Annotated in this window: 235 protein-coding genes, 1 tRNA gene, 1 pseudogene and 1 riboswitch (1 of these 238 cut by a window edge); of the genes and pseudogenes, 104 read left to right on the forward strand and 133 right to left on the reverse strand. The window is 45.2% G+C overall.

All coding sequences use genetic code 11. The annotated features are described in order from the left end of the window. Window positions 1-81: the beginning of a glycine betaine/L-proline ABC transporter ATP-binding protein gene (locus tag F9L33_RS07080; RefSeq protein ID WP_226804021.1), read on the reverse strand. 999 nt of this gene lie to the left of the window's left edge; only the first 81 of its 1,080 coding nucleotides appear in the window; its start codon is at window positions 79-81; its stop codon lies off the left edge, out of view. A gap of 98 nt (window positions 82-179) precedes the next feature. After that, the gene (locus tag F9L33_RS07085; protein WP_152142072.1) at window positions 180-1,145 is read right to left on the reverse strand and encodes a glycine betaine ABC transporter substrate-binding protein; all 966 of its coding nucleotides are present in this window, start codon (window positions 1,143-1,145) and stop codon (window positions 180-182) included. A 145-nt stretch (window positions 1,146-1,290) separates the two neighbouring features. On the opposite strand from F9L33_RS07085, the gene F9L33_RS07090 reads away from it, so the two are divergent. Further along, window positions 1,291-1,953, forward strand: a complete 663-nt coding sequence (locus F9L33_RS07090; RefSeq protein WP_152142073.1) for a GntR family transcriptional regulator — start codon at window positions 1,291-1,293, stop codon at window positions 1,951-1,953. Between the two features lie 94 nt (window positions 1,954-2,047). Here the strand turns inward: F9L33_RS07090 and F9L33_RS07095 are convergent, their stop codons facing one another. From F9L33_RS07095 to F9L33_RS07105, 3 genes are read right to left on the reverse strand one after another with little or no spacing between them, the layout of a single operon-like run. Continuing rightward, window positions 2,048-2,431, reverse strand: coding sequence for a GtrA family protein (locus F9L33_RS07095; RefSeq protein WP_152142074.1), 384 nt, complete (start codon window positions 2,429-2,431; stop codon window positions 2,048-2,050). Between the two features lie 3 nt (window positions 2,432-2,434). Next, the gene (locus tag F9L33_RS07100; RefSeq protein WP_152142075.1) at window positions 2,435-4,657 is read right to left on the reverse strand and encodes a hypothetical protein; all 2,223 of its coding nucleotides are present in this window, start codon (window positions 4,655-4,657) and stop codon (window positions 2,435-2,437) included. 14 nt (window positions 4,658-4,671) lie between these two features. Then, complete coding sequence (locus tag F9L33_RS07105) at window positions 4,672-5,697, reverse strand: glycosyltransferase family 2 protein (protein WP_152142076.1); 1,026 nt, start codon at window positions 5,695-5,697, stop codon at window positions 4,672-4,674. Window positions 5,698-5,857: 160 nt separating this feature from the next. Here F9L33_RS07105 and F9L33_RS07110 point away from each other — a divergent pair, with 160 nt between their 5' ends. Beyond that, window positions 5,858-6,706, forward strand: coding sequence for a ChbG/HpnK family deacetylase (locus F9L33_RS07110; protein WP_152142077.1), 849 nt, complete (start codon window positions 5,858-5,860; stop codon window positions 6,704-6,706). 44 nt (window positions 6,707-6,750) lie between these two features. Here F9L33_RS07110 and F9L33_RS07115 read toward each other — a convergent pair whose 3' ends face one another. The 10 genes from F9L33_RS07115 to mutM all read right to left on the reverse strand — a co-directional run bounded on the left by F9L33_RS07115 (window position 6,751) and on the right by mutM (window position 17,747). Beyond that, entirely contained in the window at window positions 6,751-8,061 is a 1,311-nt protein-coding gene (locus F9L33_RS07115; protein ID WP_152142078.1) for a hypothetical protein, read from the reverse strand. Between the two features lie 155 nt (window positions 8,062-8,216). Next, the gene (gyrB, locus tag F9L33_RS07120; protein ID WP_152142079.1) at window positions 8,217-10,634 is read right to left on the reverse strand and encodes a DNA topoisomerase (ATP-hydrolyzing) subunit B; all 2,418 of its coding nucleotides are present in this window, start codon (window positions 10,632-10,634) and stop codon (window positions 8,217-8,219) included. Between the two features lie 89 nt (window positions 10,635-10,723). Further along, complete coding sequence (locus tag F9L33_RS07125) at window positions 10,724-11,152, reverse strand: VOC family protein (RefSeq protein ID WP_152142080.1); 429 nt, start codon at window positions 11,150-11,152, stop codon at window positions 10,724-10,726. 9 nt (window positions 11,153-11,161) lie between these two features. Beyond that, window positions 11,162-12,268, reverse strand: a complete 1,107-nt coding sequence (recF, locus tag F9L33_RS07130) for a DNA replication/repair protein RecF (protein ID WP_152142081.1) — start codon at window positions 12,266-12,268, stop codon at window positions 11,162-11,164. A 4-nt stretch (window positions 12,269-12,272) separates the two neighbouring features. After that, window positions 12,273-13,391 carry a DNA polymerase III subunit beta gene (gene dnaN, locus F9L33_RS07135; RefSeq protein WP_152142082.1) on the reverse strand — a complete coding sequence of 373 codons (1,119 nt, stop codon included), beginning with the start codon at window positions 13,389-13,391 and terminating at the stop codon, window positions 12,273-12,275. Between the two features lie 140 nt (window positions 13,392-13,531). Beyond that, on the reverse strand, window positions 13,532-14,911 hold the full coding sequence (dnaA, locus tag F9L33_RS07140; RefSeq protein ID WP_152142083.1) for a chromosomal replication initiator protein DnaA: 1,380 nt from the start codon (window positions 14,909-14,911) through the stop codon (window positions 13,532-13,534). Between the two features lie 22 nt (window positions 14,912-14,933). After that, on the reverse strand, window positions 14,934-15,383 hold the full coding sequence (locus F9L33_RS07145) for a rhodanese-like domain-containing protein (protein ID WP_152142084.1): 450 nt from the start codon (window positions 15,381-15,383) through the stop codon (window positions 14,934-14,936). A 355-nt stretch (window positions 15,384-15,738) separates the two neighbouring features. Further along, window positions 15,739-16,005, reverse strand: a complete 267-nt coding sequence (gene rpsT / locus F9L33_RS07150; RefSeq protein ID WP_152142085.1) for a 30S ribosomal protein S20 — start codon at window positions 16,003-16,005, stop codon at window positions 15,739-15,741. A 77-nt stretch (window positions 16,006-16,082) separates the two neighbouring features. Then, a complete protein-coding gene (locus F9L33_RS07155; protein ID WP_152142086.1) occupies window positions 16,083-16,859 on the reverse strand; it encodes an enoyl-CoA hydratase in 777 nt (258 codons plus the stop codon). 12 nt (window positions 16,860-16,871) lie between these two features. Beyond that, a complete protein-coding gene (mutM, locus tag F9L33_RS07160) occupies window positions 16,872-17,747 on the reverse strand; it encodes a bifunctional DNA-formamidopyrimidine glycosylase/DNA-(apurinic or apyrimidinic site) lyase (RefSeq protein WP_152142087.1) in 876 nt (291 codons plus the stop codon). Window positions 17,748-17,835: 88 nt separating this feature from the next. Here mutM and ubiE point away from each other — a divergent pair, with 88 nt between their 5' ends. Together ubiE and ubiB are read left to right on the forward strand one after the other, a co-directional pair. Continuing rightward, complete coding sequence (gene ubiE / locus F9L33_RS07165) at window positions 17,836-18,585, forward strand: bifunctional demethylmenaquinone methyltransferase/2-methoxy-6-polyprenyl-1,4-benzoquinol methylase UbiE (RefSeq protein ID WP_152142088.1); 750 nt, start codon at window positions 17,836-17,838, stop codon at window positions 18,583-18,585. A 3-nt stretch (window positions 18,586-18,588) separates the two neighbouring features. Further along, entirely contained in the window at window positions 18,589-20,118 is a 1,530-nt protein-coding gene (gene ubiB / locus F9L33_RS07170; protein ID WP_152142089.1) for a 2-polyprenylphenol 6-hydroxylase, read from the forward strand. On the opposite strand, the gene F9L33_RS07175 is transcribed toward ubiB, so the two are convergent. Next, window positions 20,101-20,958, reverse strand: coding sequence for a phosphotransferase (locus tag F9L33_RS07175; protein ID WP_193221987.1), 858 nt, complete (start codon window positions 20,956-20,958; stop codon window positions 20,101-20,103). The genes ubiB and F9L33_RS07175 overlap by 18 nt on opposite strands. 106 nt (window positions 20,959-21,064) lie before the next feature. On the opposite strand from F9L33_RS07175, the gene F9L33_RS07180 reads away from it, so the two are divergent. From F9L33_RS07180 to F9L33_RS07230, 11 genes are all read left to right on the forward strand, one after another. Further along, window positions 21,065-21,141 (forward strand) — tRNA-Arg (locus F9L33_RS07180). Between the two features lie 263 nt (window positions 21,142-21,404). Beyond that, complete coding sequence (locus F9L33_RS07185; protein ID WP_193221988.1) at window positions 21,405-22,121, forward strand: DarT ssDNA thymidine ADP-ribosyltransferase family protein; 717 nt, start codon at window positions 21,405-21,407, stop codon at window positions 22,119-22,121. Beyond that, window positions 22,118-23,155, forward strand: coding sequence for a macro domain-containing protein (locus tag F9L33_RS07190; protein WP_152142092.1), 1,038 nt, complete (start codon window positions 22,118-22,120; stop codon window positions 23,153-23,155). The genes F9L33_RS07185 and F9L33_RS07190 overlap by 4 nt, the downstream gene beginning before the upstream one ends. Before the next feature lie 419 nt (window positions 23,156-23,574). Then, window positions 23,575-25,023, forward strand: coding sequence for a YfcC family protein (locus F9L33_RS07195; RefSeq protein WP_152142093.1), 1,449 nt, complete (start codon window positions 23,575-23,577; stop codon window positions 25,021-25,023). Continuing rightward, window positions 25,020-26,240, forward strand: a complete 1,221-nt coding sequence (locus F9L33_RS07200; RefSeq protein WP_152142094.1) for an arginine deiminase — start codon at window positions 25,020-25,022, stop codon at window positions 26,238-26,240. Before F9L33_RS07195 ends, F9L33_RS07200 begins: the two co-directional genes overlap by 4 nt. 14 nt (window positions 26,241-26,254) lie before the next feature. After that, on the forward strand, window positions 26,255-27,256 hold the full coding sequence (gene argF / locus F9L33_RS07205; RefSeq protein ID WP_152142095.1) for an ornithine carbamoyltransferase: 1,002 nt from the start codon (window positions 26,255-26,257) through the stop codon (window positions 27,254-27,256). Between the two features lie 6 nt (window positions 27,257-27,262). Beyond that, window positions 27,263-28,171 (forward strand): carbamate kinase, encoded by a 909-nt coding sequence (arcC, locus tag F9L33_RS07210; RefSeq protein ID WP_152142096.1) that lies wholly within the window; start codon window positions 27,263-27,265, stop codon window positions 28,169-28,171. A 9-nt stretch (window positions 28,172-28,180) separates the two neighbouring features. After that, the gene (locus F9L33_RS07215) at window positions 28,181-28,588 is read left to right on the forward strand and encodes a hypothetical protein (protein WP_152142097.1); all 408 of its coding nucleotides are present in this window, start codon (window positions 28,181-28,183) and stop codon (window positions 28,586-28,588) included. Between the two features lie 130 nt (window positions 28,589-28,718). After that, window positions 28,719-29,354, forward strand: coding sequence for an ABC transporter ATP-binding protein (locus F9L33_RS07220; RefSeq protein ID WP_370452089.1), 636 nt, complete (start codon window positions 28,719-28,721; stop codon window positions 29,352-29,354). Window positions 29,355-29,356: 2 nt separating this feature from the next. After that, window positions 29,357-31,720, forward strand: coding sequence for an ABC transporter permease (locus F9L33_RS07225; RefSeq protein ID WP_193221989.1), 2,364 nt, complete (start codon window positions 29,357-29,359; stop codon window positions 31,718-31,720). A 1-nt stretch (window position 31,721) separates the two neighbouring features. Beyond that, window positions 31,722-32,918 carry an efflux RND transporter periplasmic adaptor subunit gene (locus tag F9L33_RS07230; RefSeq protein WP_152142099.1) on the forward strand — a complete coding sequence of 399 codons (1,197 nt, stop codon included), beginning with the start codon at window positions 31,722-31,724 and terminating at the stop codon, window positions 32,916-32,918. 221 nt (window positions 32,919-33,139) lie between these two features. On the opposite strand, the gene F9L33_RS07235 is transcribed toward F9L33_RS07230, so the two are convergent. Then, window positions 33,140-33,829 (reverse strand): endonuclease/exonuclease/phosphatase family protein, encoded by a 690-nt coding sequence (locus tag F9L33_RS07235; RefSeq protein WP_152142100.1) that lies wholly within the window; start codon window positions 33,827-33,829, stop codon window positions 33,140-33,142. A gap of 134 nt (window positions 33,830-33,963) precedes the next feature. Between F9L33_RS07235 and F9L33_RS07240 the strand changes: the two genes are divergently transcribed. Then, window positions 33,964-34,635 (forward strand): hypothetical protein, encoded by a 672-nt coding sequence (locus F9L33_RS07240; RefSeq protein WP_193221990.1) that lies wholly within the window; start codon window positions 33,964-33,966, stop codon window positions 34,633-34,635. 8 nt (window positions 34,636-34,643) lie between these two features. Here F9L33_RS07240 and F9L33_RS07245 read toward each other — a convergent pair whose 3' ends face one another. From F9L33_RS07245 to F9L33_RS07255, 3 genes are all read right to left on the reverse strand, one after another. Next, window positions 34,644-35,315: a universal stress protein gene (locus tag F9L33_RS07245; protein ID WP_193221991.1), complete on the reverse strand. Its 672-nt coding sequence runs from the start codon at window positions 35,313-35,315 to the stop codon at window positions 34,644-34,646. Window positions 35,316-35,485: 170 nt separating this feature from the next. Beyond that, complete coding sequence (locus F9L33_RS07250) at window positions 35,486-35,692, reverse strand: hypothetical protein (RefSeq protein WP_152142102.1); 207 nt, start codon at window positions 35,690-35,692, stop codon at window positions 35,486-35,488. A gap of 4 nt (window positions 35,693-35,696) precedes the next feature. Next, complete coding sequence (locus tag F9L33_RS07255) at window positions 35,697-36,020, reverse strand: TraR/DksA family transcriptional regulator (RefSeq protein WP_152142103.1); 324 nt, start codon at window positions 36,018-36,020, stop codon at window positions 35,697-35,699. A 119-nt stretch (window positions 36,021-36,139) separates the two neighbouring features. On the opposite strand from F9L33_RS07255, the gene F9L33_RS07260 reads away from it, so the two are divergent. From F9L33_RS07260 to F9L33_RS07275, 4 genes are all read left to right on the forward strand, one after another. Continuing rightward, window positions 36,140-36,571 (forward strand): host attachment protein, encoded by a 432-nt coding sequence (locus F9L33_RS07260; protein WP_152142104.1) that lies wholly within the window; start codon window positions 36,140-36,142, stop codon window positions 36,569-36,571. A gap of 59 nt (window positions 36,572-36,630) precedes the next feature. Then, entirely contained in the window at window positions 36,631-37,119 is a 489-nt protein-coding gene (locus F9L33_RS07265) for an Hsp20/alpha crystallin family protein (protein ID WP_152142105.1), read from the forward strand. A gap of 113 nt (window positions 37,120-37,232) precedes the next feature. Beyond that, window positions 37,233-38,063: a universal stress protein gene (locus tag F9L33_RS07270; protein ID WP_152142106.1), complete on the forward strand. Its 831-nt coding sequence runs from the start codon at window positions 37,233-37,235 to the stop codon at window positions 38,061-38,063. Between the two features lie 97 nt (window positions 38,064-38,160). After that, the gene (locus F9L33_RS07275) at window positions 38,161-38,892 is read left to right on the forward strand and encodes a response regulator (RefSeq protein ID WP_152142107.1); all 732 of its coding nucleotides are present in this window, start codon (window positions 38,161-38,163) and stop codon (window positions 38,890-38,892) included. Between the two features lie 9 nt (window positions 38,893-38,901). Here the strand turns inward: F9L33_RS07275 and F9L33_RS07280 are convergent, their stop codons facing one another. The 3 genes from F9L33_RS07280 to F9L33_RS07290 are packed head-to-tail and all read right to left on the reverse strand — an operon-like array spanning window position 38,902 to window position 42,728. Further along, window positions 38,902-40,431 carry a PAS domain-containing sensor histidine kinase gene (locus F9L33_RS07280; RefSeq protein ID WP_152142108.1) on the reverse strand — a complete coding sequence of 510 codons (1,530 nt, stop codon included), beginning with the start codon at window positions 40,429-40,431 and terminating at the stop codon, window positions 38,902-38,904. A 54-nt stretch (window positions 40,432-40,485) separates the two neighbouring features. Continuing rightward, window positions 40,486-41,538 carry a sodium:calcium antiporter gene (locus F9L33_RS07285; protein WP_152142109.1) on the reverse strand — a complete coding sequence of 351 codons (1,053 nt, stop codon included), beginning with the start codon at window positions 41,536-41,538 and terminating at the stop codon, window positions 40,486-40,488. A gap of 59 nt (window positions 41,539-41,597) precedes the next feature. Continuing rightward, window positions 41,598-42,728, reverse strand: coding sequence for a site-2 protease family protein (locus F9L33_RS07290; protein ID WP_152142110.1), 1,131 nt, complete (start codon window positions 42,726-42,728; stop codon window positions 41,598-41,600). Between the two features lie 278 nt (window positions 42,729-43,006). Between F9L33_RS07290 and F9L33_RS07295 the strand changes: the two genes are divergently transcribed. Together F9L33_RS07295 and F9L33_RS07300 are read left to right on the forward strand one after the other, a co-directional pair. Continuing rightward, the gene (locus F9L33_RS07295) at window positions 43,007-43,360 is read left to right on the forward strand and encodes a beta-lactamase hydrolase domain-containing protein (RefSeq protein ID WP_193221992.1); all 354 of its coding nucleotides are present in this window, start codon (window positions 43,007-43,009) and stop codon (window positions 43,358-43,360) included. 53 nt (window positions 43,361-43,413) lie between these two features. Next, complete coding sequence (locus F9L33_RS07300; RefSeq protein WP_152142112.1) at window positions 43,414-43,845, forward strand: DUF2267 domain-containing protein; 432 nt, start codon at window positions 43,414-43,416, stop codon at window positions 43,843-43,845. 42 nt (window positions 43,846-43,887) lie between these two features. Here the strand turns inward: F9L33_RS07300 and F9L33_RS07305 are convergent, their stop codons facing one another. After that, window positions 43,888-44,268, reverse strand: a complete 381-nt coding sequence (locus F9L33_RS07305) for a nuclear transport factor 2 family protein (RefSeq protein WP_152142113.1) — start codon at window positions 44,266-44,268, stop codon at window positions 43,888-43,890. Window positions 44,269-44,498: 230 nt separating this feature from the next. Here F9L33_RS07305 and F9L33_RS07310 point away from each other — a divergent pair, with 230 nt between their 5' ends. After that, window positions 44,499-45,515, forward strand: coding sequence for a polymer-forming cytoskeletal protein (locus tag F9L33_RS07310; protein ID WP_152142114.1), 1,017 nt, complete (start codon window positions 44,499-44,501; stop codon window positions 45,513-45,515). Window positions 45,516-45,584: 69 nt separating this feature from the next. Here the strand turns inward: F9L33_RS07310 and F9L33_RS07315 are convergent, their stop codons facing one another. From F9L33_RS07315 to F9L33_RS07335, 5 genes are all read right to left on the reverse strand, one after another. Further along, the gene (locus F9L33_RS07315) at window positions 45,585-46,256 is read right to left on the reverse strand and encodes a hypothetical protein (RefSeq protein WP_152142115.1); all 672 of its coding nucleotides are present in this window, start codon (window positions 46,254-46,256) and stop codon (window positions 45,585-45,587) included. Beyond that, entirely contained in the window at window positions 46,249-48,705 is a 2,457-nt protein-coding gene (locus tag F9L33_RS07320; protein ID WP_152142116.1) for a Lon protease family protein, read from the reverse strand. Before F9L33_RS07320 ends, F9L33_RS07315 begins: the two co-directional genes overlap by 8 nt. A gap of 167 nt (window positions 48,706-48,872) precedes the next feature. Continuing rightward, on the reverse strand, window positions 48,873-50,102 hold the full coding sequence (locus F9L33_RS07325; RefSeq protein WP_226804024.1) for an APC family permease: 1,230 nt from the start codon (window positions 50,100-50,102) through the stop codon (window positions 48,873-48,875). A 26-nt stretch (window positions 50,103-50,128) separates the two neighbouring features. Further along, window positions 50,129-50,788, reverse strand: coding sequence for a helix-turn-helix domain-containing protein (locus F9L33_RS07330; RefSeq protein ID WP_152142118.1), 660 nt, complete (start codon window positions 50,786-50,788; stop codon window positions 50,129-50,131). A gap of 126 nt (window positions 50,789-50,914) precedes the next feature. Then, window positions 50,915-51,334 (reverse strand): cytochrome c, encoded by a 420-nt coding sequence (locus F9L33_RS07335; protein ID WP_226804026.1) that lies wholly within the window; start codon window positions 51,332-51,334, stop codon window positions 50,915-50,917. Window positions 51,335-51,967: 633 nt separating this feature from the next. After that, a riboswitch (cobalamin riboswitch) is annotated at window positions 51,968-52,182 on the forward strand. 98 nt (window positions 52,183-52,280) lie between these two features. Between F9L33_RS07335 and F9L33_RS15745 the strand changes: the two genes are divergently transcribed. From F9L33_RS15745 to F9L33_RS07350, 4 genes are read left to right on the forward strand one after another with little or no spacing between them, the layout of a single operon-like run. Next, window positions 52,281-52,457: a hypothetical protein gene (locus F9L33_RS15745; protein WP_193221993.1), complete on the forward strand. Its 177-nt coding sequence runs from the start codon at window positions 52,281-52,283 to the stop codon at window positions 52,455-52,457. Then, window positions 52,457-53,221, forward strand: a complete 765-nt coding sequence (locus F9L33_RS07340) for a metal ABC transporter ATP-binding protein (protein ID WP_152142119.1) — start codon at window positions 52,457-52,459, stop codon at window positions 53,219-53,221. Before F9L33_RS15745 ends, F9L33_RS07340 begins: the two co-directional genes overlap by 1 nt. Then, window positions 53,214-54,089 carry a metal ABC transporter permease gene (locus tag F9L33_RS07345; RefSeq protein WP_226804027.1) on the forward strand — a complete coding sequence of 292 codons (876 nt, stop codon included), beginning with the start codon at window positions 53,214-53,216 and terminating at the stop codon, window positions 54,087-54,089. The genes F9L33_RS07340 and F9L33_RS07345 overlap by 8 nt, the downstream gene beginning before the upstream one ends. Window positions 54,090-54,113: 24 nt before the next feature. Next, a complete protein-coding gene (locus tag F9L33_RS07350) occupies window positions 54,114-55,007 on the forward strand; it encodes a metal ABC transporter solute-binding protein, Zn/Mn family (protein ID WP_152142120.1) in 894 nt (297 codons plus the stop codon). 380 nt (window positions 55,008-55,387) lie between these two features. Here the strand turns inward: F9L33_RS07350 and F9L33_RS15990 are convergent, their stop codons facing one another. The 3 genes from F9L33_RS15990 to F9L33_RS07360 form a co-directional block, all read right to left on the reverse strand. Next, complete coding sequence (locus F9L33_RS15990; protein WP_255478297.1) at window positions 55,388-55,516, reverse strand: hypothetical protein; 129 nt, start codon at window positions 55,514-55,516, stop codon at window positions 55,388-55,390. A 162-nt stretch (window positions 55,517-55,678) separates the two neighbouring features. Then, window positions 55,679-56,386 (reverse strand): response regulator transcription factor, encoded by a 708-nt coding sequence (locus F9L33_RS07355; RefSeq protein ID WP_193221994.1) that lies wholly within the window; start codon window positions 56,384-56,386, stop codon window positions 55,679-55,681. Further along, entirely contained in the window at window positions 56,358-56,663 is a 306-nt protein-coding gene (locus tag F9L33_RS07360; RefSeq protein ID WP_152142121.1) for a hypothetical protein, read from the reverse strand. Before F9L33_RS07360 ends, F9L33_RS07355 begins: the two co-directional genes overlap by 29 nt. Window positions 56,664-56,855: 192 nt before the next feature. Here F9L33_RS07360 and F9L33_RS07365 point away from each other — a divergent pair, with 192 nt between their 5' ends. Beyond that, complete coding sequence (locus F9L33_RS07365) at window positions 56,856-57,299, forward strand: hypothetical protein (protein ID WP_152142122.1); 444 nt, start codon at window positions 56,856-56,858, stop codon at window positions 57,297-57,299. 52 nt (window positions 57,300-57,351) lie between these two features. Here the strand turns inward: F9L33_RS07365 and hemP are convergent, their stop codons facing one another. Beyond that, window positions 57,352-57,522 carry a hemin uptake protein HemP gene (hemP, locus tag F9L33_RS07370; RefSeq protein ID WP_152142123.1) on the reverse strand — a complete coding sequence of 57 codons (171 nt, stop codon included), beginning with the start codon at window positions 57,520-57,522 and terminating at the stop codon, window positions 57,352-57,354. 127 nt (window positions 57,523-57,649) lie between these two features. On the opposite strand from hemP, the gene F9L33_RS07375 reads away from it, so the two are divergent. Continuing rightward, window positions 57,650-58,282, forward strand: a complete 633-nt coding sequence (locus F9L33_RS07375) for a ribonuclease HII (RefSeq protein WP_152142124.1) — start codon at window positions 57,650-57,652, stop codon at window positions 58,280-58,282. 84 nt (window positions 58,283-58,366) lie between these two features. Next, complete coding sequence (locus F9L33_RS07380; RefSeq protein ID WP_152142125.1) at window positions 58,367-59,470, forward strand: site-specific DNA-methyltransferase; 1,104 nt, start codon at window positions 58,367-58,369, stop codon at window positions 59,468-59,470. Window positions 59,471-59,566: 96 nt separating this feature from the next. On the opposite strand, the gene F9L33_RS07385 is transcribed toward F9L33_RS07380, so the two are convergent. Beyond that, on the reverse strand, window positions 59,567-60,688 hold the full coding sequence (locus tag F9L33_RS07385) for an alkane 1-monooxygenase (RefSeq protein WP_152142126.1): 1,122 nt from the start codon (window positions 60,686-60,688) through the stop codon (window positions 59,567-59,569). 71 nt (window positions 60,689-60,759) lie between these two features. Beyond that, complete coding sequence (locus F9L33_RS07390; RefSeq protein ID WP_370452104.1) at window positions 60,760-61,752, reverse strand: A/G-specific adenine glycosylase; 993 nt, start codon at window positions 61,750-61,752, stop codon at window positions 60,760-60,762. Window positions 61,753-61,901: 149 nt separating this feature from the next. Here F9L33_RS07390 and F9L33_RS07395 point away from each other — a divergent pair, with 149 nt between their 5' ends. Together F9L33_RS07395 and F9L33_RS07400 are read left to right on the forward strand one after the other, a co-directional pair. Next, window positions 61,902-62,435 (forward strand): DUF721 domain-containing protein, encoded by a 534-nt coding sequence (locus F9L33_RS07395; protein ID WP_226804028.1) that lies wholly within the window; start codon window positions 61,902-61,904, stop codon window positions 62,433-62,435. 10 nt (window positions 62,436-62,445) lie between these two features. Next, on the forward strand, window positions 62,446-63,054 hold the full coding sequence (locus F9L33_RS07400; protein ID WP_152142128.1) for a DsbA family protein: 609 nt from the start codon (window positions 62,446-62,448) through the stop codon (window positions 63,052-63,054). A gap of 21 nt (window positions 63,055-63,075) precedes the next feature. Here F9L33_RS07400 and lpxK read toward each other — a convergent pair whose 3' ends face one another. The 6 genes from lpxK to F9L33_RS07430 are packed head-to-tail and all read right to left on the reverse strand — an operon-like array spanning window position 63,076 to window position 69,237. Continuing rightward, the gene (lpxK, locus tag F9L33_RS07405) at window positions 63,076-64,068 is read right to left on the reverse strand and encodes a tetraacyldisaccharide 4'-kinase (protein WP_152142129.1); all 993 of its coding nucleotides are present in this window, start codon (window positions 64,066-64,068) and stop codon (window positions 63,076-63,078) included. Further along, complete coding sequence (locus F9L33_RS07410) at window positions 64,055-65,344, reverse strand: 3-deoxy-D-manno-octulosonic acid transferase (RefSeq protein ID WP_152142130.1); 1,290 nt, start codon at window positions 65,342-65,344, stop codon at window positions 64,055-64,057. The genes lpxK and F9L33_RS07410 overlap by 14 nt, the downstream gene beginning before the upstream one ends. An 11-nt stretch (window positions 65,345-65,355) precedes the next feature. Next, a complete protein-coding gene (locus F9L33_RS07415; RefSeq protein ID WP_152142131.1) occupies window positions 65,356-65,598 on the reverse strand; it encodes a DUF4170 domain-containing protein in 243 nt (80 codons plus the stop codon). A gap of 58 nt (window positions 65,599-65,656) precedes the next feature. Continuing rightward, on the reverse strand, window positions 65,657-66,430 hold the full coding sequence (locus F9L33_RS07420) for a 3'(2'),5'-bisphosphate nucleotidase CysQ (protein ID WP_152142132.1): 774 nt from the start codon (window positions 66,428-66,430) through the stop codon (window positions 65,657-65,659). Next, window positions 66,417-67,760 (reverse strand): TldD/PmbA family protein, encoded by a 1,344-nt coding sequence (locus F9L33_RS07425; protein ID WP_152142133.1) that lies wholly within the window; start codon window positions 67,758-67,760, stop codon window positions 66,417-66,419. The genes F9L33_RS07420 and F9L33_RS07425 overlap by 14 nt, the downstream gene beginning before the upstream one ends. A gap of 19 nt (window positions 67,761-67,779) precedes the next feature. Next, entirely contained in the window at window positions 67,780-69,237 is a 1,458-nt protein-coding gene (locus F9L33_RS07430; RefSeq protein WP_152142134.1) for a DUF2125 domain-containing protein, read from the reverse strand. A 202-nt stretch (window positions 69,238-69,439) separates the two neighbouring features. Between F9L33_RS07430 and F9L33_RS07435 the strand changes: the two genes are divergently transcribed. From F9L33_RS07435 to F9L33_RS07445, 3 genes are all read left to right on the forward strand, one after another. Further along, complete coding sequence (locus F9L33_RS07435; RefSeq protein WP_152142135.1) at window positions 69,440-70,198, forward strand: SDR family oxidoreductase; 759 nt, start codon at window positions 69,440-69,442, stop codon at window positions 70,196-70,198. Between the two features lie 98 nt (window positions 70,199-70,296). Then, window positions 70,297-71,601, forward strand: coding sequence for a mechanosensitive ion channel family protein (locus tag F9L33_RS07440; RefSeq protein ID WP_152142136.1), 1,305 nt, complete (start codon window positions 70,297-70,299; stop codon window positions 71,599-71,601). Then, window positions 71,598-72,770, forward strand: a complete 1,173-nt coding sequence (locus F9L33_RS07445) for a TIGR03862 family flavoprotein (protein WP_152142137.1) — start codon at window positions 71,598-71,600, stop codon at window positions 72,768-72,770. The genes F9L33_RS07440 and F9L33_RS07445 overlap by 4 nt, the downstream gene beginning before the upstream one ends. Here F9L33_RS07445 and F9L33_RS07450 read toward each other — a convergent pair. From F9L33_RS07450 to F9L33_RS07470, 5 genes are all read right to left on the reverse strand, one after another. Beyond that, window positions 72,759-73,352: a glutathione S-transferase family protein gene (locus F9L33_RS07450; protein WP_152142138.1), complete on the reverse strand. Its 594-nt coding sequence runs from the start codon at window positions 73,350-73,352 to the stop codon at window positions 72,759-72,761. The two genes, F9L33_RS07445 and F9L33_RS07450, sit on opposite strands and share 12 nt — an antisense overlap. Before the next feature lie 10 nt (window positions 73,353-73,362). Next, complete coding sequence (gene holA / locus F9L33_RS07455; RefSeq protein WP_152142139.1) at window positions 73,363-74,385, reverse strand: DNA polymerase III subunit delta; 1,023 nt, start codon at window positions 74,383-74,385, stop codon at window positions 73,363-73,365. Beyond that, window positions 74,382-74,879, reverse strand: a complete 498-nt coding sequence (gene lptE, locus F9L33_RS07460) for an LPS assembly lipoprotein LptE (protein WP_152142140.1) — start codon at window positions 74,877-74,879, stop codon at window positions 74,382-74,384. Before lptE ends, holA begins: the two co-directional genes overlap by 4 nt. Continuing rightward, entirely contained in the window at window positions 74,866-77,412 is a 2,547-nt protein-coding gene (leuS, locus tag F9L33_RS07465; RefSeq protein ID WP_152142141.1) for a leucine--tRNA ligase, read from the reverse strand. Before leuS ends, lptE begins: the two co-directional genes overlap by 14 nt. Before the next feature lie 79 nt (window positions 77,413-77,491). Next, entirely contained in the window at window positions 77,492-78,067 is a 576-nt protein-coding gene (locus tag F9L33_RS07470) for a DUF3576 domain-containing protein (RefSeq protein WP_226804029.1), read from the reverse strand. A gap of 164 nt (window positions 78,068-78,231) precedes the next feature. Between F9L33_RS07470 and F9L33_RS07475 the strand changes: the two genes are divergently transcribed. After that, a complete protein-coding gene (locus F9L33_RS07475; RefSeq protein WP_152142142.1) occupies window positions 78,232-78,885 on the forward strand; it encodes a YggS family pyridoxal phosphate-dependent enzyme in 654 nt (217 codons plus the stop codon). A gap of 25 nt (window positions 78,886-78,910) precedes the next feature. Here the strand turns inward: F9L33_RS07475 and nhaA are convergent, their stop codons facing one another. Further along, window positions 78,911-80,101: a Na+/H+ antiporter NhaA gene (gene nhaA, locus F9L33_RS07480; RefSeq protein WP_152142143.1), complete on the reverse strand. Its 1,191-nt coding sequence runs from the start codon at window positions 80,099-80,101 to the stop codon at window positions 78,911-78,913. Between the two features lie 137 nt (window positions 80,102-80,238). On the opposite strand from nhaA, the gene F9L33_RS07485 reads away from it, so the two are divergent. After that, a complete protein-coding gene (locus F9L33_RS07485) occupies window positions 80,239-81,141 on the forward strand; it encodes a hydrogen peroxide-inducible genes activator (protein ID WP_152142144.1) in 903 nt (300 codons plus the stop codon). Here F9L33_RS07485 and F9L33_RS07490 read toward each other — a convergent pair. Genes F9L33_RS07490 through ribA form a run of 3 tightly spaced genes read right to left on the reverse strand, consistent with a single transcriptional unit; the run spans window position 81,131 to window position 83,466 of the window. Continuing rightward, window positions 81,131-81,862, reverse strand: a complete 732-nt coding sequence (locus F9L33_RS07490; RefSeq protein ID WP_152142145.1) for a gamma-glutamyl-gamma-aminobutyrate hydrolase family protein — start codon at window positions 81,860-81,862, stop codon at window positions 81,131-81,133. The two genes, F9L33_RS07485 and F9L33_RS07490, sit on opposite strands and share 11 nt — an antisense overlap. A 3-nt stretch (window positions 81,863-81,865) precedes the next feature. Then, window positions 81,866-82,381 (reverse strand): L,D-transpeptidase, encoded by a 516-nt coding sequence (locus tag F9L33_RS07495; RefSeq protein WP_152142146.1) that lies wholly within the window; start codon window positions 82,379-82,381, stop codon window positions 81,866-81,868. Further along, a complete protein-coding gene (gene ribA / locus F9L33_RS07500) occupies window positions 82,378-83,466 on the reverse strand; it encodes a GTP cyclohydrolase II (RefSeq protein WP_152142515.1) in 1,089 nt (362 codons plus the stop codon). The genes F9L33_RS07495 and ribA overlap by 4 nt, the downstream gene beginning before the upstream one ends. A 166-nt stretch (window positions 83,467-83,632) precedes the next feature. On the opposite strand from ribA, the gene F9L33_RS07505 reads away from it, so the two are divergent. From F9L33_RS07505 to F9L33_RS07535, 7 genes and pseudogenes are all read left to right on the forward strand, one after another. Further along, window positions 83,633-84,319 carry a response regulator transcription factor gene (locus tag F9L33_RS07505; RefSeq protein WP_152142147.1) on the forward strand — a complete coding sequence of 229 codons (687 nt, stop codon included), beginning with the start codon at window positions 83,633-83,635 and terminating at the stop codon, window positions 84,317-84,319. A 368-nt stretch (window positions 84,320-84,687) separates the two neighbouring features. Then, entirely contained in the window at window positions 84,688-85,476 is a 789-nt protein-coding gene (locus F9L33_RS07510; protein WP_152142148.1) for an exodeoxyribonuclease III, read from the forward strand. A gap of 63 nt (window positions 85,477-85,539) precedes the next feature. Continuing rightward, complete coding sequence (locus F9L33_RS07515) at window positions 85,540-86,445, forward strand: tetratricopeptide repeat protein (RefSeq protein WP_370452090.1); 906 nt, start codon at window positions 85,540-85,542, stop codon at window positions 86,443-86,445. Between the two features lie 26 nt (window positions 86,446-86,471). Further along, complete coding sequence (locus F9L33_RS07520; RefSeq protein WP_152142516.1) at window positions 86,472-87,122, forward strand: LON peptidase substrate-binding domain-containing protein; 651 nt, start codon at window positions 86,472-86,474, stop codon at window positions 87,120-87,122. Continuing rightward, window positions 87,119-87,301: a Trm112 family protein gene (locus F9L33_RS07525; protein WP_152142150.1), complete on the forward strand. Its 183-nt coding sequence runs from the start codon at window positions 87,119-87,121 to the stop codon at window positions 87,299-87,301. The genes F9L33_RS07520 and F9L33_RS07525 overlap by 4 nt, the downstream gene beginning before the upstream one ends. A gap of 58 nt (window positions 87,302-87,359) precedes the next feature. Further along, window positions 87,360-87,603 (forward strand): annotated as a pseudogene (locus tag F9L33_RS07530) (ectoine hydrolase DoeA); the annotation flags it as partial. A gap of 68 nt (window positions 87,604-87,671) precedes the next feature. Then, complete coding sequence (locus F9L33_RS07535) at window positions 87,672-88,187, forward strand: hypothetical protein (protein WP_152142151.1); 516 nt, start codon at window positions 87,672-87,674, stop codon at window positions 88,185-88,187. A 79-nt stretch (window positions 88,188-88,266) separates the two neighbouring features. Here the strand turns inward: F9L33_RS07535 and F9L33_RS07540 are convergent, their stop codons facing one another. Continuing rightward, a complete protein-coding gene (locus F9L33_RS07540) occupies window positions 88,267-89,493 on the reverse strand; it encodes a UbiH/UbiF/VisC/COQ6 family ubiquinone biosynthesis hydroxylase (RefSeq protein ID WP_152142152.1) in 1,227 nt (408 codons plus the stop codon). Between the two features lie 78 nt (window positions 89,494-89,571). On the opposite strand from F9L33_RS07540, the gene F9L33_RS07545 reads away from it, so the two are divergent. The 4 genes from F9L33_RS07545 (at window position 89,572) to F9L33_RS07560 (ending at window position 95,490) form a co-directional block, all read left to right on the forward strand. Further along, a complete protein-coding gene (locus tag F9L33_RS07545; protein ID WP_152142153.1) occupies window positions 89,572-90,903 on the forward strand; it encodes an amidase in 1,332 nt (443 codons plus the stop codon). 124 nt (window positions 90,904-91,027) lie between these two features. After that, window positions 91,028-92,218: an aminotransferase class I/II-fold pyridoxal phosphate-dependent enzyme gene (locus F9L33_RS07550; protein ID WP_152142154.1), complete on the forward strand. Its 1,191-nt coding sequence runs from the start codon at window positions 91,028-91,030 to the stop codon at window positions 92,216-92,218. Beyond that, window positions 92,218-94,971 carry a DNA translocase FtsK gene (locus F9L33_RS07555; RefSeq protein ID WP_152142155.1) on the forward strand — a complete coding sequence of 918 codons (2,754 nt, stop codon included), beginning with the start codon at window positions 92,218-92,220 and terminating at the stop codon, window positions 94,969-94,971. The genes F9L33_RS07550 and F9L33_RS07555 overlap by 1 nt, the downstream gene beginning before the upstream one ends. A gap of 108 nt (window positions 94,972-95,079) precedes the next feature. Then, on the forward strand, window positions 95,080-95,490 hold the full coding sequence (locus F9L33_RS07560; RefSeq protein WP_152142156.1) for a GFA family protein: 411 nt from the start codon (window positions 95,080-95,082) through the stop codon (window positions 95,488-95,490). Between the two features lie 18 nt (window positions 95,491-95,508). On the opposite strand, the gene F9L33_RS07565 is transcribed toward F9L33_RS07560, so the two are convergent. Further along, window positions 95,509-95,949, reverse strand: a complete 441-nt coding sequence (locus F9L33_RS07565; RefSeq protein WP_152142157.1) for a RidA family protein — start codon at window positions 95,947-95,949, stop codon at window positions 95,509-95,511. Window positions 95,950-96,056: 107 nt separating this feature from the next. Between F9L33_RS07565 and F9L33_RS07570 the strand changes: the two genes are divergently transcribed. The 3 genes from F9L33_RS07570 to F9L33_RS07580 are packed head-to-tail and all read left to right on the forward strand — an operon-like array spanning window position 96,057 to window position 98,393. Further along, window positions 96,057-97,310 (forward strand): aconitase X catalytic domain-containing protein, encoded by a 1,254-nt coding sequence (locus F9L33_RS07570; protein WP_152142158.1) that lies wholly within the window; start codon window positions 96,057-96,059, stop codon window positions 97,308-97,310. Next, a complete protein-coding gene (locus tag F9L33_RS07575; RefSeq protein ID WP_152142159.1) occupies window positions 97,307-97,726 on the forward strand; it encodes an aconitase X swivel domain-containing protein in 420 nt (139 codons plus the stop codon). Before F9L33_RS07570 ends, F9L33_RS07575 begins: the two co-directional genes overlap by 4 nt. 46 nt (window positions 97,727-97,772) lie before the next feature. Beyond that, the gene (locus F9L33_RS07580) at window positions 97,773-98,393 is read left to right on the forward strand and encodes an outer membrane lipoprotein carrier protein LolA (protein WP_152142160.1); all 621 of its coding nucleotides are present in this window, start codon (window positions 97,773-97,775) and stop codon (window positions 98,391-98,393) included. Here the strand turns inward: F9L33_RS07580 and F9L33_RS07585 are convergent. Together F9L33_RS07585 and F9L33_RS07590 are read right to left on the reverse strand one after the other, a co-directional pair. After that, window positions 98,390-98,965, reverse strand: coding sequence for a transglycosylase SLT domain-containing protein (locus F9L33_RS07585; RefSeq protein ID WP_152142161.1), 576 nt, complete (start codon window positions 98,963-98,965; stop codon window positions 98,390-98,392). The genes F9L33_RS07580 and F9L33_RS07585 overlap by 4 nt on opposite strands. Before the next feature lie 65 nt (window positions 98,966-99,030). Then, window positions 99,031-99,912: an AEC family transporter gene (locus F9L33_RS07590; RefSeq protein ID WP_152142162.1), complete on the reverse strand. Its 882-nt coding sequence runs from the start codon at window positions 99,910-99,912 to the stop codon at window positions 99,031-99,033. Window positions 99,913-100,014: 102 nt separating this feature from the next. Between F9L33_RS07590 and hspQ the strand changes: the two genes are divergently transcribed. Next, entirely contained in the window at window positions 100,015-100,341 is a 327-nt protein-coding gene (gene hspQ, locus F9L33_RS07595) for a heat shock protein HspQ (RefSeq protein WP_152142163.1), read from the forward strand. An 11-nt stretch (window positions 100,342-100,352) separates the two neighbouring features. Here the strand turns inward: hspQ and F9L33_RS07600 are convergent, their stop codons facing one another. Further along, window positions 100,353-101,933, reverse strand: coding sequence for a gamma-glutamyltransferase family protein (locus F9L33_RS07600; protein WP_152142164.1), 1,581 nt, complete (start codon window positions 101,931-101,933; stop codon window positions 100,353-100,355). A gap of 508 nt (window positions 101,934-102,441) precedes the next feature. Here F9L33_RS07600 and F9L33_RS07605 point away from each other — a divergent pair. Beyond that, window positions 102,442-102,783 (forward strand): DUF2794 domain-containing protein, encoded by a 342-nt coding sequence (locus F9L33_RS07605; RefSeq protein WP_152142165.1) that lies wholly within the window; start codon window positions 102,442-102,444, stop codon window positions 102,781-102,783. Here F9L33_RS07605 and F9L33_RS07610 read toward each other — a convergent pair. From F9L33_RS07610 to F9L33_RS07620, 3 genes are read right to left on the reverse strand one after another with little or no spacing between them, the layout of a single operon-like run. Next, window positions 102,780-103,526: a C40 family peptidase gene (locus F9L33_RS07610; protein ID WP_152142166.1), complete on the reverse strand. Its 747-nt coding sequence runs from the start codon at window positions 103,524-103,526 to the stop codon at window positions 102,780-102,782. The genes F9L33_RS07605 and F9L33_RS07610 overlap by 4 nt on opposite strands. Next, complete coding sequence (locus tag F9L33_RS07615) at window positions 103,519-104,904, reverse strand: M17 family metallopeptidase (RefSeq protein ID WP_152142167.1); 1,386 nt, start codon at window positions 104,902-104,904, stop codon at window positions 103,519-103,521. The genes F9L33_RS07610 and F9L33_RS07615 overlap by 8 nt, the downstream gene beginning before the upstream one ends. A gap of 54 nt (window positions 104,905-104,958) precedes the next feature. Then, complete coding sequence (locus F9L33_RS07620; RefSeq protein ID WP_152142168.1) at window positions 104,959-105,345, reverse strand: hypothetical protein; 387 nt, start codon at window positions 105,343-105,345, stop codon at window positions 104,959-104,961. A 140-nt stretch (window positions 105,346-105,485) separates the two neighbouring features. Between F9L33_RS07620 and F9L33_RS07625 the strand changes: the two genes are divergently transcribed. Further along, window positions 105,486-106,139: a carbonic anhydrase gene (locus tag F9L33_RS07625; RefSeq protein ID WP_152142169.1), complete on the forward strand. Its 654-nt coding sequence runs from the start codon at window positions 105,486-105,488 to the stop codon at window positions 106,137-106,139. A 276-nt stretch (window positions 106,140-106,415) separates the two neighbouring features. Here F9L33_RS07625 and F9L33_RS07630 read toward each other — a convergent pair whose 3' ends face one another. The 3 genes from F9L33_RS07630 to F9L33_RS07640 form a co-directional block, all read right to left on the reverse strand. Beyond that, a complete protein-coding gene (locus F9L33_RS07630) occupies window positions 106,416-108,074 on the reverse strand; it encodes a mucoidy inhibitor MuiA family protein (RefSeq protein WP_152142170.1) in 1,659 nt (552 codons plus the stop codon). Between the two features lie 168 nt (window positions 108,075-108,242). Then, a complete protein-coding gene (locus tag F9L33_RS07635) occupies window positions 108,243-108,608 on the reverse strand; it encodes a hypothetical protein (protein WP_152142171.1) in 366 nt (121 codons plus the stop codon). A gap of 177 nt (window positions 108,609-108,785) precedes the next feature. Then, window positions 108,786-109,808, reverse strand: a complete 1,023-nt coding sequence (locus tag F9L33_RS07640; RefSeq protein WP_152142172.1) for an aspartate-semialdehyde dehydrogenase — start codon at window positions 109,806-109,808, stop codon at window positions 108,786-108,788. 131 nt (window positions 109,809-109,939) lie between these two features. Here F9L33_RS07640 and F9L33_RS07645 point away from each other — a divergent pair, with 131 nt between their 5' ends. Continuing rightward, window positions 109,940-110,293 carry a hypothetical protein gene (locus tag F9L33_RS07645; protein WP_152142173.1) on the forward strand — a complete coding sequence of 118 codons (354 nt, stop codon included), beginning with the start codon at window positions 109,940-109,942 and terminating at the stop codon, window positions 110,291-110,293. A 35-nt stretch (window positions 110,294-110,328) separates the two neighbouring features. On the opposite strand, the gene F9L33_RS07650 is transcribed toward F9L33_RS07645, so the two are convergent. From F9L33_RS07650 to F9L33_RS07665, 4 genes are all read right to left on the reverse strand, one after another. Further along, a complete protein-coding gene (locus F9L33_RS07650; protein WP_152142174.1) occupies window positions 110,329-110,700 on the reverse strand; it encodes a DUF6768 family protein in 372 nt (123 codons plus the stop codon). After that, complete coding sequence (locus F9L33_RS07655) at window positions 110,693-111,247, reverse strand: RNA polymerase sigma factor (RefSeq protein ID WP_152142175.1); 555 nt, start codon at window positions 111,245-111,247, stop codon at window positions 110,693-110,695. Before F9L33_RS07655 ends, F9L33_RS07650 begins: the two co-directional genes overlap by 8 nt. Window positions 111,248-111,330: 83 nt before the next feature. Continuing rightward, window positions 111,331-112,713: a DUF3179 domain-containing protein gene (locus F9L33_RS07660; protein ID WP_152142176.1), complete on the reverse strand. Its 1,383-nt coding sequence runs from the start codon at window positions 112,711-112,713 to the stop codon at window positions 111,331-111,333. A gap of 73 nt (window positions 112,714-112,786) precedes the next feature. Continuing rightward, window positions 112,787-113,632, reverse strand: coding sequence for a DMT family transporter (locus F9L33_RS07665; protein ID WP_152142177.1), 846 nt, complete (start codon window positions 113,630-113,632; stop codon window positions 112,787-112,789). 131 nt (window positions 113,633-113,763) lie between these two features. Between F9L33_RS07665 and F9L33_RS07670 the strand changes: the two genes are divergently transcribed. Beyond that, window positions 113,764-117,138 carry an indolepyruvate ferredoxin oxidoreductase family protein gene (locus F9L33_RS07670; protein ID WP_152142178.1) on the forward strand — a complete coding sequence of 1,125 codons (3,375 nt, stop codon included), beginning with the start codon at window positions 113,764-113,766 and terminating at the stop codon, window positions 117,136-117,138. Window positions 117,139-117,271: 133 nt separating this feature from the next. Next, on the forward strand, window positions 117,272-118,033 hold the full coding sequence (locus F9L33_RS07675; protein ID WP_152142179.1) for a hypothetical protein: 762 nt from the start codon (window positions 117,272-117,274) through the stop codon (window positions 118,031-118,033). Between the two features lie 87 nt (window positions 118,034-118,120). Here F9L33_RS07675 and leuB read toward each other — a convergent pair whose 3' ends face one another. From leuB to F9L33_RS07715, 8 genes are all read right to left on the reverse strand, one after another. Continuing rightward, the gene (gene leuB / locus F9L33_RS07680; RefSeq protein WP_152142180.1) at window positions 118,121-119,227 is read right to left on the reverse strand and encodes a 3-isopropylmalate dehydrogenase; all 1,107 of its coding nucleotides are present in this window, start codon (window positions 119,225-119,227) and stop codon (window positions 118,121-118,123) included. Between the two features lie 93 nt (window positions 119,228-119,320). Continuing rightward, a complete protein-coding gene (locus F9L33_RS07685) occupies window positions 119,321-120,070 on the reverse strand; it encodes a hypothetical protein (protein WP_152142181.1) in 750 nt (249 codons plus the stop codon). Between the two features lie 265 nt (window positions 120,071-120,335). Next, window positions 120,336-120,941, reverse strand: a complete 606-nt coding sequence (leuD, locus tag F9L33_RS07690) for a 3-isopropylmalate dehydratase small subunit (protein ID WP_152142182.1) — start codon at window positions 120,939-120,941, stop codon at window positions 120,336-120,338. Between the two features lie 33 nt (window positions 120,942-120,974). Then, window positions 120,975-122,660: an FkbM family methyltransferase gene (locus F9L33_RS07695; protein WP_152142183.1), complete on the reverse strand. Its 1,686-nt coding sequence runs from the start codon at window positions 122,658-122,660 to the stop codon at window positions 120,975-120,977. A 13-nt stretch (window positions 122,661-122,673) separates the two neighbouring features. Further along, window positions 122,674-124,080: a 3-isopropylmalate dehydratase large subunit gene (leuC, locus tag F9L33_RS07700; protein ID WP_152142184.1), complete on the reverse strand. Its 1,407-nt coding sequence runs from the start codon at window positions 124,078-124,080 to the stop codon at window positions 122,674-122,676. A gap of 190 nt (window positions 124,081-124,270) precedes the next feature. Continuing rightward, window positions 124,271-124,480: a helix-turn-helix transcriptional regulator gene (locus F9L33_RS07705; protein ID WP_152142185.1), complete on the reverse strand. Its 210-nt coding sequence runs from the start codon at window positions 124,478-124,480 to the stop codon at window positions 124,271-124,273. Continuing rightward, window positions 124,480-125,025 carry a hypothetical protein gene (locus F9L33_RS07710; protein ID WP_152142186.1) on the reverse strand — a complete coding sequence of 182 codons (546 nt, stop codon included), beginning with the start codon at window positions 125,023-125,025 and terminating at the stop codon, window positions 124,480-124,482. The genes F9L33_RS07705 and F9L33_RS07710 overlap by 1 nt, the downstream gene beginning before the upstream one ends. After that, window positions 125,025-125,558 (reverse strand): hypothetical protein, encoded by a 534-nt coding sequence (locus F9L33_RS07715; protein WP_152142187.1) that lies wholly within the window; start codon window positions 125,556-125,558, stop codon window positions 125,025-125,027. The genes F9L33_RS07710 and F9L33_RS07715 overlap by 1 nt, the downstream gene beginning before the upstream one ends. A 143-nt stretch (window positions 125,559-125,701) precedes the next feature. Here F9L33_RS07715 and F9L33_RS07720 point away from each other — a divergent pair, with 143 nt between their 5' ends. Beyond that, a complete protein-coding gene (locus tag F9L33_RS07720) occupies window positions 125,702-127,048 on the forward strand; it encodes a mechanosensitive ion channel family protein (protein WP_152142188.1) in 1,347 nt (448 codons plus the stop codon). A gap of 34 nt (window positions 127,049-127,082) precedes the next feature. Here F9L33_RS07720 and F9L33_RS07725 read toward each other — a convergent pair whose 3' ends face one another. Beyond that, on the reverse strand, window positions 127,083-127,628 hold the full coding sequence (locus tag F9L33_RS07725; protein ID WP_152142189.1) for a heme-binding protein: 546 nt from the start codon (window positions 127,626-127,628) through the stop codon (window positions 127,083-127,085). A gap of 110 nt (window positions 127,629-127,738) precedes the next feature. Between F9L33_RS07725 and F9L33_RS07730 the strand changes: the two genes are divergently transcribed. Then, window positions 127,739-128,641: a LysR family transcriptional regulator gene (locus F9L33_RS07730; RefSeq protein WP_152142190.1), complete on the forward strand. Its 903-nt coding sequence runs from the start codon at window positions 127,739-127,741 to the stop codon at window positions 128,639-128,641. Here F9L33_RS07730 and F9L33_RS07735 read toward each other — a convergent pair. Further along, complete coding sequence (locus F9L33_RS07735) at window positions 128,638-129,654, reverse strand: asparaginase (protein ID WP_152142191.1); 1,017 nt, start codon at window positions 129,652-129,654, stop codon at window positions 128,638-128,640. The two genes, F9L33_RS07730 and F9L33_RS07735, sit on opposite strands and share 4 nt — an antisense overlap. A 169-nt stretch (window positions 129,655-129,823) precedes the next feature. Here F9L33_RS07735 and F9L33_RS07740 point away from each other — a divergent pair, with 169 nt between their 5' ends. The 3 genes from F9L33_RS07740 to F9L33_RS07750 all read left to right on the forward strand — a co-directional run bounded on the left by F9L33_RS07740 (window position 129,824) and on the right by F9L33_RS07750 (window position 132,121). Continuing rightward, window positions 129,824-130,351: an invasion associated locus B family protein gene (locus F9L33_RS07740; RefSeq protein ID WP_226804030.1), complete on the forward strand. Its 528-nt coding sequence runs from the start codon at window positions 129,824-129,826 to the stop codon at window positions 130,349-130,351. An 89-nt stretch (window positions 130,352-130,440) separates the two neighbouring features. Next, window positions 130,441-131,610: a 23S rRNA (adenine(2503)-C(2))-methyltransferase RlmN gene (gene rlmN / locus F9L33_RS07745; RefSeq protein WP_152142517.1), complete on the forward strand. Its 1,170-nt coding sequence runs from the start codon at window positions 130,441-130,443 to the stop codon at window positions 131,608-131,610. A 1-nt stretch (window position 131,611) separates the two neighbouring features. Beyond that, on the forward strand, window positions 131,612-132,121 hold the full coding sequence (locus tag F9L33_RS07750; RefSeq protein WP_152142192.1) for a murein L,D-transpeptidase family protein: 510 nt from the start codon (window positions 131,612-131,614) through the stop codon (window positions 132,119-132,121). A gap of 13 nt (window positions 132,122-132,134) precedes the next feature. On the opposite strand, the gene F9L33_RS07755 is transcribed toward F9L33_RS07750, so the two are convergent. Beyond that, complete coding sequence (locus F9L33_RS07755) at window positions 132,135-132,650, reverse strand: CAP domain-containing protein (protein WP_152142193.1); 516 nt, start codon at window positions 132,648-132,650, stop codon at window positions 132,135-132,137. Window positions 132,651-132,813: 163 nt separating this feature from the next. Here F9L33_RS07755 and F9L33_RS07760 point away from each other — a divergent pair, with 163 nt between their 5' ends. Together F9L33_RS07760 and F9L33_RS07765 are read left to right on the forward strand one after the other, a co-directional pair. Beyond that, window positions 132,814-133,443 carry a L,D-transpeptidase gene (locus F9L33_RS07760; protein ID WP_152142194.1) on the forward strand — a complete coding sequence of 210 codons (630 nt, stop codon included), beginning with the start codon at window positions 132,814-132,816 and terminating at the stop codon, window positions 133,441-133,443. Window positions 133,444-133,607: 164 nt separating this feature from the next. After that, window positions 133,608-133,814, forward strand: coding sequence for a hypothetical protein (locus F9L33_RS07765; RefSeq protein WP_152142195.1), 207 nt, complete (start codon window positions 133,608-133,610; stop codon window positions 133,812-133,814). Between the two features lie 76 nt (window positions 133,815-133,890). Here F9L33_RS07765 and F9L33_RS07770 read toward each other — a convergent pair whose 3' ends face one another. From F9L33_RS07770 to F9L33_RS07805, 8 genes are all read right to left on the reverse strand, one after another. Next, entirely contained in the window at window positions 133,891-134,745 is an 855-nt protein-coding gene (locus F9L33_RS07770; protein WP_152142196.1) for an SDR family oxidoreductase, read from the reverse strand. Further along, window positions 134,742-135,791 carry a tRNA epoxyqueuosine(34) reductase QueG gene (gene queG / locus F9L33_RS07775; RefSeq protein ID WP_152142197.1) on the reverse strand — a complete coding sequence of 350 codons (1,050 nt, stop codon included), beginning with the start codon at window positions 135,789-135,791 and terminating at the stop codon, window positions 134,742-134,744. Before queG ends, F9L33_RS07770 begins: the two co-directional genes overlap by 4 nt. Next, a complete protein-coding gene (locus F9L33_RS07780; RefSeq protein ID WP_152142198.1) occupies window positions 135,791-136,456 on the reverse strand; it encodes a glutathione S-transferase family protein in 666 nt (221 codons plus the stop codon). The genes queG and F9L33_RS07780 overlap by 1 nt, the downstream gene beginning before the upstream one ends. A gap of 64 nt (window positions 136,457-136,520) precedes the next feature. Continuing rightward, window positions 136,521-137,261 carry a monofunctional biosynthetic peptidoglycan transglycosylase gene (gene mtgA / locus F9L33_RS07785; RefSeq protein ID WP_370452091.1) on the reverse strand — a complete coding sequence of 247 codons (741 nt, stop codon included), beginning with the start codon at window positions 137,259-137,261 and terminating at the stop codon, window positions 136,521-136,523. 77 nt (window positions 137,262-137,338) lie between these two features. Then, window positions 137,339-137,722, reverse strand: coding sequence for a hypothetical protein (locus F9L33_RS07790; protein ID WP_152142199.1), 384 nt, complete (start codon window positions 137,720-137,722; stop codon window positions 137,339-137,341). 127 nt (window positions 137,723-137,849) lie between these two features. Beyond that, complete coding sequence (gene gltB, locus F9L33_RS07795; RefSeq protein WP_152142200.1) at window positions 137,850-142,376, reverse strand: glutamate synthase large subunit; 4,527 nt, start codon at window positions 142,374-142,376, stop codon at window positions 137,850-137,852. Further along, a complete protein-coding gene (locus tag F9L33_RS07800; RefSeq protein ID WP_152142201.1) occupies window positions 142,373-143,041 on the reverse strand; it encodes a DUF4328 domain-containing protein in 669 nt (222 codons plus the stop codon). The genes gltB and F9L33_RS07800 overlap by 4 nt, the downstream gene beginning before the upstream one ends. 148 nt (window positions 143,042-143,189) lie before the next feature. After that, the gene (locus tag F9L33_RS07805) at window positions 143,190-144,626 is read right to left on the reverse strand and encodes an NAD(P)-dependent oxidoreductase (RefSeq protein WP_152142202.1); all 1,437 of its coding nucleotides are present in this window, start codon (window positions 144,624-144,626) and stop codon (window positions 143,190-143,192) included. A gap of 232 nt (window positions 144,627-144,858) precedes the next feature. Between F9L33_RS07805 and F9L33_RS07810 the strand changes: the two genes are divergently transcribed. Further along, window positions 144,859-145,662, forward strand: coding sequence for an undecaprenyl-diphosphate phosphatase (locus F9L33_RS07810; RefSeq protein ID WP_152142203.1), 804 nt, complete (start codon window positions 144,859-144,861; stop codon window positions 145,660-145,662). On the opposite strand, the gene F9L33_RS07815 is transcribed toward F9L33_RS07810, so the two are convergent. From F9L33_RS07815 to F9L33_RS15750, 3 genes are all read right to left on the reverse strand, one after another. Continuing rightward, entirely contained in the window at window positions 145,659-146,651 is a 993-nt protein-coding gene (locus F9L33_RS07815) for a complex I NDUFA9 subunit family protein (RefSeq protein WP_152142204.1), read from the reverse strand. The genes F9L33_RS07810 and F9L33_RS07815 overlap by 4 nt on opposite strands. Window positions 146,652-146,764: 113 nt before the next feature. Next, entirely contained in the window at window positions 146,765-147,511 is a 747-nt protein-coding gene (locus F9L33_RS07820; RefSeq protein WP_226804031.1) for an SDR family oxidoreductase, read from the reverse strand. Next, complete coding sequence (locus F9L33_RS15750) at window positions 147,504-147,743, reverse strand: hypothetical protein (protein WP_193221995.1); 240 nt, start codon at window positions 147,741-147,743, stop codon at window positions 147,504-147,506. The genes F9L33_RS07820 and F9L33_RS15750 overlap by 8 nt, the downstream gene beginning before the upstream one ends. 144 nt (window positions 147,744-147,887) lie before the next feature. On the opposite strand from F9L33_RS15750, the gene F9L33_RS07825 reads away from it, so the two are divergent. The 6 genes from F9L33_RS07825 (at window position 147,888) to ptsN (ending at window position 151,682) form a co-directional block, all read left to right on the forward strand. Continuing rightward, the gene (locus F9L33_RS07825) at window positions 147,888-148,499 is read left to right on the forward strand and encodes a ribonuclease D (protein WP_152142206.1); all 612 of its coding nucleotides are present in this window, start codon (window positions 147,888-147,890) and stop codon (window positions 148,497-148,499) included. 81 nt (window positions 148,500-148,580) lie between these two features. Continuing rightward, on the forward strand, window positions 148,581-149,207 hold the full coding sequence (lptC, locus tag F9L33_RS07830; protein WP_152142207.1) for an LPS export ABC transporter periplasmic protein LptC: 627 nt from the start codon (window positions 148,581-148,583) through the stop codon (window positions 149,205-149,207). 12 nt (window positions 149,208-149,219) lie between these two features. Beyond that, window positions 149,220-149,678 carry an LptA/OstA family protein gene (locus F9L33_RS07835; RefSeq protein ID WP_152142208.1) on the forward strand — a complete coding sequence of 153 codons (459 nt, stop codon included), beginning with the start codon at window positions 149,220-149,222 and terminating at the stop codon, window positions 149,676-149,678. 4 nt (window positions 149,679-149,682) lie between these two features. After that, window positions 149,683-150,441: an LPS export ABC transporter ATP-binding protein gene (gene lptB / locus F9L33_RS07840; RefSeq protein WP_152142209.1), complete on the forward strand. Its 759-nt coding sequence runs from the start codon at window positions 149,683-149,685 to the stop codon at window positions 150,439-150,441. A 171-nt stretch (window positions 150,442-150,612) separates the two neighbouring features. After that, window positions 150,613-151,188 (forward strand): ribosome hibernation-promoting factor, HPF/YfiA family, encoded by a 576-nt coding sequence (hpf, locus tag F9L33_RS07845; RefSeq protein ID WP_152142210.1) that lies wholly within the window; start codon window positions 150,613-150,615, stop codon window positions 151,186-151,188. A gap of 29 nt (window positions 151,189-151,217) precedes the next feature. Next, window positions 151,218-151,682 (forward strand): PTS IIA-like nitrogen regulatory protein PtsN, encoded by a 465-nt coding sequence (ptsN, locus tag F9L33_RS07850; RefSeq protein ID WP_152142211.1) that lies wholly within the window; start codon window positions 151,218-151,220, stop codon window positions 151,680-151,682. Here ptsN and F9L33_RS07855 read toward each other — a convergent pair. The 7 genes from F9L33_RS07855 to cysQ are packed head-to-tail and all read right to left on the reverse strand — an operon-like array spanning window position 151,679 to window position 160,144. Further along, a complete protein-coding gene (locus tag F9L33_RS07855) occupies window positions 151,679-153,136 on the reverse strand; it encodes a nodulation protein NodH (protein ID WP_152142212.1) in 1,458 nt (485 codons plus the stop codon). The two genes, ptsN and F9L33_RS07855, sit on opposite strands and share 4 nt — an antisense overlap. After that, complete coding sequence (locus tag F9L33_RS07860; RefSeq protein ID WP_152142213.1) at window positions 153,136-154,839, reverse strand: beta-1,6-N-acetylglucosaminyltransferase; 1,704 nt, start codon at window positions 154,837-154,839, stop codon at window positions 153,136-153,138. Before F9L33_RS07860 ends, F9L33_RS07855 begins: the two co-directional genes overlap by 1 nt. After that, entirely contained in the window at window positions 154,836-155,849 is a 1,014-nt protein-coding gene (locus F9L33_RS07865; protein WP_226804032.1) for a glycosyltransferase family 2 protein, read from the reverse strand. The genes F9L33_RS07860 and F9L33_RS07865 overlap by 4 nt, the downstream gene beginning before the upstream one ends. Before the next feature lie 5 nt (window positions 155,850-155,854). Continuing rightward, window positions 155,855-157,084 carry a glycosyltransferase family 1 protein gene (locus tag F9L33_RS07870; RefSeq protein WP_152142214.1) on the reverse strand — a complete coding sequence of 410 codons (1,230 nt, stop codon included), beginning with the start codon at window positions 157,082-157,084 and terminating at the stop codon, window positions 155,855-155,857. A gap of 39 nt (window positions 157,085-157,123) precedes the next feature. Next, window positions 157,124-158,017, reverse strand: coding sequence for a UTP--glucose-1-phosphate uridylyltransferase GalU (gene galU, locus F9L33_RS07875; RefSeq protein ID WP_152142215.1), 894 nt, complete (start codon window positions 158,015-158,017; stop codon window positions 157,124-157,126). Between the two features lie 25 nt (window positions 158,018-158,042). Beyond that, entirely contained in the window at window positions 158,043-159,338 is a 1,296-nt protein-coding gene (locus F9L33_RS07880; protein ID WP_152142216.1) for a glycosyltransferase family 2 protein, read from the reverse strand. Then, window positions 159,338-160,144 (reverse strand): 3'(2'),5'-bisphosphate nucleotidase CysQ, encoded by an 807-nt coding sequence (gene cysQ, locus F9L33_RS07885; RefSeq protein WP_226804034.1) that lies wholly within the window; start codon window positions 160,142-160,144, stop codon window positions 159,338-159,340. The genes F9L33_RS07880 and cysQ overlap by 1 nt, the downstream gene beginning before the upstream one ends. 127 nt (window positions 160,145-160,271) lie before the next feature. Between cysQ and F9L33_RS07890 the strand changes: the two genes are divergently transcribed. Then, window positions 160,272-161,075, forward strand: coding sequence for an ABC transporter permease (locus tag F9L33_RS07890; protein WP_152142217.1), 804 nt, complete (start codon window positions 160,272-160,274; stop codon window positions 161,073-161,075). Here F9L33_RS07890 and F9L33_RS07895 read toward each other — a convergent pair whose 3' ends face one another. After that, on the reverse strand, window positions 161,076-161,687 hold the full coding sequence (locus F9L33_RS07895) for an alpha-ketoglutarate-dependent dioxygenase AlkB (protein ID WP_152142218.1): 612 nt from the start codon (window positions 161,685-161,687) through the stop codon (window positions 161,076-161,078). It abuts the gene before it with no gap. A gap of 243 nt (window positions 161,688-161,930) precedes the next feature. Between F9L33_RS07895 and dnaK the strand changes: the two genes are divergently transcribed. Further along, on the forward strand, window positions 161,931-163,856 hold the full coding sequence (gene dnaK, locus F9L33_RS07900) for a molecular chaperone DnaK (protein ID WP_152142219.1): 1,926 nt from the start codon (window positions 161,931-161,933) through the stop codon (window positions 163,854-163,856). Between the two features lie 69 nt (window positions 163,857-163,925). Continuing rightward, the gene (dnaJ, locus tag F9L33_RS07905) at window positions 163,926-165,077 is read left to right on the forward strand and encodes a molecular chaperone DnaJ (RefSeq protein WP_152142220.1); all 1,152 of its coding nucleotides are present in this window, start codon (window positions 163,926-163,928) and stop codon (window positions 165,075-165,077) included. 52 nt (window positions 165,078-165,129) lie between these two features. Here the strand turns inward: dnaJ and F9L33_RS07910 are convergent, their stop codons facing one another. Then, the gene (locus F9L33_RS07910; protein ID WP_152142221.1) at window positions 165,130-167,400 is read right to left on the reverse strand and encodes an NADP-dependent malic enzyme; all 2,271 of its coding nucleotides are present in this window, start codon (window positions 167,398-167,400) and stop codon (window positions 165,130-165,132) included. Window positions 167,401-167,575: 175 nt separating this feature from the next. On the opposite strand from F9L33_RS07910, the gene mutS reads away from it, so the two are divergent. Next, window positions 167,576-170,188: a DNA mismatch repair protein MutS gene (mutS, locus tag F9L33_RS07915; protein WP_152142521.1), complete on the forward strand. Its 2,613-nt coding sequence runs from the start codon at window positions 167,576-167,578 to the stop codon at window positions 170,186-170,188. Here the strand turns inward: mutS and F9L33_RS07920 are convergent. Genes F9L33_RS07920 through hrcA form a run of 3 tightly spaced genes read right to left on the reverse strand, consistent with a single transcriptional unit; the run spans window position 170,185 to window position 172,295 of the window. Continuing rightward, window positions 170,185-170,577 (reverse strand): glyoxalase superfamily protein, encoded by a 393-nt coding sequence (locus F9L33_RS07920; protein ID WP_152142222.1) that lies wholly within the window; start codon window positions 170,575-170,577, stop codon window positions 170,185-170,187. The genes mutS and F9L33_RS07920 overlap by 4 nt on opposite strands. Window positions 170,578-170,592: 15 nt before the next feature. Further along, window positions 170,593-171,165, reverse strand: a complete 573-nt coding sequence (gene grpE / locus F9L33_RS07925) for a nucleotide exchange factor GrpE (protein WP_152142223.1) — start codon at window positions 171,163-171,165, stop codon at window positions 170,593-170,595. Window positions 171,166-171,182: 17 nt separating this feature from the next. Beyond that, entirely contained in the window at window positions 171,183-172,295 is a 1,113-nt protein-coding gene (gene hrcA / locus F9L33_RS07930) for a heat-inducible transcriptional repressor HrcA (protein ID WP_152142224.1), read from the reverse strand. Between the two features lie 64 nt (window positions 172,296-172,359). On the opposite strand from hrcA, the gene rph reads away from it, so the two are divergent. From rph to F9L33_RS07950, 4 genes are read left to right on the forward strand one after another with little or no spacing between them, the layout of a single operon-like run. Next, on the forward strand, window positions 172,360-173,073 hold the full coding sequence (rph, locus tag F9L33_RS07935) for a ribonuclease PH (RefSeq protein ID WP_152142225.1): 714 nt from the start codon (window positions 172,360-172,362) through the stop codon (window positions 173,071-173,073). A gap of 1 nt (window position 173,074) precedes the next feature. Continuing rightward, complete coding sequence (rdgB, locus tag F9L33_RS07940) at window positions 173,075-173,683, forward strand: RdgB/HAM1 family non-canonical purine NTP pyrophosphatase (RefSeq protein ID WP_152142226.1); 609 nt, start codon at window positions 173,075-173,077, stop codon at window positions 173,681-173,683. Continuing rightward, complete coding sequence (gene hemW, locus F9L33_RS07945) at window positions 173,676-174,833, forward strand: radical SAM family heme chaperone HemW (RefSeq protein ID WP_152142227.1); 1,158 nt, start codon at window positions 173,676-173,678, stop codon at window positions 174,831-174,833. Before rdgB ends, hemW begins: the two co-directional genes overlap by 8 nt. Before the next feature lie 10 nt (window positions 174,834-174,843). Continuing rightward, window positions 174,844-175,197 (forward strand): YbaN family protein, encoded by a 354-nt coding sequence (locus tag F9L33_RS07950; protein WP_152142228.1) that lies wholly within the window; start codon window positions 174,844-174,846, stop codon window positions 175,195-175,197. Here F9L33_RS07950 and F9L33_RS07955 read toward each other — a convergent pair. From F9L33_RS07955 to hemJ, 7 genes are all read right to left on the reverse strand, one after another. Beyond that, window positions 175,172-176,095, reverse strand: coding sequence for a ParB/RepB/Spo0J family partition protein (locus F9L33_RS07955; RefSeq protein WP_152142229.1), 924 nt, complete (start codon window positions 176,093-176,095; stop codon window positions 175,172-175,174). The two genes, F9L33_RS07950 and F9L33_RS07955, sit on opposite strands and share 26 nt — an antisense overlap. Beyond that, window positions 176,092-176,931 carry a ParA family protein gene (locus F9L33_RS07960; protein WP_152142230.1) on the reverse strand — a complete coding sequence of 280 codons (840 nt, stop codon included), beginning with the start codon at window positions 176,929-176,931 and terminating at the stop codon, window positions 176,092-176,094. Before F9L33_RS07960 ends, F9L33_RS07955 begins: the two co-directional genes overlap by 4 nt. Further along, entirely contained in the window at window positions 176,924-177,559 is a 636-nt protein-coding gene (gene rsmG / locus F9L33_RS07965) for a 16S rRNA (guanine(527)-N(7))-methyltransferase RsmG (RefSeq protein ID WP_152142231.1), read from the reverse strand. Before rsmG ends, F9L33_RS07960 begins: the two co-directional genes overlap by 8 nt. Further along, window positions 177,556-179,427: a tRNA uridine-5-carboxymethylaminomethyl(34) synthesis enzyme MnmG gene (mnmG, locus tag F9L33_RS07970; RefSeq protein WP_193221996.1), complete on the reverse strand. Its 1,872-nt coding sequence runs from the start codon at window positions 179,425-179,427 to the stop codon at window positions 177,556-177,558. The genes rsmG and mnmG overlap by 4 nt, the downstream gene beginning before the upstream one ends. Before the next feature lie 15 nt (window positions 179,428-179,442). Beyond that, on the reverse strand, window positions 179,443-180,741 hold the full coding sequence (mnmE, locus tag F9L33_RS07975) for a tRNA uridine-5-carboxymethylaminomethyl(34) synthesis GTPase MnmE (RefSeq protein ID WP_152142233.1): 1,299 nt from the start codon (window positions 180,739-180,741) through the stop codon (window positions 179,443-179,445). A 23-nt stretch (window positions 180,742-180,764) separates the two neighbouring features. Continuing rightward, complete coding sequence (rho, locus tag F9L33_RS07980) at window positions 180,765-182,036, reverse strand: transcription termination factor Rho (RefSeq protein ID WP_152142234.1); 1,272 nt, start codon at window positions 182,034-182,036, stop codon at window positions 180,765-180,767. Between the two features lie 110 nt (window positions 182,037-182,146). Further along, window positions 182,147-182,599 (reverse strand): protoporphyrinogen oxidase HemJ, encoded by a 453-nt coding sequence (hemJ, locus tag F9L33_RS07985; protein WP_152142235.1) that lies wholly within the window; start codon window positions 182,597-182,599, stop codon window positions 182,147-182,149. A 405-nt stretch (window positions 182,600-183,004) separates the two neighbouring features. Here hemJ and F9L33_RS07990 point away from each other — a divergent pair, with 405 nt between their 5' ends. Genes F9L33_RS07990 through dnaQ form a run of 4 tightly spaced genes read left to right on the forward strand, consistent with a single transcriptional unit; the run spans window position 183,005 to window position 185,727 of the window. Beyond that, window positions 183,005-183,601: a Maf family nucleotide pyrophosphatase gene (locus tag F9L33_RS07990; RefSeq protein ID WP_152142236.1), complete on the forward strand. Its 597-nt coding sequence runs from the start codon at window positions 183,005-183,007 to the stop codon at window positions 183,599-183,601. Further along, window positions 183,601-184,431 (forward strand): shikimate dehydrogenase, encoded by an 831-nt coding sequence (locus F9L33_RS07995; protein ID WP_152142237.1) that lies wholly within the window; start codon window positions 183,601-183,603, stop codon window positions 184,429-184,431. Before F9L33_RS07990 ends, F9L33_RS07995 begins: the two co-directional genes overlap by 1 nt. Beyond that, the gene (coaE, locus tag F9L33_RS08000) at window positions 184,428-185,036 is read left to right on the forward strand and encodes a dephospho-CoA kinase (RefSeq protein ID WP_152142238.1); all 609 of its coding nucleotides are present in this window, start codon (window positions 184,428-184,430) and stop codon (window positions 185,034-185,036) included. Before F9L33_RS07995 ends, coaE begins: the two co-directional genes overlap by 4 nt. Then, on the forward strand, window positions 185,029-185,727 hold the full coding sequence (gene dnaQ / locus F9L33_RS08005) for a DNA polymerase III subunit epsilon (protein WP_152142239.1): 699 nt from the start codon (window positions 185,029-185,031) through the stop codon (window positions 185,725-185,727). Before coaE ends, dnaQ begins: the two co-directional genes overlap by 8 nt. Here the strand turns inward: dnaQ and secB are convergent. Both secB and F9L33_RS08015 read right to left on the reverse strand, forming a co-directional pair. Continuing rightward, window positions 185,720-186,205, reverse strand: a complete 486-nt coding sequence (secB, locus tag F9L33_RS08010; protein WP_152142240.1) for a protein-export chaperone SecB — start codon at window positions 186,203-186,205, stop codon at window positions 185,720-185,722. The two genes, dnaQ and secB, sit on opposite strands and share 8 nt — an antisense overlap. 78 nt (window positions 186,206-186,283) lie before the next feature. Next, the gene (locus F9L33_RS08015) at window positions 186,284-186,769 is read right to left on the reverse strand and encodes an FxsA family protein (RefSeq protein ID WP_152142241.1); all 486 of its coding nucleotides are present in this window, start codon (window positions 186,767-186,769) and stop codon (window positions 186,284-186,286) included. A gap of 118 nt (window positions 186,770-186,887) precedes the next feature. Here F9L33_RS08015 and F9L33_RS08020 point away from each other — a divergent pair, with 118 nt between their 5' ends. Together F9L33_RS08020 and F9L33_RS08025 are read left to right on the forward strand one after the other, a co-directional pair. Beyond that, window positions 186,888-187,544 carry a Tim44/TimA family putative adaptor protein gene (locus tag F9L33_RS08020; RefSeq protein WP_152142242.1) on the forward strand — a complete coding sequence of 219 codons (657 nt, stop codon included), beginning with the start codon at window positions 186,888-186,890 and terminating at the stop codon, window positions 187,542-187,544. A gap of 5 nt (window positions 187,545-187,549) precedes the next feature. Continuing rightward, the gene (locus F9L33_RS08025) at window positions 187,550-188,122 is read left to right on the forward strand and encodes a Smr/MutS family protein (RefSeq protein ID WP_152142243.1); all 573 of its coding nucleotides are present in this window, start codon (window positions 187,550-187,552) and stop codon (window positions 188,120-188,122) included. Here F9L33_RS08025 and F9L33_RS08030 read toward each other — a convergent pair. Further along, entirely contained in the window at window positions 188,101-189,309 is a 1,209-nt protein-coding gene (locus F9L33_RS08030; protein WP_152142244.1) for a nitrate/nitrite transporter, read from the reverse strand. The genes F9L33_RS08025 and F9L33_RS08030 overlap by 22 nt on opposite strands. A 162-nt stretch (window positions 189,310-189,471) precedes the next feature. On the opposite strand from F9L33_RS08030, the gene F9L33_RS08035 reads away from it, so the two are divergent. Next, the gene (locus F9L33_RS08035; protein ID WP_152142245.1) at window positions 189,472-189,939 is read left to right on the forward strand and encodes a glycine zipper 2TM domain-containing protein; all 468 of its coding nucleotides are present in this window, start codon (window positions 189,472-189,474) and stop codon (window positions 189,937-189,939) included. 40 nt (window positions 189,940-189,979) lie between these two features. On the opposite strand, the gene hslU is transcribed toward F9L33_RS08035, so the two are convergent. The 8 genes from hslU to rimP form a co-directional block, all read right to left on the reverse strand. Further along, complete coding sequence (gene hslU / locus F9L33_RS08040; protein ID WP_152142246.1) at window positions 189,980-191,287, reverse strand: ATP-dependent protease ATPase subunit HslU; 1,308 nt, start codon at window positions 191,285-191,287, stop codon at window positions 189,980-189,982. Then, window positions 191,284-192,360 (reverse strand): hypothetical protein, encoded by a 1,077-nt coding sequence (locus F9L33_RS08045; protein WP_152142247.1) that lies wholly within the window; start codon window positions 192,358-192,360, stop codon window positions 191,284-191,286. The genes hslU and F9L33_RS08045 overlap by 4 nt, the downstream gene beginning before the upstream one ends. Next, window positions 192,350-192,916, reverse strand: coding sequence for an ATP-dependent protease subunit HslV (hslV, locus tag F9L33_RS08050; protein WP_152142248.1), 567 nt, complete (start codon window positions 192,914-192,916; stop codon window positions 192,350-192,352). Before hslV ends, F9L33_RS08045 begins: the two co-directional genes overlap by 11 nt. 78 nt (window positions 192,917-192,994) lie before the next feature. Further along, window positions 192,995-193,510, reverse strand: a complete 516-nt coding sequence (locus F9L33_RS08055) for a prolyl-tRNA synthetase associated domain-containing protein (RefSeq protein ID WP_152142249.1) — start codon at window positions 193,508-193,510, stop codon at window positions 192,995-192,997. Window position 193,511: 1 nt separating this feature from the next. After that, the gene (gene infB, locus F9L33_RS08060) at window positions 193,512-195,992 is read right to left on the reverse strand and encodes a translation initiation factor IF-2 (RefSeq protein ID WP_152142250.1); all 2,481 of its coding nucleotides are present in this window, start codon (window positions 195,990-195,992) and stop codon (window positions 193,512-193,514) included. A 6-nt stretch (window positions 195,993-195,998) separates the two neighbouring features. Next, a complete protein-coding gene (locus tag F9L33_RS08065; RefSeq protein WP_152142522.1) occupies window positions 195,999-196,643 on the reverse strand; it encodes an RNA-binding protein in 645 nt (214 codons plus the stop codon). 24 nt (window positions 196,644-196,667) lie between these two features. After that, window positions 196,668-198,287 carry a transcription termination factor NusA gene (nusA, locus tag F9L33_RS08070; protein WP_152142251.1) on the reverse strand — a complete coding sequence of 540 codons (1,620 nt, stop codon included), beginning with the start codon at window positions 198,285-198,287 and terminating at the stop codon, window positions 196,668-196,670. 4 nt (window positions 198,288-198,291) lie between these two features. Beyond that, window positions 198,292-198,849 (reverse strand): ribosome maturation factor RimP, encoded by a 558-nt coding sequence (rimP, locus tag F9L33_RS08075; RefSeq protein ID WP_152142252.1) that lies wholly within the window; start codon window positions 198,847-198,849, stop codon window positions 198,292-198,294. A 284-nt stretch (window positions 198,850-199,133) separates the two neighbouring features. On the opposite strand from rimP, the gene F9L33_RS08080 reads away from it, so the two are divergent. Both F9L33_RS08080 and F9L33_RS08085 read left to right on the forward strand, forming a co-directional pair. After that, window positions 199,134-199,604: a hypothetical protein gene (locus F9L33_RS08080; RefSeq protein WP_152142253.1), complete on the forward strand. Its 471-nt coding sequence runs from the start codon at window positions 199,134-199,136 to the stop codon at window positions 199,602-199,604. Window positions 199,605-199,710: 106 nt separating this feature from the next. Next, window positions 199,711-200,634, forward strand: coding sequence for a HEPN domain-containing protein (locus tag F9L33_RS08085; RefSeq protein ID WP_226804037.1), 924 nt, complete (start codon window positions 199,711-199,713; stop codon window positions 200,632-200,634). Between the two features lie 6 nt (window positions 200,635-200,640). On the opposite strand, the gene F9L33_RS08090 is transcribed toward F9L33_RS08085, so the two are convergent. From F9L33_RS08090 to F9L33_RS08100, 3 genes are all read right to left on the reverse strand, one after another. After that, complete coding sequence (locus tag F9L33_RS08090; RefSeq protein ID WP_152142255.1) at window positions 200,641-200,982, reverse strand: hypothetical protein; 342 nt, start codon at window positions 200,980-200,982, stop codon at window positions 200,641-200,643. Further along, a complete protein-coding gene (locus F9L33_RS08095) occupies window positions 200,954-201,505 on the reverse strand; it encodes a Panacea domain-containing protein (protein ID WP_193221997.1) in 552 nt (183 codons plus the stop codon). Before F9L33_RS08095 ends, F9L33_RS08090 begins: the two co-directional genes overlap by 29 nt. 324 nt (window positions 201,506-201,829) lie before the next feature. Continuing rightward, a complete protein-coding gene (locus tag F9L33_RS08100; RefSeq protein ID WP_152142257.1) occupies window positions 201,830-203,143 on the reverse strand; it encodes a glutamine synthetase family protein in 1,314 nt (437 codons plus the stop codon). A gap of 216 nt (window positions 203,144-203,359) precedes the next feature. On the opposite strand from F9L33_RS08100, the gene F9L33_RS08105 reads away from it, so the two are divergent. Continuing rightward, complete coding sequence (locus tag F9L33_RS08105) at window positions 203,360-204,265, forward strand: LysR family transcriptional regulator (protein WP_152142258.1); 906 nt, start codon at window positions 203,360-203,362, stop codon at window positions 204,263-204,265. Window positions 204,266-204,278: 13 nt separating this feature from the next. On the opposite strand, the gene F9L33_RS08110 is transcribed toward F9L33_RS08105, so the two are convergent. Continuing rightward, window positions 204,279-204,995 carry an N-acetyltransferase gene (locus F9L33_RS08110; protein ID WP_152142259.1) on the reverse strand — a complete coding sequence of 239 codons (717 nt, stop codon included), beginning with the start codon at window positions 204,993-204,995 and terminating at the stop codon, window positions 204,279-204,281. A 5-nt stretch (window positions 204,996-205,000) separates the two neighbouring features. Then, window positions 205,001-205,723, reverse strand: a complete 723-nt coding sequence (locus F9L33_RS08115; protein ID WP_152142260.1) for a molybdopterin-binding protein — start codon at window positions 205,721-205,723, stop codon at window positions 205,001-205,003. 39 nt (window positions 205,724-205,762) lie between these two features. On the opposite strand from F9L33_RS08115, the gene sfsA reads away from it, so the two are divergent. The 3 genes from sfsA (at window position 205,763) to radC (ending at window position 208,189) form a co-directional block, all read left to right on the forward strand. After that, entirely contained in the window at window positions 205,763-206,467 is a 705-nt protein-coding gene (gene sfsA / locus F9L33_RS08120; protein WP_152142261.1) for a DNA/RNA nuclease SfsA, read from the forward strand. 70 nt (window positions 206,468-206,537) lie between these two features. Next, window positions 206,538-207,389 carry a type I methionyl aminopeptidase gene (gene map / locus F9L33_RS08125; RefSeq protein ID WP_370452094.1) on the forward strand — a complete coding sequence of 284 codons (852 nt, stop codon included), beginning with the start codon at window positions 206,538-206,540 and terminating at the stop codon, window positions 207,387-207,389. Between the two features lie 44 nt (window positions 207,390-207,433). Next, window positions 207,434-208,189, forward strand: coding sequence for a DNA repair protein RadC (gene radC / locus F9L33_RS08130; protein WP_152142263.1), 756 nt, complete (start codon window positions 207,434-207,436; stop codon window positions 208,187-208,189). On the opposite strand, the gene F9L33_RS08135 is transcribed toward radC, so the two are convergent. The 3 genes from F9L33_RS08135 to secA all read right to left on the reverse strand — a co-directional run bounded on the left by F9L33_RS08135 (window position 208,186) and on the right by secA (window position 213,762). Further along, entirely contained in the window at window positions 208,186-209,709 is a 1,524-nt protein-coding gene (locus F9L33_RS08135; protein WP_152142264.1) for a phosphate ABC transporter substrate-binding/OmpA family protein, read from the reverse strand. The two genes, radC and F9L33_RS08135, sit on opposite strands and share 4 nt — an antisense overlap. A gap of 13 nt (window positions 209,710-209,722) precedes the next feature. After that, window positions 209,723-210,724 carry a hypothetical protein gene (locus F9L33_RS08140; RefSeq protein ID WP_152142265.1) on the reverse strand — a complete coding sequence of 334 codons (1,002 nt, stop codon included), beginning with the start codon at window positions 210,722-210,724 and terminating at the stop codon, window positions 209,723-209,725. A gap of 236 nt (window positions 210,725-210,960) precedes the next feature. Beyond that, window positions 210,961-213,762, reverse strand: a complete 2,802-nt coding sequence (gene secA / locus F9L33_RS08145; protein WP_152142266.1) for a preprotein translocase subunit SecA — start codon at window positions 213,760-213,762, stop codon at window positions 210,961-210,963. Between the two features lie 246 nt (window positions 213,763-214,008). Here secA and F9L33_RS08150 point away from each other — a divergent pair, with 246 nt between their 5' ends. The 4 genes from F9L33_RS08150 (at window position 214,009) to F9L33_RS15755 (ending at window position 216,851) form a co-directional block, all read left to right on the forward strand. After that, a complete protein-coding gene (locus F9L33_RS08150) occupies window positions 214,009-214,854 on the forward strand; it encodes a peptidylprolyl isomerase (RefSeq protein WP_226804039.1) in 846 nt (281 codons plus the stop codon). A 17-nt stretch (window positions 214,855-214,871) separates the two neighbouring features. After that, entirely contained in the window at window positions 214,872-216,206 is a 1,335-nt protein-coding gene (argJ, locus tag F9L33_RS08155; protein WP_152142267.1) for a bifunctional glutamate N-acetyltransferase/amino-acid acetyltransferase ArgJ, read from the forward strand. Next, window positions 216,203-216,601 (forward strand): 8-oxo-dGTP diphosphatase MutT, encoded by a 399-nt coding sequence (gene mutT, locus F9L33_RS08160; protein WP_152142268.1) that lies wholly within the window; start codon window positions 216,203-216,205, stop codon window positions 216,599-216,601. Before argJ ends, mutT begins: the two co-directional genes overlap by 4 nt. Window positions 216,602-216,713: 112 nt before the next feature. Beyond that, on the forward strand, window positions 216,714-216,851 hold the full coding sequence (locus F9L33_RS15755) for a hypothetical protein (RefSeq protein ID WP_193221998.1): 138 nt from the start codon (window positions 216,714-216,716) through the stop codon (window positions 216,849-216,851). 35 nt (window positions 216,852-216,886) lie between these two features. On the opposite strand, the gene hemH is transcribed toward F9L33_RS15755, so the two are convergent. Together hemH and F9L33_RS08170 are read right to left on the reverse strand one after the other, a co-directional pair. Beyond that, window positions 216,887-217,933 (reverse strand): ferrochelatase, encoded by a 1,047-nt coding sequence (gene hemH, locus F9L33_RS08165; protein WP_152142269.1) that lies wholly within the window; start codon window positions 217,931-217,933, stop codon window positions 216,887-216,889. Between the two features lie 60 nt (window positions 217,934-217,993). Then, complete coding sequence (locus F9L33_RS08170) at window positions 217,994-218,818, reverse strand: SAM-dependent methyltransferase (RefSeq protein ID WP_152142270.1); 825 nt, start codon at window positions 218,816-218,818, stop codon at window positions 217,994-217,996. 71 nt (window positions 218,819-218,889) lie between these two features. On the opposite strand from F9L33_RS08170, the gene F9L33_RS08175 reads away from it, so the two are divergent. Genes F9L33_RS08175 through F9L33_RS08190 form a run of 4 tightly spaced genes read left to right on the forward strand, consistent with a single transcriptional unit; the run spans window position 218,890 to window position 221,153 of the window. After that, window positions 218,890-219,585, forward strand: coding sequence for a ComF family protein (locus F9L33_RS08175; RefSeq protein WP_226804061.1), 696 nt, complete (start codon window positions 218,890-218,892; stop codon window positions 219,583-219,585). Window positions 219,586-219,620: 35 nt separating this feature from the next. Next, window positions 219,621-219,878: a glutaredoxin 3 gene (grxC, locus tag F9L33_RS08180; protein ID WP_152142272.1), complete on the forward strand. Its 258-nt coding sequence runs from the start codon at window positions 219,621-219,623 to the stop codon at window positions 219,876-219,878. Between the two features lies 1 nt (window position 219,879). Next, window positions 219,880-220,743: a carbon-nitrogen hydrolase family protein gene (locus tag F9L33_RS08185; protein WP_152142273.1), complete on the forward strand. Its 864-nt coding sequence runs from the start codon at window positions 219,880-219,882 to the stop codon at window positions 220,741-220,743. Further along, window positions 220,713-221,153 carry a MarR family winged helix-turn-helix transcriptional regulator gene (locus F9L33_RS08190; RefSeq protein WP_152142274.1) on the forward strand — a complete coding sequence of 147 codons (441 nt, stop codon included), beginning with the start codon at window positions 220,713-220,715 and terminating at the stop codon, window positions 221,151-221,153. The genes F9L33_RS08185 and F9L33_RS08190 overlap by 31 nt, the downstream gene beginning before the upstream one ends. On the opposite strand, the gene ubiG is transcribed toward F9L33_RS08190, so the two are convergent. Then, entirely contained in the window at window positions 221,146-221,892 is a 747-nt protein-coding gene (ubiG, locus tag F9L33_RS08195) for a bifunctional 2-polyprenyl-6-hydroxyphenol methylase/3-demethylubiquinol 3-O-methyltransferase UbiG (RefSeq protein ID WP_152142275.1), read from the reverse strand. The genes F9L33_RS08190 and ubiG overlap by 8 nt on opposite strands. Before the next feature lie 60 nt (window positions 221,893-221,952). Here ubiG and pip point away from each other — a divergent pair, with 60 nt between their 5' ends. Then, window positions 221,953-222,918 (forward strand): prolyl aminopeptidase, encoded by a 966-nt coding sequence (pip, locus tag F9L33_RS08200; protein WP_152142276.1) that lies wholly within the window; start codon window positions 221,953-221,955, stop codon window positions 222,916-222,918. Here pip and F9L33_RS08205 read toward each other — a convergent pair. From F9L33_RS08205 to F9L33_RS08220, 4 genes are all read right to left on the reverse strand, one after another. Further along, complete coding sequence (locus F9L33_RS08205; protein WP_152142277.1) at window positions 222,915-224,948, reverse strand: NADPH-dependent 2,4-dienoyl-CoA reductase; 2,034 nt, start codon at window positions 224,946-224,948, stop codon at window positions 222,915-222,917. The two genes, pip and F9L33_RS08205, sit on opposite strands and share 4 nt — an antisense overlap. Window positions 224,949-225,020: 72 nt before the next feature. Then, complete coding sequence (locus F9L33_RS08210) at window positions 225,021-225,404, reverse strand: hypothetical protein (protein WP_152142278.1); 384 nt, start codon at window positions 225,402-225,404, stop codon at window positions 225,021-225,023. 9 nt (window positions 225,405-225,413) lie between these two features. Continuing rightward, a complete protein-coding gene (locus tag F9L33_RS08215; RefSeq protein ID WP_152142279.1) occupies window positions 225,414-226,184 on the reverse strand; it encodes a DUF6478 family protein in 771 nt (256 codons plus the stop codon). 65 nt (window positions 226,185-226,249) lie between these two features. Further along, complete coding sequence (locus F9L33_RS08220; protein ID WP_152142280.1) at window positions 226,250-227,044, reverse strand: hypothetical protein; 795 nt, start codon at window positions 227,042-227,044, stop codon at window positions 226,250-226,252. Window positions 227,045-227,173: 129 nt separating this feature from the next. On the opposite strand from F9L33_RS08220, the gene F9L33_RS08225 reads away from it, so the two are divergent. The 3 genes from F9L33_RS08225 to F9L33_RS08235 all read left to right on the forward strand — a co-directional run bounded on the left by F9L33_RS08225 (window position 227,174) and on the right by F9L33_RS08235 (window position 230,316). Continuing rightward, on the forward strand, window positions 227,174-228,070 hold the full coding sequence (locus F9L33_RS08225) for a CPBP family intramembrane glutamic endopeptidase (RefSeq protein WP_152142281.1): 897 nt from the start codon (window positions 227,174-227,176) through the stop codon (window positions 228,068-228,070). A 64-nt stretch (window positions 228,071-228,134) separates the two neighbouring features. Beyond that, the gene (gene accD, locus F9L33_RS08230) at window positions 228,135-229,040 is read left to right on the forward strand and encodes an acetyl-CoA carboxylase, carboxyltransferase subunit beta (protein ID WP_152142282.1); all 906 of its coding nucleotides are present in this window, start codon (window positions 228,135-228,137) and stop codon (window positions 229,038-229,040) included. Window position 229,041: 1 nt separating this feature from the next. Next, window positions 229,042-230,316 (forward strand): folylpolyglutamate synthase/dihydrofolate synthase family protein, encoded by a 1,275-nt coding sequence (locus F9L33_RS08235; RefSeq protein WP_152142283.1) that lies wholly within the window; start codon window positions 229,042-229,044, stop codon window positions 230,314-230,316. Between the two features lie 47 nt (window positions 230,317-230,363). Here the strand turns inward: F9L33_RS08235 and trxA are convergent, their stop codons facing one another. Next, window positions 230,364-230,684 carry a thioredoxin gene (gene trxA / locus F9L33_RS08240; RefSeq protein WP_152142284.1) on the reverse strand — a complete coding sequence of 107 codons (321 nt, stop codon included), beginning with the start codon at window positions 230,682-230,684 and terminating at the stop codon, window positions 230,364-230,366. Between the last annotated feature and the right edge of the window lie 2 nt (window positions 230,685-230,686).

Here is a 230,686-nt window from a genome sequence, read left to right on the forward strand (position 1 = left end):
CTTTTCGCCAAAAATTTTCCACACACCATCAATTTCGATCACAGGTTGACCATCAGATGGATTCTCATTCTCTATCGACACGGAATTTCCTCGTTACCTAAAATGGTAATTAAAGTGTTAGTCTACCAGCACAGCACCAAACTGCGCTGGTAGAAACATGCTAGTTTATAAGGGAGAGTTCACAAACCTAGCCATTTATCAACGCGCTCAGAATTCGCCGCGATCCATTCACGGGCTACATCTTGGCTATCGCGTTTTTTGACAATGATTTCATGCGTCCAGTTGTTCACTGTTTCAGTATCAAGAGCGATATTTGATAACATTGCAGCCACATCTGGTACGCGAGATTCTAATGATTTTGAATAACCAACATGGATGCTCTTAGCCTTGTCCCCCGTTTCAACTTTGGAGTTTTCAAACCACTTAGGATCTTCTGCTGGTTGCTTCATATCGTACTTTGAAGCGTCAAATGCTGGTTCTTCCAACTGCACCATGTCAAACACAAACCAGTTGTAATGTGGTGCGTAACAATAGAAGGCATATCCTTCACTCTTGTTAATTGAATCTTTGATAGATGCTGTTGCTATCTCTTCTTCTGCCTGAATTGGGCTAAAGAAATTACCGATGCCATAATCCCGCACCTTAACCATGTTGATCTTTGTTGAAGCCCAGCCTGGTGCTCCAACCCATATATCACCTTTACCATCACCATCACGATCCATTAATTTCGCAATTTCTGGTGTTGCTAGGTCGTACACTGTTTTCACGTTATGTTTTTCGCTAAATTCACGTGATACACAAAACCCAGAAAAGCCTTCATAATTACTTTGGCTCAACGCAACAGTGTTCTTTTCACCGACATATTCATCTGTGAAATTTGACTGGTTTGGCAACCAAACGTCTGGGTGCACATCAATTTCACCTTTACCACGATCCATCGCCTTAAAGACAACAGCATTAGTTCCCGGAACAAGCTCTGCGCTACCGCCAAGCTTGTCTTCAATAATGACCTTCACAAGCCCTGCAACTGCACGACCACTTGCCCAGTTAGGTTCCGCAATTTTTACAACTTCTTGCGCATAGCCCGCAACGGCTGTTGTTGCGCTCAGCACAGCTGAAAGCGCAATTGTTTTCCAATTGTTCATTTTTGGCCTCCTCCCAAATGATTCCAATATCTGACATGTTAGTTATTATTTACTGACATGTCAACAAAGGGTTCTGGCCAACAAAAGGGTTTAAACTATATCTTCAAAATGTTATGAGTAGGCCTAAATTTTATGGAAATGCAAAATGAACAAACAGAACGTTCAACCCTCTATGTTAAAGGATGAAGCTTACACATCACTGGAAAGAATGATTGTGAATGGCGACTTGGCACCAGGGGAATGGGTATCAGAAACTGACCTGATAGAAGCTTCAGGTTACACCCGTGCATCCGTACGTTCAGCAGTTCAACGCCTAGAAGATCAAGAGCTTATAAAAATCTTCCCACGAAGAGGAGCGCAGGTATGCCCAATTGACTACACACGACAATTTAGAGCTCTTGAATTAAGGCGTGCAGTGGAAACATTAATCGCCCGCTCTGCAGCTAAACGTGCTAGCGAAGAACAAAAAAATAAGTTTTTAAAGCTTTCAAAAAGCTTTATTGAAGTTTCTCAATCTGGCAATCAACTATCAATGACTGAAGTAGATTCAGAAAATTACGCTCTCTTATTAGAAACAGCTGACAATCCGTTTGCGGCAAAAGCAATGACATCCGTAAAAGGTTTATCGAGAAGATTCTGGGTCATGTATTCCGAGGAATATGGTGACATTGAAAAAATGGCCGATGCTCATTCTGATATCGCATTAGCCGTATCTAATGCAGATGAAGATGCCGCTGAAAAGGCAGTGGAGAACTTAATCAGTTATGTAGAACAATTCACATTAGAAGTGGTTGGTTATGGCTCCTAGTCTCTGTCGTTGGAAATATTAAAGAAATCACACTCGTAAAATAACTACATAAAATAATGGAATATCTATTTCGTTTTATGTGACGCCGACAATCTTATTCTCTGAATGACCAGAGCTTGTTGAGACCAAAAGTGACGATGATCAATACACACGTCGTCAGGACTTGTGCCCAGAAATATGGTAGTCGCAGCCAGATCGTAAATGTGGCCATTAGCACCGTGTTAAAGACAATCGCTAAGATAGCAACGATAAAGAACTTTGGCGCCGTTCTTGCATGGCTTATTTTGGAAACAAATGTGTAATTTCTGTTCAGATAGTAGCTGATAACGGCTCCAGTTACTGCGCCAATCATAGATGCGGTAACTGGTAGTACATGCCCAATTTCGACCAAGAACAATAACACCGAATAATGGCCTGACGTGGCAATCACACCTGCCCCGAGAAATGTAATGAATTGGCGCATAAGATCAGGTTTCATAAATTAATTTACCAACACTTTGATTGCACTCCAAATATTGGCCAAAGTTAAAGGTTCGAAGCGGAAAATGATATGACTTTCTTGCGTTGAAAGTGGTATTGATCTGAACAAACCCTCATGTTTTGAGATTTTCACTGGCTTTCCATTCACGGTTGCCTGCCACCCTGGGTAATAGAATTCCCGAAGAACAAACATTCCTGCATCGCCAGCGCCAACTATGATCTCAATTTCTGCATTTCTATATTTGACACTTGAAATCTCTCTGTCGATTTTCTGCCCTTCCTCAGCCTGTACAACAGCACGCGGAAGGGCCTTAGTATTCTCATAAAAATAAGCAGTGCGCCACTTGTGCTTGGCTGTTCCAAGAAGAGTAAGATGATCACCACCTAAACTGGTGTCAATTTCATTTAGCGGAGCACCGCTAATGATGTACCTCAGGCCAAGTTGATTTGCCATGTCACTATTATAGCTGGTCATCTTGTCGCCAAATCTGCGCTTCGTACTGGCATTGTTTTGCATGTTGGGTGCGATATGTTGCTCAAAACCTGACAGGCGCAATGGGTTATACCCTAGCAAGCCTTGCGATTGAATCACCTGTGGCAGGTTTTGAACGACGGGCCCTAGGCCAATGATTTCCGTACGCCAGTTAACTCCAAGCGCGTCTGTCCTAGGCAACAATGTCAGCATTTTGGAAAAGATTGGATGATCCTGAGGGTCTTGCAGCACCTGATACGCCCCAGCGGATCGGGCATTTATTCTGGTGTTGGAGGAATGATAGATAAGGTCAGCAGCCACGACCCCAGCAAGAACCATCATCATCGCATGCCTCGACCTTCCTGAACGCTGTGCAATATAAATTGTCAAAAGACTTGTTGCTATGATGACAAGCGGCACAATCAAACTGTTTACAAAATCTGGCAACCGTTCATAGCTATTGGCCAGCCAAAACATCCCTACAAACAAGATCGTCAGACCAACAGCTGTTAGAATGTGTAGTACACGTGACGGAATATCGCGCTGTAAAAACAGGCCTTGTTGAATTAATGCACCTGACAGCAAACTTAGTGAAAACCCGAAGATAAATAACGCATCCGCTGGTCGGCGAAACAAATCTATTCCGGGAATGAATTTGTAAAACACATAGAATACTGGCGTGTATCGACCCAAAGCATAGATAACGCAAATGATGCAGGCAATTGCGAAAAAACGGGCCTCTTTTATGAACAGTTGACGTTTGATGATGCCAAACCACACGATTAGCAGCAACGGCACTGCACCAGAATACATATGCAACATGCCACGATGAATCTGTAACCCCTTTTCCCCCCAAATGTTGCTTGGTGGGCCCCAATGTTGACCACCACCTAGACGAAGGGATCCAAAGTATTCGGGTAAGATGAAGGAAAACAAAGCCACTGGATGCAAGGATTGCCAGCTGGCCTCTAGATACGAAAATTCAGGGCGGTTGCTGTCATTCGCAAGTTGCAGCAATAAAATTACAGGCACGGCGATGACGATCAGCGCAAACACACCCCCGATTGCAACAGGGATATGGCTTCGTCTAACCACATCAGATTTACGTTGTGAAACATCACGCACAACGGCGGCGATCCAATAGATAAATAGAAACCAAGTCCCCATATAAGCCACATGGTTCCGATCGATCAAAACAAGTGCCAACGCGATACCAAAGGTAAGCCCTCGCCATATGCCACCATATTCCATTACGGCCTTCAATCGCCATAAGGTAATAGCAAGCCACATATAACTGACAGTCATCAGCATGTGTTCTAATCGCAGGCTGGATGGACCTGCCATCATATAGATCAAGGCCGCGACTACAGATGCCTCCCACCGCCATCCACTAATGCGGCCAAAGCCAAAAATGGCAAAAGCCCCAAACAACAAATGTATAAGATGTACGAAATCGACCAATTGCATGCTGGGGTTGGGACTGATCAGGGATGGTATCCAGAACGTCGGCGTCCATATCGCCGACTGTGGATCTGCGATCATGGGAAAGCCACCGTAATGATGCGGGCTCCAGGTAAAGCTTTCCCCTGAATGCCAAGCATCAGCCACAAATCTGATCATTGGATAGAAATGATTTTTGGCGTCATAGGGAATGATTTTGCCACCCCAAAACCATGGCCAACAGAACAAAACCCAAGCTATTGTAATAGCCAAAAGGCAAAAAATCGTAGTGCGTCTGTCGTTAAAAGTCATACGTCACACTTGGGTCAGCAAGGGAGTTTCTTGATTTTAGCTGTCTCGCTACGCATAGTCTTAGCCTGATCAAATCCATATTTAGCACTGATGAGGTACAAAGGCCTTTGTTTGACCTCTTTCAGAACCCGCCCAAGATAGTCCCCGATAATCCCTAAGCCCAACAATTGAATGCCTGAGAAGAAACAAACAGCAACCATCAAAGATGCATAGCCTGGCACATCAATACCAAGGATCATCGTTTTGATCATAATATACCCCCCATAGGCAAAAGACGGAATGGCAAGGAAGAGTCCAACATACGTCCAAATTTTAAGAGGGATCGTGGAAAATGAGGTAATGGCCCCAAGTGCAAATAGATAAAGCCTTAGAATACTCCAAGCAGATTGGCCATGCTCTCTGGGGGCAACGTCGAATGGGACAGCAACGCGTTTAAATCCGACCCAAGCGTATAGCCCTTTTGTAAAACGCTCGCGTTCTGGTAACGACAATAATGCGTCTACGACCTTTCGGTCCATCAGAAGGAAATCACCCAGACCGTTCATCAATTTCACATCAGAAACAGTTGCGAAAATCTTGTAAAAGCTACGGGTCAGAAAACCGCGAAGAGCACTGTCGTCATCGCGGGATGTCCGTTGGCCGTAAACAATTTCGGCACCGCTTTTCCATTCTTGATAAAATGTACGGATTACCTCTGGTGGATGCTGTAAATCGGCATCTATTTGAATAATAGCCTGACCCGAAGCATAGGATAGACCTGCATTAAGGGCTGCTTCTTTCCCGAAGTTTCGGCTAAAAGCGAGGAACTTGAGCTTTGCATTCACTTCACAATATTCGATAACTTTCTCAGCTGTATTATCTCGACTACCATCATCGACTAAAATGATTTCGTAATTTGGTTCGATATCTTCGACAACGGGGATAACATGTTCCAGCAATCTATCAACGTTCTGTTCCTCATTGTACATTGGCACAATGATCGACAATATGGGGTTTTTAATCTGGGATCCGAGCGGGGATATATCTGGGTTATATGTCATCAAAATCCCTGCTTTGGATTGAATTATTTGTGATCGGGTTTAACCTTGGTGAACGCACGATTTGCGTATAAATGGTTAGATGATTGACCATAGAGAGTCGAGCGCCGTAGCCACACGCATTCTCAAGATCATGTGATAATTGAGCGGGAATTCTGTAACAATGACCCAATACACCCTTTGTGCTGATGATTTCGGTCTACATCAATCCGTTGATGATGGGATCATCTCTCTAGTCAAAGCAGGGCGCCTCAATGCGGTTAGTTGCATGAGTATCGGGAAGACATTAAGCAAAAATGCCCAAGCCCTTTTAGAGGCATCAAAAGAGTCAAGTATCCCAGTGCAAATCGGGTTGCATTTGACCTTTACCGAATATGCACCCGTTGGGGACATGCCTATCCTTGCACCAGATGGGGGGTTTCCAACGATTGAAGCCCTTATCCAATATGCACATTTGGGGCGTTTGAACCAACATGAGATTTCAACACAAATCAACCGACAACTTGACGTTTTCAAAGATACTTTTGGAACTTTACCTGACTTTATAGATGGGCATCAACATGCGCATATCTTGCCCACCATTCGAGAAGCACTTGTATCAACAGCCAAATCCAACATGTCACCGGACGGGTGGATACGATCCTGTGATCTCCCGTTTTCAGAGATTATAAAGACAAAAATATCAGTAAAGCGCGCTTTGATCATTTCGGTATTATCGCGACGCCTGAAAACTATGCTTTTTAAAAACGCAATCAAAACGAATGGTGTTTTCTATGGGGTGAATGACTTCACCTCGCAACAAGACTTTGCGCAAATGATGCAGGTTTGGCTGCACTCCGCTGGAAAGTCGGATAAAAGTGCCCTGATCATGTGTCATCCTGGACAATTGAAATATCCCAACGATAAATCCATTTCTGACCCCATTGCGGATCGAAGACCTGATGAACTTTCTTACCTAGCATCCGAACAATTCTTGCAAGATATGCGCAACTATAAAGTAGAGCTCGGATAGAGACCCATTTTCACTGTTGATCATGCGAAGGAATAATTTTGAACTTAAAGTGCGTGACGCTGGAAAAACGCCAACCCGATCTCAGGGTGCGCTGTAGCAAGCCCAAGCATCCAAGTTGAAAAATCGATCGCCTCAAGGCGTCTGACACGCAGAGAAGTATCTTTTGGAGAACAGCGCCATAAAAAACCCAAACCCTGATGTTGATATCGACACGATCCGTTGTCCCATAATGCCTTCAACTCGTTAAGAGTCTCCAGCTTCCCATCCGCAAAATCGACAGGTAAAAAACCAGCCATGATGGCAGGAGAAGCAGTACCATTAGGGTTCTTACCCAAACGCGAAACGCCATAACGATACTTTAAAACCTCTCCATTTTCGTCAAAAACAACCTCAGATCCAGCTCCAAGCCCCCAAAGGCCAGGCTGCGCTCCGTCCTTCACAAACCAACGGCGGTCAGCTTCTCGTAGCTCTCTTAGCTCCTCAAGAAAGGCTGGGTCCCGTGCGTAGGCACCACAAAGATAAAAAGCGAACTGGTGCGTGAAATGCGACGGCACATTGCCAGTCGGTTTACCCAATAAAGTCAGGTCATCGTAGTCAGACATTGGAAGGTCATCGACCATGTCAAAGTGCTTACGCCAAGCTTTGGTGGCAACTCCTTCGCGACCATTGGCGGCCTCATAGCCAGCCGCCATACATGGCAAAAGCGCGTATTCATCAAAGGGTATGGTCGCAGTCTTTTTGGTTGGGCGTTCATCGGTTCCAAAAAACACCAGATGAATTGACCCGCGTTTCGGATCGCGGATCGCTGTTGTCCAGTTAATCGACATGACCAGCTCTTGGGCAAGCTGAGCTGCCCTTGGTATAGGTGTGTTGCTTTTGGCAGCTTTGTCTCGAAAATAGCTCGCAAGGATTTCCGCACCCGCACCCAAAATCGCGGTGTCTATAGTTGAAAATTTGTCTTTGTTACCTTTTGGTGCCGTTCCAGTGTTTATGTTGAACCAATGACGATACCAGCCGCTTGCCGAGCGTTCGACATGAAAGCCCGTATTTTGATCGACACCTAATAGATGTGTAAGCGTAACCTCCGCCTTCGTTTCTGCGTCAGGAATTATGCCAAGCGCATCGCCGATCGCAAGACTTATAAGGCCCATTCCAGTCGCCGCAATCGAAGAAGTCCGCGATCCAGCCCTGTCGTCTAAGCGAATAGAATCAAGATACTGGCCAGTTTCTACGTTGCGAAGAGCCTGATCGTAAACAAAGACAGCGTCTCGAAGGCGGCTGGTGACGAAATTGTCAAGCGTGTCCGCTCTTACCGAAGTAGCTGAGAGTAGCAAAAGGAGGAAAATGCGAAGCATGAACGGCTCTTTTTATGAATCAATGATCAGGCCAGCTACCACGTCGAAACTCATTTAGCATTACACAAATAGTTGTACCATTGAAATCAATCAACCTGCTCCTGCGGCGTACATAAAAGGCAAACTGTGAAAATTATGGGGATCTCTACAAATATTTAGAAATCTAAATTCTCTACTGACAGCGCATTTTGTTGAATAAATTCACGACGAGGCTCTACCACATCACCCATAAGCTTAGTAAACAGATCATCTGCATCAGCCAAATCATCCACTTTCACTTGCAACAAAGTACGCGCCTCTGGGTCAAGCGTGGTTTCCCACAACTGGTCAGGGTTCATTTCACCCAAGCCTTTGTAGCGTTGCAGGCTCAGACCTTTTTCACCCTCAGCCATCACAAGGCTTAACAGTGCTGTGGGGCTATGCACGACAGTCGTTTTATCTTTACGTGTAAAGCGTGCCGTTTTACCGTAAACCTCTTGCAAGGCTTTGGTCATATCGCTCAACTTTCGTGCCTCACCGGAGCGCAAGCATTTACCATCCAATGTATGACCTTCTTCAACACCACGCACGATGCGGCTGAAACGTAAGCCGTGATCTTGTGTTGGGCGCCCTGCCCAACCGCGTTCGTATTCAAGGCTAACATGATCCAAGCGCGTTGCAACTTGGTTTGCAGTGCCTTGCGGATCATCATCGACAACACCTGGCATCAATGCACCTGCAATCGCAGCTTGTTCCAAAACGTGGCGATCATAGTTCGTAGGGAATGCGTTCAAAATTGTACGCGCATGACGTGCCTCTTCCACAACACGCGCAAGGTCGGCGCCTGTGATAACAGAGCCACCACCGATATCCAGTGATGCACCGTCGATACCTTGTTCAATCAGATAGTCATCCAATGCACCTTGATCTTTTAGATAAACTTCGGATTTACCACGTGCCACTTTGTAAAGCGGTGGCTGTGCGATGTAGAGGTATCCACCATCAATCAACTCTGGCATTTGCCGGAAGAAGAATGTCAGCAACAATGTTCGAATGTGCGCACCATCAACATCCGCATCCGTCATGATGACCACTTTATGGTAACGTAATTTTTCGATGTTGAACTCGTCACGACCGATACCAGTCCCCAATGCAGTGATCAGGTTGGTGATCTGTTCAGACGTCAGCATTTTGTCAAAACGTGCACGTTCGATGTTTAAGATTTTACCACGCAGCGGCAGCACAGCTTGATTTTCACGTGAACGACCCTGTTTGGCAGATCCACCAGCACTGTCCCCCTCCACTAGGAAGACTTCAGATTTAGACGGATCGCGCTCTTGGCAATCCGCCAGCTTACCTGGCAGTGATGTACCGCCAAAGGCTGTCTTGCGGCGTGTTAATTCGCGCGCCTTACGCGCAGCTTCGCGGGCCAATGCAGCCTCTACGATCTTACCGACAATCTCTCTGGCAAGCTGTGGGTTTTCTTCGAACCACTCTGCCAATTTCTCATTCATCAAACTTTCAACAGCAGGACGTACCTCTGATGATACCAGTTTGTCTTTGGTCTGAGACGAGAATTTCGGATCTGGTACTTTAACAGACAACACACAGGTCAGACCTTCACGCGCATCATCACCGCTAAACGAAACCTTTTCCTTTTTCGCAATACCAGAGGATGCCGCATAAGCATTGATCGTACGTGTTAACGCACCACGGAAGCCTGCAAGATGTGTACCACCATCGCGTTGCGGAATGTTGTTTGTGAATGGCAAAACTGTTTCATGGTAGCTGTCATTCCACCACATTGCGACTTCAACCGTGATGTCATCACGTTCGCCAATCACATAAATTGGCTCTTCAATCAGTGGTGTTTTAGAACGGTCTAGGAATTTCACAAACTCTTTTACGCCCCCATCGTAATACAGCGTAGATTCCAAATGTTCAGCAGGGCGCTCATCGCGCAAAATAATCTTCACGCCAGAGTTTAAGAATGCCAATTCACGCAAACGGTTTTCCAACGTTTTGAACGACCATTCGCGATTAGAGAACGTATCCAATGATGCCATGAAACGCACTTCAGTCCCTGTTTCATCACCAGCATCACCGATAACTTCCAAATGTTTTGCAGTTTCGCCGTGTTCAAAACGTGCGATGTGAATTTTACCTTCGCGCCAGATTTTTAACTCTAGCCAATCTGACAGCGCATTCACAACAGACACACCCACGCCGTGCAAACCACCAGACACCTTGTATGAATTGCTGTCGAATTTACCGCCCGCGTGAAGCTGAGTCATAATCACCTCAGCCGCAGAAACGCCTTCTTCTTCGTGGATGCCTACTGGAATACCGCGACCATTATCGCGCACAGAAACACTTTCATCATCGTGAATTGTTACGGAAACAAAGTCCGCATGTTTGGCCAAAGCTTCGTCAATACCGTTATCAACGACCTCATAAACCATATGGTGCAAACCTGACCCATCGTCCGTATCACCGATATACATACCAGGACGCTTGCGCACAGCCTCTAAGCCTTTGAGAACTTTGATAGAATCCGCGCCATATTCTTCTGGTATTTGCTGCTCGTCAGACATTTGGTTTTCCCATTTTATTTAACGCCAAATATAGCGTTATGTCACAGGAATGTCACGCCCGAACCACAAGATTTTGTGCCAGACATGAACTAGGCTTCCCCTACAATAAAGCCATCATCATCTAGGGTCCAAAACGGGTTATGGGCCAGCTCCCACATATGCCCATCAGGGTCAGCAAAGTTACCCGAATATCCACCCCAAAATATCTCTGCGGGCGTGCTGATTTCCACAGCACCCGCAGTCATGGCATCTTTGAAAGCTTTATCGACCTCTTCACGGCTGTTGTAATTCGTGGCCATCGTTACATTGCCCGTACTACGTTCGTGTATTGGCATTCCGATATCTTTGGTCAGTGCTGCTTTGGAATACAAAGCAAAGAACTGCCCACCTGCTTTATAAAAGGCAATCATATCATTGCCCCCAGATGCTTCTTCCCAACCTATATCAGAATAAAATTTACGAGATCGTTCCAGATCAGAAACCGCTAAGGTAACCATTGTAATGCGTTGCGATTTCATTCCCTACTCCTAATGCGGCCTGACGCTTGAAATCCCCCCGTCGTCAGACACCTCTAAATATAATGCACGCTCGCCCATGGCTTCAAACAATTCAGCCCCCGTGCCTGTCATCCAGGCCTGCGCCCCTAATGCACAAATCTCATCATACAGTGCTGCGCGGCGGTCAGCATCCAAATGCGCCGCCACTTCATCCAATAAATAAATCGGCGGTGCTCCAAAATCTTGCGCGACTGCGCGTCCATTTGCAAGGATAAGTGACACAAGCAATGCTTTCTGCTCTCCCGTCGAGCATTGCTTGGCCTGCGTTCCCTTGGCAGCATAAATAGCGTTCAGGTCGTCACGATGTGGCCCGACCAATGTACGGCCTGCCATCATATCGCGCGGGCGACTTTCAGAAAAAGCTGTCAGCAAGTCATCCTTATCTGTGATGACTTCACTTGCATCTGCACCTATCAAGGATAACTCAGCCGATGGGAAAGCCGTGTCAGCCCCTTTCTGCGCTTCTTGCAGCCGTTGTACAGTCAACAAACGGTTTACTTCGATCAAAGCACCAGCTTCGGCCATTTGCTGTTCTACAGCGCTGTACCATGATGGATCACGTACACCGTCCTTTAGCATGCGATTGCGTTCACGCATGGTTTTTTCATAAGTCACGGAATATTCTGCGTGTTTCGGCTCTAAGCTCATTGTCAGGCGATCCAGAAATCTGCGCCGCCCTTCTGCGCCTTCGACCCACAAACGATCCATGACGGGGATCAACCAAACAATACGCGCTAAACGACCCAGCGCCAATTGGGGTGCAGGCTTCTCATCAATCAATACGGATCGTGATCCTTCGCCTTTATAGCTGGTTTCTACTTCGTGAATTCGCCCAAGGCTTTCCAGAACCCCTGAAACCTTCCAACCAACATTTTCAGGCGCACGCGCCATTTCATCCACCGTTGCACGGCGCATACCACGCCCTGGTGACAATAAAGAAATCGCCTCAAGGATATTGGTCTTACCAGCACCGTTCGATCCATAAATCGCAATCGGGCGCCCATCTGTTTCCAGTTGGACGCGTTTGTGCGATCTGAAATGTGAAAGTGTTAAGCTTTGAAGTGCAAGGCGGCCCAAGCAGTTACACCCGCATTGGCATCACAACGTAAACAGCGCTTTCATCGTTGCCTTCACGCATTAGGGTTGGATCCCCAGATGAATTGAACAAGAACACTGCGTTTTCACGATCCACCTGACCTGCGATTTCCAATAAGTACTTCGCATTGAAACCAATTTCCAATGGTTCATCACCATAAGCCACAGCAAGTTCTTCCTCTGCAGCACCGCTATCAGGCGCATTCACAGCCAGCACCAAACGATCTTCGTCCAATGTCAGCTTAACAGCACGCGAACGCTCGGATGAAACTGTAGACACACGATCAACGGCTTGTGCAAATTCTGCGGCATCCACTTCCAAACGGCGTGTATTACCTACTGGAATAACGCGTGTGTAATCTGGGAATGATCCATCGATCACTTTCGATGTCAGTGTAATTTCTGGTGTTGCGAAACGAATTTTTGTTTCAGATACGGATACAGCGATTTGCATATCATCATCTTCAACCAATTTACGCAGCTCATTCACTGTCTTACGCGGCACAATCACACCTGGCAATTCTTCGGCACCTGCTGGCAGTTCTGCATCAATACGCGCCAAGCGGTGACCGTCAGTTGCAACACAGCGCAATACCTTGCCGTCAGCACCATCAGATGCATGCATATAAACACCGTTCAAATAATAACGTGTTTCTTCTGTAGAAATCGCGAACTTGGATTTATCAAACAAGCGGCGCAAAACAGGTGCCGCTGCTGAAAAGTTACAAGCGTATTCAGACGACGCCATAACTGGAAAGTCTTCTTTTGGAAGCGTCGCCAAGGAAAAGCTGGAACGCCCTGCTTTTACATCCAGACGACCAGATGATCCGTCATCTGCCAATTCAACCATCGCACCATCAGGTAATTTACGGACAATCTCGTGTAACGTATGCGCGCCAACTGTTGTGGCACCTGCACGTTCGACCATAGCAGGTGCTTTATCGATCACTTCGATGTCCAGATCAGTTGCGCGAAAGCTGATATCATTGCCTTCTGCTTCAATCAAAACGTTCGCTAGTATTGGAATTGTATTCCGACGCTCTACAACGGATTGTGCCTGTGACATGGCCTTTAGCAATGCGCTACGTTCGATGCTGACTTTCATTTTCCCGCTCCCCTGATCTAGTGGGACTGTGACCCTACCCGATCTATCGGTTTTTTCAATGTTAAAAACACAATTTACGGGATTAGGCGCAAGGTCAAGAACGACCGCACCTTTATCCCGAATAATAGTGTTTTTTTAGCTTATGCTTCCAGCATACGACGTAGTAATTCCACGTCTTCTGCGATTTGGTTATCGATAGAGCGTAACTCTTCGATTTTCTTCACTGCATGGATCACTGTCGTATGATCACGGCCACCAAAGCGGCGGCCAATTTCTGGCAATGATTTTGATGTCAGTGTTTTCGCCAAGAACATCGCAACCTGGCGTGGCCGCGCAACGGAACGCGCGCGGCGTGGGCTTAAGATATCCGTCAAACGTAGGTTATAATGATCTGCAACTTTGCGAATGATTTCATCGATCGTCACTTTACGATCTGATGCACGCAACACATCTGCAAGCGACTCTTGCACAACATCCAATGTCACCTCACGACCAACAAGGGATGCGAATGCGAACAAGCGTGTTAGAGCACCCTCAAGCACGCGAACATTGTTGGAAATACGGTGCGCTAGGAATTCCAATACACCTTCAGCCAATTGAACTTCTGGATAGTGTTTTAATTGTGCTTCTGCTTTGGATTGCAAAATACCCAAACGCAATTCGTAATCTGTTGGATGTAAATCAACCACCAGACCCCATTGTAGACGGGATTTAATGCGGTCTTCCAAACCGTCAATTTCACCTGGTGCACGGTCCGCAGAAATGATGATCTGTTTGTTTTGGTCTACCAACGCATTAAATGTGTGGAAGAATTCGTCTTGTGTGCTGTCTTTGCCCGCGATGAATTGGACATCATCCACCATCAATACATCCACAGAACGGAACAGCTCTTTAAAACTCATTGTATCTTTGAAACGTAGTGCTTGAACAAAGCGGTACATGAATTGTTCAGCAGACAGATACAGCACCTTTGCCTTTGGGTTGCGTTCTTGGATTTCCCAAGCAATCGCATGCATCAAATGCGTTTTACCTAAACCTACGCCACCATACAGGAACAATGGGTTGAACGTGACTGGCCCACCTTCGGCCACACGGCGTGCGGCAGCATGCGCCAATTCGTTTGGTTTACCCACAACAAAACTGTCAAATGTGAAACGGTTATCCAATGGCGCGCCAGGTAAATCTTCTGAGCCTGACGTGCGGATCGGGCGTGTTGCTTTGGGGGGCATTGCTTGCTCGGACAGTGCTTCTGGTTCAGGCGCTTTTTCAGCCTTCACCAATACATCTGCTTTGAAATCCAAACGGTCAACATCAACACCTTCGCGTGTCATCATCAATGCTATGCTGTCACCGTAATTACGGTTGACCCATGTCCCTACAAAACTTGTAGGTGCAGAAAAAGATGCAACACCGTGTTCAACGCTCAATAAATTAAGCGGCTCAATCCAGTTTTGAAAAGCATCTTGTCCAATATCACTTCGGAGTTGGTCGCACACGCGCCCCCAGCACTCAATTACCATTATTTTCGATCTCATACAGTTATTAAGATTGACCCCAAGCCAACCCCCGGGATTTCCACCCGTTCGTTTCTCCCCGATGCCGTTCTGGATTCAAGTCCCCTTCGAATCCTTCAAGCACATTCACGCACACCGCAGACTGGCCTTGTGCAGATAAGGCCTTATTTACCACATGTGCAGCTTCTAACGATCGCACACCAGAACGACATAAAAAATATATCTTGGAAGGAGCAGACCCTCCAAACTGATCTAGTATATTCGCAACAAAGCCTTCGTTCACAGACATATCTGGGTATTGACGCCATTCTTGCAGTATTACTTTCTTACCCAATGCACTTAGGTCAGGAATGCCAACAAAAGACCACTCAGCCTTTGTGCGGACATCTACAAGAACTGCGTCAGATGCATTTTCTAAACCGGACCATGTTTCTTGAGGTGTTTCCTCAATCACATTCTCATTATTGGTCGCGGCCATCATCTTCCCCATATCTGAATCACTCTAAAGACGATAGCAAGGTGTCCCTATAGCTTTCAATGAATCTTCTCTGTTGACACAAAATTAGTTCATCCGAATCTATCCACAGGAGTTAAGTTGCTGTTTTAAAATGATTTTATAGGATGCAAATAACCCCTCACCTTAAAAATTAAAGTAAGCGGCATAAACTAACGTAACGGAATACAAAGGGGACAGAATCCCTTTGAAGATAAGCATCCTTGATAAAGCGATCACGTCTATCAAACAAGGTGTCCAAAAATAGAACATTGCATTTAGGCACAAAAAAACGGGGCTATTAACCCCGTCTTAAAATTCATGTTTTCAAAAACTGTGCTTAAGCGCCTAAAGCTTTAACACGTGCAGACAAGCGAGAAACTTTGCGGCTTGCTGTGTTTTTGTGCAGAACACCTTTTGTCACGCCACGCATGATTTCTGGTTGAGCTGCTTTAAGCGCCGCTGCTGCAGCTGCTTGATCGCCACCAGAAATCGCTTCTTCTACTTTACGCAAGAAAGTACGAATGCGAGACCGGCGGCCTTTGTTTACTTCAGTGCGACGTTCGATTTGACGTGCGCGTTTTTTCGCTTGTGGCGAGTTTGCCATGATAGAATCCTGTTATCGTGTTTGACGATGAAGCGGCCTTCTAGGACTGGATCGCTTTAAAGTCAACGGGTCATGCATTATTTATCTCTGAATTGTGGCGTTCTTTTCTCAATAAAGGCTTCCATACCCTCTGTTTGGTCTTCTGTAGCGAATAAAGCGTGGAAAAGACGGCGTTCAAACAACAATCCTTCGGCCTGAGTCGTTTCATAAGCCCGATTTACCGATTCTTTTACCGCCATCGTCGCAATTGACGATTTATCAGCGATTTTACCAGCAACCGTTTTCGCTTCATCCACCAGTTTTTTTGCAGGCACGATACGGCTGACCAATCCAGAGCGCTCCGCCTCTTCCGCATCCATAAAGCGACCTGTCAGATGCATTTCCATTGCCTTTGATTTGCCCACAATACGCGTCAAACGCTGTGTGCCGCCAATCCCAGCAATAACACCAAGGTTAATTTCAGGCTGACCAAACTTTGCAGTTTCTGAACACAGAATAAAGTCGCACATCATCGCCAATTCGCAACCACCACCCAGCGCATAACCAGAAACAGCAGCAATAATAGGCTTACGGCATTTCAAGAATTGCTCGATATCATCACCAAAGAAATTCTTTGTATACATGTCCACAAACGTATTGCTGGACATCTCTTTAATATCCGCCCCCGCAGCGAATGCTTTTTCACTGCCTGTCAGAACAATCGCACGCACCTTGGAATTATTATCCAAATCCGTGATCGCCGTTGTTAATTCGCCCAGCAATTCCGAGTTCAACGCGTTCAACGCATCTGGACGGTTTAATTGAACCACAGCTACATGGTCTTCAATCTCAACGATAAGCGTATTATAGGCCATATCTATGTATCCTTACTTCTTCAGCTTTTGGCATTTTGGGCAATAAAAGCTGGAACGCCCCGATTGTACAACCCGCTTAATCGTACCACCGCAATTTTCCTTACGGCAGTCTTTGCCTTCGCGCCCATAAACTGAAAAGCTATGTTGAAAATAACCCAATTCACCATCCGCCTGACGGTAATCTTTCAACGAAGAGCCGCCAGCTGCAATGGCTTCGCTCAATACATCACGAATCGCTGGTACCATTTTCCACACACATCGCTTGGACAAATTTCCAGCTATATTCAGCGGGGAAATCCCAGTCCGCCAAAGCGTTTCACACACATATATGTTTCCTAAGCCTGCAACAATCTTTTGATCCAACAATGCAGACTTAATTGGCATTTTGCGCCCAGACAATGCATTCTCCAGATAAGCTTCATCAAAACTATTGCCCAGTGGTTCAGGCCCGATCCCTGACAGCAATTTATGATCTTCAGCCGTTTTCGTATCCAGTAAATCCATCGCCCCAAAACGGCGGGCGTCGTTAAATGTAATACGCGCCCCGTTATCCATATCCAGCACAACATGATCATGTTTCTCTATAGCTGGGTGCAAATGATGGAAATCACCCACCATATCTTTGGCACCGTCAGGAGCCGAAATCGTCATCCGTCCAGACATGCCTAAATGGATTAAAAGCGTCTCTTCGCTATCCAAATCACATAAAACGTATTTAGAGCGCCTGCGAAGCCGCTCTACCCGTTTACCTGTTAATCTTTCAGACATATTCTCTGGAAATGGCCAACGCAGGTCGGGGCGGCGAATATCGGCCTGTGCAATAACAAATCCTGTCATATGAGGCTCTAACCCTTTTCGGACAGTTTCAACTTCGGGTAATTCGGGCAATGATTTTTCCTTGGGCGTAGGTGACGCATTTATAATTTTATGAACACACTATATAGGAGTGAATAACAGAATAAAAAGGTGTCGACTCATGGCTTCTGATCAAAGAACTACACATTTCGGTTTTAAAACCGTTGATGAAGGCGAAAAAGCCGACATGGTACACGGTGTTTTCTCTAATGTTGCCTCTAAATATGACATCATGAACGATGTAATGTCCGTAGGAATTCACCGCATCTGGAAAAATGCCATGATGGATTGGTTGGTACCACGTGGCGATCAAAAACTGCTGGATGTTGCAGGCGGCACAGGTGATATTTCGTTCCGTTTTCTAAAACGCGCCCCAAATGCACATGCCACTGTATTTGATATGACCCAAGGCATGTTGGATGCAGGCCGCGAACGCGCCGAAGCGGATGATATGGCGGATCGTTTGGACTGGGTTTGCGGTGATGCAATGGCATTACCATTCGCCGACAACACATTCGACGTTTACACTATCTCTTTTGGCATCCGTAACGTGACACGCCCACAAGAAGCGCTGAATGAAGCATATCGCGTTCTAAAGCCAGGTGGTCGTTTGATGGTCCTGGAATTCAGCCAAATTCCAAACCCAGCCATGCAATGGGCCTATGATCGCTACTCTTTCAACGTAATTCCACCAATGGGCAAAATCATCGCCAATGATGCTGACAGCTACCAATACCTTGTCGAAAGCATCCGCAAATTCCCTGACCAAGAAACATTCCTTGGCATGGTCAAAGAAGCAGGATTTGAAAACGCCAAATACCGCAACATGACAATGGGCATCGCATGCCTGCATTCAGGCTGGAAAATCTAAACTATGCGCGGCCCACATAATATCTGGCGTTTGATCCGAACAGGCGCAACATTTGAACGCACAGGTGCGATGAAAATTGCATTGGAAATGTTGGACGTTCCACCCAGCATTAAAATTGCTGCACGCGTATTAGGATGGCCATTCAAATGGCTTGGCCTAAAAGGGGATACGTCCCAGCCACCCGTTTTACGCGCTGTTACAGCCCTTGGTCCTGCTTACATCAAATTCGGGCAAATCATGTCTACGCGCCCAGACGTTGTTGGCCCACAAATGGCAATGGAATTACGCGTTCTCCAAGACAGCTTACCAGCCTTTTCAACGGATGAGGCCAAAGCTGAAATTTTGCGCGAACTCGGACAGCCAACTGATGATCTCTTCTCTGAATTCAGCGAACCCGTTGCCGCTGCATCCATCGCCCAAGTACATCGCGCCCGTCTAAAAGAAACAGACCAAGAAGTCGCCGTCAAAGTATTGCGCCCAAATATCGAACGCGCATTTCAAAAAGACATCGATGCATTTTATTTTGCTGCGAGCACAATAGAATTTCTATCACCTGCATCGCGCCGCCTGCGCCCAACCGCCGTCATCGAACATTTTGACAGCGTTGTTCAGGGTGAATTGGATTTGCGTATGGAAGCATCAGCAGCCGCTGAATTCGCATCAAACACAGAAGATGATGCAAGCTTCGAAGTACCCAAACTGATCTGGGAACATTCCGCACGTCGCGTGATGACCCTAGAATGGGCCGAAGGTATTCCATTGGGCGATTTTGATAGATTACAAGCCAGCGGCTATGATCTGCGCGCGCTTGGCGCACGCATTATTCAAATGTTCCTACGCCACGCATTGCGTGATGGTTTCTTTCACGGCGACATGCACCAAGGCAATTTAAAGCTCGCATCAAACGGCGATCTCGTTGCATTGGACTTCGGCATCATGGGGCGCATCGATGAATACACCCGCCGTGTTTACGCTGAAATCTTGATGGGCTTCATCCGCAAAGATTACCGCCGCATCGCCGAAGTTCATTTTGAAGCGGGTTATGTCCCCGCTGATCAGGATGTTGATGCATTCGCCCAAGCCTTACGCTCTGTTGGCGAACCAATCTTTGGCCAAGGCGCAGATCAAATCTCTATGGCGCGCCTGTTGGCACATTTGTTCGATGTAACAGAACGTTTCGGCATGGAAACCCGTACCGAGCTGATCCTATTGCAGCGCACAATGGTTGTGGTCGAAGGCGTTGCACGATCACTGGACCCAAGCCTAAACCTGTGGACTGTTGCAAAACCAGAAGTCGAAGATTACATCAAAACCCACCTCGGCCCACGCGCTATGGTCAAAGACCTTGTGAAAACGGCAATGGTGCTATCACGGTATGGTCCCAAACTTCCAGAAATGCTGGAAAGCTTCCTGACCCAAGGCAGTAAAGATCCCGTTGTGAAACCAAAACTAACACGCAAAAAATTCGCAGGCTACACAATCGCAGCTACAGCTTTTGCAGCAATCGGGTTTGGCTTAGCGCACCTGCTCTAAAGCTGCGATTTCTAGCAGCTTAGCTTCGCCATACTCTTTCAAACCACGTGCTTCTTTCCACGAACAATAGGCCGCCATACGCCAATGGTAAAACGGCGCCATATGCTTATAACGATCGCGGACATCTTTTTCAGGATAGGCCGCAACAAACGTTGCGCATTCTTCATCTGTTAAAACAGACCCACGATAAACATGTTGCATCGCAGGGGATAAAAACATCGCTAAATCCTCTACAGGATCACCCGCTCCTGGACATTGCCAATCAATCAACCGAACACCGTCTGTGGTCTGTATCAAGTTTCCTGCAACCACATCCGTGTGAACGAAACTCAATACCTCACATCCAGCAACACGTCCTACAGGTTTCAATGCTTCGATAACATCGACATCTTCTGGCTTAACCTCTTTTAAGATATCCAAAGTCTGCATCACCACAGCATCAGAACCAACAGCCAAACTCCGCAAACCTTGAGGTACAGGTTCTGAATGAATGCGCGCCAACAGCTTTGCAACAGACACCACATCATTATTCCAGTCAGTGCCGTGCAAGTAATCATACACCAGCACATCACCGAATGCCGTTTGCATAAAACAAACCGCTTCGGGTGCCACGCCTTTACCAGAGAGTTGTTTCAAACACTCATACTCAGATTGCGGAGCATTTTCATATAGGGGGTTTTGTGTGCTTTCGCTATATAATTTACATACCAGATCACACGTTCCAGAGATTTTCCAAACACGATTGGTCCTCCCTCCAGCCAAGGGCACAAAAACATCTCCTGTCTGGATAATCCCCTCATCCACCAAAAGCTGCCAAACTTGACCCTCAATATCACGCAAATCAATGCCCCCTTCTCTCATGGTCTTCTAGAGGCAGGGTGAAATGCAATCAAGCATGCAAAAGGTGGTTGATCTCAAGGTAACTTATAGCTTTAAACACATTCGTGGCTCTGTGGCTCAACTGGATAGAGCAGCCCCCTCCTAAGGGGCAGGTTACTGGTTCGAATCCAGTCAGGGTCACCATTAAAAACCTTTTAAAACAAAGGGTTTAGCCGATTTAAGCAAAACTGAAAGCTTCACAATTTACGAAAATAAACGAGAACAAACGCAGAATTACGCAAACAATCCGTACCATTCCCGTACCAGTTGGGCACTTTTTGTTCTCTAATTACCTAAAACTTACGGTAATAAGCCATTAGTGGTTTTGGCTCTACAAATACGTTCTTAGGTTGAACATTGCATACAAGCAGTATTTATCTATAGTGAGTTTTCTTGAGGGAGTTATTGTGCCAAACCGTTTTGTATTCCGTCAGGTTGATTATCGTGATATTCCGCTTTTTTTGGAAAACGGAGAGTTGCGTGCACACAACCACCATACACCCCAAAAATGTTATCAAACCAGTTACCCTAATCTTGTTGATAGGCGTGGTACTAATATGTTCAGAATGCCATGCGGGGGAGTAGTTAATGATTATGTAGCCTTTTATTTTTCTCCGTTCACATCTTTTTCATGTTCAATCAATAGAGGTGGTGTTGAAGTCATATCTCCAAACGCTGAACCTTTAGGGAGATCAAATTTTGAAGATAGAGCGTTTTTTGTTTACTCTGTACCTCTATTAACCAGTGCTGGATTACAGTGTTGTTTTAGTGATTGCTCACTCACTTCTAACGCTCCACTTCCTTCAGTAATTCAAGATACTAACAGCATTGAAGATCATATCCATTGGGATCTTTTCGATGAATATCCAATGACAGCGAAGATAGACGAAATAGGTTATGAAGGAGTATGTAAATTTTTTGGTTTCAAAGATACGCCGCCACGCTACCAACTTCGAAAGCAACGCCGAATGGCTGAATTTCTAGTTAGAACATCCGTGCCCGTTGAACTTGCTTCTTGCATTGTGACACCTTCTAGTGGCAAAAAGGAACAAGTGCAGTCAGCGATGGATGCTTCAGACTGGGATATCTCAGTATACTCAAAACCAGAGTGCTTTGTAAGATGACAATCATATTTAAACAAGGAGACATGTTCGAGGAACCCGTTCAGGCGACTGTGAATACAGTCAACTGCGTTGGCGTCATGGGCAAAGGTATTGCTCTTGAGTTTAAAAAAAGATGGCCTGCAAACTTTAAAGCTTATAAAAAAATCTGTGATGCAAAAGAGCTATCTCCTGGAACTTTATTCGTATTTGATACTCATGAACTATTTCCTCAGGATGGTCCTAGATATCTTATCAACTTTCCAACAAAAGCTCACTGGAGAGCAAAATCTAAATACTCCTATGTAGAAGATGGCCTCGATGCTTTAGTTAAAGCTATTCGTGAGTACGGAATTAAATCAATAGCGATTCCACCACTTGGATGCGGTAATGGTGGTCTAGAATGGGCTGACGTAAAGCCGCTGATTGTATCTAAACTCGGGAAACTAGATGATGTTGATATAATTATATTCCCACCCAAAAACTCAGTTGATGACCCTGAACATATCCATTCAGATTTTCCGATGACGTTTGAGCGTGCGGCTCTATTAAAAACCCTTGGTGACTTAGAGGGATACTTCGATGGTGTCTTTGATCGAATTTCCCTCCAAAAAATTGCCTACTTTCTTCAAGTTTTAGGTGTAAACTTTAACCTGAAATTTTCACGTAACCTACATGGTCCATATTCAGAAACACTCAAAAAAGCTTACTTAACTCTGGAAAGTAATGGGATGATTAGTGGGTTTACGGATGGTGATCGCTTATCACACGTAACACCTAGTGGTTACGCAGTTGCCGACGAGTATTTAACTACTACTCGCTCCAGTAATGGAGAAATCATCGATCGTTTAGATAAGTTAATTCAAGGTTACGAAAGCCCATACGGGCTTGAACTTCTTTCATCAGTTCATTGGCTGGCGCATCACGAGGGATATCACCCTGTAGAGAAAGTAGTCGAAGCAATGCAAAGCTGGAGTGAGCGAAAGCGTAACTCTTTCGAGGAAGAGGCTATCAGAGTAGCTTATAGCCGTTTACAAAATGATGGCTTGCTACATTAAGGCTTAAATTACTTCGTACCAAACCAGTACCGTCAGCGCTCTTAAAAATCAGCTAAGACACTGTTAAATAATAGAAATTCAGAATCTGAGCAGCCCTTCGCTAAGGGGCAGGTTGCAGGTTCGAATCCCGCCAGAGTCACCACAAAAAACCTTTTAAAACAAATACCTTACGTTATTTTAATTAAAATTTTAATTCTATAACTAACGGGAATTTACGCAGAAAAATGAGCAATAACGCATACAATCCGTACAATTCCCGTACAGTTAGTTCACGCTTCATTCAATTAGTTTTCAGAAAAAGATGGGGCACTTGAACTATCCTGTTTATTTTTGATTTCGATCAAAAAGTACAAATACTTTACTGACATACTTGGCCTTCAATTCGGTGACTAATCATTTAGAAACTCGAAGGAGATGTTATGCCTGATGCTCACATTCAACAAGAAACCTCATCATCACGCGCGGATTTAAAAGACCGATTTCCGTCTGCTTTTTCCATATTATTCGTTTTGATTTTAGTTATGTCCGCTCTCACATGGATTATTCCTGCGGGTCAGTATGACCGTGTTTCAAACCAAGCTTTGGGTAAAGATGTTCCAATCCCTGGCACCTATCAAGTTGTTGAAAGCACTCCGCAGAGTATCATTGATGTGTTTTTAGCCCCTATAGCTGGGTTTTATGACCCGTCTGAATATATCGCGAATGCTATAGATGTGTCTCTTTTTGTCTTAGTGATTGGTGGTTTTCTGGGGGTCGTCAATCAAACTGGCGCAATTAATACTGGTATTACATCGGCTATGACCCGCATGAAAGGGCGTGAAAAGTGGATGATCCCTATTTTGATGGCGCTTTTTGCATTAGGCGGCACGACATATGGGATGGCAGAAGAAACTTTAGCATTCTATGCGATATTGATCCCAGTGATGATTGCTGCTGGGTATGATGCTGTGACGGGGGTTGCTGTCATTTTGATTGGTGCGGGGATTGGTGTTTTAGGGTCAACGATAAACCCGTTTGCAACAACAATTGCATCTAATGCTGCAGGTATTCCGTTCACTGATGGTATGCCGCTTCGGCTGGCTATTCTAATATTAGGTTGGGTGATTTGTACGGCATTTGTCATGCGATATGCAGAACGTGTTAAGGACGACCCAAGTAGATCTATCGTTGCCGACCGACAAGAGGATAATATTACACATTTCCTTGGAGCGGGAGCTCAAGTTACGGAAGCATTGTCCAAACGCCAAACTTTAGTACTTTTTCTGTTTGTAGCAACATTTGCGGTCATGGTTTGGGGGGTTGCATTGCAAGGGTGGTGGATGGCTGAAATGTCAGCCTTGTTCTTAGCGGCATCTCTGGTTGTTGGGATTGCAGGGTGGATCGGAGAAAAACCTTTTGTCGAAGCCTTTGTGAATGGTGCGCGCGACTTACTGGGTGTTGCCCTTATTATCGGGCTAGCGCGTGGCATCGTTGTTGTCATGGATGCAGGTAAAATTACAGATACTATTTTATTCACATCTGAAGAAGCTATTTCTGGGTATTCGGATATCGTCTTCATCAATGCGATGTATTGGATAGAGGTTTTGATGAGCTTCCTTGTGCCATCAACATCAGGGTTAGCCGTTCTAACAATGCCTATTTTAGCCCCGCTTTCTGATTTTGCAGGTGTTGAACGGGACTTGGCCGTAACAGCCTATCAATCTGCTTCTGGTATTGTGAACTTGATTACACCGACATCTGCTGTTGTTGTAGGTGGGCTAGCCATTGGGCGGGTTCCTTATAACCGATGGCTGAAATTTATCGCACCACTTTTACTGATCTTAACTGTGTTCATTATGGTCTGTTTAAGTATCGGAGTGGTGTTATGAGTGACTTGGGTGTTTATTCAGAAATTGGAAAGCTGCATAAAGTTATTGTCTCTAGGCCGGGGCTTGCACACGAACGTTTGACGCCAGAGAACTGCAATTCCTTACTTTTTGATGATGTATTTTGGGTGGAGCAAGCGCGAAGAGATCACGCTGATTTTTGTCAAAAGATGGAAGAACGTGGCGTTGAGACCTTAGAAGTACGCGATTTATTAACCACAATCTTGAAACAAAAAAGATCCCGCAACTGGATTTTGAACAGATGTATTACTGTTGACGATGTTGGTGTGGGAATGCTCGATGAGTTTTTAGGTTGGTGCGAGGCGATGCCCGCTGAAGAATTGGCTAATTTCCTGATTGGAGGAATAGCAATTCATGACATCCCATTTACACCGAGTGGCATGGTTGCCTCTGTACTCGGGCCTGAAGGTTTCATATTGCCACCGCTCCCAAATATGATGTTCACCCGAGACACATCATGCTGGATATATGGCGGTGTAACATTGAATCCGATGCGCTGGCCTGCACGCCAACAAGAGATGCTATTAATGGCTGCTATTTATCATTTTCATCCAATGTTTCGCAAAATACCCGTTTGGTGGGGCGGTTATGATCAAAACCATAAATCCGCATATCTTGAAGGTGGTGATGTCATGCCTATCGGTAATGGCGTAGTATTGATGGGAATGGGGGAACGCACGACGCCGCAAGCCGTAAGCCAAGTGAGTAATGCTCTTTTTACGGCCGGTGCAGCCGAACATGTTATTGGATGTGTTCTTCCAAAATCCAGATCAGCGATGCATTTAGATACGGTTTTCACATTGTGTGACCGTGATATTGCCACAAGTTTTACAGATGTTGCGCAGGCATTGACTTGCTTTTCTATTCGACCAGATAAGCGCGAAGGTCAGTTAGATATTCGCTTAGAAGATCGCCTTTTTTATGATGTTGTTTCAGAGGCATTAGGTATTCGGAAGCTGCGCATTATTCCAACGGGCGGCGATACATATGAACAAGCACGTGAACAATGGGATGATGGGAATAATGTTGTCGCCTTAGAGCCAGGTGTGGTGGTCGGATATGAACGCAACACATACACCAATAATCTTTTACGTGATGCTGGAATAGAAGTGATCACCGTACGTGGTTCCGAGCTGGGACGTGGGCGAGGCGGAGGACATTGTATGACTTGCCCCATCCAACGTGACCCTGTTGATTGATAAAGGAATATATTATGTCATTAAATCTTAGAAACAGAAGCTTTCTGACACTACGGGATTTTACGGGTGATGAGATTGTATTTCTGTTAAAGCTCTCAGCTGATTTAAAGTCCGCAAAATATGCGGGTACTGAACAGCCACTTTTAAATGGGAAAGAGATTGCACTAATCTTTGAAAAAGATTCAACGCGTACACGCGTAGGGTTTGAAGTTGCGGCGCATGATCAAGGTGCACATGTAACATATTTAGGCCCATCTGGATCACATTTAGGGAAAAAGGAAACCGTAAAAGATACCGCGCGCGTTTTAGGGCGTGTGTACGATGCAATTGAATATCGCGGGTTTGGACAATCCATTGTTGAAGAATTGGCGCAATGGTCGGGTGTACCAGTGTATAATGGTTTGACCGATACATTTCACCCAACACAAATTTTAGCGGATTTGCTGACTATGCGTGAACATAGCGATAAATCTTTGCGTGAAATTGCTTTTTGTTTCCTTGGAGATGTCGGGAACAATATGGGCGTATCTCTTTTAATAGGCGCTGCGAAACTTGGGATGAGCGTCAGGCTTTGTGGTCCAAAGTCATCTTGGCCAGATGCTCAAATCATATCAGATGCAAAGCTCGATGCAGCAAAGACTGGTGCTCGAATTACCATAACTGATGATTTGGAAAGAGGGATAAAAGGATGCGATTTTATATATACGGATGTCTGGGTTTCTATGGGAGAGCCAGAAGGTGTTTGGGCCGACCGTATTGCGCAGATGAAGCCATATCAAGTGACAGAAAAAGTAATGAAAATGGCTGGTAATCCTCATGTTAAATTCATGCATTGCTTACCTGCATGCCACAACTCCGATACGGAGATTGGTCAACTTATAAAGACAAAGCACGGATTAGAGGCACTTGAAGTAACCGAGGATGTGTTTGAAAGCCCTGCATCAATCGTTTTTGATCAAGCAGAAAACCGGATGCACACAATTAAAGCCGTTCTTGTGGCCACATTAGGAGGATAGGATATCATGCGAGTTATAATTGCACTTGGTGGTAATGCTTTATTACGGCGCGGCGAGAGGATGACTGCGAAAAATCAACGCGTGAATATTCGTGCAGCAGCAAAGTCTATCGTTAAAATCATCAGAGATGGCCATCAAGTTGTCATAACCCATGGCAATGGCCCACAAATTGGTCTTTTGGCTTTGCAAATGGAACGGCAAAGTGACCCAACGGCCTTTCCTTTGGATGTATTAGGGGCTGAAACCGATGGAATGATCGGATATGTTTTGCAACAAGAATTGGACAACCTGTTAGGTGAAAAGATTGAAATTGCAACCTTGCTTACACAAATTGAAGTAAAGCCATCTGATACTGCGTTTTTTAAGCCAACAAAACCAATTGGCCCAATTTACACCGAAGAAGAAGCAAAGCGTCTAAAGCATCAACGCGGATGGCATATAGCTCAAGACGGTGAGGCATGGCGCCGTGTCATTGCATCACCTAAACCTATTCGTATTCTTGAAATGGGTGTTATCCAAAAGCTTGTTAATCTTGATGTTGTTGTTATTTGTGCAGGAGGTGGGGGTATACCCGTTGTAAGGCGGCGTGATGACAGTTTTTTTGGTGTAGAAGCAGTCATCGATAAGGATCGTGCAAGCTGCTTGCTTGCCGAAGGTCTGAAAGCAGATGCGTTGCTTATGCTTACAGATGTGGATGCCGTATATTCCGAATGGGGCAGTGATAATGCAAAGCCTATTCACCACATCACGAGCTCTGATTTAAAGCAAATGACTTTTGCAGAAGGCTCTATGGCACCTAAAGTTGAGGCAGCTATTCGCTTTGTTGAAAAAACAGGAGGTGTGGCTGGAATTGGTGCACTATCCGATGCATCAGAAATTTTGAACGGAACAAAAGGTACTATTGTCAAACAATAGGGGATGATAATGTTTACAGCATTAAAGGCTGGCTTGTTTTACTTTCTAGTTATTTTCATTGCAGGATCTATTTTGGGAATTGGTCGCAATGTATTGCTGGTTCCATGGATAGGGGAAATTGCTTCAGTCCTTTGGGAAATCCCTGTCATGCTTTTTATTGCGTGGTTCGTGTCATCTTATGTCATCGAAAAACTCGAAGTAGAACCAACGATAATCGCAAGATTGATAATGGGTGGTGTTGCATTGGCACTTTTGATTGTCGGAGAATTAAGTCTGTCGATATATATGACCTATTTAACATCAGATATGTCTACTGCTTTATATCGCGATACGAAAAGTATTTTAGGTCTTCTTGCTCAAATTACAGCAGCATTTTTTCCTTTATTACAAAGCTACAAAAGAAAGACGTTTGATTAAGGTCAAAGCGTTACTTCTGAATATAATTTACGCAGGTCATATGCCTGTTTCTAAAAATAAGCCTAGGGAAATTTTCAAGATATCCCATCTCTCCAAGATTTATCGAACTGGAGAAGTAGAAGTACGGGCAATGAATGATGTGTCTCTAGACATGATAGAAGGGGAAATGACGGTTCTTTTGGGACCGTCTGGTAGTGGGAAGTCAACCTTTTTAAATATTGTTGGAGGGTTGGATCAGGCAAGCAGTGGAACTGTATTTTTTAAGGATATGGAACTTACATCCTTTAATGAAAGACAGTTAACACGATATCGACGTGATCATGTAGGGTTTGTCTTTCAGTTTTATAATCTTATTCCCAGCCTGACAGCATGGGAAAATGTTGCATTGGTTACAGAGGTTTCGAAAAACCCAATGAAGGCTGGTGATGCGCTGGCAATGGTTGGCCTTGAAAACAGGATGACACATTTCCCTGCACAACTTTCAGGAGGCGAGCAACAACGTGTTGCTATTGCGCGTGCGATTGCCAAGCGGCCAGAGGTTTTACTTTGTGATGAGCCAACGGGAGCGCTAGATTCCAAGACAGGCATTATCGTTCTTGATGCATTGACAAAAGTGAATGAAGAGCTGGGTACAACAACCGCAATCATTACGCATAATGCGGGCATTCAGAAAATTGCCCATAGAGTCATTTCTTTTTTGGATGGCAAGCTTTCAAACTGTCACGAAAACAAATCGCGGATTAAGCCTGCAGAAGTGGTTTGGTAGCCATGCGCGTTCTTGATAGAAAAATAATTCGTGATATCTGGCGTTTATGGGCGCAAGTTCTGGCCGTTGCATTGGTTATGGCATGTGGTGCAGCAACAATCATTATGGCTGTCGGGGCTTATCGGTCTTTGGATGAAACACGTGACGCTTTTTATGATCGGTATAAGTTTGGGTCTGTCTTTGCCTCGGCTGTCCGGGCACCAAATCATTTGAAGTCAAGGATCGAAGCTATTTCGGGAGTATCTGGAGCAGAGCTTAGGATCGTTAAACCTGTTCTTTTGGATGTGATTGGAATGAAAGAACCAGGGTCTGGTATTGCGGTTTCAATACCAGATCATCGCATGACTAAGGTGAACCAGCTTTATGTACGACAAGGTAGATTACCCGAACCAGGGCGTGGGGTTGAAGTTGCTGTTGTTGAATCATTTGCAAAGGCACATGGTTTTGTTCCAGGCGATCAATTTGGCACAATAATTAACGGAAAAAAACTAACGTTAAACATCGTTGGTATCGTTTTGTCGCCAGAGTATATTTATTCGCTTGGGCCAGGGGAAATGGTACCTAATCCCAAAATATTTGGAGTTTTTTACATATCTGAAGAAGTCTTGAGGGGGCTCTTTGATATGGAAGGGAGTTTCAATGATTTGAGCATTACAACAATGCGCAACACAGAGTTAGAAAGTGTCATCAAAGATATTGACGCGTTGTTGGAACCATATGGTGGAGTCGGTGCGTATGATAGAGAAGATCAAGCCTCGAATGCTTTCCTAGACGCAGAGTTAGATCAGCTTCGTGCTATGGCAAAAATTATCCCACCTATATTTTTATTTGTCTCCGCATTCTTAGTTAACATGATTTTATCACGATTGATTGCTCTTGAAAGAGAACATGTGGGTTTATTCAAGGCCCTTGGGTATGGCAATATTGCCATTGGTGGGCATTATGCAAAGCTGGTTATAGTGATTGCCATAATAGGTATCCTTATTGGGTCTGGTGCCGGTTTATGGCTTGGTATGGGTTTAACCCGACTTTATGCAAGCTTTTACTCGTATCCATTTTTACTTTTCGAACAAAGTTATGATCTATATGTTTTGTCTGCTGGGATTACTTTAACCGCAGCACTCTCAGGAGCTGTGAAATCAATTTGGTCCGTTGTTATCCTTCCGCCTGCGGTTGCGATGCGACCTCAGGCACCGACACGTTATAAAAGCCTCTTTGTAGGGCGGATGAATTTCACGCGCATCTTTTCGCAACTGACAACAATGGCGTTTCGACATATTATAAGATGGCCCGTACGTTTTCTGATGACAACTTTTGGCACAGCATTGTCGGTAGCATTGCTGGTCACGTCTTTGTTTTCGTATGATTCAATTGAAGATATGATTGATGTTATATTCTTTCAAACGGACCGTCAGGATGTAACGCTTACGTTTTCTGATGACCGTGGGCAGGACGTTTTATGGCTGGTCAATAAATTACCTGGGGTGGTTAGGGTCGAACCCTTTCGAGCTACTCCAGTTAAACTTAAAAATGGGCACCGCACGATGCAAATGTCACTACTTGCCCTGTCGCATGAAACGGACTTATCGCAAATACTGGATATCGATTCAGCACCAATGGAGCCGCCAAAAAACGGACTGGTTATATCAGAACGTGTGGCTGATAAATTGCATTTAAATCTTGGCGATTTGGTTGATGTGGTTCTGACCAAGAAAAGCAACCGTATTGCAAGCCTGCCTATTTCGGGAATAGCCCAAAGCTATGTTGGGTTAACGGCTTATATGTCGTTTGAAGCACTCAATCGTGTGATGCGTGATGGTCAAAGGGTATCTGGCGCGCGCATAAAAATTGACGAGGCAAAGCTTGATGAGTTTTATGAAGCGGTGAAAGAAACACCCGTGATTGCATCAACAGCTTTGCAAGATATTTCAAGGGATAAGTTCCGTGAAACCATTGAGCAAAACATCACAACGATGACATCCGTTTATATTGTACTTGCCGTTATTATTACATTTGGAGTGATTTATAATTCTGCCAGAATTCAGTTGTCTGAACGCGCAAGAGAATTAGCGAGCTTGAGAGTTTTTGGATTTACGCGGGCAGAAGTATCAAGTGTTTTGATGGTAGAACTCGCCATTATAGTTTTGCTTGCGCAACCTCTTGGGTGGTTACTTGGCTACGCATTATCGTGGTCAGTGGTGAAAGGGTTTGAAACCGATCTTTTCCGTATTCCTCTTGTTGTAAATGCAAATACTTTTGCATGGGCTAGCGTTGTCGTGCTGACTGCTGCGCTGGTTTCAGCCTTAATCGTCCGGCGTCGTATCGACCATTTGGACTTAATCAGCGTTTTAAAAACGAGGGAGTGATATGGATATTTGGGCAAAACGCATTGGCGTAATTCTGATTGTAGCTGTTATTGCTGCGGGCTTTTATTTGGCATTCCGTGAGAAGCCGATCTTGGTTGATATTGCAAAAGTCGAAATTGGGCCAATGCAAGTGACAATTGATGAGGAAGGGGTCGCACGTGTGCGCGATACATACATTGTTTCCTCACCTATATCGGGGCATTTGGATAGAACTAAATTGGAAGAAGGGGAACCAGTTATTGCAAATGAAACGATTATTGCATCAATCCACCCACTTGACCCACCGTTTCTGGATAAACGTACTGAAGCCGAATTAGAAGCTGCGTTAGAAGCCGCAAAATCAGCGTTTACTTTAGCGAAAGTTGAACGTGCTCAAGCTCAAACAGCACTTGAACAAGCAGAGTCTGATTACCGTCGAACTTTGGAGCTTTCAAAAACTAATGTTGTGTCTGAAAGTAAGCTTGAGCGCGCATATAGCGAATTAAAATTGCAACAAGCACAGGTCGAAAGCAGAGATGCTGTTATTCGGTTGCGACAAGCAGAAATCATCAGTGCAGAAATTCGTTTGCAGCAACCTAATAGTGTATCGATGGTTCCAAGAGATAAAGGATGTTGCGTGCATCTCATATCGCCAATTGATGGCGTTGTATTAAAAGTACTGGCACGCAGTGAACAAGCCGTGACACCAGGCACGTCCATCACCGAAGTGGGTGATCCTCAAAATATTGAGATCGCAGTTGATTTACTTTCGAGTGATACACCGAGATTGAAAATGGGTTCGAAGGTTGAGATTAGCGATTGGGGAGGTGATAATGTTTTAGAAGCGCGCATTCGCAGGATTAATCCCGCCGCCTTCACTAAAGTTTCCTCCCTTGGGATAGAAGAACAACGTGTTGATGTTATCCTTGATCTTAAAACTGTACCTAAATCAATCGGCCACGGGTACCGCGTTTTGGCTAAGTTAGAAGTGTGGTCAACAGAAAGCGCATTACAGGTTCCTGTAGGGGCCTTATTTCGCTCTAATGGGGATTGGGCCGTTTTTACTGTTGATGATGGTGTAGCAAGGTTGCAAACACTTAAATTAGGTCACATTAATAATCAAATGGCAGAGGTTTATGAAGGTCTTGCCTCTGGGCAAGAAGTGGTCCTTTACCCAAGTGATTTATTAGAAGATGGACGACTTATATCGATTAGATAAATGGTCATGATCCAGATCAATGTGATGCGTGAATAATTCGTTAATGATCGTATCATAATATTAGGAGCGGTCATGATCAGATGTTTTATAAGTCTTATATGTATTGGCACAATATTGATAAGTTGTGACACAAAAAGCGACCCAACAGAGCCTATCATATGCGAGATGTGTAATGGCCCATTTCATAAAGAAACAGGCGAAGAACTTTAATTTACCAACTCTTAATGGATAGATATGTCAGCCCAAACAGGTAAATGATCCGATGCAATTTTTGCTACTTTTTTCTCGTATACACCTGCGTCATTAACTGTAAGGTCATTCGAATATGCAAATCTATCAAGTTGAGCCATTGGAATTGCTGAGTGAAAGCTTTTACCAGGAGATAAGATTGAAAAACTATCTGATATTGGCTCCATACCCTTTTTCAAAGACCATTCATTGAAATCACCCATAATAATTGTGGGGAGTGTCTTTTTCTTTGCGAGTAGATTTTGCAAGTGATCCAGTTGTTTGATCCTGCTCTTTCGTAAGAGCCCTAAATGTATTGCAACTATACGTATTGGGTTGCCATTTTTCACATGAACGTCAGCCATAAGTGCCCCGCGCGGTTCCAGCCCAGGCAAGGTAATGTCTTCAACATTTTCTGCATTTGCATGTTTGTTTATTAAAATTGAATTGCCATGCCAGCCCAGGCTTTGCGCTGTTTTATCCATTGAAACGGGTTTCATATTTGTTTTCCGCCTGATCTCATCAAATGGGATTGAAGTGGGGCGTTGCCCAAGGCGTTTGTCAGCTTCTTGTAAAGCAATGACATCAACCGAAAGATCATCAATTATGGATAGGACACGCTGCGGATTACGTTGGCGATCAAGACCAATGCACTTGCGAATGTTATAACTTGCGATTTTCATATCCGATTAAATTCCTACCTTTTTTATAATATAGGTATTCAGCTGCTATTTTATAATTGCTCTTCGTCATTATTTTCCAAATAATCAAAGTTAGAATACACTCTAATCTCTATTTAATCTGAAAAGGTGTGTCTGTGCTTTCATTGACAAATATCCCCACCTATATCGTTTGGTGTGTTTTGGTCGTGGCCTCTTTCGCTGGTGCTTTTACGCTCAATTGGTCGTTAGCAGCCGTTGCTGCTGGTACATTTATACTGACGCTTATTCCGACAATTTTTCAAAATAAGTTCCCAATAAAATTACCAGCCAGTTTTGTCTCAATGATTGTCGTCTTTATTTTTGCAACAATTTTTTTGGGTGAAGCTTTCGATTTTTATGAACAGTATTGGTGGTGGGATGTTTTGCTTCATGGCGGATCTGCAATGGGGTTTGGGTTGTTTAGCTTCTTATTTGTTTTTCTGTTGTTCGAGGGTGATAGGTATGCTGCCCCCGCATTAACTATTACGTTTATAAGTTTCAGTTGCGCTGTTTCTATTGGTGTGGCTTGGGAGATATTAGAATTCACAGTGGATACACTGTTTGGTCTTAACATGCAGAAATCTGGCTTGCAGGACACCATGTGGGACTTGATTGTCGATTGTATTGGTGCGTCTTTATCTGCGTGGTGTGGTTTCTTTTATCTAAAAGGCCGAGAGCTGGGTGGTTTTTCCCAGCTCACAGAGGAGTTTATTCAGTTAAACAAGACGTTTATACAAAAAATGCGCGACCGCAAACGGCTTAAACGTGATGAAAAAGATAAACTTTAGCGATATCTTTAAGCGGACAATAAGACTGGAACGGTTGTGTTTTTCAAAACAGCCTTAGCACTATCACCGTGTGTTAAATTATATCCAATACCATGATGGCCAGCCCCGATAACAATTAAATCATGGCTGCCGTTTTTTGCTTCATTTGTAATTTGTTTTCCAACGGATTTATGACTTAATTTTGAATGCCAAACATTCATATTTGCACCGTGTCTATCAAGCATCGAAGCAATTTCATGGCCGTCTGTTATACTTTCAGTACATATAGATTTCTTTTTGTTAACGGTCATCAGTGTCGTATTTTTTGCTTTTTGCATAAATCCTAATGCGCTGTGAACAGCATTGCTTGCCTCGGCACTTGCACGCCAGCCTACTAGAATATTTTGTGGTGTCTTTTTGAGTTCATATCCTTCTGGGATGACCAGAACAGGCCTTCCGGAACCCATGATCAATTTGTGTATTGGCTCCATTCCTATTGATGTAACTTGTGCCCAAGTTGGCAAAGACATGAGAACCAAATCCGCCCCATAAGTATCAATCAACAATTGTCTGGTTTTCTGTTTCCCAGTTAAACGTTCTACTCTGTATTCTGATATAAAATCTTGCGATTTTGTATGTGCATCGAACGTCTTTTTTATTTCATAGTGCTCGTGGGTATTTTGGGCCGTGATTTTTTCCATGATATCATCAGTGAAATAACTGGATACCGCTTGAGGTAGATCAAAGTCTAAGAAAGGTTTTACACAAATCAAATGAGCGCCAAAGTTTTGAGCGATTTCACAAGCGGCTGGGATTAAAGTTTCTGCGCTATTGGGGTTCTCTATGATTGCGAGTATAGTTTTATACGACATTATTTATCCTTTCCATTTGATTGCCCTTTGTTTTCTGAAAGCAATTCTTCTGCGCGAATAATTTCATCGGCAACAGGCAGACCCAAGCTTTTATATTCAGAAATTTTCTCGCGTAATTGCTCTTGTAGTTGGTGATAGTCTTCCGGCTGTTCAGTCATCTCTTCTAATAAAAGAAGGATAGATGCCTTTAATGCTTCCATTGCCATTGGATCATCCTTTATTCATACAATTTCGACATACTGCTGCATAAGGAATTGCGTTAAGACGCTCCATAGATATGGGCTCACTGCAATTCGCGCAGATACCATAACTTCCCTTCTTAATGTTTTTTAATGCGGTTTGAATCAGTTTGATCTCTTGTTGTCCCACAATTCCAAGCTCTTCAAGAACTTCCGTATGTTCGACCTCTTGTGCAAAGTCTTCCGCATCTTTGGAGTGAGGTGTATCTAGTTGGTCCTCTAAAGAATGTAATCTTGAATTCAGAAATCTTAATCGCTCTTCTAAGATCAGTTTTTGATGACGCCATTTTTGCATAGTCACACTCCTTATATGGAGCATTTATAAAACAGTTGAACCTAAGTGTGATTGATTTAGATCAATGATAGAGGCGATATTTTTGGTTAGTTTTAAGATGCAATCTTAATAGGTGAGATATGAAACATCCTAAAACTTGGTTTGTGATCGCTAATCAATCATCAGCGAGATTTTTTGAAAACACAGGTGTCGGAAAAGGACTTCAGACTGTTGAATTAACGCCGCTTAGTAATACAAATGAAACGGTTTATAGGAACAAACAAGGGCGGACGTATGACAGTGTTGGTTCTACACGTCATAAGCTCGAGGCAAATACCAAAGAAATATCAGCTCCTTTTGTTGCTCAATTATTAGATGATTTGGCACTGCAAATGGAAAACGGGCGGTTTGACAGATTGATCATCTGTGCCGCACCCAAAGTTCTTGGCGAGATCCGTAATACTATGAAACCGCCAATGAAAAAGGCCGTATATGCGGAGTTGGATAAAGACTTGGTTAATACGCGCTTGGATGATCTTCCATCGCACTTTGAAAATGTGATTGCTCTTTGATTTGGGTCAAAGCCAATTTTTTGAATTTCAATATTCTGTGCGTATGAAAGGAGATTACCATGAAGAAAGAAACGCTTCCAGATTTCTGGAAAAATACTGATAATTACTTCCCGTTATTTACAACACTGCATCATGAAATTGATCGCGTCTTTGATAAGTTTGTATCTCTAAAGCCTGAACAGCAAAAAGATGCTGGTGCTTTTAAGGGAGTGTCTTTTCAACCTGTTTTTGACGTTTCAGAGGCAAATGGCAGTTTCACGATCGATGTTGAATTACCAGGTATGGATATCGAAGACTTTGATATTTCGTATAAAGGCGAAACTCTGGTCATTTCAGGCGAAAAAACGACTGAGAAAGATGAAACTGAAAACGATTATCATGTTGTAGAACGTAGCTACGGTAAGTTTTACCGATCTATACCGCTGGGATTTCAAGTGGAACCCGAAGAAGTAAAAGCAACATATAAGAATGGTGTTTTGACTGTCACTATCCCAAAGCCAAAAGAGCTAGAAGATAAGTCGCAAAAGATCGAAGTATCCGCAGCTTAACTCATCAATGTCATCTAGGCGATTATAGCCGCTTAGGTGACATTTTAATTATTGCTTAACTCAAATCACTAAGTGCGATTTTTGACCAAGCATTTTTATCAAGGAAAAATAAAATGGTTTTTAAATCTATCCTATCATTTCATTTGGTTTATAATGATATGCATGACCTTTTCGATATTATTGAGTTTTCTAAAAATAACAGTTCGCATTTAGATATTGTAATTATGGTTCCATTTATTCGACCTGTTGTTGCGGGCGATGGCATGGTGACACATGATACGATGCTTGAACAAAACCAAGAACTGTCAAAGAAAGCAAAACAACAAAGGCAAGCATTGTTAGAGTATGCTGAAAAACAGCGTGTATCACTGTCTGTCTGTGTCGAAATTGCAGACAGATTGCAATTCCGTGCGATAATGAGAAACTATGCAAATTGTGCAGATGCACTTATTTTAATGCGTAGTGAAATCAACAATAGTGATATTGCTGAAAAGGTATTTATTAGTGTTTTAATGGATACGAGTTGCCCAACGGTTTTGTTGTCAGGGAAATCGCCTGTATTTAAAGATTTAAACAATGTTTTGGTGGCTTGGGATGGTGGGGCGACTGCGGCTACCTCGGTACGTCAAGCTTTACCGATATTACAAGTTGCGCAAAAAGTTACATTGGTTTCCATAGACCCAAAACCTGCAAAAGAAGGTGACGCTCCTGGGCATGATATGGCGCTTTATCTTTCCAGACACGGTGTAACTGTAGATGTTGATTTAATACCAAGTGCAGGCAAGAGTGTTGCACATGCTCTTTTCCAAGCTGCGGAAGATATTGATGCTGATATTGTCGTTATGGGGGGATATGGCCGTAGCCGCCTAAGCGAGTGGATTTTAGGTGGCACAACACGCGAAACACTGTCCGATGCTAAACGGACTGTTTTTTTATCCCATTAGAATATTTGTAATAAATCACCCAAAATGTTAAACAGATAAACTGTAGATGAAGTCATTAGTGCCGCTTAGTTAATTCGTTACATTGAGGCCTTTTAATATGAAATCCACTCAAAGCACTATTCTGATTGTCGATGATGATCCTAAAATTCGAACATTGCTTCGGCGGTGTTTGGAGCTTGAGGGATATAATATTTTAGAAGCCGAAAATGCTTCTGAAGTTAAAAACTGTTTTGCGAAACATCATATCGATTTGGTTACGTTGGATTTGAATTTAGGTGCAGATAATGGGCTGTCTATTGCGACAGAGTTAAAGTCTACACATGATGTGGCAATCCTTATTATTACAGGCAAGGGCGAGGTCATTGATCGTGTTGTCGGCCTAGAGGTTGGCGCCGATGATTATATTTCAAAGCCATTCCATGTTAGAGAAGTTTTAGCGCGTATCAGATCTGTCCTGCGCCGAACAAAATCACCATCACGAGCGGTTATGAATGACCATACTGTTTGTGATGCCACGTTCGCATTTGAGGGATGGACGGCGATCCCTTCAAGACTAGAATTGAAAGATTCATCAGGCGTTATTAGTGATCTTACATCTAGTGATTTTAAACTACTCATGGTTTTCTTAGAAAGGCCAAAGCGGGTTTTATCACGAGAACAACTTATGGATTATATTGGTGGTATTGAATGGACACCACTAGATAGGACAATAGATAATCAAGTTGCTCGGTTGCGCAAAAAAATCGAACCAGACCCCGCAAACCCGATGATTATTAAAACCGTTCGTGGAATTGGATATATGTTTGCCTCTGATGTTTTGCAAAGTTAATTATTGATGCTAATGCCAGATTTTCGCGATTTTTTGCGCTAGCTCTGCTTGGCCGTAAGGCTTGCGCAGCACTTCAATTTTCAAATCACTGAGTGGGCCATTCTGAAGAATACCCTTTGAGTATCCTGATGTTAAAAGTACTTTGATATCGGGATATTTTAATTTGATATATAATGCGAGATCTTGTCCTGAAACTCTCCCAGGCATGATCAAATCTGTAAACACAAGTTGGATATCCGGATGTGTTTGCAACATTTCTTTAGCATGGTTTCCATCTTTAGCTTCCACCACTTCATAAGACAAAGATTCAAGTCTTTGCACAGCCAAGCGGCGCACATTTTTATCGTCTTCAACAACTAATATAAGCTGGCCTTTCCCTTGTGTTGTGCTTTTGGGAGTTGAGGGGCTCACTTCTGCGACATGCTTATTATCAATGTAACGAGGAAGGTACATGTTCACAGTCGTTCCATATCCCAATTCGCTGTAAATTGTGGTATGCCCGCCAGATTGTTTGCAAAATCCATGAACCATGGACAAACCTAACCCCGTTCCTTTACCGACTTCTTTCGTCGTAAAGAATGGATCGAAAGCTTTTTGCACCGCCTCATTGCTCATACCACTACCATTGTCCGAAACAGAAAGGCGTACATAATCGCCAAAGGTAATAGTCGCTCCTAAAACATCCATGGTTTGATCGGCCGTAAAGTTGCTGGCTTCAATGACAAGAAGCCCCTTATTATTCAAAGCATCTTTGGCGTTTACAGCCAAATTTACGATCGCGGATTCAGCCTGATTAGCGTCTACTTGGACAGGCCATAAGTCGTTTTCGAAATTAACCCTAAAATCATGTAGATTGCCAAGGCTGCGTTTTAAGAGCGGCCTAATTCGTTCAATTAGTGCGCCTAAATCTACAACCTCAGGATATAGTAGACTACGCCTAGCAAAGGAAAGAAGCCTGTTTGTTAGCTCTGCTCCCATTGCTGCAGCGTCCTGAGCTTCTTGCAAAAGTTCAAGTTTTATCGGGTCTTGCAGTTGCATTTCCAATAACTCAAGGTTCCCAGAAATAATGGTTAAAAGGTTGTTGAAGTCATGTGCTATTCCGCCAGATAGCTGTCCGATGGACTCCATTTTATTTGCTTGAAATAGGGAACGTTCAGCAAGCTTTCGCGCCGTTAAGTCATGAACAATGCCTGCATAGAAAACTTGCCCATCCACGTTAAATTCGCTGACGGCAAGATGCATAGGGAATACAGATCCATCTTTACGTTTACCTTGAACTTCACGCCCAATACCTATGATTTTTTTATACCCCGTCTTATTATAATTTGCGATATATTCATCATGCTCAGATGCCCATGGTTCTGGCATTAAGAGCTTAACATTATTTCCAATGAGTTCGTCTTTTTCATATCCAAATAAGGTTTCTGTGGATTTGTTTATTGTACGGATATTGGCATCTGTATCGATGGTAATAATGGCATCAACAGCAGATTCTAATAAAGCTGTTAGCATATTATTATTTTTGTTTTCAGCGACCAATATCAGATATCCTTAGGGTTATATTAAGTCTATGAGTAGGTAGGGTCGAATAAATTATTTGATAAAGTAAAAAATAATTAACCCTGAAAAATACGTTAAGATCACCAAAAGGCTATCGATACCAAAGCCCGCAATGTTTATTTTCCTACGAACGATCAAGCCTACAAGATATATAGTTGTTGTCAAAAGGCCCAAAGCAACTGCGAGCTCTAATGTATGAGACGTATGCTTTAAGATAGGGCCAGATCTATCAAGAGTGTCTGCGGGCAACACGAGAACGAGCATAATAAGGTTGCTACCGAAAATATTTGAAATTGCGAGTGTATAAGCCCCTAATCGTACTGCGGCTATTGTGGTTGCAAGCTCTGGTAAGGATGTAGCTGCCGCAAGAAAGGTAACACCTACAAAGCTTGATCCTAATCCAGTCTGTAAAGCAATCTTTTCAGACAACATAACAATACCAACACCGAAGAATAGAATACAGCCACAGGTGAAAGCTGTTAATAAGTATGTTTTATGTAGTTTTGTGTCTCTGATTTTTTGCGCAACGCCAAACTTAAAAGAACTGGGTTCCGATAATTCAGGTAAATCGATAGGAATCCAATCGTTATTGGTTTCGTAACGCCGCAGTAATACAAGCGCAGAAATATATAGTATTGCAATTGTAATGCTGCCTAAGCCAACGCCATATATCGCAATAGGTTCACCAAGTAAGATGATTATTTGCAGACATACAAGTAAGGTGACCAATAGGGTGGCTTCTAAAGCGCTGCTGGCTTTTCTTGGGTAATTTGTAATTGCCCCGCGTGCCCAAAAATCTGCTACGGCTAAAATTGTTGTTTGAAGGGCAATACCTCCAAACAAATTATTAAGTACGAGATCAGGGTTGCCAATAATTGAGCCACTTACAGTCGTGGCGATCTCAGGTAAAGATGTTGCTGATGCTAAGAGAACTAGACCAATTGTTGTACGGGCAAGTTTATGACGTTCTGAAATGAAATCCGCGATGATTGTTAAACGTGTCCCTGCCCACCAAATACCTGCTGTGAATATTAGGAAAAGCAATAGATTGTATTCAAGGGGAAGTGTCTGGATGAATTGGTACATTGAAACAACATAAGCAATATACAGCTTTTAGTATTTGATATGGCTCAAGTATTTTAAGATTAATGCATTACTAATTTATTGCGTAAAGACACGTAATCCATCATGTCAGCCAATGTAATGACCCCAAGTAATATACCATTATCAGAAACAAGCATCTTTCTTTGGTTTTCCTTTGACATAATATCGATAAGTTCCGGTAATGAAGTAGCTGAGCTGACTGTGTTTTGAGGAGTGCTTGTTATATAGACATCTCCAACCTTTGACGTTGCCCAATTGTCCGTATCAATTTTATGTATGACATTTTTGTCGATATAGCCCAACAACATATCGCCTTCGGTAACGGGAACAAAGCTTACGCCGTATCGCAGGATTACGTCTTCAACCAATGCATCAATGGTGTCTGCGACATCAGCTGTGTGAATGACTTGACTCATCAGATTACTAATCGTTTTTTCTTTTAAAGCTTCGCGCATTAAAACTTGGGCATAACTGCTGCGTGATGCCATGAAAATAAAGAAGCCTATTAAAACTTGCCACAATCCACCCGATCCAAACCCTGTAAATATGGCTAACATTCCAGTAATTATTAGGAAAACTGAAAACACCTGCCCCGCCAAACTTGCGACATATGTAGCCCCAATATAATTACCGCTGCGCTTCCATAAAAGTGAACGTAAGATGCGACCGCCATCTAATGGGAAAGCGGGTACTAGATTGAAAACCGCGATGACTAGATTAATAAATGTTAAATACTTCAATAATTCTATAAGCGGGTCAGATGCATTTAATGAGATATTAATGTGACCAAGAGTGTAAAACAAACCAGCGAGTATAAAACTACTTACAGGGCCTACGATCGCAATCCAAAATTCTGCCGCAGGTGTAGTCACTTCCTTTTCAAGCTCAGCAACACCGCCAAAAATGAATAACGTAATATTCGTGACATTTATATTATATGTACGGGCGACCAAAGAATGCGATAATTCATGAATGAGCAGTGAAACAAAAGCCCCAATTGTTGCTGCAATTGATAATGCAAAGTAATCCAACCTTGATTGTTCTGGTAGGGTTTCTGGAAAATAAGTTATTGTGAGAGACCAGACCATTAACGCTGCGATCAAAAACCAGCTTGGATCAACTCTAATTTTAAAACCAAATACTTCAATAAGATTGAATGCATTTTTAAACATATGAAGCTCTCTTATATTCTCTTAAGATTGCTGAGAGCATATGTCTTTTTTATATTTAGAAATTGATTTCGATCAAAATAAGCGAATGGAAAACCACCTTTTGAGCTTTCTAAGGCGGAACTTTTCATATCTGCCTTACTCTATTTTACATTTGATTACTCAGGCGTTGACATAATCAGACGCGCTAATTTTTCAATCTTTTGAGTTAGATCAATGAGAGTGAATTTAATCAGTGTATTATTTTAATTGGATTCAAAAAATATAAAGGAGTTCGAGTGGTGAGCGTTAACATTAAAAAAATCGATAATGACTTTTCAATAGCCGATCAGGTTAATGCAACTGACATTGCATTGATCAGTGCTATGGGGTTCCGGTCTATTGTTTGTGTGCGGCCAGATGGTGAGGATAAGGCGCAAGAGCTTTTTGAAATCGTTGCAAATTCTGCAACGATTTCAGGAGTTGAACCCATTTACTTACCAGTTCATGAATTAGAGCCTACACAAAAGCATGTGAATGTTTTTGCTAGGCTTTTCCCTAAAATGGCAAGGCCCATCCTTGCTTATTCTAAGACTGGTGAAAGGGCAAAAGCATTGTATGTCGCATATTGCAACAATGCTTTTTCGGCAGGGTAATTATCTTTTGTAACCTGAACTTGTTTATATCTGCAAATGAAAGGAGATGAGATATGTCAGCTAAAGGATTAGAGGTCATAGAACATACTGCCCAAATCACACACGAATGGATCAACGAGTTAAAGGAGCGCTTAGAATGGCAAAGCCATCGTGATGTTCTTCGATTGTTGCGTGTGACATTACATCAAGTACGTGATCATTTACTGATAGATGAAATGGCGCAATTCTCGGCTCAACTTCCATTATTGATTAGGGGTATGTTCTTTGAGGGATGGGTTCCAAAGAGAACGCCCATTAAACAGCGACATGCCGTAGATTTTATATCTGATATAGAGCAGCATGTTGGTGCTGTATTGGATTATCGTGGTGCAGAAGATATTCGGAAAGTTTTTGAGTTAATTAACGCTAAGTTGTCTCGCAGTGAGGTTTCTGATGTGCGTGCAAATCTTTCCAAGGAAATTCGATTGTTATGGCCAGATCCATGACTGCAAGAAATATGAACCCATAGAATAACCATCGTCATCACATCAAACTGTCAATGTGAATGCTGACGGAATATCCCAAGCTTCGACCAGTTGATCATGCGCGATGCGCCAAACGACCACAACATCAATGGCAAATGAATTACCGTCACGCTCCATAGTGTCACGAGCATGGACGACAACCAGTTCGTCGCCGATAGGCGTTGCAGATACTGGTTCAACTTTGAAAGTACCGTTGGTTTCTTTTTCTATTATTTTGAAGAAGCGTTTCAATCCTTCAATGCCAACATAGTCTCCTTCAACATCTGGTAAGTTAGGGTTAAAATAATGCCATACAAAGTTATCAGAGAACAACACTGCAGATGCGTCCAAATCAAGGATGTTCAGTTTCGACAACAACTTTAGGTTTTGATGTTCTTTGTTCATAATCCAAGCGTATAACTGTCGAATTATGTGTGATTGATTTAGATCAATCAGCCTCAAAAAATAAGCTCTATAGTTTTTAAAACAAGCAAACATTCAACAGTTATAGGTATGTCATGTATAGGTATTTTCTGGCGGCGGTTTTTATCGTGCTCGCAATTACTCCTTTGGCGGCAGAGGAGAAAAAAGGTTACTTCGATTTCAATAAAGATCGTTTCTTAGCTGGAAGCACCATGGTCCAGGACACAGAAGGTGTGGATGATCTTTTCATGGCTGGTGAAACCGTTCGTAGTCAAAAGAATATCACTGGATCTGCACATTTGGCTGGACGCAAGATCGTCTCAACGGGTGACGTTGGTGGGGATGCTTATCTGGCTGGAATGGATGTATCATTGGATGGCAAGGTTTCTGGTGATGTTACCGTCAGCGGCTACAGCATACAGGTTGGAGAAGTCGCAGGCGATCTCAGGATGTCAGGCTCAAAGCTTGTTATTTCTGGCCCTGTTTCTGGATATGCGTTGATTGCGGGTGAAGAGGTGAGGCTTGAAGCGGCCATCAAAGGTGATGTTAGCCTATCAGCTCGAAAGGTGAGCTTTGCCGATGGTGCTAAAATAGATGGGAAATTAACTGTCTATGAGGAAAAAACAGGCGAAATAGAAATACCTTCGCAAGTAATTCCTGCAGAACGTGTAGACCGACGCGATATTTCCGAATGGTCTGAGGTGACTAAGGGATTAAAGGTTTGGGATTGGCGTGTAGCGTTATTACAGTTTTTAATTGGTGTAATTGTTATTGCGGGCATTGCGGCGTTGATAGCAGCGATAGCACCACAGAAATTAGCAGACCTTCGTCGTGGTATTCTTGAACGACCCTTTCGAACACTCTGGTTTGGCATTCTGGCAGAGTCTGCGGTTGTGGGATCAACGATTATTCTAATGATGACAGTCATTGGTTTGTTATTGGCTCCTGCCACAGTATTTATTACACTGATTTTTGCATTTGCAGGTTACATTGTTGCAGCTTATGCCTTTGGTGTCGCGCTGCTCATGGCAGCAGGGAAACAAGAGCCGAATAGCATTGGATCAAGAGCTATAGCCGCGGGTGGTGGTGCGTTGGCAGCTGGGCTGATTGCCATGATACCGTTTATTGGATGGTTGTTTGTGTTATCGCTTGCTTTAACCGGAGTGGGTTCGATTGTAATTTGGCTGTTTCGTCCGAAATTTTTTGCATCTGCAGAAGCGACAGGATGAACTTGAATATTTGAAATTATAAATGAATGCGGACATTACCTCATATAGTAATGCAATGCGTGCGGTTTTTCATACATGAGCGAGATGAGGAGATACAATTACAGGACAGCGTGCCGTATTTAATATGTTGTTAATACCTAATTTCTTTGCGAGGTTATAAGGCATAATCACTAATGCTGAATTGGTCTTATGTAATTGTTCCAGAACATCTGTTGAATATGGAATGTTTTCTATTTTTAAGAATACTGTTTGTACCTGTAACTTATGGGCCAATGATTTTGAAAGCTCATTGAGTTGCGGTGATGAGTGTGTTCCTTCTTCTATAAGGACAACATTGCCTCTACTCTTATTCAGCTTTGGGAAGCCATATAGAATTATGCTTTTACCCTTTGAGGATAGGGTCAGCAATGTTTCGGGAATATCATCAGTATGGTGGAAACTCCAATTCAACGCTTTTGATTGTGCTGCGCGCGACAGGGTTTTTTCATAAAATTGTGCATCTCTGTTGTATGCTTTTTGCAGCGCTTGACCGCCAATACCAGAACTGCCCCCAGAAAGAGATATAGCGCGTGTAAAAGGTAGGTCGGCGGCATCAAATGCATTCTGATCTTTCAAGAGATATGCCTTAATTCGGAGCTCTAACGTTTTAGCTAAAAATGCGGCAATCTCGATTACAGAATTTGCATCAGCGAAACATTGGGCGCTGATTATGAGTTGTCCTTGTTCTTTTTCATCAGACATTTTTCATCTCACTAACGATATCATTGGATGTGTCAGTTTTTTGGTATTTTTTGATCTGATCAGCAAACTTTAGGAGACGCATTTCGACTTTATGGTTGATTGTTCCTGTTTGAAATTGTCCAGCTTTATCCCGCATACCTGGTTTCGCATTCATCAAAAGTTCGATGCCCTCATCTACAGTTTCGATTGGAAAGATATGGAACTTTTTAATTTTCACGGCTTCAATAACACGCGGTCTGAGCGCTAGGTTTTTTATGTTCGACTTTGGCATAATGACACCTTGTGTTCCAGTTAAAGCGCGTGAAGCACATACATCAAAAAAGCCTTCTATTTTCTCATTAATCCCGCCGATTGGTTGGATTTTTCCAAATTGGTTAATTGACCCAGTTACAGCAAAAGATTGATCTATTGCGCATTCAGAGAGTGCTGAAATCAATGCAAATAACTCTGCTGCAGATGCGCTATCGCCATCTACGCCCCCATAACTTTGCTCAAAAACGATACTGGCCCATAAAGACATCGGAACATCCAATGCAAAATGTGTTGCCAAATAGCTGGATAAAATCAAAACCCCTTTTGAATGTAAGGGGCCGCCCAATTCAACTTCGCGTTCTATATCAACCACTTTACCTTTGCCTGCACGTACACGCGCCGTTAAGCGGGAAGGGCGACCGAATTGAAAGTCCCCGACTTTTAGGACTGATAAAGCGTTTATTTGTCCAACGACATCGCCAGATGTTTCAATGAGTAAAGTATCGCGATCTATAGCTTCATAAGTCAGGCGCTGGGGACGGTTTGCTCGGCTTTCAGCTTGTTCTATTGCAGTACTAATATGCGCATCAGTTATCGTTTTAGATTTATTTTCAACGGCTAAAAAATTTGCCTCACAAATGGTATCCGAAAAGAACTGAACGTTAAGGGACAGTTTTTCGGCATCGTCTGCCAGTCTAGTTGCTTCAACAAGTAATCTTGAGATTGCTTTTTTACTAAGTGGTAATAAATTGTTTTCAGTGGTTATATTTTTCAAAACCTGTGTGAAGTTTTGTATGGTTTCATCAGAACTAAAAACACTGTCGTCAAAGTCTGCCTGAACTTTGAAAAGCTCAAGAAATTCTGGATCAAAAGCCGCGAGCAAATAATACAATCTGCGATCTCCTACGAGTGCAAAACGTATATTTAAGGGGATTGGGTCTGGTTCTAATGAAATTGTGCTTGATAAGCTAAGACGGTCTTGTGCTGATATAATCGAAATATTCTGGCTCTTAATGCACCGTTTCAAAGCATCCCAAGCAAAGGGTTCTGTCAGTACTTTGCGAATGTCCAGTACAAGAAAGCCACCGTTTGCCCTATGCAAAGCTCCCGGCCGGATCATCGTGTGGTCTGTTAATATAGCCCCCATTTCAGAGAAATGTTCAACATGGCCAACTAGATTGGAAAGAGTGGGAAGGTCTTCTGTGATTACAGGTGCTGCTTTTGAAGCAGTAGCATCACTTGGGTGAATAATATTTACGGCATAAACATAATATTGGGGTTCTTTATAATGCTTAGTCGTTGCAACAGGGAACGCACCAGCATGAACCGCAGGTCCAGAGTTTAAAAATTGCTCTGCATTTTCAATTAAGTCTCTTTTCACAGCGGCAAGGTATTCTGGCATCTTTGGTATATGCCCAAATTTCTTGAATAAATCACTGATGGCACTTTCAACACCACCCAATGCGACTTCGGAATTTAGTTTTTCAATGGCTCTACGATGATTTTTCTCATTCTCAGGGATTTGTTTTAACGCTATTTCCAAATGTTCCTGTACTGCTTTAATATCAGCTTCGATCAATTCTTTTTCAGCATCGGGAAGTTCACTAAATTCATGCGGTTTTATGGGTTGGTCATCTTTCATGGCTGTTATTATGAACCCCATTGGGGTCCTTAATAATGCGAGACCTTTTTCTTTTGCTTTTTCAATGACAAAACTGACGGCATCGTCACCTATTTGACCATACTCTTGTTCCATACTGCGTCGGTCATTTTGATAAGCATCCGCTTGGAATAATGCGGGGATTTCATTCGCAAGATCATCAACAAGATTTTGCATGGCCTTCTTCAAACGAATGGCTTGACCTGCAGGAAGTTGAATTGCAATTGGTTTGTGTGGGGTTTCAAAATTATGGACATAAACCCAGTCAGAAGGTTCAGATTGCCTTTGGGCTTCTACCCTTAAAATTTCCATTACAGTTCGGTGTCTGCCACATCCCGTTTGTCCAAGCGCAAAAAGATTGAAATTGGGGTGCTTTATTCGCGCTGAGAACTTGATTGCATCTACTGCTTCTGAATGCCCCATCATACACATTGATTGTGTCATGTGATCAGTTTTCACAGTTTTATTTATAGTTTTGAAAGTTGCACATAACTCTGCTGCTTTTAGAGGTTTTACCTTTGAAGTTTTAATCAGCATGATGTGCTTCCTCGGGTGCGATACTGCTATAAAACTATTCAAATAAAGCGACCGATCATTGATCTAGGTCAACGTAATATGCCTTTGTTCATTATTTCAAATATGCGAATATCATGACGATTGACGCTTGCCTTTTCGGTGCCGAAAAATGTTCCAGTTTTAAAGTATCACAATATCAAAGGCCCAATCAGTAATCCTAAGCAGGTTAAGGCGCCTAATACGGGGATTAAGATAGGAACAGTGAATAGGCCATCTTCGGTGGGTGTCTTGCGTAATTTCATCCATACAAGTGCAATATTAATTAAACAAAAGACACTAAGGTTAATCTGGGATGTCCATTCGGCCAATTGATCAAGCGGCACAAAGGCAACAAGGAATATCACGAAAAGGCTAAGTATTAAGGTCGCTAAAATAGGTGTTTTTGTTACCTTGTTTAACTTAGAAAACATCTTGGGTAGTTGACCTCTGCGTGACAAGCCATACAAAACGCGAGATGCCATAATCAGCTGGATTATGACGCCATTCAAAGTTGCAAATATAGCAATTAACGTAATTCCCAACGGAGAGATACCTGTTAGGCGTTCAAACAATAAACCAACAGGAGCTTTAGACGCACTCAGTTCTGATAAAGGTAAAACATTCAGTGCGACAAGTGTTATTAATACATAAAGTATTGTAACGACGATCAATGTTATACCGATTGCAATCGGCATAATTCTAGCTGGGTTAATTGTTTCCTCAACGATATTGACGACGTCATCAAAACCAACAAAAGCGAAAAACGCTATCAAGCTGGCGCTGAGTATTGCTGATAATGCAGGTCCATCGGTTAGTGTTGGGATTGATGCTGGTAACGTGGATAAAAGTGATGGCTCTTTGTGGAAACCTGCAACGATGATGATCAGTAACCCTAAAATTTCTATTACGGTTAATACACTTGCAAAGGTTACGCTTTCTTGGATGCCCCAACAGGCCAAGCCGCCCATTAAAATGACAATAATGACTGCCAATAGTGGGATAGGTAAATCAATCAATTGAGCAACATAGCCAGCAGACCCCAGGCTGATGGCTGAAGCGGCAACACTACCAGATAAAACAATAGAAAGCCCCGTTACCAAAGTAAGCCAAGTCCAGCCGAACGCTGCATCTACATAAGCGGCCTCACCTGCACTTTTGGGAATGCGGCTGGAAAGCTCTGCAAAGCTGCATGCGCTAAATGCCATAACAAAAGCAGCTAATAGAAAGGCAATGGGGGCGTATATACCCGCACGGGCGGCTGTTTCACCAACTAATACATAAATACCTGCACCGATAGTGACGCCTAGCCCATATAAAACAAGTCTTGGTAAACCAATCGCACGTTTTAATTCCACTTGATGTAGTGCAGCATTTTCCATCGAGAACATTCCTTATGGCTGGTTATTTAATGCTCGACTTCTGTAAGCCCTTGAAGAGCGCCTAAGTCATAAATGCAAACCTGATTTATTTGGGGTAAACCTATAATGCCTTCTTGGCGTAATTTTGAAAAACAACGACTTACAGTTTCAATACTGAGGCCTAGGTAATCTGCAATGTCAGTGCGATTCATAGGTAGGTCGTAACACACGCTTTTACCATCACGCTTGCCTATACGGTTTTGTAAAACGTTTAGAAAAGAAGCTACTTTTTCCATGGCTGATTTACGGCCTAATAAAAGAAAGTGTTCGTGCATGAGTGTCAGTTCAGCTGCTGTATATCTTATAAGTGAATAGGCAAAATCAGTATCCGTTTTTTGATCAATGGCTTTTAATGTAACATCAGAAATTGCATCGCAATCATTATGATGGCACCCATCATGGTTTATCCCAATGATATCACCTGGGTAACCGAAGGAAACGATTTGTCTGCGGCCATCAGCTGTTAATTTATAATTACGCACAACACCTTCTACAACTTCATATAAACCTCTTGCCGTGTCTCCTTCATAGAAAATAGGTTGCCCAGTTTTTAGGCTTCTTAATTTGTTATTTTTTATAGGGTTGGGTTTGTTTGCAAGGAAATGATCAAACATAGGTTTTGAATTTTGTGAGTTATTTAAGTGCATTTAATTTCTCCATTCATAAGGCTGGAAATAATTAACGATGCATCTGTAATGCACATATGATTAGAGTGTAATTGTTTGTAACGATTTGTATCTCTGTACCTGCGTACCAAGCTACAAAAGCGAACATCAGTGTTGTATACTTTCTAAATAGTTCGCTAAGGCAAGAAGATCAGCAGGTATCGGGGTTGAAATGCCGTCTTTCTCAACCTGAATAAGAGGGCCAAGGTCGCCTTCTCCGAAGTCAGGCATAACTTCACTGGTATGGCCATTTTGTTTCAAGCCGTAGATTTTACTCATGACATAATCACGTGGAAAAGCACCGTTATTAGCTGCTGAAAGCTTTGTTAAACTTGGTGGTTTCATACCAAGCCCCAAAGACGCTGGACCAGCACCGCTTGCATCATAGTTATGGCATTCTGCACATTCTTTTAAAAATAAGTGCCTGCCATCTTTTATATTCATTTTTGTGATATAGTGATCAGGGGTGCAGCCAAATAAAACCGCCAATATAGCAACGTAAATTAGTAAAACTGTTCCCCTTAACATAACCATGCCTCCTAAGTATGCCATTCTTAAAAGATCGTAATGTTTTATTTTTAAATTGAATTGATCTATGTCATTCGCAGTATGATCCGAGTGATTATCATTATTAGATTTTCATCTTTACACATTCATTAATCATGCAATTTCCAGAAATCGTTCCGTTTAGAAGTTTCAAAATACATACGCAGCTTCAATTAATACGCGCGTTTTCGTATCCAGATGCTTCTTTCTCAGATCGAAAGCTTGGTTATCAGTGTAGTTTGTAAACTCATAAATTGGATCAAATCCAAGGATCCCTGTTATTTTAAAATGTTCGATTGAAGTCAGCAAGCGTACTGCATCGCAAAAACGCTCATAGTAGCAACAATCAAGCAGAAATACGCGAGTCAATTCGTACAAACTAAGTACAGCAGGAAACTGAAAAGGATGTATAATATTGACTGTAATTAAAAAACGCCTGCCCCTTCTTAAGAGGCAGGTTGCAGGTTCGAATTCCGCCAGGGTCACAAATTCACATTAAGTTGCGACTTACCATTTTGCGACATAACTCTACCTAATTAAGCCCCCCCAACTTACCTGATTAACTTTGCTCAACCGAAACGCAATAAATTTGCTAGACTCAGTTCGACCAATATGCAAATGATGAAGCCTAATGGTGTTTTCGGCACAAAGTGCTGCAGACTGAAAGAGGAACACGGTGAGGAGTAGCCAATAGGCGCCAATTCCGTGACTGCCCCCGCAACTGTAAGCGGCGAGCGACCCCGAAGTGATCCACTGGGCTAAACCCTGGGAAGGATCGGGAAAGCTTTGACCCGCGAGTCAGGAGACCTGCCATTTAACGTAATTTCTAAGCCAGGCGGGGTGTCCTGGAGGAGGCAGCTATGCATCAGGCGGTAAACGTCGATAAAAAATTTGTACATGAACCAACCTCGCAATTGCGGAGGTGGTCATGAACTCTATGTCAAATATCTCGGAAGCAGGACAGGCGCCAGTTTGGACTAAACAAAGCTCTGTTGTTGCCGAGCGAAAACCGCCTTGTTTAACAGAGCTCAGTGCCTTGGGCCTGATCGGCGGAGCACTTGTGTTGTCTGCAGTGCTTTGGACTGCGATTTTCGCCGTTATTTGATGCAACCGGTATTTCAGGTCTGGGATTTGTCTCTTGGCTATCCTGGCAAGACGCTGTTCGAGCATCTTTCGTTTTCAATTGAATCTGGCACAACGCTCGCTGTTTTAGGCGCGAACGGGTCTGGAAAGAGCACATTTGTCAAAATGATGCTAAACTTGCTGTCGCCCCTATCGGGCGAAGTTATATGGCCAGCGGGTCGTCCACGCGAAATTGGATATCTTGCACAAATGGCAGAGTTTGATAGCCGCTTTCCCATTCGCGTACGTGATCTTGCTGCCATGGGTGCTTGGGGCGGTTTTGGCATGCGCAGAAGATTAGACCGTGAAGGTCACATGAGGGTTGCGGCAGCACTGGATGAAGCAGGTGTTTTATCAATTGCAGATCAACCAATCCACACATTATCTGGTGGGCAATTGCAGCGCGCATTGTTTGCAAGAGTCATTATGCAAGACGCACCACTGATCCTATTGGACGAGCCTTTTGCCGCTGTGGATCAACAAACTGAAGCGCATCTTTTAACAATCATCAACCGCTGGCGCGACGAAGGTCGTGCGGTTGTTCTTGTAATCCATGATCTGTCGTCAGTTCTAGATCACTGTACCCACGCGCTTTTACTCGGTGGAGGTCATGCAAACCACGGATCAGTCACTGAAGTTCTAACACCCGAGCGTTTAGTAAGTCAGAAATATATGTCTGAAAGCCAAGCAGCCTGGATGTTTAGGAGCGCTTTGGGGGATACGAAAAAGGACACATCACATGTTTGAATTTTTCACCGAGATGTGGGGATTTGCTTTTATGCAACGTGCTTTTGTAGCTACGACAGTGTTATCAGCTTCAGTTGCTCCTGTTGGGGCATTTCTTGTGCTGCGTCGCCTTTCGCTGGCTGGTGAAGCTATGGCCCATGCAATAACACCAGGTATCGTGATCGGTTTTGTCACCGCAGGTTTGTCGGTAATGTCGTTGCTGATTGGTGGATTGATTGCTGGTGTCGGTGTTGCTGTGCTAACCTCTCTGCTAGCACGCAAGACCATCCTACGCAGTGATGCCAGCTTGGCCTCTCTGTATCTGATCGCCCTTGCCGCAGGGATTTTCATCTTGTCAGCAGCTGGATCAGCTATTCCGCTAAAAAGCTTTTTGTTCGGATCCATTCTAGGCATTGATGATGCTTCAATGATGCTTGTCGGCGGCGTTGCGATGGTAACATTGCTGTCCTTTGCCGTTTTGCTACGCCCGTTAATTGTCAGTACTTGTGACCCCGTCTTCTTTGAGGCGCGCACACGTTGGCCGTGGCTGGTGGATCAAGGATTTATGCTACTGTTGGTTCTGAACCTTTTGGCAGCTTTCAAAACCCTTGGCACATTAATGGCGGTTGGTTTGATGATTTTACCTGCGACTGCTGCACGCTATTGGGCGGCAACAATCACTGGGCAATTGGTGCTTGGCTTTGTCTTTGCACTGCTCAGTTGCTGGATCGGCCTAACCCTATCTTATATTTTTCCAAACACACCGTCTGGACCTGCGATCGTGTTGGTCGCTGGCGCATTTTTCTTGATTTCCGTTCTCTGCGCCCCATTAGGGTTTGGGCGGAAACCCCGAAAACAGTCCCACGCGGACACCACTTCATTAACCTAAAACCCTGTATTAAAAGAGGATCCAATGAACATTTTAAATACAATTCGCATCGGTTTTGCATCTGCAACCCTTGCTTTTACAGCTCTGCCAGCAATCGCAGATGAACTAAAAATCGTAGCCAGCTTTTCCATTCTAGGTGATATGGTGGAACAAGTTGCTGGTGATGCGGCAGAAGTTACAACAATTGTTGGCCCTGATGCAGATGCACATGTGTATCAACCTTCTGTTGCAGACGCCCGTGCCGTGGCCGAAGCAGACATCATTTTTGTGAACGGTCTGGGATTTGAAACTTGGTCAGATACCCTGATTTCAGAGTCTGGCAGCAAGGCATCAGTCCATGTCGCAACGGATGGCGTAACACCAGTAGAAGTCGAAGGTGAAGTTGACCCACATGCTTGGAACTCTTTGTTGAACGGTGTTGTATACGTTCAAAACATCACGAATGTTCTGGCTAAAGCGGTTCCTGATCACGCAGATGATTTCAAGGCAAATGCCGAAGCCTATATCGCAAAGCTAACCGCTCTGGATACTGAGACACGCGCGAAGCTTGCTATTTTGCCAGAAAACCGCCGTACGGTTGTAACAGCGCATGATGCATTTGGCTATTTGGCGGATGCATACGGTCTAACATTCCTAGCACCTGTTGGGATTGACACAGAAGCAGAGCCATCCGCGCGTGATTTAGCCGTGTTGATTGAAAACCTAAAAGAGCAAGGCGCTTCTGCACTGTTTGTTGAAAACATCACAAGCCCTGCGCTTATCAACCAGATTTCAGAAGAAACAGGTATCGAGATCGGTGGTCGTCTTTACTCTGACGCACTGTCCGAGCGTGGCGGTCCAGCAACCAGCTATTTGGCAATGTTCCAGCACAATTTAGGTGCTTTGATTACAGCGCTTAACAAGGCAGATGCCAGCTGATTTTTTGAAGGGAGTGGTTAATCCGCTCCCTTTATTATGCGCATCTTTAGAGTTAGCACTTCAAGCTTACGAATACGTATTGGATTTTCCCCGCGAAAATCACCTTTCTGCGTACTTACAGATGCATTGATAATTCCAGACCCAAACGTTCTCGTTCAAGCGGTTAATAGATGGGCAGGGAATAGTATTAAATGACATGCTTGAGAAAATGAAATTCATACGGGTGTTCTTCACAAAATTTCACCAGTGGAATTAAATAAATATGGTTACTTTGTTATCTATCCCGATAGCAACAAAGTAACCACAAACCCATGTACTGCAAAATTCCTAGAATGGTTGTAACATCTATAAGGTATTAAACGTATCTAAGATCCCGTAAATTATCGACCTTCACTTCCGAACTTAGCGCGCAGCGCATCAGCGATCTCGTCGTCACGCTGCTTAAGATAATCTTTCTCATTCAGGTTTTGCATTAGTTTTAACACATGTAGTTTTTGCTCTGATGTCATATCAATTTCCCGCTCTTGCTTGTTTTTATAGTTAGAATCTTCACCGTCATTTGTGACAATTTCAAGACTTATTTTTGCAAAGAATCGTAAAGATCACATTATTTGGGGGTTCTAAGACCACCAAACGATCAAAAAAGGTGCTCATACCCCATAATAAAGGTTTTAAATCATCTTGATGACGTCTTTTTCAATCGCCAACATATAGCCCTTACGACTGATGTTCTTAATCAACAACTGAGACATCATTTGATTGCCCAAATGATCGCGCAAGCGTTTAATGCGTGTCGCCCCTGCGGCCTCATCCACGTCCACTTTATTCTTACCGCTGATCATCGCTTCAAGATCAGAGCCAGTGATCACCTCATCATCCAAACGCGCTTCACAAAGCACTGACAAGGTTTCTAAAATCGATTCAGTCAGCTCGAATTCCATATTATTGATGTAAACAACCCGTTCATCACGGTTAACCACAAGGCTGGTAACATGAATGCCTGAACGTTCAATTTCAGTCATCCGCTGGTTCAGCCCATAGTTTGTCATTAAGAAATACAACGCAGAAATCAACAACGCAGATGACAACACCAGCAACACGAAAATGATAAACCGGTATCCTTGCAAAACTTCTGCAAACGAAGTTCCAGATTGCGCCAAAATTTCCAATAGCTTGGTTTCATTTGGACTGGTCAGTGCATCGTTTTCCACAAAGATACGTTCAACACGATCGTTAAACATATTCGCATCAGGCAGATTAATAAACAAAACGATAGATGCGGCCAGTAGCAGCCCAACAATCATCAGACTGCCCCACAATGCAATAGACCGCGGTTTAAAGCGACTGTTCTCAGTATCTAAGGAAGTACGCACCTGCATTACCTTGTCTTTGTTTTGCACCATTGGCATCCAGTATTGAAAGTATTGTTAACAGAGTCCAACCATTCTTTGCCAATCGCGCCGAAACAACTTGTTGTGCGCTACTGCGATTGCCACATGCACCGCCTGACAACTGCATCACACCATAATGCAGTTTTAAACCATTTGCGGTTTGCTTTGCCTTATAGTCCACGAAACAGTCTGCTGCATGACTAGGCGTTGCAACTGCGAATGTTAGGCCAATGGCCACGACGATATTTTTTAATGCGTTTTTCATGATCATTACTTGGGTCATATTGCGATGTTATTCAATAACAACCCACATCAAATGCCTCGTTATCCAATAACACGCCGCTGTAATTGCCTAACTTTGCCACTCCCCCCAAATTTATCACAGGCCAAATGCCAGAGCGCACATAAGGCGCATAAATTGGATCGCAAAAGGCGGTTCGTAAGAAAGGTAAAGAAAATGAAAACATCTCGCTTAATCGCCCTAACAGTATCAGGTGCCATCGCATTAACCGCAGTTGCAACACCTGCATCCGCTGCCAGTGATGGTGATCGTCTTGCACAATTCCTATTCGGTGCAGCCGCCATTGGCGCCATCGCGCATGTCGTGCACAAAGATAAAAAGAAACGCCGCCAACAAGAAGCTGCGCGTCGCCAACACTATGAACCAAAGCCAGTGTACCAAAACCACAAGCCGCGCCATTGTCTGCGTCAGAAATGGACAAACCACGGTTGGAAAAAATATTACTCGCGTAAATGTTTGAAACAACATGGCTACGGTCAGCAAGCGCGCCATGATTACAACGACTATCACAGTCACGGCAGCTACCAGCATAGTCATAAGAAGCATTACAAAAAGCATCACCACGGCAACAACCAACATGTGTACCACAGTGATAAATAATTAACGCATAACAAGACCGAGCAGGAGGGGCGCCCAAAATGGGCGTCCCGTTTTATTTTGTCAGGATCAATTTACCCTGGCGCGTAATACGCAATGTATAAATTTTCTCATCCAAATGGATTTTCGCCAATGTGCCCTTTTGTGTCAGGGCTAATGCATCGTGCTCAGGAATAGAGGCTACCTGCTGGGCATCTTGAATATTCACATTTTGAATTAAAGACATAACCGTCTCCTTGTTGATTCTAATCTATGGCTTATTTCTGACTATTTTAATCAGGTATGTCAAACAGAATAATCATTACTTGCAAAAAGGCACGTGCAACCACCCCCTATGAAGGGTATGAAATCACATGCCAGATTTTATACGTGAACAAGAATTATTAACCACATTGGGCCCCTTTGCAAAAATCGCAGGGGTCGATGAAGTGGGCCGCGGTCCGTGGTCGGGACCTGTGACTGCTTGCGCCGTAGTTTTAGATCCGAATAATATTCCTGACGGATTAAACGACTCTAAAAAACTGACTGCAAAAAAACGCGAACAGCTTTTTGATGTGATCATGGAAACTGCAGATGTTTCTATAGCTCACGTATCAGTAGAAGAGATCGACCAAATCAACATCCTACAAGCATCTCTATTAGCGATGGAAAAAGCCGTTTCTGGATTATCCGTCTCCTGCGACTTTGCCCTAATTGACGGTAACAAGACACCTAAAAATCTAACATGCTCATCTGAAACAATCGTCAAGGGCGATGCCAAATCAGCCAGCATTGCAGCCGCATCAATCATCGCAAAGGTCACTCGCGATCAATTAATGGTGACTCTTTCGCAACAGTACCCCGGCTATGGGTGGGAAACCAACGCTGGATACGGCACAAAACAGCACCAAGAGGGACTCGCTACATTAGGTATAACCCCACACCATAGACGTTCTTTCAAACCGATACACAACATCTTGTATGGCGAAAATAAGGCAAGTGATTGATTCATAAAGAAATTGACGCCGAATCCGTAATGAATCATCTTAGGTCTCAACAACGACGCGAAAAGCGCATTGAGGCAGTAAAGAATGACAAAGACCAAGAAAACGGCGGGGGCAACCTTGCCATTAAACCAGATATTGTCTGGCGATTGTATCGAAGTGATGAACTCACTTCCCGAAGAATCTGTTGACCTAATCTTCGCAGACCCACCCTATAACTTGCAATTAAAAGGCGAACTTCATCGCCCTGATAATTCCAAAGTCGATGCCGTGGACAACGATTGGGATCAATTCTCTTCTTTCCAAAAATACGATGAATTTTCGCGTGACTGGCTGAAAGCCGCACGTCGCATCCTAAAACCAAATGGTGCCATTTGGGTCATCGGGTCTTATCACAACATCTTCCGTGTAGGTGCTGTTTTACAAGACGCTGGCTACTGGATTTTGAACGATGTGATCTGGCGCAAATCAAACCCAATGCCAAACTTCCGCGGCATGCGTTTGACCAATGCACATGAAACAATGATTTGGGCTGCCAAATCTGAAAAATCTAAAAACACATTTAACTACGAAGCTTTGAAAGCCTTGAATGACGGTGTTCAAATGCGCTCTGATTGGGTTCTACCAATCTGTAACGGCCACGAACGCCTGAAAGACAAAGACGGCAACAAAGCCCATCCAACACAAAAACCTGAAAGCTTGCTACACCGCTTGCTTGTAGGTTCAACAAACCCAGGTGACGTGGTTCTGGACCCTTTCTTTGGCTCAGGCACAACAGGTGCTGTTGCCAAAAAACTTGGTCGTAATTTCATCGGTATTGAACGCGAAGCGGCCTACCGCGAAGTTGCAGAAGCGCGCCTAAAATCAATCCGCACATTGGACAGCTCTTCATTAGAAGTCAGCCAATCCAAACGTGCAGCACCACGTGTGCCATTCGGCCAGTTGGTGGAACGTGGCATGTTGCGCCCTGGTGAAAAGCTACACAGCTTAAACGGTCGCCACTCTGCCAAAATCCGTGCAGACGGCACATTAATCGCGCATGACACCAAAGGCTCGATCCACCAAGTGGGTGCCGCTTTGGAAGGCGCGCCATCTTGCAACGGCTGGACATATTGGTGCTTCCGCAAAGAGGGAAAAAACATCCCGATTGATTTGCTGCGCCAACAAATCCGCGCAGAGATGCAAGTTTAGATACACAACAAGAAAACACAGTTACCGCCGGTATCAAAGCTCCGCCGCTTTGATACCATGCCTAACTTCCCCGTCCCTAGTGACGGGGTTTTTTTGTTATTTGGGCTGTGGATTAAGCGCTTTGTTATAAGGATGCCAATCTTCTACATCAGGATAATGCTGCGCCCGCCATGCCTTTACGCGGTGGTTCATAACCTTTTTCCAAACAGGCGGTATCATCGCTGCGATCGTCATCAATGAATAACTTGCGGGTAGTTGCGGCGCTTCATTTTCATCATAGGTTTGCAACAACGGAAAACGACGATCAGGTTTATAATGATGGTCAGAATGACGTTGCAAATTAATCAAGAAATAGTTCGTCACTTTATGCGCTGCGTTCCACGAATGATGCGGCTTCACATGCTCATATTTACCATCACCCAAATGGCGGCGTGTTAACCCATAGTGCTCCACATAATTCACCAGTTCCAATTGCCAGATCGCAGTGAATGCTTGCACACAGAACAATCCAACGCCCATCCAGCCACCAATGACAAAAGCCAAAGCTAGGAATGAAACCTGCAAAATCGCATACTTCCAAAATGGATTGCTAGGATGATAAACAGGCAAGCCTTTGCGTGCCAGCATCGCTTTCTCAGCACCCCAAGATGACGTCAAACAGCTGATCAGAACACGTGGAAAGAAACGGTGAAACCCTTCGTTATAGCGGGCAGTCACTGGATCACGCGGTGTGGCGACATAACGGTGATGCACCAATAAATGTTCCGAACGAAAGTGCCCGTACAGCGTTAAACACATCAAACCATCACCCATATGGCGTTCATATTTCGGTTTCTGATGCATCAACTCATGTGCGTAAACAATACCAACACTGCCGCTGACAACACCCACACCAAATAGTAACCACCATGCCTGCGCACCCGGTAAATTATCTGTCCAACTCACATATGCAATCGCACCAAAGATCAAAACGAATTGCAATGGGAACCAAATGATCGTGATCAAACGGTACCAAAACAATTCGCTGTCAGGGGTATTTGGGTCTTTGTTAGACAGCTCATAACCCTCAAAGTGATCAACAATCGCCAAAAACCACCATGTATAGGCAGGAATCATAATCAACCACCAACCGCCCAAATAGGCAGCGATCAAAACAACACCAACGATTGTCAGTGAAAGCCAAAAAGGCAAAGCGGCTGTAAAGCTATTGTTTTTCATCAACGTTCCTTTGTTGAAACAGAGCTTAGCTCAAGTTCCTATTTAATCAAACATGACGTCACGCCACGTGTTCAGACCGTAGGGTTCACCAACTTCCAAACCTTACGCATCACAGTCGGCAAATCATTCACATCATAATCTGATGCCGCAATAAATTCACCGACATCTTGATCAAAATCATCAGTCACCACTGCGCATTGCACAGACAACCGCAGATGAAAATGCGTAAACGTATGTCGCGCCTCTTCGCTTAAAACAGTCCATTCCGCTTCAAACGGCGGCCTCATATCAGGTGCATCCACAGCCCATTCCGTCCCGGGCCACCCCAGCATACCACCAAGTAAACCCTTATCAGGACGCCGCTCCAACAAAACAGCCCCATCCTTACGGATCGCCACATAACAGGTACCAAACCGCGTCGGTTTAACAGCCTTTGGCAGTTTTTTCGGCAACTCCGCCGCCATTCCAGCAGGCCGCGCCTTACACCCTTCCATCCAAGGGCAAATCCCACAAGCAGGGGATCGCGGCGTACAAATCGTTGCTCCCAGATCCATAATCGCCTGTGAATAATCCCCAAACCGCGCATCGGGCAACATACCAGCCGCTAAACCGCGCAAGGTTTCCTTACTGGTTGGCAAAGGCTCTTCAATCAAGTGATACCGCGCCATCACGCGTTCCACATTCCCATCCAAAACCGTCGCTGATTGATCAAACGCAATTGATGCCACAGCCGCCGATGTATATGGCCCTACACCTGGTAATTTCTGTAAACCAACCTCATCCGATGGAAACACGCCGCCCAATTCATTGGCCACAACACGCGCACATTTCAGCAAATTCCGCGCCCGCGCATAATACCCAAGCCCAGCCCAAGCCGCCATAACATCCGCATCATCCGCCGCCGCCAAATCCTGCACAGTTGGCCAGCGCTGCGTGAATTTCACAAAATAATCCTTCACAGCCGCAACAGTCGTTTGCTGCAACATAATTTCGGACATCCACACATGATACGGATCGGGCGCGACACCCGCCAAACGATCCGCAGGAGCCACACGCCAAGGCATTTCGCGTGCATGTTCATCATACCAAGCCAACAAAACATCAGCATCTTTTGATCTATTATCACGCAAGTTTTATCGCCCTATTCGCTTTTAATTGCTGGAATTATACCTATCTCTGCGTAAGATAGTCTGAATTCAGAATTATGGAAGCTATGGTACGACCTGCAACACATAAAAAACCAAATGGCTACAAACCCATGCGCGGCAAGCGTGGGTTTATAAGCACGGGTAGTGTGTTGAACAAACAGATTCGCAAAGCCACAGAAAAGCGCGGTTTCGTTGAAACACGGCTTTTAACCCATTGGGACGAGTTTGTAGGCGAAACAATTGCCAAAATCGCAAAACCCGTCAAAGTTGGCTATGCCCGCGATGGATTTGGCGCAACACTTACAATCCTAACCACAGGCGCAAACGCCCCAATGCTACAAATGCAAATTCCAAACATCTTGGAACGTGTAAACGCCTGCTATGGCTATTCTGCCATCAGCAAAATTAAAATTACACAAACATCACCTACTGGTTTTAGCGAAAGTCAAAAAGAGTTCGAGCAACCGCAACCAGCGAAAACACTCTCACCTGAAGCGGTCCGACAAGTTGACACGACCGTAGAAAATGTATCCAACCAAAGTCTAAAAGATGCGCTTACCCAATTGGGTAAAAACATCAAACAGAAAAACAATAAGTAAAGGCAGCACAATGCACCGTAGACAATTTATTTCATATTCCCTAGCAGCCACATCTGTTGGCTCAATGTCATTCGCACAAGACGCTGCGGCTAACCAAGTCGAGGACATCGTTCTAGGCAATCCAGATGCTGCAGTTACAATGATCGAATATGCATCATTCACTTGCCCACATTGCGCACGCTTCCACGCAGACGTCATGCCAAAAATCAAATCTGAATATATCGACACTGGTAAAATCAAATTCATCTACCGCGAAGTATTCTTTGACCGCCCAGGTCTTTGGGGGGCAATGATCGCGCGCTGCGGTGGTACTGACAAATACATGGGCATCGCAGATATCTTATATCAACGCCAGCGTGAATGGACATCGGGTGCGGGTGGCGCAGAAATTGCACAGAGCCTTTATAAAATTGGCCGCATTGCCGGTCTAAAAAATGAAACAATGGAAGCATGCCTTCAAGATCAGGATATGGCTAAAGCACTTGTTGAAAACTTCCAAAAACAAACAGAGGCGGACGGTGTAAACTCAACACCATCCGTCTTCATTAATGGCGTAAATCACGGCAACAAGTCGTTCGCTCAATTCAAAGAGCTTCTTGATAGCCAGCTAGAAAGCTAATCGAAAACGCGTGAAGGCTGTTTAAAAAATGGCCTTCAACGCTTGATCAAATTGATCCGTTTCATTTAATTCTAAACGCACAGGCACTGTCAGCACCTTTTGCTGCCAGTCTTTGGGCAATCGTACAGCATCTTTTTCAGTTGTGACCAGTTGTGCACCCAAATCCCACGCTTCTTTTTCCAAACGTGCTAACAGGGCTGTTGGGATTTTTTGATGGTCATCAAAACTGCGCGTTGCTTTGATATCTACGCCCAATTCTTTAAGCGTTCGAAAAAACTTTTCAGGCCGTCCAATCCCTGCAAAAGCCAATGCATGCAATCCGTCCCAATCCATCCCTGTTTGCAAAGGCATGATCGTTGATGAAACATGTGGCAGACCTTTAACCTGATCCCATTGATCCACAAATGTGCTGTGCATATCCGTATCAGGCCCGATCGTTAATAATACATCAGCTTTTGCAACAGCATCTTCAACCGTCTCACGCAAAGGCCCAGATGGCATCACACGCCCATTTCCAAAGCCAACCTCTGCGTCCACAACAAGAATGGTCAAATCTTTGGCCAAGGCAGGGTTCTGCAAACCATCATCCAAAACGATGACATCGGCACCCGCAGCTTTTGCCGCTAAAGCACCACTCAGCCGATCTTTGGCAACCCAAGTGGGTGCAAAAGCGGCCAGTAATAACGGTTCATCCCCAACATCATCAGCACTGTGTGTTTTTTCATCAACTTGAACTGGTCCCGCCAACTGCCCCTTGTATCCTTTGGACACGACATGCGGCACCCTCCCAAGCGCTTGTAAACGCATCACTGTCGCAATAACCGTTGGTGTCTTACCCGTACCACCAAGATTAACATTCCCAACACAAATCACGGGAATACCAACCGTCGCATGCGCGCCCTGCTTCCAACGCCAAGTTGTTACCAACGACCAAACACATGAAAGAGGCGCCAAAATAGACGGCCATATTCCTACTTGTTCAGGTGGGTTTTTCCAAAACTTAGGTGGCTGCATCAGTCTGTGCCCCATCTGCAAGTTTTTCGAGTATCTCAGAAATCACCGTACCAGAAACTTCGCCACCTTCCGAACTAATTTCCCACGCCTTATGTGCCAGCATCGCTGCAACATCAGGGCCAATTGTTTCAGTCAGTGTATTCGCCAATTCACCGCCATTAGACACCTGGCGCGTTGCCTCTGCTTCATTATAACGTGTATATGTTTCCCTATGATCTCCATAAGAAGGCCCATGTATTATCGCAGAACCTGCAGCGGCTGGATGAAACGGATCAATCGATTGACCATCAGACAACGTCCCACCACAGAATGTAACTGGAGCAAGCTGTAGGTATGTTGCCAGCTCATCCACATCCTCTGATACAAAAACATCCGTTGCATCATCAATAACACCTCCTTTTTCTTGAAAAGAAAACGTTAGGTTTTTATTTTGATGGCGTTCGGCAATGTACGCACCTCGTCCCTTTTCACGCGTGTGTAAAATCAACAACAACCGTCTATTACGGCGCATAGCAATCTTATGCGCATTTACAATAACATCTTCTTCGTTCCGATTAGTGGCGGCAGATAACCAAACAGATCGGCTGCCAATTTTAGCAGACATAGATGAATGTAAGCTTTCATCAAAGTTCAACAACTTTGGCGTTTCCGCCAAAACACCAGCGACACGTATCTTAGTTGTCTTGGCACCAAGCCGTTTCAAACGACTTGCCACAAATTGATCTTGCACCAAGATCAAATCAAACGTGTTTAGCACTTTTTTTGCTAAGCCCGGCAGCCACAACCAATTACGATAGACCTTGTCTTTCATCTTCGTATTTACTGCAATCAAAGGAACTTTGCGTACCGTAAGCTTATTCAGCATCCGAGGCCAAAATTCACCCTCTGAAATTACAGCAACATCAGGAAGCCAATGATTTAAAAACGCCGTCATAGGAACTTTTAAATCGACAGGGAGGAATTGATGTACTGTGTTTTCTGGCAACAAAGGAACAAAATCATCTGTCTGCTCTGCCCGTCGTGTTGTGACCAGAAAACTCAAGCCCAGCTCTTGGTAATTCAACTGTGTTATTAATTCTAATAATGGTTTTGCTGAATGCAAATCCCGCGCATGAAACCAAACCAACCGTCCTTCAGGACGATCCTCTAATATACCTGTACATCTCTCTATTGAAAGTCCAGCCTTACGAAACACGCTAATGCGCTTTTCCGCAAACTTATCAGCCGCTACATAAGTAGCGAATTTATACAGGCAAAATTCTATAGTTCCCAGCATTCAACGTAAACTTATCCCAGTTCTTCTGTTGCACTCGCAGCAGTTCCTTCATCACGCAAACGGTGTAAATGAGCGATAAAATAGCGTGCATGCGCATTATCTACAGTTTGTTGGGCCTTTGATTTCCACGCACTATAAGCAGCTTCATAATTTGGAAAGATGCCTACAATATCGATATTCTCAACATCGCGAAACTCTTTTGTCGCTGGATCTTTTAACTCACCACCAAATACCAAGTGCAATCTTTGTGTCATCTTTAAACCCTTCGTAAATATTATCGGCACCATAGGCTTTCACCCCTAAAATGGCAATTCACTTCAAGTACGGTATCAGTCCGTCATGCAATTCAGGCGCCGCTGCGATCATACCCGCTAAAAGCGGTCTGGATTGATTATAAATGGGTACTTTTGCACCCCTGTCAGAAACCTTCGCACCTGCTTCACGGCAAATCAAATCACCCGCTGCAACATCCCATTCCCATGTATCACGCAAGGTCATCATCCCGTCAAAACGCCCCTGCGCGACAAGACATAAACGGTATGCCAAGGAGGATCGAAAGTGTCGCTCAATGGGGGGCGGCTGATCTTTCCAATATCCCAATTTCATCTGTGATCCAGCTGCTAATATGCGTGCAGAACGCACGGCGTTTGCGCCATTATGCGCGATAGCTTCACCATTCAGAAATGCGCCTTGTCCAGCACTGGCCCAATAGGTCAACTGCTTCACAGGACAATGTACAACTGCATCACGTACAACACCTTTTTCAGCAATCGCTATAGATGTTGCAAAATTCTCATGCCCGTTGATAAATGATTTTGTCCCATCAATCGGATCTACGATAAAAGCAACGTCACGGTCCAACCGTTCTGTATTATCTTCAGTTTCTTCTGACAACCAACCATAGTCAGATCGTGCACCTAACAATTCCGCGTGCAACATCTGGTCAATCTCAATATCTGCTTGAGTTACAGGTCCCTGACCACCACCCTTATCCCACGTATCCACATCACTTTGAAAATATTTCAAAGCGATATCACCAGCAGCTTTAGCCGCATCCAATAAAAGAGTTAGATCATGCCCCTGCAATCGTCAGCCTTTCAACCAAAAGACTTGGGATCACACGTGAAAGATGTTCCCGGCCATCATTGCCAAGCACAATACCCTTCAGCATGTCGCGCAGATTTCCAGCAATCGTACATTCATTCACGGGGCGGATAATTTCACCGCTTTCAACCCAGAACCCATTCGCACCCCGCGAATAATCCCCTGTTGTTGGGCTGACCGTTGAACCGATCAAACCCGTCACCAGCAAACCAGTGCCCATTTCTGCAATCAATTCGTCGCGCGATTTCGTTCCACCCAACAGTTGCAAATTGCCAGTTGATGGTGACGGCGGCGACCCAACGCTACGTGATGCATTCGATGTACTTGGCATCCCCAGCTTACGCCCGCTTGCCAAATCCAATGTCCATCCTGTCAACATGCCATCATTAATCACATTACGCGCCGAAACTGGCAAACCTTCTGCATCAAACGGTTTGGCCCCTGATGTGCGTGGTCGCATTGGATCTTCCAACAAATTTACACCTTTTGGCAAAACCTGTTCACCCAGAGCATCCTTTAACCAACTAGAACCACGAATAATCGATGTGCCGTTGATTGCTGCCAATAGATGCCCAATCAACGTTGATGAAATACGTTCATCGAATAAAACGGGGTAATTTCCCGTTGGTGGTTTCGTCGACCCAAACTTTGCAACCGCTCGTTCGCCCGCCAATTGCCCCACTTCTTGTGCGCTTGGCATATGCGCCCAATGTGCACGTCCTTCACCGCAATAATCGCGCTCCATTTCCAGACCTTCGCCAGAAATGGCCACACAACTTGTTGAAAACCCAGTGCGGCGATATCCACCTTCAAACCCATTGGTAGCCGCCAAATAAATCCGCGTATCACTCCAGCCACAGCTTGCCCCCTGCGCTTTGGAAACCCTTTTCACCCCCAGCGCAGCCGCTTCGGCCTCTTGCGCTGTTTCCTGCATCGCCTCAGACGAAGGCTTTTCAGACATATCCGCCAAATCCAACGCATCCACATCCCAAGATGTGGCCAATTGTTCAGGATCAGCCAAACCAATATGCGCATCCTCTGGCGCTTCATTCGCCATAGCTACAGCACGTTGCGCCATCTGTTCCAAAGTATAATCGCTAATGTCAGAAGCAGATACACATGCTTGCTTCTTACCCATCAAAACGCGTAGTCCAACATCCACACCTTCAGACCGTTCCGCATGCTCTAAAGCACCACCACGCACATCTACAGAAACGCTCTGCCCATCAACCAACAAAACGTCAGCCGATTGCGCACCTGCATCTTTTGCAGCTTTCAACAGTTTTTGGGATAGCACTTGAAAATCAGTCATTGGGCAGAATACTCACAATTTACTTTATCGGCACATCATTGGCCGTGATCCGACCGTTTTTATTCATCTTTATCGTAGAGACAAGGTGGTCATCGCCCTGATCCTCAAAGAAGACCGCACTCATACCCCGAATAGCCAATGCATTTTGCAAAGGTAGCAGTCCTGCTTCGGATAGTTTAGTCAGCAATCCTTGGGCTCCTTTTAGCGAAACATTGACCGTGCCATCTGGAACAGGTGGAAATTGTGAATTATCCAAAACAATAGCACCATCCGTTTGCAATTCTGCGCCTGCCACTCGTAAGTTTATCGCATTAATTTTTGCACTCTCTAAAGCGACAGGAGGCGCCTGATGTTTATCATTCACATTGATTTCTGCTAATTTTTTAAGCCACAGCATATTTGCAGATAAATCAATATCCAAATCGGCTTCATCACGAGGCAAAATAGCCTTTGGATCAAATATACTCCACACTCCCTCTGACATGTTCAAACCAGTCATAGCGAACTTTATCTCTGATGCTTTTGCATCTTCAGTATTGTCCAATGGCACAACAAACTTTGCGACCATTTCCTTCATACCTAGTTCGATTGGTGGCAAACCTATATCCGGTGCCGTGATATCATAGCTGACATCTTGCGTTTCTCCAGACATTTCAGCGATTGAATCAAGCAAAGCAAACTTCCCGAAACCTACGCCATGTTTAGTGACAACATTAAAAGTCCCGTTAATGTCTTTAACAACCGTTTTCGCTAAACCAGACGCAACATTATATTCAATCAGCATATTTTGATTTGCATCAAAAGAGCTCATAAAATCCTCTTGGTCGATATCTTTGTATAACGGTATCTCAAACGTACCAGTAAGTTTGTCAAAAGATGCAGCGCTTCCAAGTGCTTTTCCTTCAACATCAAAGGCGTAATTAAAAGTCATCGATGCAACACTAAAGTCACCTGATGACACATCAATTTCACCCTTTTTGATCGTTTGCGTACTTGTTCCATCTGTAACTATAGCATCGATAGAAATATCATCACTGCCAACCGTTTTAAACGTCACTTCATCAAACTCGGATGCATAGGATCGCGCACCTGCCTCCCCATCAATGCCAACGACAGCTCCTTTGCTTATAACAACAAATTTAATAGGTTCAGCAGTGTCTTCATTAAAACCTTTAAGCGCACCGTTGATCTCTTCGGCAAAGGTCATCTCCAGCCCACCCAAAAGTTTACGACTAACTTTGATCCAAGGGATATTCAAAACCGCATCACTGCTTTCATACTTTACAACAATATCATTCCATTGCGTGAAACGACTACCATCGTCCTTAGTTCCAACATCAATCGTGACAGGCGCCGATTTAAACAGCTCAAAATATTCTTCCAAAATTTCAGTCGTCTGCGCGTCTGAAAATACAGGTGTCGCTGACAAAGCACTGACAGCAACTGCGGCTGTCCAAAAGCGGGTTGATCTAAACATGAATTGTCCTCAAATTACATGCTGCAAAGCTATGCTACACAACAGATGCAGACAACCGCCAAACGCATATAATTAACTTTTACGTGCAATACACATGTCATACACTTTCCATACGCCCGCCATACCGCTACAATTATAAAAAAACCGCCAAAGGTTAACCTTCCGTGCAGCGGACCACTTTTAAGATGTAGGATTTATTAATATGGCAGATTTAAAAAACAAAACCGTTCTCATCACAGGCGCAAGTCGTGGCATTGGCGCAGCAGCAGCATATGAGTTTGCAAGCCTTGGCGCCAAAGTGGTTTTAGCCGCACGATCCGCTGATCAAATCAAATCTATTGCTGATAACATTGCAACCAAAGGCGGCAAAGCTATCGCAATTACTTGCGATGTTTCCAACGCATCTGATGTTGCCGATATGGTCACGAAAACTGTCGAAACATTTGGCACACTAGATGTCCTAATCAATAATGCTGGCATCATTGACCCCATCGGGAAAATGAACGGCATGGATGTAGACGCATGGGGCAATCTGATCGATATTAATCTCAAAGGCGTCTTCTATGGCATCCACGCAGCCCTGCCCCATATGAAAAAGGGCGGCACAATTATCACTATCGGTTCAGGTGCGGCCACATATCCATTAGAGGGCTGGGCACATTACTGTGCATCCAAAGCAGCCGTACACCAATTAAACGCATGCCTAGACGTAGAAGAACGTGCCAATGGCATTCGCGCATTGGTTCTGTCCCCTGGAACCGTTGCCACAGACATGCAAGTCGCAATCAAAGACAGCGGCGTGAATTCCGTCAGTGCATTGGATTGGTCGGATCACATCCCCGCAGATTGGCCTGCCAAAGCAATGGTCTGGATGTGTGGTGCAGAAGCTGATCCATGGTTAGGCCAAGTCATTAGCCTGCGCGACGATAATATCCGCCGCAATGTTGGCCTTATAGACTAGTAAAACAGGCGCGCTTACCCACTGTGAAGTTACCGTAGAATTTTCAAGAAAACCCTTATAAAGGTAACTGATTAACACATTAAGCGGGAGCTTTATCAATGTCTCTTCAGGAACAAGCCTTATCCTATGCACAACAGGGATATGATATCGCCATCACATGGTTAACCAGCCCCGCAGCATGGTCACAATTCGGCCTGTTGGTTTTAGCATTTATACTGGCCTATGGCGCACGTAAAAAGCTGGCACCGCTGATTGAACGACTTCTAACACCCAAAGAAGGTCAAACAGGTGCAATCGCCAAAACGCTACGTTTTGGACTTTTATTCCTACCATTGCTTTTACCACTTCTAGCTTATGGCTTCACTGCAGTAGGTGAACAAATCACACGTTCTGTCTTTGGATCAGGCGCAGTGATTGCATTTGGCAAGCGCCTCTTTATTCTACTCGCCGCACGCATATTGGTACGCGACATCGTCTATGATCCATTCCTGAAACTCCTTGGGAAATACGTCGTTATCCCAGTCGCTATTTTATACGCCTTAGGATTACTAGACCCATTGGTCGCATTCCTTGGTGCCACAAAAATCGCGGTCGGCAACATCAGCTTTTCTATCCTGTCTATCGCACGCGGCGTTATCTTCGGCAGCATCCTATTCTGGTTGGGTCGTTGGTCAAACGACCGCGGTGCCGAATATATCCGCGCCCAAGAAAACATGCGTGTCCCAACCCGCGAATTGGCAACCAAAGCGGTTGAATTGGCAATCTTTGGTGGTTGTTTCCTACTGCTAATGAACATCCTCGGCCTGAACTTATCAACGCTCGCAGTCATCGGTGGCGCTGTTGGTGTTGGTCTTGGTTTCGGCCTGCAAAAAATTGCATCCAACTTCATCTCTGGCATCATCCTTTTGCTGGAAGGCCAAGCAACCGTTGGCGACTTCGTCGAACTAGATGGCGGTGAAAAAGGCACGATCGTAAAAATGCTATCGCGCGCCACAATCCTAGAAACATTCGACGGCAAATGGATTGTTGTCCCCAACGAAGATTTCATCACGACACGCATTGTAAATTGGTCAGATGCAGGATCAGGCAACAGATATAATGCTGACTTCTCTGTTTCTTACGATACAGATATAAACCTCGTTCCTGATATCGTTGAACAAGCAGTGGGCACACATCCATCCGTGCTGAAAAAGCCCTTCAAACCTGATTGCGAACTCGTGGCTTTTGGCGATTCAGGGGTCGATTTCACAGTCGAATTTTGGGTCGAAGGTATTGATGATGGCAAAAACAAGTATACATCTGACGTGCTGTTCTTGATCTGGAATGCATTGAAAGAAAACAACATCACAATCCCATATCCACACCGCGTAGTGGAAATCAAAGGTGGCTTGCCAAAACAATGATCGACCTATGCGTCATCGGGGCAGGCCCTGCCGGATTAATGGCGGCTGAGGTGGTTGCTGATGCTGGGTTATCTGTACTTGTCATAGATGCAAAACCATCCTTTGGGCGCAAATTTTTAATGGCTGGGAAGTCAGGTTTAAACCTGACCAAAAACGAACCCTTTGACGTGTTCACAGCCAACTATGATGAAGCCGAACCATGGTTACGCCCCATGCTTTCAGAGTTCACAAACACGGATGTTTGCACATGGGCGCAGTCGCTCGGCCAAGAGGTTTTCACTGGCAGTTCAGGCCGTGTATTTCCAAAATCCATGAAAGCATCCCCACTATTACGCGCATGGTTGCTACGCCTTTCTGAAAAAGGCGTGCAATTCAAAACACGTTGGCGCTGGACAGGTTGGGATAAAACCGACCTAAAATTCAACACCCCAGAGGGCATAGAAACCATCAACGCCAAAACAACAGTACTTGCTTTGGGCGGCGCAAGTTGGGCAAACTTAGGGTCAGATGGAAAATGGTCAGACATCCTTTCAAACGAAGGTATTGCCATTCACCCCTTCAAACCTGCGAACATGGGCTTCATCATTCCGTGGTCACACCACATGCAACCCCATTTCGGCACACCCGTTAAAACAATCACCTTACAAGCTGGCACTAAAACCATCCGCGGCGACTTTGTCATTTCCGCAAAAGGTATTGAGGGCAGCGCAATATATGCAGCCAGCAAATATATTCGCAAAGGTGCACCATTGGTAATTGATCTGTTGCCCGATCATTCCGAAGAACAGCTCCAAAGCCGCCTTTTACAGCGTAAAACAAAAGCATCCCGCAGCTCCGTCTTACGCAAAGCGTTGCATCTTGATCCTGTAAAAGCTGCGCTCATAAATGAGTTCTACACAAAAACACCCATCCAAGACCTGCCAAAAATCATCAAGTCATTTCACATCCCGCACAATGGCCCACGCCCGATGGATGAAGCCATTTCAACAGCTGGCGGTATTCCCCAAAGCGCGTTGACCGAGGGTTTGATGTTGAAAGACAAACCAAGCGTATTTTGTGCAGGTGAAATGTTGGATTGGGAAGCGCCTACAGGTGGCTATTTAATCACGGGATGCTTGGCCACGGGTCGCTGCGCAGGGCAATCCGCAGTGACCTATTTAACCGCGTAGCACATCTGCGCGTTTATAAGCAGGCCGCGCAATCATGCGTTTGAAATAGTCGCGCAGCTTTCCATCAGGAATATCAAAACCTGCAACACGCGCCCAGCCACCACATTGGGTCAGGATAATATCTGGCACTGTGATTTTATCACCCATCAGGAATTCATTATCCCCTATACGCCCCTCAAGAATTTTCAAGGATCGCGTGAATTCCCATTTCAATGTTTCTTTGATCTGCGGCACACGTTTTTCCTTGGGCAATACAAATGTATTACGTGCAGCCGACCATAATGCGGCATCAATCTCATCAAGGATAAACTGCGTAAAACTATCCTGTTGCGCCCGTTCAATGGTACCCGCAGGATAGGTCAAACCGCCATGTTTATCCGCAAGGTATTGAATGATCGCTGTGCTATCCAACACAACATCATCCCCTTCAACCAAAGCAGGAACTTTACCCGTTGGATTTACCGCCTTCATATCGTCAGAGCCTGGTTGCAAATCCAAATGTTGATATTCTAATCCCAGCTCTTCCATCATCCACAAAACACGAAACGTGCGCGTGGCTGTCATCCCCAGAACTTTATACATATCAACTCTCCTATTTCGGGCGCATCATCGCCAATCGTATAAAAGCACGTTCAATCACCGCCATTGCTGGTACTGGTTTTGATGATCTTAGCGTCAAATCAGTATCCATCAACTCTTGCAGCGCTTTCTCCAAACGCGCCGATCCCCATCCACGTGCTTGACGTACAAGTCGGTCTTTGCGTGGGCCAAAAACAGGCGGGCGTGATTTACTGAATCCAACATCAGGCCCTTGTGGGTCACTAACCGCGGCATGCAGCATGCGAAAGTGGCGCGTGGCGCCTATACAAAGCGAAGTTGCATTCACACCCTGCCCTGCAAGCCGTTCCAAAGTTGGACCAACTTCGCCACTGCGCGCCTCTGCCACCATATGCAAAACATCATCGATATCCGCATCTAATGTGGCTGGCGCACAGGCTTCGATATCACCCACTTCAACAGGGCTGTCATCTTTGAGTTTATAAAGTGACAGCTTCGTTAGAACCTGTTTGAAATCCCCAAGCCCCAAATCACGCGCCAAAGCCATAAGATATTTTTTTGCTTCCATCGACACATTCGTCAATTGCACATCCGCCAACATACGGTCCACTTCTTCTGGGCGTGTCGGATCATCATAAAGGCCGATTGTATATGTGTTTTGCGGTGCCTCAAAAACCTTGCGCAGTTTTGATCGTGCATTCAAAGACCCAGCCGTAACAATCAAATGGGCATCCCCTTGCGACCATTCTTTCAATGCCGCATCAAACACAGACGTCAGCCCATCTGTGGCATCTTCCACCACAACAACCCGTGGCCCTGGGAAAAACCCTTGGGCTTTGATTGCATCCAATACCAATGCTGGTTCTTTACGCACCTCACCCGCAGACAAGCGCGTTAGGCGCATTTCATCCATGGCTTCTTTGCCAACCAAGGCCAAAGTCAATTCCTGCCTGCGCGTTGAAATTTTTTCGGAGTCCATGCCAAATATCAAAACAGCTGCACAAGATTTATCTGGGTTTGCAAAAAATCCAGTCGCCTTGGCACCCGCTAATTTCATTTGGCCCACTTCGGAGCAGTTGCAGAAACACGTGTCACAATTTGATCCGCCAAAGCCAACGCCAAACGGGATCGTGCATCTTGTTCAGCAACCCGTGTTGGGAACGTTTCAGATGTAGCGCTATAGGCCGTTTTTGATGTGACGGTTCCAGTCAACAAAACAGCACCTGTATCAGCATCCACAACTTTGAAATCAGATGTGCCGTCTAGGTTAAAACGTGTAACCTCTGCCGTAGTCGAAACAGCCAAACCTTCGGATTCAGCCTTATAAGTGAACGACAAACGGTATTTCGGTGCAGATGTGAACCCAAACCGTTCCACAAGTCGTTCGCGCATGGCAAAGAACTCGCGACCTTTGCCAGATGTTATGTCAATTGTACCACGCAAGCCATCCGCTGCAGTGCCTTCGCCATAAATAGGCGAGAACCCACATCCACCTAACAAAGAGGCAGATATTAAAGCAGCAAGGGCAGTTCGACGGTTATACAACGACATTAACAATTCTTCCTGGCACCACGATCAGTTTCTTGGGCGCATTTCCATCCAACGCCCTGACAACACTGTCATGCGCAAGAACAAGTTTTTCAAGCTCTTCCTTTGTGATCGATGCAGAAACTTCGATCTCATCACGGCGTTTACCGTTGATTTGGATCGGCATCGTCACCGTATCATCCACCAACATATCAGGATCAACAGCAGGCCATTCAGCTTGTGAAACCAAACCTTCACCACCCAAAGCATTCCACATCTCTTCGGCCAAATGTGGCGTCATCGGTTGCATCATCTGCGCCATGATTTTCATAGCATCTGCTTTGGCAGCTTTGTCTGCTTTCGATTTCGCTACTGTGTTCGTAAATTGGTAAAGGGCAGCGACAGATTTGTTAAACGCAAACCCTTCGATGCCTTTAGTCACTTCATCCAATGTGCGGTGCGTTGTTTTTTGCAAAGCAAGCGCCTCCTTAGGCTCGGATGAGCCCGCGTCGGCACTTTGACAGATTTCATCTGTCATTCGCCACACCCGCTGAAGGTGTTTCCAAGCCGCATCCGCACCCGATGCAGTCCATTCCACATCCCGTTCTGGTGGGCTGTCAGACATCACAAACCAACGCGCCGTATCAGCACCGTATTGATCAATAATGTCCTCTGGGTCGACCACGTTCTTTTTGGATTTAGACATCTTAATCGAAGGACCAACCTTTACAGGTTGCCCATCAGCCGTCTCATATCCACCCTCAACTGGCTTAATCTCATCAGGTGTAAGCCATTTTCCGTCAGGATTTTGATATGTTTCGTGGCACACCATGCCCTGCGTAAACAACGCATTGAACGGTTCAACAGCAGACTTTGGCAAGTGACCCGTTAGGTTCATTGCACGCGCAAAAAAGCGGGAATACAACAGATGCAAAATCGCGTGTTCCACACCGCCAATATACTGATCCACATTCATCCAGTATTCGGCATCCGCAGCAACTGTTGGTGTATCTGCGCGTGGGCTTGTAAAGCGGGCGAAGTACCATGAGCTGTCTGCGAATGTATCCATCGTATCCGTTTCACGTTGCGCAGGTTTGCCACAAGAGGGGCATTCACATGCGCGCCATTCATCATGGCGATCCAAAGGATTGCCTGGGCGATCAAACGTCACATCTTTTGGCAATTCAATCGGTAGGTTCTCTTTCTTCTCTGGCACCACGCCACAGTCATCACAATGCACCACAGGAATTGGGCACCCCCAATAACGTTGACGGGACACACCCCAGTCACGCAAACGGTAGTTGGTTTTAGCCGTACCAATACCTTTGGCTTCAATCCGTTTGTTCACTTCCAGCTTGGCTTCTTCGATGGTCATGCCATCCAAGAACCGTGAATTGATCATACGGCCCGGGCCGGTGTAGGCCTCAGTACCAATCGAAAATGTATCAGGATCTTGCTTTTCATCACAAACAACAGGGGTCACAACCAAATCGTATTTACGTGCAAAATCCAAATCGCGTTGGTCATGCGCAGGACAAGCAAAAATAGCACCTGTGCCGTAACCCATCAATACGAAGTTCGCGATATAAACAGGCAATTCCCAACCAGAATCCAACGGATGCTTCACCGTGATACCTGTGTTGAAACCCTTCTTTTCAGCTGTTTCCAACGCTTCTTCAGTTGTTCCCAACTGACGGCATTCTTGGTTAAAAGCCGCAATCTCTGTATTGTCTTTTTCCAGCTGCTTCGCCAATGGGTGGTCGCAAGAAATCGCAGCAAAGCTTGCGCCGAACAATGTGTCAGGGCGTGTTGTATAAACTTCTAACTGCTCATGACCCTCAGGCGCACCAACTGTTTCAAAGTTAAATTGCAAACCATGGCTTTTACCAATCCAGTTCTTTTGCATTGTGCGTACTTTTTCTGGCCATTCGTCCAAGCCATCAATCGCATCCAACAATTCTTCTGAAAACTCAGAGATTTTGAAAAACCATTGCGTTAGTTCTTTACGCTCCACCAAAGCACCTGAACGCCACCCGCGCCCGTTTTCCACCTGCTCATTCGCAAGCACAGTCATGTCCACAGGATCCCAGTTCACCACAGCATTTTTCCGGTACACTAATTCCTTATCCATCATGTCGATGAACATGGCTTGTTGTTGGCCGTAGTATTCAGGATCACAGGTCGCAAATTCACGCGACCAATCAATCGACAAGCCAATGGGTTTTAATTGCGAACGCATGTCTGCGATATTCTGATAGGTCCAATCGCCAGGGTGAACCTTCTTTTCCATCGCAGCGTTTTCAGCAGGCATACCAAAAGCATCCCACCCCATAGGGTGCAATACATTAAAGCCTTTTGCGGATTTATAACGCGCTACAACATCGCCCATAGTGTAGTTGCGGACATGACCCATATGAATGCGGCCTGACGGATAGGGAAACATCTCAAGCACATAGTATTTTTCACGACTTTCATCGCGTTCAGCTTTAAATATCTCTGCGCTGTTCCATGCTTCTTGCCATTTCGGCTCAACAACCCGTGCGTTGTAACGTGACATAACTTACCCTTATACGTTTAACGCCGAGCAATGGGCTCGGCGTTTTCGATTTATACTGAATTTATAGTTCCGAAAAGACCTAACGCTTGGTCGCTGCAATCCGCAGTTGGCGCGCACGCGTTAGGATCGCATCTTCGATACGTTTGTTTGTTTCCACACTTGCAGGGCCATTACGTTTTTGCATCGCAACTTTCAATGAGCTTGCTTCAAGTGCTGGGTCTTGGATTAGGACTGTCGCTCTGAATTGTGTGTTCGATCCAGGTGCGCGACCCCATCCTAAAACAATAACACCGGAAAATGGATCAGCTGCTTCAATCGGGAGGAAATTCAGAGTTTCCAATGTTGCAGTCCATAGATGCTTATTAACACGAATGTCTTTATCATCATTAGGAGGTCTAAAGAGCGCATTAAGATCAAGACCGCCAGCAGCAAGACCGCCTTGCAACTGCTCCTTTGGTGTCCGAGGAATATCTGCGCTCGCCCCTTGTTGGATAATCCTGCCGTCCTTGTCTCGCGGTTTTTCAACTTTGGCCTGCGCCGCCCTATCACGTTTGAAAAGACCTGCTGAACTCCCTGCACTATTGATTCTGCCACAGCTTGCCACGACGGCAGCCACCAACAAAAGACTTAGCACTTTAGACATTTTACCTGACATTATGAACTGCCCCTCGAAATTTCTTACCAACATCTATCCTGTTGTTTTTAAGCGAACAAGGGGTTTGGTAAAGTTTCTGCTTGTTTATCTGCTATACACGTCAAATTGAAGTCATTGTGGTTTTCGGGGTTTACGAAACCATTTGATCACGCCAAAAAAGGTTTATGTCATTAAATGAGATAAAAACCCGCATCCTAAAAGCTGAAGAAACAGCGAAGCGCCCTGCTGGCAGCACACAATTGATCGCCGTTTCTAAGGTACAACCAAATGAGCGCGTTCATGCTGTATTGCAACAAGGCCACCGTTTGTTTGGTGAAAATAAAGTACAAGAATCCGAAGGGAAATGGCCTGATTTTAAACAGGAATTTCCAGATGCTAAGGTACATCTTATTGGACCTTTGCAAACCAACAAGGTTAAGAATGCTGTTGCCTTATTCGATGCCATTCACGCTGTAGATCGCCCAAAACTTGCAAATAAGCTTGCGTCTGAAATTCAAACGCAAGGCAAAGCGCCTGATATGTTTATTCAAGTCAACACAGGCGAAGAACCACAAAAAGCAGGTATTTTACCAGCGGATGCAGATGCTTTCATCAAAGAATGCATTGCAATGGAACTACCTATTATCGGCCTTATGGTGATCCCGCCTGTGAATGAAGAATCTTCACTTCACTTTACACTCTTACGTAAAATTGCAGAACGTAATGGATTAACTGGATTATCCATGGGTATGAGCGGTGATTTTGAACGCGCTGTGGCATTGGGTGCCACGCATGTTCGTGTTGGTTCTGCGATATTCGGCGAACGGGACTACGGTTAACAACCACAGTCCCGCTCTTTTCGATTTATGCTGGCTCAGCAACCACTTTTTGCGGCGAAGTCGTTGCATAAAGGGCTATGAACCCCAGCAAGCCAGATAAAATCGAACCTGATAATACACCTAAGCGCACCTCGTTCATGACCTCTGGGGATGAGAATGCCAGTGAACCGATGAACAAACTCATCGTGAAACCTACGCCTGTTAAACACGCCACTCCGTATACATGGCGCCACCCAACATTTTCAGGCAACCGTGCAATCTTTGTATTGATCGCCAACCATGTGATACCAAACACACCAACCTGCTTACCAACGAACAGACCTGCCGCGATACCCAGCGGCAATGGTTGCAACAGTTGTGCGAATGACAACCCTGCCAATGATACGCCCGCATTTGCAAAGGCAAACAATGGAAGGATTAAGAATGCGACCCACGGGTGCAATCCATGTTCAGCGCGATGTACCATTGATTCTTCGCCATCACCCTCTTTCAACGGGATAGTGAGCGCAATCAAAACACCAGCTAATGTTGCGTGCACACCAGACTTCAGCACACAGACCCACATAAAAATACCGATGATGATATAGGGTGCAAATTTGCGCACACCCATACGGTTCAAACCAACAGCGACGGCAAAACCAAGCATAGATAGCGTTAATGCATTTACAGACAGATCAGCACTATAGAATATCGCAATGATCAGAATTGCACCAAGGTCATCAATGATCGCAATCGCAAGCAAGAATACCTTTAAGGATACAGGCACGCGCGATCCAAGCAGCGCCAAAATACCCAGCGCAAACGCAATATCTGTTGCGGCAGGTATCGCCCACCCTGAAATCGTTTCTGGGCTACCCCAATTAAACCATGCAAACACCAATGCTGGGCCAGCCATACCACCAATAGCAGCAAGGACAGGCAAAATTGCTTTGTCAAAACTAGATAATTCACCTGCTAAAACTTCGCGTTTAATCTCTAATCCAACTAGGAAAAAGAATATGGCCATCAATCCATCGTTGATCCACAGAACCAATGCTTTGGAAATCTCAAGACTGCCAATAGCAACTGTAATTGGCGTATTCAAAAAAACCGAATAGAACCCTGAAAAAACAGAGTTACTGATGATCAACGCAGCAATTGTCGTAAACATCAGAATGATCCCTGCACTCGCCTCTAGGTGCAGAAAATGTTGAATTCGCGAAAGGACTCTCGTCATTATTATATTCCTTTGATCATGCACACGCTTGTTCGTTTTTCTTTTTGCGCGTGCGTTATGATCTTCATATGGGTTGCCAAAATACATAATTCAAATATATAAAAACACTCATATATATAGTTTAAGGCTATGATTAAATGAAACCCACATTGCGCCAAATGGAATACATCGTCACCGTTGCAGAAACAGGTCGCTTTGGTGTGGCAGCTTCTAAATTAAACGTCAGCCAACCCAGCCTGTCTGCCCAGATTGCAGAAACAGAAGCTTTCTTAGGTGTGCGTATTTTTAACCGTGGGCGCACAGGGGCAACGACCACAAAAGAAGGTGAAGATATCGTACGCCGTGCACGCCTTATATTGCGCGATGTCGAAGACCTATGTGTATCCGTTCGCGACAAAGGCGTTTTAGCGGGCCGCCTGCGCTTAGGCGTCTTATCATCTGTTGGCCCGTATCTTTTACCCTCTGTTGTACGCGACATTCACAAAAACCATCCAACACTACGATTGGTCGTACGTGAAGAAAACACGCGAGAATTAGAAGAAGGTTTGAAATCAGGCCGCCTTGATATGGTCATTTCATCCCCCGAAGACCATCCAGGAACATTACAAATACCATTGTTCCAAGAACGACTCTGGGCTGCATTCGCCATTGATGACCCATTGGCCCAGACAACAGGCCCAATCGCACTGAAAAAACTTGCGGGGCAAACCCTGCTAACTTTGGGCCGCGCATATCGCTTATCAAACGTTGTCTCATCCTTGGCAGCAAAATGCGGCGGGTATGTCTCTGATGAATACGAAGGCACCAGCCTAGACGCTATTCGCTTAATGGCAGCCACAGGTGCTGGCGTGGCAATCCTCCCACAATTATATGCACAGACAGAGGCCCAGCGCGGGCGTGATATCATGTTGCGTGAAATCTTGGATACGACAGCAATACGTCAAATCGCGCTGATCATGCCGACAAGTGAAACCATTGATAGCGGCGGGCAAGTTTTGGCAGATACATTAAAAAAGCACGCTTTAAAGATTATGAAATAGGTTTTGCTGCTTTCACCAACGCATCAAAAATATTCTGCTGACTTTCATCTACATCTGCCGTCATTTCAGGATGCCATTGCACTGCAATACAAAACGGATGATCTGCCACCTCTAACGCCTCAACAATACCATCAGCAGCTGTTGCCGAAGCAGATAGCCCCTCACCAATATCCTTAACCCCTTGATGATGACCCGACATGGTTTTTACCACATCCCGATCGACAACATTAAACAGCTTTGACTCTTCTATGATATCAGCCGCCTGTAATGTCCAAATCGTTTCAGTCCCTTGGTGAATATTCTCAGGATGCACATCTGCAATATGCTCATACAAAGTCCCGCCCGATAAAACATTCAAAACTTGCAAGCCGCGGCAGATCAACAAAACGGGCTTATCCTTACGACCTAAAACAGCACGCAACAAAGCGAATTCCGTTTCATCCCGCTCCGTATCTTTTGACCCCAGCTTCGGATGTTCAACATCACCACTATAATATGTCGGATCGATATCGGCACCACCTGCAAAGACAATACCATCAACAGTATCCAACCAACCTTCGATATTCTGTTCACCAGGTGGCAATAAAACAGGTACAGCACCAGCACGTCTGACAGCATCTACATAAGCAGTGGGCACCGTGAAAAATTGATCATCCGCTTCGCTTGGAACTTTCTTTTCCGTTCGCCCATATGTTGTGATGCCAATAATCGGTGCTGACATACCTTATTGCCCCTTAATAATCACACGCGACCACGGCTTCCAATTTTCAAAAATCCAGATCAGATCATTGCGATCAAAAGCAATACACCCTTCTGTCGGATGCCGCGGCTTACGCCAAACATGCATGAATATCGCACTGCCAGCACCCGGCACAGCATCAGGCCAGTTGTAATCCAATATTCCAAAAGCATCATATAAAGGATCAGCGCGACGTTGCTTTTCATGGCTATAAGGATGTTCAGGTGCATAAAGACCATGGTTATAATCGGGGTCTTTCGGATCATCCGACCAAATATCACCCAGCCCTATAGAATCTTGTGCAACCGCACGTGCATTAAAATCCAAACGATCTGTACGAAACTTAATGCCTTCCAAATGAAACGTTCCAATGGGTGTAATACCATCGCCTTCACCTTGTTTGACAGCGATACCGCCACGACCGATCGCACAGTGTAAGTTCACGCCCATAAACCGTGCGCCCCATTCTGTGACAACCAAATCATCAAAGCGTGCGTTCATAAAAGATGCCCGCTTTTGTTCGCTTTGGTCGCCAAGTAATGCGCATTCAACGGATTCTCGCCCACCTTCAGCTCTATGCGCTCAGCAACTTCAAGGCCTGCATCATTCATGCGCGCCACTTTATTCGGATTGTTCGTCATCAAACGCACCGAGTTAAAGCCAAGGGACTTTAAAATCTCTGCACCCAATTTAAAATCACGCTCATCGTCTTCAAACCCCAAACGGTGGTTCGCTTCAACCGTATCGAACCCTTGGGACTGCAAAGCATAGGCACGCATTTTATTCGCCAACCCAATACCACGCCCCTCTTGGTTCATATATAAAAGGACACCAGAGCCTTCTGCAGCGATCTGTTGCATCGCCGCATTTAACTGCGGGCCACAATCACATTTCAACGATCCAATGATATCACCCGTGAAACAGGCCGAATGTAGGCGCGATAAAACAGGTTCATCCCGTTTTGGGCTGCCAATCTCAATCGCATAATGCTCTGTCCCCCCATCATCAGGGCGAAACACATGCACTTTAGACGCATTTGAAACTGCCAATGGTACATTTGCCGCTGCAACCAAAGCCAAAGGACTACTTTTATGCAAACACGGCCCAATAGCATCCAATGTTAAACAGTGCAGATATGGTAATTCACTTACTTGCTGTTTGGTAATTTCCACAACAACGGCCGCAGGCAACAATCGCGCCCATTTACAAATCATTAATGCAATACGATGTGGTTCAGCCGTCCCATCACAAATGGGCATAAACGGACCCTTCATAGGATTTTGTAAATCATCCACTGGATTTGCAACGGCATTCAACCATGCCAAATCACGGTCCGCAGGTACTGCAAGACGCGCCAAATCACCACCAGATGCATAAGTGGCCAATGTCTTTGCCCGCCAATCCGTAATCGTCAATTCCAACGAATCAGAAAAACCACGCAAATGTTTCAATCTATCTGCATGTAATGTTTCAACAGCCGCAGCCATCCACACAGAATCCCCATTAGACAGCAAAATGGGTACGCCCATGCGCAAATCAGCCCGCATTCGGGCTATTTGTTCTTCGACTGTCAGTAGAATCGCCATAGTCGGGCCTTCAAAATTGTAACAAATCAGATGCTTTCTATATCCTGCATTATCCAAATATGAAACATTTCCCGTCATTTCGACACGAGCCTGTGAGTTTTATGATCCAGATGTTGCCGAAACCGTAAAAACATCAGAAGTTTGAATCAACAAATGGAGCGCTATTATGAGCAACGTAAAAAAAATATTAATGGTCGATGATGACGATGACTTGCGCGAAGCGCTTGCAGATCAACTGGTCCTGACAGAAGATTTTGATGTATTTGAAGCAGCAGATGGCGCTGGCGGCTTGGATAAAGCCAAAGAAGCAATCTATGATCTTGTGATCCTAGACGTTGGCTTGCCAGACATGGATGGCCGTGAATTGTGCCGTTTGATGCGCAAACAAGGCGTGAAATGCCCAATCGTAATGCTTACAGCGCATGACACAGATGCAGACACAATTTTGGGTCTGGATGCAGGTGCAAACGATTACATCTCAAAACCGTTCAAATTCCCAGTATTACTGGCACGTATTCGCGCACAATTGCGTCAACACGAGCAATCAGAAGATGCCGTATTCACGCTTGGGCCATACACGTTCAAACCAGCGTCAAAAATGTTGATCACTGAGGACGAAAAGAAAATCCGTCTGACAGAAAAAGAAACTAACATTTTGAAATTCCTATACCGCGCTCAAGATGGCGTAGTGGCCCGCGATGTGCTGTTGCACGAAGTGTGGGGTTACAATGCAGGTGTTACAACACACACATTGGAAACACACATCTACCGCTTGCGTCAAAAGATCGAGCCCGATCCTAGCACAGCGCGTTTATTAGTTACTGAATCAGGTGGTTACCGCTTGGTTGCTTAATTCTCCCTGAAGTCCTCCCAAGACTTTATCCTGACTGGCCCGCCATTTTTGGCGGGCTTTTTTTATTTCATAAACTGTGACAGCCCTCACATAATCAAGCAAAACATCGCAGTAAAAAGAGCTAAAACATAATAATAATGAAGGCTCAAAATGAAACTCAAAAGATACCCTTTTATCGTCAGCGTAATCATTATGTCCTTAGTTGCAGTCAGCCTAAGCGCATGTGGAAGCAATGATCCAAATAGTAGTTTCTATCTTCCGCTTGGCAGCTTCTAAATTCGGGAATTTACGGATATTTCACCTATCTGCGCCGCGCACGATCTGTTAGGCTTATTCAAGCATATCCGAAAATGACAAGAAGAACTCAAATGCCAATTACAATCTGCACATGGAACATCAACTCAGTCCGCCTTCGTGAACCCATCGTTCTAAAACTTTTAGAAGAAGAAAAACCTGACGTTCTATGTCTGCAAGAATGCAAATCCCCTGTCGATAAAATCCCAACAGCAGGGTTCGAAGCTTTGGGATACACCCACATGGTTGCCAATGGGCAAAAGGGTTACAATGGCGTCGCCATCCTATCCCGCATCCCAATGGTCGAACAACATCGCGAAGATTTCGCCAACCTTGAACATGCCCGTCATATTGCTGGCAAGCTGGACAACGGTATGACGATCCACAATTTCTATGTTCCCGCAGGCGGTGATGTTGCTGACCGCGAAGTGAACGAAAAATTTGGTCAAAAACTGGATTACTTGGCCGACATGCGCGATTGGTTCAAAGCCAACACACCTGAAAAATCAGTGATGGTGGGCGATCTGAATATCGCCCCGCGCGAAGATGACGTTTGGGATCATAAAAAGCTGCTCAAAGTCGTGTCACACACACCGATTGAGGTGGAAAAATTGGCCGAAACCCAAGCCGCAGGAAACTGGGTCGATATCACACGCCAAGACATCACAGATGGCAAACTTTACACATGGTGGTCCTACCGCGCCCGCGACTGGGACACCGCCGACAAAGGTCGCCGTTTGGATCACATCTGGGCCACACCAGATATTTCCAACGCAGCCCATTCCAGCCGCGTTTTACGCGATGCACGTGGTTGGGAAAAACCCAGCGATCACGCACCGTTATTTGCTACCTTTGATATCTAACTTGCCCCAACGCCCATAGATGACTACATCAAGGGCAACCAAAATATAGAAATGGAGCATCCGTTGTTAGAACTTGGAAACGCACCTGCCGCAAACGGCGACCTGATCAAAGACGTTAACGAAGATACATTCATGGAAGACGTGATTGAGGCCAGTAAGTCTCAACCTGTCATCGTGGACTTTTGGGCACCATGGTGTGGCCCCTGTAAAACACTAATCCCAAACCTAGAGGCAGAAGTGAAAGCCGCAGGCGGCAAAGTGAAAATGGTAAAGGTTGATATCGACCAAAACCAAATGCTCGCCAGCCAAATGCGCATTCAATCCGTCCCAGCCGTATTCGCATTCGTCGATGGTCAACCTGTGGACGGCTTCATGGGCGCCAAAGCCCCATCCGAAATCAAAGCTTTCATAGATAAGCTGCTTGCCTCTACGGGCGAAGATGGCGGTTTAGAAGAAGCTGTCGCAATGGCCGAAGAAATGCTGGAACAAGGCGCATTAAACGATGCGGCAGATACATTCTCTGCCATCCTTGGCGAAGAACCTGAAAATGCAGCGGCCTACGCAGGTTATGTCAAAGCACAGATCGCTATGGGCAACATCGAACAAGCACAGAAAAATCTAGGTGCGCTTCCTGAAAGCATCAAAAACGACCCTGCTATCCTTGCCGTAATTGCACAGGTCGAAATCGCCAGTATGGCATCAGACGCTGGTGAAACTAGCGAATTAAAAGCAAAACTGGAAGCCAATCCTGACGATCACCAAACACGCTTTGATTTGGCAATGGCAGAATTGGCCGCAGATGATTCCGCTGCTGCCATCGATACGCTCCTCGATCTCTTCCGCCGCGATGCAGAATGGAACGAAGGCGCTGCCAAAGAGCAGCTGTTCAAAATCTTCGACGCCCTTGGCGCCAAAGACCCAATAGCACAGGCAGGGCGCCGCAAATTATCGTCCATTATATTTGCCTAAACGCAGGACAGACCTAAATGAAGCAGATGTTTAATCTTTCCGATCTACCCGCTTCGATCCCCGTCTTTCCTTTGACTGGCGCGCTGGTTTTACCCCGCGCCCGTCTGCCACTGAACATCTTTGAACCACGCTATTTGCAGATGGTCGATGACGCATTGAAAACAGATCATCGCCTGATCGGTATGATCCAAAAGCGCGACGCCCCAAATGACATCAGCAACCCACCCTTGCACCAAATTGGCTGCGCAGGTCGCATCACATCGTTTACTGAAACGGATGATGGCCGCTATCTGATTTCCATCAACGGCGTCAGCCGTTACCGCATCAAAGAAACCCACACAGGGTTCACGCCTTACATAAAAGCAGACGTAGACTGGGCCCCCTTTGAACGCGATCTGGGCGACGAAGAAGCCGATGAAACATTCGACCGCGAAGCGTTTCTGAAAAAACTACATGCCTATTTCGAAGTGCACGAATTACAAACAGACTGGGACAGCCTTAAAGATGCAAATCAAGAGTTGCTGATCAATTCCCTATCAATGATGTGCCCCTTTGACCCAGAAGAACGCCAAGCCTTACTGGAATCGCCATGCCTAAAAACACGGCGCGAAACTGTTTCCACTTTGATGGAATTTTCATTACGCTCTAATCGTGATGACAAAGGCCAAGTACAATGAGCAACACATGCAAAGCGGATGGCAGAATGTTAGAGGCATTGATGTGCCCCATCACCCACGGCCCATTGGAATATGATGCCGAAAAAAACGAACTGATTTCCAAAGGCGCGAAATGCGCTTTCCCAATCCGTAACGGTATCCCAATCATGTTGGTCGCAGAAGCACGCGTCATAGATTAAATTGCTTTAAAGTTCACTCTGCGTAATATGCTGTCATCATAGATATAGGTGACCGCATATGAGCAAAGCCAACCGCACAGGATACTCCATCGGCGCCGCTTACCCCCCCCGATTGGGGCAAACACACAATGTCCCTGCGCGGGGGTGACAAAACCATTTTACGCGAAAACATGACCTTCCATTTCATGACAGGATTATGGGCAGACGACTGGGGCTTTGAGATTACTGAAAGTATTAGGATTGGGGAAAACAATCCTGAGTGTCTGGCGAATGTGCCACGTAAGATGTTTGTAAAGGAATAAGCAACATTACCATGATTGATCGATATCAAATATCTTGTTATTTCAAAATTTTATTATAAAATTCCTGTATGAAAAATGCGAAATTAAGCTACCATCAAGACTTCCCTCAAACGCCAGTCAGTGGTTGGGCGGGCGTTCGTAGATATGCATGGGTGAACCAACAGAATGATAGTGGACAATGGAAACGCCCAAAACATAAATATGTATATCCATTTGAGAAACAACGTAAACTCTGGTGCTTGCTTGAAATACATTTTCAAGGAGTTGATTTGATCTTTGCATTACCGGCTGAGCTGGATCAATTCATTGAAATTATGTCCCAAAACCCACTGCCATCTGGCAACAGGCTCATCAAAGGGCGAAAATTAGGTAGGCCAAATAACCATTGGCTATCGCGTTTACCCAAAAAAACAAAACCATGGGCATTCAGACAAAAATTATGCAAATATCTTGAAACGGCTCCACAAGCTTCTGAATTCCGAGAATTCTATACATCTCACCCTGTTAGGCTAAAATTTGATGGATACTATGACAGTTTCTATGATGCAATAAGAGCACAAAAGATGCACACGTCTACGCCTTGAAATAAGTGCGCCATACATCTAAAAATACAATACTTTCAATAAGTTAAATAGTTGCTTCAACTGGAACACTACATAAAAATCAGACAATGCGCCCCTGCAACATCTTCGGCAAGTCCCCCGTTAAACCCGCCGCCTGACGCATAAATCCGCGGCGCATTGCAGGGTTCGAATTCACGAAACCCAACCCCAAACCACGTACCGTCCGCAGCAATGGATTGTCATTCGAAAACAACCGATTGATTCCATCTGTCGCCGCCGCCAATCCAGCTGTATCAAAGCGACGCCATTGCTGGAACCGCTGCAAAACATTCAACGCGCCGATATCCTCACCACGGCGCATCGCATCGGCCAACACCTCAACCAGTGCCGCAATATCGCGCAGCCCAAGGTTCAAACCCTGCCCCGCCAGTGGATGCACACCATGCGCCGCATCGCCCACCAACGCCAAACGATGATCGACGAACCGATCCGCCAAGCTTAGGCCAAGTGGATAGGAATACCGCCCACCTGCCAATGAAATCTTACCTAGAAAATCACCAAAACACGGGCGCAGACAATCCAGATAATCCGCTTCATCCATCGCAGAGATTTCCTCCGCACGTTCCGTACTTTCTGTCCAAACAATCGACGACACATTCCCGTTCAACGGCAAAATCGCCAAAGGTCCCGCAGGCATAAAGAACTGATGTGCTGTATTATCATGTGGCTTTCCATGCGCGACTGCACAAACAAGGCTGGTCTGGTCATACCCCCAACCTTTGCGCCCAATACCAGCGCGAACAGCAACTTGGCTAGACCGACCATCACAGCCAACCAACAGTTTCGCATGCAAGACCTGGCCGCTTTCTAACGTCACAGAAACACCGCCAACATCAATCTGTTGATCAACAACCTTAGTGCTTTCCATATGTGTGATCGCAGGCGTATCATCAATCGCTTTCAACAAAGCCTGACGCAAATATCGATCTTCCAGCATATGGCCCATTGGGCCTTCTTCCAGCTCGTTATGATCGAAATGAACGAACCAAGGTGCTGCGCCTTCGCCCGCACGTCCATCGCTGACTTTGATATCCAGCATAGGGCAGCTTTTATCCGCAACCTCGCCCCACAGCCCCAAAACATTCAGCATATTTTTTGACGTCAAAGCCAGCGCATAGCTGCGCCCATCAAAAATATCAGAGGCCAACGTTGAGCTGTCCATTGCATCAATCAAAATCACCTCTTGTCCAATCTGGGCAAGCGCCAATGCGGTTGTGCAACCGTTCAGGCCACCGCCAACAATGATGATATCTGCGTCTTGTTCCATGCTTTTGAATATGAACTGAAAACATGGATTGTCCAGCCGACAATGCGTCGCTAGGCTGCGTCAAAAGGGGAATACGCAATGTCCAACGATCTGCTTACAAAAACCGCCAGCGATTTGGGCCGTATGATTGGCAGCAAAGAGGTCAGCCCAACAGAGGTGACAGAAGCTTTCCTTTCCGAGATTGACAAAAACCCACTCACTGAACGCATCTATGCTCGTACCACACCAGACCGTGCCCGTGCAGAAGCCAAAGCCGCAACAGATCGTGCTCAAAATGGCACACGCATCGGTCCTTTGGATGGTGTGCCAATCTCATGGAAAGATTTATTTGATACGGCTGGCATAACCACCGAAGCAGGATCAAAATTACTAGATGGTCGTACACCAACTGCAGATGCCACAGTTTTGAAAAACGCAACGCTTGGCGGATTGGTCTGCTTGGGCAAAACACACATGTCAGAGCTGGCCTTTTCTGGCCTTGGCGTAAATCCAATCACACGCACACCGCCCTGTGTGAATGACCTTGATGCAGCACCTGGTGGCTCTTCATCAGGATCGGCCGCTTCTGTTGCATTCAATCTGGCCCCCGCAAGTATTGGTTCGGATACTGGCGGTTCTGTTCGCATTCCATCTGCTTGGAATGATATAGTTGGCTTGAAAACCACACACGGGTTATTGCCTACCACAGGATCTGTTCCGCTATGTACAAAATTCGACACTGTCGGCCCCATGTGCCGTTCCGTTGAAGACACCGCCAATCTCTTCGCAGCATTAGCAGGCGAACGACCAATGCCCCTTATCCAATCAAACATTAAAGGAAAACGTTTCGCTATATGCACAACTGCCGCATTAGATGACATGGATTCAGAACCACAAAAAGCGTTTGAAAGGAACATCGAAGCACTCAAAGCTGCTGGTGCTATTATCGAAGAATTAGAAATACCCGAAGTCGCACACGCTTTGCCTTTATCCAGCTGTCTATTCACAACTGAAGCTTATGCACAATGGGGCGAAACTATCGCCGAAAAACCAAATGTAATGTTCTCAGAAATTGAGGCGCGTTTCATGTTAGGTAAAGGTTTTTCTGGCGCCGAATACATTCGCGCTTGGCACAAACTAGACGCATTACGCGCAAGTTATGTTGAACGGGTTGCGGCATATGATGCAATTCTTATGCCAACTGCATGTGTCAGCCCCCCAAATGTAAAGCGTTTATCCACCGACAGCGATTATTACATCCGTGTTAATTTATTGGCCCTTCGCAACACCCGAATTTCTAATTTATTGGGCCTTTGTGCGATAACTTTACCTTCTAGGACACCCTCATGCGGGCTTATGATCTGTGGAAAACCATTCGAAGAACGTAAAATACTCTCTATCGCTTCGCAAATGGAACCTATTTTGGGGTAAAGCCACGCTTTAGGCAAATAAGCCACAACAGGCAATCAGATTGTAAAAAACCTTTGTCCAAGAGCACTTTATTGGCTAAACTGCATGTAAATGGGACGATTAGATCCCTAAGAATGAGGCAGACATGCAGTTTCCAGAGCGGTTTTCGAACCTGCCCGAATACGCATTTCCACGTTTACGTACCTTGTTGGACCCACATCCAGCAGGCGGTGACGTTTTGCATATGTCGATTGGCGAACCGAAACATAAATTCCCCGATTTCATCATGGATGCAATCGCAGAACATTCAGCTGGGTTTAACAATTACCCAACGAATGAAGGCTGCCCAGAGCTTTTGACAGCAATTTCTGATTGGGTGACACGCCGCTACAACGTGCCATGCGATGCAAATAAAAACGTCCTAGCGCTGAACGGATCACGCGAGGGTTTGTTCAACGCTTGTGTTGCTTTGTGCCCTGAAAAGAAAAACGGCCGCCAACCAAACGTTTTGCTGCCAAATCCATTTTATCAAGTTTATGCCGTTGCCACGTTAACAGTTGGCGCAACACCAATTTATGTTCCAGCGCACCGCGAAAATGGCTTTTTGCCAGATTACGCATCTGTTGGCGAAGATATCTTAAACGATACATCCATCATTTACATTTGCTCGCCATCAAACCCTCAGGGGGCTGTAGCCAGCAAAGAATATTGGCGTGATCTGATCAATTTGGCCGAAGAATACGATATCCGTATTTTCGCAGATGAATGTTATTCGGAAATCTACCGCGACACACCACCGATTGGTGCATTGGAAGTTGCCCATGAAATGGGCGTAGACCCAGAACGTGTTCTGGCATTCCATTCATTATCCAAACGTTCAAACCTACCTGGTTTGCGTTCAGGGTCCGCAACAGGTGGTCCAGATACAATCGCAGCACTGAAAACTTTGCGTTCATATGCAGGGTCCCCAATTCCGCAACCATTGCAAATGGCTGCCGCCAAAGCATGGTCTGATGAAGATCACGTTATTGCAAACCGTGCGCAATATCTGACGAAATACGCCATCGCTGACAAAGTCTTTGGCGACGTTCCAAATTACACCAGCCCTGAAGCTGGGTTTTTCTTGTGGTTGCCCGTCGAAGACGGCGAAGCAGCAACATTGAAACTATGGCAATCGACCGGCGTGCGCGTCTTGCCAGGATCATATTTAGCACGCCCAACAAAAGAGGGTGATCCAGCAAAAGGATACATCCGTGTGGCCCTAGTGGCCCCAGAGCAGGAAATCACGCGTGGCCTGAACGCTATTCACGCGTGTTTGTACGAGGTAAATAAATAATGGCATATCAATCTAGACCCCGCGACCCCCTATTGGAAGAGCACATGCAGGCCGCAATCCGCAAGCGTGGATCGGAACTCATCGGCCTTGGTCTCCTTGCCATTGGCGTATTATTCGCACTGATCATGTGGAGTTATTCTCCTGATGATCCAAGCCGTTTTAACGTTACATCTGCCCCCGCCAAAAACATGTTGGGTGAATTTGGTGCAGCAATTGCCAGCACACTTATCCTGACCATGGGCAAAGCCGCATGGACCATTCCATTGTTTATGGTCACATGGGGCGTTCGTTTTGTTTTACATATTGGTGAAACACGTGCTGTAAGCCGTGTAATCTTTTCACCAATCTTTGCGGCATTTGCAGCTATTTTCATGGCCGCACATGTGCCAGCAGACGCATGGACACACAGCTTTGGTCTGGGTGGTTTATTCGGCGATATGGCACTTGGCTTTTTAGTGGACATAAATCCATTAAGTCTTGGGTTTGGCGTAGCATTAATCACATTGGTACTTGCCGCAATCACTGTCAGCCTTGGCCTGTATGTGTTGGGTTACACAATCCAAGAGCTACGTACAATCAACCGCTATGCGATCGTTGCTATCATTCTATCTTATGCCAGCATCATCAATCTGATCTCGATGATCACAAGCAAAGTACAACAACACCGCGCGAACCGTCCTGTGCGAACTTCAGCAACAGACATTCCGCAAGCACAACCAGAAACATCTTTTGTGGCACGTGCTGAACCAAGCCTTGTCGAAGAGTATATTGACCCTGTGGAAGCGGCGCCCGTAGAAGAACAAGCACCTGCTAAAAAACTATCGTTCCCATCTTTGCCAACATTTGGTTTGGGTAAACGCGCAGAACCAGAAATGGTTGCGGAAACAGCGCATGTTGAACCACAACTGCAAACACCATCACAAGATCGCGTTAAAATGCGCATCACGGAAGCTGTACAAAGTAAAATTCTAGCAAAACGTAATGAAGCACAAGATCAAGCACGTGTTGAACCCGTTCTAGTAGCAGAACCTGCTATGGCACCACCTACCTCGCAAGAACCAATCATGGCGAAAGAGTTCACAGACGACGGTGAATTAGATTTGAACGATCCTGTTGAAAACATTTTTGCAGTTCCAACACCAGAACCCAAAGCGGTTGTGCAACACACGACACCAAAGCCTGTTCAGAAAAGTAAAAAAGCCAAAGCGGAAGCACAGCCAAGCTTGTTCGCAGATAAAAATGGCGCTGAATACGAAACGCCACCTTTGGGATTGTTGGCCAGCCCAACAACCATCGTACGCCACCACCTAAGCGATGAAGCACTAGAGCAAAATGCACGTATGCTGGAAACTGTTTTGGATGATTACGGTGTCAAAGGTGAAATCGTTTCAGTTCGCCCAGGCCCAGTTGTGACCATGTACGAACTTGAACCAGCACCAGGCTTGAAAGCCAGCCGCGTTATCGGTTTGGCTGATGATATTGCCCGTTCAATGTCAGCTCTATCCGCGCGCGTTTCTACAGTTCCAGGTCGCACTGTTGTGGGTATCGAATTGCCGAATGAAAACCGCGAAACTGTCCTGCTGCGTGAAATGCTTGCAGGCAAAGAATATGGTGATGGCAATCACGGCCTGCCATTGGCACTTGGCAAAGACATTGGTGGCGAGCCTATCATTGCGAACCTAGCAAAGATGCCTCACCTATTGATCGCGGGGACAACAGGCTCTGGTAAATCTGTGGCGATCAACACTATGATCTTATCATTGCTATACAAGCTTTCACCAGAAGACTGTCGCATGATCATGATTGACCCAAAAATGTTGGAGCTGTCAGTTTATGACGGTATCCCTCACCTATTATCACCTGTTGTGACAGACCCGAAAAAAGCAGTTGTTGCGTTGAAATGGGTCGTTGGCGAGATGGAAGAACGTTACCGCAAGATGTCCAAAATGGGCGTGCGTAATGTGGGTGGTTACAATGCCCGCGTTGAAGACGCTCTGAAAAAAGGCGAAGACTTTGAGCGCACAGTTCAAACAGGTTTTGCCGAAGATACAGGCGAACCAATTTTCGAGACCGAAACATTCAAACCAGAAAAACTACCATTTATCGTTGTAATTGTGGATGAGATGGCTGACTTGATGATGGTCGCTGGTAAAGAAATCGAAGCTTGTATTCAACGCTTGGCGCAAATGGCACGTGCCTCGGGTATCCACCTGATCATGGCCACACAACGCCCATCTGTGGATGTAATCACGGGTACAATCAAAGCGAATTTCCCAACACGTATTTCCTTCCAAGTGACATCGAAAATCGACAGTCGCACCATCCTAGGTGAAATGGGTGCCGAACAACTGCTTGGCATGGGTGACATGCTGTACATGGAAGGTGGCGGTAAAATCACCCGTGTCCACGGTCCATTCGCAAGCGACGAAGAAGTCGAAGAAGTGGTAAACCATCTGAAATCATTCGGTGCACCAGAATACATCAAAGGTGTGGTTGATGGCCCCGAAAGCAACAAGGAAAGCGATATTGATGCGGTTCTTGGTTTGGGCGGTAACACTGGCAAAGAAGATGCTTTGTATGATCAAGCTGTAGCAATCGTAGCAAAAGATCGTAAATGCTCAACTTCTTATATCCAACGCAAGCTTTCTATCGGCTACAATAAAGCTGCGAAAATTGTTGAGGAAATGGAAGATCAGGGCATTGTCTCTGCGGCCAACCACGTTGGTAAGCGTGATATTCTATTGCCTGAGTAATAAGGCTTTACCCCCGTTATCATCTGCTTATTAAAACCAGCAGATGGTAACTTGCTTTTTTTTCGCATCCCCGTTTAGCTAATCCTAATTTTATAAGAAGGATTTGATATGCAACAAGAAGGCGGATGTTATTGTGGAAAACTACGCTACAAAATAAGCGAACGCCCAATTTTTAAAGCTCTATGTTATTGTCGCGCTTGCCAACATATCTCTGGAGGTGGCCCTCAATATTTTATGCTGGTTCCAACCTCCGGTTTCAGATGGGCAAACGGCGAACCCAACACATTCAAACGCCAAGACAAAGAAGATGCCGTCACACGTAGTTTTTGCAGCCATTGTGGCACGCATGTAGTCACACATCGCCCAGGGCTTGATGGCGTAATCGTCAAAATCGGCACCTTAGATAATCCAGAGAGCTTCGACGAACCAAAAGCAGCCATTTTTGTCGAAGAAAAGCAGCCTTTTCACGTCATTCCTGAAACGCTTCCACAGTTTAAAACCCTTCCAGAAAGTAGCTGATACATACAGCCACTTCTGTTAACTCTTAACTGCAAATGTCACCGCCAATTCAATCGGTGAATTCAACGGCAATTGCGAAACGGAAAACGCCGTACGCGCATGATCACCCTGCTCCCCTAAATACTCTGCAAACAAATCAGACGCGCCATTTAAAACCGCGGGCTGATCCAAAAAGCCTTTGGCACTGGCAACATATCCATCCAAGCGCAACAACCCGTCTAGAGTATTAAATTGATCTGTCAGCCGTGCAATTTGCGCCAACACATTTAACCCAGCAAGACGAGCTGCTTCAAAACCTTCATCAGTCGTTAATTCCGCACCAACATGCCCTGTAAATGCCAATTTACCATCAACCAATGGAAACTGCCCTGAAACAAACCCGATACCACCTCTAATGATCCCTGCTTTATAAGATCCGACAGGGTTTGGTGGTGTCGGTAGTACTATTTTCGATGTCATAGTGTGTTTTCCAGCAATTTAAAGCACGACAATACTCTGTTGCAGAGCCTCGTCAATGAAATGCAAAATCACTTGTGATTTTCAAAAAACATATGCAGTGTTTTCGAATGTACCTATCAGGATTTGAGAAAACCATTCTTTCTGGTTCCACAGGTCAGCGTGGCGATCAAATGGCACTGGAAATTGTAGCAGAGACTGCTCGAATGCTTGGCGCCGAACGTTTGGTTGAAATCGAATCCAGCCATATTGACGGATGCCTTTATCACGGCGACTCTGGTGTGCTCTTTTGTGAGAAACTTGTGACCGAAGGTGCACGCATAAAAGTTCCTACCACCACAAATGTCGGTGCTTTAAACTTGTTAAAACCAGACCAGACACGATTACCACCTGAGCAACGCAAAATGGCATTTCGCTTGATGGTTGCACATGAAAAAATGGGTTGCACCCCAAGCTGGACATGCGCCCCTTACCAAGCAGGAATGCGCCCTACTCTAGGCCAACAAGTTGCATGGGGTGAATCCAATGCGGTTGCCTTCACAAACACTGTCTTAGGCGCACGAACAAACCGTTATGGTGATTTTCTAGATATCGCCTGTGCAATCTCAGGTCGCGCACCCTATTACGGTTTACATAAAGACGAAAACCGCATTGCAGAAATGCTTATTGATGTCTCTGGCTTATCACCAAGTTTGATAAGCACAGATGCATTCTTCCCAGTTCTTGGTGCTATGATAGGACGCTTAGCAGGCGAAACAGTCTGCGTAGTTGATGGCATGCCAAAACACGCAACAGACGATCAATTAAAAGCACTATGTGCAGGGGCTGCATCAACAGGTGCTGTTGCCCTTATTCATATCACAGGCATCACACCAGAAGCCCCAGATGCAGCAACTGCATTAGGTGGGCTAGAACCCAAAGAGATAATCCACATCACCCATGATATGGTGATTGAAGCACGCAACAGCCTAAGCTTGGCAAAAGCAGGCCCAATCGACAGTGTAGCTCTTGGTAGCCCACATTTTTCCAACGAAGAGTGTCGCAGTTTATTGACACTAGCAAACGGGCAAAAATTCAAAGTACCTGTTTATATCTGTTTAGGCCGTCACACATTAGAACAGCTCGAGGCCGACAACGCAGATAAAGACCTTCGTAATTTAGGTGCAGAATTTGTGGTCGATACGTGTGTCGTCGTTACGCCAATCTTACCAGAAAGCCCTGGTGTGATGATGACGAACTCTGCTAAATTTGCACATTACGCAACTGGAAACACAGGTCATGCACCTGTTTTTGGTACGCTCTTTGATTGCGTAAAAAGTGCGCAAGCTGGCCATGTGATTTGGGATCAAGGAGTGTGGGGATGACTTGGGAAAGTGAGGTCTTATTCGCAGGGACCGCCCAAGGCACTGTTTTACGATTCGATAAACCCATAAGTTTTTGGGGCGGTATTAACCCCGTTACTTCTGCTGTTACATTAGCAGGACATCCACAGCACGGTTTAACAATCGCAGATAAAATACTGGTCATTCCTAGCTTAATTGGCTCCAGCTCTTCATCCGCAATTATTTTAGAGCTATTTTACAAAAAAATGGCTCCCAAAGCTCTGATATTGGGCAATCGCGACGCCATTTTACCTGTCGGTGTCGTCGTCGCAAAACAAATGGATTGGCCAACAATCCCCGTCGTTGTTTTACCTGATCCACCCTTTCAAACGGGAACAAAACTCCATATTGATGAAAATGGCCTGATCAGCGAATTCCAGCCATATACAAACTCGTGATATCTTGTAGGTTTGAAACTGTGTTTAGAATGATTAAATGAGACTTATGAAACATTTTACAAAATTGGTCGCTCTGGCCCTTATGATCACCCCAACTGTTGCAAATGCAGAAAAACTGTCTTTGCAAGAGGTTTCCAGTTATTTAAACCAGCTGAAATCGGCAAAAGGTGCCTTTACGCAAATCAACCCAGACAGCACATTGTCTAAGGGTGATTTCATGATCAAACGTCCTGGGCGTATGCGGTTTGAATACGCAAAGCCAAATCCAGCGTTAGTGGTTGCCAGCACAGGGCAGATTGCGGTGTTTGATAAAAAGTCATCCGCAGGACCACAAGGCTTTCCAATCGGGCAAACGCCACTTGGCTTAATCTTGAAAAAGAATGTGAACTTGGCAACAAGCGGTATGGTTCTCAGCCATACAGAAGTTGGCCCAACGACAAAGATCAAAGCACAAGATCCAAAGCATCCAAATTATGGCAGCATTGAATTAGTGTTCACGGCAAACCCAACAGAATTACGCCAATGGGTTGTGACAGATCAATCTGGCAAAAAGACCACTGTGGTTTTGGGCAAACTCGATCGCAAAGCACGCTTAAACGAAGATCTATTTGATATTGAGCAAATCGCTAACGATCTTGGCCAATCCACAGGCAAACGAGATAACTAACTACAGGTTCTAAGCTGCTCTTGATACATGATTGCACGGTTTTCAACTTTTTGCGCAACACCCAATAACCATGATTTATTACGGTAAGATCCACGTTTAAATCCTGTACGCCCTTCGTGATAGGCTAGATATTGATTATAGGCATCCGTCTTAGCGATACCTACACCACGCGTTGTACCGTTCATATACCACCCCATGAAATCCACAGAGTCCGCAAAGTCTTTACGGCTCTTTCCAAAACCACCTGTGGCACGTTTGTATTCATCCCACGTACCATCCAAAGCTTGAGAATAACCCAGTGCCGATGATTGACGCCCCAATGGGATTACACCAAGCGCATATCGCTGCGGTGTACGTGCATCATGCTTAAACCGCGATTCATGATAAATCGTTGCCAAAAAGATTGGTGTAGGAACACCCCACTTATCGCCCGCGCGATCCATCGCTTTAAACCACTTAGGTTTTTGCGCTTTAATGGAACATGCATTGTCCAAATTACGAGGCGGAGTTGTACCACCACCAGAACACGACGCCACAGCCAATAAGGCCAATAATACAATTGCTTTTTTCATCTACTGCTCGCTTTTCCAGTCTAACGCTGGGTTTTTTCAAACTATAGACGAAAAAGCAGAAATGTTTAAACGAAAAATGCCAACGTCAGCGGGATCGTGATCACAGATAAAAGAGTGGACACCACCACCAAACCCGCCACTTCATTTGCATCAGCCCCGTATTTCTCCGCCAACAGATAAGATGTAACCGCAACAGGCGTCGCAATCTGCATAACCAAGACTGCCAACGCAACCGGTTCCAATGCAAAATACAGCCCAACACCCCATGCAATGCCCGTACAAAGTGCTACCTTTACAACAGACAGCACAATCGCACGCCCGAAACTATCGGGTTTCAAACGCGCTAACGCAACACCCAACGTGATCAACATAATAGGGATTGCCATCTGCCCAATCAGTTCCAGCGCATTCGTTAAAAAGGTTGGTGTTTCCCAACCATTGTACAAAAACAGTGCCCCTAACAAGGTTGCGCCCACCAATGGCTCTTTCACGATTTTAATTAAAGACCCGCCACCAGACACAAGCCAAACACCCACAGAAAAGGAATAAACGGCCATCACCGCAAATATGATAATCGCATAACTCAACCCGACTTCGCCAAAGGCAAATAATGCCAAAGGCAGACCAAGATTACCCGTATTCCCAAAAATTAGCGGTGCTAAAAACGTGCGCATCTCCAGTTTAAATAAGCGCACGATCAATGCAAAAACCACAGTCACTACCAGATAGGCCACGCAGGACGCTAAGAAAGTTACAGCCAAAGCACTGCGGTCGATGTCTGCTTTCATAAGAGCTACAAAAATCAAACAAGGCACAGATAACGTCATCGCAAGACGCGTCACAAACTCAACCTGATACTCAAATCCATGCTTTACCCAAACAAAACCAATCAAGGCCAAAAGGAACACCGGAGCAACGATTTCAAGAACTGTTAACAATAAGTTCACAGACTGTTTCCCCTTTTTGGGTTGATTTTTGCGACAGTTTTATGGACACATTGCCTGATAAAGTTTTAGATACAAGCTGGAATTTGGGGATTCGGGTCAACAATGCTGCAAGTGAACGCAAAATACGGAATTGGGACAGTTGTCCGCCACAAGAAACATCCATTTCGCGGTGTTATCTTTGATGTGGACCCGCAATTTGCCAATACTGAAGAGTGGTGGGATTCCATTCCAGAAGATATGCGCCCAAGCAAAGAACAGCCTTTTTATCACCTTTTGGCGGAAAACGACTCGTCTTATTACGTGGCATATGTATCCGAACAAAACCTTGTAATGGACGAAAGCGGTGAACCTGTTCAACACCCAGAAGTCGCTGATTTATTCGGTTCTATGGACAACGGTCAGTATCGTCTTGAAGTTCAGATGAACTAAGACGCCTAAGGTTAATACCCCAAAGCACATCCATCTTTACGCGCATCAGATGCACCTTCCAGCACACCTGTTTCGTGGTTGATCAAAATCGATTGCGCCCCGCCAATAGCGACTTCAGGCACAATCACATCATGCCCCATCTCAACCAGTTCAGCATGTACAGCGTCACTATACCCACGTTCCACTTTTAGTTGCCCTGCATCAGGAAAACTGCGTGGCGCATCAATCGCCGTCTGACTATCCATTCCAAAATCAATCATATTGGACATAAATCGTGCATGGCCTGCAGGTTGATATGATCCACCCATCACACCAAATGGCATCGTTACTTTACCATCCTTGCGCAGCATTCCCGGAATGATCGTGTGCATCGGGCGTTTATCCCCTGCTGCTTCATTCGGATGGCCTTCTTCCAACGTAAATCCAGCGCCACGGTTTTGGAAATTGATCCCGAACTTCGATGACGCCATTCCAGAGCCAAAGCTTTCATAGATGGAATAAATCAGGGAAACAGACATCAAATCCTTATCCACCACGGTCAAATAAACCGTATCTTTGTGCACTGTTTCAGACAGTTTCACAGGATCCGCCATAACACGTTTTGGATCAACCAATGCCGCCAATTGCGCAGCGGTTTCAGGCGACAACATATGCTCCAACCGTGTCATATGATTTTCATCCGCCAACATACGGTTGCGCGTATCATAAGCCAGCTTTGCAACCTCTGCCTCAATATGCACACGTTGCGCACCCAGCGCATCCATGCTTGCGATATCAAAGTGCTGCAACATATTGTTCATCAAGATCGCCGTTGCACCCTGCCCATTCGGTGGGTGCTCCACCAATTCCGTGCCCTTATAGTCGCCCGAAATCGGCGTCGTATATTCACAGGCAGTATTGTAAAAATCTTCCAATGTATGCGAACCACCAAGCGCATTCAGGGACGCAACCATATCTTCGGCAACCTCACCCTCATAAAACCCATCGCGGCCTTCTAATGCGACACGTTCCAATACCTCTGCTTGATTGGGTGCCTTAAACATCTGCCCAACTGTCGCTGCTGCACCATTATTCAAATAGAATTTTTGTGCATCCCCTGTAATGGTTCCCGCTGCGATCGCCCAGTCAAATGCTGTGCGCGGCGTTACAGGCACACCCGCTTTTGCGTAATAAATCGCAGGCGCCAAACAGCTGGCGATACCAATCTTACCATAATCTTTGGACAACCGACAAAACGCATCAATTGCCCCTGGCACCGTGATTGCTTCTACAGATTTGCGCGGCACAGCCGTATGCCCCGCTTCACGTAATGCAGCGGCTGATAACCCCGCTGGCGAGCGACCTGAACCATTCAGCGCAATCACTTCTTCTGATCCCGCTGGGGATAACAAAATAAAGCAATCGCCACCAATCCCTGTCATTTGCGGCTCGCAAATACCCAACAAAACACCTGCTGCAATCGCAGCATCAACGGCATTGCCGCCACTCTCTAATATCTGAACAGCCACTTTAGCGGCCAAAGGATGGGATGTGGCGCACATGCCATTGGTTGCATACGTCGCGGATCGACCGGGCAAGTGAAAGTCACGCATTTTGAAACTCCATTGGATTAAAGCCAACAAAGAACAATGCATACCAAAGGTCAATATCTTAAGGGGGGGGGGAGATGTAGTCCTCGGTACCGTAACTTGAGTGGGGGCAAAGAAGCCACGGTACCGAGGGTTAGCTGATTGCTAGCTACATGGACTGTAATGATCGTTGATCGCGGCAATAGGTGGGAGGGAATAAGGCAATTGTTAGGCTTTTCCGCAAAAACCAATAAAACCGCTTATTCGCTACGCGCGAAGATCACTGTTACTCATAAAGTCTACAGGGTTTACTAACTAATCTGACAAAACGCCCCGCCCTATTGAGCGGGGCGCGTTGTTACTCATTACACATAAAAACACTTACTATCGCAGTAGATAGAATTTAAACGTGACACTCAAAGGGATAGATTTGGACTTCTTATTGTTATTTTTGCTAACCTAAAACTAACCTTTTCCCTAACTTTGCGAACCAACCCTTGATTTCAAAGCGGGAACACGCAAAACTAAACGCATGTTTCAGGATATAAATTACGCCCAAAAGGGCCAATCAAAGCTCCCTATTCATTTCCATCGAACAGAGCTCGCGCTGATCATGTCGCTATATGGCAGGATGGTTGCGGCAGGAGAATGGCGGGATTATGGAATTTCTCCGCTCAAAGATGTCGCGATCTTTTCAATATTCAGACGCACAGCAGAACATCCAATTTATCGCATCGAAAAACGACCAAAATTATCAACAAAACAAGGGCTTTACGCGATTATAGGTATGGATGGACGCATCTTAAAACGCGGTCATGATTTGAAAACAGTTTTGCGCGTTTTAGAGCGGAAAATGATCCGTTTGGTAGATTAAGGCAAACGCTTCCGTAGGGTAACGGGGCCATTGCCCGCTGCCAATATACGTGCGCAGGCCTGTTCAAACGGCTCAAACACCGTCTTCATGTGATGGCCATTTGCGTGCAACAGCATATCTGGCCCATAGATCAACCCAACATGACCTTTCCAAAACACAAAATCCCCCCGTTTTAAGGGTTGGTTAGCATCTAATGGCTCGCCTAAGGTTTTTTCCTGTACGCCACTATCGGCCGCACATTCGATTTTCGCACCCTTTAAGGCAGCTGAAATCAGACCAGAACAATCGATTCCATATTGCGCATTGCCACCCCATAAATACGGCACACCCAGATAGCGTTCAGCCGTTTTCACATAGTCAGGCTCAATTGCAACCAATGATTCGACCTGTTGCTGGTGGATAAACCCACCCCCAGCCAGTTCTACATAGTTGCCTTCTTCACCCACGACAGTGATTTCAGCCTGAAACGGCAAATGCATCATTGGAACGGTTTTAAAATTCGGTGTCGCATAAACATGCGCGCCCATATCAGAAATACGGTTACTTGGGTCAGCCCATCCCGCCAAATCATCGATACGTGTAAACCCTGCATAGTTGTCAGATGGGCGATACCCTTCTGCCCAACCCTCTTTCTCCGCAATCACACAGAACGCCTCACCAAACAAAAGTTGGCGTTCCAGCGTTACACCGTGATCACTGTACAGATTTGCAACAGGCGCTTTTATGCGGCGGATATCAGACATAATTTTCTTCGATCACCCGCAATATTGCCCGCGTTGATTGACAAGCTCCGCCCAAAGTCCGCGCAGGTTTTGCCGCTGGCGTCCAACCGTATAAATCCAGATGCACAAAATCCCCTGCATCTTCCACAAAACGACGTAGGAATAACGCGGCTGTAATCGCCCCCCCAAACCGACCTTTGGGCGCATTGTCCAAATCAGCCACGTCAGGTTCAATCACGGGTTCATACGGATCCCAAAACGGCATACGCCACAATGGATCTGCTTCTTTATCAGCCGCCTTAGAAATCGCATTTGCCAGCTTATCACTGTCTGTGAAAAACGGCGGCACATCAGGGCCAAGCGCTACACGCGCAGCCCCTGTTAAGGTCGCCATGCAAACCATGAACTCTGGTTTTTCTTCATCCGCAAATGCCAAAGCATCCGCCAATACCAAACGCCCTTCAGCATCTGTATTGTTTACCTCAACCGTCAAACCTTTACGGGATGTCAAAACATCCTGAGGGCGGTACGCGCCTGCGGAAATAGAATTTTCAACCGCTGGCACCAGCACACGCAATCGCACACGCACACCCAGCGCCATAATCATATGCGCCAGTCCCATCACATTGGCAGAGCCACCCATATCCTTTTTCATCAAACCCATGGATGACGCTGGTTTGATGTTCAAACCGCCCGTATCAAAACAAACGCCTTTACCAACCAAAGTGATCTTTGGATCGCTGGCCTTACCCCATGTCATATCCAACAAACGCGGCTCTTGATCAGACGCACGCCCAACCGTATGGATCATTGGGAAGTTCTTTTTCAACAATGCATCGCCTTTGGTCACTGTGACCTTGGCTTTGTGCTGTTTACCCAAAGCCCTAAAAGCAGCTTCCAACTGCTCTGGCCCCATATCAGAGGTTGGTGTGTTGATCAGATCACGTGTTAAAAACTCACCAGCCGCCAAGATTTCCAATCGCTTGGCATCCACATCTTTGTTGGCTTTCAGTTTCGCAGAAGCGCCAGATTTATCCTTATACCGGTCAAACGTATATTGCGCCAAAAGCCATGCCAAACTGGCCTCAGTCATTTCTGATTTTTTCAAGCCAGAGGCAAATTCATACACCCCTTTGGGCAATTGCATTGCAGCCATAGCTGCCCAATAACGCCCACGCGTGCGCGCAGCGGCATCACCCCAACCAGCCAGTACTTGGTCAATACCGCCCTCTTTGTTTGGCACAGTCAAAACCTGCCCCAAACCACCTGTAAACGCGCTGGCCTTAACCCACGCTTGAACAGCTTTTGGCTTTTTCGCCAGCCACTTTTTCAAACTTGCTGTTTCAATAAAATGGATGGGTGTTGTTTTTGATGACTTACCAGCAAACTTCGGGCTCATTCGGATCTCCTAAACTATCCTCGTAACCCTAGTCAATTTCACAGGCTCTTCAAGCTATTGATCCGCTAAAACCCGTGGCAACTCCGCCAATTGAAACAGGCTTGCTTCACCCAAACAAACCATGCGCTGGCAAATGACTGGCATAATCGCCAAATCACCTGAATCAATAACCTCGATCAATTGACACGCCACACCGCAAACACTGTCCAAACCGACCTGCGGGCATAAAGTTTTCAAACTGCCAGCAATCCGCCGCGCATTTTGCATATCTTTTTCATAAATCGCCATTTCCAGCTGGCACAGCTTATCTGACACCTCAAACAACACACGCTCGAACACACGCAGCCCCTGCTGTGTGCCCAATTCAGACAATAAAATATGGATTTCATCGTAATTTAACTTTGGCACTTCATTCGATCGAAATGCAATTATATCAGCCATTCTATTCACCATTCATCATACGCCCCAGCCATGACCATAAAGGGCTATTTGCAAAAAACTCCTAACCGATGCGTACGCAGCTCTTGTAAAATCACTCAAAATCTACGAAAAATGAGACTAAATTCAGGGTCAGACTACACATGAAATACATTAAGCCGCTGCCAAGCTTCCTTGCCAATCGTTACCACGGTTGGAAAGCGACACAGTTCCAAGAAAACAAAGCTTGGATCGCAAAACTGGTTGATGACGGCCAGCACCCACGCACAATGGTCATCGCGTGCTGCGACAGCCGCGTGCATGTCACATCTGTTTTTGGCGCGGAAACAGGCGAGTTTTTCCTGCACCGTAACATCGCAAACCTTGTTCCAAAATTCCTGCCTGATGGGCAACATCACGGCACATCTGCAGCCATTGAATATGCTGTCACCGCTTTGGGTGTGACCAATATTCTGGTCGTCGGCCATTCCCATTGCGGTGGTGTCAAAGGCTGCCATGATATGTGTTCAGGCAAAGCGCCAGAGCTTGAAGAAAAAAGCAGTTTTGTAGGCAGCTGGGTTGATATCCTGCGCGAAGGTTATGAGCGTGTGGCAGAACGCGGTGGTACAGAAGACGAACAAGTCAGCGCATTAGAGCGCGAAGGTATATTGGTATCCTTGAAAAACCTTATGACTTTCCCATTCGTTCAAGAGCGTGTTGAAAAAGGTGAATTGTCTCTACACGGCCTGTGGATGGACATCCGCGATGGCGGCTTAGAAAACTATAATCCAGCCAGCGATACATTCGAACAAATCTAAAGCAGCGCACGCACCTCTAAAAACCTATTAACCTTTTGTGCGGTATAAAAGCCGTGTCGACAAAGTGGTTCATGGGTTTTCAAAGGGCGGGTAACAGCGTCAAATGCGAAAACCACCGAAATAACAGTTAGATTAGGTGCAGGGGATAAAATCCCTGTTCAGCACATATACCGCATATGGTGGCGCCACCTTTTTAACCTTACACAGATTAACAAACGATAAACCCCGCCACCAAACATTGGCGACGGGGCAAAAAGCATGTTCTATTCACTGGTTTTAACGACGCCCCAGCTGTTTGTCCTCTGGCCATTTCAACGTCCAATCATAGTTGATCGTTTCAGTTGACCCCGCTTCCATAGCAACAGTCCAACCGACCACACCACGGCGACCTTCGATATTCGTCTCTGTCGGCTTCGGGTTGGTGTCCAAAGTCACTTCCAAATCCTCAGCCTCGGAAACTGGCAATGCCACATAAGCCGTCACATCAATCGCATAATCCAACAGGCTGCGGATATTGACCTCGTATTTTTCAATCTTCTGATTATAGGATGAAATGATGCCCGTATCGCCATCTTGAACTTGCAACGTACGTTGCTCTACCAAGATGCCATTCAATGGCCCAAGCGCCATATCGAATGTATCACCATTGGCAACTTCACCGATATAAGACTGACCGACCATCACACCATCACGGATCAATGTCGCCTCACCCGGCAACAAAGTCCCACCTGTGGTATTTTCCAACTCAGCATATAAAACCGCAGTGCTGTTCTGCCCAATCGTAGCACGCGCACCCAATTCCACATCGCTTTGAATGGCATCTAAACGGAACAGCTTGCCGTTGGTATCGCCGCGCAACTTGCCAATACGCCCCAATTCAAACTCAATCGTTTGTCCACGTATAGTCGATGCATATTGTTCATATCGCGGTGCCGCAGCCGTTTCCAAAACAGGTTCTGCCAAAGCATCCGCCTGACCACGTGCAACAGACTTCTGCGCCATGCGCAGCAATTCTTTTGGATCAAAAATATACTTGATATCTGGATACGGCAAAGACACCTGCGTTGCACGGTTCAAATCAGACGTCGACAATGTCACAGCCACATCCTGCCAATCCTCACCACTGCGTTGCCAGATGTTTGCTTGGCGTACCATATCCACTTTGGCGGTGGCCTTTTCCTGCTCTACTTTGATCTCATAACTCGGTTGCCACCCCGCATTTTGACTTGCGTAAATCAATGTTAGGTCACCCTTAAATTCCGCATCCACAACCAAATCAATAATAGCCGTTGCCCTTGCGCGCTCCAAAGGAAGAGTTGCTTCCAGAGCTGCATGCGCACGCGCAACTTTTGCATCCGCTTCATTCACTGCTCGGTTTGTCTGTGTCAGTTCATTCTGTGCGGTTTCCAAAGCGACAACTGCTGCTGAAATCTCTGCGCCCAGCACGCCAATAAGGCTGGTTAACTCATCCGCTGTTAGCGTGCTCCCACCAGCACCGCCTGCCATCTTACCTTCAGATATAGATGTCAAATATTGCACTTTTAAATTAGACGCCGCGACCGCAGCCTTGGCCGCAACACGTGTCGTTTCTACTGCAATCAATTCACCCTTAGCAGCATCCAATACTTTTTCTGCAGCAAGCTGTTCATCCGACTTCACAGGCTCTGCTGGCACTTGCCGCTCGGTACTAAAACCAATGGACTGTATCGTCACCCCATCTGCAAATGCTTGAAACTGGCCTCCTTGCAAATCTTGAGGCAAGTCCGTCACCAAAACCTGATGCTGTCCTGCGGGTAAATCCAAACCGACCTTACGGTCATATAAAGCAGCTTGTGGGAAAATTTTCACCGTATCCAACGTGCTGGTCGTAGTGACCGTTTCAGCAACAGCGAACTGTGGGAATAAAGAAAGAATTACGAGTAGCGAGTAACGCATTAAAACACCTAAAGTTAGTTATGTCTGAATTGAATATAATCATACAATTGCATAAAAAAAGTGCTGTTATGATCAACAGCATAAATTGGTAATATAATGACTTGCTGTTTTTTGGGATTATATGAGCTTAAAAAAGTATTTTAAAAGCTCATATAAAAATTCAACGTCTTATCGACTTGGATCTGTTGGAATACGTGATCCAAGAACAACACATCTTTTCATGCTACCTGTACGTGCACGATTGCAAGCCTTAATCGAAGACCATTGCCCACCATATAATGTTTTATAACCTGTTGAATATGCCGCAACACCAGGTTGTGGAACCTCCACGTCATTTTCATCAAATTTTGGTATTGCAGTTGATACCGCATAAGATCCAAATCGTTCTGATTTTGCAGCCCAACGTTGCAATTCTTTCATTTGTTGTTCAGTTAAGTTTGGAACAACTCTAATATAATAATCAAAATCATCCGCAAAAGACATTGTAGGGGTTAGCGCTAGAACAGTAGCACAAACCAATTTAAATTTTGTCATTTTGATACCCTTACCCATTATTAATATTTGGCAAATAATTAAATTACCACCGAAGTGGCGTTTATTTAAGATACATAAGAATCACGTCAAGTGTTTCGTTATGCATTTCTTAATACCATGAATTAAAAAAGGGTCCAATAATGGGCCCTTTTAATCTTTTGTTAATTATTGCACAAATCAGCCTTTTTTCAAAACCTCACGGCCCAAAAGCTCTGCAATCTGTACTGTATTCAACGCAGCACCTTTGCGCAGGTTGTCGGAAACAACCCACAGGTTCACACCGTTATCAATTGTGCTGTCTTGGCGAATACGGCTTACATATGTTGCAAACTCACCCACGCAATCGATTGGTGTGATGTACCCGCCGTCTTCGCGTTTATCGACAACCATAACACCTGGTGCTTCACGCAGGATGTCACGCACTTCGTCTTCATCAACGAAATCTTCAAACTCAATGTTCACTGCTTCGGAGTGACCCACGAATACAGGTACACGCACACAAGTCGCTGTCACTTTGATGGATTTATCGATGATCTTCTTTGTTTCAGCGACCATCTTCCACTCTTCTTTGGTGGAGCCATCATCCATGAACACATCAATATGTGGGATTACGTTGAATGCGATGTCTTTTGGATAAACTTTTGCTTCCACTTCCTGACCTGGTACATATTTACCTTTGGTTTGGTTCCACAATTCTTCGATCGCTGCTTTACCAGTGCCTGAAACAGACTGGTAAGTTGAAACAACAACACGTTTGATTTTCGAGCGGTCGTGCAAAGGCTTCAATGCCACAACCATCTGTGCTGTTGAACAGTTCGGGTTGGCAATGATGTTTTTGTTTTTGTAATCGTGAATCGCTTCAGGGTTACACTCTGGCACGATCAAAGGGATATCTGGATCGTAGCGGTATAGCGATGAGTTATCGATTACCACACAACCAGCTGCAGCCGCTTTTGGCGCATACTCTTTAGTTGCATCAGAACCCACAGCAAACAAAGCCATGTCCCAACCCGTGAAATCGAAAGTGTCCAAATCTTCCGTCTTCAACGTCTTGTCACCAAAGCTACATTCCGTTCCAAGTGAATTGCGGCTTGCAAGCACAGCAATCTGATCAATCGGGAACTGACGTTCATCAAGAATATTTAGCATTTCGCGGCCTACGTTGCCTGTGGCACCCGCGACGACAATACGGTAACCCATTTTAGGTCTCCTAAGTTAAAGTTTGGACATGTTCATAAGCGAACGAGGCGGCTATACTCTGTTCAACACTATTGTGAAATGCCAAATGCGCAGATTCTTTGTATTCTGTTGCAAAAGAATGAGGTTTCGAGATGAAATTTACGTGTACCGCCCTATTTGCTGCCCTTATCAGCACAGCAGCCTTTGCTGATTCTCCTGTGATTGTTGCTGTGGATGCAGGAAAGTCAGGTTCTACATGGCGTTTTGATGTCACATTGAAACATGCTGATACAGGCTGGGATCACTATGCAGATGGTTGGGGTGTGTATTTGAAAGACGGCACCGAATTGGGTTACCGCGTGTTGGCGCATCCGCATGTGAACGAGCAACCGTTTACCCGTTCACTGGGTGGGGTCAGCATTCCAGCGGGCACAAAATCCGTCATCATCAAACCGCGTGATAGCGTGCATGGCGTGGGCGCAGATTTTGAGGTCAATCTAAGGTAACTGCCATAACACGCACCACATCTTGCGAAAGTATATCATTTACTGATGATCATAAGCTGCAATCTTTTAACTTCCCGAATGACACGATCAGCTTGCATTTGAGGAGCCAAGCTAAGTTTGATTTGTAATGCCATAATAGCGAGTGCAGCACTGGGTATACCCCATTGAATTGCAAGCAATGCTGTGTCAGCCGCATAAAACTTTATCGCGCACCACACAGCAGCCACAAACATTGTACCTTGCAAAAGCATCAGGACCCATGTGACCCATCCTAATTTACCGCCAAATTGGCTTAGACCCAAAGCCAAATATCCCAGCTCTTCTGTTTCTTTTAATATCTCATGATCTTGATCAGTTAGCGCAGCTTCGATCATCTCATCCAATTTATTAAACTTATCATCAGTCATCAGCTTTTCCTTTCAACTCTTCTTTCAGTTTTGTTCGGGCGTGCATTAAGCGGGTCTTTACGGTTCCAATGGGTACATCCAGAGCTACGGCAACTTCTGAAATACGCATATCTTCTAGATAAAATAATGCGACTGTTGCTGATTGCTCTGGTGAAAGCTTTGAAATGGCGTCCCGAACTTTTGCATTTTCATCTGACATTAGAACCGTGGTTGGTTCGTTTTCAGGTAAAGGTTCTTGGCTTAACTTATGAACCAAATTCCGTTGACGTTGTTTGCCTGTAATAAGTTTTGCACACCGTCGGGTAACAATCCGAAGCGCCCATGATCGGAACGCTCGTGGAGATTTTAAACGTCGCAAGCCTTTATAAATATCGATCCAGGCTTCTTGGACTGCCTCTTGAGCTTCTTCATGATCCCCAAGTAAGCGATTGGCATGAACAACCAGTCTTGGGCCAACAAGTAAAACCAATTGCGACAAAGCATTTTTATCGCCACTCATCGAAACCGTGACCAAATACTCTTCTAATGCGCGCGACTTTTCCAACATTACGCCATCTCTTTATAGCTTATGTATAAAGGTGCCCAGTTATCTCTAAAAGGTTCAAATTCTTTTTAAGATGTTAAGTAATCCTATTGTTCATAAACCTCTGACACATCCGCCAAATAACCATTCCATGCGAACCAATAAGCGATGTGCCCTGCCACACGCGGCAGGCGTTCACCTGTAGTTGAAACCAATGCATCCTCTGTCATCTGCCAAGATGTTTTATCCGCTGACACCAATGCACCACCTTGACCATGTTTAAACTTATGACCTTTACTTGCATAGGCACGTACGCTGCGTTTTTTCGGATCACCGATTAAAACCAACTCTTTCCCAGCAACCGCGTCATTGATCACAGGTTGCGTAGCAAACGCTTTCAACGGCCATGCCTTTGCACCCCCAAAAGCACGCACACCAAACACGTAATCCTTTTGGCGATGGCGCGACTGATCCACAATCGTTGGGAACATCAATTCGCCAGATGCAAAGTAATCACTGTAAACTATCCCCGACCCATAATCGCGCTTATGCCCTGTGTTCAGTGATACAATCGTCGTGTCAGGATTGCGAGATTTCCAATCCGCCCAAGTCGTGATCACCACAGGGCGTTGTTTCAGCTCAATGCCACTGTTCACCAATGGACCCGACACAGGTTTGCCTGTGAATTGATTCCACAAGGAATGCGTCTGGCGGTCAAACATCAACTTGTTCGAACGATACAAAAATCCTGACGAGCCAAATACAAATGGTTCGCTGCGCCCAGCGACATTCGTTTCAAACAGAATGCCTGAACCACATAAAGTGCAATACGCCAATGCAACAGGCACGCGGCCAATCACGGCATTGAACATCTCATGCCACCCCATCACGCGCAGTGGATAGGCGCGTGTATCGCCATTAATGGACACGCCAAACACCAGATCATCGTCCAACATATACGCCGCTTTTGCATCTGTTGCGGATACCAATTCAGGACGATCCAGTGATGGGATACCATCTTTGCGCGCGCCACCCCATGTAATCTCTTCCATGCGGATTTTCATGCGGTCCTGTCTGAAATGTTTTGGTTTTAGAAACACATCAAAATTCGGATCAATCGTCAGATACATTTCGCGTTTAAACGCGGCATAGCTTTCATGCGGCACCACCTCTGGATGCGCTTCTTGCCACAGCATCCAATCGTTCCAGCGCGACCATTTCCCGATTTTCGTATCGCCCGTCAGTTCGCGTAATACTTCGATCAAAGGGGCGACGGACATACGGGTAAACCGCAAAGCCAAAATAAGCCCAGGGATCATGTCCTGATTGCCACGTTCCGAAATAGCCTTTAGCGCCGCTAAATATTCCGCCTCTTGTCCAAAAACCAAAGAGTGGTGCGCGTCATTCATAGATAGAGATTGCGCAAAGCTCGCAGAAGGGATTGCAGCAGTGCCAGCGCAAAGCGCGGTAAACTGGCGACGTGAAATCATAGTCATCTCCTCTTAGCGCATATGATTGGCGTAAGTGGTGATAAAATACCAATGACACTGTTGTGAGAGGTTTTTAAACCTTAGCCAATTTCATCAAAGCAGCACCTGTTAAGGTCAAAAAGGTGGACAGAACCTTGCCCAAATCCAAACGTTCTTTCAAAAAGAATACACCAATGAACAAGGCAAAAATAATGCTGGTTTCACGCAGGGCCGTAACCAATGCGATTGGTGCCTGAGTAAAGGCGTATACAACAAATGCATAGGCAGTGAATGATGCGCCGCCCCCCAAAACAGTGACCATTTTACCTGTTTTCAACACACCCAATACTTGGGGTTGCCAGAATGGAACCGTACAAAAATACATCACACACCCGATGATCGCAGAATAGGAATAGAACCCTACCCCCGTTCCAGCGACACGCGCCCCAATGCCGTCAATCATGGAATAAGACGCAATAAAGCACCCCGTTATCATCGCCAAAACAGCCGCTTTATGATTCTGTCCGCCATCCACTTGGCGCACACGCGCAAGGCTTACGATACCCAAAACAATCAAAGCTACGGCCAATAATTGCAATGATTGGAACTGAATTCCCAACACCATAATCGAAACAATTGTCACCAAAACAGGCGCCAAGCCACGCGCAATTGGATAGACCTGTGTCAGGTCACCGATACGGTAGGCTGACATTAAGAAAACATTGTATCCAACATGAAGTGCACCGCTTAAAAGCAAATACGGCCAGCTTTCAAATGCAGGTGTCGGTACAAGAAATAAAACCCCAAACCCAAACAATGCTTGGCCTAAAACCACTGCACTCATGCTCATCGTTTTGTCCAAACCACTTTTTACCAACCCATTCCAAGTGGCGTGTAGAAAGGCGGCAACGATGACGAGGAAATATATGCTGAGGCTCATTTTGGTTCCAAAATTTACTTAAATCTTTCCGTCAGCCTAGCGGAATAAAATCTAAGCACAAATCATATGTTATTGTTCTTCTTAAAAATAAAAAGATTGAAATTGTAAAATTATAAGATAGGTTAGTATTTATGACCTATTTTGATACATCCCTTGAGGACAAGTTCGACCTAGACAAAACCCGCATCTATACATCAGGCACGCAAGCGCTTGTCAGGTTGTGTTTGATGCAAGCTGCCCGTGATCGCGTAAACGGTTTAGACACTGGTGGGTACATTACAGGCTATCGCGGATCCCCCCTTGGTGGATTGGATCAACAGTTCGGCGTTGCTAAAAAACAGCTGACAGAAGCAAATGTTATCTTTGAGGCGGGTCTAAACGAAGACATTGCCGCCACAGCAATTTGGGGTACACAGCAGGCCGAATTGCGCGGTGATGGCAAACACGATGGCGTTTTTGCCATGTGGTACGGCAAAGGCCCAGGTGTGGATCGCACGGGCGATGTATTCCGTCATGCAAACCTTGCAGGCACATCCAAAAACGGTGGTGTGTTGGTATTGATGGGGGATGATCACACCTGTGAAAGTTCCACCACAGCGCACCAAAGTGAATATGCTTTACGCGATGCGATGATCCCGATTTTAAACCCCGCAAATATTTCCGAAATCATCGAATACGGATTACACGGCTGGGCGTTGTCACGCTTTTCTGGCCTGTGGTGCGGATTGAAAGGTGTGAAGGATAACATCGAATCTTCGGGCACTGTAGACGTTGCATTGGATGCCATTCAAACGCGTATCCCTACCGATTATGACATGCCAGAGGGCGGTTTAAACATCCGCCTAAACGATCCCCCCGTTGAACAAGAAGCGCGTTTACACCAGCATAAACTGAACGCAGTACGTGCCTATGTGCGTGAGAACCAGTTGAACAAAGTGGTTTATTCAGGTGGTAAAAAACCCAAGATCGGGATTGTGTCCACAGGTAAATCTTATCTGGATGTTCTGCAAGCTTTCGAAGAACTGGGCATTGATGAAAAACGCGCCGATCAGATGGGGTTGGCGCTGTATAAAGTGGCTATGCCTTGGCCGTTGGAACCTACTGGCATTTTGGATTTCGCCAAGAGTTTAGATCAAGTCATTGTTGTCGAAGAAAAGCGCGGATTGATGGAAGGTCAGATCAAAAGCATTCTATATGATCTGGAAAAACGTCCCAATGTGATTGGGAAAACATCCGAAACGGGCGAGACATTATTTCAAGTTGAATACGCCCTAACCACCACACAGATTGCAGCGCAAATCGGTACGCGATTACTGGCATTGAAAGATGGCAAATCACTGGAAAACAAAGTCAGTGATTTAAAAGCCCGCATGACAGCAACCCGCGAAGAATTACCGGTCACACGCGGCGTTGCCTTCTGCGCTGGCTGCCCGCACAATTCATCGACCGTATTGCCAGAAGGGTCGCGTGGGTTCGCTGGCATTGGCTGTCACTACATGGCACAATTCATGGATCGCAATGTCGAAGGTTACACCCATATGGGTGGCGAAGGCGCCAACTGGATTGGCGAAAGCAAATTTTCCAAACGTGATCATGTGTTCCAGAATTTGGGCGATGGCACATACAACCACTCTGGTCTGATGTCCCTGCGCGGCGCCGTCGCGTTTGACACGAACATCACCTATAAAATTCTCTACAATGACGCCGTTGCCATGACTGGCGGACAAGCACATGAAGGCGGTCTTGGCCCCTATGATATTGTGGCAGAAGTACTGGGCGCTGGTGTGAAAAAACTGGCTTATGTCACTGATGATATTTCGCGTATTGATACAGCAAAATTGCCCGCAAATGTGGATGTGTATCACCGCCGTGATGTGATCAAAGTGCAAGAAGACTTGGCACAGGTTAAAGGCGTAACCGTCCTGTTGTACGACCAAACATGTGCCACAGAAAAACGTCGCCGTATCAAGCGCAACACGATGGAAGACGTCAACAAGCGCCTGTTCATAAACCCCGATGTCTGCGAAGGCTGCGGCGATTGTGGCGTGCAATCCAACTGTGTTGCCCTGCAACCTTTGGAAACACCATTGGGTCGTAAACGCCGTATCGATCAATCCGCATGCAACAAAGATTTCTCTTGCCAAGATGGGTTCTGCCCGAGCTTTGTCAGCGTAAAGAACGGAACACCGCGTAAACCCGAAGCAGCCAAAATCGACCTGCCTGATTTGCCAGAACCATCCAGCAAACCCGCATTGGAAACGCCCTACTCTATCCTTGTCACTGGTATCGGTGGCACGGGCGTTGTGACCATCAGCGCATTGCTGGGCATGGCTGCCCATTTGGATGGCAAAGGCAGCGGTTTGATTGATATGGCTGGTTTGGCGCAAAAAGGCGGATCCGTGTTTTCACATGTGAAGCTGGCGAACTCTTCTAAGGATGTAAAAAGCATCCGTGTGGCAGAAGGCACCGCTGATTTATTGCTGGGCTGTGATGTGGTTGTATCCGCTGGAAACCCAGCGCTTTCAACACTTTCAAAATCATCGCACGTGATGATCAACACCCACGAGCAAATGCCAAAAGATTTCACACTACAACGCGATTTCACATTGCCCACAGATTTGATGCACGACCGTATTGTTGAAGCTGTTGATCGTGGCAACGCCGCGTTTGTGGATGCCACAAGATATGCGATTAAACTGCTGGGTAACAGTATTGGCGCCAACCTGTTCATGCTGGGTGTTGCGTATCAAAAGGGTTTGATCCCGTTGACAGATAAAGCCATCATGCATGCAATCAAACTAAACGGCGTGGCAATTAAGATGAACCAAAATGCGTTTACATTAGGACGCCACTGGGTGATTGATCCTGCCCGTTTAGATGCGTACATGCCTAAAACAATCAAGGCGCCTGAACTGACAAGTTTGGATGAAATTATAGCAGACCGCGTGGAACGTTTAACCGCTTATCAAAACGCTGCTTACGCAAAATCATACAGTGATTTCATGGCACAGGTTGCAGACAAACCATATGCCCTTGCTGTGGCCAAAAACCTGTTCAAGCTGATGGCATATAAAGACGAATACGAAGTCGCACGTTTGTATTCCGAAGACAGCTTTATGAAAAATCTAAAAGCGCAGTTCGAAGGTGATCTGAAACTCAAAATCGCCTTGGCGCCACCACTGCTTTGCCGCCCTGATCCTGTGACAGGCAAGGCAAAGAAAATCGAATTTGGTCCGTGGATATTCAAAGCCTTCTCTATTCTAAAACGTTTCAAGGGGCTTCGTGGAACAGCACTTGATCCGTTCGGCTATACGGCTGAACGCAAAATGGAACGTGCTTTGGTCGAAGAGTACAAAGAAACAGTCGCAGGTTTAGATGCGCTTGATCCAGAAACTGCGCAAAAATTGGCGGAACTGCCAAACAACATTCGTGGCTTTGGACATGTAAAATTGGCAAGTATAAAAACTGCACAAACGAAAAAAGAAAAGTTACTCACAAGTTTATAAATTACTATTGATTTACGAATAACCCTAAAAAATCCTTATTGAATTATAATGACTGTTGCTGCTTAGCTGTCTATCATGCGCAAAATAAGCCTTGTCAGCAAACGGCAGAAATAATGAATGAGGAATACAATCTATGGCAATCACACTAGAGCAGGCAATAGAAGCGACAAAATTAAAAGAGCTTTCAGAGTTAGATATCTCAGTATTTTCAGATGAGGATGCTATAAATTTTATCCTCCAAAGATCAGAGGTTTTAAGCGATATAGAGTTTTCAGGTCGGATCGTTCGTGCATGGACGAATGGAAATGAGACTCCCATACGGAAAACTGTCTCAAGCATGAAAGAAGAGGTTATTAAGCGAGCAATTGGCTTTATATATCTCGAATACCTAAAATTAAAACCACTACTGCTCAGTTTAAAAAATAAAAAAGTCTGTGATATTGGTTGTGGGTATGCAATCTTTGATTTTTTTGTGGCCAAAGAACTTGGCTCTAAAGTGGTACTTATTGATTTAGAAAATAATGATAAACGCCATTTTGGATACAAAAATGAAGGCGCTGCTTATACTAACCTTTCTGTTGCAAAAAAGTTTTTAGTACAAAATGGTATCAAGGCGAATAGTATAAAAACAGTAAACCCAAATACTGACAGTTTGGAAGCGATTAAGGACGTCGACATAGCAGTCAGTTTTATTTCTTGTGGTTTTCATTACCCTTGGACAGAATACGAAGATTTCTTTAAAACTTCTGTTTCACAAGAAGGTTCTATTATCCTTGATGTTCGCAATAGGCTTTCTGATAGAATTCAAAATGAGTTGAGTGCATTAGGAGATGTTAGCGTTCTCCATAAAACGGCAAATGATGGTGCAGACCGAATATATGTTCAAAAAACATAACATTAGCACATCAAAATTAGCTTGAAAAATTCTACCAAAGAAAAAGGTCGCCCAAGACAGGCGGCCTTTAATACATTTACGTAATATTTAAAGTGATGCTTCCAATTCAGCGATGATTGCATCACCCATTTCAGTTGTAGAAACTGGTGTACCACCGTCTGCCATCATCAAGTCGCCAGTGCGGATACCTTTGGCTAAAACTGTTTCCACAGCTTTTTCCAAACGTGTCGCTTCTTCGCCTTGATCAAAGCTGTAACGCAGCGCCATTGCAAAACTCAGGATACACGCCGATGGGTTGGCTTTGTTCTGACCAGAAATATCAGGTGCTGAACCGTGTACTGGTTCGTATAACGCTTTCGGACGACCATTTTCCATTGGTGCACCCAAGGATGCTGATGGCAACATGCCCAATGACCCTGTTAGCATCGCTGCACAATCAGATAGAATGTCACCGAACAGGTTGTCCGTTAGGATCACGTCAAACTGTTTCGGTGCTTTCACCAACTGCATCGCACCATTGTCTGCATACATGTGTGACAATTCAATTTCTGGGTAATCCGCAGCATGAATAGCTGTCACAACTTCGCGCCATAGGATGCCGCTTTCCATAACGTTGGCTTTTTCCATAGAACAAACTTTGTTGCCACGGCGTTTTGCCAATTCAAATGCTGAACGTGCAACGCGGTCGATTTCCGCTTCTGTGTAACGCTGTGTGTTGATGCCAACGCGTTGGCCATCTTCCTCAAAAATACCGCGTGGCTCACCAAAGTAAGACCCTGATGTCAATTCGCGTACGATCATGATGTCCAAACCAGATACGATATCTTTTTTCAAAGATGAAAAATCTGCAAGCGCATCAAAACATTGCGCTGGGCGCAAATTTGAAAACAAATCCATCTCTTTACGAAGACGTAGTAAGCCGCGTTCAGGTTTTACACTGAAATCCAGATCATCATAGGCAGGGCCGCCTACGGCGCCAAGCAATACAGCGTCTACTTCTTGTGCTTTAGCCATTGTATCATCATGCAATGGTGTACCGTGCTTGTCATAAGCGGCACCACCGACAAGGTCTTCGGACACTTCAAACTTCAGGTCACGTTTATCGCCATACCAAGCTACAATTTTCTGCACCTCAGTCATAACTTCTTGGCCGATGCCGTCACCCGGCAATATCAATAAAGATGGAGTGTTCATGTCCGTCATATCCTTTTTCAAAACTTGGATATGCCGTAATCTGCTATGACCCAATGGTCAAGGTAACAGGGTGTATTGAGACCGATTCAACCTTTATGCTGTCACTAAATCACTCTTATCAGAATGATTAATAGCAATTTTCGCCAATGCTGCAGCGCGCATAAAAAACACGCCTTGGAAAAATGACCAGAAAGCTATGCACCAAATGGAGATGATCGGCGCCAATTGTCCGCTTTCTGCAAAATTCACAAAAATAACCTCTGCAACGGTGGGGCCCAATAAGGGTATCAAGCACGCAATCAAAAGGCTTGCAAATGCCGAGTTCATTAAGCGTTCTTGTAGCGTCTTAGTTTCATAAGATTTATATGTCGGCATATTCTGCCACATATTGAAACCTGAACCACCGAAACGCCAAAGATTCAAATAGATCGCTACACAGAATGACGTAATGCACGCAAACATTATAATTGTGTTGAATGCAATTGCCTGGGCAAAGGCTGCTTGTAAGCTTTCATTTTCCCCAGATAACGTTTCAGCAACCACCATAAACGGGCTGTATGTGAAGTCTAATAAGGCAATGCCTTTATCTGCTATCGTTGGAAGAAATCCCACCATGTTTGCTCCTGCTAAGGTATAGCCAACCAAAAAAGTAGGGGCCAAAACAAGCACAGATAAAAGTAGGAAACGAATACGATTATACGGGGCTGCAAATCTAAACTCGATCAATGAAGGAGAAGAAAACCCATATTCATACATGACGAATATGGATACGATCGTCGCCAAAATGCGTGTGAATTCTATTGAAGATTGGGAAACACCAAAAAGTAAGAAAGCTGGTAGCATAATCAGACACGCTACACACACCGCCCTTACAGTTGCCCCTGTAAGTCTTAAAAACACTGCCTTGTCCTCGTTTGTGATCCCATTTTTAGGATCGGTTTGGCCTTAGGGCCTTATTATTGCCCTAATTGTGTCAATAAAGCCTTATTCGTCAAGCTTTTTTTAAAAATTTATGTAGATTCAGAGGGTTTCGGTGTTTTGTTAACACAAAAATCATACAAAAAAGGCTGCCTATGGGCAGCCTTTAGCACTATATATGGTATAAGATTTACACCCAAGGCATATTTTTGCCATATTCTGTTTCAAACGTATCGATTGCCTTAACCTTCTGCATTGTAAGGCCGATATCGTCCAAACCGTCCATCAAACATTCTTTTTTGAATGGGTCGACTTCGAATTTGAACTCCGTTCCGTCTGTTGCTGAAACCGTCTGATTTTCCAAATCAACCGTAATGCGCGCATTTGAGCCCTTTTGCGCATCTTCCATCAATACATCCACAGCTTCTTTTGGCAAAACCACTGGCAAAATACCGTTTTTAAAGCTGTTGTTGTAAAAGATATCCGCAAAAGATGTTGAAATGATCACTTTGATACCAAAGTCCTTTAATGCCCAAGGTGCGTGCTCACGTGATGAGCCACAGCCAAAATTATCGCCAGCAACAATTATTTCTGCGTCGCGGTACGCAGTTTGGTTCAGCACGAAATCAGAAATTTCATTGCCTTTGTCATCGTAACGCATTTCATCAAACAAGTTCACGCCCAAACCTGAGCGTTTGATCGTTTTCAAAAACTGTTTTGGAATGATCATATCTGTATCGATATTAATCAATGGCATAGGTGCAGCAACACCTGAGACGTTTTCAAACTTTTCCATTTTTCAGTCCTTTCATCAGAACGTTTATAAGTCTTAATTTTTTTCCAGCTTGAATATTGTATTCAGCTTCGTAACAAAATGATCGGTATAGCCAATTTTTCCCAACTCACCGACCAAATCCATATCCCAGTCCTCGTTCCACGCAGATTCCATCATTATGTAATCTGGCCAATGAACATCTTTTGCATTTTCAAACATCGGCTTGAAAACTGATGCCTCAAATCCTTCAACATCAATCTTTAACATTGAAAGATCATAACCTTTAGGGCTGATCATTTCACTTGGCAGTGTTGATAAAGTAACTTCTATACCCTGCTGAGAATCGCCATCAATCGCAGCTTGGCCTAAATTCCCACCCTTACCCAATGACAGGTGAACTTTTCCTTTTTCTTCACCTAATGCTTTTGGAACAACCTTGATATTCTTAAACTTGTTTAGGTCAATATTACGCTTTAGCCTTTTGATCATCACAGGGTTTGGTTCAAACGAAATGATACGGCTTGTCTTCTTACCTGCCTTGGCAATTTGTAAGGAATATACACCTGCATTCGCGCCAATATCGTAAAACAGAACACGCTTTTTAGATGCCAACTTTATCATCTCTTGCATTTCTTGCGCTTCTGCAGGCGCACCAATTGCAATACAACGCTCTGTATAATTGTCATGGGGAACCAACCGCATTGTAACGTCACCCCAAGCGCCATCCATTTCAATCGCACCTGTTTCGGAATCATGTCCAAAGTTTTTCAACACACTGGACTTGCCAAACATATCCTCGCGTTTTTCATCCAACCAGAGGTTTGTTTTGTAGATTGCACCCACACGACGCAACGGTCTTTTGCTTTTTCCAAACGTACACACCGTTTGATGAAACTCTTTCAAACCTTCATCGCCCCTGTCATCGTATAAGCCCTGCAACACACCGCCCAAGGTATTTTCAATACCTTGGTGACGCATAATCCGTTTTTGGTTCACTGGTCTATAGGACCCTTTTTCAAGACGGTATTTTACGTGATCCATCCATTCATCAAAGTCACCACCATGCAAATGCAATAATTTCATATTCACTGCTGTTTCACCGCGATTACGCACGCCTTCCATGTATGGCCCATGAATACTCATAATTAAATCAGGTACACCTGTTTTAACAAAGAACTTGCCTTCTACATGGCTCAAAAAGCCCAACGATAAACATTCATGAAACGGTGTATAAACTTTTTCGGCAATACGTCGGCCCTGACGCGTTTGTGGAATAGCGCCTTTGAAAACATATCTAAAGTTGTTGTTTGCGCGCCCACCAGGTTGGTACATCAATTCATACGGTTGCAAGCGAACCACAGGATCAGAAACAGTGCTGAGCTCTTTGGAGACAACAACACCATCAGCATCAACCATTTCATCAGCATCTAGATGAATCAGCCAATCAGTTTCAGCAAAACCATAACAGTTTCGAACATTCGCTTTTTGACGCGCTTGGTGCGCATCTGGGCGTGGCACCTCTAAGGACGCCCAATATTTTTCATCACATTTTACAACATGAACCTTTGGATTCTTAGAAACAATATCAATGGCTGCATCATTAGGATCATCAAAGAACAAATATATTTTATCTGCTCCCATCACCAAATGGTGTGCAACAAAATTAAGCGTTGTATTGACCGTCTCTTTCAGAGTGGTGACCGTTGCCCATGTTGTTGATGGTTTTTTTGAAGTAGCCATTGAATGATCCGCCTTAACTAAAGCTTCTGATATCCGTCAATTTACCAGTCACAGCCGCTGCTGCTGCCATTGCTGGGCTTAGCAAGTGTGTGCGTCCGCCACGGCCCTGACGACCTTCAAAATTACGGTTGGACGTTGCTGCACAACGCTCACCTGGCGCCAATTGATCTGGATTCATCGCAAGACACATTGAACACCCTGCCATGCGCCATTCAAAGCCAGCGTCTTTGAATATCTCAGCCAAGCCCTCTTCTTCGGCCTGTGCACGCACAAGACCCGAACCAGGCACAACCATCGCACGCATACCGTCTTTGATCTTTTTACCTTTCAACACAGCTGCTGCTGCGCGCAGGTCTTCGATACGGCCGTTTGTACAAGATCCGATAAACACTGTGTCGATTTCAACGTCAGTTAATTTCTGACCCGCTTCTAAACCCATGTATTCCAAGGAACGCGTAACCGCATCAACCTTACCGCCTTCAAAGTCAGTAGGATTTGGTACAACCGCGTCAATCGGCAATACGTCTTCTGGTGAGGTGCCCCAAGTCACGCTTGGCGCAATGTCTTCGCCCTTTAGCGTCACAACCAGATCAAAATGTGCATCTTCATCAGTGAACAATGTTTTCCAATATGCCAATGCCGCATCCCAATCAGCGCCTTTTGGTGCATGTGGGCGACCCTTAACGTAGTCGAATGTTTTCTGATCAGGTGCGATTAAACCCGCACGCGCGCCGCCTTCGATCGCCATGTTACAGACAGTCATGCGACCTTCCATAGACAGCTCTTCGATGGCTTGGCCACAGTATTCAATCACATAGCCCGTACCACCAGCAGTCCCTGTGTGACCGATGACTGACATAGTGATGTCTTTCGCTGTCACACCCGGACGCAAAGACCCCGTGATTTCCACTTTCATGTTCTTTGATTTCTTTTGGATCAACGTTTGCGTTGCCAAAACATGTTCAACTTCTGATGTACCGATACCATGGGCCAACGCACCAAAGGCACCGTGTGTTGCTGTGTGGCTGTCACCACAAACAACTGTCATACCCGGCAAAGTCCAACCTTGCTCTGGGCCAACGATGTGTACGATACCTTGGCGTACGTCAGACACTGGATAGTAATGAACGCCAAACTCTTTTGCGTTCTTATCCAAAGCTTCCACTTGGATGCGGCTTTCTTCGTTATCGATGCCTTTGGCACGGTCCAATGTTGTTGGAACGTTGTGATCAGGCACAGCAATCGTTTTTTCTGGTGCACGCACTGTGCGACCAGACATACGCAAACCTTCAAAGGCTTGTGGGGATGTCACTTCGTGAACAAGGTGACGGTCGATGTATAGCAAACATGTGCCATCATCGGCTTCATGCGCTACGTGAGCGTCCCAGATTTTATCGTATATTGTTTTTGGTGCGGACATGATGTCTCTCCTCCGCTTAGAATTTGGCTTTTAGGGCTAATAGTGAATATGGATTACGCGCGCAGATCGCCAAGCACGGCAAGACGCTCACCGTGGAACCGCCAAGGTAAGCGTGTTTTATCATCCATATCAAAGATTCTGTTCATATAGGGGCAATACCCCTTTGTGCGTTTAGCTTCAAGGGTCTGCTTTAAGCGTCAGGTTCAAACTCTAACAAATCTGCTGGTGTGCAATCCAATGCCACACAGATGTTATTGAGCGTTTCAAACCGAACACCGCGCACCTTACCTGATTTCAACAGGCTCAGATTCTGTTCCGAAATTCCAATAATCTTTGCCAGCTCTTTGGACTGCATTTTACGTTTCGCAAGCATCACATCCAGACGTACAACAATAGCCATTACACATATTCCTTGTGCTCTTGGTCAATCGTCATCGCTTCGCGCATCATCCAACCGAATGCGAATATGACAGCAGCCAATATAAGGTTCTTTATATCAGTCGGGTCGTATTGATAGGCCAGCGACCATCCGCCATCTGCGTTTTGTGACGTAATCAAAACTGCTGTAATTGATTCCATGATCGTATCCAAAATGATCACCAAAACGCTCATTCCACCCAGCATTTGAACAACCCATGCTGTGTGCGTATCAAAGAACAAACCTTTGCGCAGACGGTTTAGTAAATACAGACCAAATAGAATTGAGATGATGGATGCAATAATCGTGGGCATCCAGCCAAAGAAATACATCATACGGATGTTCAAACTAAGTTTAATACCCTCATCAATCATCCAATGGTTTTCCCAAAATTCAGGATGCGTAAAGGATCGCGAAATAAACCGACTAAAGGATTCATAGATATAGTAGATCAGATAGATCGCGGTAGGGGCCATCAATGCCCCAGCGCCAAACTGTACTTTTTGCTTAAACGATTGAACAGACATTACACAAAATCCTTAATCTCTTGGTCTTGCAAAGCCACGACCTTCAACACCCAACCACCAATGAACAAGCCAATTCCTGTTAAGATCAGACTGATTTCAGAAGGGTCATATCCAAAGTGAATACCGTGCTTGTCAGCCACATTCATAAATGTAAGCAGCCAATTCACCACTGAATATGCAAGGGTGATACCTGCACCAGCAACAACAGCACACAGACCCATCAATTGAACATCACGGACTGTTTTGGGATCAAAATAAACACCCTGTCGCAATAGGTGAAAAAAATGCATTGCGATGGCGGTCATAGCCATAGTTGCCAAAACAGGAACCAACCACAAAACCAGATAAGCCAACCGAATACTCGTTGGGATCATGACCCCTTTTTCAACCATCCAATGCGTTTCCCAAAGCTCTGGGTTTGTTAGTGCAAAGGGGACAATTTCGTTGAATACACGGTATGGATAATAGATCAAAAAAATCGCCAGACCGATCATAATAACAGTAGAGACATATTTAACTTTGGCTTTTTGCATTTCAGCAACCTTATTAAAAATTAATGTTTTACGATAATTAATAAATAAAAAACATTGAGTCAATTTCTTTTTCTTCCTGCGGCCCTATACACTGGAAAAACCAAGCCAATCGTCCTATCGTGGCGTTAAGGGCAAGGAAAACTATGGAAAACAAAGAAGAGGCAGCGGCCGAACCAACAGAAATAATTACAACAGCACAGGACTTCTGGGCTGATATACTGCGCTTTGGTGATCGTTTGACCCAAACATGGGCCTTGTACCAATTGGTGATCATCTCAGTAACCATTATTTTTTGCGTCCTCTTGGCCCGCGCGCTTTACCCGAAATGCGAAAAGTGGTTTGAAAACAAAACGGGCATCATCGGGCGCATTAGCCATGTCTTTGTAGACGTACATCGCCGTTTGGCTTTGCTAATCTATGTTCCAATCGGATATTCTATTGTCACGTTAATGCAAATCTACACATGGCCCAGCCGATCCTTTTTCGTTGATCTGTCTGTAAAGCTTGCTTTCGCATGGTTGATCATTTCTGTGGTTAGCTCCTTCATCAAAAACAAAGCTCTACGATCATTTATAATGTGGCTTGGATGGATCATTGTCACATTACAAATGACAGGCTTTTTAGAATCAACCAAAGCCGTATTGGATAGTGCCGCACTGGAAATAGGCGATACCCGCATATCCTTGTTGATGATTATGATCGCAATCTTCTCTTTGGCAGCTCTGTTTATCCTCGCCAGCTTAATCTCAAAAGCAGGCGCAAAGCGCATAGATACGATCGAAGACATGTCGCCGTCGATAAAGGTTCTGTTGGGCAAAACTTTACAAATCGCTCTATACACAACTGCCTTTTTGATGGGCCTAAAAGCCGTTGGTTTTGACCTAGGCAGCCTTGCTGTCCTGTCTGGTGCTATTGGTTTAGGTATCGGTTTTGGTCTACAAAAAATCGTATCCAATTTGATTTCAGGCATTATTATCCTACTGGATAAATCCATCAAGCCAGGGGATGTGATTTCATTAGATGGCACATTCGGTTGGATCACCCAACTGGGCGCTCGCTATGCATCGGTTACAACACGTGACGGGCGTGAACATCTGATCCCGAATGAAGATTTCATCACCAACCAAGTCATCAATTGGTCCCATTCATCCGACTTTGTTCGCTTAGATATCTTTTTTGGCGTCGATTACGACAGCAACCCTCATGAAGTAAAAAAGGTGGCATCCCAAGCCCCACTGACAGTAGAACGCGTCGTCAACAACCCTGCCCCTGTCTGCCATGTAGTCAACTTTGGCGACAGCTCAATCGATTTTATTCTGCGGTTCTGGATTCGCGATCCAAACAAAGGGCTGACGAATATTCGCGGGAATGTTTATCTCGCACTCTGGGATACACTCCAAGAAAACAACATCAACATCCCATTCCCACGTCGTGAGATTACGATGCTGAACCCGCCACAAGATGACGAAGTGAAAACAACAAAGAAATAAGGCAGGTTAGCAAAACACCAACCCGCCCCACTGTTTAACAATTTGCAACCGCGGCAACAGCCGCCAAGGAAATTTCGCGGTCTTGCTTTTGCGTTACACCTGCAGCACCGATACCCCCGATGATTTCATCTCCTTTGACCAAAACTTCACCCCCTTCTGCAGCATGAACATGCAAATCAGAAAATCCCAAAATGGCAGAACGTCCGTTCGATAAAGCATCCGAAAACACTTTCGTAGACCGTTTTGTCATCACAGCGGATGAGGCTTTGGCCATAGCAAAATCTGGACTGGCGCGGTGTGCATTATCCAAACGTCCCAATGCCATAACCTGCCCTGCAGTATCAACAACCGCAATAGAAACCGCCCAATTCTTTGATTGTGCATACTCTACTGCCGCTGACAAAGCAGATGCAGCACACGCGTGTGAAATGTTTGTGCCATAAGATAATGGAAACGTGTTCGCCACAGGGGCATCAACCGTTTTTGCTGTGGCTTGCAGCGGGGAAACAGCCAAGCCAGAAATAAAAATTAAATTCAATAAAGACAGTGTTTTATATGATTTTATACGCTCTGTAATCATGCTTTTCTAAGCTCCTAACATTATTTTGATATGGCTTAACTCCCATTTTAAATGCACTGCGTCCAATTCTATGATCTGATCTATTGATAAGATTTTCTAATGGTGGATTTATGAACTTACGGTCATTTGAATGTGTAGTTGCCTTGGCAGAAGAGGCACATTTTGGACAGGCCGCCAATCGGTTAAACATCACACAACCTGCCCTCAGCCAACGCATCGCGACCTTAGAGGATCAAATCGGCTATCCGTTATTCACCCGCACACGCGGGCCTATTTACCCGACCAAAGCAGGTATTGCCTTCATCCGCCGCGCGCGTATTGCAATTGCGAATGCCAAAGCTGCACAAACAGATGCAAAACTCGCAGCCACAGGATTAATCGGTGAATTGAAAATCGGCTTCACGCAAATCGTTCTTTACAGAAGTTTCCCCCAAATATTACGCCAGTTTCACACTGCATATTCTGGCATCACAACCGTGTTGCACGAACAATATTCTTTGACACAAGAACAGGCTTTGTTGGATGGGCGCATTGATGTGGGATTGGTGCATCCACCACTTACATTTAAAGAGTTGGATTATCACGATATGGATCGTATCCCGCTTGTAATGGTCGTACCAGACAACTGGCCACAAGCTCAGCAAGGCATCATCAAGCTTTCAGACTGCAAAGATTTGCCCTTTATCCTGCCACCGCGCGAAATTGGACCAGTGTTTTATGATGGCCTGATTGCAGCTTTTACGAATGCAGGGATAAGCCCAAATATAGTGCAAAAAGCGGCACCTATGTCGATGCTCATCGGCCTTGCATCCGCAGGCATTGGCGCAGGGTTTGTCGCCGAATGTCTGTCTGTCGTGAAAATGCCAGGGGTAACGTTTTTACCAGTTGAAGATGATTTACCCAAACTACCGATTGCCGTTGCATGGAACAAAGACACTGAAAACCCAGCCATAACGCATTTTGTGGAAACCGCATTATCAACAGATTTGCGGCCAATAGGCCTAGAACCTTAGGAAAGTGCGACGCCACCTTTATAAATCGCATCACTTGGACGAATAGAGCCAACCAAGAAGTCGTTGCAATTGCGCTGCTCTGCAAACAGGCGGTTTTTCACCAGTGGGTTGTTCGCATCTGCAACACCCAAACGCACCAACAGCGCTGCAATGGCCGCTTCTGATGCGCGTGTTGCACCGTCTTCGATTTTCAGCGCAACACCCAAACCTTGTTCTGGAAGGATTGCGATAAACACACCTTCGGCGCCTGTTTTAACAGCAACCTTGCCATCCATCGCGCGCATCAAATCGGTGCATGCTCGTGTTTCACCCGCAACCAATTCGGGATGCTTGCCCATTGCTTCCACCAAAGAACGTGCAGCGGTTTCGCGTGTATCACCCAACCCACGCGGATCAGCCATGCGCGCCATTGAATGTGCCAGGCCTTTCAATGACACGGCAAAGTTTGGGGCAGAGCAACCGTCAATCACATGACCTTGGGTGTCTTCGCTGGCCATTTCTTCAATGGCTGTTTTGATCGCTTTTTGAACAGGGTGATCCACCTCATTATATTCCGATCCACCGTCCAGATGTTTGTTCAACGTCAAAAATCCAGCATGTTTGCCAGAACAATTGTTGTGGGTCTGATCAATGCAATGATCACCACAATAAATCCCTTTGCGTGCATCTTCATCATGCGGTTGATGGCCGCCACAGCGCAAATCGCTTTCGGACAGCCCAATGTGATCCAACCATTTGGTCACACGATCCGTATGAATGGCAGCACCTTGGTGTGATGCACAGGCCAATGCCAAATGCTTGGCACCCAAGCCAAATTCTTTGGCAGCACCACTTTCGATCAAAGGCAAAGCTTGCAACATTTTGCACGATGAACGCGGCAAAACGGCCTTGCTTGGATCGCCCCAAGCAGCACGAACATTGCCCTGAACATCACAAATCACGGCATGGCCACGATGAACACACTCTAAAAAGTCGCCACGCCACACTTCTGCCACAATTTCTGAGCCTGTCATTTGCCAATCCCTTATTTCGGTCGGAAATCCGCCGATTCCCTACATTTTGTATCTACGTGGTGGTAATAATTATCCAAGTTCTCTAATTATTTTGCCATAACATCAACACATTTCCGTCCTATTTTGTGCGGAACAATAATAAAAAACAGCTTGGAGGCTGTAAGGCAGTATGATTAGACCCGTTGCATTGGTATGTAGCATCACAGCAGCTATGTCATTTTATTCAAACACAGCATCAGCACAGGATTCAACAAATGTTGTCGATTCCAAATCAGACTGGTCCGTGTTTGTGGAAAACAATCCGAAACGTTGTTGGATCGTTTCGAAACCTACAAAAACAGTAAACGTAAAAGGCGGAAAACCTGTTGTCGTGAACCGTGGCGATATTCGCTTTTTCGTAACCTACTTGCCCTCAAACGGCATCAGCGGCGAAGTATCATTTACGGGCGGTTACCCATTCGCGCCGGACAGCACGGTTGGTCTGACAGTCGGTTCATCCGAATATAAATTATACGTAGACGGCGAATATGCATGGCCTGAATCAGGTGCCGTAGACAACCAAATCCGTTCATCCATGAAGCGCGGTGCAAATGCTGTTGTACGCGCACAATCCGCACGCGGAACACAAACAACAGACACGTTTTCACTGGTTGGCTTCACAGCAGCCCTAGCTGAAGCTGAAAAGCGCTGTAAGTAAGAATACATTATACGCTTCTAATGCGTGAAATTGTGGTATATTAGCCCCCAGACCCAGTTTTGGGGGCTTATTTTATGGAAAGCAGTCCAATGACCGCAAAGGCACCGATCAACCAAGATTATATCACTATCCCGCGCAAGCAGGATCCTGACGCGCGCCCAAGTTTGATTGGCCTGAACCGCGATGCTTTAAAAGCTGCATTATTGGAACTGGGCGCACCTGAAAAACAGCTGAAAATGCGTGTTAATCAGTTATGGAGTTGGATGTACCAAAAAGGTGCGAAGTCTTTTGATGAGATGACAAACCTATCCAAAGACTTCCGTGCTTTACTGGCAGAGAACTTCATCATTGGCCGTCCAGAAATCGTAACCAAACAAGTGTCAGAAGATGGCACACGCAAGTATCTGTTGCGCATTGCTGGTGGGCACGAAGTCGAGGCGGTTTATATTCCAGAAGCCAATCGCGGCACGCTTTGCATCTCATCCCAAATCGGTTGCACGCTAACATGTACCTTCTGTCATACAGGCACGCAAAAACTGGTACGCAATCTGACCGCAGGTGAAATCGTTGGTCAGATCATGGTTGCCCGTGATGACCTTGATGAATGGGGTAAAGACCCTGGCGATAAACGTTTGGTGTCTAACATTGTTTTGATGGGCATGGGTGAACCGCTTTACAACACAAATAATGTGCGTGATGCAATGTTGATCGCGATGGATAACGAAGGCATTTCATTGTCTCGCCGCCGCATCACCCTGTCCACAAGTGGCGTTGTGCCAGAGATCATTCGCGCAGGCGAAGAAATCGGCTGTATGTTGGCGATTAGCTTTCACGCCACCACTGATGAAGTGCGTGATGTATTAGTGCCAATCAATCGCAAACACAAAATCGACGAGCTGTTACAAGCGTGCCGTGATTACCCACGTTTATCTAATTCTGAACGCATTACATTCGAATATGTGATGCTAAAAGACGTAAATGACAGCGATGCAGACGCACATCGCTTGGTAAAACTCATTTCTGGCATCCCTGCCAAAATCAACTTAATCCCCTTTAATCCTTGGCCCGGATCGCCATATGAGCGCTCAGATTGGGATCGAATAGAGGCATTTGCCGAAATTGTGAACAACGCTGGCTATGCTAGCCCTGTACGTACACCCCGTGGTGAGGATATAATGGCCGCATGTGGTCAGCTGAAAAGTGCGACCGAACGTGAACGCAAATCCGCAAAAGAGATAGCGCGCGAAGCAGGGGTATAAAATGAAGAGACGGGATTTTTTTCCTATTGCAGCAGGTGGGCTTATGCTTTCGGCATGTGGCCCTGGGCAAGTTCAAAAGTTTCAAACTTATAACGGACCAGCTGTAACACGGGTTATAGTCGAGAAATCAACACGTCAAATGTGGTTGATGCATGAAAAGCGTGTTTTACGTAAGTACGATATGGAATTGGGCTTTGCGCCAGCTGGCCATAAACAATTCGAAGGTGACGGAAAAACGCCAGAGGGCAGCTATTGGATCGATCGCCGCAATCCAAACAGTGCATTTTATCTAAGTCTTGGGATTTCATACCCGAATGCGCAGGATATTGCTTATGCAAAAGCACAGGGCCAAGATCCAGGTGGAGAGATTTTTATCCACGGCGGACCTGTATTATTTGGCGATAGAAACAAGCCCGATTGGACAGCGGGATGTATCGCTGTGACCAACGAAGAAATGGCTGAAATTTACGCGATGGTTAAGAACGGCACACAGATTGATATTCTAAAATAACTCTTGGCGAAGCTTAGCTTCCAAGAATTTGTGTCCACCAGATTTTACCGTTCTTTTCCTGATGCCAAGACAATCCAATAAAGCGTGCGCTTGGGTCTAAGATGCCTGCACGAGAATCTTCGTCACCCATCCAAACCTTCAATGTTTCTGTATCATTTTCATATGTCTCAGAAATGTTTTCTGACAACATAATACCTGCATAACCAGTGCGTGCCACACGATCTAGTGGTGATGAGCCGTCTGAGCCAAAGTGCCATGGACGCTGTTGCGCTGCCATATCAATCGAGTGTGTTGCTGCCGCTGCATTCAACTGTGCGGACAACTCTACCGTAGATAATCCGCGTGCTGTACGGATGGCATTCACTGTATCCAAATGGCGGAATAAAAGTTTGTTTACGCCAGATTCACTCTTAGGTGTTTTAAAAACCGCTGGGCGAAATTTACCATCAGCAACTGGTTCCTGAGAAGGGGGCGTACACGCACCCAAGATGAACACAGCAGCGATACTTACAAGAAATGCTCTAATCATTTATTCGCCTTACCTTACAGTCAGATCAATTTTATTCGGTACTGTTTAGGATGACTTGAACCCCTTGGGAACCCCGTTCATAGTCGATAACAGATGTTTGAGTGGTAAAATTGTAGCAAAGACACTATTTTGTCCATGAATCGGCGAAAATCGGAGCAAAACGATGGAAAAAAAGATAACAAGACGTGCATTTACAGGATCTGTGCTAGCTGCACCCACCTTAATAGGCACACAGGCATGGGCACAAAGCACGACTCAGGACGCATTAGACAGTGCTGTACTCAAAGATATTGATGCAGAAAATATTGCCGATCCAAATTCAGGGACAGTAAAGCGCAATGCATCTAGCTTCAGATCAAAAGATTGGCGTCCTTACTTTTCTAACCTAAAAAACCACGTTGTTTTGGTTGATACACGCAGCCGCGCTCTTCATTATTGGTCAGAAGATGGCAACACTTACCGTCTTTTCCCTACATCTGTGCCAGAATCTGATGATTTAACACGTCTGGGTCGCACATCGATTATCCGTAAGCGCATTGGCCCTGACTGGCGTCCAACTGCCAATATGCTTAAACGCAATCCAGATTGGCCAAAATACATCCCAGCTGGTCCTGAAAACCCATTGGGAACACATGCTTTGTACCTAACTTGGCAGTATTACCGCATCCATGGCACACATGATACGCGCAAAATTGGCCGCAGATCATCGAATGGTTGTATTGGGTTATTTAATGAACACATTGCGCAATTGTTCGATTTGACCAAAGTTGGCACACAAGTGTTGCTAATTTAACGACATTTCCCCTCAGTTTGACCTATTTGTAGCATCTAATAGTTGCAATGAGAAAACGAAGCTGTTTAAAAAGTCGCACGAGGTACAGTCTTGGGTGTTCGTCGTGGGTGTCCTACCTTACCCGCTAACTACGACGAACTTATATAATTTGGAGGATTTTCGTAATGAAATCTATCGCACTAGCAGCTGCTCTTTCTCTAGCAGCAACAACAGCATTCGCAGGTTCATTGGCTGAGCCAGTAGTAGAAGCACCAGTAGAAGAAGCTGAAACAGGTTCATCTGCAGGTTCTTCAGCTTCTTCAGGCGGCGGCGTTATCTTGCCAATCATCTTGCTTCTAGCAGTTGGTGCAGCAGTAGCAGCTAACGACTAATCGTCGTACCGCTCTGGTTTTGACCAGAAGCACAAAGTTTCTAGGGACAGTGACATTCACTGTCCCTTTTGTTTTGTCAGCTTTCCGCCAATAACGCTTTTAAGCCCGCTTTATAATCTGGATATTTCAACTCGACACCCAGCTCTTCTTTGATCTTCTTATTCGATACTTTTTTCGATTCAGAATAAAAACTACGCGCCATTGGTGTCATATCCGCAGTTTCAAAATCTTCTCCCTCAGGCACAGGGACACCCAATAATTCTGCAGCATAGCCGATCACATCTTCAGGTGGGGCAGCAAAATCATCACATACGTTGTAAATTGATCCCACATTCGGTTGTGCGATTGATGCAAGAACAACCTGTGCAATATCCTCTACATGAATGCGGCTGAACAGTTGGTTCTTTTTTATAATACGCCGCGCTGTCCCATTACGGACTTTCGAAAATGGTCCGCGGCCTGGTCCATAAATCCCAGCCAAACGAAAAATGTGCAAAGGCAAACCCATATCAGCCCAAGCCGTTTCTGCGGCAACGCGCATTTTTCCACGTTCAGTTGAAGGCGTTAGCCGTGTGCTTTCATCCACCCAACCACCTTGGTGATCACCATACACACCCGTGGTCGATAAATATCCGACCCACTCAAATTGATCGCGCCGTGCTTTGATCGCATCGGATAAAGCGTTCAAGACGGGGTCGCCGTTTTCATTGGGTGCAGCTGAAATGAGCAAATGCGTTGCTTCATCCAAAAGTGTTTCCATTGAATCCGCGCCAGGCCAAACAATTGGTTTAGCAACTGAATTCAATATTGCACCTATTTTATCCAAGGACCGTGTTGTTCCAAAAATCTCCCAACCGCCTTGTGCATACAAAGCGCGTGAAATGGCTTGGCCAGAAAACCCATGTCCAAAACTTAACATTATACCAGTCATGTGCCCCTCAACTTTCCTACTGCCCAAGTAGCAGCATCTGAAACTGTTGAATCATCGTCGGCTTCCAACCCTAGAGCAATCTCCAAAAGGGTCGAGTCGGCGGAATTACCAATTGCATACAAAACATTACGTATAAACTGATTACGTCCGATACGCTTAATAGGCGACTTACTAAAAAACGTTCTAAACGTAGCATCGTCTAATTGTGCCAATTCTGCAAGCTTTGGGGCCTTTAATTCTTCACGTGCATGATAAATAGTGTCTTTTGCTTCAACGGCAAACTTGTTCCATGGGCAAACAGCCAGGCAATCATCGCAACCATAAATACGATTCCCCATCATTTCACGCAGCTCTAAATCCACAGGACCTTTGTGCTCAATAGTCAGATACGAAATGCATTTACGCGCATCTAGTTGATACGGGGCAGGGAACGCATTCGTGGGGCATATGTCCAAACACGCACGGCACGATCCGCAGTGATCAATACCCGCTTCATCTTTGTCAAAATCAACGGTGGTAAAAATCGCACCCAGAAAAAACCAATTACCCAACTCATTGGACACAAGGTTCGTGTGTTTACCTTGCCAACCTAAACCCGCAGCACCACCCAACGGTTTTTCCATGACAGGGGCCGTATCCACAAACACCTTTATCTGCGTATCCGCTTCTTGTTCAATCAACCAACGGCCAACACGTTTCAGGCGTTTTTTCACAGCATCGTGGTAATCGCGATTTTGAGCATAAACAGAAATTGCTGCGCGTTCCGGATGTTTCAAAACCTCCAACGGATCATGCATAGGTGAGTAGGGTTCTGCCAACATAATCACCGACTTCGCCTCGGCCCATAACTCAGCAGGATTACCGCGCCAATGCATCCGTTCCGCCATCCATTGCATCTGTCCATGGCGACCTTCTTCAACAAATGTATTCAGACGATCAGCGATATGCGGTACCGCATCAGGCGCACAAATACCCATCTTGGCAAAGCCTTCAAACAGCGCACGCTCATGCAGCCGTTCACGCAGGGTTTGCACCCCGCCTGTCATTAAAAGTCCAAATCTGCGTAATGTGGCGGCTGTGGAAACCCTGGTAATTGATCCGCCAGTAAGGATCGGAATGCAGGACGTGACTTAATCTTCGCATACCATTCCTTAACCAATTCATGGCTATTCCAATCCACATCTGAAATATAATCCAAACAAGAAATCTGCGCAGCCGCAGAAAAATCAGCTAGCGTCATACGATCCCCAGCCAACCACCGGCGGCGATCCAATAGATACGTCATATAGCTTAGATGATAGCGAATGTTTTTCGCGCCCATCTTCACATTCTTACTTTCAGGGTACCCACCGCCCATTACTTTTTTCTGTAAGCGTTCACCCAGCAAATTCAGCGTAACCTCACGGTAAAATTTATCATCGAACCATGTTGTCAGTCGGCGAACTTCTGCACGCTTTGCAGCATCAACAGGCATCAATGCAGGTTCAGGATGGATTTCTTCGATATATTCGCAAATCGCATTGGATTCGCCCAATGTCAGCTTATCTGTTTTTAAAACAGGCACCTTACCACTAGGATTCATGCGCATAAACTCTGGGCGGGCTTCCCAATACTTTTCTTCAATCAGCTCTACTTCGATACCTTTTTCCGCCAGCACAAGCCGTACTTTGCGCGAAAATGGTGATAAAGGAAAATGATATAAACGGTACATTAATGACTTCGATTTCTGTTAGGACTTACTTGCTTTTGCACCGAACTTTGAAACAATTCAACCTCTACTGAAAGCAATCTGCGCGCCCATCCGCTGCTATTGTTGCTTCACCCGATAAAATTTGACTGGTGCGCTTACGCACAAATGCTGTTGGGCGACTTGCCGACCGTGTTTTCGGACTGGGTAAAACCGCCGCCAAACGTGCCGCTTGCAATCTTGTTATTTTATTTGGCTGAACACCGAAATAATGCCGTGCCGCCGCACCGACACCAAATACACCTTCGTCAAATTCAGCCACATTCAGATAGACCTCAACAATCCGTTCTTTAGTCCACAGCATTTCCACCAAAACAGTAAAACCAGCCTCAAAGCCCTTACGCACCCAAGACCGCCCATGCCACAAAAACACATTCTTGGACACTTGTTGGGATAGGGTTGATGCGCCCCGTAATTTCCCCTTGCCGCTTAATGCTTTTTGGATAGAGCTGAAATCAAAGCCAGAGTGATGGCAAAAATTCGCGTCCTCAGCCGCCACAACAGAACGCGCCATGTAATCAGGGAAAGTTTCAATCGGCACCCAATGGCGTTTCATTTCACCCAAGCGATACCATTCCGAAGCCATGTAATAATTCACAGGCGGGTTCACAAATCGAAAGATAAACACAATAACGGCCGCCGCCGTGACGGCAATAATCAACAACTTTAACGCAAAGCGCAAAATACGCTTAAAACGATCCGTCGCCCAACCAATTGGACGAAATGACCGCTTCACAGGCGTCTTAGTATCGCTTTTGGATTTGCTCACAATATCCCCAGAGTTTTTTACAGCATAAGGGGAATAGGGCGTGGATCAATAGGGTAGTAAATTAACTCTCAACCTAATCATTCCCAACGTGAAGGGTGTAGAAAAAAGCAAGCTCTTGTCGCTTGTATAAAAACAAATGCCAAGATTGCGATCCATAAAACACCAGCCAAATGACCTGTTTCTAAAATAACAAGTATGCTATTTATAGCTAAAATACCTAATAGCAATACTCCAGCTACACGCCAGCGTCTCCTTAATCCATAAACGCCCAAGGCAATGAGAACATAGTATAAAATTAATGTAATCAAATCTGGTGTGTAGAGTGGTGTAAATGCGCTAGAGTTATAACCCATTGGGTATAAAGTATCTGCAAAACCAATACCTAACATTATTGCATAAGCAACCCCACCAATCATTCCATTACCAATAATATCTGGGCATTTTTCGCGTGTAATTCTCATAACATAAATACTCTAACCTCTAAAAATTCATTTATATTGTATGAGTACAGTTTTATCTATCAAGCAGGTATCACTCTTAAACTTAAAACCCACGTATTTATAGCTGCGTGGGTTTTACTCAATTTATTTAAGCAGACTTTTTGCCGCTCTCCAAAGACAACGGATGCGGAATGCTTTTTAGCATTTCTTTTGGACAGATCTGAACAAAATTTGCACGTTCTTCATCCCAACGATGCAAAATCTCTTTTGCTTTCGGGCTGTCCGTTTCGGCAACATGCTCTTCAAGTAAGCCTTTCAACTGATCTTCCCAATGTGGGACAGTCACAGGGACCAATTCCAACGATTCAGGATTCACATAACGATCGAACTGTTTCTTTGGATCGTAAACATAGGCCATACCACCCGTCATACCCGCACCAAAGTTGGCACCAACATCACCAAGAATAACCGTCACACCGCCAGTCATGTATTCACAACCGTTCGAGCCACAACCCTCGACCACAACTTGTGCACCAGAGTTCCGCACGCAGAACCGTTCACCTGCACGACCGTTGGCAAACAACTTACCATCCGTCGCACCGTATAGAACTGTGTTACCGATAATTGTATTTTCAGCCGCAATCAGTGGGCTGCCTTTTGGTGGGCGTACAACGATCATACCGCCAGACAGGCCCTTACCAACATAGTCATTCGCATCACCAGACACTTCCAATTTCAAACCCGGAGGAGAGAAGGCGCCAAGCGACTGACCTGCAGACCCTGTCAGTTTCACTGTCAGATGGTCCTGCATCAGTTCATTGCGCATACCAAAGCGTTTCACGATATGGCTGGAAACACGTGTACCGATTGTACGGTGTGTGTTTTGCACCGCATAAGACAGCTGCATTTTTTCGCCGTCTTTAAAGAACGGTTCAGCATCTTTCAGGATTTCAGCATCCAATGTGTCAGGCACAGATTGACGGTCTTTGTCACGGTTATAAATAATCGCATCCGCTGCATCCACGCTGATTAGAAGTGGGTTCAAATCTAGATCATCAAGGTGCGCAGATCCACGGCTGACCTGAGCCAACATATCTGCACGGCCGATAACTTCGTCCATCGAACGCATACCCAAAGACGCCAGAATTTCACGCACTTCTTGCGCATAGAATGTGATCAGATTGACCACTTTATCCGCGTTACCTGTGAACTTCTTACGCAGTTCTTCATCTTGAACACAGACACCAACAGGGCAAGTGTTAGATTGGCACTGACGCACCATGATACAGCCCATCGCGATCAACGCAGCCGTACCGATACCATATTCCTCGGCACCCAACATTGCCGCCATCACAATGTCACGACCCGTACGCAAACCACCATCAGTCCGCAATGTTACGCGGTCACGCAGGTTGTTCATCGCCAACACTTGGTGTGCTTCACTCAGGCCCATTTCCCATGGCAAACCAGCGTATTTAATCGATGTCGCAGGGGACGCACCAGTGCCGCCGTTGTGACCAGAAATCAGGATCACATCCGCCATCGCTTTCGCAACACCAGCGGCAATCGTACCAACGCCAGAAGAGGATACCAGTTTCACTGTTACCTTCGCACGTGGATTGATTTGCTTAAGATCGTAAATCAACTGCGCCAAATCCTCGATCGAATAAATATCGTGGTGTGGCGGCGGTGAAATCAATGTCACGCCTTTGGTTGAATGACGCAATCGTGCAATCAAATCCGTGACCTTAATACCAGGCAACTGACCACCCTCACCAGGTTTCGCACCTTGGGCAACTTTGATCTCTAGCTCTTCACATTGGTTCAAATATTCCGCTGTCACACCAAAACGGCCAGAGGCCACCTGCTTGATTTTCGCAGATGGATTGTCACCATTTGGCTCTGGCACAAAGTGTGCTGGATCTTCGCCACCTTCACCACTGTCAGATTTCGCACCAATACGGTTCATCGCAACATTCAGTGTTTTATGCGCTTCAGGGCTCAACGCACCCAGCGACATACCCGGTGTCACGAAACGCTTACGGATCGATGTAATACTTTCCACCTCTTCAACAGGAATAGGTTTTGCCACAGGTTTGAAATCCATCAAGTCGCGTAACGCAATCGGTGGGTTCGCCTGCATCTTGGCAGAATACTGTTTCCATAATTCATAAGATGAACGGTCACAGGCAGATTGCATGATATGCATATTCTGCGCTTGCCACGCATGTGTTTCACCCGAACGGCGCGCCTTATAGAAACCACCAATCGGTAGGACATCTTGACCAGCTTTCCAGCCCAACGCGTGCACATTCACAACTTTGCGCTGGATACCGTGCAGACCAATACCTGAAATACGGCTCAGCATACCTGGGAAGAATTCCGCAACCATCGCACGGGACAGGCCAACTGCTTCAAAGTTCAAACCACCGCGATAGGCAGCGATCACAGAAATCCCCATCTTCGCCATGATTTTCAACAAGCCTTGATTGATCGCCTCTTTATAACGCGCAATTGCCACGTCTAAAGTCTGATCCAATAGGCCACGCTCAATACGGTCTGCCAAACTGTCCTGCGCCAAATACGCATTCACAGTCGTTGCACCCGCACCGACCAAAACGGCAAAGTAATGCGGATCAATACATTCCGCAGACTGCACATTGATCGAACAGAATGTGCGCAAGCCAATTGCGGTCAAACCAGAATGCACAGCAGACGTCGCCAAAATCATCGGCATCGGCACTTTATCTTCGTTCTGGCCTTTGTCTGTCAAAACAATGTGGCTGGAACCAGAGCGCACAGCATCTTCAGCTTCTGCTTTGATACGGTTCAGCGCAGCACGCAACGCACCCTCAGAAGAGCCATCAAATGTACAATCGATTGTGGAAACACCATCACCGAAATATTTAACAATGCTGTCAAAACGTGCATTCGATACAAACGGGCTTTCCAGTGACAAGATTTCAGTCTGTTCACTGCTTTCATCCAACACGTTACGCAAGTTACCAAAACGTGTGCGCAAAGACATCACACGATGTTCGCGCAAACTGTCGATCGGCGGGTTTGTCACCTGTGAAAACGCCTGACGGAAGAAATGTGAAAGCGGGCGGTATTTATCCGACAAAACAGCAGACGGTGTATCATCACCCATCGATGCTAAAACCTCTTTTGCATCTTCAGCCATCGGGTGCAGGATCATTTCCAATTCTTCGATAGAATACCCAGCAGCGATCTGGCGTTTGCGTAATTCAGCGCCTGTAAACCCAGCTTCTTCTTTTGAACCAGCATCGTTGTTTTCCAAATTCACAACGTTCTTAACCCATTTGCCAAACTCACGGCTTGCAGCCAATTCATTTTTCAACTCTTCGTCGTGCAACAAACGACCTTCGGCCATATCCACGGCCAACATTTGACCCGGGCCAAGTGCGCCTTTTTCCAACACAGTCATTTCATCAGTTGGCACCATGCCCACTTCGGAACCCGCAATCAGCATGCCGTCACCAGTGATCACGTAACGCATCGGGCGCAGACCATTACGGTCAAGACCTGCACAAACCCAACGACCATCCGTCATTACCAATGCAGCGGGGCCATCCCATGGCTCCATCACAGCGCTACAATAGGAATACATATCGCGCCATTCTGGTTTCATTTCAGTAGAGTTTGAGCTTTCAGGCACCAACATAGTCTTTGCCATCGGTGCATTACGCCCAGCGCGTACCATAACCTCAAACACAGAATCCAATGCAGCAGAGTCAGATGACCCGCCTGCAATAATCGGTTTAATATCTTCAGCACTGTCGCCAAAGTTTTTGGATGCCATGCGAATTTCATGGGACTTCATCCAGTTCACATTGCCCTTCAATGTGTTGATTTCACCATTGTGCGCCAACATGCGGAATGGCTGTGCCAACCACCATTGTGGGAATGTGTTTGTAGAATAACGCTGGTGATAAATCGCAAACGCAGATTCAAAACGCTCGTCCATCAAGTCAGGATAGAATACCGCAACCTGCTCAGCCAACATCATGCCTTTATAGATGATGGAGCGACAAGACATCGAACATACATAGAAGTCATTCAGATGCGATTCTTTAACAGCCTTTTCAATACGGCGACGGATTACATACAGCTCACGCTCAAATGTTTCCTCGTCAACGCCTTTAGCGTTTGAGATCAGAATTTGTTCGATCTCAGGGCGGGTCGCATCGGCTTTTTCACCCAAGCAAGAAACATCCACAGGAACATGACGCCAGCCGTAGATATAGTACCCCATGCGCAGAACTTCTGCTTCCACGATTGTACGGCACGCTTCTTGCGCACCAAAGTCTGTGCGCGGCAGGAATACCTGACCAACAGCAACCAATTCATCTGTGCGTGGTTTGTGACCTGTGCGTTCGATCTGATCGTAAAAGAATTTAACTGGGATCTGAACATGGATACCGGCACCATCACCAGTTTTACCATCCGCATCCACAGCACCACGGTGCCAAATTGCTTTTAGCGCGGCGATACCATTATCAACCACTTTGCGTGATTTTTTACCATCGATAGAAACAACCAGCCCCACACCACAAGAGCTGTGTTCGTCTTCTTCACGGTACATGCCATGCTCTGCCATATAGGCACGCTTGGCTTCTTGGCTTGCTTTCCAGCTGGCGTCAAATTTTGTCATTGTACATCTCCAGACACTTGAAGGTCGTTTTGTATTTCTACTTGTTTTGTTGTTATGCGATGAATAATCATGATGAAAATTATGTACGCTGGCACAGTGGTTGCAAAAATAATCCAATCAAAAATTACAATGTCGCGTGTAATATCAAAATCTTCAGCCAAAGAGATCCGAAACGAGATATTTGATAAAATGTTATTCAAAACCCATGCTGCCCACCAAAACCAAAAAAGCATCGGAAGCCCGCGTGTTATATCACCATTAACATTAAACGTGCTATTCCATGTTTGTTTGATAGCAACATATGGCTTCCACAAAGATAGAAGCGGAATGAAGTTCCATATTACAGCCCACTTTGGAGATACTCTTTCCTCTGATGGTTGCAAAATGCCTGCATTAAAGCTGCTTCTGTAAATCCAAATCAGATTTAGAACCGCTGATGTTATAATAATAACTAAAAAACCAACGCCCAAAATTACACCCGCAAGATCAAATAAATCAATAAATTCATCTGATATATCAATGTTTATTTCTGGATCTTGAAATGCTTCTACTAGCTTTAGATAAAATTCAGAATGAATATTGAGCGCTAACTCTAAGCACATGGCAAGCAGCAACAATCCGATACACCAGTTAGATAACTTATCTAAATTGTATTTTAAAATCATAGCGACTCTTTCTTCGAAAAGGGCAGCCGTTCTGACTGATTAATCTTTATAGGTAAAAGGTTAACCTTTCGCGCGCCATACGCCTGCCATACGCTTTCCATACAGAAATCATACAGCGCATTTTGCGCCTTATTAAGAAGTGTTAAGATCATTCCGCAGCCACCGAAGTTTTGGCATTCAGGTAATCCATAATGCTGTCAGCCGCATCGCGACCGTCACGGATCGCCCATACAACCAGTGATGCACCACGTACAATATCACCTGCAGCAAACACACCATCCAATGATGTTTGTTTCGTCGTAAAATCAGCCAATACTGTGCCCCAACGCGTCACTTCCAACTCTGGTGTATCCCACAATGTTGGCAGGTCTTCTGGGCTGAAACCCAGCGCTTTGATCACAAGATCCGCGTCTTCTGTATAATCCGCACCTGGAATTTCTTCTGGTGATTGGCGACCTGATGCATCTGGTGCACCCAAACGCATTTTTGATACCACAACACCTGAAACATCACCTTCACCAGTGAAGCCTTTTGGCGCTGCAAGCCATACAAATTCTACACCTTCTTCTTTGGCATTCGCTGTTTCACGCACAGAACCTGGCATGTTTGCCTCGTCACGGCGGTATAAGCATTTCACAGATTTCGCACCTTGGCGCGTCGCTGTACGTACACAATCCATTGCCGTGTCACCACCACCGATGACCACAACGTTTTTACCTTCTGCGTTCAATTCACCGCTTTCGATCTCTGGCACTGTATCGCCAAAGTTCAAACGGTTAGACGCTGTCAGATAATCAATTGCTTTAACGATACCTTTGTTACCCGCACCCGGACCACCAAGATCACGTGATGCATAAACACCCGTACCAATAAGGATTGCATCATGTTTCGCACGTACATCCGCAAAGCTGATATCTTCACCTATGTTCGTGTTCAGAACAAACTTCACACCACTTTCAGACAACAATTCATTGCGGCGCATCACTACGTCTTTTTCCAGTTTGAACCCTGGGATGCCATAAGTCAGCAAACCACCAGCGCGGTCATAACGATCATAGATCGTGACTTGGATACCTTGGCGGCGCAGCATATCAGCCGCGGCCAAACCAGCAGGGCCCGCACCGATGATGCCAACACTTTCAACACGTTCAGATGCTGGTTTAGCGGCTTTCACCCAACCGTTGTCCCAAGCTGTGTCCGTGATGTATTTCTCTACTGCACCGATTGTCACTGTACCGTGGCCAGCATTTTCAATCACACAGTTGCCTTCGCACAGGCGATCTTGTGGACAGATACGACCACAGATTTCTGGAAATGTATTTGTCGCTTGGCTGACTTCATACGCTTCTTGCAAACGACCCTCGGCTGTTAGGCGCAACCAATCTGGGATGTTGTTGTGAAGCGGGCAGTGGGTTTGACAATATGGAACACCGCATTGCGAACAGCGTGATGCTTGTTCTGCAGCTTTTTCCGCAGCAAACTCTTGGTAAATCTCATCGTAATCATTTGTACGTAAGTTTGGGACACGCTTTTCAGGCATATCGCGCTCTACTTGCACAAATTTTAACATTTTGTTTTCAGCCATTTTAGGTACACCCTCGTGTTTACAGACAAAATTTCCAGAACTACCGATTATACTCTACAGAAAAGGAATAAAAGTAAGTACTACTTACCTATTATATAGAAAGTTATGGATTTTGTGAAAATATCACACAGTGTCGCACAATTATAAGTAAGTACTACTTACCTATATAAGGGATTCCCTTTTTAACAAGGCCTCAATAGGGTTGCGGCTAATATTATTATAGGCCCGAATCATGTCATTACTTCATCTTTTCATCTTAGCCATCATTCAAGGTATTACAGAATTCCTTCCAGTATCTTCGTCAGGCCACCTTATCCTGCTCCCACAACTCACTGGCCTGCAAGATCAAGGGCAAGCCATTGATGTAGCTGTCCATGTAGGCACTTTAGGTGCTGTAATTCTGTATTTCTGGCAAGACGTCAAAAAAACCATCGGCGGTTGCGGTGATATTATACACGGTCATTTTGGAACAGAGGGTGCCAAACTTGCCTTTATGTTGGTCGCCGCAACAATCCCCGTAATCATATTCGGCTTAATTCTAAAACTAACAGGATATGATGATGCCTTACGATCCATCAAAGTGATCGGATGGGCCATGTTGATCTTTGGCATCGTTCTGTATTTCGCCGATCAAAAAGGCGCTCAAGATAAAACGACTGCAGATTGGAATTATTCAGACGCTATCAGGCTGGGGTTATGGCAGGCTGTTGCGCTGATTCCTGGAACATCTCGTTCAGGCATAACCATCACAGGCGCGCGGCAAATGGGATACAGCCGCGAAGATGGCGCACGCATTGCAATGTTGATGTCGATCCCAACTATCATTGCGTCGGGTGTTTTATTAGGGGCAGAAGTGATTTCAACTGCGGATGCACAGGTCGCAAGAGACGGTGCGATCGGTGCCATTTTTGCCTTTGTTTCAGCTTTGTTAGCATTGTCTCTTATGATGAAATTACTCAAAAGTGTAAGCTTCACACCTTATGTTATATACCGCGTATTCTTGGGTATCGTTCTGTTATGGATTGCTTACACTTAAGAACTTAAATTTTTACCAGATTCTGTAAGTTCCGTGTACTGACCATATGGGCGATGGCAGTATAGATACGTATCCAAAACTGCATCCATTGCTGTTGGCTCAATATCTAATTTTGCAAAGCCCTTGGCTTTTGCACCTACAACATTATCACTGCGCAATTGCTTTACCTGATCAGCTGTAACGATGTTGTTTTTAAACAACCCAAATGTCAGTCCAAAAGCAATATCCAACGCCTTTGCTTTAATAGCCGCGATAAAGAATGGGACATTCGCTTTCAAACGCTTGCGACGCACAACCTTCAACATGCGATCAACAAGTTCAGAAAAAGTTTCCACATCAGGGCCGCCCAATTCATATGTACCAGCGGGCGCCTCACCCAACACGCCTTTTACAGCAGCTTTAGCCACATCATCCACGTAAACAGGTTGGAATTTTGTGCCGCCACCGATCAAAGGAATAACAGGCGAAATTTTCGCCATTTCCGCAAAGCGGTTAAAGAAGTTGTCTTCTGGGCCAAAGATTACAGAAGGGCGCAAAATAACGGCACGCGGGAAAGACGCTTTGACCAAAGCTTCGCCTTCACCTTTGGTGCGTGCATAATCACTGGCACCGTCTTCATCTGCGCCAATCGCAGAAAGGTGTACCATGCGCTTGATACCTTCGGCCTTTGCCAAACGTGCGATACGCCCAGCGCCTTCGGCCTGAACCGCATCAAAGTTATTGCGGCCTTTTTTATCGAATGTGCCCACGCAGTTCACAACAGCATCCGCACCAGACAAAGCTGCAGCCACAGATGCATCATCACGGATATTGGCAAGGATTGGCTCAACTTGACCAACAGTGCCATAAGGCTTCACAAAGATTGCTTCATTCGGGCGACGAACCGCAACGCGAACACGCCAACCTTGTTTCGCCATACGACGCGCAATGTAGCGACCTACAAAACCAGATCCCCCAAAAATTGTAACGAGTTTAGGCGATTGTGACATGTGAATTCCCTTGGCGTTTTAATTGCTAGCACAGGAATAACCGTTCAAACCCGCAGGGACAAGTTTGTTTTGCGTCATTATCGGCATGAAGTGCCAAAAGAGATGGACCGACTTTATATGCCGCCAGCCACATCAATGATCGTCCCCGTTGAATAAGACGCCGCATCACTACAAAGCCAAACAATTGCTTCTGCAACTTCTTCAGCCGTGCCAGGTCGTGCCATTGGAACTTGCTTCCCTAATCTTTGAGCACGATCCGGCTGGCCATTCCTTGCATGTATTTCTGTTTCAACAAGCCCAGGTCGCACAGCATTCACTCGAATGTTTTTTTCGGCCAACTCTTTTGACAAACCAATCGTCAAAGTATCCATTGCGCCTTTAGTAGCGGCATAATCTACGTATTGAAATGCAGAACCCAGCCGAGATGCAGCAGATGATACAAACACGATAGAGGCAGATGGCTCTGACAAAGAGCGCGGCAACTGTCGCGCCGCTTCGCGGGCACAAAATAAAGTGCCGAGCATATTAACATCAATAACGCTTTTTAAGCGTTCCTCCGTCATTTCTGCCAATGTCATTTGCGGAGCAACAATGCCAGCATTTAAAACCACCACATCAATCCTCCCAAACGCAGAGGCAGTTTCTTCAAACATTCTAATAACGTCAGCTTCATGGGAAATATCACCCTGAACGATATGGGCGCTACCACCAGCAGCTTTAACAGCTGCTGCGGTTTCTTGTGCCTCATCCAAACCTGAGCGATAATTCACACCTACAGACCATCCATTCATACCAGCAAGAATAGCCGTAGCTCTGCCAATCCCGCGTGATGCTCCAGTGATCAGTATAGTTTTAGACAATTTCCAAAACACGGTGCTGTTTAAAGCTACGCCATGCGTTGTCTGCTTGGCAATAAATAGAAATGCGGCCGCTGCTTTTGATGCTGTCATCCAGCTTTAGCTCACTGCTGGGCTGAAATGATCCGTTGATAATACGTTGTGATCCATCGCTTTTCAGAACTGTGACTTGCGCCATTTCCGTTCCTTTAGCTTTGACCAAGTCCCATACTTTGGATTCGTTTAGTGGCTCCATAGATGTGTTCTCCCTTGTGTCTATATCTATCAGCTTACCCAAATAATCAGCAGAGTCCAAAAATTTCAGATAACTTTTTTAAATGCGCCCGCTTTTTAGACGGTTTTGCTTTCCAGCCTTTAAAACTGCAGGTATGAAAGGCCTATGACAAATTATCTTTACCAAGGCGATCTGCCTGACGACCTAGATCTTGGCCCGATTGTGGCTATCGACAGTGAAACAATGGGGCTGATTCCACACCGCGACAGGTTATGTGTTATTCAGCTGTCATCAGGGGACGGTCATGCGCATCTGGTGCAAATTGCCCAAGATCAGACCGAAGCTCCTAATCTGTGCGCAATGCTGGCGAATCCAGATCAGTTAAAACTGTTCCACTTTGGTCGTTTCGACATTGCCGTTATGGAAAATCGTTTTGGTGTACGCTGCGCACCTGTTTATTGCACTAAGATCGCTTCTAAATTGGTACGTACCTATACAGATCGCCACGGGCTGAAAAACCTGCTTCAGGAATTGTTAAGCGTTGATATTTCCAAACAACAACAAAGCTCTGATTGGGGCGCTGTGGACTTAACAAAAGAACAAATCGCTTATGCGGCATCTGATGTTTTATACCTGCACGAACTCAAAGAAGAGTTGGATTCGCGACTGATCCGTGAGGGTCGCATGGAATTGGCACAAGCCTGTTTTGATTTCCTACCACACCGTGCAGCATTAGATTTAGAAGGCTGGCCCGATACAGATATCTTTGCGCATTAATCCGCCGCAACAAAATTTCGTTACGAAACTGTGTGGGTCGCATCTATTGACCCACGCCCAACATAAGCCCATGTAACCAGTATGACAGAAGTAAAAGACACCTATTCGCAATTTGTGCGCTTTGCCAAGATCGGGATGCCCATTTTGGCAGCTTTGTTGATGATTGGTGTTTTCGTTTTCACCAAGACCAACCCTATTCGGGATGGTATTATTATTGCTGACAGCAAACTGGCTGAATTGGCAGTTGGACAAAAAATCACCAACCCGCATTATTCTGGTGTGACCAAATCTGGCGATGCTTTTTCAATCTCTGCAGAATCCGCTTTGCCAAACGCACCGAAACCAGATCAAATTGATCTGGTCGCCCCAAGCACAACAATCGGATTTTCTGATGGGTTAGAGGTAAAAACAGATTCCGAAGTGGGCCTGTTAAACCTTGAAACACAAGAAGCCACATTAAGCGGTTCTGTTGCCCTGAAAACTTCTGATAATTACACGGCAAATGTCGAAAAGATTATTTTGAACTTTTATACAGGCAATGCAACTAGCCCTGGACCTGTTGCTGCAAGTGGGCCTGTTGGGAACATCACAGCAGGATCTATGGAGCTAACACAAGACTTGCATAAAGCGCCATCAGACGAAGGTCCAATTCTTCGCTTTGGCAATGGCGTAAAACTGATATACTATCCAAAACAAGTTAGCGAATAAGGTAGAAATTGCGTGGGTAAATTTATAACTTCAGTTCTAACGCTATGCCTTTTAGCGTCTCCGACATTTTCACAAGCCACTTCAAGAAATGCAGCGCTACCCGTTGAAGCGACAGCTGATAACCTACAAGTGAACAGCCAAGAAAATTCTGCCGTATTCTCTGGAAATGCAAAAGTGGTGCAAGGTATTTTAAATCTAAACGCCAATACAATTACTGTTTTCTTTGAGGAAGAGGCTAAAAATATTTCATCCGTAGATGCACTGGGCAATGTAAAGTTCACAAACGGCACCGAAACAGCAGAAGCCCGCAGTGCCAATTTTAATGTTACGACCCAAACCATTCTGTTCACTGGCAATGTTATTTTGCGTCAAGCACAAACAGTTTTGACAGGCAATCAATTGACATACAACATCACAACAGGCCGCAGTAAAATGACGGGCAATGTGAAAACTGTTTATAAGCCGAACTAGCATTATGGCTAAATCAAAATCCAATAAATCGGATGCCAATAAAAACGGCCTTGTTGTTAAAAACATCAAAAAATCCTTTAAGCAACGTCATGTTTTGGATGATGTCAGCCTAGAGTTGGGCCAAGGTGAAGTTGTTGCTTTGTTGGGCCCCAATGGTGCTGGCAAAACCACGTGCTTTTATTCTGTGGTCGGTCTGATCCGCCCTGATGCTGGCAGTGTTTCCGTGAATGGTCGTGATGCAACAAAACTACCAATGTATCGCCGCGCTCAGATGGGTATTGGGTATTTACCCCAAGAAGCCAGCATTTTTCGTGGCATGAATGTAGAGCAAAATATCCAATCTATTTTAGAGATTTGGGAACCTGTTAAGGCAGAACAAAAGATCAAGCTGGAACAGCTGTTAGAAGAGTTCTCTATCACTCATATCCGTAACTCCTCAGCCTTAGCATTATCTGGTGGCGAACGTCGCCGTGTGGAAATTGCGCGCTGCTTGGCGAGCGACCCAAAATATGTGCTGTTAGACGAACCTTTTGCAGGCGTTGACCCAATTGCTGTTGGGGATATCCGTGATCTAGTTGCAAAACTAAAAAGCCGCGATATTGGCGTGTTGATCACAGACCATAATGTACGCGAAACGCTCGAAATCGTAGATCGCGCATATATTTTACATGGAGGGACCGTTTTAATGAGCGGCACACCAGAGGAAGTTATTTCCGATCCAAACGTACGAAACGTTTATCTTGGAAGTACTTTTAAAATATAGATAAAATCCGCCTACGCAGATTTTTATTACGGATTCTATTGCACGACTCGGAAACCCGTCTTAAGCTAAGGTTATGAAATTTCCACATTCTAAATTTTAACTTCTGTCTGGCAGTGTCAGGCATGCGCGTGCGTGTGGGACGTTCATAATTATAATAAATAAGGAGCTTTAATGCGTTATCAAATCAGCGGAAAACAAATCGACATAGGCGAATCATTAACCACTCACGTTAAAACTGAAATTGGAGAAATTACTGGAAAATATGCGGAGCGACCCACCGAAGCACACGTCACATTTTCAAAAGACGCCTACGAGTTACGCTGCGAAACGACGATACATTTATCAACAGGTTTGACCGTTGCAGCAGAAGGAAAAGCCACGGAAATATATGATTCCTTTGAAAAATGTTCTGAAAAAGTTGAAAAGCAACTTAGACGTTACAAAAGACGTCTAAAAGATCACCATAAAGAGCGCGTAACACCGGTTGAAGTTATGGAGGCTTCGTCGTATATCCTCGCAGGAGAAGACACAGACGATGCAAATGAGCCAGAATCACTTCAGCCAGTTATCGTCGCAGAGATGGAAACGAAAATTCAGTCCCTATCGGTTGGCGAAGCTGTAATGCAGATGGAACTAGCGGATGAACCGGTTTTAGTTTTTAGAAATGAAGGCCATAAACGCTTAAGCGTGGTGTATAAGAGGAAAGACGGAAATATAGGCTGGATCGATCCAACCAATTTGGAATAGTCGAACAGCGTAGTTACCGGCGGTAATACATGGAACTTACGGAAATTCTCGTAGCAGATGCAGTGCATTACGCACAAAGCGCATCAAGTAAGAAGCGGCTTCTTCAGAAAATCTCTGAACAGGCAGCTTCTATCTATGATTTGGACAGCGAGCAGGTTTTTGCGGCTTTAACGGCACGCGAAGCACTGGGCACAACTGGCGTTGGCCGTGGTGTTGCCATTCCTCACGCACGCTTTGAAAACTTGGACCGCGTTGTGGGCCTATTTACACGTTTGGAAAAGCCGTTGGATTACGATTCAATGGATCACCAAGCTGTGGATTTAGTATTTACACTACTTGCCCCACAAAAAGAGGGTGCAGAGCATCTTAAAGCGCTTGCATTGGTATCTAGAACATTGCGAGATGAAGATGTTTGTTCAAAGTTACGTTCAAATAACGATGCGCAAACGATCTTTTCTATTCTTGTAGAAAAACAATCGTCACAAGCAGCTTAACCACGCCAAGACTTAAAGCCAAAATTCATATAATCGCGAGAGTACGCTTTCGCGATTAATTCCTCTACCTCATCATCATAAACCTGTGTGATAGAAAAGGCTGCTTCGTCTTCTTCTATGTCGCTGACCGCGATGTTTTTTAGCCCCAACTGTTCTTCAATCAAAGCTAAAGCACTTTTATAAGTTTCATCGCGTAATAAATAATCAGGATGGACGGCTTTCGTATACCCATCTAAAATTGCCGTTTGGCTAGCCCATGAATGATCAATTCGAGCCCGCGTTTGCCCCTTTAAGTTACCATTTAAGAACTTAGCAAATTTCTTAAACGCCTGACGGTAATCTTCCACATCATAACCAATACTATCCAATGCGCCCTTATTCAGCGTCTCACACAAAGCAGCATCAGGTAGTTTGACATTATATTGTTCAATTAAAATCTTGCGTATCCAAGGGAAGCCATCGTCACCTGCCTGAAAAATATACTTATTAAATGCGTCATGCGCACGAACAACAGGGTGTGCCAACATCGTAAATGAAACACGTGTTGGGTGGTTTCTAAGCCACTCAAAAATCTCTTTTTGCTTCAAACCAGATGATAGTTGCCCATCACTATGAGATGACATCCAATTTCCTAAAACAGACTGCCCATATGCACCAATAGGCTGGAAAAGCAGGGGCGTATTAGACCCAACAATAAAATTCTTTGCTGCCGCATGGCGCTCAGGCTCATGAAATTCTGGAAGGCCAGAATCTAAGAAATTAATGGATTTCACTTGCTCCATCATTTCTTTGTAGTTGTTCACTTTCTCTGACAGGCTTTCAGGGTTTTGGCGTTTGATTTTTTCTTTCAGCCCCTCAAGCTCCTCTTCGCTTTCTAAAAATTGTGACAAGCCATTGAAAACATCTAACTCACCCAAATCTTTGTAAGATAGCTGAAACGCAGCTTGGCCTGTTTTTTGCAAAGTTGTTCTTATTCTTCTCGCAAATTCAGACAAAACATTCACATAAGATTTGAACCCAAGGATATCAAAATCAACCTGAGCTGTTTTGCGCTTGTGTAAATCTGATAATTTCCACTGATCCGTTTTGCGCGCAATTGCATAGGAAATATACGAATCCAACGGATTCCGCGTTAACACGATCTTTGCGCAGGTTTCATCAGCCAACACATAATCCAAAACCCTGCGATCATGATCCGAAAACAGCCGAAACCCTGGCAAAGTATCGTTGTTTTGCGCAACCATCTTCCGGATCAACTTAAAGGGGTCTTTGTCTCGATCTACAGTATTCATACCACAATAGGTTTCCTGATTGGGAAACCCAATAAAGCTTGGGTTAAACAATTCACCATTACAGGAAAAACCGTTAAACAGATTTATATTTTGCTCAAATAGATTGGACCCTGTCCGCATATTCGCTAGCAATACAAAATACTTATACTTTTTTTTGGCCATTATCTAACAACATAGGGTCGGTTCACTGCTTTTTCGGCCTCTTTTGAGGCACGCTTCTTTTTCTTACTTGGCTTATACGATAACCGTACACCATTTTTATTCAATTTGCGAACCACTGTATCTAACTTCGAGATATCGGCAAGTTCTGGGATTTCAATAGGACCGTTAGCTATTTGTGGATCAAGCGTTTTAAGAGCAGATTGTAAAATCACGCCTGGTGTATTCAATGCATCCTCAAGTGAGAAAATTGTATAATTGCCTGGGTTGAATTTTTCCAACAACTTAAGAAATTCTTTCTCTCTTGCCTGAAGCACCTGTGCGTTCATTAGCTTGCCTCTAAATTTCATATGGCTGCTCGCAACATCTAATAACCAAGCTTCCTTAATCACTGTTATATGTGCATGCTTATCTCTTGCTAAAACGGGTGCAATTTTCTGCACGTCTGACATATCAAACTGAAAAGCAAGCAGGGGACTGTTTCTTTCGCTCCACATAAAATTACATAAAAAACTGCGTGGATTGGCATCCCTTAACTTAGCGTTCGCCAGCAAGTTCCCTTTCATCAGCCCCATTTTCTTTCGAAACGTAAATTTGCGCCGCGCAAAAATATTACTGAAAACATTCAGGCCCTTATCGTCATGTGCCCATAACTGAAAATCTTTGAATAAAGATTTATAGCCCACCAAAACCCCAAAATTGCGCGTCGTAACACCTGAAAGTTTCCCGTGATCAGTTGGATAACGACCCTGTAAGAATCGCCCCTCTCCACCTGAAATACATTGCTGGTTTGCTCTTGCAAATTTTTCGTTAAAAACGTCCTCATCTGCTTTAGACAAAGGATGATTTTTGCGGTCATCAGAAAGCAGCTCACGGTATAATTTTACAGCACCAGGCCAAACTTTTCGAATGAAAAATGCATTCACTTTTGGCAACTCATCCAGATGATCATCATAGAAAAGAAATGGTTTGCCTTCTGCATCAAAGGCAACAAAGGTCAAAGATATCGGCTTTATATGATCTGAATGATTTTGCGCTAAAGATTGGAAATACGACTCGTCAGGTATCCAGCTTTTAGAGAAATACTGATCATTTTTTTTACGGTTTGGGTCTTCTATTATTTTCCTAAGAGTCTTTGCTGTTAAACACCACCATTGCGACCCCATATGTGGGGAGATGTTTTCTGGTACTGTACGCTTGATTTTAAAAAAACGCTGCAAGTCCACAAGGCGATCAAAAACATACCTACTTTTTCGCCAAGAAACAGGGAAAAACAGCGTGAACCGTTCAGAATCCAAACCACCTTTTACCCATTTTTTATCCTCTAATGAAAAAGACTCGATAAAATCGATCCCCTTATGACGCTCCAAAAAAGCCTTAAGTTGACCCAATGGGCGCACTGGTAAACATGATCCACTTATCAAGCATACATTTGTTACATCTGGGTGTGCTTTAAACAGGGCTTCAGCAGCATTCAATGTGGCCTTAACTATTGAAAATTGCCCCCAGCCACATCTTTCCTGCTTAGAAAAAACAACATCATCCAAGTGATTCACGGAGGAAATCAATGCATCAACTTTTGATTTATCTGCCGTTTGATCCACATGCAAACTGACCGGGCAACCATTTTTCGCCAAAAACCGCACCAGTTGTGTTGTTCTGTGCAAATCTTGATGCGCTAATATGATAAAACCTAACTTCATCATGCCCAGTTCCCACGGGACATTAGGCCCAACTCTTCAAGCTGCTGCCAATCTTTATATCGCACGGAATGGCGCGTCCACATTTCCTCGTTTATTGACGCATACTCTCTATATTCTCGACTAGCAGCATAATGCTCTTTACGCTCTAATTCTTCTTCGACCTTACCAGAAAATGTACTTAAAAATTTTGTGTGCATTAGGCACCCACAAATATTTTGACCGCCTTTTCTATCGTAAACAATGTTTAAACGACGTGGCAATATACTGTGCGTAGACCCTACAAACACATTTCCTCGTGACCACTTGACCAGCGGTATCTTATTTAAAGAGGGTGCAATCTCTGGTTTATCTTTAAAGAAAACACGCTGGCGCACACCGCCTTGGATCCATAAGTTCCGGTATTTAATATTACGTTCAGCCGTATAGTTTCCAGAATCAAAAAACGGCGCAGCACGCATTGGGTTTTTTCCTTCTGCACACTTCGCATCTTCAATTTTACCTTTCGGATACATATCAATCATAAGTGTTCCAAAAGACTCTATATCGTACTGATCTAGCCAATCCGTTAGGGCCTTTAAAGGCCGCGTATCACAATGCGGATATACAAAGAATTCATCTACATCGACAACCAGAACCCAATGCCCAACTGCATATTTAGACTTAAGTCCATTCAACCAATCAACGCCAAAATTTGCACGTTTATAGCTTTTATCGGTTGTCCAAAGCGATACATCTGACTCGTTTTCTAAATATTCACGGCCACCATCATCAGAGCCGTTATCGACACAAAAGAAATGATTAACACCAAGGCGGCGGTAATACTCTAGGAAAAACTTCAAACGCGGTTTTTCATTTCGAAATGTTGTGAAAAGGAAAATATCATCGGGTTTTGCTTCAAAAGTACGGTCGACAACACATTCTAGGTCCCGTCTTTTACGTAAAGACCGAATGCGCCTGCGTTTGCGTTCTATGCGCAATTTATATCTGGACCACGCGCCCATATTTAAACCCATACAATTTACTTAAACTTATATTCACCAAAAACATGGCAAAAATGTGCACTCCACGTTGGAATGATGAAGTTACTTAAGTTTTTTTCCTCTGATATTGTCCATTTAGAACCTTGTCTCATAATCTCAAGCAGCTTAGCTACCCATAATTCAATATTCTCGTAAGGTAACAGATGTGCGTTTTCACCAAGAAGCTCTTTAAAAACGGGGATATCAGAACAAACCACAGGTACTTTCATTGCCAAAGCTTCCAAAGCAGGCAAACCATATCCTTCTGTAAAGCTTGGAAATAGGAGCGCCCTGGTATTATTTAGCAAGTCACTTAACGCAACATCATCCAAATTATTATGCTCTATGATTTTGTGCCCCAAAAGGTGAGAAGCATCCAATCGTTCAAAAAACGACCCATTTTCCCAACCGCGCTTTCCCACAATATGTAGAATTGGCATTTCGGCTTCTGAGGTTTGTTGTGAAAGTGCCTCCCAAACATCCAACAAGAGCTTATGGTTTTTGCGCGGCTCTATTGTACCCAATATTGTAAAATGCGCAGGTATAGGTTTTGCCTTTTTCTTTGCTTTAAAATACGATTCCACCCCCAAAGGCGCGACCACGTATGAAACATTATTTGGCCAATCAGCAAAATAGGTTTGCACACGCGACTTCGTATATTCAGAATTACAAATCACTTCATCAGAATGAGCAGCAACCGCCTGCATTTTGCGCAAGAAATCTTGCGGCGTTTGTGGTCTACAATATTCTGGAAAATCCAAAGGGATCATATCATGAACCATTATGCGAATATCATCACAACCACCCGGCTTTAACGTTGCCAAAAATGGATCCGTTAAATTGCTGTGGCCAACATTTGTATAATCAAAACCGTCTGGGAATTTTTCATTTAATATAGTGGATATATTTCTTTCAGCAGACCACTTTGCTTTCTTGTGTATAAAACTTTGCGCTCTTCTTCGGGGGCGCGACAGCTTTAAGCGCATAACATCTTTAAAACCGATAAAAGTATCCAAGCTATTACCGAAATCTGCGGCAACAAATCGCTCCATATCAATCGCATCCAACACAAAGCAACCATCAGAAAGCTTCGCAAGAAATACAGCTTCATCAGGAAACACTTTTAGAAAAGCGCCAATGTAAGCACGCTCAACACGATCTATACCCGTTGGGTGACTAAGACCTACACGCGTAATCGTTCTGGTAATATCCAAAATACGGTACTTCATGTTACAGAAATACCGTTAATGGGTTTGTAATGATACTGGCTATTGTGCAGCCTTTTGCATTGCTACGGTATCAATCATAAAGTCCATCAAATCATCGCGCAACTCTGGACGGTCTAAGGCAAATGCAATCGTTGCTTGTAAGAAGCCAGATTTTGAGCCGCAATCATAGCGCTGGCCATCAAAACGATACCCATAAACGTCTGAGCCGTTTTCAATTTCCATTGCAATCGCATCTGTTAATTGGATTTCGCCACCTGCACCTTTTTTTAATGTTGATACATTCCTTAAAACATCTGGTGTCAAAATATATCTACCGATCACAGCTAAATTAGATGGCGCGTCTTCTGGCTCTGGTTTTTCCACCATACCGTTGATTTTCAACAACGATCCCATATCTTCGGCAACATCTAACAGACCATAGGCCGATGCTTTACTTTCAGGCACTTCCATGGCCGCAACCATGCAGCCGCCTGTATCTTCATATGCTTCAACCATCTGTTTTAAGCATGGCTTTTCAGCAGCAATAACATCGTCAGGCAAAATAACGGCAAACGGCTCATTCGCAATCAAACGACGTGCGCACCATACAGCGTGCCCCAAACCCAACGCTTCGCGCTGACGAACATAAGCAATTTCACCACTATCCATCGTAGATTGTTTAAGTTCTGCTAAAAGATCAGTTTTTTTCTTCTTACGCAAAGATTGCTCCAATTGAGGAGCCCCATCAAAATAATCTTCCAATGCGCCTTTACCCCGAGAGGTAACAAAAATAAATTCTTTAATCCCAGCTTCACGCGCTTCATCAATTGCATATTGAATTAATGGACGATCAACCAATGACAAAATTTCTTTGGGAATTGATTTTGTCGCTGGTAAGAATCGAGTTCCCAATCCAGCCACTGGGAAAATCGCTTTGGTTACTTTTCTGCGCATTTCAGCCTACCTCTATTTTTTACTTTTATGCTTCTTTTGTATTATTTCTTGTTATTTTTGTGACCTTTAATACTCTTTTAAACCGAAAAAAACTAATTTTTTCTATCTTTCTAAATTTTTTAAGGAATAAAATTTCACTTAGGCCACGGGAAAATATCCTGTTAAATTTGAAAATTGATTGAGCCCTGTCAGATTTTCCAAACAAACCTCCAGTTTGTACCCAAAACCCTCTTTCATCAAAAAACCTGTGGTGAAATAGCGCCGTAAAGCTCCAATACAATAAAGTACATGGAATGCCTTTTGAGGCCAAATCCATTGCACATTGAATCATCTGTTTTTTGGAAATATGACTTCCTACAAATGCTTCCCCTCTTAAGTCATTGTCCCACTCATTAACAAATTCAAGGAATTCATCATTCGTATGTCTAATCTCTTTTTGATCATTACAAACCAAACGTTTTTGACCTTCTGTAAAACCCATTCGCAACGTTCTTAGTAGTACCTTAATATCTTTGGGCTCTATCAACCCATCTACCAAAAGTTTTAACAGCCTTTTGCGCTGCTCTGCTTCAAAGGTCTTATAAACACTTTCAGGATTGTAATCGTTAACATGCTTCTTACAATAGTGTGCCTTGCTTTTTCCTTCAGCAAACAAGCTTTTAGGAACGCGGTTCACAGTACGCCGATCACTTTCTTCAAACCCATGCTGAACTTCTGCTTTTGGCACAATAGCTGTTTGCCAACCTGCCTGTGATGCACGTACGCAAACATCCGTTTCATCAAGATAAAACTGGAACTCTTCGTCAAACCCCCCCAGTGCAACCAACATGCTTTTACGAAACATGCAATTTGTTCCCTGAACCTTGGGGGCATGACCCTTGTCAGCTTGCACAACACTAAAATCAGCATCCGTCCCTAATTCCAAAGGTTTGTCGTTCCCAAAACAATCAACCTGCTGTGCCTTCCATTGAAAATCTATACCGTTGCGCCCACGCACAAACCCACCAGCAACACCAATTTTTTGGTCATCAAATGGTGTTATTAACATTTCTAACCATGTCGGCTCGGGCACAGCATCATCATCACAAAAAGCAATCAAATCACCTGCTGCAGCTTCAATACCCAAATTGCGAGCGGCAGATATATTTGGCTCATCAAAGTGAACATATTTAACACGCTCGATATCGAAGTCATGCGTATTACACACAACGATGACTTCGAAATTTTTATAAAACTGAAACCTAAGAGATGTCAGTAGTCGCGCAAGCCCATCGGGACGATCCCGGCTAACGACTACAACACTTATCTTCGGTTCATACATCAAGCATTCTGCAAATCAATTCCAGGGGCATATGCAATGAAAAACGGGTTTTCAAAGATGTTCTTACCATAAGATAGTGGTTCGTGATTATCAAACCGAACAACCTTGCCGCCTGCACCTTGCAAGACTGCCTGACCTGCAGCTGTGTCCCATTCCATAGTGCGGCCCAACCGAGGATATATATCTGCCTCTCCAGTGGCGACCAAACAGAACTTCAAAGACGACCCCGCGCTGCGCATATCCTCAACACTATATTTATTGATGTAATCATCCGTTGCCTGATCGCGATGTGATTTTGATGCAACAACTATCAGCTTATCCTGATCTGGAGCGCTCACTTTAATTGGATTGCGCGCACCAACAACATCATCGGAAAACGGCCCTACTTCTTCGTATGACACACCGTTTTCATCAGTAATAAATAAACGCTCGCGCGCTGGCGCATAAACAACACCAAGTGTTGGCATACCATCTTCAACATAAGCAATATTAACTGTAAAATCCCCACGTTTATGGATAAATTCTTTTGTTCCATCCAAAGGATCAACAATCAAAAATGTATCTGCCGAATTAACATGTGTTTCGCTTTGCTCTTCCGTGACAATCATTGTGTTTGGAAAAGATTTAGACAGGCCATCAAAAATAATTTGATCGGCTGTTTCATCCGCAATGGTTACTGGGCTTTCATCAGATTTCGTCTTCACCTCGAAATCATCAGCATTATAAATCTCCATAATTGCACGACCTGCCATCAAGGCAAGTTGGCGCATTTCGAAGCATAGTAAAGATTTATCAATTTTAGACATTTATGAAAACTTTCAAGTAATATTAGCATTTCTTGCTTCATAACAATATTCATTCTAGTATCAAACGATAAAAGAAGAAGAAAACAAAGGGCAATGTACCCTTTCAGCAAATGCAGGTTACGATACAATGTCGAAAACACTCCGCGGGACGTTACGATTTCTTTCGTTACTCTATCACTCTATTGTAAATGATATAAAAAAATCAGATGGAAACGCTTTGCGTGGGCTCTTTATGGAGATCATGCAGATTATGGTAATGTTGGTAATCTTTTATGCCATGATAAGTATTCTTAACCTGCGTGGCGCCGCTGTTAGGGGGAATTTTATTCTCTTCCTAATGACAGGTATTTTCCTCTTTATGACTCACATTAAAGCAGTCGGAAAAATTGCTGGCTCAGGCAATGCAACCAACCCAATGCTGAAACACGCACCAGTTTCAACTTTACTGCTCATTATTTCGGCCGCTTTTTCAGCGCTGTATATACAATTTCTTGCTATGGGTGTTATTCTGTTAATTGCACATGTTCTAATTGAGCCTATAGTCTTCTTTGACTTTAAAGGGTTTATGATGTGCTTCTTCATTGCTTGGGGATCTGGTGCCTCTATTGGCCTAGTTTTCTTGGCTTTGATGCCATTTATGCCCAGAATTATAACAATTATTAAAACAGTATATCAACGTGCGAACATGATATTTAGTGGTAAAATGGTTCTCGCAAACACGATGCCAGGATACATATTGCCAATGTTTCTGTGGAACCCTTTATTTCATTCTATTGACCAAGCGCGCGGCTATACCTTTATAAACTACAGTCCCAAAACAACCAATTTAGAATATCCACTTATTTTAACATGTGTATTCTTACTACTGGGAATGCTGTTAGAACATTGGGCCCGTAAATACGTTTCTGAAAGCTGGGCAAACAGGCAGTGATTAATCTACAACTCTTAACGTGAGGTTTATACGCCCAGCAGCCTTAAGCAACTGAGAGCTGCCAAACTTGACGCGATCAATCCCATGATATGCAAGCCTGCTTTCGCCCCCCATGACTAAAATGTCACCCGAAGATAGCCACACAGATTCTGTTGAGTCGTTTTTCTGAACCCCCCCCATTCGAAATAGGGCATCATCACCCAATGATATGGACAACACAGGGTGCGAAAAATCCTTCTCATCTTTATCCTGATGCAACCCCATCTTGGCACCATCTTGATAAAAATTCACCAGACAGCATTCTGGCCTTGGACTATCTGGGCACAATTCATTCCAAATCTTCAAAATAGTCAGTGGAATTTCAGGCCATTCGACCCCATTAGGGTGCTGCGTAGAATATCGGTATCCTGTCTTATCTGAGTACCATCCATATTTACCCGCCGATGTCATTTTAACAGACATTGGCTTTCCCCATGGCGTCATTGGTGAAAAGAGCGGCGCCTTACCAACAATACTGCGCACATCCCCAAGCAGGCTGTGTTGGGCGCTTTTATCTAAATACCCTTTATAAACCTTACATCCCTTCAGATTAAGAGGCGTGATTTCTGCCATTATCGACCTTTAGACTTACTAAAAATTAGCACTTTAAACCTAACACTTTTGCCCATGATGAATATAGCTCAAATACCGTAACAACAATTTGTGAAAAAACTTAGCATTAGAGTGTTGATGTTGTACACATCGAGACATATATACATCGCGTACTTAAAGAGCCAAACACTGGTTTCTTTTGGGATAAAGATCAGGTGCCGCAATCGGGCCTGGGCTTAATAATCGCCGAGAAAGGAAAACGAAATGGGCAAAGTTATTGGTATCGACCTAGGGACAACAAACTCTTGTGTCGCAATTATGGATGGCTCTCAGCCAAAAGTTATAGAAAATTCAGAAGGTGCGCGTACAACGCCATCTATCGTAGGTTTCACAGATGACGAGCGCTTGGTAGGCCAAGCAGCTAAACGTCAAGCTGTTACAAACCCAGAAAACACACTCTTTGCAGTTAAGCGTTTGATCGGTCGTCGTCGTGACGACAAGCTATTGGCAAAAGATTTGAAAAACTTGCCATACAATGTGATCGACGGCGGTAACGGCGATGCATGGTTGGAAGTTCGTGGCGAGAAATACTCTCCATCACAAGTTTCTGCTTTCATCCTACAAAAAATGAAAGAAACAGCCGAAGGTTACTTAGGCGAAGACGTAACAGAAGCTGTTATCACAGTTCCTGCTTACTTTAACGACGCGCAACGTCAAGCGACGAAAGATGCTGGTAAAATTGCTGGTCTAGATGTTCTGCGTATCATCAACGAACCAACAGCAGCTGCTTTGGCTTATGGCCTAGACAAAGAAGGCACAAAAACAATCGCTGTTTATGACCTTGGTGGTGGTACATTCGACGTATCCATCTTGGAAATCGACGACGGTCTGTTCGAAGTGAAATCAACAAACGGCGACACAATGCTGGGCGGCGAAGACTTTGACATGCGCATCGTTCAGTATTTGGCTGACGAGTTCAAAAAAGAGAACGGCGTTGACCTGACAAAAGACAAAATGGCTCTACAGCGTTTGAAAGAAGCTGCTGAAAAAGCTAAAATCGAATTGTCATCTTCTACACAAACAGAGATCAACCAACCGTTTATCTCTATGGATCCAAATGGCGGTCAGCCATTGCACCTTGTGTTGAAATTAACACGTGCAAAATTGGAAAGCCTTGTTGCTGACCTGATCAAACGTTCAATGAAACCATGTGAAGCTGCACTGAAAGACGCTGGCATTTCTAAATCAGAAATCGACGAAGTTGTTCTTGTTGGTGGTATGACACGTATGCCAAAGGTTATGGACGAAGTGACTAAGTTCTTCGGTAAAGAACCAAACAAAGGTGTGAACCCAGACGAAGTTGTGGCCATGGGTGCTGCAATTCAAGCGGGTGTTCTTCAGGGCGACGTAACTGACGTTGTTCTTTTGGACGTGACACCACTTTCACTTGGTATCGAAACTTTGGGCGGTGTGTTCACACGATTGATCGATCGCAACACAACGATCCCAACGAAGAAATCACAAGTTTTCTCAACTGCGGAAGACAACCAAAACGCTGTAACCATCCGCGTGTTCCAAGGTGAACGCGAAATGGCAATGGATAACAAAATTCTTGGTCAGTTTAACCTAGAAGATATCCCACCAGCACCACGTGGTTTGCCGCAAATCGAAGTGACTTTCGATATTGATGCCAACGGTATCGTATCTGTGTCTGCAAAAGACAAAGGCACGAACAAAGAGCAAAACATCACGATCCAAGCATCTGGTGGCCTGTCAGATGACGACATCGAAAACATGGTACGCGAAGCGGAAGAAAACGCTGAAGCTGATAAAGAGCGTAAAGATTTGGTGGAAGCTAAGAATACAGGTGAAAGCCTTATTCACAGCACTGAAAAATCTGTTGAAGAGCACGGCGATAAAGTTGATCCGACAACGATCGAAGTTATCGAACTGGCAATCAAAGTTCTGAATGAAGCTTTGGAAACAGAAGATGCTGGCAAAATCCAAGCGCGCACTCAAGACCTGACAGAAGCTGCAATGAAACTTGGCGAGGCGATTTACAAGTCGCAACAAGAAGAAGCAGAACCTGAAGCACCAGAAGGTTTTGGTGAAACAGACGAAGGTCCACGCGGCGTAGACGAAGATATCGTTGATGCGGACTTTGAAGATCTTGGCAACAAAGACCGGTAAAACGCTCTTTCCTGAATTTCGCTAAAGGTGGGCCCGAAAGGGTCCCCTTTTCGCGTATAGGAGGCAACTATGTCTAAAAGTGATTATTACGACCTTCTTGGGGTTTCCAAGGGTGCGACAGACGCCGAGATCAAAAAAGCTTACCGTAAAAAAGCGATGGAACTTCATCCTGACCGTAATAAGGATGACGCATCAGCCGAAGGTAAGTTCAAAGAAGTAAACGAAGCTTACGACGCATTAAAAGACCCAGAGAAAAAAGCAGCATACGATCGTTACGGTCATGCAGCATTCGAAGGTGGCATGGGCGGCGGTGGCGGCTTTGGTGGTCGCGGCGGTGGTCATGGTGACTTTGGTTCTGCATTCTCAGATGTATTCGATGATCTATTCGGCGATATGATGGGTGGTCGTGGCGGACGCGGTGGTGGGCAACGCCCAGCGCGCGGGTCTGATTTACGTTATAACTTAAGCGTATCTCTAGAAGATGCTTTCACAGGCAAACAAGAAACCATCAATGTAAACAGTTCTGTAAACTGTGACAGCTGTTCAGGCACAGGCGCAGAGGGCGGTTCAGAACCCTCAACATGCCCAACTTGTTCTGGCATGGGTAAAGTCCGCGCACAGCAAGGCTTCTTTACTGTAGAACGTACATGTCCGACCTGTAATGGCCGCGGTAGTATCATAACGAACCCTTGTAAAGTTTGTGATGGTTCCGGTCGTCAGCAACGTGAGCGTTCACTTAGCGTGAACATTCCGGCTGGTGTTGAAACAGGCACACGCATTCGTTTAGCTGGCGAAGGTGAAGCAGGAACACGAGGTGGCCCGACAGGTGATCTGTATATTTTTATAGAAGTAGAAGAGCACGATCTATTCGAGCGTGAAGGCCCTAATCTTTACTGTCGCGTCCCTGTCGCAATGACTAAGGCCGCATTGGGCGGTGAAATTGAAGTACCAACAATTGATGGTGGTAAAAGCCGTGTAAAAGTTCCTGCGGGATCACAAGCTGGCACGCAAATGCGTCTACGTGGCAAAGGCATGCCTGGTTTACGCAGCAATGCAAAAGGTGATTTGTTCCTAGAAATAGGCGTTGAAACACCTGTGAATCTATCATCCAAGCAAAAAGAACTCCTGAAAGAGTTTGAATCACTTGGCGAAGACAATAGTCCAGAAAGCAAAGATTTCTTTAGCACAGTTAAAAGCTTTTGGGACGGTATGAAGGGTTAATCAATTGGCCTTGGGATTACCCAAGGCCAAGCCCATATTTATCAGAAGGGTCCTAACCCTTCATTCTTTCCACATCACAAGACGCCATAACGGCCATATTCAAAATATCATTCGATGATGATGTTGTAGAACACAGCTGAATTGGCTTTTCGATACCTGACATGATTGGGCCAATCACAGTCGCACCACCCAATTCTTGCATCATTTTAACAGAGATCGATGCAGAATGGCGTGCAGGCACAACCAAAATATTTGCAGGGCCTGTCAAACGTGAAAACGGGTAATCCGCTTGGATTTCACTGTTCAGAGCAACATCAACTGTCATTTCACCTTCGTATTCAAAATCAACACCGCGTGCGTCTAATACTTCAGCAGCATTGTGCATTTTTTCTGCGCGCTCTGATTCAGGATAACCAAAGTTCGAAAAACTAACGAATGCAACACGTGGTTCTAGCCCCATAGTTCTCGCCACTTTAGCAGCGTGTTCAGCGATATCAGCCAAATCATTTTCATCAGGCCATTCGTTCACCAATGTATCAGATACGAGCACGATGCGACCATTTTTCAGGATCGCGTTCACACCAACAACACCATCACCTGGCGCAACATCAAATACATGGCTTAACAGGTTCAGAACGTGTGCTGATTTTTTCGTAGCACCCGTTACCAATGCATCCGCATGTCCATGTTGTACCATCAAGGCTGCAAAAACATGGCGGTCACGTGAAGCTAATTTATGAACATCATTGGCATCATAGCCTTTACGTTTCAAACGGTCGTAAAGAAACTCTTTGTATGTTTCCAAATGATCCGAAATCTTAGCGTTGATAATCTCAATCTCATCATATGCATCTGCCATGCCAGCTTCTGCTAATTTCGCTTTAACGTCATCCTCACGACCCACAACAATCGCATGACCAAGACCAGAACGCGCATATGAAACAGCTGCGCGCAGTACTTTCGGGTCTTGGCCTTCAGCAAATAACATGCGTGCTTGATTGTTACGCGCACGAATAAACATAGACTGCAAAATTGATGCCGCTGGATCCAAACGGGATTTCAAATCCAGTTCATACGCATCCATATCAATGATCGGGCGGCGTGCTACACCAGTGTTCATGCCAGCCTTAGCAACAGCAGGCGGAATAATATGGATCAAACGCGGATCAAATGGTGTTGGGATAATATAATCAGGGCCAAACTTCAGACTTTTACCATATGCAAGCGCCACCTCATCTGGCACATCAGCCTGCGCCAGCTCTGCCAATGCCTGCGCACATGCAATTTTCATTTCTTCGTTGATAGAACGCGCATGAATATCCAACGCACCGCGGAACAAATAGGGGAAACACAACACGTTGTTCACTTGGTTTGGATAATCCGAACGACCCGTTGCAACAATTGCATCAGGGCGCACTTCACGCGCCTCTTCTGGCGTAATCTCTGGGTCTGGGTTTGCCATCGCAAAAATAACTGGATTTGGCGCCATCGCCTTAACCATCTCTTGCGTCACAGCACCCTTGGCAGACACACCAAGGAAAACATCAGCACCGTCCATTGCTTCGATCAATGTGCGTTTTTCTGTCTTAATCGCATGTGCAGATTTCCATTGATTCATACCCTCAGTACGACCTTGGTAAATCACACCTTTCGTATCACAGATAACGCAATTTTCATGCTTAGCACCCATTGCCTTAATCAGTTCAAGACAAGCAATACCTGCCGCACCCGCACCGTTCAAAACAACTTTAACATCTTCGATTTTCTTTTTACTGATCTTCAACGCATTCAGCAAACCAGCCGCACAAATCACAGCCGTACCATGTTGGTCATCATGGAACACTGGAATGTCCATCAACTCTTTCAGCTCTTGTTCAATGATAAAACATTCTGGTGCTTTGATATCTTCCAGATTGATGCCGCCAAAGCTTGGGCCCATCAATTTTACTGCATTGATAAAATCATTCGCATCTTGCGTGTCCAGCTCAAGGTCAATCGAGTTTACATCGGCAAACCGCTTAAACAGAACGGATTTACCTTCCATCACAGGTTTAGACGCCAATGCGCCAAGATTACCCAAACCCAAAATCGCAGAACCGTTTGAAATAACAGCAACCATGTTGCCCTTGGACGTATAATCATATGCTGTTTCTGGATTTTCAGCGATCGCTTCAACAGGAACGGCCACACCTGGAGAATAGGCCAATGACAAATCACGTTGTGTCGCCATCGCAGTGGACGGGACGATCTCAATTTTACCTGGTGTTGGCTCTAAATGGTAATTTAAAGCTTCTTCGTTCGTAATTGTGCGGTTTTTTGTCATTTTTTCATTATCCGTAGATGTAATTTTTTACATCCGAATGGTTCTAAGAGTTAATTTAAGAAGATACAAGAAACTTTACCGTATGACCTTTCCCATTGAATCCGAGTTTAGTAGTCTAACCTAAATTAGCCTTGGGGATCAAAAAGTGTCAGCGCCAAAAAGTGCCGTAACGCCAATGATGGCGCAATTTCTAGAGATCAAAGCAGAGTATCCAGACGCTTTGTTGTTCTACCGTATGGGTGATTTTTACGAGATGTTTTTTGATGATGCTGTGAACGCAGCAGAGGCATTGGACATCGCGCTAACAAAGCGTGGCAAACATAACGGCGATGACATTCCAATGTGCGGTGTGCCACATCATGCTGCCGAAGGATATTTCCTAACACTCATCCGCAAAGGCTTTCGCGTTGCTGTCTGTGAACAATTAGAAAGCCCTGCCGAAGCTAAAAAACGCGGCTATAAAGCCGTCGTTAAGCGTGGTGTTGTGCGTCTCGTAACCCCTGGCACATTGACCGAAGACAGCTTGTTGAATGCACGCCAACATAACTTCTTATGCAGTTTTTCAAATATTCGTGGCGAATGCGCTTTATCTTGGGTCGATGTATCTACAGGTGACTTTTATGTGCAAACTTTGGACCCTACCAAACTAGGTCCGCTTTTGGCGCGCCTTGCGCCAAAAGAGGTTCTGATTTCCGAAACTTCCGATTTAGACCTGCAAGAACAGATCGAAGAAATCGGATGTTCCGCCACAACATTATCACGCGCCAGCTTTGATAGTGATTTAGCCGTAAAGCGTTTAGGCGATTTGTTTAATGTGAAAACATTAGATGGCTTTGGCACCTTCAGCCGCCCCGAACTGTCCTGCCTTGGCGCCATCGTTGATTATCTGGACATCACCCAAAAGGGTAAACTACCGCTGCTGCATCCACCCGTTCAAGAGCGCAATGATGCAGGTGTTCACATTGATGCCGCCACGCGTCGCAACTTAGAAATCACACGGTCATTGTCTGGCGAAAAATCGGGCGCATTGCTTCAAGCAATTGACCGCACAGTCACAGGGGCAGGCGGGCGCTTGTTAGAAATTCGCCTGACGAATCCTTCGACAGACATCACAACCATCAGCAATCGTTTGGATTCTGTAACTTACTTTTCCGATCAACCCGACAAACGCGACCTTGCACGTAATTTGTTAAAACAAGTGCCTGACATCAGCCGCGCCTTATCACGCCTCTCACTGGAACGCGGCGGTCCGCGTGATTTAGAAGCTATTAAAAATGGCCTGACCCAAGCAGATGCATTCTTGCAGAAATTCCCTTCAGAGGATTTGCCGAACAATCTGCAGCAAACATTCAAAAGCTTGCAAACCAATCCGAAAATTGTGGAGCTACTTGGCAATGCCATCAAAACAGAGCCGCCTTTACTAACACGTGACGGTGGATTTGTGGAAACGGGCTATAATGACGAATTGGATGAGCTCCGCACGCTGCGCGACGAAGGCCGCAAAGTCATCCTTGGTCTACAAGCGAATTATACAGAGCTGACAAGCATCACTGCGCTAAAAATCAAGCACAACAATGTGCTGGGTTATTTCATCGAAACGCCTGCAACCCATGCCGAAAAAATGCTGGGCGAGCCATTCTCAGAAACATTTATCCACCGCCAAACAACCGCCAATGCCGTGCGTTTCACAACTGTTGAATTGTCCGAGCTAGAAACGAAAATCCTAAATGCTGGTGGGCGTATTTTAGAGCTGGAAAAAGAAATTTTCAGCGATGTTGCCCGTTTTGTTTTAAACAACGCGCCAGAGATTGCGAACTGTGCCAAATCATTGGCAGAAATAGACGTTCACGCAGCCTTCGCCGATTTATGCATTGCCGAAAACTGGACGCGCCCCACATTAACCAACGGATTAGAGTTCGAAATCGTTGGTGGTCGTCACCCCGTTGTAGAAATGGCATTGCGTAAAGAAGCCTCTGGTCATTTCGTAGCAAATGACTGTGACTTATCCGCAGGCAAAGCAGACAAAAAACCTGTTTGGCTGCTCACGGGCCCAAACATGGCTGGTAAATCTACATTCCTACGTCAAAATGCATTGATCGCAATTCTTGCGCAAATCGGCAGTTATGTGCCAGCAACCTCTGCCAAAATTGGCGTGGTTTCCCAAATATTCTCTCGCGTGGGCGCATCTGATGATTTAGCGCGTGGGCGTTCTACATTCATGGTCGAAATGGTCGAAACCGCTGCCATCCTAAACCAAGCAGGCGAACGCGCTTTGGTTATTCTAGATGAAATCGGACGCGGTACAGCAACCTATGATGGCCTATCAATTGCATGGGCTACATTGGAACATCTGCACGACGTCAATAAATGCCGCTGCCTGTTTGCAACACACTATCACGAACTAACTGGACTATCCTCTAAACTCACAGGACTTACCAATGCAACCGTTGCTGTTCGCGAATGGGAAGGGGACATCATATTCTTACACGAAGTACGCCAAGGATCCGCCGATCGGTCTTATGGTGTACAGGTCGCCAAGCTTGCAGGACTACCGTCAGCCGTTATCGAACGTGCCAGAACTGTTTTGGAAAAGCTGGAATCAGGTGATCAAAAATCTGCATCAGGCTTAATCGAAGAGCTGCCCTTGTTTTCCGCAACACCACCACCCGCACCAATGCTGCAAAAATCAAGCGCTGTTGAGGATTATCTGGCAGACGTCACGCCAGATAATTTAAGCCCACGTGAGGCATTAGACATTCTCTATAAACTAAAAAATCTCGAGGATTAAAGCCCGGGCCCAGCTTCACCAGGTGACAAATCCTGACCAAAGCATAGCAGATTACCATCAAGGTCTTTCACCTCAAGATCACGACACCCATAAAAGCGATCCATAGCTTCGCGCTCTAATTTTACACCATTGCTTTGGATTTGATCGGCGTAAGCATCCACATCTTCAACATAGAAATATGTTGCCCATGGTCCAGGTGGTGTAACTTTCTTAACCACCTGCAAACCAACCGTGATGTCATCCATGCGCACAATCGCAAATGTTGGCACGCCATCATCTTCAGTCCATTTACCTGCAAGGGTAAATCCAAGGCCACTCACAAAAAACTCTGCTGTTTTATCAACATCAGTCACTGCCAAAACTGGCATAGAACGGTGGCCCTGTTTCATAACGATTCCTCTGTGCTATACAGTGGATGATACCCCAACTTGGGCAGCGCGCAACAGGCGATCACCAATCATAAAGCCTTGGCTCATCACCTGAATGATGTGGCCGCCCTTGATATCTGGAACAGGAGCTTCGAACATTGCTTCGTGGATTTGCGGATCAAACTTATCACCTACCTCTGGCAATACAGCTTCAATCTTATGTTGCTTAAACACGTTCAACAATTCACGCTGTGTCAGCTCGATACCTTCGATCAAGGCTTTTGATGCTTCGCGCTGCTCATCACCAATCGTATCCAATGCACGTGTCATGTTGTCATAAACAGACAGCATATCTTTCGCCAAACGCGCACCGCCATAAACTTCGGCATCACGGCGATTGCGTTCGCCACGTTTCCGCTGGTTTTCAGCCTCTGCCAAAGCACGCATAACACGGTCTTTCAACTCTTCGTTTTCTTGACGCAGTGCATCATTTTCAGAAAGCTCTACGCCTTCTTCGCTGATATCGATTTCTTCAAAATCCTCGATATCGTCCAAGTTCAATTCAGTCACGTTATCTTCTACTTCTACTTCTTGTTTTTCGTCAGCCATTTTCTTTGCCTTCGTGCCTATTTCGACAACATGCGCCCCATCAGTTGCGCAGTATAATCAACAATCGGAACAATCCGACCATAATTCAGACGTGTCGGACCAATAACACCGACAGCGCCAATAATTTTCCGTTCAGAGTTCATATAAGGAGAAACCACCAAAGAGCTACCCGAAAGTGAAAATAATTTGTTTTCTGAGCCAATAAAAATGCGCACACCCTCACCTTGCTCGGATAAGGACAAGAATTCGGTGATTTCCCGCTTCTGTTCCAGATCATCAAACAGCTCTTTGATGCGATCCAAATCTTGCTGAGTCGATGCCTCATCCAACAGGTTAGAGCGTCCGCGCACAATCAAACGCGCCTCTGATCCATCATCGGATGACCAGCTGGCAACACCTTCTTCAATCAGGCTTTGCGCCAAAACATCCAATTCACGGCGGTGCTTTTCAATTTGTGCCGCCAGTACTGTACGCAATTCACTTAACGTGTGACCCGATACAATCGAATTCACAAAATTCGCCGCTTCACGCATCGACGATTGTGTTTGACCAGGGGGCGGTGTGAAAACACGGTTTTCAACTTCACCATCCACCATAACCAATACTACAATCGCACGGTCAGCTGTAAGCGGTACAAATTCAATATGTTTAATCGGCGTTTCAGATTTGGGTGCCAAAACCACACTTGCCGTTTGCGTCAACCCAGACAGCAATGATCCAGCTTTATCCAACATGGAAGCCATTTCATTTTCTTCTGGTGCTATGGATGATTCGATTTGTTTTCGTTCTTGGTTGGACAGATCACCCACTTCTAACAAGCCATCCACAAACATCCGCAATCCTTGTTGCGTTGGAATGCGGCCAGCGGAAACATGTGGGCTGTCCAACAAACCCAGATACTCTAAATCCTGCATAACATTGCGAATTGTCGCTGCAGAAACTTGTTCTTGCAGGGATCTGGTCAATGTGCGCGACCCCACAGGATCGCCCGTTTCCAGATACGATTCCACCAACAACCGAAAAACCTCGCGGCTACGGTCGTTTAAATTGGCAATCGGACTGACAGGCAAATCAACCAAGGGTTCGTTCCACTGTTTAAAGCCTGTTATTTCTATTGTTTGCAGCAACATTGGTCAATCGACCTTTGCACCTTTGTGATCAAACGGGTATCACTCTGAAAAAAGGAATTTAGCTATGCGCCCATCAAACAGAGCCACCGACGAAATGCGCAGCATTGTTGTCGAAACAAACATCACAAAACACGCCCAAGGATCATGTCTGATCAAATGCGGCGACACACATGTTTTGTGTACAGCATCTGTCGAAGAGCGCGTTCCACCGTTCATGCGCAACAGCGGTTTGGGTTGGGTCACAGGCGAATACGGAATGTTGCCGGGCGCCACAAACACACGCAACCGCCGCGAAGCAACAGCAGGCAAACAATCTGGCCGCACACAAGAAATCCAACGGTTGATCGGTCGGTCATTACGTGCGGGCGTTGACCGCGTTGCATTAGGCGAGCGTCAAATCACAGTCGACTGTGATGTTATTCAGGCAGACGGCGGCACACGCTGTGCATCCATCACAGGTGGCTGGATCGCATTGCGTTTGGCAGTAAACGGATTGATGGAGCAGGGCTTGATCAAAGACGATCCATTGATGGGTCACGTTGCTGCCGTTAGCTGTGGCATCTACGGTGGGCAACCTGTTTTGGATTTGGACTATGCCGAAGACAGCGAAGCTGGCACAGATGCAAACTTTGTAATGACAGACAGCAACGGCTTGATCGAAATCCAAGGCTCTGCCGAAGGCGCAACATTCTCGCGCGACGAATTCAACGCGCTGATGGATTTGGCTGAAAAAGGCACAGCCGCATTAGTTGCAGCACAAAAAGCAGCAACATCTTAATATGCGTAAACTAACCGAAGAAAAACTAGTTCTAGCATCCCATAACAAAGGGAAACTGATTGAAATTGCGGAGTTGCTAAAACCCTTTGGCAAATCCGTCGTTTCAGCAGGGGACTTAGGCTTCGAAGAACCGGCCGAAACCGAAGACACATTCGAAGGTAACGCACGCATCAAAGCACATTTCGCCGCCAAATCCTCTGGCTTGCCAGCCTTATCAGATGACAGCGGTATCGAGATAAAATCATTGGGCAACGCCCCTGGTGTTTATTCCGCAGATTGGGCCGAAACAGTTAATGGTCGCGATTTTCCAATGGCCATGGAAAAAATCTGGAACATGCTAGAAGCGAAAAGAGCGCATCGCCCCTACAAAGCACGTTTCGTATGTGTGCTGTGTATCGCTTGGCCAGATGGGCACGATGAAATTTTCCGCGGCACCGTTGATGGCACAATCGTTTGGCCGATGCGCGGGGCAAACGGATTTGGCTACGATCCCATTTTCCAACCCATGGGCAGGTTGGAAACATTCGGCGAAATGGACCCAGCAGAAAAACACGCGATGAGCCATCGCGCGGATGCATTCAACAAACTCATAGAGTGTTTAAGTGACTGAAGATTGGCAAAATGGCGGCTTTGGCATTTATGTCCACTGGCCTTTTTGCCAATCCAAATGCCCCTATTGCGATTTCAATTCGCACGTACGCCAAAACATTGACCACTCTGTATGGAAAGATGCGCTGTTATCCGAACTGCGTCACGCCGCACTATTAACGCCTGATCGTTCTGTTCAATCCATATTCTTTGGCGGCGGCACACCCAGTCTGATGGCACCAGAAACTGTAGGAGCCATCATTGATGAAGTCGCCAAGCTCTGGCATATTGGAAATGACGTTGAGGTCACTTTAGAAGCAAACCCCACATCCATCGAAGCGGGCAAATTCGCCGCCTTTAACACAGCAGGTATCAATCGCGTCTCTATGGGTGCCCAAGCCTTGAACGATCGTGACCTACAACGCCTTGGGCGACTTCATACGGCAGCAGAAGCAATACAAGCCTTTGATATTGCTAAAGAAAACTTCAAACGTGTTAGCTTTGATCTAATCTATGCCCGCCAAGATCAATCCCTTTCCGATTGGCAGGCTGAATTAACCAAAGCCCTTGGATTAGCCATTGATCACCTCTCTTTATACCAGCTCACAATTGAAAACGGCACCAGATTTGGCGAACTTTATGACAGAGGCAAACTCTTGGGCCTACCAGATGATGGATTGGCCGCTGATATGTATCAAGCCACCCAAGACATTTGCGCAACGGCTGGCCTAAACGCCTATGAGGTTTCAAACCACGCAAAAGCAGGATCAGAGTCGCGCCACAATTTAATCTATTGGCGCTACGGGGATTACGTTGGCATCGGCCCAGGCGCACATGGGCGCATCACACATGATGGCATCAAACAAGCAACCGAAGCGCTGCGATCACCCGAAGATTGGCTTAATACAGTTCAAAACAAAGGATCTTCGTTTGTGATCACGGATAAGATTTCCAAAACAGATCAAGCCGAAGAATACTTAATGATGTCACTGCGCCTATCCGAAGGCACAGACCTTGCGCGATTTAAAACCTTGTCAGGGTGCGCATTAGATACAAATAAAATTGATGACCTTACATCTTTAAATCTTGTTCAAAAAACGGATGATAGGCTTATCGCAACATCCAAAGGACGGATGATTTTAAACTCAGTTCTAAAAGAGCTGTTAACCTGAACGGAAAACAATGCGCGGCATTTGGTTTATCGCTGGCTGGATTTCAGTTGCCATCGGCATCATTGGTGTAGTGTTGCCTTTGTTACCAACCGTTCCACTCTTGTTGCTGGCTGCTATTTGTTTTGCCAAGTCATCCGACAGGGCACATGACTGGTTGATGAATCACAAAACCCTTGGCCCACCTATTCATGATTGGCAAAGAAGCGGGTCAATCAAACGATCAGCAAAAATTTCAGCTACAGCATGTATTGCTGCAGCTTTTATCATTTCATTATTTTTAGGCGTCGCATGGTGGGCGCTTTGTTTGCAAGCAGCCGTATTATGCTGCGTTGCAACTTTTATTTGGACCCGCCCAGAGGTCTAGACGATAACAATTGGCACAGCTCATCAAGCTGATCCAAAGATTTATATGAAATGGTAATACCACCACCGCCTGTTCCATCTTTATGGTCAATGGAAACCTTCATATTCAAATTCGCAGCCAAATCATTTTCCAATACAACAGTATCAGCGTCTTTTTCTCTACGCGGCGCAGCATTCTTTGGCTTCGATTCGGCATCCGCAGATGCACGCACCAAACGTTCCGTTTCACGTACAGACAATCCTTTTGCCACAACCATAGCTGCTAATTTCGACGGGTTATCCGCCGTAACCATTGCCCGCGCATGACCAGATGATAATTGCCCGGCCCGCAACAATGCCAAAACATCGTCTGGCAAACTCAACAAACGCAGAATATTCGCAATATGACTGCGGCTCTTGCCCAAAGCTTTCGCTAATTTTTCCTGCGTATGCCCATAACTGTCCATCAATTGGCGAAAACCAAGCGCTTCTTCGACTGGATTCAGGTCAGAACGCTGCACATTCTCGATAATTGCGACTTCTAACACCTCTGTGTCGTCCATCTCGCGGATAATAATCGGTATATCATGCACGAGCGCGATCTGAGAGGCCCTCCAGCGACGCTCTCCAGCGATGATTTGGTACAGATTTTCGTCTTTTGGGTCTGTCCGAACGATAATTGGCTGAATCACACCCTTCTCAGAAATCGAAGATGCCAACTCTTCCAGCTCTTTTTGGCCAAAATCTTGACGTGGCTGATCAGGGTTTGGTCTGACCTTTTCAATCGGAACCACAATATCTGACTTTACAGCTGTATTTGTGCTGGATGGCTCGTTTTCAGCACTCACTTCTGGCTCAATATCTGCCATCAAAGCCGATAAACCGCGGCCAAGACCTCTTTTTTCTGGTTTTCTACTCATTTTTCTTTTAATTCCAATGGCTTAGATGGTTTTTTACTGTTTTCACGGCGCACAAACTCAGCCGCCAGTCGTCTATAGGCAATGCTACCCCTGCTTGACTTGTCATACAAGATACCAGGCAGCCCATAAGATGGCGCTTCACTCAAACGTACGTTTCTAGGAACAATCGTCTCATAAACCAATGCACCTAGGTTTTCACGCACATCACGCTCTACCTGACCAGATAGATTATTACGCTTATCGTGCATGGTCAGTACAACCCCTTCAAAAACAAGGGTTTTATTCAAGTTGTCGCGCACTTCACGCACAGTTAACATAAGCTGAGACAAGCCTTCCAACGCAAAAAACTCGCACTGCAATGGCACCAGCACAGAATTACTGGCGGCAAGGGCGTTCAACGTCAACAAGTTCAGCGACGGCGGGCAATCGATAATAACATATTCAATGCCCGACTGTTCTAATCGTGCACTAGCAATGGATTCTTTCAGGCGCAAAATTCTGCGTCGATCATCAACCAACTCAACGTCAGCAGAGCTTAAATCAGTTGTAGATGGCGCAAGATACAGGTTTTCAATGCCTGTTTCGACAATACAATCATAAATCGGCATTTCCTCAACCAAAACATCATACATCGTAACTTTGCGGCTTTTCGCGTCCACACCAAGCCCAGTAGAGGCATTTCCTTGCGGATCAAAGTCAATTATCAAGCATTTACGCCCAGAAAGCGCCAATGCTGCGCCCAAATTGATTGCAGTCGTAGTTTTACCAACACCACCCTTTTGGTTGGCTACAGATATGATTTTAGGGCTTTTTGCCACTTTTTCCTGCTCAGACACGGTCAATATTCCAGATTTTCAGAATTTCGCCTGCGGAATCAGAGATACTTTTCGTTGTCTCTGACTGAAACCGCCACGATTCTTGTGCGTTTTTTACTTCAATAGCACACCCTTGGCCTTTCAAGAACAGGCAAAAAGCGTCCTGTTTTAAAAATTTTCCTGACATTTCCAGTAGTTTATCTACGGATGCTAATGCCCGTGCCGAAACAACATCTGCGTTTATTTCAGGTGCATTTTCAATACGGCACGTATGAACAGTGGTGTTTAAAGATGTTTCACGTGAAACATTTCGCAAAAACGCACATTTGCGCGCATCGCTTTCAATCATGTGAAATTCCATATCTGGCGCCTGATGTTTGGCTATAATTGCCAAAACCAAGGCCGGAAAGCCGCCACCAGACCCTAAATCCACCCAATTTTCGACATTTTCAGGCCGATACGCCCATACCTGTGCAGAATCGAGGATATGCCGCGCCCACAGCTCATCTATTGTCGATTTGCTAACCAAATTGATAGTTTTATTCCATTTCACCAGCAACTCAGCCAGTTTTTCCAGATCTGCCATTGTTTCACGTGAAACATTTAGATCATCAAGCAAAATAGATTTAGCAGCACTTTCAGATATCATGCGCGCTTTTTAGACTGAGCAAGCCTAATCTTTCCAAGCAAAAGCGTTAATGCAGCAGGGGTCATCCCATCAATACGACCAGCCTGTGCAAGCGTAGAGGGCTGAACTGTGGTTAATTTTTGCTGCAATTCATTAGAAAGCCCTGGAATCCCTTTATAAGAAAAACCTTCCGGTATTTTCAGGTTTTCATCACGGCGCATCGCCGCCACATCGTTTTTCTGGCGATCAATGTAATGGACATACATCGCGTCTTTTTCCACCTGTTGGGCGATTTCATCGTCCAAATCAGCCAACTCAGGCCATATTTTCGATAAAACACCCAAATCAATGTCCTTAAAGGACAACAAATCCAACGCCTTACGTTTTACGCCGTCCTTATTGATCTTGATGTCATATTTGGCAGCCTCGGTCGGTGACAGTGATTTATCAGACAACATATCATTGGCTAAATGAAGTTTTTCCATCTTGGTTTCAAAGGCCGTTTTGCGCGCTTCTTTCACCAAGCCAACCTCAATACCCTTCTTTGTCAGGCGCTGATCGGCATTATCCGCCCGCAAAGACAGGCGATATTCGGCACGCGATGTAAACATACGATACGGCTCTGTGACACCACGGGTAGTAAGATCATCGATCATAACCCCAATATATGCCTCTGCGCGGTCAAAATAGACGGGCTCATTACCCAACACTTTACGCGCCGCATTCAGGCCAGCAACCAAGCCTTGGGCGGCTGCTTCTTCATATCCTGTGGTACCATTTATTTGGCCAGCCAGATAAAGACCTGGCACATCTTTCAATTCCAAAGTTGCCTTCAGCGCGCGGGGATCAATGTAATCATATTCAATCGCATAGCCCGGTTGCAGGATTTTCACATTCTCCAAACCCACAATAGACGTCACATAGGCCTCTTGCACATCAACAGGCAAAGATGTGGAAATACCGTTTGGATAGATCGTGTGATCGTTCAAACCTTCAGGTTCTAGGAAAATCTGATGCGAATCTTTATCTGCAAACCGTACAATCTTATCTTCGATAGACGGGCAATAACGTGGGCCTACACCATCAATATGCCCGCCATACATCGCAGAGCGCGATAGGTTTTTTTCTATAATTTCATGGGTTTTCGCATTTGTGTGGGTGATTCCACACTCTACTTGATCCACAAATGCTTTCTTATGCAGGAACGAAAACAACACAGGATCATCATCCGCTGGCTGTGTTTCCAAACCTTCCCAATTGATCGTACGACCATCAAGACGCGGGGGGGTGCCCGTTTTCAAACGCCCCATCGGTAAATTGAACCCATCAAGGCGCTCTGCCAAAGGAATAGCAGGGGCGTCGCCCATGCGCCCACCCGGGGTCGCAACATCGCCCACATGGATCACACCACGCAAGAATGTGCCTGTTGTTAGCACAACAGCACCCGCTTTAACCTCTGATCCGTCTTTTAAAATGACACCAGAAACAACATCATCTGCTTGAATAAGATCAGCGACTTCCGCTTCGATCACATCCAAACCATCTGTGTTTTTAAACTCTTCTTGCATCGCAGCACGGTACAATGCACGGTCTGCTTGGGTACGCGGCCCTTGAACAGCTGGTCCTTTACGGCGGTTAAGCATGCGAAACTGGATACCTGCCTTATCAGCAACGCGACCCATGACACCGTCAAGCGCATCGATTTCGCGCACCAAGTGGCCCTTACCAAGGCCGCCAATCGCAGGGTTACAAGACATCTCGCCGATGGTGGAAAACTTATGGGTGATCAGGGCGGTTTTCGCGCCCGCACGCCACGCGGCCTGTGCTGCATCCGCACCCGCGTGTCCGCCACCGATTACAATTACGTCGTAATGTTTCACGTGAAACAATCCTAAATAAGGGGTTTATTTACCCAGACAAAAGCTGGAAAAAATCTCATCGAGTATGTGTTCTACATCAACTCGACCAATAAGGGAATTCAAAGCGTATATGCCTTGGTGAATTTCTGCCGCTGCCAGCTCTGAAAACTCATAACCCTTTGATATTATTGATTTTCCTTCGAAAATATACTCGGATGCCTGTAAAAGTGCTACGCGATGGCGCTCATGTGTCGCCGCCATAGCATTCGAAGATTTCTTTTCAAGAATCCCAGAAACTTCGCGCACAAGCGTATCGATTCCATCTCCTGTGAGTGATGAAATATTTAATCCGTCACGTTGACCCATAAGATCGGACTTAGACCAAACCCGCAGATCGTTTTCCGCTGGCGTAAGACCAAATGTAGGATCACCTACGTCTTCGTTCAAAAAGACACGGATGTCGGCACGCTGCGCGCGATCAATAGCGCGATCAATGCCGATGCTTTCCACGGTGTCATTTGTTTCACGCAAACCTGCCGTATCCAAAAGGGTCACGGGCAAACCACCAAGATCCATCCGCACCTCAATCACATCGCGTGTTGTGCCAGCAACTTCGGATGTAATAGCAGCATCACGACCTGCAAGCGTATTCAAAAGCGTAGACTTCCCAGCATTCGGTGGGCCAACAATAGCCACCTCAAACCCTTCGCGAATACGCTCCGCTGCAAAGCTGCCATCGATTTGCTGCTGAAGATCCTCCAGAACGCCATTTAAAAGCTCGCTGACCTCCGGTGAGACATCTTGAGGGATGTCTTCATCTGCAAAATCTATCGTCGCCTCAATAAGCGCTACAGCGCGTATCAGGTCTTTGCGCCAATCTTCAACCTTATTGGACAGGCCGCCTTGCATCACCAATAATGCTTGTTTTTGTTGGGCTTCAGTTTCCGCTTCGATCAGATCACCCAAACCTTCGACTTGGGATAAATCCAAGCGGTTGTTTGTAAGCGCCCGTCTGGTGAATTCACCCGCTTCTGCCAGACGGCAATTTTCGTAAGAAGACAAAGTTTTCAAAACAGAGGCCACCACAGCCACGCTGCCATGGCATTGCAGCTCAATCACATCTTCGCCCGTAAAGCTGGCAGGGCCTTTGAAGCCCAAAACCAGTGCTTCGTCGATTGTTTGATTATCTGCGTCTTTTAAATTCCGCACCACAGGGGAGCGGGCAGGGATATCTGATCCGCAAATTTTCGCTGCAGCCGTAAAAGCATCAGGTCCAGAAATGCGGATGACAGAAACACCCGCACGGCCCTTTGCGGTTGCCAATGCAAAAATCGTATCAGACATTTTAGAACCCGTTTATAAGGGGTTTAGGTGTTCATAGAATCGAAGAATTCAGAGTTTGTCTTCGTCTGTTTCAATTTACCTAACAAGAATTCGATCGCATCTGTTGTGCCCATTGGATTAAGGATACGACGCAGAACGAATGTTTTTGCAAGATCAACCTGATCCACAAGTAAGTCTTCCTTACGTGTACCAGATTTCAGAATATCAATCGCTGGGAACACACGTTTGTCTGCAATCTTACGATCCAGAACAATCTCAGAGTTACCTGTGCCTTTGAATTCCTCAAAGATAACTTCGTCCATACGTGATCCTGTATCGATCAGAGCGGTCGCAACAATGGTTAATGACCCGCCTTCTTCGATATTACGTGCCGCACCAAAGAAACGTTTTGGGCGTTGTAATGCATTTGCATCCACACCACCTGTAAGCACTTTACCAGAAGATGGTACCACAGTGTTGAAGGCACGACCAAGACGTGTGATGGAATCAAGAAGGATCACAACATCACGTTTGTGTTCCACAAGGCGTTTGGCTTTTTCGATCACCATTTCAGACACGGCTACGTGACGTGTGGCAGGTTCATCGAATGTAGAGGATACAACCTCACCCTTCACAGAACGCTGCATGTCTGTAACTTCTTCTGGACGTTCATCAATCAGAAGAACGATTAAGTAACACTCAGGGTGGTTTTTCTCGATAGAGTTCGCAATGTTTTGCAGGATTACTGTTTTACCAGTCCGTGGTGGCGCCACAATCAAAGAACGCTGACCTTTACCAATTGGGGATACCAAATCGATTACACGCGCTGATTTATCTTTTATGGTCGGATCTTCGATTTCCATATTCAGACGCTCATCAGGATAAAGCGGTGTTAGGTTGTCAAAGTGAACTTTGTGTTTCGCATCTTCTGGATCACTAAAGTTAATAGAAATTGCTTTTGTAAGACCAAAATAACGCTCACCCTCATTCGGGGCTTGGATCACACCTTCGACTGTATCACCCGTGCGCAAAGAATATTTGCGAATTTGTGTAGGGCTTACATAAATATCTTCGGGACCTGGCAGATAATTTGCTTCTGGAGAGCGTAAAAATCCGAACCCGTCTTGGAGAACTTCAAGAACACCATCGCCAACAATTTCCGATCCTTCTTCTGCCATCTCTTTTAAGATTGCGAACATCATATCGCCTTTGCGCATTGTTGATGCGTTTTCGATATCCAGCTCTTCGGCAAGTTTTAAAAGATTTGCAGGGCTTTTTGCTTTCAATTCTGAAAGGCTAATCGTCTGTTCTGTCATAACGGATGTCTCGCGTGTGTTTGCAGATATATGTTTAGAAAAAGCTTATAAACGGTGGGGGACACCAAGCTGTTGGTTTCTTTAAACGTAATTTCCAAAAAGAGTCAAAATTAAAATGGGCGGGCGATAACCATGACCACAATGATAATCATCAAAAGTGTCGGTACTTCGTTAGCAATTCTGTAACCTTTACCACTTAAACGTGGTTGACCCTTTGCTAATAACTTTCGCTCTTTTGACAACCAGCCATGAAAGGCAGACATTAAAATAACCATTGCAGCCTTTACCCAAGGCCAGCCTTGTGACCAATCTATGATACCAGGTGTTGAAACCAATAATAGACCGCATATCCAAGTAACTATCATTGCAGGATTTATAATTCGTCTTAAAAGAAGTAATTCCCACTTCTCCACTGTTTCTTTGGGATTAAAATACTCTGGCTTTGTTTCTACGTGATATACGAATAACCGTGGAAGATAGAGCATACCTGCCATCCAAGAGATAACGGCCAAAATGTGAAGTGTTTTGATCCATGGGTATAGGGTGCTTAGTATATCAGTCATATCTCTCGATCCGTTTTATAGAACCCTATAATATATAATATATATAGAAAGGTAGTTGTTTGATGTAGGGACACTGGAACGCAGGGATAAAATTAATATCCACTGGAAATATAAATCAAGTATTACAAAGATAAATTATACAGCATTCAATTTTAATGTTTAATATCAATGGTTTATAAAAATAAAGCTTGTGGAAAACATGAGGATAGATAATTTATACACATAATCCACACCATAGATTGGGAAGTTATAGGTTGTGGGTAAAAAATTGGAGAACGGGTTTAAAATATCAGGTTTTCCCGAAATCTTAAAAAACTGTGAATTCTATTAACTTCTCGCGATTTTAATGTACAAGTTATGCACAGCCCTTAGGGATATTTCTGCACAAGCTTTTAAGGATGATGTGTGACCTCTGTAATACTGGCATCAGGATCTGAAATCCGCGCGAACCTTTTGAAAAATGCAGGTGTAACTTTCGATGTGCAGATTGCCCGCATTGATGAAGCGGCAATTATTGCGTCTTTATGGCAAGAGAATGCGAAACCACACGACGTGGTGGATACGCTTGCGGAATACAAAGCGGCACGGGTTGCAGCAAAACATCCAGAAAGCTTGGTGATTGGTTGCGATCAAATTTTGGTTTGCGACAAACTGATTTATGAAAAAATTGATAGTTTGGATGCAGCCCGCGAAAAACTGATGTCATTGCGCGGCAAGGCCCATCAATTGATGTCTGCCGTAGTGATTTTCGAAGATGGTAAACCTGTTTGGCGCCAAATCGGACGCGCACAACTTATCATGCGTGATTTTTCTGACGAATATCTGGATGGGTATTTAGATCGAAACGGCGAAAACATTCTTAGCTCTGTTGGGTGTTATAAATTAGAGGAAGAGGGCGCGCAGCTGTTCACCCGCATCCAAGGGGATTACTTCACAATTCTTGGAATACCGTTATTAGAAGTCCTAGGATTTTTACGCACACGCGGAGTATTGGATAACTGATGGGCGAGACATTTAAAAAAGCGGGTGTGGTTGGTTGGCCGATTGAACAAAGCAAGTCGCCGATCATTCATGGGCATTGGCTGGAACAGAACGGTATTTCAGGCAGCTATGAAAAAATCGCAATTGAACCTGCGAATTTTGAAAAAGATATTCAAAGCCTGATCGCTGATGGCTACCGCGGGTGTAATGTGACGATCCCGCATAAAGAGGCGGCTTTGGCGATGGCAGATGTGGTATCCGATCGCGCGAAAGCAATTGGCGCATCGAACACTTTGGTTTTCAAAGACGATAAAATTCATGCGGACAACACAGACGGCGTTGGGTTTATCAGCAATCTGAAACAGCTGGCCCCAAAATGGGATGCCAAGCTTGGCCCCGCATTGGTATTGGGCGCAGGCGGCGCTGCGCGTGCGATTATCTATTCTTTGCTACAAGAGGGCGCGCCATCTGTGGTGATTGCTAACAGAACACAAGCCAAGGCACAGACACTTGCAGATTTCTTTGGTGATCATGTGACCGCGATTACAATGGATGATGTTGGTAATGTTTTGGCCGACACTCAGACATTGGTGAACACCACATCGCTTGGAATGGTGGGGCAGCCCGATTTGGTGTTGGATATTTCAGCATTGCCAAAAACAGCGTTGGTCACAGATATTGTTTATAACCCGCTTGAAACGGATTTACTGAAACAGGCCAAATCACTTGGGCTTATGACTGTAGATGGGATTGGCATGTTATTACACCAAGCCGTTCCGGGGTTTGAGGCATGGTTTGGCACGCGCCCAACAGTGGATGATGTTTTGCGTGAAAAGGTACTATCAGCATGAGCGATCTATATGTTCTTGGCCTGACAGGTTCTATTGGGATGGGAAAATCTACAACGGCAGAAATGTTCCGCGATGCGGGCATTGCGGTTTGGGATGCAGATGCAGCCGTTCATGAGCTTTATACAGATCACACTGAAACTATTGAACAGATCGCAGAGCTTGCCCCTATTGCAGTAACAGCAGATGGTGTGAACCGTGATGTTTTACGCGATCTTTTGCAGGCGGACAAAACCCTATTCCCACAATTGGAAAAAATCGTACATCCCGCTATTCGTATGCACCGCCAAGCCTTTGTGGATGCGTGCAAACAGCATGGTTTGAAATTGGCAGTGGTAGATATCCCGTTGTTGTATGAAACAGGTGCACAAGAATGGTTGGATGGTGTTTTGGTGGTTTCGGTTGATTCTGACACACAGCGCAAAAGGGTTATGGCGCGCAAAGGTATGACCGAAGAGGTTTTCAAAATGATATCTAGCAAACAATTGCCCGATGCCGAAAAACGCGAACGCGCAGATTTTATCATTGAAACGAAAACACTGGATCAAACACGTGCAGATGTTCATACTCTGATTAAACAATTAATCGGTGAGCTGCCAAATGCGTGAAATCGTCTGGGATACAGAAACAACGGGGTTTGATCCACAAAGCGGTGACCGTTTGGTGGAAATTGGGGCGGTTGAGCTGCTGAATCACATGCCAACAGGCAAGGTTTACCACCAATACATCAATCCAGAACGTTCTATGCCAGCCGAAGCTTTTGCCGTTCACGGTTTGGGTGATGAATTTTTGGCGGATAAGCCACTGTTCAAATCTATCGCACAAGACTTCCTTGATTTTATTGGTGACGCAAAGATCGTGGCGCATAACGCGAAATTCGATATGCGATTTATCAATGCAGAACTGCAATGGGTTGGCATTGACCCAATCCCAATGACGCAATCTGTGGACACGTTGGAAATTGCACGTAAGAAATTCCCAGGTGCGCAAAATTCATTGGATGCCCTATGTCGCCGTTTTGGTATTGATAATTCTGCCCGCGAAAAACACGGCGCTTTGCTCGATTCAGAGATTTTGGCAGAGGTGTATTTAGAATTGGTGGGCGGACGCCAACCAGACTTTGCATTAAGTGTTGTTGCGGGTCGGGATGTATCGGGTCAAAAATCTGCGGGTGGATCAGCGGCAGTGGTGCCGCGCTCAAACCCATTGCCTTCAAAACTGACGGCAGAAGAAGCCAAAGCGCATCAAGAGTTCATTGATAAACTCGGATCAGATGCGCTTTGGAATAAACTTAGTTAGCAGGCTCTGTTTGTTCTGCTGCCATGCGGGCCAATTCGGCGCGGTAAAGCTGAACGAAATCGATATTATCAACGTTCAATGGTGGGAAACCACCGTCTGCTGTCACGTCACGTACGATACGACGTACAAATGGGAACAACATGCGTGGGCATTCGATCATTAGGAATGGGTGCAGTTGATCTTCTGGAACATTTTCAATGCGGAAAATACCAGCGTAATCAATTTCCAGAAGAAAAATTGTATCTTCGCCATTCACTGCAGAAATTGTTAGTTTCTGGATAACTTCGTATTGTGTTTCGTTGCCTTTACGCGCATCCAAGTTCACCTGAACACTGATGTCTGGCTGAGCTGATAAATTGCTGCTTTTTTGTGCGGCTACGTTTTCAAACGATAGATCGCGGATATATTGGTTAACGATTTGCATACGCGGAGCTTGTTGCTCTTCGCTTGCTGCCGCTGCTTTTTCTTCTTCAGCCATTTCTAATGCTCCGTAATAGAATTCCGAAACTTCCTAGCAGCATTAATGATACCATACAACGCGTTTTAAGGGTTTATCTTAATGCTTGGTCCAACCAGAATCACCAGGATCAACATCGTCATCCTCAACAACCGTATAATCAGCATCAACAACATCAGAATCAGCAGGTTTGTGTTGCTGAGGGTGACCTTGGTTCATCACAACGAAATTTCCACCACTGAACATTTTCGTTGCACCCCATTTGATCAAAGCGGATCGTATTTGCGGGATTAGCAGGGCAAAACCAATACCATCAGTGAAAAACCCGGGTGTCAGAAGCAAAACACCTGAAACAAGGATCAGCGCGCCATGCACCATTGGATCCACAGGATTTTCGCCTGTTTGCATCGTAGATTGCAAACGTGCCATTGTTGACATACCTTGGGTACGCAACATCGTTGTGCCGATAAATGCGGTTAATATCACGATTGCCAGTGTCGGCCACAGGCCCAAAAACCCACCAACCTGTATAAACAGGGCGATTTCGATGATTGGAATCAGAATAAAGATCAAAAGTAGCGGCATATTTTCCCTTTCGGCATACTCACTATATAGTTGGTGGACTTGACGTATCCAAGAACATAAATATGTGTAAGTCTGAAGATTGCTAGTGATCTACCCGAATATCTTGAAAGAGAGCCTTATGAACCCAGCTGTTATCCAACTCCTCGTACTTGCAGCAATTGCTGTATTCTTGTTCTTACGTTTGAAAAACGTATTGGGCACACGCGATGGTTTTGAGCCTAAAATCGATGCGTCCGCCAAACCTGCCACAAACAAAAAGTCTTTTGAGGTGATCGAGGGCGGATTGGATCCAGATATTACAGACCACGTTGAAATGGACAGCGATGCAGGTCAGGCATTTGTGAAAATGAAAGCATCTGAACCTGATTTTACATTGGAAGAATTCCAAGGTGGTGCACGCCAAGCCTATGAAATGATCCTTATGGCATTTGAGGGTGATGACTTAGAAACACTTGAGCAGTTCCTATCAGCCGATGTTTACGAAAGTTTTGCCTCTGTAATCGCATCACGCCAAGAGGCGGGTTATAAAGTGAATGCAAACTTTATTGGTATACGCGAAATGAAAATCATGGATGGTGTATTTGACACAAGCACAGACGAGGGTGAAATCACTATGAAATTCGTCGCCGAATTGGTCAGCTTTGTCGAAGATGAAAAAGGCAAAGTGGTCGAAGGTAATCGTGACGTGATCAAGCGCCAAACAGATGTTTGGACTTTCGCCAAAACTTTCGGTAATGACGATCCAAATTGGGAACTTGTTGCAACGGGTGAATAAATCACATGTCAGCCAAAAAACTTTCGGACGAAGACAAAGCGCTGTGGCGCAGTGTCGCCGAAAGGGTTGATCCAATCCGCGAAGCCTATGATTTCGCGCCATCCGTAAAAGCAAAGCTAAAGACAGAAACGTCTAAGCCAAAGCGCGACCCAATCAAACAATTCCGCATTGGCGAAAAGCCAAAGCAACCTTGGTCGCCGCCAAGCGGATCGCGCACACCCAAAGATGTAACGCCGCATATGGATAAGAAAAACTTTCAACGTTTGGTGCGGGGAAAGCTGGAAATCGATGGCAAACTTGACCTACATGGCATGACGCAAGAGCAGGCAAAGATTGCATTGCGATCAAAGATTTTACAGGCGCACAGCTCTGGTAAACGGTTGATTTTAGTGGTGACTGGCAAGGGCAAACACCGTGTTGATGAATTCAATCGCAGTATTGTTGGTGTGCTTCGCCAAAACGTGCCGCAGTGGTTGCGACAACTCCCCCTTTCTTCTGTTGTATTGGAAGTGACACAAGCCCAACAACGGCATGGTGGCGATGGGGCTTTTTACGTTTATTTGCGCAGGAACCGCTGAACCGCATAATAGGTTAATCCACTGATCGCCATGATATAGACTGCGTATCCAATCATCTGATCTGGGAAACTATACCCAATATCAATCAATTGCCCAGTCAGCGCTGGGCCTATTGCGGAACCGATCACCATAAAGGCAGCGGTTAATGCTTTAATGGATCCCACGTGCTTGGTTCCATATACCTCTGACCAAAAGGCAACAGATACCGTACTGTAGCCGCCCTGCATGATTGCCATGAAAAGCAAACCGATCAGACCTGCAAGCAAACTGTTGAAGATGGCGAATATAACAAATCCTATAGCAAGTGGTGTTAACAGATACGGCATCAACCGAATGCTGCCCCATCGGTCAATTGCCCACCCAAAGATCAGGGATGTAACAACTGCCATAGCTGTGTAAGCAGGGAAAAGTGCTACGAATTCAGAGTGTGTCCAACCTTTGACCTCTGCCATATGTACCTGTTGGAAAAACACTGCAGTGATGAACGTGCTGGGCGCCATCGCCATGGGAACCAACAGCCAGAACAACGGATGTTTAATCGCCTGCATACGTGTCCAATGAAACCCACCCATTCCAACCGCCTGTGTACTTTGCGCAATGGATTGCGGCGTGCGTTCGGTTTTCAACAGTGCCCGCAGCAGAACGATGAAGGCCAATGATAAAACGGCGGCGGCAATCCAAATCGCCTGCCACGGGATGATCGCAATTAGGATCACTACGACCAATGGCAAGAATGCCTCGCCGATGGAGAACCCTAATGATGCAATCGCCACAGCCTTACCGCGGGTTTGCGTGTACCACCGTGCCATCGATACCATGGCAATGTGAAACATCATGCCTTGCCCGCATAACCGCAGACCAAAGATGACAACAGGCAACAACCAGACGCTGTTGTTAAATGCCATCGCTATGCAAAACACAGACATCATTGCCAAAAGCACTGTCACCAATACACGTGCCCGAAATTGATCGGCGAGCCCACCTGCCCAGATCATCGTCAGGCCAGAAGCGGTTGTGCCAATGGCATAAAGCGACCCCCATTCACCGTCTGTCAGCGTATAGGTTTCCATGATTTGTTTTGCGAAAATGGAAATGAAAAAGGTTTGCCCGAAACACGTGGCAAAAGTCATAACACCACCAGCGAACAGCCAACGTGAATTGTTGCGTATGAAATTTAGAATGGACATATTGGGCACTCTTACTGTTTTGATGTACTGTGTAAATATGCGGTTTAAGCGGCGATCACGTATTCACAAGGTAAATCAAACACCCGTGTCCTGCCCTAGTAATATGTATTTTCAATATTAAGTCATAACCAGTAAAATAACGAATATGGATGGATCAGAGTTATGATTAATATGATTGGTAAGGCGTCCGCGCTTTTCTGTACGGCTGCCCTTGTGGCATGTTCGCCACCAGAGGCAAATTCAGATGTGTATACAACTGGGCAAGCGCAACAAGCAGCGCAAGTTGAAAGAGGTAAAATTATCTCTGTAAGAGATGTGGTTTTAAAAGACAGATCTGACCGCGAAAGCGAAACAATCGGTGCAACTGTTGGTGCTGTGATTGGTGGTGTTCTTGGTAACCAAGTTGGTGGTGGCGATGGTCGCAAAGCAACAACTGTTGCGGGCGCGGGTGTTGGTGCGCTGGCAGGCAGTCAAATCGCAAAAGCGAATGCGACTGCAAAGGCACAGGAATACATTGTGAAAAAAGCAAATGGTCAAACCATTGCGATTGTTCAGCAAGGTACTGTTTATAGCGCTGGCCAGAGGATCAATATCATCACGCGTGGTGGTGTATCACGTATCAGTGGTTAATATTTAGGTTCAGCAGTTAGGGTACCTAACTGCTGAATTATTAAAGCATATAGCGTGAAACATCTGTGGCGGATGCAAATTCGCCCAGATGATCCTCAACATATTTCTTATTAATCTTAACTTTTTCGCCCGGATTATCAGGGGCGGCAAAGCTCAATTCTTCGAACACGCGTTCGATGATTGTATGCAAACGACGTGCGCCGATGTTTTCAACAGTTTGGTTCACGTCCGCCGAAATCTTAGCAATGGCTGCGATCCCGTCTTTGGTGAACTCAACATCAACCTCTTCAGTTGCCATTAATGCAGAATATTGACGTGTCAACGCGTTGTCTGTTTCAGTTAAAATGCGTACGAAGTCTTCTTCGGTTAGTGCACGCAATTCCACACGAATTGGCAAACGCCCCTGAAGCTCTGGCAGCAGATCAGATGGTTTTGCAATGTGGAATGCACCTGATGCGATGAACAGAATATGGTCTGTTTTCACAGGGCCATGCTTTGTGGAAACGGTTGTGCCTTCGATCAATGGCAGCAAATCACGCTGCACACCTTCGCGCGAAACATCGCCACCACGTGCATCCGTACGGGCACAAACTTTGTCGATCTCATCAAGAAATACGATACCGTTTTCTTCAACCGCTTTGATCGCTTCGTTATTAACCGTTTCCTGATCAACCAGCTTATCCGCCTCTTCGTTGATCAAAACCTCGTAACTATCCGCGACTTTCATTTTGCGTTTGGTTGTGCGACCGCCCATAGCTTTGCCAAAAAGGTCGCCAAGGTTCATCATGCCCATGCCACCACCTGGCTGGCCTGGGATATCCATCATCTGCATTGGGTTGGATGTGTCAGCCACATCAACCTCGATCTCTTTATCATCTAGCAACCCATCACGCAGTTTCTTGCGGAACATCTCACGTGTTTGTTCGCGACTATCTGCACCACAAAGCGCATCGATCACACGGTTTTCAGCGGATTCATGTGCGTTGGCTTTCACCGTTTCACGCATTTCATCGCGGACCATGATAATTGCACTATCAACCAAATCACGCACGATCTGTTCGACATCGCGACCAACGTAACCCACTTCAGTGAATTTCGTTGCCTCAACTTTCAGGAATGGCGCCTTGGCCAGCTTTGCCAAACGGCGAGAGATTTCGGTTTTACCAACGCCAGTTGGACCAACCATCAGAATGTTTTTCGGATAAACTTCATCCCGAATATCATCTGCTAATTGTTTACGACGCCACCGATTGCGCAGGGCAACAGCCACAGCACGTTTGGCGTCTTTTTGACCGATGATAAAGCGGTCCAGTTCCGATACGATTTCGCGTGGGGTTAGGTCTGTCATTTTGTTTCTTTCACAATATCATTCCAAGGCGGCAATTTATCTTTGCCCTTAAAGTTCGGTAAAGCTCGCAATGCAGCAGTGCGTAATTTTTCCCAGTTTGACCCAAGTAAAACAAGTCCGCCACCCAAGATCAGAACCATCAATCCATAACCGCCATCCAACACGGTGGTGATTAAGGCAATCATGTAACCGATACCTGACATCAAAAACGACCGCCTGTCGATGATCACAGCGACCAGAGCAATCAGGATAAGGAAAACAATCAACATCGCAAAGGCAGGTAAACTCCCATTGGTATACAGCGTTAAGGCTATTGAATTTACGATGGCAGGGGCAGCTAGAATATGCAGCCAAAATCCATTCGCGGCACGACGAGTGACACGGTGCGGATCACTCATGTCAAACCACATAGCGACGATAAATGCGCAGAGACCAAGGCTGATCGTAACAAGGCTAGCAGACCATGATGTTGTTAACAGGAAAAGCTCGTCAAAGTTACCAAGGCCAATACCCCCACCTGTGGTTATACCAACTGCGAAGATAAAGACGGCAAGACCAGATAACATAAGTGAAAAGGGAATGCGGAAAAAATACCAGTATCCAATTAAAAATAGTGCAGCAATTCCAAATGTAATAGGCAATTGAGAAGCGTCAGATTGGGACAACATTTCGAATATCGCATACCCAATTTGAATCCCGCCTTGGCCCAATAAAAGACTTAACAAGATTGATGGCCCAATCATGCGTCTTTTTAAGGTAAAGTAATATGTAAGTGCTGCTGTAATTACGATTTGGATGCCACCATATGCCAGTAAAGATGACCCTACAGAGCTGTCATTGGTAAAAACTGAAATACCAGTGACGGCAAACCATCCTGTATAAAGAATGATTAAACCTACAATGATAAAGACCTCATTGAAGCCTTTGAACAGCTCAAAAGGCTCATCGACATCCATCGTTGCCGTTCGATATCCACGGCGTTGATCCGCAAGCTGTGTTAAGCTGGCGGCCTGTGCTTCGGATATCAACCCTGCACCTACAGCGGCACGCAGGTCATCATTTTCAAGCGTCATTTTCAATCACTTCCACAGTCATATTACCGTTTGTATAGACACAGATTTCGGCAGCAATTTCCAAAGCACGGCGTGCAATAGTTTCTGCATCTTTTTTGCCGTCCATCATGGCGCGTGCTGCGGCCAAAGCAAAGTTACCGCCAGATCCGATTGCAGCAATATCATTTTCGGGTGTTAAAACATCGCCAGCACCTGTGATAACAAACAGGTCTGTGCCATCTGTAACAATTAGCATTGCTTCGAGGTTGCGCAGGTATTTGTCCATGCGCCAATCTTTGGCTAACTCAACAGAAGCTTTTGCCAATTGGCCCGGTGTTGCCTCTAATTTTGCCTCAAGCCGTTCTAGCAATGTGAATGCATCAGCTGTTGATCCAGCAAATCCACAAACAACATCATGCCCACCTGGTGAAATACGGCGCACTTTACGTGCTGATCCTTTGATCACGGTTGGCCCAAGGCTGACTTGCCCGTCACCTGCGATGACAACTTTGCTGCCTTTTTTAACACCAACGATCGTGGTGCCGTGCCAGCCGGGGGATTTTGTTGTTTCGGTCATGTCTCACCTTTTTGCTCTTTAGGGGAATATAAGGTGTGAATGGCCTTCAATCTAGAGCGATCACGAAAAAGCTTTAAATTAAGATGCCTCTGAATTTGTTAAATTAATCCAACTGTATGTGCAGCCCACTGACTTTAGAAACGCTTCTAAATCTGCAGGGGACATCGCTGTCGTTTGGGTATTCACCATCGGATGCATGTAGATTTGCTTACAGTTTTGTAAAGTTTCATCCAAAAATAGCGTTACACCCTTTTCAACACCTACAATCATAGAAAGAGGTGTAACAGCACCCGGCAAAACACCCAAATGCTCCATCAACCTGTCAGCAGAACCAAAAGAGAGATTCGTTGCGCCAATTGTGCGGGACAGTGCCTTTAGATCAATTGCTTGATCTTGTTCAGCCACAACAAGGTAATTGCGTTTTTTACGGTCACGCAAATACAGATTCTTGATATGCCCACCGCCCTGCGCAGAGGAAAGGAATTGATGCTGAACTTTTTTGGAATCTTCCACAGTCTTTAAAGCGACGTGGTGGGTGTTTTGGTAGGCTAGACCAAGCTGGTCTAGCCGTTTTAGTAAATCTTCGGGCGACATCTTAGTCTAGGTTACGTTCGATTTCTTCTGTTTCAAAGATCTCGATTACGTCATCTGCACGAATGTCTTCGTAGTTTTCGAATGCCATACCGCATTCTTGACCACCATGAACTTCTTTCACTTCGTCTTTGAAGCGTTTCAAAGTTTTCAGCTTACCTTCGTGGATCACAACGTTGTCACGCAGCAAGCGAACGCCCGCAGAACGACGTGCAACGCCTTCTGTGACCTCACAACCAGCGATCTTACCAGCGCCTGTGATTTTAAAGACTTCTTTGATTGTCGCATAACCAATGAATGTTTCTTTGATTTCCGCAGACAACAGACCAGAAGCAGCCGCTTTGATATCGTCCATTAAGTTATAGATGATCGAGTAATAACGGATTTCCACGCCTTTTTGGTTTGAAGCATTACGCGCAGGTGTGTTTGCACGAACGTTAAAGCCAATAATCGGTGCGCCAGAGGCTTCGGCCAATGTCACATCAGATTCCGTAATTGCACCGACACCAGAGTGGATAGCGCGCACGCGAACCTCGTCGTTACCGATTTTCTCTAATGCTTGGATGATCGCTTCTGTTGAGCCTTGAACGTCTGCTTTTACAACGATTGGAAGTTCAGCAACATTTTCGTCTGCTTTGGCTTTTGCCATCAACTGATCCAATGTTGTTGCGGCACCAACAGCTGCTTTTTTGTCTTTTGTTACTTGGGCACGGTAATCTGCGATTTCGCGTGCTTCTGCTTCGGAACTTACAACGTTCAGGATATCACCAGCTTCTGGTGTGCCGTTCAAGCCCAGAACCTCTACTGGAACAGATGGTCCAGCTTCGGCAACTGTTTTACCTTGATCGTCCATAAGGGCACGAACTTTGCCCCATTGTTCACCCACAACAAAGATGTCTTTGTTGCGCAAAGTACCGGCCTCAACCAGAACAGTAGCAACTGGGCCGCGACCTGTGTCTAGCTTCGCCTCAATCACTGCACCTTGTGCTGCGCGATTAGGATTAGCTTTCAGCTCTAAGATTTCTGATTGCAATGCAATCGCTTCCAGAAGTTTATCCAAGCCTTGACCAGTTAGGGCAGAACATTCGATATCCTGTACGTCACCAGACATCGCTTCTACGATAACTTCGTGTTGCAATAGATCCGTACGCACACGGTTTGGATCAGCACCTTCAACGTCGATCTTGTTAATCGCGATGATCAAAGGAACTTCTGCCGCTTTTGCATGAGCAATCGCTTCAATCGTTTGTGGCATAACACCATCGTTGGCCGCGACCACCAAAACAACGATGTCTGTCACTTGGGCACCACGTGCACGCATAGACGTAAACGCCGCGTGGCCTGGTGTATCAAGGAACGTCAACAATGTGCCGTCTTCGGTTGTAATTTGGTACGCACCAATGTGCTGTGTAATACCGCCAGCTTCGCCTGAAACAACGTTTGTTTTGCGCAAAGCATCCAGAACTGATGTTTTACCGTGGTCAACGTGGCCCATGATTGTAATCACAGGCGCGCGTGGCTGTAGGTCTTTTTCATCATCTTCAACTTGTTGAATGACATCTTCAACATCAGCATCAGAAACACGAACCACTTTGTGGCCAAATTCTTCAACGATCAATTCAGCAGTATCTGCATCGATTGTTTGGTTTTGTGTCGCCATAATGCCGTTTGTCATCAACGCTTTTACAACTGCGGCCACTTTTTCAGCCATACGGTTTGCAAGTTCGCTTACAGTGATTGCTTCTGGGATTTGTACGTCACGTACAACCTTTTCGCGCTCAACATTATTGTCGCCCATCATCTGACGACGCTGACGTTCTTGCTTACGCTTCATCGCAGCCATTGATTTCTGATGGCCACCACCGCCGCGAAGCGCTTGATTGATGGTTAGTTTACCAGAACTACGGCGGTCATTTGCATCACCACCCTTTGATGGTTTGTTGCGGCGCGGTTCTTCGCGTGCTTTTTCAGGGCGTTTTACAGGCTGTTGTTTTGCAGCAGGACGTGAAACGTCTGTTTCAGGCGCAGGCGCTGCAGCTGCAGGCGCATCATTTGGATCAACTTTTTTAGCTTCTGCTGGCTTTGGCGCTCTTGCAGCTTCTTCACGTGCACGGCGACGTTCTATACGTTCTTGCTCTTCACGTTCTTTTTCTTCTCGCTCGCGGCGACGCGCTGCGCGCTCGGCTTCACGTGCAGCAGTTTCAGCCTCTTCTTTTGCTTTGCGCTCGGCTTCTTGACCAGCAGCAGCAGCAAGAGCTTTTCTGCGGCGCTCCATCTCAGAATTAGAAACACCACCAGATGTACCGCCTGCAGGGCGTGTACCTGGGCCAGCACCTGGTTTTCCAGGTACGATTACGCGCTTGCGTTTTTTCTCCACGACGACAGATTTCGAACGTCCATGAGAAAAACTTTGGCGCACAGTTCCAGAACCGCCCTTTAATCCGAGTGGTTTTGGTTTGCCGTCGTTGTTGTTTTCGTCGCTCATTCGTATTTAACCTTTCGCAGCTGATGATTTATCAGCATTTTTTGACGGACTGGCTGTGTTATTGACACGAAAACCTGTCAGTCGATTGGCTTCTAATAGGATGCGGGCCGAGAGTCCACCTTTGGACACTGCCGCATGTATCACATTATCCCTGCCGAATGCCAAACCCAATTCCTGTGCTGTAAAGCAAGAAATATAGGAATTCGCAACCGCTGAGGGTCTTATTTTTTGTTTCTGTGGCGCTGATCCATCTTCTGCTTGAAGTAAGATATACCAGCGATCTGACATCATAGCGCTTTTGGTTTTTTCATACCCACAAATTGCTTGGCCGCTTTTGCGGGCCATAGACATCAAGTCAATTGCGCGTTTTGCGATCAGCCGTTCTGTTAAATCGGCCAACCCATCAGGGATATTTGCCTTTTGCTTGGCTGATTTTGAAAACAGATTTTGGTCAATGGCTTTTGCCAAATCTTTGCTGTTTGCAGACACCCAAATTCCACGACCCGGCAAGCGTTCCGAGATATCAGGTGTTACCATATCATCAGGACCCAATACGAACCGTATTAGGTTAGATGTCGGTAAAGTTTCGCCCGTCACTATACAGCGACGTTCAACCACTTCAGCTTGTTTTGTTCGACCACCACGTCCCACGGGCAAAAACCGAAACCTGACGCATCAGGCTTCAGCCTCCTCGTCAGATGCGGCTTCGTCTGCTTCCGCAGCAGCAGCATCTTCGGCCAATTGTTCTTCAGTCACCCAACCCAGCTGTAGACGTGCTGCCATGACCAGTTCCTGAGCTTCTTCTAGACCAACGTCAAAGCTTTCCAATATGCCGTCGTCTTTCACACGCTCGCCGTCAATTGTGGTGTAACCACCAGCCAATTCCCAGTCAGCACATGTTGCGAAGTCTTCGATTGTTTTCACACCGTCTTGGGCCAAAGCCACCAACATTTGTGGGGATAGCCCACCAAAGTCGATCAAGCTTTGCTCTGTTCCCAACTCTTTAGCTGCTGCTAATGCTTTCGCATTAATCTCATCCAAGCTTTCGCGTGCACGCGCTTGCAACTCATCAGCTGTATCTTGGTCGAAACCTTCGATTACTAGCAATTCGTCTACTTCAACGTATGCAACCTCTTCTAAGGTTGCGAAACCTTCTGAAACCAGCAGCTGTGCCACAACTTCATCAACATTCATTGTATCCATGAACAATTTCGAACGCACTTCGAATTCTTTCTGACGACGCTCAGACTCGTCCGCTTCTGTCATGATGTCGATATCAAGACCAGTTAGCTGTGATGCCAAACGCACGTTTTGACCGCGACGACCAATTGCCAATGACAACTGCTCATCTGGTACAACAACCTCGATACGCTCTGCATCTTCGTCCAAAACAACCTTAGCCACTTCTGCAGGCTGCAACGCATTCACTAGGAATGTTGGTGCATCTTCGTTCCAAGGGATGATATCGATCTTCTCACCTTGCAATTCATTCACAACAGCCTGAACACGAGACCCACGCATACCAACACAAGCACCCACTGGGTCGATTGAGTTGTCATATGAAATCACACCGATTTTTGCACGAGACCCTGGGTCACGAGCAACAGCTTTAATATCAATGATACCGTCATAAATCTCAGGAACTTCCATCTTGAACAACTCGGCCATGAATTCTGGTGCTGTGCGGGATAGGAAAATCTGTGGGCCACGCATTTCAGAGCGCACCTCTTTGATGTACGCACGAACGCGGTCGCCATTGCGGAACATTTCGCGGTTAATAAGCTGGTCGCGGCGCAACACAGCTTCGCCACGGCCTACATCAACAATCACGTTGCCGTATTCAACACGCTTAACAAGACCGTTGATGATCTCACCCTGACGATCTTTGAACTCTTCGTATTGACGATCACGCTCGGCTTCACGAACCTTTTGCAAGATCACTTGTTTCGCAGATTGTGCAGCGATACGACCAAAGTCCATTGGCGGCAGCTCATCAATGATCAATGATCCAACTTCTGGGTTCTCGATATGTGCTTTCGCTTCTTCCACAGTCATTTCTGTTGAAAGGTTCTCAACCTCTTCCACAACTTCGCGCACGCGTGTCATTGTCAGATCACCCGTTTTGCGATCGATATGTGCACGAATATCCAGCTCTGCGCCGTAACGAGACTTTGCAGCCTTCGCCATAGATTCTTCCATTGCTTGAATAACCAGATCAGGGTCGATCAGTTTTTCACGCGCAACCGCTTCAGCGATTTGCAAAAGTTCTAGACGGTTAGCACTTGTAATGGCCATGGGTTCAGTCCTCTTCGGTTTGAATTTCATCGAACGCGGCTTCGTCAAACCCAGCATCTTTGCGGGCCTTTAAGCTGTCTGCGATCAAGTCGTCGGTTAAAACCAGCTTTGCATCAGAAAGCCAGTCAAATTGCAGGCCGATAATCCCTTGTGGGATTTCAATCAGCACTTCGTTATCCTCAATGCCGCGCAATTCGCCCTTAAAGCGGCGCTGGCCATCGATCAGTTCTGTGGTTTCAATCTTGGCTTCATAGCCTTCCCACATCTCAAAGTCTTTTAAACGTGTCAGCGGGCGGTCGATACCGGGGCTGGACACTTCTAATGAAAAGTCACCCTCAATCGGATCTTCCACATCTAATATCGCACCCACTTCAGTAGAGATTTTAGCACAATCATCCACTTCAATCCCACCCTCAGGTTTTTCCGCCATGATTTGCAGGATTGTGGATTTACCAGACATCAAACGCACGCGCACCAGTTCATACCCCATGTCTTCAATGACTGGGGTGATAATCTCTGCCATGCGTTTATCAATCGCTGCTTTTGCAATCAGGTCTGACATATGTGGTCCATGTTTCAATTAGGCACAAAAAAACGGGCAGCTGCCCGTCGATGAAGTTCCGATGGAAGTCTGGGGGTGGAAGCCAGTCTTACCGCTGTTGAGGTGGATATAGGCTGAGTCCTAAAATTATGCAAGGGGAATCGCGAAACCTGTCATTTGTACAATGGTTTCCGCTCAACCAATCTATATTTTGCAACCAATGCAAATCTTAAGCGGCAATAGCCACTTGCTGAAAAGCATAAAACCTAAAGCAAAACTGACTTTAAAAAATAAGGACTAAAATCATGCGAGCATTTATATTCGTTTTACTTTTACCACTAATCGGATGTGGGGGCGAAGCCAACATGGGTAGGCTGTTAAAGCAAATCAATTACAATGATGTGAAAGGAAAAGAAGCTGAATTTGTAAGAAAAGCAGATGAGATAGTTGCCCAAGTAAAAGCGAAAAATTTGAAATACCTGATAGCAAATTCAGGCCCTGCTGTAAAAAGAGAACTCGGCGATGCTGGTTTGGCAAAATATTACAAAGAGCAAATATTCACACATGTTAAAAGTGGAACTGTATTCCAGCGACAAAACAAAACCCGTATAATGTTTGATGAAAATGACAACGCTGGTTATGCGGTTAAATATAATTTCAAGAGCGCCAATTGTGAGGGGCTTTTAAATGTTGTCGTGATTTCCTATATCAGAGAACTGCAAATCCGAGGCATTTCCTTTCGTGACTTAAAGGGCGCAGGTTGTGTAAAACCCTAAGATTTCTATAGGGTGCGTGTTTTGCACGCACCTTAACAATGTTCTTTTAAGGCTGTGGTAGACATCCGTTTTACGATAAGGAATAGTCACACCAAAAGGATAAATCGTGCAGACACTCAAAACCAATCTCGATCATCTACCAGCGCGCAAACAGCGTGATCTGGAACAGATCGTTGCTGTCCTGCACGAAGAGTTCGCCGATAAAATCAAAACCGCCACACAGCCCGACCGCAAATTGGGGCGTATCCTGAAAATCATTCTCTTTGGTTCCCACGCCCGTGGCGATTGGGTCGAGGATCGCACCAGCGGTTATTTTTCTGACTACGATATTCTGGTGATCGTCAGCCACGCAGATTTCACCGATATGGCAACCTATTGGGCCCCTGCCGAGGATCGTTTGATGCGCGGGCGCGAAATGTTTCACAGCCTGCCGCAATTCATCGTGCATACATTGGACGAGGTGAACACGGGTCTGACAACAGGCCAGTATTTTTTCACCGACATCATCCGCGACGGCGTGCTGCTTTATGAGTTGACCGATCAAACCCCCAAAGGCCAAACGAAATATAAACTCGCCACCCCAACGCCCCCAGATCAGGCAACCGCCAAAAAGATGGCGCAAGAGTATTATGAGCATTGGAGTGAGAGTGCAAAGAGTGGTTTAAAAGGTGCACGCTTCTACATTGAAGGCGGCGATAAAAACGACGCAGCCTTCCTGCTACACCAAACAACAGAACGCGCCTATACGTGCTTCCTACTCACAAAAACCCTCTACAACCCCTCAACCCACAACATCAAAAACTTACGCTCTATGGCAGAAGCCAAAGAAGAACACTTGCGCCCAATCTGGCCCCGAGGCCAAAAACCTTTTGATAAACGCTTTGAATTATTGAAAAAAGCCTACGTCGAAGCACGCTATTCCAAACACTACGAGATCACAGCGGAAGAATTGGATTGGTTGTTGGAGCGTGTAGAGGATTTGGTTGGTCAGGTTGATGAACTGTGTCAGGCGTATTTGACTGGTTTATAATTTTACTCAATCAGATTTTTTGGTACCCATTACATATCCAGCGATAGTTAGTTCGAAAGTAATAAGTTTTTCAAGAATGTTTGCAGCGTTATCGTTCCAGATCATAACAAATAGTGAAATTAGAATTGCTATAAACCCAAGTAATAAGAGAATTAGACAAGTATTAAGTGAAGAATCTGACGAACCAATTAACTTGCCAAAAGGCCCTTGTTCCGTCTCTTTCTCCTCTAAGCTTCTTTTGTGAGCTGCCTCTACAGCCTTTTCATCTGGGGATGAAAAGGCGCCAGCTTCGTCGCTTGGGGTTGGGTTTTGGTCTATATCAAGCTGGTTGTCTGTGTCCGCGCCCATGCTGCTCGCTCTGATTATTTGCGGCAATTTCTGCAGCATTAAGTAGTTCGTTAAATTCTTCCCAGATATATTGATCTGGTATATCGGTGTTGAAAGCCACACTAAAGTTGTTGTCAGTTGCAACTCTATGCCACGGAGTTCCTGCTTTGTGTGTTAAGTCAGAAAGTGCAAACCCAGAAAGATGTCCATACCTACCCCAAATCCATCTAATAAGATTACGGGTATATTCATCACTTTGATCTACATTTTCTGGTTGACCAAAGGGATTAGATGATTGTGGCGCAACAATAGGTTTGCGCCCAAATATTTTGAACGCATGATATAGGCTATCGAAAACAGGACCATGCTTCCAAATTTCAGGGCCTTCAGTCGTTAAGCGAACACCATTTAGCCCCTCTACAGCCAACCACCATCCATATGAACAGTAAACTAGCTTTTGAAGCTTCATATGTTCGATACCGTTTGTTCCAAATTGCTCAAGAAAATTATTTGCTATAGCAAGTGGGGTATAAGGTGCGGGCATTATATCCACCTCGACATTGCGCCATAATGGATACTGTTGCCGATCGTGTCCGCGGGGCATTTCTGACCCTGTGGCCTGTATGGCATCATGTTTCCTCCATTTATAAGCTTTTTCTACTACTTATATTACTGATTTGGCAATAGACTTGGCTTTTATCAAGATAAACTTGCAAATATAGGCCATACCACTAGTAAAAAACGTGTGAGTTAAGAATGCGTTAATATTCTATTGAAAGATTTAATATTTTGGTCACGCATTACAACCTTTGATTTATATACCATAATGATATCAATACCTTAACCCAATGTCCCAACTGGGACATCCCTAAGCTGTATTCAAATAAGTCCGATATTCAAAGGCACTGACCTCTGTTTCAAACCGTTCCAATTCCTGACGTTTTGCTTTCAGATAGATACTCTTTAAAATCGGATCAAAAATAACGCCGATGGCCTCAGACGCCTCAAAAATATCCAGCGCCGCTTCCCAAGAATTCGGCAGTTTTTCCAGATCAGCCGCATAAGCATCCCCTGTGATTGGATCAGGTGCCACAGCCTTGGTTTCGATCCCATGCAGCGCCCCCCCCAATATCGCCGCGAGTATCAGGTAAACATTCGCATCCCCCCCCGCCACACGGTGCTCAATCCGCCGCGCTATATCAGGCCCACCTGGAATACGGATCGCAGCGGTCCTATTCTCATACCCCCACCCCACAGCGCTGGGCGCATGACTGTGTGCCGCGAAACGGCGGTAAGAATTATAATGCGGTGCAAAGATCGCCATCGATGCAGGCATCATATCCAGACACCCTGCTACTGCATGTTTTAAAAGGTCAGACCCTTCATCCGTGCCATTCGCAAAGATATTGTTTCCATCTTTATCCAGAACAGAAAAATGAACATGCAACCCATTCCCAGCCCGATCCCCAAAAGGTTTCGCCATGAAGGTTGCCGCTAGTTCTTGATCACGCGCAACTGACCGTACGATCCGTTTGAATAGCATCGCATCATCAGCGGCCTTCAAGGGATCGGGTACATGGTTCAGGTTGATTTCAAACTGACCTGTACCGCCTTCGGAAATAACGGCATCCGCTGGTACATCCCACGCTTCACATTCTTTATAGACTGCATTTAGAAAAGGTTCGTGTAGGTCTAATGTGTCTATAGCCTCTAACACTTCAAACTCTTGATTGATGGGTGCCATTTGTGCGGTGCCATAAATGGATTCTGGGTCTGTTAGATAGAATTCCATCTCTGTAGCAACGACAACAGTTAATCCCTTAGCTTTGTAGCGATCTACTATATGAGCCAAAGCTTGACGTGGGTCGCCGAGGAATGGCGTCTTGTCTTCGTTTAAGAATGTACAAGGAACCAAAACGGTTGATTCTTCTGCTGTTGATACGGTTAACGGCCCGCGACCAGTCGGAATACAGTATCCATCGCCATCGCCAGATTCGAAAACCAATTCGCTGTTTGGAATATCACGCCCCCAAATATCGATGCCCATGATTGAAATGGGCATTCGGAAGCCATCCTTAAGAATGGTATCCAGCTTGCTTGCAGGCAAACGTTTCCCGCGCATCTGTCCATTTAGGTCAAAAACGCCAACTTGAACATGCGGGGCCTGTGTTTTGTCAGTCATAGTGTGAGCGCCTAAATAAGAGTTACCATAATTTGATCAAATTTTTGATGCAGGGTCAATCATGCTGTTTGTCTTATTATAAGGGCACTTATCCACAAAAAGTGAGAAATGTGGCAAAACTAAGTTTGAAATAACCCAGCAATGGACAGGTTGTTTCCTAAATGTGGACAAATTTAAAGGGGAAACAATGACCTAGTTTTAACGAGGATTGTCAGTATGGACCGATTAACAGAAATGGAAGCATTCGCTAAAGTTGTCGATAGCGGAGGCTTTACTGATGCGGCAAAGAAAATGGGATTATCGAAATCCGCCGTATCCAAACACGTCTCATCTTTAGAAGCACGTCTTGGCGCACGGTTGTTAAACCGCACAACACGCCGCGTTAGTCCAACAGAAATTGGCTTGGCTTATTACGATAAAGCAAAGCAGGTTTTGGTGGATGCTATAGAAGCAGACGCTATGGTATCGTCTATGCAAGTGGCCCCACGAGGTTCATTGCGCTTGGCAGCGTCACCTGATTTTGGTGGCAATCATTTGTCGGGTGCGCTGGGGAACTTCCTAGGCTTATACCCTGAGGTTTCCGTCGACATGGTGCTGAGCAATCAAAACCTTGATCCTGTTGCAGACAGCTATGATCTTGTTATTCGCGTTGGTCAGCAACAAGACAGCAGCATCATGGCAAAAAAACTTGCATCTACACAGATGAAAATTGTGGGCTCGCCGCGCTATTTTGAAAAAAATGGTATGCCAACACGCATCGAAGACTTGAACCACCACAGTTTGCTTCATTATTCAAACCAGCCAGCGGGTAGCGTTTGGAAACTAAAGTCTAATACAGGTGAAATACGTTCTGTTCGCGCCAGCGGTAACCTAACAGCAAATGATGGCCAGTCACTATTGCAAGCAGCTGAAGCTGGTTTGGGCATCGCGTTCTTGCCGTGTTTCTTGTATCATGAGAAATTGGAAAAGGGTTCTTTGATCTCTGCCCTAAGTGATCTGCCAGAACAATCACAAGATATCTATGCAATGTACCCACATGGACAATATACGCAGCCAAAATTGCGCGCTTTCCTTGATTTTCTTGCAGAGCATTTCAAGAATAAAGGTATGGGCAACTGGTAAATACCAGCCCTCGTTAAACTGACCTTTTGAAGCGGTAGTGATAAGCTGCCGCTTCTGTCATTCCTAGGGTTTGGTAAAGTGTACATGCAGGGACGTTTTCCCTGACGGTTAGGACAGCCAGCCAATTGCAATTATGATCTTTTGCCCAAAGAGCCGCTTTATACATCAAAGCGTTTGCAACGCCTTTGCGGCGATGATCCTTTGACACCTCAACAGCGTGAACCATTGCAATGCCTTTATGAGCAGCAACAAAAGCTACACCCATATCTGAGCTTTCTAAGATTGTTTTGGGTGCCGTAACCCGTTCCATAATTGACAAGCGATCTGGGCTGATACCGCCATCATTCCATATGGTTTTGGCATCATTGCTAGGAGATTCTGCTAGGTTAACACTATGACTTGTGTATTTCTGTTTTAACAAGTCGCTAACTGGACTGGCCAAAACCACAACAGGATCGACGATACCGTAATCTGCCTGTTCTAAAACATTGTCCAATGCGGCATCTGAATCCCTGACCATGAATAATGACTTTTGTCCCAAAGCGGTCATCTGTTGTTCGGCAACGATTATATCCACATCATCTATGGGTGCTTCTAGGGTTGCCGCAGATACACGTTTTCCACCACCTGCCCCCTCACGCAGCATCCAGCCATCATGACTGATGAATTGCTTTGCTGACCATGTTGCATCAACAGCGCTAAAGAGTTCTTGTGATGTGGGTTTTTGCATCAAGTTTACCCTAAAAAAGCGGCTTCTATTTCTGCGGCTACTGCTGCTACGCGGTCTGCGTTTGTTGAGCGGACAACAAGCTTACATCCGAAGCTACCATCATTATAATAAGGATATGAGCCAATCGCTGTATCAGAGTTTGCTTTGGCGATTTGCCCCAGAATTTTAGCGATGTCCCCTTCTTTTTGTGCGACATCCACGGTTTGTGACAAAATCTTTTTACCCGCTCCAAGTTTTGGCAACAAACCTTCTAACATCGCTTCAAAGATTTTTGGAACGCCAGCCATTGTATGAACATTGCCTGTCGAAAACCCTGGGGCTTTTGAAATGGGGTTATCGATTAAAACAGAGCCATCAGGTACACGCGCCATACGCAAACGCGTTTCAGTTAATTCTGTTTCTGGATTATCGTAGTTCTGTGCCAAAGCGGCACGGGCATCATCGCGCACACCAATCGAAACGCCAAAAGCTTTGGCTACACAATCTGCTGTGATATCGTCATGCGTTGGCCCAATGCCGCCACTGGTAAAGACATGAGTATATTTCACACGCAATGCATTTACGGCGCCAACGATTTCATCTTCATCGTCTGCAACTATACGCACCTCATTCAAATCGATACCGACTAGGGTTAATTGTTTTGCAAGGTGATGCATATTCGAATCGCGCGTGCGTCCAGACAGGATTTCATCGCCAATAACGATCATTGCGGCTGTTGGATTGCTCATCTTGCTTGTCCTTATTTTATATGCGGCCTAAGTTTCGGTATGAACTTTGATACACCCCTTATACCCGCAACCTTGATCCGTAGATATAAGCGTTTTTTAGCAGACGTCACGTTGAATGATGGACGTGAAATAACAGCACATGTTGCGAACCCTGGTTCAATGTTAGGGATGAAGGATGAAGGTTTACGTGTTTGGTTAGAGCCGAATGATGATCCTAAGCGGAAGCTGAAGTATTCTTGGAAGATTGCGGAACTGGATGGTGGCGCAATGGTTGGCGTTGATACGGGTATGCCGAATAAGATTGTTGGCGAAGCCTTAAGGAATGGCTTGATCCCAGAACTGATTTACCAAAATGTTAAACCAGAGGTGAAATATGGCGAGAACTCCCGCATTGATTTTCTGTTAAGCGAAGAGGGTAAAGTGGATTGTTATGTTGAGATCAAAAGTGTCACGCTTTCTCGGCAAACTGGGTTGGCAGAGTTTCCTGATAGTGTAACTGCACGTGGTGCAAAGCATATGGGTGAATTGGCGAATGTTGTGCAATCTGATCAACGTGCCGTTATATTATATTTATTGCAGCGCAATGACTGTGACCGCTTTGATATTGCGGGGGATATTGATCCAAAATACCAAACGGCATTTATGACGGCACGCGAAGCAGGGGTAGAGGTTTTGTGTTACAGAACCAACCTTTCGCAAACAGGTATTGAAATAAGCGAGAAAATACCCCTAGCATTTGCATAATCTGCAATGTTCCCATATGTGGTTTCACGTAGATTTATTTTGATGCTTACAGCCCACAAGGATTGCTCTTTTGGAACAGACAAAAAAGCCACGACTTAACCAAGACGGTATAACCATTCATTCAAAAGAGGATTTTGAAGGAATGCGCCGCGCTGGGCGTTTAGCAGCTGAAGTATTGGACATGATAGCAGAGCATGTTGTGCCAGGTGTGACCACAGAGTATCTGGATCAATTGTGTCATGATTATATGGTGCAAAACAATTCTGTTCCCGCAACGCTGGGGTATCGCGGATATCCGAAATCCAGCTGTATTTCGATCAACCATGTAGTGTGTCACGGTATTCCGGGGGCAAAAATCCCAAAGTGGAAAAATGATAAGAACAACCGCAAGGACGATACGCTTTTTGAAGGCGACATTCTAAACATCGATGTGACGTGTATCTTGGATGGTTGGTTCGGTGACAACTCTCGGATGTATGTTGCTGGTAAGCCTAAGCCCTATGCGCAAAAGCTTATCCAAGTGACACATGACGCGCTTATGTTAAGCATTGATCAGGTGAAGCCAGGTAATACATTTGGCGATATCGGTGCCGCAATCCAACGCTATGCTGAAGCGCAGGGTTATTCTGTTGTACGGGATTTTTGTGGCCATGGTTTGGGACGTGTATTCCACTCTGCGCCGAATGTGTTGCACTACGGTAATTTTGGCACTGGCCCTGTGCTGGAAGAAGGGATGTTCTTTACGATTGAGCCGATGATTAACATTGGAACACCACATACGAAAATTCTTTCGGATGATTGGACGGCGATTACAAAAGACAAATCACTATCAGCACAGTTTGAGCATTCGATTGGTGTGACGGCAGATGGATGTGAGATTTTCACATTGTCGCCAAAGGGATTATTCCACCCAACTTACTAAGTTTTGGAAACCTTTGATTAACCATACCGCGCAATGCTGCGTATATGGCGCCAAATGTTCGAAAAACTGAGTTTTCTGATGCTGCAATGCTGGGGTTCAACCTGTCCCAAGCCAGCGTTGCTGATCCGAAACGTTTACAAAACCGACACCGTTCCAATCTGCGCGACCGTTTTATCAAAGGCGGGGTTGAGGCGGTAAATGATATTGAGTTGTTAGAGCTGATTTTGTTTCGCGCAATACCCAACCGTGATATCCGTTTATTGTGTCAGCTTTTGCTAAAACAATTTGGCAGTTTCAATAATGTTCTTGCTGCTGCACCAAGTGATTTACGAAAAATCAAAGGTATCGGGATTGCTGTGATTAACGAGTTGAAAATCATACGCGCAGCAGCGCATAAAATGGCGCAGCTAGATGTGATAGAGCGCGATGTTATTTCATCATGGGACCAGCTGATTGTTTATTGTAGATCAAGCATGGCGCACTTGAAGCAAGAGCAATTTCGCGCACTGTTTTTGGACAGCAAAAACGTTTTGATTACAGATGAATGTTTGCAAACAGGTATCGTGAACCATGTGCCTGTTTATCCGCGCCAAGTGGCAAAGCGTGCATTAGAATGTGATGCGACGGCTGTGATCTTAGTGCACAATCACCCCAGCGGTGATCCTGAGCCATCGCAATCAGATATTGATGTGACTCATGAGATCATTGATGCGTTGGGAGCATTGAAAATAGCTGTCCATGACCATCTGATTATTGGGGCAGCTGGGGACATCAGTTTCAAAGCGCGTGGGTTGATTTAAAAGCTATCTTTAACCCAGATTTCTACGCGGTTGTTTGTTGCGGCCCCTTCTGGTGTGTCTTCGCAAACCAAAGGAGAAGCTTCGCCAAACCCGTGAATTTCCATTTGTAGATCAGCCAGAATGCCACCGCTGTCTGCATTTTTAATGTAACGTGAAATTAACTGAGCGGCTGCTTTCGAATTGCGTTTGTTTTCACCCAAACTGCCATCAGATTCGGTAAAGCCAACGATCATCAGTTTTTGATCGGCATAATTACCTAAGAACAGTTCGGATACTAATGCCTCTAGTGCTGCAGATGATTGGGTGTCTAAATCTAACCCACCTGGTGCAAAGCGCATGATCGTCGATAATTGACGCGCACCATTTAAAATATTCAGCATAGAACGGTATTCAGTGATTGGTACATTTTTGGATGTTGCTAGTAAGCCATAAGTAATGCGATTGCCTTGATCCTCTAAATCTTTTTCTTGAAGGGACAGGCTTGGAAAACCAAAACGCTCGATCATGTCTTTGGCTTGGCTGTCCTCTAGGAAAGATAGAAATTCTCTTGCAAAAATAGGCGGGCGTTTTTCGCCTTGGGCTAAGTAATGATAATATGTGCCAGGATATGTACCTGTCGTGATATTAAAAGTGTTCGGTTTTACATAGGCTCCGCAAGCGCCAACAATAGGGAGTGCTTTGGCTGTGCGTAGATTGGCGTAATTTATTATGCCCAGTCCATATGGGTCTTGGGATACCGCCTTTGCAATGTCATCTAAAGTTTTAAAGCGCGCTGCCGTGCCTGTTTCTGCTGTATCATAACCCATAGTTTTGGATAGGGTTGCAAAGTTCGTATTTTTTTCTGTCAGGTATAGGTTGATATCAACATCTGCACCGCCCAAATCCTTCCAGCTTGTAATTTTTCCACTCAATACATCTTGTAGTGATTCTTGTGAAATTGATCGAATTTGGTTTATCTCAGAAACGGCTACAACAATTGCATCTGCGGCCAATGGGGTTACAGCTGTTTTGATAGCGTCTTGTGCTAAGAGTGCAGCAGAGCCTTGTTTTACCACAATTGCATTTGGGTTTTTGCTTATGTCAGCATTCAAGTTTGATGCAGCACTGGGTTGGACAGAAATTTTAGCAAAATCGGTACCGTCTTGCCCAATAACTGTAATGTTCGCATGTCCCGTTTTATCTGTGGCTGTTTCTACATTTGCGCCGATGGAAAAACTGTATCCTTCCATTAATGGCACAAGCAGTTGATCAATCAATTGTTTGTCCCCAAATATGGAAACCTCAGAAGCTAAGTTTACGACCTCTGGGCAGACATCACCACTACATGTAACTGTACGCGCATCTACCTCTAGTTCGCCCAAGTCGGTCTCGACGACATAAACCTCATTATCAAAGCTTTTCAATTCGCCAACAATTTCAACAGAGCTGGATGTTGATTTAAGTGTTACCTGCGCTGCTGACGTTGCTGTCGCAGTTAAGGCAAAAGCCAAAGAAAGAGATATCAATCTGTGAAAATACATTGAGCACTACCAATTAGTTCCGTTGTGCTACAATCATATTCCTAAGCATATTTTTCAACACAATATTTTCTGATTGGTTCATACAATGGTTTATTGTGGCGGATTTTTTTGCAATTTGAACATTCGTGTCCGATGCGTAATGAATCGTTTTCAATTCAAGGTTGTTTTGACAGACCAAACTTTGCTTTTTCATATGTAATTGAAAGTCTACGTATTTTTTCTGCGTAATATCGGCTGTATAAATGTGAATGAATTCACCATTCGGAATTGCTGTGTTGCCAAGGGCAGTTAAATATCCACCGCCCAAGAAATAGGATTTTTCCTCTGATCGCTTGTTATCAGCAGTTAAATGCAAATTCTTTTCTGTATTATATGCTGTTTCAAGAACTTGTAGGTTTAAGCTGTTATGGCCTGACCATGCGATCCCTGTCCGTGTATACGAAGACAGATCATGCGCCTGAGTTGTTATGGATTTTTTAGTGCCATCATCAAAAGAAACTTCGATTTCTGCGGGATTCGATAAAACAGGAATGGTAATTATTATAACGCCACCACCATCAACATATTCATTAAACCGCAATCCCGCATGGGAAATGGTGATGATTTCGTTGCTATGGCAAGGGGCTGTCACACTTAGTTGCACGCGTGCGCTGCGCAATGATTTTGCAGATAGCTTAACTTTACAATCTACGGGCACGGATTTGTAATCTAAAACAGTTTTTAACTTTTCGAATGCTTCGGTGCTAGCAGGCTTGTCCGCGCGTACAAGTTGGATACCAGTATCAAACTCTAATTCTGGTTTTGTTGGCAAAACAACGGATTCCAAGGGCATTGAAATATTATATTTGCTAGCTATGGCATCCGTTTTTATTGATGATGAAATATCTGCCTTGGCGACCTGGACGTTTTGTTGCTTTGGTTTAAACAGCTCGTCCCCTTTGTGTACAAAAGTACCCACGCCAAGTATCAACACAAGGCCTGTTACAAATGTAAGCGCTTTATCGTTTAAACGCATGGTACTGTTCCGCTCGTTATTTTTGAACAGTATGCCAAAAAACCTAAGATTTTTGTATATCTGGAGATGTTTGAGTGTGTGCGTGATGAGGATAGGTCACAGGGTCTATAGATCGTGTGCTATTATAAATAAAAATCTATATATGGTGTTTTTTATGCTTAATTCGCAGTATATTGTGCCACATTTGCGCCAGAATTAAATGCGCAAAGAAAGCCCTGCGCATTTAATTTATCGGGTCAGGTTAGTTTTCCGTGACAATGTTTGAATTTTTTACCAGATCCACAAGGGCATAGGTCGTTGCGCGATGGATTGCCCCAAGTCGTTGGATCGTTTTCATCAAATCCATCAACGGCATCTTCTGTTGGTGCAGGTGGGGTTGGGATTTCGCCAGATGCTTGCATTTGCGCCATCATCGCCTGCTGTTCTTCTTCGGTGATCAATCGAACGCGAGATAACTGGCTTGTTACGTCCGTCCGCAAGCTATCTAGTAAACGTTCAAACAGTTCGAACCCTTCCGTTTTGTATTCATTCAATGGATCGCGTTGTGCATAACCACGGAAGCCAACAACAGATCGTAAGTGCTCAAGGGTTACCAAGTGTTCGCGCCATTTTGTATCAATTGTCTGTAACAGAAGCTGCTTTTCGATATTGCGCATGTTTTCGGGGCCAAATTGCTCTTCTTTTTCAGCCATGAATTTATCAGCAGCTTCATAAAGACGCTCGCGGATATCTTCATCATCTATACCTTCTTCTTCTGCCCAAGCTTTCACTGGAACATCAAGGCCAAGCTGTTGTTGTGTTGCTTCAAGCAGCTCATCAATATTCCATTGTTCAGCATAAGATTTGGCGGGGATAGCTTGGTCCACGATATCGTCGATCACTTGATCGCGCATATCTTTGGTTACATCCGAAAGGTCATCGCCTTCCATAATTTCACGACGTTGTTCAAATACAGCCTTACGCTGATCGTTCATCACGTCATCGTATTTCAAAAGTTGTTTGCGAATATCAAAGTTGCGACCTTCAACCTTAGCCTGAGCACGCTCCAGAGACTTATTCACCCAAGGGTGCACAATAGATTCGCCCTCTTCCATACCTAGAGTACTGAGAACTTTTTCCAAACGTTCAGACCCAAAGATACGCATCAAATCATCTTCTAATGAAAGGAAGAATGAAGAGCGACCTGGATCACCCTGGCGACCAGAACGGCCGCGCAATTGGTTATCAATACGACGACTTTCATGGCGTTCAGTTGCTAGAACAAATAGACCGCCTGCTTCAAGAACTTTGGTGCGGGCGTTTGCAAGTTGTGCTTCGATCTCAGAGCGAATAGCAACGGGATCTGCATCGTCACCCGCTTCTTTTAGAGCGGCGTCAAAGAGCATCTCAAAGTTGCCGCCCAATTGAATGTCCGTACCGCGGCCAGCCATGTTCGTTGCGATTGTAACCGCGCCAAACCGCCCAGCATCGCCGATGATACCTGCTTCTTGCTCGTGAAAACGTGCGTTTAGTACGTTATGTGGAACAGTTTCTTTTGATCTGATGAATGCTTCAATTTCCTGAGATTTTTGAAGTTCTTCTTTTTTATCGGCTTCTTTTTTATAGCTTTCAGCGCGCTTACGGATGCCTGATGCAATATCGTATAGGAATTCTTTGTTTTTTAGTAACTCAGATAACATTTCCGATTTCTCAATCGATGTTGTTCCGACCAAAACAGGCTGACCTTTGATGTGTGATAGAACGATTTCTTCAGCAACGGCTTTGTACTTTTCTTCGGCAGTGCGATAGATTGCGTCATGTTCATCAACACGGGCTATTGGACGGTTTGTTGGAACCTCTACAACGCCTAGACCATAGATTTCTGCAAATTCTTCGGCTTCTGTTTGTGCCGTACCTGTCATACCACTTAGCTTGTCATACAAGCGGAAGTAGTTTTGGAAAGTCACTGAGGCAAGTGTTACGTTCTCAGGCTGAATATCAACGTTTTCTTTTGCTTCAATCGCTTGATGAAGGCCTTCGGATAAGCGGCGACCTGCCATCATTCGGCCTGTAAATTCGTCGATCAAGACAACCTGTCCATCACGAACGATATAATCTTTTTCGCGTGTGAACAGAACATGTGCGCGCAAACCTTGGTTGATGTGGTGAACCAATGTTGTGCTTTCAGGGTCATAAAGCGATGCCCCCTCTTCCATGATGCCCATTTCAATCAGGCGTTTCTCAATGAATTCATTGCCTTCTTCTGTTAGGTTAGAAGAGCGTGCTTTTTCATCTAAAGTATAATGTTCTGCTGTAAGTTCAGGGATTAACTTGTCGATAGTCACATAAAGTTCTGATCTATCTTCGGCTGGGCCAGAAATGATCAGTGGAGTACGCGCTTCATCAATCAAGATTGAGTCGACTTCATCCACAATCGCAAAGTAATGATCGCGCTGCAGTACTTGGGACATTTCAGATTGCATATTGTCACGCAGGTAATCGAAACCCAATTCATTGTTAGTCGCGTAAGCAACGTCCGCCTGGTACGATTCCATTTTTTCCACAGGGTCCATATCTGGAACAATCACACCAGTTTTTAGACCAAGGAATCCATAAACTTGGGACATTGTTTCGGCATCACGACGTGCGAGATAATCATTCACTGTTACAACATGAACGCCGCGACCTGTAAGAGCATTCAAATAAGCAGGGAAAGCAGCAACAAGTGTTTTACCCTCACCGGTTTTCATTTCTGAAATATTGCCCTGATGCAAAAAGATACCACCCATAAGCTGTGTATCAAATGCACGTAATCCTAATGTACGTTTTGCTGCTTCGCGTGTATTTGCAAAGACTTCTGGCAGAATGGTATCTAAAGTTTCGCCATCAGCAATTCGTTTTTTGAATTCGTCTGTTTTGGCTTTGATTTCATCGTCACTTAAGGCTTCGAACGAAGACTCAAGATCATTGATCTTTTGAACCAAAGGGCGCACCGCTTTGATTTTGCGGTCATTTGGTGTGCCAAAAACTTTTTTGGCGATTGCATTCATGCCCAGCATGATATCTCCGTTTATTCAAAAGCCGTTTTGCGGCGTTTTTACGCAAAATTGATCCAGCTTTTGATCAGACGTCTTGTCGGTTCGGCTTCGAAAGCCTAGAAAGAACCAAACTGACCAAAGACAAGTTTTGCGTGCTACTCATGGCATCTAAGCGGCTCAAGTGTCAGTGTCAACTTTTGGCCTGTAAAAGAACGACACTTTTCCTTGAAGTGCGTATATATGTAGGGCTTTGTAACGGAGAATAAGATGAGTATTATGGGCAAATTATTTACAACAGCAGCAGCGGTTTTGGCCTTTTCGACCGCAGGCTTCGCAGAAGATACGCCAACACGCGATACAATTGTTGCCAGTGTGAACGGGACAGACATCACATTGGGCCATGTTTTATCATTAGCAAGCCGCTTGCCAGAGCAATATCAATCTATCGAAGATGATAAGCTTTTTGATGGAATTGTGGATCAGCTTGTACAACAGCAGCTGTTAAGTGATTTGATTACAGAAGAAACAACCGTATTGAGGTTGGCTGGCGAAAATGAGCGTCGCGCATTGTATGCAACAGAAGCGATTGAAAGTGTTTATAGCAGCGCGGTCACAGAAGATGCTGTGAAAGCACAATACGAAGAGCTTTATGTAAAAGCCGAAGCTATTCCAGAATACCACGCAAGCCATATTTTGGTTGAGACAGAAGAAGAAGCCAAAGCAATTATCGCACAGTTAGAGAGTGATGCAGACTTTGTTGAGCTTGCAAAAGAAAAATCCACAGGTCCATCAGGCCCAAATGGTGGTGATTTGGGCTGGGCTGGTCTTGGTCAATTTGTTCCAGAATTTGAGGCGGCAATGGTTTCACTAGAAGCTGGCAAGGTATCGGAACCTGTGAAAACACAATTTGGTTGGCATGTAATTAAATTGAATGAAACGCGTAACCAGCCTGTGCCAGAACTTGAAACAGTACGTGGTGAAATTGAAGATGGCTTAAGGTCAGCAGCACTTACAAATAAAATTTCTGAGTTGGAAACAAGTGGAAGTATTGACCGCACAGAAACAGAAATTGACCCAGCTGTGATCAGAAACACTGATCTTTTAAACGATTAATCACAGGGGCTGATTATATGAGCGCGTATAAAGCACAGATCGAAAGACTGGAGCAAAAGATTGCCGATCTGGAAGCCCAGCTTAAGGTACAAGAAACAGCAAATATAGCACCAAAGGTTTCGCCTTTGGCGCCTAAGGCGGGGTTTCCTGAATTGCCCGAAATTGCAGGGGTGCGATATGCTGCTGGTCAAGCTGGCGTGAAATACCAAGGCCGCGATGATGTTATGCTGGTTGAAGCTGTTGCTGGCAGTTCGGTTGCGGGCGTGTTTACTCGGTCTGCAACACGTTCCGCGCCTGTTTTGGATTGTCAGGCAAAACTGGCGAATTCTTTGCCCGCAGATAAGCCAATTGCGATATTGGTGAACTCAGGAAATTCAAATGCGTTTACAGGCGCACGTGGTGATGGATCTGTTCAGGCAATTTGTCAAACGGTTGCGGACCAAATGAATACAGTTACGGACTGTGTTTTTACGGCGTCTACAGGTGTGATTGGCGAGCCTTTGCCGCATGACCGTATTGTGGCGCAGGTTGCGGATTTGAAATCTAAGCTATCTTCTGGTGCGGGCGAATCGGCTGCACGTGCGATTATGACAACAGACACATTCCCAAAAGGTGTATCTGCAGAAATTACGTTGGACGGTAAGCCTATTCATATCGCTGGCTTTGCTAAAGGATCGGGTATGATCGCCCCCGATATGGCGACGATGCTAGTTTATATCTTTACGGATGCCGCAGTTGAGCAAACGGTGTTGCAATCTATGGTGTCTGAGATCAATGAAAGCTCTTTTAACTCCATTACGGTTGATAGTGATACATCGACGTCTGACAGCTTAATGCTGGTTGCTACGGGTCAAAGTGGTGCATCTATGATTACAGATGCGGGCAGTGGAAATGGCAAAGCGTTTGCCGCTGCATTAAAGCAAGTGATGTTAGAACTTTCTCATTTAGTCGTAAAAGATGGTGAAGGCGCAACGAAATTTGTGACCGTGAAAGTTAGCAATGCGGTATCGGATGCATCTGCACGTACGATTGCTTTGGCGATTGCGAATTCGCCGTTGGTCAAAACGGCTATTGCTGGTGAGGACCCAAATTGGGGCCGTGTTGTGATGGCAATTGGCAAATCAGGTGAGCCAGCGGATCGGGATAAAGTCGCAATCTCTTTTGGCGATATTGTTGTGGCTGAAAACGGTTGGGTGTCTGACAGTTATACAGAGGGTGCAGGTGCGGCCTATATGAAAAATGAAGAGATTACTATTTCTACGGACGTTGGCATGGGGACAGGAAGCGCTACTGTTTGGACATGTGATTTGACGCATCAATATATCACAATCAATGCGGACTATCGTTCATGAAAACTGTATTGGTGTCTGCAGTTGCATTGATTGATGCAGACGGTCGCGTGTTATTGGCTCAACGTCCTGAAGGAAAATCCATGGCTGGTTTGTGGGAGTTCCCAGGGGGTAAAGTTGAGCAAGGCGAGACGCCAGAAACCGCTTTAGTGCGCGAATTAGATGAAGAGTTGGGCATTCAAACATGGAACAGTTGCTTGGCTCCATTGACGTTTGCGAGCCACAGTTATGACGATTTTCATTTGCTAATGCCCGTTTTTGCCTGCCGTAAATGGGAGGGTATCCCATCGCCCAAAGAGGGCCAAACATTAGCGTGGGTCCATGTAAAAGACCTGAAGTCTTACCCGATGCCAGCCGCAGATATTCCTTTGATTGCAGTTTTGCGCGATTTGTTGTAAACAATACCTATGAATATGGTGAGATTGTTTCCCTTTTGCTGGGTTTTACGCACCATAAGTAAGAGTAGTAGGTTTTTGAGACAGTAAGTTAATCTATTTTGGGGATAGAGTTATGTATAAAACTATTATGATGGGCAGTTGTATTGCTGTTCAGGGACTTTTCGTAAGAGCAATGAAAGATGGCAAAATTGCTATTCGCGTTGGCAGCAAAGAATTTGTTGGCGTACCAGTTGAATCATACGCAGCCTAAGACGCTAAATTAGAATTATTAAATGGTCTGGCGGGTTACACCCAGCCAGACATTTCATTTTTTAAGACATTCATCAACACATCAATATGCTCGTCATCATCGTTGAGACATGGGATATATGTGAATGTTTCGCCGCCGGCCTCTTCAAAGCTTTCTTTAATTTCTTCGTTGATCTCTTCCAGTGTTTCAACGCAATCAGCTGAAAACGCAGGTGCGATTACGGCGATATTCTTTTTGCCAGCCTCAGCTAAACGAGCAACCTCTTCCACTGTATAGGGTTCGATCCATTGTTCTGGACCAAACTTAGATTGGAAGGTTACTTTTATGTCTGTGTCTTCCCAACCCAGCTCTTCTTTTAAAAGCCGCGTAGTTTTTTGGCATTGGCAATGATACGGATCACCAGCTGTTAAATATCGCATTGGAACACCGTGATAGGACGTGACCAGAATATCAGGTTTCTTATCCATCTTATCGTAAACGGCACGTACAGAGTTTGCCAAAGCTTTGATATAATCTGGACGTGCGTAATAAGCTGGCACCGTACGAATATACGGCTGCCAGTTCATTTTCATCAATGAGCGGAACATTTCATCATTTGCTGTTGCTGTTGTCGGAGCAGCATACTGAGGATAAAGCGGGAAAAATACGATCCGCTCGCATCCCTGATCTTTCATCCGCTGGATAACACTGTCTGTGGATGGGTTGCCGTACCGCATACAAAAATCAACAACAATGTCGCCACCATACTCTTTGGCCATGGCTTCTGAAATTTTACCAGCTTGATTACGCGTTATTGTCAAAAGCGGGCTTTCGTCCAATTCGTTGTTCCAAATTCCGCGGTATGCTTCGCCAGATTTTGATGGGCGTAATGTCAAGATGATCAGTTGTAAAATCGGCTGCCATTTCCATGCGGGATAATCGATGACACGTTTGTCTGATAAGAATTGATTTAAATAACGGCGCATAGACCAGTAATCTGTCGCGTCTGGCGTTCCAAGATTTGCCAATAACACACCAACTTTAGCACGTTTTACAGGAGGGTGGTCAGCGCCCGCGTGGGCTAATCTATCAGATGTGGTCATTGCTTTGGGTATACCTTGGCTTTTGCGTTCCTTACGGATTTAAAGCAGTCCGCAATTGAATCAATGGTTCTTTTCTGGATCGCGCTCTTTCGTCCCTAATGCATCTGCCAGTCTTTGCTGTGCAGATCCGGGGCGTAATGGCTTTTGTTGATCATCTGATGGCGCCCAACCAGTTAGGAAAACCAGCTCAAACGTTGCATTCACGCGCCCATCTGTTGTGCTGTAATTTGATGCATATATATCTGCGGCAACAGCCAGGGTTTCCCGTTTTAGTAAACGACGACGGTCATGCATGATATTTGTTTCGGCCATATGGCGTAGATCGTTCATTAAATGGATTGGCGTGTCGTATTCAACAGTCAGTGTAATGCTATCTGCCACAGGCAGCGCAAATCCAGCACGTTGTAACAGCCCACCCAAATCCCGAATTTCTGCCATAGGTGCCACACGAGGGCTGATGCCACCCTCAACACGCGCTTCTGCTTCGGCAAAAGCTGTACGGAGTTCATGCAAAGTTTGCCCGCCAAACATTGTAGAAATCATCAAACCGTCAGGTTGTAACGCACGGCGCATTTGAATGAGTTGTCCTATAGGATCATTCGCCCAATGCAGGGTTAATCCATTAATCACCAGATCATGTGCTGCTTCCGATAATTCTAAAACCTCTGTTGCAGGCACTGCTGGGCCAGAGGTTTGGGTCATCTTTTGCCAAATATCCGAGGTCCATCCTACAAATGCAGTTTTGGTAAAGGTTCTATTAACGTCTTGCAGTCTTTCATAAACACAATCGGCGGCCTGTTCGTGCAAGAACAATGCGTTGGGATCAGCACGATTGCGGCGCAGAGTTAGAACGTCTTGGTCAAACAGTTGTGTTGGTTTTTGCATAGATCACCTTTTGCACGTCCCTAAGCTTTTGCAATAGAAAGGGAAAGAGTATCTTAAATCAAATCATAGAAATACTCTACCCAACACGGTGTATGGCCTGTGGGGTAGAAACCGAAAATGAACGTGGTTTGTGTCAGTCTTGTTGGGTTGATACGCATTTCGCAACAGGTCAGGTTTGTGACAGCTGCGGCGTGCCTGTGCCAGAGGGTGAACAGGATGTTATTCATTGCGATAGTTGCCTGTCATTTCCGCCCGCTTGGGATCAAGGGCGGTGTTCTGTCCTGTATGTGGGGGCTGGGCGCAAGCTTGCATTGTTGCTGAAACACTCTGACAGGCTGGATTTGGTACCTGAAATGATAAAATGGATGTATGCAAGCTGTGCATCATTGTTAGATGAAAATACAGTCATAATCCCTGTTCCACTACATCGTTTCAGGCTGTTGCGTAGACGTTTTAATCAAGCGGCCGTGTTGGCTCAAAAGTTGGGAAATTTGTCAGGCGATATAGTTCACGTTGATGCTTTACGCCGTATTAAACCCACGAAAACACAGAAGAATATGTGCCGTGATGAACGTTTTAAAAACCTTGACCAATCGATGATACTGAACCCACGCTTTAAGGACCGTCTTAAAGGTAAATCCGTTTTATTGGTGGATGATGTGATGACAACAGGCGCAACTTTATCCGCCTGTGCTGAAATTTGTAGGGCGGCTGGTGCCAAAAAGGTGAACGTTGTTACATTCGCACGCGTTGCAAGACCTGAATAAAACCTTATATGCTTGGCGAAACAAGGAATATTGGTATGAAAAAAGTCGAAATTTATACATCCCCGTTTTGTGGATATTGCGCCCGTGCAAAGCAATTGTTGAAAAGCAAAGGTGTGCGTTACAGCGAAACGAATGTTATGGCTCAGCCAAAAAAGCGTGGAGAAATGATGAAACGCTCAAATGGTGGCCGCACGGTCCCGCAAATCTTTATCGGTGACAAGCATGTCGGCGGTTGTGATGAGCTGTATGAACTAGAGCGCCAAGGCAAGCTTGATAAGATGTTGGCAGCTTAAAATGCTTAAGGTTGGTTTGATACAAACAACGTCATCAGACCAGCCCGCAGATAATCTGCAAACTGTTTCCCAAATGATCTGTGATGCGCATGCCCAAGGTGCACAGTTTATTGTGACACCAGAGGTAACCAACTGTGTTTCTACGGATCGAAAGCATCAGGCACATGTTTTATCACTACAAGAGGATGACATTAGTCTGAGAGTATTCTGTGAATTGGCGCAGGAGCTAGGTGTTTGGCTGATGATCGGGTCGCTTGCGTTAAAATCAGGTGATCCTGATGGTCGCTTTGTGAACCGCTGTTTTTTGATTGCCCCAGATGGCAGTATTGCAGCGGAATACGATAAGATTCATATGTTTGACGTGGCGTTGTCTGAAACGGAAACCTATCAAGAATCCAAAGGCTATCGTCCAGGTGATGTAGCTTCGATTGCCAGATGTGACTTTGGCACTGTTGGCCTAAGCATTTGTTACGATCTGCGTTTCCCGCATCTCTTCCGTGACCTTGCCCAAGCGGGCGCACAGATTATTACGGTTCCATCTGCATTTGCGACCATATCTGGCGAAGCCCATTGGCATGTCCTGCTACGTGCTCGTGCGATTGAAACAGGGTGCTTTATCATTGCGCCAGCGCAAACGGGCCAGCATGTTACCACTGTTGGAAAGCAGCGTAAAACTTACGGTCACAGCTTGGTTGTCAGCCCATGGGGTGATGTTTTGCTGGATGCAGAAACAACAACAGGCGTATCAATCATTGAAATTGACCTGGAAACTGTAGAAACTGCACGCAGACGTATTCCGTCATTGCAACACGATCGAAAGTACCAAGCGCCCAAATGTCAGACGCCACCACAGAAGACTCCTTAACCATCGCGCTGTTCAGCGAGATCATGACGTCTGACCAATTGATCCGTGCACAACTGTCGAAAGCTTTGCCTAAAGGCATGGAGCTGTCGCATTTTTCTGTTCTCAATCACTTGGCACATCAGGGCGGCGAACGTTCCCCTGCACAATTGGCGCGTTTATTTTCAGTCACGAAGGGTGCGATGACAAACACGCTGACGAAATTGGATTTAGCGGGTTATGTTCACATTCGCCCAGATTGGGATGACGCGCGAAAAAAGAAAGTTGCATTAAGCGCCGCAGGTCGATTGGCACGTGATCAAGCGGTTAAGGCTGTGGAACCTGTCTTTGATGATGTGATTAAGCGGCTTGGAACTGACAAAATCAAAACGATTTTACCTATTCTGCGCGAGTTGCGTGGTGCGCTTAACTAGCTGGTTTTGTGCTGGCTGTAACGTAGTTTACGCTTAAATCTTTATCCGAAATAGACCATGACCAAGCTAATGGATTAAACACAAACCCTTTACGATCTACGGGTGTTAAATTGGCCGTTTTAATTAAGCCAAATAGTTCATCTGGCGTAATAAACTTATCCCATTCATGCGTGCCTTTAGGCAGCCAACGCATGATGTGTTCGGCGCCAATAATCGCCATTAAATAGCTTTTCGGATTGCGGTTGAGTGTTGAGCATATCATCAAGCCACCTGGTTTCAGCAAATCATAACATGCATCTAAATAAGCTTGTGGATCAGCAACATGCTCGATCACTTCCATATTCAGAATTGCATCAAATTGCTCGCCATCTGCCGCCAACTGTTCCGCAGTTATGTGGCGGTAATCAATTTCCAACCCTGATTGTTTCGCATGAACTTGCGCTACAGGAATATTCCCAGCAGCTGCATCAGCGCCCACAACAGTGGCACCCAAACGTGCCATTGGTTCGGATAATAATCCACCACCACAGCCAATGTCCAAAATGCGCAAACCCTCAAAAGGTAATTTCTGTGTCAGGTCACGCCCAAATTCCACTGCGATTTGGTCTGTGATGTAATCTAAACGGCATGGGTTCAGCATGTGCAACGGTTTGAACTTGCCTTCGGTGTCCCACCACTCCGCAGCCATAGCTTCGAATTTGGCAACTTCATTTGGGTCAACTGTTTTCGTAGAATCCATTGATCTTATGCCTTCAACCTGCAAAGTAATTGGTAACTTAATTTATTATATAGGTCATAAATGCGGAATGCCGACAGCCAAATTGGCGCAGGGCGAAAATTGTACCCTGTTATTCAACCTTATTTCTATCAAATGATGGAAGTCAGCGACCATCATTCGCTTTATATTGAGGAATGCGGCAATCCTGACGGTATCCCTGTTGTTGTGCTTCATGGCGGCCCTGGTGGTGGGTGTAGCCCTGGTATGCGGCGATTCTTTCACCCTGATGTGTACCGTATCATACTGTTTGACCAGCGTGGTTGTGGACGTTCAACACCCCATGCAAGCGTGGAAAATAATACGACATGGCATTTGGTTGAGGATATTGAGCGTATCCGTAAGCATCTTGGCGTTGAACAATGGATTGTTTTTGGTGGATCATGGGGGTCAACACTGGCGCTGGTCTATGCAGAAACACATCCAGAGTATGTGCGTAATTTAGTGCTGCGCGGCGTATTTCTGATGACGCAATCAGAATTGGATTGGTTCTATGATGGTGGCGCTGGACGATTTTTCCCAGAAGAGTGGCAGAAATTTATCGGTTTGCTGCCAGAGGATGAACGATCAGACATTATCGGCGCTTATAGCAAACGTTTGTTTGGGGACGATAAAGCGGAACTGGTAAGCTTTGCCCGCGCGTGGACGGGCTGGGAAAGTGCATTGGCTTCGTTAGAAAGTCATACATCCGTGACTATGGCGCCAGCGGCCTATGCCTGTGCGTTTGCGCGTATCGAAAACCATTACTTCGCGAACAAAGGTTTTTTGGGCGAAGATGGATATATCATGAAGCATATTGATAGGATCAAAGATATTCCTGGAACAATTGTTCAGGGTCGCTACGATATGATCTGCCCACCTGATACGGCTGTAAAACTGCATGAAGTGTGGCCTGCATCGCGTTTGATCATTGCATCGCAATCTGGGCATTCATTATCTGAACCACAGATTACATCAACGCTGGTTGGTGTGATGGATGAGTTGGCTTAAAGTTCTGCTGCTAAACGACTGCCTTGGTTGATCGCACGTTTCGCATCCAACTCAGCAGCAACATCTGCACCGCCAATGATGTAAACAGATGTGCCTGATTGCTCCAGCTGATCATATAGATCGCGCAATGGAACCTGACCTGCACAAAGCACAACATTGTCCACTTCGATCAATGTAGGGTTTTCCCGCGCTTCCCCGAATGAAACCTGCAAACCTTTTGGTGTGATTTCTTCGTAGTTCACACCACCCACCATTTCTACATTTTTCATCTTTAAAGCTGCGCGGTGAATCCAGCCTGTTGTTTTGCCTAAGCCTTTGCCAAGTTTCTGTGCCTTACGTTGCAATAGGTGTACTTGGCGTGTTGCTGCTTGCGCTTGTGGGCCTTCGGATGCAAGACCGCCAGCCGTTTCTGTTGGGCTGCCAACGCCCCATTCTTTTTTCCACTCTTCTAGGTTTTCGGTTGGGCTATCTTCGCCGCCAACCAAAAATTCAGATACATCAAAGCCAATACCGCCTGCACCAATAACGGCTACATTCTCGCCAATCTCAACAGCACCTTTCAATACATCAATGTATGAATGCACATGTTCTTGATCTTGACCTTTAATTTGTGGATCACGCGGTAATACACCAGTGGCGACAATCACTTCGTCAAAGCCTGCTAGTTTTTCAGCTGTGGCTTCGGTGTTCAGTTTCAAATCAATAGATGACAGTTCGACTTGACGTTTGAAATAATCAACCAAGCCCCAGAATTCTTCTTTACCTGGAACTTGCTTTGCCAGATTCAACTGACCACCAAGTTGATCAGATTTATCAATCAACGTCACCCTGTGTCCGCGTTGATCTGCTACCAAAGCCGCTGACAAACCAGCAGGACCAGCGCCAACAACTGCGATAGATTTTGGCGTATCAGTCTGGACATAATTCAATTCAGTTTCGGAACAGGCACGCGGGTTCACCAAACAAGACGACAGTTTCATCGAAAATGTATGATCCAGACAAGCTTGGTTACAAGCAATACAGGGTGCTATTTCATCTGCGCGACCTTGGTCGGCTTTAATAACGAAATCTGGGTCAGCCAAGAATGGGCGCGCCATAGAAATCATATCCGAACATCCATCCGCCAAAACAGATTCGGCAACTTCTGGTGTGTTGATACGGTTGGATGCAACGATTGGAATGTTCACTTCACCCATCAGTTTTTGCGTTACCTCAACAAAAGCGCGACGTGGTACAGATGTCGCGATCGTAGGAATGCGCGCTTCATGCCAACCAATACCCGTGTTGATGATTGTGGTGCCTGCAGCCTCTACAGCTTTCGCCAGCGTAACGACCTCTTCCCAGGTAGAGCCATTCGGGATTAGATCGATCATGGACAGACGGTAGATAATTATGAAATCAGTACCAACGGCTTCACGGGTGCGGCGCACAACTTCTACAGGCAGGCGCATACGGTTTTCATAAGAGCCGCCCCATTCATCGGTGCGTTTGTTGGTGTGTGTGACAAGGAACTGATTTAAGAAGTAACCTTCCGACCCCATAATTTCGACACCGTCATAACCAGCGTCTTTTGCACGCTCAGCGGCAGTCACAATATCAGCGATTTGTTTTTCAATACCATCTGCATCTAATTCAGCAGGTGGAAATGGGGAAATAGGCGATTTTACTGGTGATGGTGCCACAGCTTTTGGTGAGTATGCATAGCGACCAGCATGTAAAATCTGCATCGCGATTTTACCACCTTCTTCATGAACGCGATCAGTTACAACGCGGTGGTTCGTAATGTCATCAGTCGAGAATAATCCACAAGCACCCGGTAAAACCCCGCCTTCATCATTTGGTGCCATACCACCAGTAACGGCTAGCGCTACACCGCCGCGCGCACGTTCAGCGTAATATTCAGCAACACGATCCCAATCGCCAACTTCCTCTAGTCCTGTGTGCATAGAACCCATAATCACGCGGTTTTTGAGTGTTGTGAAACCCAAATCAAGTGGTTGGAATAAGTGCGGATAATGCGGATGGTTCATTGGACCCTCAATACAATATGAATAGAAGGATAGCCTAGACGGTAAACTTTATTTGTCACGAAAAACGCGGCGTCACCCCATAGTTTCTGCACAATGGCGGCGGAACGCACGTTTTAGCATATCTAATTCTTCGCGAAGAAGGTTGATTTCATTGCGTAATTCATCATCTAAGACTTCACCCGATGCGATTGAAAAATTATCTATAGCTGTGGTGTCTTCTGTACATATAAAAAATGTCTGCAATCCATCTGAGATAATATTCACAGGAATACGGCAGCGGATCAGCCATGTATTATTATCTGTGTTAATTTGATCGGCAAAAACCTCGCCTACAGATTCCCCAAGATGTATTAAGGATAAAATGGGTGCTGCTGTTTCATTACTGCGACCCTGATATACACCTTCATAAACCCCGTTATGTATGCGTTTGCGTGTTAATGTAGCTGCATTTAACATATCAAATCCTTATGTGTTCGCTCTGCGGCGGCGTATCACAGATACATCGCGGATTGTGATTTGGTTCATAGACGGGCTTTCAAAAATCAAATCGAACCAAAGGCTTTCGGCCCGCGTTTCTTTGAACTTTGTATAGAACAGATCGAATTCCACAAACAATTCGCGGGTTGAGAAATCCAATTCGCGTACGATTTGCTCTGTGTTTGGGCCGTGGCGTAAGTTCAGCCGAGCGAACATCTCTTGTGGGCGTTCGCTATCAATAATCAATGTTAAGCGGATGATATGCTCGCGCTTTAGGTTTTCAATAGCGCTTCGGGGCATTTCTACTGCGAGAGATAAGAAAGAGCCTTGAAAGCTGAAAACATCCAATCGAATACCAAAGGGCGCAAGGTCTTCTTCATTGCTGTTGCGCACTTGGCGCAATGTTAATTCAGAGCTTTCGCAATCATGAAATATTGCAAGCTCGCTCCCAATGCGAGCTTTACTTTTAATTGATGACATACCTGTCGGGCTTACAGGACCAGCCCATGCTTCTGGTCTGTGAGCCCATTCTGTGCCTTGTGGTTTTTTGATCGCTTTTGAACCAATCACAGGTAAGGTTAATCGTGAAGATGCAATATGGTTAATTTTGTTTACGCGATTGCGAAATTGCCGCGCTTCTGTACGTAAATCACGCAGATCAGCAAGATCCATAGTTTCCGCACTATCTGCTTTACGATCCCACCATTTCAGGCTGCGATCATTTCGCCATTCGTCAATAAGTGTTCTGATCTTACCCACGTCGTTTGCTCATTCGTTTAGACAGCTTCTATATTTATGCCCTTAAATAGTATTGGTATCTTATTTTACAGTAGCAGGCGACGTAAAAGCCCAACTTTTTTTAATTTGTTGTGCCCATCTGTTGTATTTTTTACCTCAACAGATCGTTCTATTTGTTGTCGCGCTATACTTGGCTGCACAGGGCTTAATTCATTGTTGCTTGTTATCGTTTCTGAATAGCTTTGCAGAAATTGCATTGCTTGCTCATCCGTCAGTTTATCACCTTTGTCTTTTAGCATCGTAATTGTGACTAAATGATTTTCTCTATTTACAAAGCTTTTCCATACATTTTGCGATATGGGTGCGTTTTGATCTGCGATTTGAATAAACACTGCATCAGTGGACTGCCTTTTATCAACAATAGAAACGGCATTTGCATTGCCAGAGGTACTAAGTGTTTTCAACCCATCAGATGAGCTTAGGAACTCTGAAATAGTCGCAATATCTGTTTCGTTTTGAAATGATGCTGACTTAGAAATGCTTGTTGTCACAACGCCTGAAAATAAAGCTCCATCAGCAGAGTACTTGCCATTGGTGCTTATATTTCCACAGTTGGCAAACAGAAAAAACGCTGACAATTCGGATGACTTACTGCTGTTTGCATCTTTGCAAAACCCAGGAGGCGGTGAGATGGTAATGCTACCAGCATCCAAAATCACTGTTTCCGTTTGGGGTGTTTGGATGTTTCTTGTTGCCGCAGATGACTTTGATAACGGAGTAAAGCCTGAACTTCCACAACCACTTAAAACCAGCGTGCCGATCAGCAAACTGGGTAGTACACCAAAGCATCTTGGCTTATGCGCCAATGTCTGCTTGAACAAGATATTCCCCTCCGAAATCCGTTGTCCCTGATTAATCAGTTCGATACGCTATAACAAGTCTCTGGTGAAAACGCATAGCTTTTTGTTATCCAGTGTTGCGTTTGGCTGTCAGTTTTAAGGAAAATCAAATTGTTACCAACTAAAAATCCCAAGTTTCAAGAGTATTACGCACCTGCAGTTGCAACCAAACAGCTTTGGCGTTTGGGAGTTGGCTTTTTTATATTGTTTGTGGTTTATCTTACGTTCCCCCTTTTACTATTTCTCGTTGGTAAAAAGTTTAATCTCTTGCCAATAGTCCATACTGGTTTGGATATGAGCGATCCAATAAGTATTATTTTTATGTTATTTAGTTTTATTGGGCTTTTTATAGCTGTCATTAGCATAGTGGGTTTATTACACCAACGCAGTTTAAAAAGCCTGCTTGGGCCAAGTATACGCAGTGTTTCCAAAAATGCTTTTTATGGTTTTGCAATGATTTGTATGCTGTCAGGTATAAGTATATTCATCTATTCTTTTATTGACCCACCAACTCGTCAGATGGATGTTTCAGTATGGTTATCGTGGATGGTATTTGCGATACCATTATTGATTATCCAAATTTCATCGGAAGAGCTAATCTTTCGCGGTTATTTTCAACAGCAGCTTGCAGCGCGATTTGACAGCCGATGGATTTGGTATTTTTTACCTTCACTACTATTTGGTCTTTTACATTATAGCCCGCAAATGATGGGTTCGAATGCATGGCTGGTCGTGGCAAATACAACGCTTTTTGGTTTGATTGCTGCGGATTTAACGGTGCGTACGGGCAATTTGGGTGCAGCTTTAGGAATGCATTTTGCTAACAATTTATTCGCTATGATGATTGTGACATTAGACGGTGCGTTACCAGGCTTAGGTTTATATCTTACGTCTGTGCATGTGTCTGATGTAGAGCAGATCAGAGGATTATTAATCTTTGATTTTTGTTTGGTGGTTGGCCTTTATGGGGCGTTTTTATATTGGGTCAGAAACAAAGCCGAGTTGTGATTGCAATTTCTACTGCCGCAACGTAATTATAGAAGCTGAATAACAACAAAGGTTCCCTTTACTCATGAACTGGATTTCCAATTACGTCCGCCCACGGATTAACTCCTTGTTTTCACGCCGTGAAACACCTGATAATTTGTGGACGAAATGTTCTGAATGTGGAACCATGCTGTTTCACCGCGAGCTGACTGAATCGCAAAACGTTTGCACGAATTGTGATCATCATATGCACATCACGCCACGCGAGCGTTTTCAGGCGTTATTCGATGGCGGTGTTTTTATTGAATTGGAAACACAGCCGCCAGTAGCTGATCCATTGCACTTTAGAGATCAGAAAAAATATCCTGACCGTATGAAAGCTGCGGTTAAAAAGACAGGTGAACACGAAGCGATGCTTGTTGCCGAAGGTGAAATCGGACGTACGCCGATTGTGGCGGCGGGTCAAGATTTTGCCTTTATGGGCGGTTCTATGGGTATGGCCGTAGGAAATGCAATCATCGGTGCGTGTGAACGTGCCGTACAACGCAAATGCCCATTGGTTCTGTTTTCGGCCGCTGGTGGTGCGCGTATGCAAGAGGGCATTCTTTCGCTAATGCAAATGCCGCGTACAACAGTTGCGCTTCAGATGTTGAAAGAGGCAGGATTGCCGTTCATCGTTGTGCTGACACATCCAACAACAGGTGGTGTAACAGCCAGCTATGCCATGTTGGGCGATGTACATATCGCCGAGCCCAAAGCATTGATTTGTTTTGCTGGCCCACGTGTTATTGAACAAACAATCCGTGAAAAACTGCCAGAGGGTTTCCAGCGTTCTGAATACCTATTGGATCACGGTATGCTAGACCGCGTAACGCACCGCAAAGAGATGCGGAATGAGCTGATTACGATTTGCCGTATGTTGATGAACCTACCACCACAAATCGTTGGTGACCTTCCTGCGCCAGAAGCAGAAGAGACTAAGGACGCTTAACGTGGCAACCCCTTCGAGTGATGTTGTTTTAGAACGGCTGATGTCGTTGCATCCAAAGATCATTGATTTGACTTTGGATCGGATGACGCAATTGCTGGACGCTTTAGGTTCACCCGAGACGGACATTCCCCCTGCAATCCACATTGCGGGCACGAATGGTAAAGGCTCTACAGGTGCTATGATCCGTGCAGGGTTAGAAGCATCTGGTGATAAGGTTCATGCGTACACATCCCCACACCTTGCGCGTTTTCATGAACGTATCCGTTTGGCGGGTGATTTAATTGATGAGACGCTTTTGTCTGAGACTTTGGAGGAATGTGAACGCATCAATGGTGGTGTTCCGATCACGTACTTTGAGATCACCACTTGTGCTGCTTTCCTAGCGTTTTCACGTGTTGCAGCTGATTATACAATTCTAGAAGTTGGTTTGGGCGGTCGCTTGGATGCAACCAACGTGATCGACGAACCTGCGCTAACATTCATCACACCTGTTTCTGTGGATCACCAACAATATTTAGGTGAAACGCTTGCAGAAATCGCTGGCGAAAAAGCGGGCATATTAAAGCGCAATTGTTTCTGTGTTGTCGGCCCTCAAGAAGATGCAGCGTTAGACGTGATCGAACGTCAAGCAGCACGTGTAGGTGCGACTTTGAAAATTCATGGGCAGCACTGGCATGTTTGGGAAGAGAATGGGCGTTTGATTTTCCAAGACGAATACGGACTATTGGATTTACCGATGCCAATTTTGTTGGGTGCACACCAAGTACAAAATGCAGGTATGGTTGTGGCTGGCTTGCGGTTGCTTGGTAAATCCGAAGAGGATTGTGCAGCAGCATTAACCAAAACAGAATGGCCTGCGCGTATGCAGCGCCTGAAATCTGGCCCATTGATTGATGCGGCACCTGAAACAGAGCTTTGGTTAGACGGCGGTCATAATGAGGCGGCTGGCGCTGCAATTTCAAAACTAATAGCGGAGTTGCCGCAACGACCAACACATATGGTTGTGGGGATGCTGAACACGAAAGATGTGTCTGGTTATTTGAACCATTTCTTAGATGGGACAACTAGTTTGCAAGCCGTGTCTATTCCGGGTGAAGCAGCAACGCTGACCGCAAAAGAAACGTCCACTGCTGCAGCTAAGCTAGGGTTTGATGCATCTGAAGCGGATGATGTTCTGTCAGCTGTGAAAAACATTGTTGCCAAAGACAAAGCTGCGCGCATTCTGATTTGCGGATCACTTTATTTGGCTGGCAACATCCTGCGCGAAAACGCATAAAAAAGGGCGCCTTATAAGCGCCCTTTAAAAGTCTATAATCGTAGCAATTAAACAGAAGCGTCAATCCAATCAGCCAAAGCTGCTTTTGGTGCTGCACCTGTTTTATTTGCAATAACTTGACCATCTTTGAACAGGAACAATGCAGGGATACCACGCACACCCAGCTGAGCTGGGGAATTCGGGTTTTCATCCACGTTCACTTTCGCGATTTTCACTTTGCCAGCATATTCTTCTGACAGCTCTTCTAGAGAAGGGCCAATTTGTTTACATGGGCCACACCATTCCGCCCAAAAGTCTACAACAACAGGGATATCTGATCCTGTTACTTCTGCTGCGAATGTGTCGTCTGTTACTTTTACAGTTGCCATAA

Origin of the sequence: Amylibacter sp. SFDW26 (assembly GCF_009184395.1) — a bacterium.
Classification (GTDB): domain Bacteria; phylum Pseudomonadota; class Alphaproteobacteria; order Rhodobacterales; family Rhodobacteraceae; genus Amylibacter.

Coding starts and splice junctions, on each gene's coding strand:
- F9L33_RS07475 (WP_152142142.1), top strand. CDS start 78,232: ATGTCATTAAATGAGATAAAAACCCGCATCCTAAAAGCTGAAGAAACA.
- mutS (WP_152142521.1), top strand. CDS start 167,576: ATGATGGCGCAATTTCTAGAGATCAAAGCAGAGTATCCAGACGCTTTG.
- F9L33_RS08045 (WP_152142247.1), bottom strand. CDS start 192,360: ATGACGCTTGAAAATGATGACCTGCGTGCCGCTGTAGGTGCAGGGTTG.
- F9L33_RS07650 (WP_152142174.1), bottom strand. CDS start 110,700: ATGACTGATGATAAGTTTAATAAATTGGATGAGATGATCGAAGCTGCG.
- F9L33_RS07895 (WP_152142218.1), bottom strand. CDS start 161,687: ATGGCAGAAATCACGCCTCTTAATCTGAAGGGATGTAAGGTTTATAAA.
- F9L33_RS07780 (WP_152142198.1), bottom strand. CDS start 136,456: ATGTACCGTTTATATCATTTTCCTTTATCACCATTTTCGCGCAAAGTA.
- F9L33_RS07735 (WP_152142191.1), bottom strand. CDS start 129,654: ATGACAGGCTCAGAAATTGTGGCAGAAGTGTGGCGTGGCGACTTTTTA.
- dnaN (WP_152142082.1), bottom strand. CDS start 13,391: ATGAAAGTCAGCATCGAACGTAGCGCATTGCTAAAGGCCATGTCACAG.
- F9L33_RS07565 (WP_152142157.1), bottom strand. CDS start 95,949: ATGACATCGAAAATAGTACTACCGACACCACCAAACCCTGTCGGATCT.
- radC (WP_152142263.1), top strand. CDS start 207,434: ATGGCGCCAAATGTTCGAAAAACTGAGTTTTCTGATGCTGCAATGCTG.
- F9L33_RS08205 (WP_152142277.1), bottom strand. CDS start 224,948: ATGAACCATCCGCATTATCCGCACTTATTCCAACCACTTGATTTGGGT.
- F9L33_RS08105 (WP_152142258.1), top strand. CDS start 203,360: ATGGACCGATTAACAGAAATGGAAGCATTCGCTAAAGTTGTCGATAGC.
- arcC (WP_152142096.1), top strand. CDS start 27,263: ATGCGAGTTATAATTGCACTTGGTGGTAATGCTTTATTACGGCGCGGC.
- F9L33_RS08095 (WP_193221997.1), bottom strand. CDS start 201,505: ATGCCCGCACCTTATACCCCACTTGCTATAGCAAATAATTTTCTTGAG.
- lptB (WP_152142209.1), top strand. CDS start 149,683: ATGGCTAAATCAAAATCCAATAAATCGGATGCCAATAAAAACGGCCTT.
- queG (WP_152142197.1), bottom strand. CDS start 135,791: ATGACAGGCGGGGTGCAAACCCTGCGTGAACGGCTGCATGAGCGTGCG.
- F9L33_RS07675 (WP_152142179.1), top strand. CDS start 117,272: ATGGCAATCACACTAGAGCAGGCAATAGAAGCGACAAAATTAAAAGAG.
- F9L33_RS07325 (WP_226804024.1), bottom strand. CDS start 50,102: ATGGAAAATGCTGCACTACATCAAGTGGAATTAAAACGTGCGATTGGT.
- F9L33_RS08190 (WP_152142274.1), top strand. CDS start 220,713: ATGTCAGACGCCACCACAGAAGACTCCTTAACCATCGCGCTGTTCAGC.
- F9L33_RS07320 (WP_152142116.1), bottom strand. CDS start 48,705: ATGCTGATTAAAACTTCAAAGGTAAAACCTCTAAAAGCAGCAGAGTTA.
- F9L33_RS07575 (WP_152142159.1), top strand. CDS start 97,307: ATGACTTGGGAAAGTGAGGTCTTATTCGCAGGGACCGCCCAAGGCACT.
- dnaA (WP_152142083.1), bottom strand. CDS start 14,911: ATGGTAATTGAGTGCTGGGGGCGCGTGTGCGACCAACTCCGAAGTGAT.
- F9L33_RS07630 (WP_152142170.1), bottom strand. CDS start 108,074: ATGCGTTACTCGCTACTCGTAATTCTTTCTTTATTCCCACAGTTCGCT.
- F9L33_RS07390 (WP_370452104.1), bottom strand. CDS start 61,752: ATGCCTTGGCGTGTGGCTCCTGCGGATCGTTTGGCGGGTGTCGCGCCC.
- F9L33_RS07625 (WP_152142169.1), top strand. CDS start 105,486: ATGAAATACATTAAGCCGCTGCCAAGCTTCCTTGCCAATCGTTACCAC.
- grxC (WP_152142272.1), top strand. CDS start 219,621: ATGAAAAAAGTCGAAATTTATACATCCCCGTTTTGTGGATATTGCGCC.
- F9L33_RS08150 (WP_226804039.1), top strand. CDS start 214,009: ATGAGTATTATGGGCAAATTATTTACAACAGCAGCAGCGGTTTTGGCC.
- F9L33_RS07860 (WP_152142213.1), bottom strand. CDS start 154,839: ATGATGAAGTTAGGTTTTATCATATTAGCGCATCAAGATTTGCACAGA.
- F9L33_RS07640 (WP_152142172.1), bottom strand. CDS start 109,808: ATGGGTTACCGTATTGTCGTCGCGGGTGCCACAGGCAACGTAGGCCGC.
- F9L33_RS07825 (WP_152142206.1), top strand. CDS start 147,888: ATGACAAATTATCTTTACCAAGGCGATCTGCCTGACGACCTAGATCTT.
- accD (WP_152142282.1), top strand. CDS start 228,135: ATGAACTGGATTTCCAATTACGTCCGCCCACGGATTAACTCCTTGTTT.
- F9L33_RS07740 (WP_226804030.1), top strand. CDS start 129,824: ATGATTAGACCCGTTGCATTGGTATGTAGCATCACAGCAGCTATGTCA.
- dnaJ (WP_152142220.1), top strand. CDS start 163,926: ATGTCTAAAAGTGATTATTACGACCTTCTTGGGGTTTCCAAGGGTGCG.
- F9L33_RS07100 (WP_152142075.1), bottom strand. CDS start 4,657: ATGACTTTTAACGACAGACGCACTACGATTTTTTGCCTTTTGGCTATT.
- F9L33_RS07890 (WP_152142217.1), top strand. CDS start 160,272: ATGTCGAAAACACTCCGCGGGACGTTACGATTTCTTTCGTTACTCTAT.
- F9L33_RS07225 (WP_193221989.1), top strand. CDS start 29,357: ATGCGCGTTCTTGATAGAAAAATAATTCGTGATATCTGGCGTTTATGG.
- rimP (WP_152142252.1), bottom strand. CDS start 198,849: ATGTCAGACCTGATTGCAAAAGCAGCGATTGATAAACGCATGGCAGAG.
- F9L33_RS07315 (WP_152142115.1), bottom strand. CDS start 46,256: ATGTCTGATGAAAAAGAACAAGGACAACTCATAATCAGCGCCCAATGT.
- F9L33_RS08110 (WP_152142259.1), bottom strand. CDS start 204,995: ATGCAAAAACCCACATCACAAGAACTCTTTAGCGCTGTTGATGCAACA.
- F9L33_RS07535 (WP_152142151.1), top strand. CDS start 87,672: ATGAAAAATGCGAAATTAAGCTACCATCAAGACTTCCCTCAAACGCCA.
- F9L33_RS15990 (WP_255478297.1), bottom strand. CDS start 55,516: ATGACATCAGAGCAAAAACTACATGTGTTAAAACTAATGCAAAACCTG.
- F9L33_RS08020 (WP_152142242.1), top strand. CDS start 186,888: ATGAACCCAGCTGTTATCCAACTCCTCGTACTTGCAGCAATTGCTGTA.
- F9L33_RS07610 (WP_152142166.1), bottom strand. CDS start 103,526: ATGTCTGATATCCGCCGCATAAAAGCGCCTGTTGCAAATCTGTACAGT.
- F9L33_RS07865 (WP_226804032.1), bottom strand. CDS start 155,849: ATGGGTTTAAATATGGGCGCGTGGTCCAGATATAAATTGCGCATAGAA.
- F9L33_RS07310 (WP_152142114.1), top strand. CDS start 44,499: ATGGTCCAGGACACAGAAGGTGTGGATGATCTTTTCATGGCTGGTGAA.
- F9L33_RS07750 (WP_152142192.1), top strand. CDS start 131,612: ATGAAGAGACGGGATTTTTTTCCTATTGCAGCAGGTGGGCTTATGCTT.
- leuD (WP_152142182.1), bottom strand. CDS start 120,941: ATGGAAAAGTTTGAAAACGTCTCAGGTGTTGCTGCACCTATGCCATTG.
- hrcA (WP_152142224.1), bottom strand. CDS start 172,295: ATGTTGCTGCAAACAATAGAAATAACAGGCTTTAAACAGTGGAACGAA.
- coaE (WP_152142238.1), top strand. CDS start 184,428: ATGAGCGATCTATATGTTCTTGGCCTGACAGGTTCTATTGGGATGGGA.
- mutT (WP_152142268.1), top strand. CDS start 216,203: ATGAAAACTGTATTGGTGTCTGCAGTTGCATTGATTGATGCAGACGGT.
- F9L33_RS07410 (WP_152142130.1), bottom strand. CDS start 65,344: ATGCTGGGAACTATAGAATTTTGCCTGTATAAATTCGCTACTTATGTA.
- F9L33_RS07470 (WP_226804029.1), bottom strand. CDS start 78,067: ATGTCAGGTAAAATGTCTAAAGTGCTAAGTCTTTTGTTGGTGGCTGCC.
- F9L33_RS08140 (WP_152142265.1), bottom strand. CDS start 210,724: ATGCGTTTAAACGATAAAGCGCTTACATTTGTAACAGGCCTTGTGTTG.
- F9L33_RS07360 (WP_152142121.1), bottom strand. CDS start 56,663: ATGAAAAACGCATTAAAAAATATCGTCGTGGCCATTGGCCTAACATTC.
- F9L33_RS07600 (WP_152142164.1), bottom strand. CDS start 101,933: ATGCGTGACTTTCACTTGCCCGGTCGATCCGCGACGTATGCAACCAAT.
- F9L33_RS07270 (WP_152142106.1), top strand. CDS start 37,233: ATGGTTTTTAAATCTATCCTATCATTTCATTTGGTTTATAATGATATG.
- F9L33_RS08030 (WP_152142244.1), bottom strand. CDS start 189,309: ATGTCCATTCTAAATTTCATACGCAACAATTCACGTTGGCTGTTCGCT.
- F9L33_RS07755 (WP_152142193.1), bottom strand. CDS start 132,650: ATGATTAGAGCATTTCTTGTAAGTATCGCTGCTGTGTTCATCTTGGGT.
- ubiE (WP_152142088.1), top strand. CDS start 17,836: ATGGCTTCTGATCAAAGAACTACACATTTCGGTTTTAAAACCGTTGAT.
- F9L33_RS07125 (WP_152142080.1), bottom strand. CDS start 11,152: ATGAAATCGCAACGCATTACAATGGTTACCTTAGCGGTTTCTGATCTG.
- hpf (WP_152142210.1), top strand. CDS start 150,613: ATGCGTTATCAAATCAGCGGAAAACAAATCGACATAGGCGAATCATTA.
- F9L33_RS08100 (WP_152142257.1), bottom strand. CDS start 203,143: ATGACTGACAAAACACAGGCCCCGCATGTTCAAGTTGGCGTTTTTGAC.
- F9L33_RS07110 (WP_152142077.1), top strand. CDS start 5,858: ATGACCCAATACACCCTTTGTGCTGATGATTTCGGTCTACATCAATCC.
- F9L33_RS07790 (WP_152142199.1), bottom strand. CDS start 137,722: ATGAGAATTACACGCGAAAAATGCCCAGATATTATTGGTAATGGAATG.
- leuS (WP_152142141.1), bottom strand. CDS start 77,412: ATGTCACGTTACAACGCACGGGTTGTTGAGCCGAAATGGCAAGAAGCA.
- F9L33_RS07920 (WP_152142222.1), bottom strand. CDS start 170,577: ATGAAACAGGGCCACCGTTCTATGCCAGTTTTGGCAGTGACTGATGTT.
- F9L33_RS07090 (WP_152142073.1), top strand. CDS start 1,291: ATGAACAAACAGAACGTTCAACCCTCTATGTTAAAGGATGAAGCTTAC.
- hspQ (WP_152142163.1), top strand. CDS start 100,015: ATGCTGCAAGTGAACGCAAAATACGGAATTGGGACAGTTGTCCGCCAC.
- F9L33_RS07635 (WP_152142171.1), bottom strand. CDS start 108,608: ATGACAAAATTTAAATTGGTTTGTGCTACTGTTCTAGCGCTAACCCCT.
- F9L33_RS07105 (WP_152142076.1), bottom strand. CDS start 5,697: ATGACATATAACCCAGATATATCCCCGCTCGGATCCCAGATTAAAAAC.
- F9L33_RS07440 (WP_152142136.1), top strand. CDS start 70,297: ATGTCTCTTCAGGAACAAGCCTTATCCTATGCACAACAGGGATATGAT.
- F9L33_RS07340 (WP_152142119.1), top strand. CDS start 52,457: ATGCAACCGGTATTTCAGGTCTGGGATTTGTCTCTTGGCTATCCTGGC.
- F9L33_RS07620 (WP_152142168.1), bottom strand. CDS start 105,345: ATGGCTGATATAATTGCATTTCGATCGAATGAAGTGCCAAAGTTAAAT.
- F9L33_RS07605 (WP_152142165.1), top strand. CDS start 102,442: ATGTTTCAGGATATAAATTACGCCCAAAAGGGCCAATCAAAGCTCCCT.
- F9L33_RS08025 (WP_152142243.1), top strand. CDS start 187,550: ATGTCAGCCAAAAAACTTTCGGACGAAGACAAAGCGCTGTGGCGCAGT.
- nusA (WP_152142251.1), bottom strand. CDS start 198,287: ATGGCCATTACAAGTGCTAACCGTCTAGAACTTTTGCAAATCGCTGAA.
- F9L33_RS07615 (WP_152142167.1), bottom strand. CDS start 104,904: ATGAGCCCGAAGTTTGCTGGTAAGTCATCAAAAACAACACCCATCCAT.
- F9L33_RS07710 (WP_152142186.1), bottom strand. CDS start 125,025: ATGTCTGTTCAATCGTTTAAGCAAAAAGTACAGTTTGGCGCTGGGGCA.
- F9L33_RS07400 (WP_152142128.1), top strand. CDS start 62,446: ATGCACCGTAGACAATTTATTTCATATTCCCTAGCAGCCACATCTGTT.
- F9L33_RS07810 (WP_152142203.1), top strand. CDS start 144,859: ATGTCATTACTTCATCTTTTCATCTTAGCCATCATTCAAGGTATTACA.
- hslV (WP_152142248.1), bottom strand. CDS start 192,916: ATGACCGAAACAACAAAATCCCCCGGCTGGCACGGCACCACGATCGTT.
- F9L33_RS08080 (WP_152142253.1), top strand. CDS start 199,134: ATGCGAGCATTTATATTCGTTTTACTTTTACCACTAATCGGATGTGGG.
- F9L33_RS07540 (WP_152142152.1), bottom strand. CDS start 89,493: ATGGAACAAGACGCAGATATCATCATTGTTGGCGGTGGCCTGAACGGT.
- F9L33_RS07155 (WP_152142086.1), bottom strand. CDS start 16,859: ATGGCCTATAATACGCTTATCGTTGAGATTGAAGACCATGTAGCTGTG.
- F9L33_RS07950 (WP_152142228.1), top strand. CDS start 174,844: ATGCGCGGCATTTGGTTTATCGCTGGCTGGATTTCAGTTGCCATCGGC.
- F9L33_RS07245 (WP_193221991.1), bottom strand. CDS start 35,315: ATGGAAAAAATCACGGCCCAAAATACCCACGAGCACTATGAAATAAAA.
- F9L33_RS07450 (WP_152142138.1), bottom strand. CDS start 73,352: ATGTATAAAGTTCTGGGGATGACAGCCACGCGCACGTTTCGTGTTTTG.
- F9L33_RS07430 (WP_152142134.1), bottom strand. CDS start 69,237: ATGTTTAGATCAACCCGCTTTTGGACAGCCGCAGTTGCTGTCAGTGCT.
- pip (WP_152142276.1), top strand. CDS start 221,953: ATGCGGAATGCCGACAGCCAAATTGGCGCAGGGCGAAAATTGTACCCT.
- ubiG (WP_152142275.1), bottom strand. CDS start 221,892: ATGGATTCTACGAAAACAGTTGACCCAAATGAAGTTGCCAAATTCGAA.
- F9L33_RS07855 (WP_152142212.1), bottom strand. CDS start 153,136: ATGGCCAAAAAAAAGTATAAGTATTTTGTATTGCTAGCGAATATGCGG.
- rsmG (WP_152142231.1), bottom strand. CDS start 177,559: ATGATATCTGAAAGTGCTGCTAAATCTATTTTGCTTGATGATCTAAAT.
- argF (WP_152142095.1), top strand. CDS start 26,255: ATGTCATTAAATCTTAGAAACAGAAGCTTTCTGACACTACGGGATTTT.
- grpE (WP_152142223.1), bottom strand. CDS start 171,165: ATGGCTGACGAAAAACAAGAAGTAGAAGTAGAAGATAACGTGACTGAA.
- F9L33_RS07585 (WP_152142161.1), bottom strand. CDS start 98,965: ATGAAAAAAGCAATTGTATTATTGGCCTTATTGGCTGTGGCGTCGTGT.
- rpsT (WP_152142085.1), bottom strand. CDS start 16,005: ATGGCAAACTCGCCACAAGCGAAAAAACGCGCACGTCAAATCGAACGT.
- F9L33_RS07275 (WP_152142107.1), top strand. CDS start 38,161: ATGAAATCCACTCAAAGCACTATTCTGATTGTCGATGATGATCCTAAA.
- F9L33_RS08035 (WP_152142245.1), top strand. CDS start 189,472: ATGATTAATATGATTGGTAAGGCGTCCGCGCTTTTCTGTACGGCTGCC.
- F9L33_RS07415 (WP_152142131.1), bottom strand. CDS start 65,598: ATGACACAAAGATTGCACTTGGTATTTGGTGGTGAGTTAAAAGATCCA.
- F9L33_RS07545 (WP_152142153.1), top strand. CDS start 89,572: ATGTCCAACGATCTGCTTACAAAAACCGCCAGCGATTTGGGCCGTATG.
- F9L33_RS07345 (WP_226804027.1), top strand. CDS start 53,214: ATGTTTGAATTTTTCACCGAGATGTGGGGATTTGCTTTTATGCAACGT.
- F9L33_RS07385 (WP_152142126.1), bottom strand. CDS start 60,688: ATGAAAAACAATAGCTTTACAGCCGCTTTGCCTTTTTGGCTTTCACTG.
- secB (WP_152142240.1), bottom strand. CDS start 186,205: ATGGCTGAAGAAGAAAAAGCAGCGGCAGCAAGCGAAGAGCAACAAGCT.
- F9L33_RS07395 (WP_226804028.1), top strand. CDS start 61,902: ATGGTACGACCTGCAACACATAAAAAACCAAATGGCTACAAACCCATG.
- dnaQ (WP_152142239.1), top strand. CDS start 185,029: ATGCGTGAAATCGTCTGGGATACAGAAACAACGGGGTTTGATCCACAA.
- F9L33_RS07265 (WP_152142105.1), top strand. CDS start 36,631: ATGAAGAAAGAAACGCTTCCAGATTTCTGGAAAAATACTGATAATTAC.
- rdgB (WP_152142226.1), top strand. CDS start 173,075: ATGCGTAAACTAACCGAAGAAAAACTAGTTCTAGCATCCCATAACAAA.
- F9L33_RS07255 (WP_152142103.1), bottom strand. CDS start 36,020: ATGCAAAAATGGCGTCATCAAAAACTGATCTTAGAAGAGCGATTAAGA.
- cysQ (WP_226804034.1), bottom strand. CDS start 160,144: ATGTCTAAAATTGATAAATCTTTACTATGCTTCGAAATGCGCCAACTT.
- ribA (WP_152142515.1), bottom strand. CDS start 83,466: ATGGCGATTCTACTGACAGTCGAAGAACAAATAGCCCGAATGCGGGCT.
- rlmN (WP_152142517.1), top strand. CDS start 130,441: ATGACCGCAAAGGCACCGATCAACCAAGATTATATCACTATCCCGCGC.
- F9L33_RS07260 (WP_152142104.1), top strand. CDS start 36,140: ATGAAACATCCTAAAACTTGGTTTGTGATCGCTAATCAATCATCAGCG.
- F9L33_RS08135 (WP_152142264.1), bottom strand. CDS start 209,709: ATGTATTTTCACAGATTGATATCTCTTTCTTTGGCTTTTGCCTTAACT.
- galU (WP_152142215.1), bottom strand. CDS start 158,017: ATGCGCAGAAAAGTAACCAAAGCGATTTTCCCAGTGGCTGGATTGGGA.
- infB (WP_152142250.1), bottom strand. CDS start 195,992: ATGAGCGACGAAAACAACAACGACGGCAAACCAAAACCACTCGGATTA.
- F9L33_RS07715 (WP_152142187.1), bottom strand. CDS start 125,558: ATGCAAAAAGCCAAAGTTAAATATGTCTCTACTGTTATTATGATCGGT.
- F9L33_RS07490 (WP_152142145.1), bottom strand. CDS start 81,862: ATGTCAGCACCGATTATTGGCATCACAACATATGGGCGAACGGAAAAG.
- F9L33_RS07665 (WP_152142177.1), bottom strand. CDS start 113,632: ATGAGCCTCAGCATATATTTCCTCGTCATCGTTGCCGCCTTTCTACAC.
- sfsA (WP_152142261.1), top strand. CDS start 205,763: ATGAACTTTGATACACCCCTTATACCCGCAACCTTGATCCGTAGATAT.
- nhaA (WP_152142143.1), bottom strand. CDS start 80,101: ATGACGAGAGTCCTTTCGCGAATTCAACATTTTCTGCACCTAGAGGCG.
- leuB (WP_152142180.1), bottom strand. CDS start 119,227: ATGAACACTCCATCTTTATTGATATTGCCGGGTGACGGCATCGGCCAA.
- lpxK (WP_152142129.1), bottom strand. CDS start 64,068: ATGCAGCCACCTAAGTTTTGGAAAAACCCACCTGAACAAGTAGGAATA.
- F9L33_RS07570 (WP_152142158.1), top strand. CDS start 96,057: ATGTACCTATCAGGATTTGAGAAAACCATTCTTTCTGGTTCCACAGGT.
- F9L33_RS07730 (WP_152142190.1), top strand. CDS start 127,739: ATGAACTTACGGTCATTTGAATGTGTAGTTGCCTTGGCAGAAGAGGCA.
- F9L33_RS07685 (WP_152142181.1), bottom strand. CDS start 120,070: ATGCTACCAGCTTTCTTACTTTTTGGTGTTTCCCAATCTTCAATAGAA.
- F9L33_RS07235 (WP_152142100.1), bottom strand. CDS start 33,829: ATGAAAATCGCAAGTTATAACATTCGCAAGTGCATTGGTCTTGATCGC.
- hemP (WP_152142123.1), bottom strand. CDS start 57,522: ATGTCTTTAATTCAAAATGTGAATATTCAAGATGCCCAGCAGGTAGCC.
- hemJ (WP_152142235.1), bottom strand. CDS start 182,599: ATGACTGATATACTAAGCACCCTATACCCATGGATCAAAACACTTCAC.
- rho (WP_152142234.1), bottom strand. CDS start 182,036: ATGACAGAACAGACGATTAGCCTTTCAGAATTGAAAGCAAAAAGCCCT.
- F9L33_RS07645 (WP_152142173.1), top strand. CDS start 109,940: ATGAAATTTACGTGTACCGCCCTATTTGCTGCCCTTATCAGCACAGCA.
- F9L33_RS07190 (WP_152142092.1), top strand. CDS start 22,118: ATGACAATCATATTTAAACAAGGAGACATGTTCGAGGAACCCGTTCAG.
- F9L33_RS07230 (WP_152142099.1), top strand. CDS start 31,722: ATGGATATTTGGGCAAAACGCATTGGCGTAATTCTGATTGTAGCTGTT.
- F9L33_RS08210 (WP_152142278.1), bottom strand. CDS start 225,404: ATGTTAAATGCAGCTACATTAACACGCAAACGCATACATAACGGGGTT.
- F9L33_RS07655 (WP_152142175.1), bottom strand. CDS start 111,247: ATGTTGGAAAAGTCGCGCGCATTAGAAGAGTATTTGGTCACGGTTTCG.
- hslU (WP_152142246.1), bottom strand. CDS start 191,287: ATGACAGACCTAACCCCACGCGAAATCGTATCGGAACTGGACCGCTTT.
- F9L33_RS07505 (WP_152142147.1), top strand. CDS start 83,633: ATGAGCAACGTAAAAAAAATATTAATGGTCGATGATGACGATGACTTG.
- F9L33_RS07725 (WP_152142189.1), bottom strand. CDS start 127,628: ATGATTACAGAGCGTATAAAATCATATAAAACACTGTCTTTATTGAAT.
- F9L33_RS07670 (WP_152142178.1), top strand. CDS start 113,764: ATGACCTATTTTGATACATCCCTTGAGGACAAGTTCGACCTAGACAAA.
- F9L33_RS07330 (WP_152142118.1), bottom strand. CDS start 50,788: ATGCACTTAAATAACTCACAAAATTCAAAACCTATGTTTGATCATTTC.
- F9L33_RS07300 (WP_152142112.1), top strand. CDS start 43,414: ATGTCAGCTAAAGGATTAGAGGTCATAGAACATACTGCCCAAATCACA.
- F9L33_RS08185 (WP_152142273.1), top strand. CDS start 219,880: ATGCTTAAGGTTGGTTTGATACAAACAACGTCATCAGACCAGCCCGCA.
- F9L33_RS07955 (WP_152142229.1), bottom strand. CDS start 176,095: ATGAGTAGAAAACCAGAAAAAAGAGGTCTTGGCCGCGGTTTATCGGCT.
- gltB (WP_152142200.1), bottom strand. CDS start 142,376: ATGACAAAATTTGACGCCAGCTGGAAAGCAAGCCAAGAAGCCAAGCGT.
- F9L33_RS07380 (WP_152142125.1), top strand. CDS start 58,367: ATGACAAAGACCAAGAAAACGGCGGGGGCAACCTTGCCATTAAACCAG.
- F9L33_RS07215 (WP_152142097.1), top strand. CDS start 28,181: ATGTTTACAGCATTAAAGGCTGGCTTGTTTTACTTTCTAGTTATTTTC.
- F9L33_RS07335 (WP_226804026.1), bottom strand. CDS start 51,334: ATGTTAAGGGGAACAGTTTTACTAATTTACGTTGCTATATTGGCGGTT.
- argJ (WP_152142267.1), top strand. CDS start 214,872: ATGAGCGCGTATAAAGCACAGATCGAAAGACTGGAGCAAAAGATTGCC.
- hemH (WP_152142269.1), bottom strand. CDS start 217,933: ATGACCACATCTGATAGATTAGCCCACGCGGGCGCTGACCACCCTCCT.
- F9L33_RS07285 (WP_152142109.1), bottom strand. CDS start 41,538: ATGTACCAATTCATCCAGACACTTCCCCTTGAATACAATCTATTGCTT.
- rph (WP_152142225.1), top strand. CDS start 172,360: ATGCGCCCATCAAACAGAGCCACCGACGAAATGCGCAGCATTGTTGTC.
- F9L33_RS07770 (WP_152142196.1), bottom strand. CDS start 134,745: ATGACTGGTATAATGTTAAGTTTTGGACATGGGTTTTCTGGCCAAGCC.
- F9L33_RS07305 (WP_152142113.1), bottom strand. CDS start 44,268: ATGAACAAAGAACATCAAAACCTAAAGTTGTTGTCGAAACTGAACATC.
- F9L33_RS07085 (WP_152142072.1), bottom strand. CDS start 1,145: ATGAACAATTGGAAAACAATTGCGCTTTCAGCTGTGCTGAGCGCAACA.
- F9L33_RS07525 (WP_152142150.1), top strand. CDS start 87,119: ATGAGCAACACATGCAAAGCGGATGGCAGAATGTTAGAGGCATTGATG.
- F9L33_RS07510 (WP_152142148.1), top strand. CDS start 84,688: ATGCCAATTACAATCTGCACATGGAACATCAACTCAGTCCGCCTTCGT.
- mnmE (WP_152142233.1), bottom strand. CDS start 180,741: ATGTCTGATACGATTTTTGCATTGGCAACCGCAAAGGGCCGTGCGGGT.
- F9L33_RS07250 (WP_152142102.1), bottom strand. CDS start 35,692: ATGGCAATGGAAGCATTAAAGGCATCTATCCTTCTTTTATTAGAAGAG.
- F9L33_RS07485 (WP_152142144.1), top strand. CDS start 80,239: ATGAAACCCACATTGCGCCAAATGGAATACATCGTCACCGTTGCAGAA.
- F9L33_RS07495 (WP_152142146.1), bottom strand. CDS start 82,381: ATGAACGCACGCTTTGATGATTTGGTTGTCACAGAATGGGGCGCACGG.
- F9L33_RS07290 (WP_152142110.1), bottom strand. CDS start 42,728: ATGTTTAAAAATGCATTCAATCTTATTGAAGTATTTGGTTTTAAAATT.
- F9L33_RS07445 (WP_152142137.1), top strand. CDS start 71,598: ATGATCGACCTATGCGTCATCGGGGCAGGCCCTGCCGGATTAATGGCG.
- F9L33_RS07350 (WP_152142120.1), top strand. CDS start 54,114: ATGAACATTTTAAATACAATTCGCATCGGTTTTGCATCTGCAACCCTT.
- F9L33_RS07995 (WP_152142237.1), top strand. CDS start 183,601: ATGGGCGAGACATTTAAAAAAGCGGGTGTGGTTGGTTGGCCGATTGAA.
- F9L33_RS15745 (WP_193221993.1), top strand. CDS start 52,281: ATGAACTCTATGTCAAATATCTCGGAAGCAGGACAGGCGCCAGTTTGG.
- F9L33_RS07220 (WP_370452089.1), top strand. CDS start 28,719: ATGAATGATGTGTCTCTAGACATGATAGAAGGGGAAATGACGGTTCTT.
- F9L33_RS07870 (WP_152142214.1), bottom strand. CDS start 157,084: ATGAAGTACCGTATTTTGGATATTACCAGAACGATTACGCGTGTAGGT.
- F9L33_RS07800 (WP_152142201.1), bottom strand. CDS start 143,041: ATGATTTTAAAATACAATTTAGATAAGTTATCTAACTGGTGTATCGGA.
- F9L33_RS07365 (WP_152142122.1), top strand. CDS start 56,856: ATGAAAACATCTCGCTTAATCGCCCTAACAGTATCAGGTGCCATCGCA.
- F9L33_RS07560 (WP_152142156.1), top strand. CDS start 95,080: ATGCAACAAGAAGGCGGATGTTATTGTGGAAAACTACGCTACAAAATA.
- F9L33_RS07375 (WP_152142124.1), top strand. CDS start 57,650: ATGCCAGATTTTATACGTGAACAAGAATTATTAACCACATTGGGCCCC.
- secA (WP_152142266.1), bottom strand. CDS start 213,762: ATGCTGGGCATGAATGCAATCGCCAAAAAAGTTTTTGGCACACCAAAT.
- F9L33_RS08055 (WP_152142249.1), bottom strand. CDS start 193,510: ATGTCGCCCGAAGATTTACTAAAACGGCTAGACCAGCTTGGTCTAGCC.
- leuC (WP_152142184.1), bottom strand. CDS start 124,080: ATGTCCGCACCAAAAACAATATACGATAAAATCTGGGACGCTCACGTA.
- ptsN (WP_152142211.1), top strand. CDS start 151,218: ATGGAACTTACGGAAATTCTCGTAGCAGATGCAGTGCATTACGCACAA.
- F9L33_RS07555 (WP_152142155.1), top strand. CDS start 92,218: ATGGCATATCAATCTAGACCCCGCGACCCCCTATTGGAAGAGCACATG.
- holA (WP_152142139.1), bottom strand. CDS start 74,385: ATGAAATTAGCGGGTGCCAAGGCGACTGGATTTTTTGCAAACCCAGAT.
- F9L33_RS07720 (WP_152142188.1), top strand. CDS start 125,702: ATGGAAAACAAAGAAGAGGCAGCGGCCGAACCAACAGAAATAATTACA.
- F9L33_RS07765 (WP_152142195.1), top strand. CDS start 133,608: ATGAAATCTATCGCACTAGCAGCTGCTCTTTCTCTAGCAGCAACAACA.
- F9L33_RS07200 (WP_152142094.1), top strand. CDS start 25,020: ATGAGTGACTTGGGTGTTTATTCAGAAATTGGAAAGCTGCATAAAGTT.
- F9L33_RS07910 (WP_152142221.1), bottom strand. CDS start 167,400: ATGACAAAAAACCGCACAATTACGAACGAAGAAGCTTTAAATTACCAT.
- F9L33_RS07880 (WP_152142216.1), bottom strand. CDS start 159,338: ATGTATGAACCGAAGATAAGTGTTGTAGTCGTTAGCCGGGATCGTCCC.
- F9L33_RS07095 (WP_152142074.1), bottom strand. CDS start 2,431: ATGAAACCTGATCTTATGCGCCAATTCATTACATTTCTCGGGGCAGGT.
- F9L33_RS07115 (WP_152142078.1), bottom strand. CDS start 8,061: ATGCTTCGCATTTTCCTCCTTTTGCTACTCTCAGCTACTTCGGTAAGA.
- F9L33_RS07580 (WP_152142160.1), top strand. CDS start 97,773: ATGAAACATTTTACAAAATTGGTCGCTCTGGCCCTTATGATCACCCCA.
- F9L33_RS08015 (WP_152142241.1), bottom strand. CDS start 186,769: ATGCCGCTACTTTTGATCTTTATTCTGATTCCAATCATCGAAATCGCC.
- dnaK (WP_152142219.1), top strand. CDS start 161,931: ATGGGCAAAGTTATTGGTATCGACCTAGGGACAACAAACTCTTGTGTC.
- F9L33_RS07660 (WP_152142176.1), bottom strand. CDS start 112,713: ATGATTTCACGTCGCCAGTTTACCGCGCTTTGCGCTGGCACTGCTGCA.
- F9L33_RS07355 (WP_193221994.1), bottom strand. CDS start 56,386: ATGCAGGTGCGTACTTCCTTAGATACTGAGAACAGTCGCTTTAAACCG.
- F9L33_RS07520 (WP_152142516.1), top strand. CDS start 86,472: ATGTTTAATCTTTCCGATCTACCCGCTTCGATCCCCGTCTTTCCTTTG.
- F9L33_RS07435 (WP_152142135.1), top strand. CDS start 69,440: ATGGCAGATTTAAAAAACAAAACCGTTCTCATCACAGGCGCAAGTCGT.
- F9L33_RS07550 (WP_152142154.1), top strand. CDS start 91,028: ATGCAGTTTCCAGAGCGGTTTTCGAACCTGCCCGAATACGCATTTCCA.
- F9L33_RS15755 (WP_193221998.1), top strand. CDS start 216,714: ATGTATAAAACTATTATGATGGGCAGTTGTATTGCTGTTCAGGGACTT.
- gyrB (WP_152142079.1), bottom strand. CDS start 10,634: ATGTCTGACGAGCAGCAAATACCAGAAGAATATGGCGCGGATTCTATC.
- F9L33_RS07815 (WP_152142204.1), bottom strand. CDS start 146,651: ATGTCACAATCGCCTAAACTCGTTACAATTTTTGGGGGATCTGGTTTT.
- F9L33_RS08090 (WP_152142255.1), bottom strand. CDS start 200,982: ATGGGCGCGGACACAGACAACCAGCTTGATATAGACCAAAACCCAACC.
- F9L33_RS07805 (WP_152142202.1), bottom strand. CDS start 144,626: ATGGCTGAAAACAAAATGTTAAAATTTGTGCAAGTAGAGCGCGATATG.
- lptC (WP_152142207.1), top strand. CDS start 148,581: ATGACAGAAGTAAAAGACACCTATTCGCAATTTGTGCGCTTTGCCAAG.
- F9L33_RS07145 (WP_152142084.1), bottom strand. CDS start 15,383: ATGGCCGCGACCAATAATGAGAATGTGATTGAGGAAACACCTCAAGAA.
- F9L33_RS07425 (WP_152142133.1), bottom strand. CDS start 67,760: ATGACTGATTTTCAAGTGCTATCCCAAAAACTGTTGAAAGCTGCAAAA.
- F9L33_RS07760 (WP_152142194.1), top strand. CDS start 132,814: ATGGAAAAAAAGATAACAAGACGTGCATTTACAGGATCTGTGCTAGCT.
- ubiB (WP_152142089.1), top strand. CDS start 18,589: ATGCGCGGCCCACATAATATCTGGCGTTTGATCCGAACAGGCGCAACA.
- trxA (WP_152142284.1), bottom strand. CDS start 230,684: ATGGCAACTGTAAAAGTAACAGACGACACATTCGCAGCAGAAGTAACA.
- F9L33_RS07695 (WP_152142183.1), bottom strand. CDS start 122,660: ATGGCTACTTCAAAAAAACCATCAACAACATGGGCAACGGTCACCACT.
- lptE (WP_152142140.1), bottom strand. CDS start 74,879: ATGTCGTTGTATAACCGTCGAACTGCCCTTGCTGCTTTAATATCTGCC.
- F9L33_RS07705 (WP_152142185.1), bottom strand. CDS start 124,480: ATGGCTATTGTTGTACGTCTGGATGTGATGCTTGCGAAACGTAAAATG.
- F9L33_RS08115 (WP_152142260.1), bottom strand. CDS start 205,723: ATGAGCAATCCAACAGCCGCAATGATCGTTATTGGCGATGAAATCCTG.
- F9L33_RS15750 (WP_193221995.1), bottom strand. CDS start 147,743: ATGGAGCCACTAAACGAATCCAAAGTATGGGACTTGGTCAAAGCTAAA.
- F9L33_RS08170 (WP_152142270.1), bottom strand. CDS start 218,818: ATGCAAAAACCAACACAACTGTTTGACCAAGACGTTCTAACTCTGCGC.
- F9L33_RS07195 (WP_152142093.1), top strand. CDS start 23,575: ATGCCTGATGCTCACATTCAACAAGAAACCTCATCATCACGCGCGGAT.